The 230,686-nt window shown below is 41.7% G+C and carries 225 protein-coding genes, 9 tRNA genes and 2 pseudogenes (1 of these 236 cut by a window edge); 89 read left to right on the plus strand and 147 right to left on the minus strand.

What is annotated here, in order from left to right; translation table 11 throughout:
- Window positions 1–44 precede the first annotated feature (44 nt).
- From F4W09_RS06005 to F4W09_RS06015, 3 genes are read right to left on the minus strand one after another with little or no spacing between them, the layout of a single operon-like run.
- Window positions 45–1,118, minus strand: coding sequence for a DUF6670 family protein (locus F4W09_RS06005; RefSeq protein ID WP_151504326.1), 1,074 nt, complete (start codon window positions 1,116–1,118; stop codon window positions 45–47).
- Between the two features lie 31 nt (window positions 1,119–1,149).
- Window positions 1,150–1,974 (minus strand): CDP-diacylglycerol--serine O-phosphatidyltransferase, encoded by an 825-nt coding sequence (pssA, locus tag F4W09_RS06010; protein ID WP_016168542.1) that lies wholly within the window; start codon window positions 1,972–1,974, stop codon window positions 1,150–1,152.
- Window positions 1,975–2,020: 46 nt separating this feature from the next.
- Window positions 2,021–2,878 (minus strand): 23S rRNA (adenine(2030)-N(6))-methyltransferase RlmJ, encoded by an 858-nt coding sequence (locus F4W09_RS06015; RefSeq protein ID WP_016168543.1) that lies wholly within the window; start codon window positions 2,876–2,878, stop codon window positions 2,021–2,023.
- Window positions 2,879–2,993: 115 nt separating this feature from the next.
- Between F4W09_RS06015 and F4W09_RS06020 the strand changes: the two genes are divergently transcribed.
- Together F4W09_RS06020 and F4W09_RS06025 are read left to right on the plus strand one after the other, a co-directional pair.
- A complete protein-coding gene (locus tag F4W09_RS06020; RefSeq protein ID WP_151504327.1) occupies window positions 2,994–3,596 on the plus strand; it encodes a 2OG-Fe(II) oxygenase in 603 nt (200 codons plus the stop codon).
- A 59-nt stretch (window positions 3,597–3,655) separates the two neighbouring features.
- The gene (locus F4W09_RS06025) at window positions 3,656–4,183 is read left to right on the plus strand and encodes a hypothetical protein (protein ID WP_016168545.1); all 528 of its coding nucleotides are present in this window, start codon (window positions 3,656–3,658) and stop codon (window positions 4,181–4,183) included.
- 84 nt (window positions 4,184–4,267) lie between these two features.
- Here the strand turns inward: F4W09_RS06025 and F4W09_RS06030 are convergent, their stop codons facing one another.
- The 5 genes from F4W09_RS06030 to F4W09_RS06050 form a co-directional block, all read right to left on the minus strand.
- Window positions 4,268–4,519 (minus strand): DUF2789 family protein, encoded by a 252-nt coding sequence (locus F4W09_RS06030; protein WP_016168546.1) that lies wholly within the window; start codon window positions 4,517–4,519, stop codon window positions 4,268–4,270.
- 145 nt (window positions 4,520–4,664) lie between these two features.
- The gene (locus tag F4W09_RS06035) at window positions 4,665–4,922 is read right to left on the minus strand and encodes a DUF2789 family protein (RefSeq protein ID WP_026441153.1); all 258 of its coding nucleotides are present in this window, start codon (window positions 4,920–4,922) and stop codon (window positions 4,665–4,667) included.
- A 163-nt stretch (window positions 4,923–5,085) separates the two neighbouring features.
- Window positions 5,086–6,072: a malate dehydrogenase gene (locus F4W09_RS06040; RefSeq protein WP_016168548.1), complete on the minus strand. Its 987-nt coding sequence runs from the start codon at window positions 6,070–6,072 to the stop codon at window positions 5,086–5,088.
- A 171-nt stretch (window positions 6,073–6,243) separates the two neighbouring features.
- Entirely contained in the window at window positions 6,244–6,909 is a 666-nt protein-coding gene (locus tag F4W09_RS06045) for a ribonuclease T2 family protein (protein ID WP_171492404.1), read from the minus strand.
- Between the two features lie 37 nt (window positions 6,910–6,946).
- Complete coding sequence (locus F4W09_RS06050; RefSeq protein WP_418655083.1) at window positions 6,947–8,842, minus strand: lytic transglycosylase domain-containing protein; 1,896 nt, start codon at window positions 8,840–8,842, stop codon at window positions 6,947–6,949.
- A 411-nt stretch (window positions 8,843–9,253) separates the two neighbouring features.
- Here F4W09_RS06050 and miaB point away from each other — a divergent pair, with 411 nt between their 5' ends.
- The 4 genes from miaB (at window position 9,254) to F4W09_RS06070 (ending at window position 12,712) form a co-directional block, all read left to right on the plus strand.
- Entirely contained in the window at window positions 9,254–10,711 is a 1,458-nt protein-coding gene (gene miaB / locus F4W09_RS06055) for a tRNA (N6-isopentenyl adenosine(37)-C2)-methylthiotransferase MiaB (protein ID WP_044739151.1), read from the plus strand.
- A gap of 39 nt (window positions 10,712–10,750) precedes the next feature.
- Entirely contained in the window at window positions 10,751–11,827 is a 1,077-nt protein-coding gene (locus F4W09_RS06060; protein WP_151504329.1) for a PhoH family protein, read from the plus strand.
- Between the two features lie 18 nt (window positions 11,828–11,845).
- On the plus strand, window positions 11,846–12,328 hold the full coding sequence (gene ybeY, locus F4W09_RS06065) for an rRNA maturation RNase YbeY (protein ID WP_104441436.1): 483 nt from the start codon (window positions 11,846–11,848) through the stop codon (window positions 12,326–12,328).
- A 78-nt stretch (window positions 12,329–12,406) separates the two neighbouring features.
- Window positions 12,407–12,712 (plus strand): antibiotic biosynthesis monooxygenase family protein, encoded by a 306-nt coding sequence (locus tag F4W09_RS06070; protein ID WP_104441435.1) that lies wholly within the window; start codon window positions 12,407–12,409, stop codon window positions 12,710–12,712.
- On the opposite strand, the gene F4W09_RS06075 is transcribed toward F4W09_RS06070, so the two are convergent.
- Window positions 12,709–13,590 carry an energy transducer TonB gene (locus F4W09_RS06075; RefSeq protein WP_016168555.1) on the minus strand — a complete coding sequence of 294 codons (882 nt, stop codon included), beginning with the start codon at window positions 13,588–13,590 and terminating at the stop codon, window positions 12,709–12,711. The genes F4W09_RS06070 and F4W09_RS06075 overlap by 4 nt on opposite strands.
- Before the next feature lie 229 nt (window positions 13,591–13,819).
- Here F4W09_RS06075 and F4W09_RS06080 point away from each other — a divergent pair, with 229 nt between their 5' ends.
- The 5 genes from F4W09_RS06080 (at window position 13,820) to F4W09_RS06100 (ending at window position 18,000) form a co-directional block, all read left to right on the plus strand.
- Window positions 13,820–14,503, plus strand: coding sequence for a hypothetical protein (locus F4W09_RS06080; protein ID WP_151504330.1), 684 nt, complete (start codon window positions 13,820–13,822; stop codon window positions 14,501–14,503).
- Between the two features lie 166 nt (window positions 14,504–14,669).
- Complete coding sequence (locus tag F4W09_RS06085; protein ID WP_016168557.1) at window positions 14,670–15,383, plus strand: DUF3108 domain-containing protein; 714 nt, start codon at window positions 14,670–14,672, stop codon at window positions 15,381–15,383.
- Between the two features lie 89 nt (window positions 15,384–15,472).
- A complete protein-coding gene (locus F4W09_RS06090) occupies window positions 15,473–16,048 on the plus strand; it encodes a xanthine phosphoribosyltransferase (RefSeq protein ID WP_044739148.1) in 576 nt (191 codons plus the stop codon).
- 267 nt (window positions 16,049–16,315) lie between these two features.
- Window positions 16,316–17,380, plus strand: coding sequence for a sensor domain-containing diguanylate cyclase (locus F4W09_RS06095; RefSeq protein ID WP_104441432.1), 1,065 nt, complete (start codon window positions 16,316–16,318; stop codon window positions 17,378–17,380).
- 251 nt (window positions 17,381–17,631) lie between these two features.
- Complete coding sequence (locus tag F4W09_RS06100) at window positions 17,632–18,000, plus strand: hypothetical protein (protein ID WP_044739147.1); 369 nt, start codon at window positions 17,632–17,634, stop codon at window positions 17,998–18,000.
- A gap of 62 nt (window positions 18,001–18,062) precedes the next feature.
- Here F4W09_RS06100 and wrbA read toward each other — a convergent pair whose 3' ends face one another.
- Window positions 18,063–18,665 carry an NAD(P)H:quinone oxidoreductase gene (wrbA, locus tag F4W09_RS06105; protein ID WP_151504331.1) on the minus strand — a complete coding sequence of 201 codons (603 nt, stop codon included), beginning with the start codon at window positions 18,663–18,665 and terminating at the stop codon, window positions 18,063–18,065.
- Window positions 18,666–18,777: 112 nt separating this feature from the next.
- On the opposite strand from wrbA, the gene F4W09_RS06110 reads away from it, so the two are divergent.
- The 4 genes from F4W09_RS06110 (at window position 18,778) to F4W09_RS06125 (ending at window position 23,058) form a co-directional block, all read left to right on the plus strand.
- Window positions 18,778–20,028 (plus strand): YihY family inner membrane protein, encoded by a 1,251-nt coding sequence (locus F4W09_RS06110; protein ID WP_016168562.1) that lies wholly within the window; start codon window positions 18,778–18,780, stop codon window positions 20,026–20,028.
- Between the two features lie 257 nt (window positions 20,029–20,285).
- The gene (locus F4W09_RS06115) at window positions 20,286–21,449 is read left to right on the plus strand and encodes a TIGR00341 family protein (protein ID WP_104441431.1); all 1,164 of its coding nucleotides are present in this window, start codon (window positions 20,286–20,288) and stop codon (window positions 21,447–21,449) included.
- Complete coding sequence (locus F4W09_RS06120; RefSeq protein WP_151504332.1) at window positions 21,446–22,495, plus strand: linear amide C-N hydrolase; 1,050 nt, start codon at window positions 21,446–21,448, stop codon at window positions 22,493–22,495. The genes F4W09_RS06115 and F4W09_RS06120 overlap by 4 nt, the downstream gene beginning before the upstream one ends.
- Before the next feature lie 77 nt (window positions 22,496–22,572).
- Window positions 22,573–23,058: a hypothetical protein gene (locus tag F4W09_RS06125; RefSeq protein WP_151504333.1), complete on the plus strand. Its 486-nt coding sequence runs from the start codon at window positions 22,573–22,575 to the stop codon at window positions 23,056–23,058.
- A gap of 64 nt (window positions 23,059–23,122) precedes the next feature.
- Here F4W09_RS06125 and F4W09_RS06130 read toward each other — a convergent pair whose 3' ends face one another.
- Complete coding sequence (locus F4W09_RS06130; protein ID WP_104441428.1) at window positions 23,123–24,058, minus strand: DMT family transporter; 936 nt, start codon at window positions 24,056–24,058, stop codon at window positions 23,123–23,125.
- Window positions 24,059–24,175: 117 nt separating this feature from the next.
- On the opposite strand from F4W09_RS06130, the gene F4W09_RS06135 reads away from it, so the two are divergent.
- Window positions 24,176–24,982, plus strand: coding sequence for an AraC family transcriptional regulator (locus F4W09_RS06135; protein ID WP_151504334.1), 807 nt, complete (start codon window positions 24,176–24,178; stop codon window positions 24,980–24,982).
- Window positions 24,983–25,026: 44 nt separating this feature from the next.
- Here F4W09_RS06135 and F4W09_RS06140 read toward each other — a convergent pair whose 3' ends face one another.
- The 7 genes from F4W09_RS06140 to F4W09_RS06170 form a co-directional block, all read right to left on the minus strand.
- Window positions 25,027–25,671, minus strand: a complete 645-nt coding sequence (locus tag F4W09_RS06140) for a fumarylacetoacetate hydrolase family protein (RefSeq protein WP_104441426.1) — start codon at window positions 25,669–25,671, stop codon at window positions 25,027–25,029.
- A 34-nt stretch (window positions 25,672–25,705) separates the two neighbouring features.
- Window positions 25,706–26,209: a YcxB family protein gene (locus tag F4W09_RS06145; protein ID WP_016168569.1), complete on the minus strand. Its 504-nt coding sequence runs from the start codon at window positions 26,207–26,209 to the stop codon at window positions 25,706–25,708.
- Between the two features lie 210 nt (window positions 26,210–26,419).
- A tRNA-Arg gene (locus tag F4W09_RS06150) sits at window positions 26,420–26,496 on the minus strand.
- 100 nt (window positions 26,497–26,596) lie between these two features.
- Entirely contained in the window at window positions 26,597–27,211 is a 615-nt protein-coding gene (locus F4W09_RS06155; RefSeq protein WP_151504335.1) for an HAD-IB family hydrolase, read from the minus strand.
- A 72-nt stretch (window positions 27,212–27,283) separates the two neighbouring features.
- A tRNA-Arg gene (locus F4W09_RS06160) sits at window positions 27,284–27,360 on the minus strand.
- Between the two features lie 48 nt (window positions 27,361–27,408).
- Window positions 27,409–27,485, minus strand: a tRNA-Arg gene (locus F4W09_RS06165).
- 14 nt (window positions 27,486–27,499) lie between these two features.
- Window positions 27,500–27,589, minus strand: a tRNA-Ser gene (locus F4W09_RS06170).
- Between the two features lie 265 nt (window positions 27,590–27,854).
- On the opposite strand from F4W09_RS06170, the gene rnr reads away from it, so the two are divergent.
- Genes rnr through F4W09_RS06200 form a run of 6 tightly spaced genes read left to right on the plus strand, consistent with a single transcriptional unit; the run spans window position 27,855 to window position 34,967 of the window.
- Complete coding sequence (gene rnr, locus F4W09_RS06175; RefSeq protein ID WP_171492405.1) at window positions 27,855–30,293, plus strand: ribonuclease R; 2,439 nt, start codon at window positions 27,855–27,857, stop codon at window positions 30,291–30,293.
- 50 nt (window positions 30,294–30,343) lie between these two features.
- Window positions 30,344–31,231 (plus strand): VanW family protein, encoded by an 888-nt coding sequence (locus F4W09_RS06180; protein ID WP_104441424.1) that lies wholly within the window; start codon window positions 30,344–30,346, stop codon window positions 31,229–31,231.
- 40 nt (window positions 31,232–31,271) lie between these two features.
- Complete coding sequence (locus tag F4W09_RS06185) at window positions 31,272–33,329, plus strand: M3 family metallopeptidase (protein ID WP_171492406.1); 2,058 nt, start codon at window positions 31,272–31,274, stop codon at window positions 33,327–33,329.
- A 38-nt stretch (window positions 33,330–33,367) separates the two neighbouring features.
- Complete coding sequence (locus F4W09_RS06190) at window positions 33,368–33,574, plus strand: YheV family putative metal-binding protein (protein ID WP_016168574.1); 207 nt, start codon at window positions 33,368–33,370, stop codon at window positions 33,572–33,574.
- A gap of 16 nt (window positions 33,575–33,590) precedes the next feature.
- Window positions 33,591–34,034: a hypothetical protein gene (locus tag F4W09_RS06195; protein WP_151504337.1), complete on the plus strand. Its 444-nt coding sequence runs from the start codon at window positions 33,591–33,593 to the stop codon at window positions 34,032–34,034.
- Window positions 34,035–34,091: 57 nt separating this feature from the next.
- Entirely contained in the window at window positions 34,092–34,967 is an 876-nt protein-coding gene (locus tag F4W09_RS06200) for a DMT family transporter (RefSeq protein ID WP_151504466.1), read from the plus strand.
- A gap of 36 nt (window positions 34,968–35,003) precedes the next feature.
- Here F4W09_RS06200 and F4W09_RS06205 read toward each other — a convergent pair whose 3' ends face one another.
- The 5 genes from F4W09_RS06205 to F4W09_RS06225 form a co-directional block, all read right to left on the minus strand.
- Window positions 35,004–37,289 (minus strand): TRAP transporter large permease subunit, encoded by a 2,286-nt coding sequence (locus F4W09_RS06205; protein ID WP_151504338.1) that lies wholly within the window; start codon window positions 37,287–37,289, stop codon window positions 35,004–35,006.
- Between the two features lie 162 nt (window positions 37,290–37,451).
- On the minus strand, window positions 37,452–38,033 hold the full coding sequence (gene rrtA / locus F4W09_RS06210; protein ID WP_151504339.1) for a rhombosortase: 582 nt from the start codon (window positions 38,031–38,033) through the stop codon (window positions 37,452–37,454).
- 58 nt (window positions 38,034–38,091) lie between these two features.
- A complete protein-coding gene (locus F4W09_RS06215) occupies window positions 38,092–39,156 on the minus strand; it encodes a hypothetical protein (RefSeq protein ID WP_044739616.1) in 1,065 nt (354 codons plus the stop codon).
- A gap of 517 nt (window positions 39,157–39,673) precedes the next feature.
- On the minus strand, window positions 39,674–40,057 hold the full coding sequence (locus F4W09_RS06220) for a hypothetical protein (RefSeq protein WP_151504340.1): 384 nt from the start codon (window positions 40,055–40,057) through the stop codon (window positions 39,674–39,676).
- Complete coding sequence (locus F4W09_RS06225; RefSeq protein WP_016168582.1) at window positions 40,050–40,307, minus strand: FAD assembly factor SdhE; 258 nt, start codon at window positions 40,305–40,307, stop codon at window positions 40,050–40,052. The genes F4W09_RS06220 and F4W09_RS06225 overlap by 8 nt, the downstream gene beginning before the upstream one ends.
- A gap of 184 nt (window positions 40,308–40,491) precedes the next feature.
- Here F4W09_RS06225 and F4W09_RS06230 point away from each other — a divergent pair, with 184 nt between their 5' ends.
- Window positions 40,492–41,664, plus strand: a complete 1,173-nt coding sequence (locus tag F4W09_RS06230; protein ID WP_151504341.1) for an acyl-CoA dehydrogenase family protein — start codon at window positions 40,492–40,494, stop codon at window positions 41,662–41,664.
- Between the two features lie 49 nt (window positions 41,665–41,713).
- On the opposite strand, the gene F4W09_RS06235 is transcribed toward F4W09_RS06230, so the two are convergent.
- The 30 genes and pseudogenes from F4W09_RS06235 to F4W09_RS06380 form a co-directional block, all read right to left on the minus strand.
- Window positions 41,714–43,204 (minus strand): flavin-containing monooxygenase, encoded by a 1,491-nt coding sequence (locus F4W09_RS06235; protein WP_151504342.1) that lies wholly within the window; start codon window positions 43,202–43,204, stop codon window positions 41,714–41,716.
- Window positions 43,205–43,399: 195 nt separating this feature from the next.
- Window positions 43,400–43,765 carry a 50S ribosomal protein L17 gene (gene rplQ, locus F4W09_RS06240; protein WP_016168585.1) on the minus strand — a complete coding sequence of 122 codons (366 nt, stop codon included), beginning with the start codon at window positions 43,763–43,765 and terminating at the stop codon, window positions 43,400–43,402.
- An 18-nt stretch (window positions 43,766–43,783) separates the two neighbouring features.
- Window positions 43,784–44,791, minus strand: coding sequence for a DNA-directed RNA polymerase subunit alpha (locus F4W09_RS06245; protein WP_016168586.1), 1,008 nt, complete (start codon window positions 44,789–44,791; stop codon window positions 43,784–43,786).
- Window positions 44,792–44,808: 17 nt separating this feature from the next.
- A complete protein-coding gene (gene rpsD / locus F4W09_RS06250; protein ID WP_016168587.1) occupies window positions 44,809–45,432 on the minus strand; it encodes a 30S ribosomal protein S4 in 624 nt (207 codons plus the stop codon).
- 12 nt (window positions 45,433–45,444) lie between these two features.
- Window positions 45,445–45,831 (minus strand): 30S ribosomal protein S11, encoded by a 387-nt coding sequence (gene rpsK, locus F4W09_RS06255; RefSeq protein ID WP_004281491.1) that lies wholly within the window; start codon window positions 45,829–45,831, stop codon window positions 45,445–45,447.
- A 19-nt stretch (window positions 45,832–45,850) separates the two neighbouring features.
- Window positions 45,851–46,207, minus strand: a complete 357-nt coding sequence (gene rpsM / locus F4W09_RS06260) for a 30S ribosomal protein S13 (RefSeq protein ID WP_016168588.1) — start codon at window positions 46,205–46,207, stop codon at window positions 45,851–45,853.
- A 107-nt stretch (window positions 46,208–46,314) separates the two neighbouring features.
- Window positions 46,315–46,431: a 50S ribosomal protein L36 gene (rpmJ, locus tag F4W09_RS06265; protein ID WP_000867907.1), complete on the minus strand. Its 117-nt coding sequence runs from the start codon at window positions 46,429–46,431 to the stop codon at window positions 46,315–46,317.
- Between the two features lie 20 nt (window positions 46,432–46,451).
- The gene (gene secY / locus F4W09_RS06270) at window positions 46,452–47,771 is read right to left on the minus strand and encodes a preprotein translocase subunit SecY (RefSeq protein WP_171284999.1); all 1,320 of its coding nucleotides are present in this window, start codon (window positions 47,769–47,771) and stop codon (window positions 46,452–46,454) included.
- Window positions 47,772–47,816: 45 nt separating this feature from the next.
- A complete protein-coding gene (gene rplO / locus F4W09_RS06275) occupies window positions 47,817–48,257 on the minus strand; it encodes a 50S ribosomal protein L15 (protein WP_016168590.1) in 441 nt (146 codons plus the stop codon).
- A 3-nt stretch (window positions 48,258–48,260) separates the two neighbouring features.
- On the minus strand, window positions 48,261–48,437 hold the full coding sequence (rpmD, locus tag F4W09_RS06280) for a 50S ribosomal protein L30 (protein WP_000849088.1): 177 nt from the start codon (window positions 48,435–48,437) through the stop codon (window positions 48,261–48,263).
- 6 nt (window positions 48,438–48,443) lie between these two features.
- The gene (rpsE, locus tag F4W09_RS06285; protein WP_004657688.1) at window positions 48,444–48,941 is read right to left on the minus strand and encodes a 30S ribosomal protein S5; all 498 of its coding nucleotides are present in this window, start codon (window positions 48,939–48,941) and stop codon (window positions 48,444–48,446) included.
- Window positions 48,942–48,943: 2 nt separating this feature from the next.
- Window positions 48,944–49,294: a 50S ribosomal protein L18 gene (gene rplR, locus F4W09_RS06290; RefSeq protein WP_016168591.1), complete on the minus strand. Its 351-nt coding sequence runs from the start codon at window positions 49,292–49,294 to the stop codon at window positions 48,944–48,946.
- Window positions 49,295–49,308: 14 nt separating this feature from the next.
- On the minus strand, window positions 49,309–49,842 hold the full coding sequence (gene rplF, locus F4W09_RS06295) for a 50S ribosomal protein L6 (RefSeq protein ID WP_016168592.1): 534 nt from the start codon (window positions 49,840–49,842) through the stop codon (window positions 49,309–49,311).
- Window positions 49,843–49,855: 13 nt separating this feature from the next.
- The gene (rpsH, locus tag F4W09_RS06300) at window positions 49,856–50,251 is read right to left on the minus strand and encodes a 30S ribosomal protein S8 (protein WP_044739622.1); all 396 of its coding nucleotides are present in this window, start codon (window positions 50,249–50,251) and stop codon (window positions 49,856–49,858) included.
- A gap of 13 nt (window positions 50,252–50,264) precedes the next feature.
- Window positions 50,265–50,570 (minus strand): 30S ribosomal protein S14, encoded by a 306-nt coding sequence (rpsN, locus tag F4W09_RS06305; protein WP_004754234.1) that lies wholly within the window; start codon window positions 50,568–50,570, stop codon window positions 50,265–50,267.
- 9 nt (window positions 50,571–50,579) lie between these two features.
- On the minus strand, window positions 50,580–51,116 hold the full coding sequence (gene rplE, locus F4W09_RS06310; protein ID WP_016168594.1) for a 50S ribosomal protein L5: 537 nt from the start codon (window positions 51,114–51,116) through the stop codon (window positions 50,580–50,582).
- A gap of 15 nt (window positions 51,117–51,131) precedes the next feature.
- Window positions 51,132–51,449 carry a 50S ribosomal protein L24 gene (rplX, locus tag F4W09_RS06315; RefSeq protein WP_044739623.1) on the minus strand — a complete coding sequence of 106 codons (318 nt, stop codon included), beginning with the start codon at window positions 51,447–51,449 and terminating at the stop codon, window positions 51,132–51,134.
- A gap of 9 nt (window positions 51,450–51,458) precedes the next feature.
- The gene (gene rplN, locus F4W09_RS06320) at window positions 51,459–51,827 is read right to left on the minus strand and encodes a 50S ribosomal protein L14 (RefSeq protein WP_001982634.1); all 369 of its coding nucleotides are present in this window, start codon (window positions 51,825–51,827) and stop codon (window positions 51,459–51,461) included.
- A gap of 89 nt (window positions 51,828–51,916) precedes the next feature.
- Complete coding sequence (rpsQ, locus tag F4W09_RS06325; RefSeq protein WP_016168596.1) at window positions 51,917–52,174, minus strand: 30S ribosomal protein S17; 258 nt, start codon at window positions 52,172–52,174, stop codon at window positions 51,917–51,919.
- Window positions 52,171–52,368 (minus strand): 50S ribosomal protein L29, encoded by a 198-nt coding sequence (gene rpmC / locus F4W09_RS06330; RefSeq protein WP_004650482.1) that lies wholly within the window; start codon window positions 52,366–52,368, stop codon window positions 52,171–52,173. Before rpmC ends, rpsQ begins: the two co-directional genes overlap by 4 nt.
- Complete coding sequence (gene rplP / locus F4W09_RS06335; RefSeq protein ID WP_016168597.1) at window positions 52,368–52,781, minus strand: 50S ribosomal protein L16; 414 nt, start codon at window positions 52,779–52,781, stop codon at window positions 52,368–52,370. The genes rpmC and rplP overlap by 1 nt, the downstream gene beginning before the upstream one ends.
- Window positions 52,721–53,540, minus strand: a pseudogene (rpsC, locus tag F4W09_RS06340) (30S ribosomal protein S3). Before rpsC ends, rplP begins: the two are co-directional and overlap by 61 nt.
- Window position 53,541: 1 nt before the next feature.
- Window positions 53,542–53,871 (minus strand): 50S ribosomal protein L22, encoded by a 330-nt coding sequence (gene rplV / locus F4W09_RS06345; RefSeq protein ID WP_001982638.1) that lies wholly within the window; start codon window positions 53,869–53,871, stop codon window positions 53,542–53,544.
- An 11-nt stretch (window positions 53,872–53,882) separates the two neighbouring features.
- Window positions 53,883–54,158 (minus strand): 30S ribosomal protein S19, encoded by a 276-nt coding sequence (rpsS, locus tag F4W09_RS06350; RefSeq protein ID WP_004641066.1) that lies wholly within the window; start codon window positions 54,156–54,158, stop codon window positions 53,883–53,885.
- A gap of 13 nt (window positions 54,159–54,171) precedes the next feature.
- Window positions 54,172–54,996 (minus strand): 50S ribosomal protein L2, encoded by an 825-nt coding sequence (gene rplB, locus F4W09_RS06355; protein WP_016168599.1) that lies wholly within the window; start codon window positions 54,994–54,996, stop codon window positions 54,172–54,174.
- Between the two features lie 11 nt (window positions 54,997–55,007).
- Complete coding sequence (rplW, locus tag F4W09_RS06360; protein ID WP_016168600.1) at window positions 55,008–55,328, minus strand: 50S ribosomal protein L23; 321 nt, start codon at window positions 55,326–55,328, stop codon at window positions 55,008–55,010.
- Entirely contained in the window at window positions 55,325–55,927 is a 603-nt protein-coding gene (gene rplD, locus F4W09_RS06365; RefSeq protein WP_016168601.1) for a 50S ribosomal protein L4, read from the minus strand. The genes rplW and rplD overlap by 4 nt, the downstream gene beginning before the upstream one ends.
- An 11-nt stretch (window positions 55,928–55,938) precedes the next feature.
- Window positions 55,939–56,577, minus strand: a complete 639-nt coding sequence (rplC, locus tag F4W09_RS06370; protein ID WP_016168602.1) for a 50S ribosomal protein L3 — start codon at window positions 56,575–56,577, stop codon at window positions 55,939–55,941.
- 58 nt (window positions 56,578–56,635) lie between these two features.
- Window positions 56,636–56,947 carry a 30S ribosomal protein S10 gene (gene rpsJ / locus F4W09_RS06375; protein ID WP_000070912.1) on the minus strand — a complete coding sequence of 104 codons (312 nt, stop codon included), beginning with the start codon at window positions 56,945–56,947 and terminating at the stop codon, window positions 56,636–56,638.
- Window positions 56,948–57,209: 262 nt separating this feature from the next.
- A complete protein-coding gene (locus F4W09_RS06380; protein ID WP_151504343.1) occupies window positions 57,210–57,944 on the minus strand; it encodes a type 1 glutamine amidotransferase in 735 nt (244 codons plus the stop codon).
- 158 nt (window positions 57,945–58,102) lie between these two features.
- Between F4W09_RS06380 and F4W09_RS06385 the strand changes: the two genes are divergently transcribed.
- From F4W09_RS06385 to F4W09_RS06415, 7 genes are all read left to right on the plus strand, one after another.
- Window positions 58,103–59,290, plus strand: a complete 1,188-nt coding sequence (locus F4W09_RS06385) for a PLP-dependent transferase (protein ID WP_243791788.1) — start codon at window positions 58,103–58,105, stop codon at window positions 59,288–59,290.
- Between the two features lie 19 nt (window positions 59,291–59,309).
- Complete coding sequence (locus F4W09_RS06390; protein ID WP_151504345.1) at window positions 59,310–60,893, plus strand: helicase HerA-like domain-containing protein; 1,584 nt, start codon at window positions 59,310–59,312, stop codon at window positions 60,891–60,893.
- A 204-nt stretch (window positions 60,894–61,097) separates the two neighbouring features.
- A complete protein-coding gene (hmpA, locus tag F4W09_RS06395; protein WP_151504346.1) occupies window positions 61,098–62,306 on the plus strand; it encodes an NO-inducible flavohemoprotein in 1,209 nt (402 codons plus the stop codon).
- A gap of 84 nt (window positions 62,307–62,390) precedes the next feature.
- Entirely contained in the window at window positions 62,391–62,837 is a 447-nt protein-coding gene (locus F4W09_RS06400) for an RrF2 family transcriptional regulator (RefSeq protein WP_151504347.1), read from the plus strand.
- An 87-nt stretch (window positions 62,838–62,924) separates the two neighbouring features.
- Window positions 62,925–63,785 (plus strand): ribosome biogenesis GTP-binding protein YihA/YsxC, encoded by an 861-nt coding sequence (gene yihA / locus F4W09_RS06405; protein ID WP_151504348.1) that lies wholly within the window; start codon window positions 62,925–62,927, stop codon window positions 63,783–63,785.
- Window positions 63,786–63,909: 124 nt separating this feature from the next.
- On the plus strand, window positions 63,910–64,854 hold the full coding sequence (locus F4W09_RS06410; protein WP_151504349.1) for a metal-dependent hydrolase: 945 nt from the start codon (window positions 63,910–63,912) through the stop codon (window positions 64,852–64,854).
- A gap of 99 nt (window positions 64,855–64,953) precedes the next feature.
- A complete protein-coding gene (locus F4W09_RS06415) occupies window positions 64,954–65,367 on the plus strand; it encodes a VOC family protein (RefSeq protein ID WP_151504350.1) in 414 nt (137 codons plus the stop codon).
- A gap of 2 nt (window positions 65,368–65,369) precedes the next feature.
- Here the strand turns inward: F4W09_RS06415 and F4W09_RS06420 are convergent, their stop codons facing one another.
- Window positions 65,370–66,614, minus strand: coding sequence for a dicarboxylate/amino acid:cation symporter (locus tag F4W09_RS06420; RefSeq protein ID WP_151504467.1), 1,245 nt, complete (start codon window positions 66,612–66,614; stop codon window positions 65,370–65,372).
- 192 nt (window positions 66,615–66,806) lie between these two features.
- Complete coding sequence (locus F4W09_RS06425) at window positions 66,807–67,679, minus strand: acyl-CoA thioesterase (RefSeq protein WP_044739632.1); 873 nt, start codon at window positions 67,677–67,679, stop codon at window positions 66,807–66,809.
- A gap of 291 nt (window positions 67,680–67,970) precedes the next feature.
- On the opposite strand from F4W09_RS06425, the gene plsB reads away from it, so the two are divergent.
- A complete protein-coding gene (gene plsB / locus F4W09_RS06430) occupies window positions 67,971–70,553 on the plus strand; it encodes a glycerol-3-phosphate 1-O-acyltransferase PlsB (RefSeq protein WP_104441418.1) in 2,583 nt (860 codons plus the stop codon).
- A 90-nt stretch (window positions 70,554–70,643) separates the two neighbouring features.
- Here the strand turns inward: plsB and F4W09_RS06435 are convergent, their stop codons facing one another.
- A complete protein-coding gene (locus F4W09_RS06435) occupies window positions 70,644–71,873 on the minus strand; it encodes an alpha/beta fold hydrolase (RefSeq protein WP_104441417.1) in 1,230 nt (409 codons plus the stop codon).
- Window positions 71,874–71,973: 100 nt separating this feature from the next.
- Here F4W09_RS06435 and F4W09_RS06440 point away from each other — a divergent pair, with 100 nt between their 5' ends.
- A complete protein-coding gene (locus tag F4W09_RS06440; RefSeq protein WP_044739635.1) occupies window positions 71,974–72,822 on the plus strand; it encodes a LysR family transcriptional regulator in 849 nt (282 codons plus the stop codon).
- Between the two features lie 135 nt (window positions 72,823–72,957).
- Here F4W09_RS06440 and F4W09_RS06445 read toward each other — a convergent pair whose 3' ends face one another.
- Together F4W09_RS06445 and F4W09_RS06450 are read right to left on the minus strand one after the other, a co-directional pair.
- Entirely contained in the window at window positions 72,958–73,185 is a 228-nt protein-coding gene (locus F4W09_RS06445; protein ID WP_044739636.1) for a DUF6500 family protein, read from the minus strand.
- A gap of 195 nt (window positions 73,186–73,380) precedes the next feature.
- Complete coding sequence (locus F4W09_RS06450; protein ID WP_151504351.1) at window positions 73,381–74,184, minus strand: NAD(P)H-binding protein; 804 nt, start codon at window positions 74,182–74,184, stop codon at window positions 73,381–73,383.
- A gap of 33 nt (window positions 74,185–74,217) precedes the next feature.
- Between F4W09_RS06450 and recG the strand changes: the two genes are divergently transcribed.
- Together recG and F4W09_RS06460 are read left to right on the plus strand one after the other, a co-directional pair.
- Window positions 74,218–76,263: an ATP-dependent DNA helicase RecG gene (gene recG / locus F4W09_RS06455; RefSeq protein WP_151504352.1), complete on the plus strand. Its 2,046-nt coding sequence runs from the start codon at window positions 74,218–74,220 to the stop codon at window positions 76,261–76,263.
- Window positions 76,250–76,888 (plus strand): ComF family protein, encoded by a 639-nt coding sequence (locus tag F4W09_RS06460; RefSeq protein ID WP_215899321.1) that lies wholly within the window; start codon window positions 76,250–76,252, stop codon window positions 76,886–76,888. The genes recG and F4W09_RS06460 overlap by 14 nt, the downstream gene beginning before the upstream one ends.
- A gap of 34 nt (window positions 76,889–76,922) precedes the next feature.
- On the opposite strand, the gene F4W09_RS06465 is transcribed toward F4W09_RS06460, so the two are convergent.
- Window positions 76,923–77,324 (minus strand): NUDIX hydrolase, encoded by a 402-nt coding sequence (locus tag F4W09_RS06465; RefSeq protein ID WP_104441413.1) that lies wholly within the window; start codon window positions 77,322–77,324, stop codon window positions 76,923–76,925.
- A complete protein-coding gene (locus F4W09_RS06470; RefSeq protein WP_151504353.1) occupies window positions 77,324–77,923 on the minus strand; it encodes an LOG family protein in 600 nt (199 codons plus the stop codon). Before F4W09_RS06470 ends, F4W09_RS06465 begins: the two co-directional genes overlap by 1 nt.
- A 155-nt stretch (window positions 77,924–78,078) precedes the next feature.
- Here F4W09_RS06470 and F4W09_RS06475 point away from each other — a divergent pair, with 155 nt between their 5' ends.
- The gene (locus F4W09_RS06475; protein WP_016168624.1) at window positions 78,079–79,092 is read left to right on the plus strand and encodes a magnesium and cobalt transport protein CorA; all 1,014 of its coding nucleotides are present in this window, start codon (window positions 78,079–78,081) and stop codon (window positions 79,090–79,092) included.
- Window positions 79,093–79,197: 105 nt separating this feature from the next.
- Here the strand turns inward: F4W09_RS06475 and F4W09_RS06480 are convergent, their stop codons facing one another.
- From F4W09_RS06480 to dxs, 8 genes are all read right to left on the minus strand, one after another.
- On the minus strand, window positions 79,198–79,482 hold the full coding sequence (locus F4W09_RS06480) for an STAS domain-containing protein (protein WP_151504354.1): 285 nt from the start codon (window positions 79,480–79,482) through the stop codon (window positions 79,198–79,200).
- Window positions 79,483–79,494: 12 nt separating this feature from the next.
- A complete protein-coding gene (locus F4W09_RS06485; protein WP_016168626.1) occupies window positions 79,495–80,127 on the minus strand; it encodes an MlaC/ttg2D family ABC transporter substrate-binding protein in 633 nt (210 codons plus the stop codon).
- 19 nt (window positions 80,128–80,146) lie between these two features.
- Window positions 80,147–80,815, minus strand: a complete 669-nt coding sequence (mlaD, locus tag F4W09_RS06490) for an outer membrane lipid asymmetry maintenance protein MlaD (RefSeq protein ID WP_016168627.1) — start codon at window positions 80,813–80,815, stop codon at window positions 80,147–80,149.
- Window positions 80,815–81,594, minus strand: coding sequence for a lipid asymmetry maintenance ABC transporter permease subunit MlaE (gene mlaE, locus F4W09_RS06495; protein WP_016168628.1), 780 nt, complete (start codon window positions 81,592–81,594; stop codon window positions 80,815–80,817). Before mlaE ends, mlaD begins: the two co-directional genes overlap by 1 nt.
- Window positions 81,591–82,409 carry an ABC transporter ATP-binding protein gene (locus F4W09_RS06500; protein ID WP_151504355.1) on the minus strand — a complete coding sequence of 273 codons (819 nt, stop codon included), beginning with the start codon at window positions 82,407–82,409 and terminating at the stop codon, window positions 81,591–81,593. The genes mlaE and F4W09_RS06500 overlap by 4 nt, the downstream gene beginning before the upstream one ends.
- 401 nt (window positions 82,410–82,810) lie before the next feature.
- Window positions 82,811–84,688, minus strand: coding sequence for a DEAD/DEAH box helicase (locus F4W09_RS06505; RefSeq protein ID WP_044739642.1), 1,878 nt, complete (start codon window positions 84,686–84,688; stop codon window positions 82,811–82,813).
- 435 nt (window positions 84,689–85,123) lie between these two features.
- Entirely contained in the window at window positions 85,124–85,954 is an 831-nt protein-coding gene (locus F4W09_RS06510; protein ID WP_016168632.1) for an inositol monophosphatase family protein, read from the minus strand.
- Between the two features lie 116 nt (window positions 85,955–86,070).
- Window positions 86,071–87,978 carry a 1-deoxy-D-xylulose-5-phosphate synthase gene (gene dxs, locus F4W09_RS06515; protein ID WP_151504356.1) on the minus strand — a complete coding sequence of 636 codons (1,908 nt, stop codon included), beginning with the start codon at window positions 87,976–87,978 and terminating at the stop codon, window positions 86,071–86,073.
- A gap of 302 nt (window positions 87,979–88,280) precedes the next feature.
- Between dxs and ribA the strand changes: the two genes are divergently transcribed.
- Window positions 88,281–88,883, plus strand: coding sequence for a GTP cyclohydrolase II (ribA, locus tag F4W09_RS06520; RefSeq protein WP_016168634.1), 603 nt, complete (start codon window positions 88,281–88,283; stop codon window positions 88,881–88,883).
- Window positions 88,884–88,940: 57 nt separating this feature from the next.
- Here the strand turns inward: ribA and hemN are convergent, their stop codons facing one another.
- The gene (gene hemN / locus F4W09_RS06525) at window positions 88,941–90,311 is read right to left on the minus strand and encodes an oxygen-independent coproporphyrinogen III oxidase (RefSeq protein WP_151504357.1); all 1,371 of its coding nucleotides are present in this window, start codon (window positions 90,309–90,311) and stop codon (window positions 88,941–88,943) included.
- A gap of 231 nt (window positions 90,312–90,542) precedes the next feature.
- Here hemN and hemF point away from each other — a divergent pair, with 231 nt between their 5' ends.
- From hemF to aroE, 3 genes are all read left to right on the plus strand, one after another.
- Window positions 90,543–91,484, plus strand: a complete 942-nt coding sequence (gene hemF / locus F4W09_RS06530; protein ID WP_151504358.1) for an oxygen-dependent coproporphyrinogen oxidase — start codon at window positions 90,543–90,545, stop codon at window positions 91,482–91,484.
- Between the two features lie 283 nt (window positions 91,485–91,767).
- Entirely contained in the window at window positions 91,768–91,974 is a 207-nt protein-coding gene (locus tag F4W09_RS06535) for a hypothetical protein (protein ID WP_151504359.1), read from the plus strand.
- A gap of 96 nt (window positions 91,975–92,070) precedes the next feature.
- On the plus strand, window positions 92,071–92,859 hold the full coding sequence (gene aroE / locus F4W09_RS06540) for a shikimate dehydrogenase (RefSeq protein WP_151504360.1): 789 nt from the start codon (window positions 92,071–92,073) through the stop codon (window positions 92,857–92,859).
- A 71-nt stretch (window positions 92,860–92,930) separates the two neighbouring features.
- Here aroE and F4W09_RS06545 read toward each other — a convergent pair whose 3' ends face one another.
- Window positions 92,931–95,315 carry a hypothetical protein gene (locus F4W09_RS06545; RefSeq protein ID WP_151504361.1) on the minus strand — a complete coding sequence of 795 codons (2,385 nt, stop codon included), beginning with the start codon at window positions 95,313–95,315 and terminating at the stop codon, window positions 92,931–92,933.
- A 240-nt stretch (window positions 95,316–95,555) separates the two neighbouring features.
- Between F4W09_RS06545 and F4W09_RS06550 the strand changes: the two genes are divergently transcribed.
- On the plus strand, window positions 95,556–97,379 hold the full coding sequence (locus F4W09_RS06550; RefSeq protein WP_016168640.1) for an acyl-CoA dehydrogenase C-terminal domain-containing protein: 1,824 nt from the start codon (window positions 95,556–95,558) through the stop codon (window positions 97,377–97,379).
- Between the two features lie 66 nt (window positions 97,380–97,445).
- Here the strand turns inward: F4W09_RS06550 and hchA are convergent, their stop codons facing one another.
- Window positions 97,446–98,315, minus strand: coding sequence for a glyoxalase III HchA (hchA, locus tag F4W09_RS06555; RefSeq protein ID WP_044739649.1), 870 nt, complete (start codon window positions 98,313–98,315; stop codon window positions 97,446–97,448).
- A gap of 612 nt (window positions 98,316–98,927) precedes the next feature.
- Entirely contained in the window at window positions 98,928–100,127 is a 1,200-nt protein-coding gene (gene hemW, locus F4W09_RS06560) for a radical SAM family heme chaperone HemW (protein ID WP_418655081.1), read from the minus strand.
- 79 nt (window positions 100,128–100,206) lie between these two features.
- Here hemW and F4W09_RS06565 point away from each other — a divergent pair, with 79 nt between their 5' ends.
- The 4 genes from F4W09_RS06565 to F4W09_RS06580 all read left to right on the plus strand — a co-directional run bounded on the left by F4W09_RS06565 (window position 100,207) and on the right by F4W09_RS06580 (window position 104,023).
- Window positions 100,207–100,668: a DMT family transporter gene (locus F4W09_RS06565; protein ID WP_016168646.1), complete on the plus strand. Its 462-nt coding sequence runs from the start codon at window positions 100,207–100,209 to the stop codon at window positions 100,666–100,668.
- Window positions 100,669–100,760: 92 nt separating this feature from the next.
- Window positions 100,761–102,059, plus strand: coding sequence for an MATE family efflux transporter (locus F4W09_RS06570; RefSeq protein ID WP_272482703.1), 1,299 nt, complete (start codon window positions 100,761–100,763; stop codon window positions 102,057–102,059).
- Window positions 102,060–102,366: 307 nt separating this feature from the next.
- Window positions 102,367–103,671 carry an ABC1 kinase family protein gene (locus F4W09_RS06575; RefSeq protein ID WP_044739654.1) on the plus strand — a complete coding sequence of 435 codons (1,305 nt, stop codon included), beginning with the start codon at window positions 102,367–102,369 and terminating at the stop codon, window positions 103,669–103,671.
- A gap of 97 nt (window positions 103,672–103,768) precedes the next feature.
- Window positions 103,769–104,023 (plus strand): type B 50S ribosomal protein L31, encoded by a 255-nt coding sequence (locus F4W09_RS06580; RefSeq protein WP_016168649.1) that lies wholly within the window; start codon window positions 103,769–103,771, stop codon window positions 104,021–104,023.
- A gap of 90 nt (window positions 104,024–104,113) precedes the next feature.
- Here F4W09_RS06580 and crcB read toward each other — a convergent pair whose 3' ends face one another.
- Window positions 104,114–104,497, minus strand: coding sequence for a fluoride efflux transporter CrcB (gene crcB / locus F4W09_RS06585; protein ID WP_151504364.1), 384 nt, complete (start codon window positions 104,495–104,497; stop codon window positions 104,114–104,116).
- A 163-nt stretch (window positions 104,498–104,660) separates the two neighbouring features.
- On the opposite strand from crcB, the gene F4W09_RS06590 reads away from it, so the two are divergent.
- Window positions 104,661–104,993 carry a HopJ type III effector protein gene (locus F4W09_RS06590; protein ID WP_044739656.1) on the plus strand — a complete coding sequence of 111 codons (333 nt, stop codon included), beginning with the start codon at window positions 104,661–104,663 and terminating at the stop codon, window positions 104,991–104,993.
- Between the two features lie 87 nt (window positions 104,994–105,080).
- Here the strand turns inward: F4W09_RS06590 and F4W09_RS06595 are convergent, their stop codons facing one another.
- Window positions 105,081–105,602, minus strand: coding sequence for a hypothetical protein (locus F4W09_RS06595; protein WP_418655084.1), 522 nt, complete (start codon window positions 105,600–105,602; stop codon window positions 105,081–105,083).
- Between the two features lie 190 nt (window positions 105,603–105,792).
- Here F4W09_RS06595 and F4W09_RS06600 point away from each other — a divergent pair, with 190 nt between their 5' ends.
- A complete protein-coding gene (locus tag F4W09_RS06600) occupies window positions 105,793–106,425 on the plus strand; it encodes a class I SAM-dependent methyltransferase (protein WP_151504366.1) in 633 nt (210 codons plus the stop codon).
- A gap of 31 nt (window positions 106,426–106,456) precedes the next feature.
- Here F4W09_RS06600 and F4W09_RS06605 read toward each other — a convergent pair whose 3' ends face one another.
- On the minus strand, window positions 106,457–106,927 hold the full coding sequence (locus F4W09_RS06605; protein ID WP_016168654.1) for a Holliday junction resolvase-like protein: 471 nt from the start codon (window positions 106,925–106,927) through the stop codon (window positions 106,457–106,459).
- A 111-nt stretch (window positions 106,928–107,038) separates the two neighbouring features.
- On the opposite strand from F4W09_RS06605, the gene F4W09_RS06610 reads away from it, so the two are divergent.
- The 5 genes from F4W09_RS06610 (at window position 107,039) to F4W09_RS06630 (ending at window position 112,469) form a co-directional block, all read left to right on the plus strand.
- A complete protein-coding gene (locus tag F4W09_RS06610) occupies window positions 107,039–107,683 on the plus strand; it encodes a ParA family protein (RefSeq protein WP_151504367.1) in 645 nt (214 codons plus the stop codon).
- 118 nt (window positions 107,684–107,801) lie between these two features.
- Window positions 107,802–108,932 carry an AI-2E family transporter gene (locus tag F4W09_RS06615; protein WP_026440952.1) on the plus strand — a complete coding sequence of 377 codons (1,131 nt, stop codon included), beginning with the start codon at window positions 107,802–107,804 and terminating at the stop codon, window positions 108,930–108,932.
- Window positions 108,933–109,077: 145 nt separating this feature from the next.
- Window positions 109,078–109,626, plus strand: coding sequence for a superoxide dismutase family protein (gene sodC, locus F4W09_RS06620; RefSeq protein WP_151504368.1), 549 nt, complete (start codon window positions 109,078–109,080; stop codon window positions 109,624–109,626).
- 249 nt (window positions 109,627–109,875) lie between these two features.
- Window positions 109,876–112,026 (plus strand): YccS family putative transporter, encoded by a 2,151-nt coding sequence (gene yccS / locus F4W09_RS06625; RefSeq protein WP_151504369.1) that lies wholly within the window; start codon window positions 109,876–109,878, stop codon window positions 112,024–112,026.
- A 158-nt stretch (window positions 112,027–112,184) separates the two neighbouring features.
- Window positions 112,185–112,469, plus strand: a complete 285-nt coding sequence (locus tag F4W09_RS06630; protein ID WP_016168659.1) for a DUF3817 domain-containing protein — start codon at window positions 112,185–112,187, stop codon at window positions 112,467–112,469.
- Window positions 112,470–112,546: 77 nt separating this feature from the next.
- Here the strand turns inward: F4W09_RS06630 and craA are convergent, their stop codons facing one another.
- Both craA and F4W09_RS06640 read right to left on the minus strand, forming a co-directional pair.
- Window positions 112,547–113,776 (minus strand): chloramphenicol efflux MFS transporter CraA, encoded by a 1,230-nt coding sequence (craA, locus tag F4W09_RS06635; RefSeq protein WP_151504370.1) that lies wholly within the window; start codon window positions 113,774–113,776, stop codon window positions 112,547–112,549.
- A 278-nt stretch (window positions 113,777–114,054) separates the two neighbouring features.
- Window positions 114,055–115,392, minus strand: a complete 1,338-nt coding sequence (locus tag F4W09_RS06640; RefSeq protein WP_151504371.1) for an MFS transporter — start codon at window positions 115,390–115,392, stop codon at window positions 114,055–114,057.
- Between the two features lie 429 nt (window positions 115,393–115,821).
- Here F4W09_RS06640 and F4W09_RS06645 point away from each other — a divergent pair, with 429 nt between their 5' ends.
- Complete coding sequence (locus F4W09_RS06645; RefSeq protein WP_228155354.1) at window positions 115,822–116,394, plus strand: LuxR C-terminal-related transcriptional regulator; 573 nt, start codon at window positions 115,822–115,824, stop codon at window positions 116,392–116,394.
- 91 nt (window positions 116,395–116,485) lie between these two features.
- Here F4W09_RS06645 and F4W09_RS06650 read toward each other — a convergent pair whose 3' ends face one another.
- Both F4W09_RS06650 and F4W09_RS06655 read right to left on the minus strand, forming a co-directional pair.
- Window positions 116,486–116,857: a hypothetical protein gene (locus F4W09_RS06650; protein ID WP_151504372.1), complete on the minus strand. Its 372-nt coding sequence runs from the start codon at window positions 116,855–116,857 to the stop codon at window positions 116,486–116,488.
- A 181-nt stretch (window positions 116,858–117,038) separates the two neighbouring features.
- Window positions 117,039–118,448 carry a D-2-hydroxyglutarate dehydrogenase gene (locus tag F4W09_RS06655; protein WP_151504373.1) on the minus strand — a complete coding sequence of 470 codons (1,410 nt, stop codon included), beginning with the start codon at window positions 118,446–118,448 and terminating at the stop codon, window positions 117,039–117,041.
- Window positions 118,449–118,803: 355 nt separating this feature from the next.
- Between F4W09_RS06655 and serA the strand changes: the two genes are divergently transcribed.
- The 4 genes from serA (at window position 118,804) to F4W09_RS06675 (ending at window position 123,457) form a co-directional block, all read left to right on the plus strand.
- The gene (gene serA / locus F4W09_RS06660) at window positions 118,804–120,036 is read left to right on the plus strand and encodes a phosphoglycerate dehydrogenase (protein WP_016168665.1); all 1,233 of its coding nucleotides are present in this window, start codon (window positions 118,804–118,806) and stop codon (window positions 120,034–120,036) included.
- A 290-nt stretch (window positions 120,037–120,326) separates the two neighbouring features.
- Window positions 120,327–121,232 (plus strand): EamA family transporter, encoded by a 906-nt coding sequence (locus tag F4W09_RS06665; RefSeq protein ID WP_151504374.1) that lies wholly within the window; start codon window positions 120,327–120,329, stop codon window positions 121,230–121,232.
- A 69-nt stretch (window positions 121,233–121,301) separates the two neighbouring features.
- Window positions 121,302–122,189, plus strand: coding sequence for an EamA family transporter (locus tag F4W09_RS06670; RefSeq protein WP_151504375.1), 888 nt, complete (start codon window positions 121,302–121,304; stop codon window positions 122,187–122,189).
- Between the two features lie 182 nt (window positions 122,190–122,371).
- Window positions 122,372–123,457, plus strand: coding sequence for a glycosyltransferase (locus F4W09_RS06675; RefSeq protein WP_151504376.1), 1,086 nt, complete (start codon window positions 122,372–122,374; stop codon window positions 123,455–123,457).
- Between the two features lie 75 nt (window positions 123,458–123,532).
- Here the strand turns inward: F4W09_RS06675 and F4W09_RS06680 are convergent, their stop codons facing one another.
- Together F4W09_RS06680 and truB are read right to left on the minus strand one after the other, a co-directional pair.
- A complete protein-coding gene (locus F4W09_RS06680) occupies window positions 123,533–124,303 on the minus strand; it encodes a sulfite exporter TauE/SafE family protein (protein ID WP_151504377.1) in 771 nt (256 codons plus the stop codon).
- A gap of 13 nt (window positions 124,304–124,316) precedes the next feature.
- Window positions 124,317–125,222, minus strand: coding sequence for a tRNA pseudouridine(55) synthase TruB (gene truB, locus F4W09_RS06685; RefSeq protein WP_151504378.1), 906 nt, complete (start codon window positions 125,220–125,222; stop codon window positions 124,317–124,319).
- A 153-nt stretch (window positions 125,223–125,375) separates the two neighbouring features.
- Here truB and F4W09_RS06690 point away from each other — a divergent pair, with 153 nt between their 5' ends.
- From F4W09_RS06690 to F4W09_RS06700, 3 genes are all read left to right on the plus strand, one after another.
- Window positions 125,376–126,413 (plus strand): lipase secretion chaperone, encoded by a 1,038-nt coding sequence (locus F4W09_RS06690; protein WP_151504379.1) that lies wholly within the window; start codon window positions 125,376–125,378, stop codon window positions 126,411–126,413.
- Between the two features lie 35 nt (window positions 126,414–126,448).
- Window positions 126,449–127,432 (plus strand): lipase family alpha/beta hydrolase, encoded by a 984-nt coding sequence (locus F4W09_RS06695; RefSeq protein ID WP_016168673.1) that lies wholly within the window; start codon window positions 126,449–126,451, stop codon window positions 127,430–127,432.
- Between the two features lie 165 nt (window positions 127,433–127,597).
- A complete protein-coding gene (locus F4W09_RS06700) occupies window positions 127,598–128,569 on the plus strand; it encodes a lipase family alpha/beta hydrolase (protein ID WP_151504380.1) in 972 nt (323 codons plus the stop codon).
- 56 nt (window positions 128,570–128,625) lie between these two features.
- On the opposite strand, the gene rplS is transcribed toward F4W09_RS06700, so the two are convergent.
- From rplS to ispH, 12 genes and pseudogenes are all read right to left on the minus strand, one after another.
- The gene (gene rplS, locus F4W09_RS06705) at window positions 128,626–129,000 is read right to left on the minus strand and encodes a 50S ribosomal protein L19 (protein WP_016168675.1); all 375 of its coding nucleotides are present in this window, start codon (window positions 128,998–129,000) and stop codon (window positions 128,626–128,628) included.
- 187 nt (window positions 129,001–129,187) lie between these two features.
- Window positions 129,188–129,922, minus strand: a complete 735-nt coding sequence (gene trmD, locus F4W09_RS06710; RefSeq protein ID WP_151504381.1) for a tRNA (guanosine(37)-N1)-methyltransferase TrmD — start codon at window positions 129,920–129,922, stop codon at window positions 129,188–129,190.
- A 27-nt stretch (window positions 129,923–129,949) separates the two neighbouring features.
- Complete coding sequence (gene rimM, locus F4W09_RS06715) at window positions 129,950–130,498, minus strand: ribosome maturation factor RimM (RefSeq protein ID WP_151504382.1); 549 nt, start codon at window positions 130,496–130,498, stop codon at window positions 129,950–129,952.
- 25 nt (window positions 130,499–130,523) lie between these two features.
- Window positions 130,524–130,781: a 30S ribosomal protein S16 gene (gene rpsP, locus F4W09_RS06720; RefSeq protein WP_016168678.1), complete on the minus strand. Its 258-nt coding sequence runs from the start codon at window positions 130,779–130,781 to the stop codon at window positions 130,524–130,526.
- Window positions 130,782–130,927: 146 nt separating this feature from the next.
- Window positions 130,928–131,371 carry a type IV pilin protein gene (locus tag F4W09_RS06725; protein WP_151504383.1) on the minus strand — a complete coding sequence of 148 codons (444 nt, stop codon included), beginning with the start codon at window positions 131,369–131,371 and terminating at the stop codon, window positions 130,928–130,930.
- Window positions 131,371–131,934 (minus strand): type IV pilin protein, encoded by a 564-nt coding sequence (locus tag F4W09_RS06730; RefSeq protein WP_151504384.1) that lies wholly within the window; start codon window positions 131,932–131,934, stop codon window positions 131,371–131,373. The genes F4W09_RS06725 and F4W09_RS06730 overlap by 1 nt, the downstream gene beginning before the upstream one ends.
- Window positions 131,922–135,720: pseudogene (locus tag F4W09_RS06735) on the minus strand (PilC/PilY family type IV pilus protein). The gene F4W09_RS06730 and the pseudogene F4W09_RS06735 overlap by 13 nt, the downstream one beginning before the upstream one ends.
- A 73-nt stretch (window positions 135,721–135,793) precedes the next feature.
- On the minus strand, window positions 135,794–136,621 hold the full coding sequence (locus F4W09_RS06740) for a pilus assembly PilX family protein (RefSeq protein WP_016168682.1): 828 nt from the start codon (window positions 136,619–136,621) through the stop codon (window positions 135,794–135,796).
- Window positions 136,618–137,604 carry a PilW family protein gene (locus F4W09_RS06745; protein ID WP_016168683.1) on the minus strand — a complete coding sequence of 329 codons (987 nt, stop codon included), beginning with the start codon at window positions 137,602–137,604 and terminating at the stop codon, window positions 136,618–136,620. Before F4W09_RS06745 ends, F4W09_RS06740 begins: the two co-directional genes overlap by 4 nt.
- A gap of 1 nt (window position 137,605) precedes the next feature.
- The gene (gene pilV / locus F4W09_RS06750) at window positions 137,606–138,148 is read right to left on the minus strand and encodes a type IV pilus modification protein PilV (RefSeq protein WP_104441394.1); all 543 of its coding nucleotides are present in this window, start codon (window positions 138,146–138,148) and stop codon (window positions 137,606–137,608) included.
- Window positions 138,148–138,645, minus strand: a complete 498-nt coding sequence (locus F4W09_RS06755; RefSeq protein ID WP_104441393.1) for a GspH/FimT family pseudopilin — start codon at window positions 138,643–138,645, stop codon at window positions 138,148–138,150. The genes pilV and F4W09_RS06755 overlap by 1 nt, the downstream gene beginning before the upstream one ends.
- A gap of 165 nt (window positions 138,646–138,810) precedes the next feature.
- The gene (gene ispH / locus F4W09_RS06760) at window positions 138,811–139,761 is read right to left on the minus strand and encodes a 4-hydroxy-3-methylbut-2-enyl diphosphate reductase (protein WP_044739679.1); all 951 of its coding nucleotides are present in this window, start codon (window positions 139,759–139,761) and stop codon (window positions 138,811–138,813) included.
- Between the two features lie 135 nt (window positions 139,762–139,896).
- On the opposite strand from ispH, the gene gmk reads away from it, so the two are divergent.
- The 6 genes from gmk to bfr all read left to right on the plus strand — a co-directional run bounded on the left by gmk (window position 139,897) and on the right by bfr (window position 144,772).
- A complete protein-coding gene (gene gmk / locus F4W09_RS06765) occupies window positions 139,897–140,520 on the plus strand; it encodes a guanylate kinase (RefSeq protein WP_016168687.1) in 624 nt (207 codons plus the stop codon).
- Between the two features lie 79 nt (window positions 140,521–140,599).
- Complete coding sequence (rpoZ, locus tag F4W09_RS06770; RefSeq protein ID WP_004978050.1) at window positions 140,600–140,881, plus strand: DNA-directed RNA polymerase subunit omega; 282 nt, start codon at window positions 140,600–140,602, stop codon at window positions 140,879–140,881.
- 223 nt (window positions 140,882–141,104) lie between these two features.
- Complete coding sequence (locus F4W09_RS06775; RefSeq protein ID WP_151504386.1) at window positions 141,105–143,210, plus strand: RelA/SpoT family protein; 2,106 nt, start codon at window positions 141,105–141,107, stop codon at window positions 143,208–143,210.
- A 74-nt stretch (window positions 143,211–143,284) separates the two neighbouring features.
- Complete coding sequence (locus F4W09_RS06780) at window positions 143,285–143,668, plus strand: RidA family protein (RefSeq protein WP_044739681.1); 384 nt, start codon at window positions 143,285–143,287, stop codon at window positions 143,666–143,668.
- Between the two features lie 219 nt (window positions 143,669–143,887).
- Window positions 143,888–144,082 carry a bacterioferritin-associated ferredoxin gene (locus F4W09_RS06785; protein WP_016168690.1) on the plus strand — a complete coding sequence of 65 codons (195 nt, stop codon included), beginning with the start codon at window positions 143,888–143,890 and terminating at the stop codon, window positions 144,080–144,082.
- 225 nt (window positions 144,083–144,307) lie between these two features.
- On the plus strand, window positions 144,308–144,772 hold the full coding sequence (gene bfr, locus F4W09_RS06790) for a heteropolymeric bacterioferritin subunit Bfr (protein WP_016168691.1): 465 nt from the start codon (window positions 144,308–144,310) through the stop codon (window positions 144,770–144,772).
- Window positions 144,773–144,813: 41 nt separating this feature from the next.
- Here bfr and F4W09_RS06795 read toward each other — a convergent pair whose 3' ends face one another.
- The 18 genes from F4W09_RS06795 to F4W09_RS06885 all read right to left on the minus strand — a co-directional run bounded on the left by F4W09_RS06795 (window position 144,814) and on the right by F4W09_RS06885 (window position 167,192).
- On the minus strand, window positions 144,814–146,442 hold the full coding sequence (locus F4W09_RS06795; protein ID WP_151504387.1) for a PglL family O-oligosaccharyltransferase: 1,629 nt from the start codon (window positions 146,440–146,442) through the stop codon (window positions 144,814–144,816).
- A gap of 67 nt (window positions 146,443–146,509) precedes the next feature.
- On the minus strand, window positions 146,510–147,244 hold the full coding sequence (gene tfpZ, locus F4W09_RS06800; RefSeq protein ID WP_151504388.1) for a TfpX/TfpZ family type IV pilin accessory protein: 735 nt from the start codon (window positions 147,242–147,244) through the stop codon (window positions 146,510–146,512).
- A gap of 40 nt (window positions 147,245–147,284) precedes the next feature.
- Window positions 147,285–147,809 (minus strand): pilin, encoded by a 525-nt coding sequence (locus tag F4W09_RS06805; protein ID WP_151504389.1) that lies wholly within the window; start codon window positions 147,807–147,809, stop codon window positions 147,285–147,287.
- A 1,007-nt stretch (window positions 147,810–148,816) separates the two neighbouring features.
- Window positions 148,817–149,338, minus strand: coding sequence for a pilin (locus tag F4W09_RS06815; RefSeq protein ID WP_151504390.1), 522 nt, complete (start codon window positions 149,336–149,338; stop codon window positions 148,817–148,819).
- Between the two features lie 263 nt (window positions 149,339–149,601).
- Window positions 149,602–150,162 (minus strand): TPM domain-containing protein, encoded by a 561-nt coding sequence (locus F4W09_RS06820; RefSeq protein ID WP_151504391.1) that lies wholly within the window; start codon window positions 150,160–150,162, stop codon window positions 149,602–149,604.
- A complete protein-coding gene (locus F4W09_RS06825; protein WP_151504392.1) occupies window positions 150,156–151,205 on the minus strand; it encodes a TPM domain-containing protein in 1,050 nt (349 codons plus the stop codon). The genes F4W09_RS06820 and F4W09_RS06825 overlap by 7 nt, the downstream gene beginning before the upstream one ends.
- Before the next feature lie 26 nt (window positions 151,206–151,231).
- Window positions 151,232–151,822 carry a LemA family protein gene (locus F4W09_RS06830; RefSeq protein ID WP_044739688.1) on the minus strand — a complete coding sequence of 197 codons (591 nt, stop codon included), beginning with the start codon at window positions 151,820–151,822 and terminating at the stop codon, window positions 151,232–151,234.
- 142 nt (window positions 151,823–151,964) lie between these two features.
- Entirely contained in the window at window positions 151,965–152,843 is an 879-nt protein-coding gene (locus F4W09_RS06835; protein ID WP_151504393.1) for a metal-dependent hydrolase, read from the minus strand.
- Between the two features lie 192 nt (window positions 152,844–153,035).
- Window positions 153,036–154,457, minus strand: coding sequence for an FAD-dependent oxidoreductase (locus F4W09_RS06840; RefSeq protein ID WP_044739690.1), 1,422 nt, complete (start codon window positions 154,455–154,457; stop codon window positions 153,036–153,038).
- Between the two features lie 69 nt (window positions 154,458–154,526).
- The gene (gene gltB, locus F4W09_RS06845) at window positions 154,527–159,002 is read right to left on the minus strand and encodes a glutamate synthase large subunit (protein ID WP_151504469.1); all 4,476 of its coding nucleotides are present in this window, start codon (window positions 159,000–159,002) and stop codon (window positions 154,527–154,529) included.
- Window positions 159,003–159,448: 446 nt separating this feature from the next.
- Complete coding sequence (locus tag F4W09_RS06850; protein ID WP_151504394.1) at window positions 159,449–160,321, minus strand: hypothetical protein; 873 nt, start codon at window positions 160,319–160,321, stop codon at window positions 159,449–159,451.
- A 10-nt stretch (window positions 160,322–160,331) separates the two neighbouring features.
- Window positions 160,332–161,414, minus strand: a complete 1,083-nt coding sequence (gene aroB, locus F4W09_RS06855) for a 3-dehydroquinate synthase (protein ID WP_151504395.1) — start codon at window positions 161,412–161,414, stop codon at window positions 160,332–160,334.
- Between the two features lie 20 nt (window positions 161,415–161,434).
- The gene (aroK, locus tag F4W09_RS06860; protein WP_151504396.1) at window positions 161,435–161,977 is read right to left on the minus strand and encodes a shikimate kinase AroK; all 543 of its coding nucleotides are present in this window, start codon (window positions 161,975–161,977) and stop codon (window positions 161,435–161,437) included.
- Window positions 161,978–162,014: 37 nt separating this feature from the next.
- On the minus strand, window positions 162,015–164,129 hold the full coding sequence (gene pilQ, locus F4W09_RS06865; RefSeq protein ID WP_171284997.1) for a type IV pilus secretin PilQ: 2,115 nt from the start codon (window positions 164,127–164,129) through the stop codon (window positions 162,015–162,017).
- A 60-nt stretch (window positions 164,130–164,189) separates the two neighbouring features.
- Window positions 164,190–164,717 carry a pilus assembly protein PilP gene (locus tag F4W09_RS06870; protein WP_016168706.1) on the minus strand — a complete coding sequence of 176 codons (528 nt, stop codon included), beginning with the start codon at window positions 164,715–164,717 and terminating at the stop codon, window positions 164,190–164,192.
- Entirely contained in the window at window positions 164,714–165,460 is a 747-nt protein-coding gene (locus F4W09_RS06875) for a type IV pilus inner membrane component PilO (RefSeq protein ID WP_044739694.1), read from the minus strand. Before F4W09_RS06875 ends, F4W09_RS06870 begins: the two co-directional genes overlap by 4 nt.
- On the minus strand, window positions 165,457–166,134 hold the full coding sequence (locus F4W09_RS06880) for a PilN domain-containing protein (RefSeq protein WP_044739695.1): 678 nt from the start codon (window positions 166,132–166,134) through the stop codon (window positions 165,457–165,459). The genes F4W09_RS06875 and F4W09_RS06880 overlap by 4 nt, the downstream gene beginning before the upstream one ends.
- Window positions 166,134–167,192 carry a pilus assembly protein PilM gene (locus F4W09_RS06885; RefSeq protein WP_151504397.1) on the minus strand — a complete coding sequence of 353 codons (1,059 nt, stop codon included), beginning with the start codon at window positions 167,190–167,192 and terminating at the stop codon, window positions 166,134–166,136. Before F4W09_RS06885 ends, F4W09_RS06880 begins: the two co-directional genes overlap by 1 nt.
- A gap of 165 nt (window positions 167,193–167,357) precedes the next feature.
- Here F4W09_RS06885 and ponA point away from each other — a divergent pair, with 165 nt between their 5' ends.
- Window positions 167,358–169,883 carry a penicillin-binding protein PBP1a gene (gene ponA, locus F4W09_RS06890; protein ID WP_151504398.1) on the plus strand — a complete coding sequence of 842 codons (2,526 nt, stop codon included), beginning with the start codon at window positions 167,358–167,360 and terminating at the stop codon, window positions 169,881–169,883.
- Window positions 169,884–169,931: 48 nt separating this feature from the next.
- Here the strand turns inward: ponA and F4W09_RS06895 are convergent, their stop codons facing one another.
- From F4W09_RS06895 to F4W09_RS06930, 8 genes are all read right to left on the minus strand, one after another.
- Entirely contained in the window at window positions 169,932–170,735 is an 804-nt protein-coding gene (locus F4W09_RS06895; protein WP_044739698.1) for a putative RNA methyltransferase, read from the minus strand.
- A gap of 72 nt (window positions 170,736–170,807) precedes the next feature.
- Entirely contained in the window at window positions 170,808–171,926 is a 1,119-nt protein-coding gene (mraY, locus tag F4W09_RS06900) for a phospho-N-acetylmuramoyl-pentapeptide-transferase (RefSeq protein ID WP_151504399.1), read from the minus strand.
- 1 nt (window position 171,927) lies between these two features.
- Entirely contained in the window at window positions 171,928–173,337 is a 1,410-nt protein-coding gene (locus tag F4W09_RS06905) for a UDP-N-acetylmuramoyl-tripeptide--D-alanyl-D-alanine ligase (RefSeq protein WP_151504400.1), read from the minus strand.
- A gap of 9 nt (window positions 173,338–173,346) precedes the next feature.
- Window positions 173,347–174,843 carry a UDP-N-acetylmuramoyl-L-alanyl-D-glutamate--2,6-diaminopimelate ligase gene (locus F4W09_RS06910; RefSeq protein WP_151504401.1) on the minus strand — a complete coding sequence of 499 codons (1,497 nt, stop codon included), beginning with the start codon at window positions 174,841–174,843 and terminating at the stop codon, window positions 173,347–173,349.
- A 10-nt stretch (window positions 174,844–174,853) separates the two neighbouring features.
- The gene (ftsI, locus tag F4W09_RS06915; RefSeq protein ID WP_151504402.1) at window positions 174,854–176,677 is read right to left on the minus strand and encodes a penicillin-binding protein PBP3; all 1,824 of its coding nucleotides are present in this window, start codon (window positions 176,675–176,677) and stop codon (window positions 174,854–174,856) included.
- A 12-nt stretch (window positions 176,678–176,689) separates the two neighbouring features.
- Complete coding sequence (gene ftsL, locus F4W09_RS06920) at window positions 176,690–177,022, minus strand: cell division protein FtsL (RefSeq protein ID WP_016168716.1); 333 nt, start codon at window positions 177,020–177,022, stop codon at window positions 176,690–176,692.
- A gap of 10 nt (window positions 177,023–177,032) precedes the next feature.
- Window positions 177,033–177,944: a 16S rRNA (cytosine(1402)-N(4))-methyltransferase RsmH gene (gene rsmH, locus F4W09_RS06925; protein WP_151504403.1), complete on the minus strand. Its 912-nt coding sequence runs from the start codon at window positions 177,942–177,944 to the stop codon at window positions 177,033–177,035.
- A gap of 175 nt (window positions 177,945–178,119) precedes the next feature.
- Complete coding sequence (locus F4W09_RS06930) at window positions 178,120–179,121, minus strand: sulfate ABC transporter substrate-binding protein (protein WP_104441384.1); 1,002 nt, start codon at window positions 179,119–179,121, stop codon at window positions 178,120–178,122.
- Between the two features lie 401 nt (window positions 179,122–179,522).
- Between F4W09_RS06930 and F4W09_RS06935 the strand changes: the two genes are divergently transcribed.
- From F4W09_RS06935 to F4W09_RS06955, 5 genes are all read left to right on the plus strand, one after another.
- On the plus strand, window positions 179,523–179,819 hold the full coding sequence (locus F4W09_RS06935) for a hypothetical protein (RefSeq protein WP_016168719.1): 297 nt from the start codon (window positions 179,523–179,525) through the stop codon (window positions 179,817–179,819).
- Window positions 179,820–179,943: 124 nt separating this feature from the next.
- Window positions 179,944–181,452 carry a glutamate--tRNA ligase gene (gene gltX, locus F4W09_RS06940; protein WP_104442317.1) on the plus strand — a complete coding sequence of 503 codons (1,509 nt, stop codon included), beginning with the start codon at window positions 179,944–179,946 and terminating at the stop codon, window positions 181,450–181,452.
- Window positions 181,453–181,509: 57 nt separating this feature from the next.
- Window positions 181,510–181,585: transfer RNA gene (locus tag F4W09_RS06945), tRNA-Ala, on the plus strand.
- A gap of 29 nt (window positions 181,586–181,614) precedes the next feature.
- Window positions 181,615–181,690: transfer RNA gene (locus F4W09_RS06950), tRNA-Glu, on the plus strand.
- Window positions 181,691–181,818: 128 nt separating this feature from the next.
- Window positions 181,819–182,160, plus strand: a complete 342-nt coding sequence (locus F4W09_RS06955; RefSeq protein WP_151504404.1) for a zinc-ribbon domain-containing protein — start codon at window positions 181,819–181,821, stop codon at window positions 182,158–182,160.
- Window positions 182,161–182,188: 28 nt separating this feature from the next.
- On the opposite strand, the gene F4W09_RS06960 is transcribed toward F4W09_RS06955, so the two are convergent.
- Complete coding sequence (locus F4W09_RS06960) at window positions 182,189–183,160, minus strand: cation diffusion facilitator family transporter (protein ID WP_151504405.1); 972 nt, start codon at window positions 183,158–183,160, stop codon at window positions 182,189–182,191.
- A 166-nt stretch (window positions 183,161–183,326) separates the two neighbouring features.
- Here F4W09_RS06960 and F4W09_RS06965 point away from each other — a divergent pair, with 166 nt between their 5' ends.
- Window positions 183,327–184,130, plus strand: coding sequence for a DUF4198 domain-containing protein (locus tag F4W09_RS06965; RefSeq protein WP_151504406.1), 804 nt, complete (start codon window positions 183,327–183,329; stop codon window positions 184,128–184,130).
- A gap of 45 nt (window positions 184,131–184,175) precedes the next feature.
- On the opposite strand, the gene F4W09_RS06970 is transcribed toward F4W09_RS06965, so the two are convergent.
- The 4 genes from F4W09_RS06970 to F4W09_RS06985 all read right to left on the minus strand — a co-directional run bounded on the left by F4W09_RS06970 (window position 184,176) and on the right by F4W09_RS06985 (window position 190,384).
- Entirely contained in the window at window positions 184,176–187,358 is a 3,183-nt protein-coding gene (locus F4W09_RS06970; protein WP_151504407.1) for an efflux RND transporter permease subunit, read from the minus strand.
- Window positions 187,348–188,595 (minus strand): efflux RND transporter periplasmic adaptor subunit, encoded by a 1,248-nt coding sequence (locus F4W09_RS06975; protein ID WP_016168725.1) that lies wholly within the window; start codon window positions 188,593–188,595, stop codon window positions 187,348–187,350. The genes F4W09_RS06970 and F4W09_RS06975 overlap by 11 nt, the downstream gene beginning before the upstream one ends.
- 1 nt (window position 188,596) lies before the next feature.
- Window positions 188,597–189,913, minus strand: a complete 1,317-nt coding sequence (locus F4W09_RS06980) for a TolC family protein (protein WP_418655085.1) — start codon at window positions 189,911–189,913, stop codon at window positions 188,597–188,599.
- A 108-nt stretch (window positions 189,914–190,021) separates the two neighbouring features.
- Window positions 190,022–190,384 carry a cation efflux protein, CzcI-like gene (locus tag F4W09_RS06985; RefSeq protein WP_244948553.1) on the minus strand — a complete coding sequence of 121 codons (363 nt, stop codon included), beginning with the start codon at window positions 190,382–190,384 and terminating at the stop codon, window positions 190,022–190,024.
- A gap of 246 nt (window positions 190,385–190,630) precedes the next feature.
- Between F4W09_RS06985 and F4W09_RS06990 the strand changes: the two genes are divergently transcribed.
- On the plus strand, window positions 190,631–191,068 hold the full coding sequence (locus F4W09_RS06990) for a tetratricopeptide repeat protein (protein WP_151504409.1): 438 nt from the start codon (window positions 190,631–190,633) through the stop codon (window positions 191,066–191,068).
- Window positions 191,069–191,124: 56 nt separating this feature from the next.
- Here F4W09_RS06990 and ettA read toward each other — a convergent pair whose 3' ends face one another.
- The gene (gene ettA, locus F4W09_RS06995; protein ID WP_044737336.1) at window positions 191,125–192,786 is read right to left on the minus strand and encodes an energy-dependent translational throttle protein EttA; all 1,662 of its coding nucleotides are present in this window, start codon (window positions 192,784–192,786) and stop codon (window positions 191,125–191,127) included.
- 293 nt (window positions 192,787–193,079) lie between these two features.
- Here ettA and F4W09_RS07000 point away from each other — a divergent pair, with 293 nt between their 5' ends.
- Window positions 193,080–194,357 (plus strand): O-acetylhomoserine aminocarboxypropyltransferase/cysteine synthase family protein, encoded by a 1,278-nt coding sequence (locus F4W09_RS07000; RefSeq protein ID WP_151504410.1) that lies wholly within the window; start codon window positions 193,080–193,082, stop codon window positions 194,355–194,357.
- 284 nt (window positions 194,358–194,641) lie between these two features.
- Window positions 194,642–195,529 carry an SDR family NAD(P)-dependent oxidoreductase gene (locus tag F4W09_RS07005; RefSeq protein ID WP_044737338.1) on the plus strand — a complete coding sequence of 296 codons (888 nt, stop codon included), beginning with the start codon at window positions 194,642–194,644 and terminating at the stop codon, window positions 195,527–195,529.
- A 109-nt stretch (window positions 195,530–195,638) separates the two neighbouring features.
- Here F4W09_RS07005 and F4W09_RS07010 read toward each other — a convergent pair whose 3' ends face one another.
- Both F4W09_RS07010 and F4W09_RS07015 read right to left on the minus strand, forming a co-directional pair.
- Window positions 195,639–197,828, minus strand: a complete 2,190-nt coding sequence (locus tag F4W09_RS07010) for a SulP family inorganic anion transporter (RefSeq protein WP_151504411.1) — start codon at window positions 197,826–197,828, stop codon at window positions 195,639–195,641.
- Between the two features lie 280 nt (window positions 197,829–198,108).
- Window positions 198,109–200,475, minus strand: a complete 2,367-nt coding sequence (locus F4W09_RS07015; RefSeq protein WP_151504412.1) for a Tex family protein — start codon at window positions 200,473–200,475, stop codon at window positions 198,109–198,111.
- Window positions 200,476–200,812: 337 nt separating this feature from the next.
- Between F4W09_RS07015 and ompR the strand changes: the two genes are divergently transcribed.
- The 3 genes from ompR (at window position 200,813) to F4W09_RS07030 (ending at window position 205,258) form a co-directional block, all read left to right on the plus strand.
- Complete coding sequence (ompR, locus tag F4W09_RS07020) at window positions 200,813–201,577, plus strand: osmolarity response regulator transcription factor OmpR (protein WP_016168735.1); 765 nt, start codon at window positions 200,813–200,815, stop codon at window positions 201,575–201,577.
- Between the two features lie 270 nt (window positions 201,578–201,847).
- On the plus strand, window positions 201,848–203,308 hold the full coding sequence (locus F4W09_RS07025) for an ATP-binding protein (RefSeq protein ID WP_044737341.1): 1,461 nt from the start codon (window positions 201,848–201,850) through the stop codon (window positions 203,306–203,308).
- Between the two features lie 432 nt (window positions 203,309–203,740).
- Window positions 203,741–205,258 carry a succinyl-CoA:acetate CoA-transferase ScpC gene (locus tag F4W09_RS07030; RefSeq protein ID WP_104441376.1) on the plus strand — a complete coding sequence of 506 codons (1,518 nt, stop codon included), beginning with the start codon at window positions 203,741–203,743 and terminating at the stop codon, window positions 205,256–205,258.
- A gap of 73 nt (window positions 205,259–205,331) precedes the next feature.
- On the opposite strand, the gene F4W09_RS07035 is transcribed toward F4W09_RS07030, so the two are convergent.
- The 5 genes from F4W09_RS07035 to F4W09_RS07055 all read right to left on the minus strand — a co-directional run bounded on the left by F4W09_RS07035 (window position 205,332) and on the right by F4W09_RS07055 (window position 207,687).
- Window positions 205,332–205,844 (minus strand): hypothetical protein, encoded by a 513-nt coding sequence (locus F4W09_RS07035; RefSeq protein WP_151504413.1) that lies wholly within the window; start codon window positions 205,842–205,844, stop codon window positions 205,332–205,334.
- An 85-nt stretch (window positions 205,845–205,929) separates the two neighbouring features.
- Window positions 205,930–206,682: a class I SAM-dependent methyltransferase gene (locus tag F4W09_RS07040; protein ID WP_151504414.1), complete on the minus strand. Its 753-nt coding sequence runs from the start codon at window positions 206,680–206,682 to the stop codon at window positions 205,930–205,932.
- 111 nt (window positions 206,683–206,793) lie between these two features.
- Window positions 206,794–206,869: transfer RNA gene (locus tag F4W09_RS07045), tRNA-Phe, on the minus strand.
- A gap of 138 nt (window positions 206,870–207,007) precedes the next feature.
- Window positions 207,008–207,083: transfer RNA gene (locus F4W09_RS07050), tRNA-Phe, on the minus strand.
- A 220-nt stretch (window positions 207,084–207,303) separates the two neighbouring features.
- Window positions 207,304–207,687 (minus strand): GNAT family N-acetyltransferase, encoded by a 384-nt coding sequence (locus F4W09_RS07055; RefSeq protein ID WP_016168740.1) that lies wholly within the window; start codon window positions 207,685–207,687, stop codon window positions 207,304–207,306.
- 96 nt (window positions 207,688–207,783) lie between these two features.
- On the opposite strand from F4W09_RS07055, the gene hisB reads away from it, so the two are divergent.
- The 4 genes from hisB to hisA all read left to right on the plus strand — a co-directional run bounded on the left by hisB (window position 207,784) and on the right by hisA (window position 210,547).
- Window positions 207,784–208,377, plus strand: coding sequence for an imidazoleglycerol-phosphate dehydratase HisB (hisB, locus tag F4W09_RS07060; RefSeq protein ID WP_016168741.1), 594 nt, complete (start codon window positions 207,784–207,786; stop codon window positions 208,375–208,377).
- Window positions 208,377–208,994 carry an imidazole glycerol phosphate synthase subunit HisH gene (gene hisH, locus F4W09_RS07065; RefSeq protein WP_044739110.1) on the plus strand — a complete coding sequence of 206 codons (618 nt, stop codon included), beginning with the start codon at window positions 208,377–208,379 and terminating at the stop codon, window positions 208,992–208,994. The genes hisB and hisH overlap by 1 nt, the downstream gene beginning before the upstream one ends.
- Before the next feature lie 103 nt (window positions 208,995–209,097).
- Entirely contained in the window at window positions 209,098–209,730 is a 633-nt protein-coding gene (locus F4W09_RS07070) for a 3'-5' exonuclease (protein ID WP_044739111.1), read from the plus strand.
- An 85-nt stretch (window positions 209,731–209,815) separates the two neighbouring features.
- Window positions 209,816–210,547, plus strand: coding sequence for a 1-(5-phosphoribosyl)-5-[(5-phosphoribosylamino)methylideneamino]imidazole-4-carboxamide isomerase (hisA, locus tag F4W09_RS07075; RefSeq protein WP_044739112.1), 732 nt, complete (start codon window positions 209,816–209,818; stop codon window positions 210,545–210,547).
- 76 nt (window positions 210,548–210,623) lie between these two features.
- Here the strand turns inward: hisA and F4W09_RS07080 are convergent, their stop codons facing one another.
- Complete coding sequence (locus tag F4W09_RS07080) at window positions 210,624–211,172, minus strand: helix-turn-helix domain-containing protein (protein WP_044739113.1); 549 nt, start codon at window positions 211,170–211,172, stop codon at window positions 210,624–210,626.
- Window positions 211,173–211,269: 97 nt separating this feature from the next.
- Here F4W09_RS07080 and F4W09_RS07085 point away from each other — a divergent pair, with 97 nt between their 5' ends.
- Window positions 211,270–212,169: a DMT family transporter gene (locus F4W09_RS07085; protein ID WP_044739114.1), complete on the plus strand. Its 900-nt coding sequence runs from the start codon at window positions 211,270–211,272 to the stop codon at window positions 212,167–212,169.
- Window positions 212,170–212,229: 60 nt separating this feature from the next.
- On the opposite strand, the gene F4W09_RS07090 is transcribed toward F4W09_RS07085, so the two are convergent.
- On the minus strand, window positions 212,230–213,642 hold the full coding sequence (locus F4W09_RS07090) for an NAD(P)/FAD-dependent oxidoreductase (protein WP_151504415.1): 1,413 nt from the start codon (window positions 213,640–213,642) through the stop codon (window positions 212,230–212,232).
- 39 nt (window positions 213,643–213,681) lie between these two features.
- On the minus strand, window positions 213,682–215,013 hold the full coding sequence (locus F4W09_RS07095; protein WP_151504416.1) for an APC family permease: 1,332 nt from the start codon (window positions 215,011–215,013) through the stop codon (window positions 213,682–213,684).
- Between the two features lie 97 nt (window positions 215,014–215,110).
- Between F4W09_RS07095 and F4W09_RS07100 the strand changes: the two genes are divergently transcribed.
- Window positions 215,111–215,470 carry a COG3415 family protein gene (locus tag F4W09_RS07100; RefSeq protein WP_044739117.1) on the plus strand — a complete coding sequence of 120 codons (360 nt, stop codon included), beginning with the start codon at window positions 215,111–215,113 and terminating at the stop codon, window positions 215,468–215,470.
- Window positions 215,471–215,874: 404 nt separating this feature from the next.
- Here the strand turns inward: F4W09_RS07100 and F4W09_RS07105 are convergent, their stop codons facing one another.
- Genes F4W09_RS07105 through F4W09_RS07115 form a run of 3 tightly spaced genes read right to left on the minus strand, consistent with a single transcriptional unit; the run spans window position 215,875 to window position 217,872 of the window.
- Window positions 215,875–216,261: a DUF4870 family protein gene (locus F4W09_RS07105; RefSeq protein ID WP_044739118.1), complete on the minus strand. Its 387-nt coding sequence runs from the start codon at window positions 216,259–216,261 to the stop codon at window positions 215,875–215,877.
- A 31-nt stretch (window positions 216,262–216,292) separates the two neighbouring features.
- Entirely contained in the window at window positions 216,293–216,907 is a 615-nt protein-coding gene (locus F4W09_RS07110) for a DUF1294 domain-containing protein (protein WP_044739119.1), read from the minus strand.
- 14 nt (window positions 216,908–216,921) lie between these two features.
- On the minus strand, window positions 216,922–217,872 hold the full coding sequence (locus tag F4W09_RS07115; RefSeq protein WP_016168752.1) for a homoserine kinase: 951 nt from the start codon (window positions 217,870–217,872) through the stop codon (window positions 216,922–216,924).
- Window positions 217,873–217,985: 113 nt separating this feature from the next.
- On the opposite strand from F4W09_RS07115, the gene hisF reads away from it, so the two are divergent.
- Window positions 217,986–218,744: an imidazole glycerol phosphate synthase subunit HisF gene (gene hisF / locus F4W09_RS07120; RefSeq protein ID WP_116759059.1), complete on the plus strand. Its 759-nt coding sequence runs from the start codon at window positions 217,986–217,988 to the stop codon at window positions 218,742–218,744.
- 153 nt (window positions 218,745–218,897) lie between these two features.
- Here the strand turns inward: hisF and F4W09_RS07125 are convergent, their stop codons facing one another.
- On the minus strand, window positions 218,898–219,566 hold the full coding sequence (locus tag F4W09_RS07125; protein WP_151504417.1) for a sterol desaturase family protein: 669 nt from the start codon (window positions 219,564–219,566) through the stop codon (window positions 218,898–218,900).
- Window positions 219,567–219,669: 103 nt separating this feature from the next.
- Between F4W09_RS07125 and F4W09_RS07130 the strand changes: the two genes are divergently transcribed.
- Both F4W09_RS07130 and aqpZ read left to right on the plus strand, forming a co-directional pair.
- A complete protein-coding gene (locus tag F4W09_RS07130) occupies window positions 219,670–220,677 on the plus strand; it encodes an AraC family transcriptional regulator (protein ID WP_151504471.1) in 1,008 nt (335 codons plus the stop codon).
- A gap of 126 nt (window positions 220,678–220,803) precedes the next feature.
- Window positions 220,804–221,499, plus strand: coding sequence for an aquaporin Z (gene aqpZ, locus F4W09_RS07135; protein WP_151504418.1), 696 nt, complete (start codon window positions 220,804–220,806; stop codon window positions 221,497–221,499).
- Window positions 221,500–221,550: 51 nt separating this feature from the next.
- Here the strand turns inward: aqpZ and F4W09_RS07140 are convergent, their stop codons facing one another.
- Both F4W09_RS07140 and F4W09_RS07145 read right to left on the minus strand, forming a co-directional pair.
- Window positions 221,551–221,796, minus strand: coding sequence for a hypothetical protein (locus tag F4W09_RS07140; protein ID WP_151504419.1), 246 nt, complete (start codon window positions 221,794–221,796; stop codon window positions 221,551–221,553).
- A 41-nt stretch (window positions 221,797–221,837) separates the two neighbouring features.
- Window positions 221,838–222,914, minus strand: coding sequence for a DNA/RNA non-specific endonuclease (locus tag F4W09_RS07145; protein WP_044739135.1), 1,077 nt, complete (start codon window positions 222,912–222,914; stop codon window positions 221,838–221,840).
- 250 nt (window positions 222,915–223,164) lie between these two features.
- Here F4W09_RS07145 and F4W09_RS07150 point away from each other — a divergent pair, with 250 nt between their 5' ends.
- Window positions 223,165–223,626, plus strand: a complete 462-nt coding sequence (locus F4W09_RS07150; protein WP_151504420.1) for a hypothetical protein — start codon at window positions 223,165–223,167, stop codon at window positions 223,624–223,626.
- A gap of 94 nt (window positions 223,627–223,720) precedes the next feature.
- On the opposite strand, the gene F4W09_RS07155 is transcribed toward F4W09_RS07150, so the two are convergent.
- Window positions 223,721–225,598 (minus strand): potassium transporter Kup, encoded by a 1,878-nt coding sequence (locus F4W09_RS07155; protein ID WP_044739125.1) that lies wholly within the window; start codon window positions 225,596–225,598, stop codon window positions 223,721–223,723.
- Window positions 225,599–225,719: 121 nt separating this feature from the next.
- Here F4W09_RS07155 and F4W09_RS07160 point away from each other — a divergent pair.
- Window positions 225,720–225,810: transfer RNA gene (locus F4W09_RS07160), tRNA-Ser, on the plus strand.
- A 227-nt stretch (window positions 225,811–226,037) separates the two neighbouring features.
- Here the strand turns inward: F4W09_RS07160 and F4W09_RS07165 are convergent.
- The 5 genes from F4W09_RS07165 to F4W09_RS07185 all read right to left on the minus strand — a co-directional run.
- Window positions 226,038–226,988 (minus strand): hypothetical protein, encoded by a 951-nt coding sequence (locus tag F4W09_RS07165; protein ID WP_151504421.1) that lies wholly within the window; start codon window positions 226,986–226,988, stop codon window positions 226,038–226,040.
- Between the two features lie 133 nt (window positions 226,989–227,121).
- Window positions 227,122–228,180 carry an enoyl-CoA hydratase/isomerase family protein gene (locus tag F4W09_RS07170; protein ID WP_151504422.1) on the minus strand — a complete coding sequence of 353 codons (1,059 nt, stop codon included), beginning with the start codon at window positions 228,178–228,180 and terminating at the stop codon, window positions 227,122–227,124.
- Between the two features lie 15 nt (window positions 228,181–228,195).
- A complete protein-coding gene (locus F4W09_RS07175) occupies window positions 228,196–228,999 on the minus strand; it encodes an enoyl-CoA hydratase (protein ID WP_116759067.1) in 804 nt (267 codons plus the stop codon).
- 93 nt (window positions 229,000–229,092) lie between these two features.
- Entirely contained in the window at window positions 229,093–230,217 is a 1,125-nt protein-coding gene (locus F4W09_RS07180) for an acyl-CoA dehydrogenase family protein (RefSeq protein WP_151504472.1), read from the minus strand.
- Between the two features lie 120 nt (window positions 230,218–230,337).
- A protein-coding gene (locus F4W09_RS07185; protein ID WP_151504423.1) for an AMP-binding protein crosses the window boundary here: on the minus strand, window positions 230,338–230,686 show its 3' portion. It continues 1,313 nt past the right edge of the window; 349 of the gene's 1,662 nt are visible here — the last part of the coding sequence; the start codon falls outside the window, past its right edge; it ends in the stop codon at window positions 230,338–230,340.

The raw sequence follows: 230,686 nt of genomic DNA on the forward strand, positions 1-230,686 counted from the left end.
TATGGTTTATAAGCTCAATTTATAATCAAAATTCGCATTTTAAGTTATTTTTTAAGCATAAAAGGTACGGTATTCATCAAATCATCGAGTATTTTTTCATCTTGATTTTTTTCTTGCCACTTTAATGCCCGACAATCCACATATTCACAATAGCCTGCTTCACCGTATTCTTCTCGAGCTTTGATTTTAATTTGATATTTAAAACTCCCTACATAACCCGCAGCCAATCCAAATTTAAAATCTCCTCGGCTTTGCGCTTGTATTTGAATGACATCGCCAGTTTTATTTTGATAGTTCCATTCAAACTCTCTTGGTAAATACATGGCTTGTCCATTTGGAGTTACTACTTTGGGATAGACTCGATGTACTTTGAACTGTACTTGTTCATCAAAAAGTTCTGTGCGTTCAACATTGGCATATTTAAGATAAATACGAGATTGTACAATTCGATTAAAGTGATCTCGTGTTTGCGCCATCAACACTTGATCACCATTGTTGAGTTGAATAATTTGATAAGTAAAAAATGCCAACGGAAGGTAAGGAAACTGGACTGCACGCGCAAACTCGAATACGCCATGCTGTGCAATCGAAAAAATTTGTTCTTTATAAGCAATACGCCCCTCAAAAAAACACCGTGTAGACCAATGTTCTCCAAGTCCCAGACGCATTTTATTAAAGTAGCTGACTTGCGTCGTAGTCTGAACAGAAAGTTGACAACTTAATTCATCATCATCACGTTGGATTTGGAAGTTTGGTAAATTTCCTAAAATTTGCTCATGATTTGAAAACTGCCACAAGCTTTTGGAAAAATGACAATCTCGTTGCATGGCATAACTGTGCAATTGCCCCACCATGTGTGGACTGCTACTACACAAAATAGTTGCCGTATCTATTGCAGTGCTATGAATTGCACTCTCATTGCGTAACATCGGCGCATGTGCTGCCCCCATCAATCCAATAAAATTAAAGTAATGCAGGGGTGCTGGAAGATTTGGCAGAATAATGCCGAAATAGACAAACGTATATTGACGTGTAGGGATATGAAAGTTTAAGTGTGACTTTTTCGGAGCCAGATTCAATTGTTTGGAACGATCTAAAAAATCTTGAAACAATTGCATAACCTAGCTCCTCATCACAATTATCTCATGTTTAGCTCGCAGTCTGTTTACGAGCTAGAAAGGTAGTGACAAAACCAGAAAGTGCATAAATGATTGAAATCACTAATATGCCTACAGGAATATTGTAAGTCATCGCAGCCAGAATAAATACCGCGATTGGTAATACCGCAAATGGGACTCGCTTACGGTCGACCGTTTTAAATGAGTAATATTTGATATTAGAAATCATCAACAGCCCAACTGCTACAATAATGGCAGCATTGACAATCTGAATACCTAACTCATTTAGATCAAAAATATTAGGAAAGTCACGACCAACCCAAACCATTGAAATAATCATAACAGCAGCTAATGGGCTGGCGACTCCAATAAAGTATCGCTTATCGACGACACCGATTTGCACATTAAATCGAGCAAGACGAAATGCAGCACAAGCTGTGTAGATAAAACAACAAGCTAACCCAATACGCCCCAAGTCATGCAAACTCCAGCTATACATAAGGATAGCGGGCGCAACACCGAAAGCCAACAAATCGGAAAGCGAGTCAAACTGCTCTCCGAATGCACTTTGTGCTCCAATTGCACGTGCAACACGACCATCTAAACCATCAAACAATGCTGCAATAAAAATGGCATAAATAGCTTGAGTAAATTCACCATTCATACTGGCAATAATGGAATAAAAACCCGAGAGTAATGCTGCTGTGGTAATTAAATTCGGCCACAGATAGATACCACGACGTTTGACCTTTTGCCCTTCTTGAGTATGCTCCTCTTCAACAACTTCGAAGGTAATCCCATCGTAGTCATGGTCTGGAGCATGTAACTCACCTTCGGGTTTAGAGCTATTTGTCATTCTTTTATGTCCTAATCTGCAACCTAATTTATTTTATCTAAGGCAATTATTCGCCAACTAACCAACGTACTGCGGCATGACCGCCATTTTCTTGCATACGTAAATGCGGGAACAACCATTGTAGTGCTTCGTCAGCATCTTCAGAGAACTTCCATGGTGGATTGATGACCAATAAACCGCAACCATTTAAGCCCACTGGGGTGTCATCTGGCCATACACATACTTCACAAACCAGCTGACGGCGAATACCTGTTTTAAACATTTTTTTCTCAAAACGTTCAATCATGGCACGATCTTTAATCGGGTACCAAACTGCAAAGATACCTGTTGGCCATTTTTTATAAGCTGCAACCAAAAGCTCAACCAATTGTGGGAAATCTTTGCGTTCTAATTCATATGGTGGATCAATCATAACCAAACCACGTTTTTCTTTCGGTGGAATTACACCAAGCAACCCTTCATAGGCATCGCGTTCATGCAAACCTGCACGTTTGTCATGAATGTTATGGCGTAATTGTTGAAATACATCACGCTGCATTTCAAAAATGGTCGCTTTATCAATATCGCGCATACCTTCCAGTGCAAACCATGGTGAACCGGGATATGCACCTTTACCAAAATTCCCACGCATTTTTTCAACAATTTTTAAATATTGTTGAACGCCTTCTGGCGCAGTACGTTTAACTGAATCATCCAATTTAACTAAACGGTGAATACCATTTAAAAACTCACCTGATTTTTGTGCTTCTGAGGAAGATAAGTCATATTTACCCGCACCACCATGCGTATCAACATAGCGATATGGTTTATCTTTTGCATTGAGTCGAGTCAAAAGCTGTAGTAATAAAACATGCTTCATGACATCGGCAAAGTTGCCTGCATGGAAATGGTGACGGTAATTCATTTCTATTTAATTCCTAAAATCAATGGATATTTTAGCATGAAAAATAGTTTCATTCCGACGGATATGTTGTTCTAGAATAAAGCAGTTCAGTTTTCTAGTTTTGAGTTGTGCTTCTATGCTTGTTTCCAAGCTTCCTGCATCGTGGAATATCAATCAAGTTCTCGATGATCTTGACCAACATGGTTTTGCACTGATTGATCACGCCTATCCTGCTGACTATGTGACCAACTTAGTCAATGAATGTACCACTCACTTAAATCAGTTTCGTGAAGCTGCCATTCAAAATGGTGTAGTCAGTAAAATTCGTAGTGATCATATTTTATGGATTCATCCAGAATTAGCAGTGGTTCAACACCATGTTGCAACCCTATCGCTTTTATCTGAACAATTGAATCAAGCCTTTTATCTAGGCATTCGTGAAGTTGAAGCGCATTTTGCTTGTTACCATGCAGGTGAGTTTTATGCGTTACATCGAGACAATCCACAACAGAAAAATGATCGTGTTGTTTCAACAGTTTATTATTTACATAAGCAATGGCAAGATGATTGGGGTGGGCAACTTCGACTTCAGGATAAAAATGGTGAGTGGCATATTATCCAGCCTCAACCGAATCGAATTGCCCTGTTTCAGAGTGATCTTCTGCATGAAGTCATAGAAGCCAAACAACAACGTCTTTCAATTACTGCTTGGTTAAGAAGTGGTAATAGCATTTGGTAGACCTTTAAATCTTTCTAAACGACCTTATATAAATGGCTTAACTTGAGAGGACTGCACGAATGCTAAAAGATGCAAAGCAAATTATTGCGCGAATTGGCGAGACTGACCAAATATATTTGGAAGGCAACACACCCGATTTAGCACTAGAACGTGCAGACTTACGTTTGGCATTGGTAACCTTAAGTCGTGTACGTCAAGAGCAGATTCACTTTTTACAAGAAGCGATTGTATTGCTTGAACAAGGTCGTATTGAATTTGAAGAAATGCCACTACGCACCTATTTAAATTTGTCCTTGCATTTAGCGAAGGCTTATATGCTGTACTTTGAAATTACCAAAGAACAGCGCTTTGCTTTAATTACTCAGCAAATTTTAAAGCCTTTAACTGTACATGAGCATGGTGATGTCTATTTCTTCCTCGCCTACGCCAGCGCATGTAAAAATGATACTGCCCTGAGCCGCCATTGGTTAAAGAAATATAGTCAAACCTCCGAATTTGATGCGTTCTTGTTACAGCAACATGCTGCATTTGCACCTTATCATGAAGCACTCTGGTTCATACAACTTACCCAACAAAAACCACATTAAATATCAAAAGCTGTATTTAAAAAGCGCCCTTCTTGGCGCTTTTTTATTGTAGAGAGTGGACATGCATACAAGTAGCTTGAGGTTTTAAGCCGTTTGTAATTTATAAGCATCCATATGCAGTTGCTGGTTGAGTTCATCAATCCAGATCGCCCAATCATCATCTTGTACCAAATGACTAATGAGAAAATCACGTTGTGAGCGATTCCAGAATGGTGCTTCATGCAAAGATAAATGTGCTGGCAGTTGATGTGTACGGACATATAGCTCTATTGCAGCCAGACTGTTCGCCAGACCTAATTGTGAAAACAGTAGCTCTAAGGATGGATTATTTTTCATTCTTCCCCGCCCCTTATCAATTCATCTGTAATTTATTATTTACTTAAGTTATAAGAATTCTGTAGGCAAAAAAAGAGGCTGTGGCGATTTTGTTGTAGCTTTTTGTGAACTACAGGAAAGCACGACAGCCTGTATCTATTTGTTATTAACCTGAGAAATTCATGCCTCCAACATCTTCATGTAATTGCTCATTTAAAGTATCAATCACAATCGCCCATTCATCATCTTTATCCCAGTGGCTATGTAAAAATTCACGCTGTGCTTCTGTCCAAAAACTGGCTTGATGCAGTTCAACGCCTGCAGCCAATTGATGCTCACGTATAAATTGATCGATATCACTTTCACTGGCGTTTAAACCTAACTGTTCAAATAGCAGTTCTAAGGTGGGTTGTACATCAAACATCATTCTGTCCTCGCATCCTTGTTCTCTTTTCAAGGTAACTGAATAACATCACAAAATCATTCTGTATATTTTTTCAGCATGTTATTTTTTGTTGGTTCTATTCATCCATAAAAAAAGCACCCCTAAATGGAGTGCTTTTTTAACTTAATCATTAAAGATTAAATTAGTTCACCATGTCAGCAACTGCTGCACGTTCTTCTTCTAACTCATTTAGAGTGAAGTTGATACGCTCACGGCTGAATTCATCGATTTCAAGACCTTGAACGATTTTGTATTCGCCATTTTCAGTTGTTACAGGGAAACCGAACATTACACCTTCAGGGATACCATAAGAACCGTCAGAAGGAATACCCATTGTTACCCATTTGCCGTTTGTGCCAAGAGCCCAATCGCGCATGTGGTCGATTGCAGCATTCGCAGCAGATGCAGCAGAAGATAAACCACGTGCTTCGATGATCGCAGCGCCACGTTTACCTACTGTTGGAAGGAATACATCTTTGTTCCAAGCTGCATCGTTGATTTTGTCTTTTAAGCTTTCGCCGTTTACAGTTGCAAAACGGTAGTCAGCATACATTGTTGGAGAGTGGTTACCCCAAACTGTCATGTTTTCGATGTCAGAAACTGCAACACCCGCTTTTTGCGCAAGTTGAGTTAACGCACGGTTGTGGTCAAGACGTAACATTGCTGTGAAGTTTTTCGCTGGAAGATCTGGAGCAGATTTCATTGCGATGTAAGCGTTAGTGTTTGCAGGGTTACCTACAACCAATACTTTAACGTCACGGCTAGCAACTTCGTTAAGTGCTTGACCTTGACCAATAAAGATTTCGCCGTTCACTTTTAACAAGTCAGCACGTTCCATACCAGGACCACGTGGACGTGAACCAACCAATAACGCGTAGTCAGCATCTTTGAATGCAACTTTAGGATCATCAGTACCGATCATGCCAGCCAATAATGGGAAAGCACAGTCATCTAATTCCATCATTACGCCTTTAAGCGCAGCTTGAGCTTTCTCAAATGGAACTTCTAACAATTGCAAAATAACGGGTTGGTCTTTACCAAGCATTTCACCGCTAGCGATACGGAATAATAAGCTGTAACCGATTTGACCAGCTGCGCCAGTAACGGCAACGCGAACAGGTTGCTTCATGTAATTATCTCCAATTGAGGATCGTTAATATGATTAAACGGGTCTGTCCGTTTTCATCGAATTATCATAAACGGCAAAGATTGTACTCCAATCCTCAAGCATATGCATAAAAAAGAGCATGAATTTCAACAAAAGTCTGATAGGAAATATAAATCGCCAGTCATAAAAAACTTAGTATGACCCTTTAATTGTGATCTGACTTGGGCAATTTCCAACAACGGCAGTAGAGCATTGTTTATATTGCCCATTGGTTTTATAGCAAACATTGACTTTGGTTAGATAGTTTTCACCACGATAACTCTGGCATCCCAACTGTATTCCATTACTTGGCAAAGTTGGGTTTAAACGCAAAAACTGTAATTTGATTTGATTCTGAGGCAAAGTCCGCGTTTCTGGGCTTGATAGTTCCGCTGGAATCTTTAAACGTTCTGCATAATTAATAATGGTACGGAAATACTGACTCGCTCCCATCGGTACACAACCACCAATAGACTGCCAGAGCTGAACGCGGGCATTTTCATCTGGCATGACTCTAGCTACGACTTTGGCTTGTAATGGTGACAAGTTTGCTGAAGATGAGGTTTCACATTCTCGCTGTGCTGTTTCAGGCAATAGTCCGAGAATATTTAGCGAATACCCCTCTAAACATTTACGGCGTTTATTGCGTTGACTGTCCATCATACATGCAGCAGGTGTCATTTGGATTTCCATGACATAGCCATGTGGTGCAACTGAAGAAGCGGCACGGGTGATTTGTGTACAAACAGCCAGACCTAAGCCACCTATGATTAGGCAGGATACTTTAATCTGAATGTTTTCAACTACATCAAACCACATGAATACTCGCCCTTCTCATGCTGCTTACACAATAAATTTATGGCGTACCACGATAAGGAATAACCTGCATACGATTTCCAATAGACTGTGCTCCCTGCCCCAACAAGACCCCATAATGCGTGGCATTGGTCATGACTTGTTTGACATAGTCTCGAGTTTCGTTTAAAGGAATGGTTTCGGTATATTGATCTGCAGCCAGTGGTCGATCATCAGGTTGCCAACGACGCGCCCGATTCGGTCCAGCATTATATCCTGCAGTCGCCAACACTGGGTTACTGCTTAATTGGCTATTAATCATCGACAAATAAAACGTTCCATAACGAATATTGGTATTCATATCCGATAACGCGGCAGGATTATAAGTTTCCCCCATTTGCTTGGCAACCAATCTCGCTGTATCTGGCATGATCTGCATTAAACCACCTGCTCCAACATGTGATCGAGCACTCGAAACAAAACGACTTTCCTGACGCATTAAGCCATATGCCCATGCTGGGTCAATTCCTGCATTTTGGCTATGGCTAACTACATAACTTTGATGAGGCATCGCATAACGATAGGCATAATTGTGCTTATTCTCGGTACGATCTGCTGCATAAATGGCACGATCATACCAGCCCATATCAGTTGCACGTTTCGCTGCTGCCAACAATAGACCATCATCATGTTTTAAATAGGCTTGACGCACCGCCCAGTTCCATTCACGGTTCACATAGCTATCAGGTGCATTGACATTACGTAAAGCAAAAGCCCGATTAAAGTGAATATCTTGACTTAAACGCTGCACGTCACTTTTACTTGGCTGTACATTATTCGGAATCGTACTGTATCGTTGCCCCACATGGTCTTTGGCCAGTAAATTATGATACTGATCACCTTGAGCCAATTTGCGGAAAATTTCCTGCGCGCTACGTTTTGCATGTGCATCATTACGCTGTTCATAAGCGCGAGCTAACCAATATTGCCAACGGTCTTCTTGTTTTTGATTGACACTCATGGCATCAATGGCACGAATCAGACTTTCCCAAGCACTAAAACGGATGGCTTGACGCGCATAGATTTCTGCTTCTTCTGGACTAAATGGCAAGCCGTAACTGGCATCCAAATTATTTAACACTTCACGTTTGAAGTTATTTTTCATTACAGTCGTACCACCAATATAACCGACTGCACGATACAAAGCTTTTTGTATAGCTTCTGGTGTTCCCTGCGCAGCACGCTGTACAGATGAAATTGCTGCATCCAAATCACTGTCTGCCATGCGTCCCATTGCAAAGATTAAATACGCATGGTCTTCTGCGGTTGCTTTAGGCGCAGACCAGACATAATTCAATGGATCGGCTTGAATCTTGTTCAACTGTGCAAGACTTAAATTCAACCCCAAGGTTTGTGCTGTGGCAATAGCTTGTCCAGATTGACCCGCACGTAACAAGCTCCATAAGCGTTGTTGCTTATCTTGCTGAGTCATTAAAGGACTTGATAGCATTTGTCGAGCTAAACCTGTACAGGATTCAGGTTGAGAATTTGTCGTTAGCCAAACATCTTTGTATTCTGCAAAAACTAAACTATCCCCTGTTTTCGCCCGCACTTGTGCAACTGCACAACTTTCTGCCTGATCTGGATTGGTCACATAAGGTAAAACAGGCTGTGCTGTACTAAAGTCGGCTTGCTTCACTTTTTCTTCTACATAATCGGCGGCTAATTTTTCTGCCATTGCAGATTGAGGATAACGGCGAGCAAAATTAATAATATTGTTTGCTGGCTGAAAGCCCAAATTGGCGTTTAAAGCCCAATATTCTGGGTAATAGCCCAATACATCATTTTGCATGGACATTTGATATTGTTGTAATAATTCAGTATTGCCAGAATTGGCCGCTTGCAAAGCATCATTAAATTGTTCATCTGCTGCATAGGCATGACCCAATATGCCCATTGAAGCCACACTCCATGCAAGTACGTGATAATAATTTTTTTTATGTATCCACCGATTTAACATATGTGCGCCTTCATCCTTTATTTTAACCTATTCGACCCAATCTCAATATAAACACTTCGTTCATGCAGCTAGTTTAGAATATTCTCCAACCACTCTGTTGTTGTGTTATGTAACCTTCTGATAAGACAATATTAATTTTCAAACATTTTTGCTTCATAAATCAATATTTTTGCTTCGATATTTAAAGCTGACCGTTTTTCTGTAAATCCTGCTAAAATATGCGCCTTCCTTATATTGCTCTCGTGTTTAGTCGTGTTTCTGCGCTCGCCACTGTCGATTTTTATCGCCAACGCATCACGCAGATACAGTTTTTACACGTTTCTCCGTTTTATCCTGTTAGGAGCCTACATGACGGTTCAAACCTTCATCCCGAATGGTGCCAACGCTGCCTCAGAAAACACTGTTACCCAGCCACAGCACACCCCAGCCACCGATGGATCAGTTAAAAAACTGTATATCGAAACGCAAGGGTGTCAGATGAATGAGTATGACAGTCACCGTATGGCAGACTTACTTGGCGACTCACACGGCTATGTACTGACTCAAGATCCGAAAGAAGCGGATATTCTATTGATGAATACCTGCTCTATTCGTGAAAAAGCACAAGAAAAAGTGTTTTCCGAGTTGGGTCGCTGGCGCAAGCTGAAAGATAAAAATCCTGACCTAATTATTGGTGTAGGTGGTTGTGTTGCTTCTCAAGAAGGCGACAACATTCAAAAACGTGCCAATTATGTCGACATGATTTTTGGTCCACAAACTTTGCACCGTTTGCCACAAATGCTTGATCAGCATTTCGAACAAATCGAAAAACCCAAGAAAGAAAAAATCAAACTGGTGGATATTTCTTTCCCTGACATTGAAAAATTCGACTTTTTACCTGAACCGCGTGTAGAAGGTTACAAGGCTTTTGTTTCAATTATGGAAGGTTGTTCAAAATATTGTTCATTCTGTGTGGTGCCTTACACCCGTGGTGAAGAAGTTTCACGTCCACTTGATGATGTTTTAGCAGAAATTGCCACCTTAGCCGAAAAAGGCGTACGAGAAATTTCTTTGCTCGGTCAAAATGTGAATGGTTACCGCGGTGAAACTTTCGAAGGTAATATCTGTACTTTTGCAGACTTGTTACGTCTTGTTGCAGAAATTCCAGGTATTGGCCGTTTGCGTTATACCACCTCACATCCGCTTGAGTTTAACGATGATTTGATTCAATGCTACCGTGACTTACCACAAATGGTATCGCATCTGCATTTGCCCGTACAAAGTGGTTCAAACGATGTACTGCAAGCAATGAAACGTAACCACACCATTGATGTCTATATCGACAAAATTGCTAAGTTACGTAAAGTGCGTCCTGATATGCATTTATCAAGTGACTTCATTATCGGCTTCCCAGGCGAAACTGATGCTCATTTTGAAGAAACTTATCAATTTATCAAAGATATGGACTTCGACCATTCTTATAGTTTCGTGTATTCAAAACGTCCAGGTACACCTGCATCTGACCTTGAAGATACGACTCCTGAAGAGGTGAAAAAAGAGCGCTTAGCCAAGGTTCAAAAGTGGATTAAGCAATCTAGTATTGAAAAGACCGATGCCATGCTCGGCACCATTCAACGGGTTTTAATCGAGAAAGTTTCGGATAAAGATCCAAACTTATTGATTGGTACGGCAGATAACACCCGTTACGTGAGCTTTATTGGTGATGCAACATGGGTTGGACGTTTCGCAGAAATCGAAATTACCGAAATTAAAACTTTGAATTTTGTTTATGGTGAACTCTTGAATCTTGAGCCTGACGTGGCGTAATGTAAGGGTATAGATTCAAGCTACCATAAAGGAACTCTCTTGACTGCAGCGATTCGACGTACAGTAACTTTTCCTGGTATTTCAATGGAGCGTTTAAAGAGCATGCTCGGTGCTTATAACGGTCACTTGAAACAAATTGAACAACGTCTAGATGTCCAAATTTCCCATCGAGGTGATTATTTCTACATCGATGGGGAGATTGATGCAGTCGAAAGAGCCGAGACACTCTTGCAACGTCTGCATGAAGAAGCTGAAACCTCTCAACAAATTACTGCCGAAGTCATCCACATGATGATTCAAGGCAGTCAAACTGACCGTGAAATTCAAGAAGACTTTTCTGATAATGGCCACACAGGTTTAGAGGACGTTTATCTACAAACCCGTAAAGGTCGGATTAATCCACGCGGTGCAAACCAACGACGCTATGTTCAGCGAATTCTGCAAAGCGATATTTCATTTGGTATTGGCCCTGCGGGGACAGGTAAAACCTATCTTGCCGTTGCTGCCGCAGTCGACATGTTAGAACGCAATGAAATCCAACGAATTTTACTGGTGCGTCCTGCGGTTGAAGCAGGTGAAAAACTCGGTTTCCTACCGGGTGACTTAAGCCAGAAAATCGATCCATACCTCCGCCCTTTATATGATGCCTTGTATGAAATGCTCGGTTTTGAAAAAGTGGCTAAACTGATTGAACGTCAAGTGATTGAAGTCGCTCCACTGGCCTACATGCGTGGTCGTACCTTAAATCATTCTTTCGTGATTCTGGATGAAGCGCAAAACACTACACCTGAACAAATGAAGATGTTCCTGACCCGTTTAGGCTTTGGTTCACGTGCGGTGATTACGGGTGATGTCACGCAAGTCGATTTACCACGTGGTCAGCAGTCAGGTCTTGCACATGCACTACGTGTCATTGAAAATGTGAAAGAAATTCACATCACCCGCTTCCATTCACGTGATGTGGTCCGTCATCAACTGGTACAAAAAATCGTAGAAGCTTACGAAGGTTGGGATAGCGAACAACAACGCCTGAGTGCCGAAGCACGTGCAGAACGTAAAGCGCGTCAAGAAGCCTTAATTGCTGAAAATGATGCTGCTGCGGATGCACAAGATTAACCGCTTTAAGGATTCATTTTGAAACTTAGTCTTTCTCTACAACAGTCGTTTCAGTCCCCAGCGTTGGTACTGAAACGCGCTTATCTCAAAAAAATCGTAGAAACCAGCTTACGCCATATCGATACACAAAGTGACTGTGAAATAGGTATTGCCTGTGTCGATAATGATGAAAGCCATAAATTGAATTTGGAATACCGCGGTAAAGATAAACCCACCAATGTCTTATCTTTTCCAAGCGACCTACCTGATGAAATGGCTCAAATTCTTGATTCATTTCCGATTGGTGATTTAGTCATTTGTATTCCTGTTGTGCTTTTAGAAGCACAGGAGCAAAACAAAACCCCACTCGCACATTTCACGCACATGCTCGTGCATGGTACTTTGCACTTAATGGGCTACGACCATGAAACCTCTGAAGCAGATGCCGAAGAAATGGAAGCTCTAGAAATAGAAATATTGGCGAAACTGGGTTTTGACAATCCCTATTTAGAACAAGCATAGATCCTAAAATGCGAGCTTCGGCTCGCTTTTTTATGTCAACAATAATGACAAATATCAATTAGCGAAGACAGGACAACCATGAAGTACGTAGTCATTTTTAAAGCCAAAATTAAAACCCTAGATGAACAATATTCTCAAACAGCGCAGTTGTTACGCGAAAAAGCACTGAGTCAGTTTAATTGTCAAAAGTTTGAAGCCATTTCCGAGCAAGACTTTGAAATTGCATTGTCTTACTGGAACAGCTTGGCAGACATTCAAGCATGGCATCACGATGCCGAACATCAAGTGGCACAGCAATTAGGTAAAGAACAATGGTATCAATCCTTTAGTGTAGAAATTTGTAAGATTGAACGCCACTATACCCATTCAGTCCATTCAATTTAATGGACTTCAAACTCGGCTTCCGCAGGGTCAAAACGCCATGTTCGGACAATGCGTAACTCGGAGATATCTTTCATATTACGGTCAAATCCAGTAAATGGTGCCGCTTTACGTACCGATGCTTTCGCGGCTTCATCAAGTAAGTCATGTCCAGAGCTTTCAATTAAACGAATGGCCCGAATCCCACCATTACGGTTCAGAATGACCATCAAACGAACTTCACCTGCCAACCGCTGTTGTTTTGCTTGATCTGGATAATAACGGTTGCCGTAAAATTCAACTTTCTGTCTAAATTTTTCTAAATATGCCGCTGTAACGTCTTGCTTGGCTTGAATACCATCGACCGTTTTAATTTTCTGTTGGCGGCTAAAATTCTGTTGACGCTGTAAATATTGTGCTTCCAGACTTGCTACCATGGCGGCTTTGGCTTGGAACTGACTGTTTAATTCATCCATCGCCTTTTTCCGACGAGTTTGTTCAGCCTGCTTTTGCCAACTCAGCGTGGTCATCAAGACTTTTTCTTCAAAATTCAGTTCACGCTTTTGTTGGGTCTTTTGCAGGGTTTCCATCTGCTTTTCACCCGCACTTTGCTCCAGCATGGGTGCTGGCATGTCACTCGACATTCGATGTGCTTCGCGGAATGTTCCTGAACCTTTCTGATCTGCTTGTGCCAGAAAATCAGCTTGTTCAACCTTCTGTTCGCTTGGTCGTAACGTCACTGCAATTTCCTTCACCGCCGCATCCTGTTGTGTGGGTGCAGCAAATTCAATAGCTAAAACAGCGAGGTGTAAAGCCAGCGCAAAACCCACCGCAGTTGTAAAAATCGGGTCTTTCCACCACGTGCGCAATAAAGGCGTATAATTTATTTTATTCAGGATCATAACTAACCGACAAACTGCCTTCCCCACACTGCATATACAGTAAAATTTTGACTTGGTTGCTATTATGTTGATAAAACCCAAAGTTCATCAATACAACAGAATCACTGCCTTAAAATACTGAAAATGGTGCAATTAATTTTGCTAAACTGCAAGATTGAATTTTTGTATTTTAAATACAATTCAGCAAAATTAATCAAAAGCCAGTAGATTCACTTGCTAGGATGCCTTTATGCAAACGCTACTTTCCAATATTTCTAAACGGCTACATCAAGTGTACCAAAAAGCAGAAGGCTTTATTGAAGATGAACGTGAATTTCCACTTTCACAAGTCTTTTTAAATGCGACTTTCCAACGCTTTGTCACAGACAATGTGAAAATGCTAAAAGATTTGCATGCCGACCTACATGATGACTGGTTACGTTTATATGCCACTTTAGAGTTTAAAGGGATTTATACCACCCTTTCTGTAGATCTAAAGCTGGTACAAATGGAAATGAATAGAGACATTCAACTGATTGTATTCGAGCAAATTAGCGATACGCAGGTCATAGAAGCTAAATTTCAAAATGTGTTCCATAAACTTGGTTTTAATGCTGCGATCTATTTCTATCAAAAAATTCTAAATAAAGATCCTTTAGGCATGATTCTTGAAAAATTGAATGTGATTAAGGTAAAAGATGATTTATTACATCTAGATTTGAATCGCTGGCTAGGTAAAAAACGCTCGATTCTGGATACACTCAATAAAGTACATGTTAATCATGCGGTTTTGCGTGAAGCCGAATTGGTGGTTTTAGGTAATGTGAATTTAGCCGCCTTATTTGGCAAAATGACTGAAGATGAAATTGAAGATTGGGCACATGAAGGCATTCCTGAAAACCAAGTCACACCTATTAAACAAAAGCGTAAATAGGGACAAATTTCATGTCTAAGTTGGCGCGAAATACCAAGAAAAAATGCTACAGGAAAGATACACTTTGCACAAAAAAGCAGATTTTATCTTCATAATACATGGGCATAATAAACGGGTGTAATTTTACACTGCACTTATTTTAAACTTCACAGGAACACTTTCACTAATGGCTAAAAATGTTTTGAAAACAATAGCAATGACGACAGGTATTGCCTCTACATTGTTATTTACTGGCTTTTCCAGCCAAGCATTCGCCATGAGTCCCTTCCAAGCAAGTTATCAATTTAACTACAATGGCAAGAACATGGGCTCGGCAACTCGTACCTTAAGCAAATCAGGAAATACCTGGACCTATGTTTTTGCAGCCAAAGCTGGGGCAATTGCCTCTGCATCTGAAACCAGTCGCTTTGGTTTCAATGCGGGCAAAATTAATTCCAATAGCTTCAGTCGAACCAGCAAAATTTTGGTGCACAATAACACCATGAACATCAACTTCAATCCAAGCGCCAAAACCATTAACACTAAAAAAGATGATAAAGCGCGTTCATTTGCTTGGAAAGCTGGTGTACTGGATGAGCTAAATGCCGAATTACAAATCCGTGAGGACTTGAAAGGTGTCGGTATGAAATCGTCTTATTTGATTGCTGACGCCAAAGAAGTCGAATCTCGCCAGTTTGTTAAGCAAGGTTCTGAAAAAGTTAAAACCTCTTATGGGACCTTCGATACAGTTAAAGTAGTGATGAAACATGATAAGCCAGGCCGCGATACGACTTTCTGGTTAGCTCCTAAATTGGATTATCTTCCAGTGAAAGTGACCCATCAGGATGGAAAGTCATCTTACGGTCTACTGTTAACTGGATATAAAGGCCCCACTAATTAGACCATTTAGTCAATTTTACTTGCATTTTTTCAGGTGCTTTTTAAAATACGCTTTTGCTTGAAAAAGCACCTGCCCCCGAGGATTCTCCCGTGCATGCACTAGAACAGAAAATCTTAGCAGAAGGTATCGTTCTCTCTGATCAAGTTCTGAAAGTCGATTCTTTCTTAAACCACCAAATTGACCCAGTTATGATGCAACAGATTGGTCAAGAGTTTGCGCGTCTATTTAAAGATGCGGGGATCACCAAAATCATCACAATTGAAGCATCAGGTATTGCACCTGCTGTTATGGCTGGTTTAGAACTCGGCGTGCCTGTCATTTTTGCACGTAAATATCAGTCTTTAACTTTAAAAGATGATTTGTACCGCTCAAAAGTCTTCTCTTTTACCAAGCAAATTGAAAGCACCATTGCAATTTCAAATAAACACATCAGCTCTACTGATAAAGTATTGGTGATTGATGACTTCTTGGCGAATGGTCAAGCTGCTTTAGGTCTTGCTGATTTGATTCACCAAGCCCAAGCTGAAGTTGTAGGTATTGGTATTGTGATTGAAAAATCATTCCAGCCTGGTCGTGCATTGTTATTGGAAAAAGGTTACCGTGTTGAATCTTTGGCACGGGTAAAATCGTTAACCAATGGTACAGTTGAGTTTGAACGCGACTAAGTGCAAATACTGTATTTAAAGAGCGCTTAAGCGCTCTTTTTTATTTTGTCAGACCGAGTCAGTACATACTAAAGTACTTTACCCTAAACAATTTGATTTATTAAATAAACAGAAACTATGCTTTGTATATAAATACATATATTTCAGATATCTGAAAATTGAATTCGTGCTTTAAATCCGACTAGAGAACAACTAATTTGGTCAACACTTCAATTCCAATCAAAAAATCGCTTAAACTGACCGCTGGACTTAGAGAAACATCCCACGATGAACAACAAAAAGATGGTTGAACGGATATACCCACCAAATCAATTAACTCCACTGAATGAACACGATTACATTCAACTTCCAATCAATTTCATTCATGATCTTGCACAAGCAGATTGCCTACAGAGTCTTTTAGATAAAATCGCGTTCTGGATTTCACAGATCTTTCAAGCTGAACGTACGAGTATTACCCTATATGATCGGGCTCATTTTCTTAAACTGTATTCCATATCAGGTAATCAGGCGATTCCGCTTGAATTTAAAGTTCCCATTCAACAGACATTTGTTGGACGTGTTTTTAGTACCGCTACACTTCGAATTTGCGATGATGTCACCTTATTTGAAGAATTAGATTGCCATATGTTGGCTCAAAATGGCATGGGGTCATGCATGGATGCGCCTTTAATGCATAAGGGGAAATGCTTAGGTACATTAAATGTTGCCGACCGAGCCAAGTTTCATTACACAAAGCAACAAGCCATATTATTACAATGCTTAGCAAACTGGATTGGACTAAACATTAAGTTGCACCTACAGGTGCAAGAAATGCAAAAACTCACTTCTACCGATGAATTGACTGGTACTTTTAACCGACGTATGTTTACTCAGCAAAGCAACCATCACATGCTGCTGTTTTTTAATACCCAGACCCCTTTTAGTATGGGTATCCTCGATATTGATCACTTCAAAACTTTAAATGATTTTTATGGTCATCAAGCTGGAGACTATGTGCTTCAGCAAATGTGTGAACACATTCAATCTCATTTAAATGAGCATGATTTTCTTGCACGAATTGGGGGGGAGCAATTTGCCATTATTTTTCCTACCCATGCTGTAAAAGATGCAGTAAATCGATTTAAACAAATACGTACTGCCATCGAAGATATGAAACTTCCATATCAAGAAGAAATCATCTGTTTTACCGTCAGTATTGGGGTAGCCGAAGCACATATCACAGACTTGAATGCAGAAACCGTCTTCAAACGTGCGGATAAAGCGTTATATCAAGCTAAACTGGCAGGACGTAATCGAGTCCACTTCGATGTGCCTACTCTTAGCATATAAGTTTAAATACAAAACCAAATGCTCTTATACTTGCTTCATATTTTCTTCATTATTAATTATAGAAGAGCGCTGTGCTTACAACTCAATTAAACACATTGCCGTTCTTTTTCGCTAGAATTCACCTTAGATTTACAGACTTAGTAAATTCATACAAGTCACAGCAGCACATGGTGGTTCTGCTAAAACGTGAATCTTGACGAAAATTGCTGTATCTCGTGATTGAGTTTACGGCACGCAAAGGCAAATCATCTATGGAAAATACGATTCTCTGTCCTAAATGTGGTTCCAGTGACGTTGAAAAACGTGACCATGACCAACACCTGAAAAAAGCCAGTGGAATTTTACTCGGTTCAGCAGGCGTTGCAGCAGGAACTGTCGGTGGTGCTGCAACTGGAGCCTCAACAGGCGCTGCTATTGGCGCTGTAGCTGGCCCTTTGGGTGTTATTGTAGGCGGTACAGTAGGTACTTTTATTGGTGGAATTAGTGTCGGGATTACAGGGGGCTTTCTAGGCAACTATTTTGGCAAAAAAGCAGGTGTCGTGATTGATAAGAATATTTTTCTCGATTACAAATGTTCAAAATGTCATTATCGCTTTAAGCAAAAAATTGAGAACACTTAAGCGATTACTCACTAGGCTTTAAAAGCAAAAGGTCAACATTCTGATGATGCTGACCTTTCAAATTAAACTTGCGTCGTCTGTAGTTTTTGTACGATAGAGGCTAAACGGCGTCCTTGTTCAGTACAGAGTACTTTTTCATCTTGACTCAATTGCTGATCATGGCGTGGACCACTCACATGACTCGCACCATAAGGTGTTCCACCTGTTTTAGTATTCGATAATGCAGCCTGCGCATTAGTTAACCCCATCACCATCATCCCATGATGGAATAATGGAGGAAGCATCGTCAACAGTGTACTTTCCTGTCCGCCATGCATAGAACCCGAAGCCGTGAAAACACAGGCGGGTTTATCGTGTAAAGCACCATTTAGCCATAAACTGGTGGTCTGATCCCAAAAATATTTCATTTCTGATGCCATATTGCCAAACCGCGTTGGTGAACCTAAAGCCAAACCCGAACAATACTGTAAATCCTCCAAAGTACAGTAAATATCTCCTTCAGCAGGAATGCTTGCTGCTGCCTCCGTCACCACTGTAGCCAAATTGGGAACAGTACGAATCTTGACGGCTATCCCTGTCGACTCGACACCATTGGCAATCAAATGCGCCATTTCTTTAGTTGAGCCATATTTGCTGTAATATAAAACAAGGACATAAGGTTGCATGACATTTATGATCTAAGCTAAAAATGAAAACTATACGGTATTTTTCCCACTTTTTGGTTAAGCTTGTGTTTGAAAAATATATAAAGTGATTAAGAATTGAGACTAGAAACGCATGATAGAAAAGTATTTAACAAGACTGCCTTTTTACAGCAAGACTTGGTTTCAGTTTGTTTTATTTGTCCTTCGACGTTTTGAAGCAGACCGTTGCCGCGAACAAGCAGGTTCTTTAACCTATACTACATTGTTTGCGGTAGTTCCGATGTTAACCGTATTTTTAGTCATTATTTCTTCGATTAAAGCTCTCGAACCAGCGCGACAACAATTACAGCAGTTGATTTATAGTAATTTTTTACCTAAAACTACCATTGCTTTTGACAAAGTCCTAACCGCATTTACCGATAAATCCAGCAACCTGACAGTCATCGGGATTTTATTTCTGTTCATTACCACCGTTATGATGCTGACCAGTATTGAAAACGTGTTTAATCGTATTTGGCGTGTTCGTGAAAAACGGGGTGGCATGATTGGCTTCATGCGTTATTGGACCATTATTTCTTTAGGTCCAATTATACTAGGCAGTGCCTTTGTATTATCTTCTACTGTAGCCTCCATGAATCTACTGAGTAGCCATTTGGCAGGCTATGAAGTCAATGGTGCCTTCTTGCTCTGGCTTATCTCCTTTACACTCTCGATACTGGGTTTTTTTATTTTATATTGGACCATTCCCAATCGTAGTGTTCCAATCAAAGCTGCCCTATTTGCAGGCATATTCAGCGCCAGTGTTTTTGAATTATTAAAGAACTTATTTGGTTACATCATGTCTAATTTCACCAGTTATGAAATTATCTATGGTGCATTTGCCGCGCTACCTATTTTTCTATTATGGATTTTTCTATCTTGGAATATTGTACTGCTTGGTGTTGAAATTAGTTATGCACTAACTGCTTTTTATACAGGAAAAGAACAGCGACGACACCCAGTAATTATGCTGCTCGATATCCTACAACTTTTTCATCTCAAGCAACAAAATGGCGAGAGTATGTCAGACAAAGAAGCGCTAGATGTTTTAGGTCGAGAAGAAATTGGCCACTGGCCAAGCTATGTTTTATTACTAGAACAGCAAAATTTAGTGAAACGTACCGATAACAATGAATATGTGTTGGTCCGTAATTTAACGCAGGTTGATTTTTGGAGTTTTTACAAATCACTTCCCTACCCACTACCACGTCGTCCTGACGTTAAAAATATTCATCTCGATGATCATGAGTGGATGCAGCGGATTGGCCCCATGTTTGAAGAAGCTGATGATTATCTGGCTGCCAAACTTTCTCTACCATTGGCGAGTATTTTTGAGCAGCGTTAAACCTCATCAGACAAAGGAGATGAAATCATATTTCATCTCTCGTTTGACCAATCATTCATACCAGTCTTCTCATTTTATTAATCCATTCCCCCCTGTCGATTACGTAATTCTCCAAATTTCAAACTACAACTCGTTTAAAAAATAAGCTAATATAAGTTCTAAACCAAATGATAAAATGATTTAAAAACATGATGTAGAAGAAGAACCTCTCATCACAAGCAAGACTTTTGTTTGCGTGATTCAGTTGAGAATTCACTATGACGGACCCAAAAAAAGAAACACCGACCATTATTATTAATGAAACGGAGCCTGAGAAAGAGCGCTTTGAAACACTAAAAGAAAAATTACGCTATCAACAGGCACTTCGAGAAAGCTCTAAACAAATTGACCATAAGCAAGTCCGTCTGAATATTCAGGTCGATGCCCTCCCCAGCAAAACCTTTTTTATTATGAATGCACTAGCAGCAGTAATTGCTGCCTATGGGCTACTTAGTGATTCTACAGCAGTGGTCATTGGTGCCATGTTGGTTGCTATGATGTTAGGGCCGATTGCAGGTATTTCTTTGGCTTTAATCGATAGCCGCTGGATATTGTTTCGTACCGCTTTTCAAACGTTAACATTGGGTATTTTGATGATTTACGGGATTGGTTTTCTTATCGGAATTATCCATCCCAATATTGCCATTACCAACGAAATCATGGCGCGTACACATCCAAATTCGCTCGATTTAATGATTGCTCTGGCAGGTGGTGCTGCAGGTGCCTTTGCCTCAGTTTCACCACGACTTTCGGTTGCTGTAGTTGGGGTTGCTGTTGCCACTGCGTTAGTTCCACCTTTAGTCGCCAGTGGTATTTTATTATCCAGAGCTGAGTTTTCTCTTTCTGCCAATGCCTTCTTGCTGACCTTTACCAATATCATTGCAATTCAAATCAGTTCAGCAATGGTGCTCTGGATTGCAGGTTTTAGACGTGGTTCTAATGAGGAAGTTTCCAGTAAATACCTAGAGTTTGCAAAACGTAATTGGGTCAGCTTAATCATTCTACTTATATTGGCCGTATATTTGACCCTTAATTTACTCCATACCGTTCAGAATGAATTATATAAATCTCACATCAGCGACCTATTGAGTCAAAAGCTTAATAACGAAACCAATATTATTGACACAGTAGAGTTCGAAACACATTCAAACTTTACCTTAGCTAGGGTGTTTATACGTGGGGTTACTCCGCCTTCAACGAATCAAATTGACAAATTAAACCGAGCACTAAGAACGGATCGCAATGGTCACCCGACCTATGTACAAATTCGTTTTATTCCTATTCAAATTATTCAAACCCAACCAACAAAGATTGTGCCTTTGAACACAACCGAATCTGAAAAATCCATCATTCAAATGTTAAAACAACAGGATCCATCATGACAAAAAAATTACTCCTTATTGCAACTTTAACCAGCGGTCTTTTGATTCATTCATCGCTTCAAGCCTGTACCCGCGTTGTTTTTCATGGCGATAATCAAAACATCATGACAGCACGTTCTATGGACTGGAAAGTCGACATCGGGACCAATCTCTGGATCATGCCGCAAAACATCGCCCGAAATGGTTTGGCAGGCCCCCAATCCATTCATTGGAAAGCTAAATATGGCAGTGTGATTGCAACAGGTTATGATATTTCCACAACCGATGGCGTCAATGAAAAAGGCCTTACAGCCAATTTACTTTGGCTAGTGGAATCCGAATATCCAGAAGTAAAAAACAATAAAAAGCCCACTTTAAGTATTTCACTGTGGGCACAATATGTACTGGATAATTATGCGACAGTGAATGAAGCCATTCGTGCACTGGAGAAAGAGCCATTTATTGTGGTCACGGATGATGTCCCTGGGGAAAAACGTCTTGCGACCTTACACCTTTCTCTTTCAGATGCATCGGGAGATAGTGCCATTGTAGAATACATTAATGGTCAACAGGTCATTCATCATAATTCTAAATATCAGGTCATGACCAATTCACCGACTTTTGACGAACAGCTAGCACTGAATGAATATTGGAAAAAGATTGGAGGTACAACCTTCCTACCTGGTACAAACCGTGCCTCGGATCGTTTTGCCCGCGCCTCATTTTATATCAATGCTATTCCTAAAAATGCCAACAGCAAACAGAGCCTTGCCAGTGTCTTTAGTGTGATTCGCAATGCATCCGTTCCCTTCGGTCTCAATACTGAAGAAGAACCAAATATCTCATCAACGCGCTGGCGGACGGTTGTTGACCATAAGAATTTGTTATACTTTTTTGAATCAGCGGTTTCACCCAATACGTTCTGGGTAGATTTAAAGAAAATCAATTTTAAAACTACACCCTTCCAGAAACTTGACTTAGGTGCAGATCAAGCCAATGTCTATGCTGGGGATGCCACACCATACTTTAAGACCACGAAAGCATTTGAGTTTTTAGGAAAAGAATAAATACTGCACAGCGCATTACGTTCATTTATGAAAATGTTGCGCCGTCAGTTTTCTATCGATATCAATAAAGGTTAAACATGAATATTTTAAAAACCAGTCTATTCGCAATAGTAACGACTATGGGGCTAGCAGGCTGTGCCACTTCAAACACACAACCTCAAAATATCGCTTCAGCAGGGCTGCTGATCTGTGTACAAAATGAACTTTGCCCAACGGTGAAAGTGACGTGGAACGAACAAAATCGTAACAATTTAAAAGTTACGGCATATTTGCCAAGTGCCAAAGATGATTATGATATTCAGCAATTTGTCTTTTTAATTGATCAAAAGCCCTATAGTTATGCTCCTACGACAGCAACCACACATGAATACATCAATCGTATGGTTCCACATCGCTCATCCAATTATGTTGTAGTACCCAGCGCTTTCTTAAGCACCTTCAAAAATGCCAAAGATATTGAATTAAAACTAGTTACAGACAAAGGTAATATTACTCGTCCTGTATATCGCAATGGGCAACAATCTTCAGCTTATCGTGCTTTTATCAATTTATATCAGCCTTAATTTTCTAACTAAATGCAAAGCCTGTCTTCATGACAGGCTTTTTTGCTAAATACCTAAACAAGGATTAGTCAGATTTTAAAACTTTTGTAAAACCTCGTGATTGCACCCAGCCTTGCATACTTACCACCATAATCCCCAACATCACCAATACCGTACCAATAATAAAGTTCAGTTCAATTTTTTCATTGAGTAGTAGTACTCCAAAAAGCACACCAAATAATGGTGTTAAAAAGGAAAACACACCCAAACGCGAAGCCAGATACTCTTTTAATAGCCAGAACCAAATTAAATAACTAGCGAAAGACACAATAATGGTATGGAACAGCAGACTGCCAATCGCAAACGGAGTCCAATGAATACTGGCCTGCCCCATGGCAAATGCCAGAGGAAATAACAGTAGAAATGCAATCAAAAGTTGATAGAACAAAGTCTGGGTGGCAGGTGCTTCCGCCAACTTAGTTAAACGAACTGCAATCGTGGTTGCCGCCCATAAAATTCCCGCCAGTAACGCCAAGGCATCTCCCCACAAAGCAGTGCTTGATGCCGCCGCCGAACCAACAGGATGAAATAGAAATGCAATGATAATACCGAAAAATGCAAGCGCGATCCCAGACCACTGCAATACACTCAATCGTTCAGAAGGGAGCTTCCAATGCAGCCCCAAAGCCACAAAGATTGGTGCGGTATACAGCAAAACCACGGTGTGTGATGCCGAGGTAAAACGTAATGCTTGTGCCACCAAAAAGAATTCAGAGGCAAATAACACACCAACAAGAATACCAGCAGCCAGATAATCCCGGCTCCACAGAGAAACTCCATCGGCAAGCTTAATCATGGGGTAAACCATCAGCGCAGACAAGCCTGAGCGCAATGCAATTTGCATTACCGCAGAAATATCTGGTGCAGCCATTTTTAAAATTACTTGCTGCAAGCCCCAAATAATACACAGTACAAACATAATGCTTGCTGCTTTACTGTCTAGTGCCCGACGCTCACTCACGGTCTACTCCCGCTCAATTCATAAATGACCACTATAGACCTGTCACTTTTAAAAGATATACTTCAAAACAGACAACTCATACTATTATTCAGGCAAAATGAGCAACGGGAGAAATAGATGCATACACGTTTACAACATGACTATCATCCCATGCCGACCAATGATAATATTCCTGCACCGCTATGGTTTCGCATTTCCGATGCACCCGCAGAGTCTTGCTATCCCACGCATGAACATGCTTGGGGAGAGTTTGTCTATGCCCTCAACGGCGTGCTCGAAGTCAAAGTGGATCAAATTCATTTTCTGACCCCTCCGCCTTATGGCATTTGGTTACCCCCGCATTTAAAACATGCAGGCATTAACCGTACCGAAGTGACTCATTCCACTTTGTATGTACATGAAAGCCTGTGTGAAGGATTGCCAAAACAGGCAGGTATCTTGCTGACCTCGGCCTTAGTCCCTGCACTTTTACATCATTTACGTCATCATCCTTTGCCTGACCATGACCCTGAACACTTACGTTTGTTGCATGTATTATTAGATCAACTGCGACATGCCAAATGGGTTGGCAGTTATTTACCCTCAAGTAAACACCCAGCACTACAAACTTTACTGGATTATTTACAACAGCATCCCGCCGATCAAAGCACTCTGGCACAATTGGCTCAACGAATTAATATGACCGAACGTACTCTCGCGCGTTACTGTCAGCAAGAATTAGGCATGTCATTAAATGAATGGCGACAACGGCTGAAAGTGATTAAAGCCATGTCGATGCTGAATGAAAACAAAACGGTAGAAAGCATCGCACTGGATTTGGGTTATGCCAATGCCTCAGCCTTTATTAACTTATTTAAACGCTGGATGCGCTGTACGCCTGATCAATTTCGCAAGGACTATGCCGCAGCAAATCAATCCAGATGAAAAAAAGGACTGTATTGACAGTCCTTTTTTAACTTCAACTCAACTTAGGCCTGTACAAAAGTAGTCCAAACATAGTCTTGTTGCTGACCTTGCAAAGTCATTTTAAGTTGGTCACCTGCTTGCAATGCAGCAACACCCGCTGGTGTACCTGTCATGATCACATCACCTACTTCTAAGGTAAAGACTTGACTCATATCTGCCAATAAAGTACCAATATCAAAAATCAGATGCGAGGTATCCCCTTTTTGGCGAAGTTCATCATTCACATGCAAGGTGTAATGCACATCATTCCAGTCCTCTATCACATCAGCCACATCAACCCAATCCGCCAACATACATGAACCATCAAAAGCCTTAGAACGTTCCCACGGCTGACCTTTCTTTTTCAAGTCATCCTGTACATCACGTAAAGTTAAATCCAATCCTAAAGTCACAGCACCCACCGCTTGCAGGGCTTTTAGCGGATCGGTTTCGGCTTTCAATTCACGATCAATTCGCAGGGTTAGTTCACACTCATAGTGACAACTACCTAATGCTGAATTCCACGAAATGCCATCTTCCAGTGCCTTTAAACTACTCGGTGGCTTAATAAACAATACAGGACTGTCAGGAATAGCATTTCCCAACTCTCTCGCATGGTCTGCATAGCTACGACCGACACAAACAATTTTAGATGGACGTGTACTCATGATCTTCCCTTCGACTTTTGTGACAACAAATCTTTTATTTAGAATGCTTGAATGTGTTTTCAAATATGCCTTGATCTTCGGCTGTTGCAAAGGCACGTTTGGGTACAATCACCACAGTACGATTTTTTAATTCGAGCATGTAGGTCAGCTTACCCACTGCAAAATTCTGTACTTCATGATAGTTCACGACTTTTTTACGCCCATTGGCATAAATATCAGCATGTTCCTGATATAAATCGATGCCTTGCTCACTTTTCCCAAATTGATATTTTACAAACTGACGCTTAAACATCATCGGTAAGAACCAATAGCGCAAAACCAGTTGTAGAACTAAGAAAAATACGCCCAGCGCAACGTAATAACGCCCCACCCCAGTAAAACCCAAATAAATGCCCCAACCAATAATAGCAATACTAATTAAAGGGGTAATAAAACGTGTGAACAGCTTTTTACCAAAGGTGGCTAAAGCAAAGCCATCCTGAGACTCTTCAAGGTTTAAATAATAACGTAAAGATAAGGCAGGCTTGCTGTCTGACATAAATCCATCATCAATCTGAAAACGAGACTACAGCATAGTACACCAAATTTCCGATTTTCTTTATGCTTTTCACCACTACTCGGCGACAACAGATTTTGGAATTTTCATAAAAACGACATGCTTTTACGATATTTTAGGCACAAAAAAACCGCAATAAATGCGGTTTCTTTTTTATACAATAGAACAGATAAATGATCTATGTAATCAAGTTGGTGCGCTCAGAGAGATTCGAACTCCCGACCCCTTAGTTCGTAGCCAAGTGCTCTATCCAGCTGAGCTATGAGCGCGACGTCTTGATGGTTGGGCATTATACGCAGTTATTTTAAAATACCTAGTCTTTTTTCAAAAAATGATTCTGAATGTGTAGTTATTAAGCAAATTATTTTCTTAAACCGACAACTCATTCGAAAAGTTTATTTCTTTCCCCTGATAAAACTTGTAATCGGCTAATGCCAACATGGCATGATCATTCGGACTATCCCCATAGGCATACACAGCATCAAAATCACTTAAACAATACTTCTGTTGTATACGCTTAGCTTTTTCCATATACCCACAATCCCCCTGTTGTAACTCTCCTGTATAACAGCCCTCTTGTACTTCTAACTGATTACAGATCAGATCAATGCTCTGTTGCTGACACCAGTGGCTTAAATACACATCCAAAGAAGAAGAGACCACCACCACTTGATCTCCTTTTTGTTGATGATCCAGGAGTTGTTGCAACGTATGTTCATTCATTAAATTGGGCAAAATTGTTTTCGAAAATTGCTGACCTTGTTGCTCAAGCATTATGGCAGGATAGTTTTTAAAAGCAGCACGACAAAGTCGGATTCTAATTTGCTGATCGTTGACATAACCCATCCGAAAACCAATCAGCCATGGTGCTACTTTTATGCCACCCAATAACTGTTTTCGATAGGACAATGAATATTTTAAAAAATGACTAAAACTGTCGGAATGGGTAATGGTGTTATCGAAATCAAAAAGTGCAAGGTTCATATTATTTAATCTACTATTTTTATAAATTTCACGCACAAAAAAACCGCAACATGTGCGGTTAATTGTTCAAGTTGGTGCGCTCAGAGAGATTCGAACTCCCGACCCCTTAGTTCGTAGCCAAGTGCTCTATCCAGCTGAGCTATGAGCGCATTACTTGTGTGCCAATTCAGGCGATACGTTACATACAGTTTACTTATTGGTGCGCTCAGAGAGATTCGAACTCCCGACCCCTTAGTTCGTAGCCAAGTGCTCTATCCAGCTGAGCTATGAGCGCGACATAAGTAAAGTTGGCGGTGAGAGAGGGATTCGAACCCTCGATACAGTTGCCCGTATGCATCCTTAGCAGGGATGTGGTTTCAGCCACTCACCCATCTCACCGTAACGTGCCGCCATAATACAAACTTAACCCTAGTACTGCAAGCACAGCTGCTATTTTTTTTGCATTATTTTGCTCAATTAAATATTTTTTAAACAATTTACTCAAATTTGAGCAGAATTTACCCTACATCAGCAGTTGTTACGTCCTGAATTTAACTTAATGACCACTATTGCTCGTGGAAAAACACATTATTGCAATCATTTACGTGCAGTCTGACGCTGCATGTCTTATGCTAATCCTATCTTCTGACACAAAACCAAATCCATGATGAAAAATTGGGTCGATCCTGAAGCCAAAGCGGAAGCTGAACGCTACGAAAATCCTATTCCGAGCCGTACGCTCATTTTAGAAACCATAGAACAATTAAACTCGCCACAATCACATGCCGATTTAGTGGAACACTTCCAAATTGCCGATCAAAAGAGCATTGATGCGCTAAGCCACCGACTGATTGCGATGGTGCGTGATGGTCAACTGATGAAAGATGGCTTTAAATTTCAACGTATGGCAGATCAACCCAACCATGAAGCCACGGTTTATATCAACAGTAAAGGCTTTGGTACGGCCAGTATTGCAGGTCATGACGATTTACTCTTACCTGAACGTGAACTCCGTCAGGTGTTTAATGGTGATCGGGTAAAAGTGCAACAAACTTCGGTCGACCGTAAAGGTAAAGCTTGGGGCTTTATTTCTGAAGTTGTACAACGTCGCGTCAAACAAATTATCGGTAAAGTTTCGCAACACGATGGTGAATACTTTATTCAACCTGCAAATCCGAATGCGCATCAGCCTATTACTCTAGAAAAAGAGTTAATTGAACATGCCAAACTTAAACTAGGCGATTCAGTTCGTATTGCAATTGATGATTATCCAACCCGTGAAGAATTTGCCACAGGCCACGTGATTCAATCTATGGCGGACAAAGCGGATACTGAAATCATTATTCCGCAAACCATTTTAGAATTTGGTTTACCTTACGAATTTCCAGAAGAAGTCCTCAAAGAAGCGGAAAGCTTTAAAGAGCCAACGGCCAAAGATCGTGAAGGTCGCATCGACTTACGTGACCTACCTTTAGTCACGATTGATGGTGAAGATGCCCGTGACTTTGATGATGCTGTGTATGCTGAAAAACGCTCTGGCGGAGGCTATCGTGTAGTGGTTGCCATTGCCGATGTCAGTCATTATGTGCGTATTGGAAAACCGCTGGATGATGAAGCGCAAGAGCGTGGAACTTCCGTTTATTTCCCTCACTTTGTTTTGCCAATGTTACCCGAGGCCCTCTCGAATGGATTATGTTCTTTAAATCCCCATGTCGACCGTTTATGTATGGTCTGTGATTTAAAACTTTCCCGTGCGGGTCGCGTGACAGACTTTGAATTTTACCCTTCAGTCATGCATTCCAAAGCACGCCTGACTTATACACAAGTGGCACAATATTTCGATGGCGATAGTGCTGCGGTTCCTGAAGACCGTGACGTACGTAAATCACTGAATACCCTGTTCCAACTGTACCAAGTTCTGAAAGATTTACGTGGCAAACGTCATGCGATGGAATTTGAAACCGTTGAAACCTATATGACCTTTGATGACTTGGGCGGTATCAACGAAATTCTGCCACGTACACGTAACGATGCACACAAGCTCATTGAAGAATGTATGTTATTGGCGAACGTAGCTGCGGCAGAGTTTGCTCTCGAACATGATATTCCAATGTTGTATCGTGTGCATGAACCACCTGAGTTCTCACGCATTCAAAAAGTCCGTGATTTTGTCAAATTATTGGGTTTAAAATTCCCCGATCAGCCAACTCAAGCCGACTATCAGGCGGTGATTGAAGCGACCAAAGACCGTATTGATGCACCGAGTATTCATGCGGTGTTATTACGTTCTATGATGCAAGCCTATTACGGCGCGAAAAATGCGGGACATTATGGTCTGGCTTATGAAGCCTATACCCACTTCACATCACCAATTCGTCGCTATCCAGATTTACTGTTACATCGTGCGATTAAAGCCAAATTAGCCAACAAGCCATTCCCGCTGTCAGGTGCGGCATTGGATGATGCAGGTGAACATTTCTCGCAGACTGAACGTCGTGCAGATGAAGCGTCTCGCTCTGTGACCATGTGGTTAAAATGTCATTATATGCAACAGCACTTGGGCGATGAATTTGTCGGTGTAATTTCTGCAGTAGCCGAATTTGGTTTATTCGTCACCCTAAAAGACTTGTATGTTGATGGTATGGTACATGTCAGTCAATTGGGCGATGACTTCTTTGTCTTTGATCAAGTTAGCCAAAGTCTAGTGGGACAAAACCGTGGGCAAACGTTTGGTTTAGGCGATGAAGTTAAAATTAAAGTGGCAGGTGTCAATTTAGAAGAGCGTAAGATTGACTTTGAACTGATTCAGCAACTGACGCATGCAGGACGTGCGATTCGTAGCCGTGCACCGCGCGTTGCCAAAGCTGGGACTGCTCAAGTGAAGGAGGAAACCTTTAATCCTCGCACAGCAAAAGCGCCTGCTGAAGCACGTGAGTCTGGCGATCAACCTGTTGCGAAGAAGAAAGCCAAGTCTAAGCCAAGTTCTTATGCTAAAAAAGCCGATAAGAAAGCATCAACCAAGACTGATGTAAAAGCTAAAGACAAGGCCAAGAAGAAAAAAGCCAAAAAGAAAAAAGCCAACGCAAAAGTGCGTAGCGAATAACTTCAGATAGGTGTTAAGTCTCTAGGCTTAACACCTTTTACTCCAAAAGTATGAAATTCATTCGACGTTTTATCAATAAACCGATTAGCCAGTATCATCCACTGTTTTACTTCTTATCGACCCGCACCCGACGGGCATTACGCTATTGGCAATGGAAAACTGATGGTCAAGATTATGCTCAACAAAAGTGCCCAACTCCTTTGCCCTATCGAGTTAAAAAGCATCAATCAGTTTTAATCCGAAAATTAGGTGACAGTGAGCAGCACTGGCAACACAACAAAGTCATTAATCTAAAAATAGCCAGCCCTTGTATTTCAGGCATTTTGATTGCGCCCAAACAAACATTTTCTTTCTGCCAATTGGTTGGACAACCTACACAAGCCAAAGGCTATGTTGAAGGCATGGAGCTGAGTTTTGGCCAAGCACGAGGCGGGATTGGCGGTGGAATTTGCCAAATTGCCAATCTGATTCATTGGTTGGTACTCCATAGTCCACTACAGGTGGTACAACGCGCACAGCACTCTTTTGACCCCTTCCCCGATCAAGGACGAGTTTTACCTTTTGGCAGTGGTGCCGCGATTTTTTATAACTATATTGATTATCAATTTTATAATCCAACGCCGCATACCTTTCAAATTCGCCTATGGTTTAGTGACAAATGTTTGGAAGGAGAGCTACGCTGTTCGGCAGATTTGGGTTACGTCTATCATGTATTTGAACAACAGCATGCTTTCTTAAAAATTGGGCAAGACTACTATCGACAGAATGAAATCTGGCGCCATCGCAAAGAGAAATATAAAAGTGGTGAAATTCTGGAAACGGAATGTATGACCCGTAACTTTGCCAAAGTCTTGTATATTCCTCAGCATATAGATCAATCTTTTAGCTCTTGGACTGAATTTAGCTCTGAACAGCAAACTCGATCAATTAAAACTTGATTTCCCGCCCAAGAGTCCCTACATCTAGATTAAGTTTAAAATGAAATGGCGACTGCACATGCACTTAGATCAAGCAACACTACCTGTTCCTCAGTTTGATCAAATTCAACTTAGCGACTTAAAACAACAAATCGAACAAGCCATTCAACACGGTCAGCAATTTTTAGCTGAACTTACTGTCGTACCTGAACAACATGCAGCACAACTGCAAGTCTTGAGCCAAGTCGATGAACTTGAAAATAACATGAGCGAATCTTGGGGAGTGTTATCCCATTTGAACGCCGTGATGAATAATACTGAAACTCGTGATGTCTATCAGTCTTTACTGCCTGCACTAAGTGAATATTACACAGCGCTTGGGCAACATACGGTGCTCTATCAGACCTATCAACAGATTCAAGATTCGACAGAATTTAATCAACTGCCTGCGGCGCAGCAAAGTGCCATCAAATTGGCATTACGTGATTTCAAACTATCTGGTGTAGCCTTAGAAGGTGAAGCGAAAAAGCGTTATGCTGAAATCTCAGCACGTTTATCACAGCTATCTTCAGACTTCTCCAACCATGTATTAGATGCCTCTCAGGCCTACTTCAAACCTTTAAGCGAAGACCAACTCAAAGGTCTACCTGCCAGCAGTATTGAATTATTAAAACAATATGGTCAACAACGTGAACTTGAACAAGCAGTTGCCACTTTAGATATTCCTGCTTATTTGGCAATTATGACCTATGCAGAAGATCGTACTGTGCGCGAAGAATTATATCGTGCTTATACCACTCGCGCTTCCGATCAGGCAGAACAAGCTGAATTTGATAATACGGCGGTGATGGAAGAAATCTTGAGCCTACGTCAGGAAATGGCACAGTTGCTCGGTTTTAATAACTATGCAGAATTGTCCCTTGCGAGCAAAATGGCACCTGATGTCGACACTGTCGCCAACTTTTTAATCGAGTTGGCTGAACATGCACGTCGCCCTGCTGAGCAGGAAATTGCCGAGCTGAAAGCGATTGCACAACAAGATGGGGTTCAAATCCTAGAACCGTGGGATACAGGTTTTTACTCAGAAAAGCTCAAAGTTCAGCAATTCAATCTGTCTCAGGAAGATTTAAAACCCTATTTCCCAGCACCGAAAATCATACAAGGCTTATTCAGCATTGTTGAACGCTTATATGGCATTCAAGTTGTGCAGCGTGAAGCTCCAGTTTGGCATCCAGATGCACAATATTTTGAACTGGAAGATCAAGGTAAAGTGGTTGGTGGATTCTATTTCGATCTTTATGCGCGGAGTGGAAAACGCGGTGGCGCATGGATGAGTGGTTTCCGCTCACGCATGCAAACTGCACAGGGTTTACAAAAACCAATCTGCTATATGGTATGTAACTTTACTCCACCCGTTGCAGAACAAGCAGCTTTACTCACTCATGATGAAGTCACCACGCTATTTCATGAGTTTGGGCACGGCTTGCATCACATGCTGACTGAAGTGGATCATATTTCGGTGGCGGGTACTCACGGCGTGGCTTGGGATGCGGTAGAATTGCCAAGTCAATTTATGGAATTCTGGACATGGGACAAAGAAAGTTTGGATTTGCTTAGCGAGCATATTGAAAGCAAAGCGGTTCTCCCTGAATCCTTGCTCAAAGCATTACTCGATGCCCGTTTCTTCCAGTCTGGCATGCAAACCCTCCGTCAAATCGAGTTCGCTCTATTTGATCTGAATATTCATCGAACTGCACCTGCCCTTGATGCAACAGGTATTCAAATAACGTTAGATCAAATTCGTCAGAACTATGCCGTTGCCCCAACAGCATCTTATAACCGTTTCCAGCACAGCTTTAGTCACATTTTCGCCGGGGGTTACGCTGCGGGTTATTATTCCTATAAATGGGCGGAAGTTCTAGCCAGTGATGCCTTTGATCGTTTCGAAAAAGAAGGTATTTTCAATACCCAGACTGGCAAAGAGTTTCGACAGTTTATTCTAGCAGTTGGCGGAAAAGATACGGCACTTGATGCATTTATCAATTTCCGTGGTCGCGAACCAAAAATAGATGCATTATTACGCCATCAGGGTTGGACGAACGCAGATAAAACCGCTTAAACTACGTCATTATTGTTCACAGGGTGTTATTAACTGACATGAAAAGACAGTTTATCGCAGGCGCAAAATGTCCTAAATGCGGAGCTTTAGATCGTGTGGTTAAAATCATCACTGTGGATGACGAGTGGATTGAATGTATAACGTGTGAATATACAGAAAAGCGCCCGACCCATGTCGAGTCTGCTGAACCTGAACATCCAGACGAAATTGGGGTCATTCAATTCAAACCTCGTCAGCCTGAATAACAACAAGGTTCAAGTCATGACGTTAGATCAAAGACAAAATTCAAAACTTTTAATGGGGATTATTGCTGGACTGGTGGTATTGGTGGCTATCTTTTTAGCTTATCAATGGATGTCGAGCCCTCAACCAAAACATGAGATTGAGCAGCAAGTTGTACATACTCCTGCAAAACCAGTCGTGAAAGAGGCTGCTCCTGTGGTGGAAAATTCGGCTTCTACGGCGGTTGCAAATACGACGGCTGAAGCACCGATTCAATTGGTCGATGAAGCCATTTTAAAACAAGATGTGCCGAAAAATGCCAGCTTGGCCAAAGAAGAAATTGCCAAATTGGATGACATTCAGACACAACTGAATGAACAAGAGAAAACATTGAAAGCGCAACATACTGATGCAGATGACCTAATAGCCTTGAAAGAAGAACAAATCAAGTTGCTCGAAGCACAACTCGCGCAAGCTCAATAACTTATTTCTTCAAATTTGGCTAGAATAGATCGGCTTATGATTATGCCGAATTTTCGTATGAACCTCTCCCCAACCAATCGCAATCTGGTCAAAGCGCTTGGTTTTTTAACCCTATCTGCTTTTTTATTTTCGCTGATGGGAGTATGTATTCGTTATGCTTCTCATAGCGTAGATAATCCCACCATCGTTTTTTTCCGAAACTTTATTGGCTTATTCGTCTTTCTGCCAATCATGTTCAATAAAGGGTTGGGATTTTTTAAAACCACAAAAATTTGGATGCATACTTGGCGCGCAGTCGTTGGTCTGATTGCCATGTATGGCTTTTTCTATGCAATTGCTCACTTAAAACTCTCCAATGCGATGGTTTTCACCTATTCCTCGCCCATCTTTATTCCACTGATTGCGTGGTTATTTTTAAAAGAAAAAATTACTCGCTCCATGTTATTGGCAGCGGCAATTGGGCTGGCTGGCGTTTTGTTTGTAGCAAAGCCAGATTCAGGGCTATTTAACCAAATTTCCCTAATTGGCTTAATCGCAAGCTTTTTAGCAGCAATGGCATTTGTCACTGTGCGTGCGCTGACCAGCACTGAACCTCCAGAACGAATTGTATTTTACTTCTGCTTCATTGGCACGCTCATTTCGATGCTGCCAATGTTTTGGTTATGGCGACCTTATACACTGTACGAACTTGGTTTTTTAATAACTGCAGGCGTATTAGCGAACATCAGTCAGATTTTTATGTCTAAAGCCTACCAATTGGCACCCGCTGGTCAGATCGGTCCTGTAAACTATATTGCCATTATTTTTGCAGGGGCTTGGGGCTATATTTTCTGGCAGGAAACTCCTGATCATTACAGTTTAATTGGCTTCAGCTTAATCTTAGCTGGCATTCTGTTTTGTAGCCCCCTATTTCAACAACGCAAGAAAACATAAAGCACCCGAAGGTGCTTTATCTGTTATTCGAATCGCTTAATGATACCAACCGAACAATTTAAATAAGTAAGGGATATAAGCAATAATAAGCATGGCAGGGAATAATACCAATAACGGTAAGATCCAACGTTCATATCGATAATAGAACGATTCATGTCGCACTTCTGCATCGGCTTCAGCCACTTCTGCATCACCAATCGACTGACGTGCCAGTAAATGATTAAGTGCCACTGGAGGAGTCACATAACCCAACTCAAAACCAATTAAGGTAATCATCCAGAAATGTACAGGATGGATACCATATTGATAGGCTACAGGAGCAACGGTTGCAGAAATTAAAATAACAGCACCAAACGGATCCATAATCATACCAACGACAATCATCAAAGCTACGATCATGGTAATAACCAAATAAATATTACCAATATCTGTTGGGAACAGGCTCATGACTTCCACCCGCTCAAGGAAACCTCCGACGCTGACTGACAGCGCCATAAGGATGACCAACGCCCCAATATGCCCAACCGTTTCACTGGTCGAAATATGCATCGCTTTCCAGAAACCCACTTGACGCATCGGGGTTAATTTTTCCGAATGCTGGACCGTATGATTGACAACCAGCTCATCTGCTGCATGTGCAGGATGAATCCCCTCTCGATATTCTGCTGTATTGAGTAAATCTGCGCCAGCCATAGCAGGTTGTGTAGACGATGCATAATTCAAATCCAACGTTTCATCCCAATGCCCTACAGCTTGAATCGGCGCTGGTTCATGGCGTAACTTATCGAATAACACCATAACCAATAGAATGATTGGCATCATGACTGGGGCTGTGAATTCATTCAAATCTGTCGATAACGCATATTTATAAAACAGCCAGATCAGTACAAAAATTAAAATATAAGGCAAGACCGGTGCAATCGCACGCACCGACTTTGGAGAAGCAATATTCAAGGGTGCGATACGAAACTTCTGCTCTGCGAGGAACAAAGACACCACTAAAAACAGCGTTGATGTGAGCAAAAAGGTATAACTACCATATTGATACAACCAGTCTGTGGTGACTTCTTTATTGAGTGATGCGACTACGACAATCAACAAACATGGTCTTAATACCACCCCTAAAGAACCTGACATGGCTGTTGCAGCCAAAGCAAATTGGCGACGTCCACCTGCATTCCAGACTTCTTTATAAATGATTGCTCCTGCGGCAATCACGAAAATCCCCGATGCACCAGTGTAAGCTGTCGGCAATGCTGCTGCGATCAGAATGAGCCAAGTTAAAGTCTCAGGTGCCAGATTCCATGGACGTAAAATATTCAGGAATAAATCCACAATTCGAGTTTGCTTTAACAGCATCCCTGCCCAGATAAAGAGCGCAAGATTTAGGAAGATACTGGAAAACTCGACCAATTGTCCTAAGTAAATCCCTTGCCCCATCGGGTAATCCATGAAGAAAGTAAAGGCAACTCCTGTGATGACCGCCATATAGGCATATAAAGGGACACTCAAAAATGCCATGCTCAAGCGCCCACCCTCTTGAGTCGGCTGGGGTTGTTTCACGACATGGAATAAACTAATGACCGTCAATACACCAAATAAAATGATCCACATCCAATAAATACTGAACATTTCACCTGTCATTGGGACACCCGAGTTTTGCACAGAGTGATACTGACTTAAACTAGAGGCCGCCAGGAAACCATTTGCCAGCAACATAAAAAGGCTATAAACCCGAAAATCAATTTTGGTTGTCGGGCTACGTAAGCCAATATGGTGCGTTTTTAAAGTTGCACTGATTGCCGCAAATACCACCATCAATACCAACAAAATGGCGCGATTCTCGCTACCAAATTTAAACACACCAAAGAACGTCGTTTCCACGGTACGGTAGGTTCTTAAGGTTGGATGTGCCTGCATATGTTGCATTGCTTTATCATAAAACTGATATTTTTCTTCACATAAATTTCGTGCCGCAATAATCGAAGCTCTGACATCTGACTCAGATGCTGTACCAAAAATATCAGCAAATTCATCAGCTGCATTGGTTTTCATTTGTGTTTGAACCAAAGCATCCACATTCGGATTTCGGTCACAATCGGGTTTGCTTGGCTCAGCTCTCAAAAAAGAATATTGCATGCCCTTGTCAGGGTCACCATATAGGCTTTCACCCATCCGCAATAATTGTCCATGAATCATTTCACCTGTGCCAATAATCAGTGTCAAAACCAGTAACACCAAAATCACAAAGGCAGAGATCCATTCTGTCCAAATATATTTAAACAGGTCTAATCCAGACCGTTTCTGTCCTGCATCATACATATGTGTTCCTATTTTTATTTTACTCATCATCAATGATGACGTAGAGATCCTCTATGAACAGAACATCTCCATATTCTGTTCTATCTTTATTTTTCAACTTCACTCTGCATGACTTTAAGATTGAAAAAAATGACTGCTTTTATTTTCTTTCTGCTTAAAATGTCAACTCTTTGGCTGAAGTGACTGTAAATGAAAAGGAAAATAGACGGCAGCTAATAGCATGCCCCAGAGTGCACCAAGTAAATGGGCTTCAATCAGAACAGGACTTCCTATCAATTCTGCGGTGCTGGTGTTGCCTATTGTATTTTCCCAAATTAACTTCAGCACAATTAACCCCAACACGCCCGCAGCAAACTTACGTTCATGTGCATAAGTTAAATGGACAAGCGCGACCGCAACATAAGCACCATGCAATACACCTGAAAGCCCAGCATAAGCTTCAATGTCAGGAAAAGCATAATAGAAACTTAAGCTAATACACACTGGAAGCACTAGCAGTAATGCAGCCAATTGCCAAATTCGAACATGAGGAAAAATAAAAGGAAAACACGCAAAGGCAAGCATATTCAGCAAATAATGTATCCATCCGACATGCACCCAATGTGCCGTCCAAAGACGCCAGAATTGCTCTAACAAATCTGGGCGCCAATAGATAAAATAATCTGCAAAAATCTGTAAACAGGCAGATATTGAGGCAACTCCTGCAATAAAAACCACCTTTCGAACAAAATATGGGACATTCATCAGCATCTCCCTCGATCTCTCAGCAAATCCTTTGCTTCATTCAGTTTCACGCCACAGCCTATTCTTTTGCAGTACTTGCAGCATCCTCCGAGGCATTAAATAAATCATCCAGACCCGAGCTAACGTCCTGTTCATCCCAGAATTGCTGCATGCCATCATCGGCTGTACGTTTGCCTGTGTGTTCCGTCCAGTAGCGGTCTGAAATACCTTGCACCATACTCGCCGCCATACTGTCAATCAACTTGAACTGGGGATTAACAGGCTTTTCATCTGAACGCGCTGCAACGAAATGTTTTAAGGCATCACGAATTTTGGCATCATCGCCACTGGCTTGTGCTGCTACCGCATATAGGGCATGAGATAAGCGTACACCTTTTTGCTCACCAATTTGCATGGATTGTTTTAGGGTTTGGTATGGATCTGGTTTACCATCTCCCGCCCCTGGCAGTAAGGTCCAAATGGCCGCACGTGTTGCTTCTGGTGCACCCCAGAACTTTTCATTGTTCAAGCAAACCATCCCGCGCTCTACAATTGCTGCGATATCTTTCGGTACATTCACCGAACCACCTGCATTAATGTCATTGGTCATGGCTTGTACACCACTGAGCAAACCCAGCAAATACACGGTCTGATCAATGTCACTTTTCATTTTTGGGCAACTCTCACCCAATTCTTGCTTATACTTGGCTTGCCAGCGCTTCTCTAAGAGTTGATAACCTGCATATTGCCGCTGTGCCGCTACAGCCGACCAACGTTTTTGCTCAATACGCGCATCTTGTGCTTCTGTGACTTGTCCTGCTTTAGACGCACGCAAATAACGGAGTTCAGCATCGAGTGCTCTGTTTTCGGCACATGTGCCCGCAGCAGAATAGAGTAAAATTGCAATACGTGTCGGGTCTGCCCCCATCTCTTGGGTCGACATAATTGCAGGTGTTAACGCATTCCCCGAATTACACACCATATCCGCATCTTCCATGGCTAAAATGGGCGGAACAATATGCTTTTCGCTAAATCCTAAAGCGACATTCGCGCCAGATTTCACTACATGCGAACATCCTGTAAGTACACTTGTTGTAATCATTAAAATCGCCATACCTTGGCCAATTTTCTGGACTTGTGACATCTTCCTGTCCTCTATATTTTTTGTTTGTGTCCTTCGCAGTAAACATAGCAGAAGCTATTTTCGAAGAAAAGAGTATTTACTCTAATTCAAAGGATTACTTTGCCATGAAAAATAAAGAGAAAAATTGACTCTAGCGGCAGGATTATTAAATTTTGGGCAAAAAAAAGTAGCATTGCGACGGTTCAGCACATGCTACCTATTAAATGAACGCCCAATGGGCTTTATGTTTGTGCAAATCGATCCTTCAGCACAGTTCCTAAACGTCCTATAACAATTGCCAAGACAATCGCTACCATTAGAAACGACCACGTTGGAAAAATCATACTGATCTCCTCGTTCGCTGTTTGGTGGTTTTAATGTACAGAGAAAACACAAATGTATCTGCAAAAATTGTCTGACAATTTATACTTTATGCCAATAAATTTATTTTTTGTCTAACAACGTATTAACAACTTAATATTAAATACTTGTTTTTTATATTTTAATTAATTTAATAAAATTATTAACTGTCTAACAATTAGAACATTTTTGCCAACAATTTCAGTTTTTTCCACTCCACAAGCGTTAATTGGTCATACCAGATGACATAACTACAAGATGACTGCTGTTGGAAATAAAGCACAATATAAAAATGATGATCAACCACTCGCGTAAGCCGCATGTGCTTTACAGCTTGATCTATAGACTGAATAGACCATTCATCAGCCGAAAATGCTTGAAAATAATGCAGTGTAGAGCGCTTAAATTGCATCCACCATGAAAATAGCAAAATAATCAAAATAACAACTGCCAACCAAACGGGCAGTAAAACTGAAACTAAACATTGAATAAGAAGCAACAAACCTATTTGAAACACAATCGCCATGCGACTGCGTTTCAAATAATATGCAGTATTAGCCATGAACGTAATGCTTTAATTTAAGAATAAACGTCTTAATTTCAGCACGCGGCGGTTCGCCGACTTCCATAAACCAATCGAGTAAATCAGGGTCTTCTTGTTCAACTAATTCTGCAAATAACGCTTTTTCTTCAGGAGATGCAGCTAAATAATAATTTCGAACATATGGGTCAAAATACACATCAATTTCCTTTAAACCGCGACGCGCACGATAAATCACTTTGCGTTCTTCAAGCGTCATTTCTTCGCTCATTGTATTTCCCCTAGACCAAACAGAAGTGCCTTAGTTTAACCGAATCATTGGCGAAATTTCGAGACATTTCCCCTGAATGACCAAATCTACCATTTTTTTCATGGAATTGAGCATTGCTCACATTGCCCAAGTCACAACAGATCTTTTAAGTTCAACCTCACAATGATAATTAAAGGACATCATCATGCAATCTGGAGCCATTCGCCCACTGCCCCACATGCTACCAAGTCAACTGTTCAATGCGGAACATGAAGCCTTCCGTGACACCGTACGGAAATTTTATACTCAAGAAGTTATCCCCAATACTGAAAAATATGAACAACAACAACATGTTGATCGGGACTTATGGACTAAGGCAGGACATTTAGGCTTACTCTGTGCCACCATGCCCGAAGCGTATGGTGGTTCTGGTGTCGACCGCCTATACAGCATGATCCTGATTGAAGAACAAGCTTATGCGATGGACTCTGCAACAGGGTTTTCACTACATTCGGACATTGTCGCTAATTATATTCTGAACTTTGGAAATGAAGCACAAAAGCAGCATTGGCTCCCTAAAATGGCGACAGGTGAAGTGGTCACCGCGATTGCAATGACCGAACCAGGTACAGGCTCTGATTTGCAAGCGATAAAAACTACAGCAGTCCTTGATGGTGATGAATATATAATTAATGGCTCCAAAATTTTTATTACCAATGGCTATTTGTGCGACATGGCAATTGTCGTCTGTAAAACAGGCAACAGTGATAAAGGCTCTGCCAATTTATCACTTATTATTGTTGAAGCTGACCGTGTCGGTTTTAGTAAAGGCAAACCACTGCATAAAATCGGCATGAAAGGGCAAGACACTTGCGAGTTGTTCTTTGATAATGTTCGTGTACCCAAGCAAAATCTACTTGGCGCCGAGGGAATGGGCTTTATAATGCTGATGAAAGAATTGGCATGGGAACGCATGTTAGTTGCTATTATCTGCCAAGCTGGCGCCGAGGCAGCATTTGCACATACTGTTAAATATACGAAAGAACGACAGGCCTTTGGTAAGAGCATTTCCAGTTTTCAAAATACTCGCTTTAAATTAGCTGAACTCAGAACTGAAATCGATTTCTGTCGTACCTACCTTGATCGCTGTATGCAGTTACAACTCACAGAAAACTTAGGTGTCGATGCCGCAGCAGCTGCAAAATACAAAATTTCAGAGATGTTTTCTAAAGTGGTCGATGAGTGCTTACAACTACATGGTGGATATGGCTATATGCTAGAATATCCAATTGCAAGGGCGTATATCGATAACCGCGCCAATCGCATTTATGCAGGCACCAATGAAATTATGAAAGAGCTAATTTCACGAACTTTATAACATCATAAAAAAAGGAGCTTAATGCTCCTTTTTTTGATTACTTCATAGCTCAAGAGACCAATTTAGGCTTACGTTGATCGTGTGATAATGCTTTCTTAAACTTTAATACAGCATCTTCGAAAGTTGCATTTTTTAACTCCTTACGATCGACCAAATAGTTATTGGTGACTTTCCATGGTGCATGCTTGCCTTGTTTTGGCATCACATTCGCTGCACGGGCAATATAACCAGAAGTTAAACTCCCCATCACCGTATCTTCAAGTCGTTCTGTTTGATCACCCTGTGGGATCACCTCTACATAACCCTTTTGATCCATATAATTGATCAAACGACAAATATAATCAGCCGCAATATCCACCTTTAAAGTCCATGAAGCATTAATATAACCAATAATCATCGCCATATTCGGTACATCACTTACCATCACCCCTTGATAGAGCATATGTTTTGAGGTATCAATTGGCTGACCATCCAGTGTTGCCTTGAGACCACCTAAAATTTGAATATCCAAGCCTGTCGCTGAAACAATAATATCTGCGTCAAGATGTTTACCCGACTTTAACAAAACCCCATTTTCAGTAAATCGCTCAATTAAATCGGTCTCTACACTGGCTTGACCAGAACGTAAAATTTTAAACAAATCACCATCAGGCACGACACATAAACGCTGATCCCAAGGATTATAACTTGGGGTAAAGTGCTTCATATCGACTTTACCTTTCAGTTGCAACTCAATTGATTTTAATAGCAATTTACGCAAGAGCTTTGGTTGCTTTTGTGCCAATGCATAAATACCACGCTGCATCCCGATATTACGTGCACGAGTCAATTTATACGCAAGGTCTTCAGGTAAAATTTTACGCATTTTATTATAAAGAATATCAACTGAAGGAACTGACGCGATATAAGTCGGTGAACGTTGTAGCATCGTCACATGCCCTGCTCCACCTTTTGCCATGGCTGGGACTAAAGTGATTGCTGTAGCACCACTCCCAATAATAAGCACCTTTTTTCCACGATAATCTAGATTTTCTGGCCAATGTTGGGGATGAATAAACTCACCTTTGAACTCAAGCTGATTCGGAAATTTCGGTTGATAGCCATGTTCATAATTATAATAACCCGTACAACCTAAAATAAAATTGGCCACCCAAGTCTGCTTCTTTTGATGATCATCTTCAATTTCAACCACCCACTTTTGAATACTTGAATCATAATTGGCAGAAATGACGTTGTGTTTAAAATGAATTTTAGAAGCAAGTTGATATTCTTCTACTACTTCTGCCAAATAGCCTTTGATTGCAGCTCCGTCAGCCAATACACTAGATTGCTGCCAAGGTTTGAAATTATAACCAAAGGTAGACATATCAGAATCAGAACGGATACCAGGATATTTGAACAGATCCCATGTTCCGCCAATACTCTCACGTCGTTCAATAATTTCATAAGAACGATTTGGATTATTCTTAGATAAATGAGCAGCTAGACCAATCCCTGAAATACCTGCACCAATAATCAATATATCAATTTGCTTTTCCATGTTGTTTTTATAACCTGACTGATAATTCCATTTTATTAAAGCACAAATCTGACAATGATCAATGTCAAGTTAAGTAAATTCAGATAGAAATCATGTCATTTCAGGACAAAAGTAAATATTGTCAAACAAAAAACAATAAAAAAGGTCGGTTAAAAACCGACCTTTTTTTAAGAACAACTGAGTTATCCTGCGAAATTAGTTAACTTCGCGATCTACTAGTTCAACGTAAGCCATCGGTGCAGCATCACCTGCACGGAAGCCCGCTTTAAGAACACGTAGATAACCGCCGTTACGTTCTTTGTAACGAGGGCCAAGAACGGTAAATAATTTACCAACAGTTGCTGCTGAACGAGTACGAGCAAACGCCAAACGACGGTTTGCAACAGTATCGTTTTTAGCTAAAGTGATTAAAGGCTCAGCAACGCGGCGTAATTCTTTAGCTTTAGGAACAGTAGTTTTAATTAACTCGTGTTCGAACAAAGAATTAGCCAAGTTTTGGAACATCGCTTTACGATGACTGCTTGTACGGCCTAATTTCACACCACTATTACGATGACGCATGGTGATAGTCCTACTTAATTAACGGCTACGATAGGCGAAACGATCGTCCATACGGAGACTAGCTGGTGGCCAGTTCTCTAAACGCATGCCGAGCTGTAAGCCTTTAGAAGCCAGAACATCTTTGATCTCAGTAAGCGATTTTTTACCAAGGTTAGGAGTTTTAAGTAACTCAACCTCAGTGCGCTGTACAAGATCACCAATGTAGTAAATATTTTCTGCTTTTAAACAATTCGCAGAACGAACAGTAAGCTCTAGATCATCTACTGGACGAAGCAAAATTGGATCAACTTCTTCACGAGGTTCTTGAGCAACAGGAGCTTGATCTTTCTGAAGGTCAACAAAAATTGCAATTTGTTGTTGCAAAATTGTCGCCGCTTTGCGGATTGCTTCTTCAGGATCAACTGTACCGTTTGTCTCAAGATCAATGATCAGTTTATCAAGGTCAGTACGTTGTTCTACACGCGCATTTTCTACGATGTAAGACACACGTTTGATTGGGCTATAAGAAGCATCTAACTGTAAACGGCCCACTGGGCGAGTTTCGCCTTCTGGGAAACGTGAATCAGAAGTTTCATAACCACGGCCTTGAGCAACTTTAAGGCGCATTTTTAATGAACCAGTTGCACTTAATGTACCGATCAAGTGTTCAGGGTTAACCACTTCAACATTATGAGGTAAACGAAGGTCAGCAGCAGTAACATCGCCAGGACCTTGTTTCTCTAATGTCAAATAAGCTTCATTTTGATCGAACAGCTTAATAGACAATCCTTTTAGGTTCAGCAAGAGCTCGACGATGTCCTGCTGCAAGCCTTCCAAAGTACTGTACTCGTGCTCAACACCTTCAATTTCAACTTCAACCACAGCTGCGCCAGGTAAAGAAGAAAGAAGGATGCGACGTAAAGCATTACCAAGAGTATGACCAAAGCCACGCTCTAAGGGTTCTAGAATAACTTTTGCCGAGGTCCCGCTAACCGCTTCGACCTTGATCGCTTGCGGAGTTAGAAACTCATTTGCAGTACGCGTCATTATTGCTACCTCAAGGATTATTTAGAATACAATTCTACAATCAAGCTTTCGTTGATTTCAGCAGGTAAATCAGAACGATCTGGTGCAGCTTTAAATGTACCTTCCAACTTAGAATGGTCAATTTCCATCCAAGAAGGAATACCACGTTGAGCAGCTAATTCAACTGCATTTTTAATACGCAATTGTTGCTTAGCGCCTTCGTGAACTGCAATCACGTCACCAGCTTTAACTTGGATAGACGCAATGTTAACACGACGACCATTTAAAGTGATAGAACGGTGAGATACAAGCTGACGAGCTTCTGCACGTGTAGAACCAAAACCCATGCGATAAACAACGTTATCTAGACGGCTTTCAAGCAATTTCAACAAGTTTTCACCTGTTGCGCCTTTAACACGAGCAGCTTCTTTATAGTAGTTACTAAATTGACGCTCTAAAACACCGTACATACGACGTACTTTTTGTTTTTCACGTAATTGTAGTGAATACTCAGATTGTTTTGCACGGCTTTGACCATGTTGGCCAGGAGCTTTAGCATGTTTTTTAGTCTTAACGTCAAATGGTTTAACGCCAGATTTTAATTGCAGGTCTGTCCCTTCGCGGCGAGAGAGTTTGCATTTTGGACCAATATAACGAGCCATGAATGTTTCTCCTTACACGCGACGTTTTTTAGGTGGACGGCAACCGTTGTGCGGAATTGGAGTCACATCGGTAATGCTGTTAATTTTATAACCCACTGCACCTAATGCACGAACCGCAGACTCACGACCAGGACCAGGACCTTTTACAAGGACGTCCAAGTTTTTCAAACCGTAATCTAAAGCAGCTTTACCAGCAACTTCAGCAGCTACCTGAGCAGCGAACGGAGTTGATTTACGTGATCCACGGAAGCCTTGTCCACCTGAAGTAGCCCAAGCCAATGCATTACCTTGACGATCAGTGATCGTTACAATGGTGTTATTAAAAGAAGCGTGAATGTGTGCGACACCTTCAGAGACGGTACGAGTGACCTTCTTGCGTGCGCGAGTATCTTTAGCCATCTTTTAGCTTCCAGAAATCTTATTTCTTAATAGGTTTGCGCGGACCTTTACGGGTACGTGCGTTAGTTTTGGTGCGTTGTCCGCGGACAGGCAAGCTGCGACGATGACGAAGACCGCGGTAGCAGCCTAAATCCATTAAACGTTTAATGTTCATGGAAATTTCGCGACGTAAATCACCTTCGGTTGGAACCTTGGTAACTTCTGCACGAATCGCATCAAGCTGAGCATCATCTAATTCACGAATCTTTGTTGTTGGAGCGATACCAACAGCAGCCAAGATGTTCTTAGCAGTGTGGCGACCAATACCAAAGATATAAGTGAGAGAGATAACAGCATGCTTGTTATCCGGAATGTTTACACCGGCAATACGAGCCATTCAATTTTCTCCAAAAAGGCAGTAGAGATAATCAACCGCCCCACAAAAATCTTGAGGGGCGGATAATAACCTAATTAGCCTACTGAAATCAACAGGTCTTGATCAGATTAACCTTGACGCTGCTTATGACGAGGTTCTGCGCTGCAAATTACGCGAATAACCCCATTACGACGGATAACTTTACAGCTACCACAAATTTTCTTTACAGAAGCTTGTACTTTCATGATGAAACCTCTAAGTGCGCTTATCCCTTCGGATGAGCAGTCGTTTTTCTCATTAACGTTTGATTATCGTATTGATGAGATGTGAGATGTGCTTGCAATTGCGCCATGAAATCCATAACAACAACAACAACAATTAGCAAAGATGTACCACCCAGATAGAATGGAATACCAAAAGAACTTTGCAAAATCATTGGCATTAAACACACGATCGCAATATAAATCGCACCAATAAACGTCAAACGATTGAGAATATGATCTAAATAACGAGCAGTTTGCTCACCTGGGCGAATACCAGGCACATAAGCTCCGCTGCGTTTTAAGTTTTCTGATACTTCTTTAGGACTAAATACTAGCGCCGTATAAAAATAACAGAAAAAGATAATTAACGCACCAAAGAGCACCAAATACAACGGCTGTCCAGGCGACAATAAAAGAGCCAAATCTTGAAGACTGCGTTTGATTATACCTGCACTCGGATCTGAGCTACCTACCCACTGTCCTAAACTCGCTGGAAACAAAAGCAAAGAACTGGCAAAGATTGCTGGGATTACACCTGCCATATTAATTTTTAATGGCAAATGCGTTTGTTGTGCAGTAAATACACGACGACCTTGTTGTTTTTGAGCATAATTTACTGGAATACGACGCTGCGCTTTCTCAATAAACACAATTGCTGCTAATACACCGAGAGACAATAAGCCAAAAATAACCAAGCCAATCAGACTAGTTTGACCATTATCTACTGATGAAATAGATTGCATAATTAAATTAGGCAATCCAGCAACAATACCAGCGAAAATGATCATGGAAATACCATTACCCACTCCGCGTTCGGTAATTTGTTCACCCAACCACATTAAGAACATAGTACCTGCAACCAGTGAGGTTACAGCAGGAACATAGAAGGCTAAACCAGCTGAAAGGGTAATCCCTTGACTGATCAAACCTGCGCACATCCCAGTTGCTTGCACCAAAGCTAAAAGCAACGTACCTTGACGTGTATATTGGTTAATCTTACGCTTCCCTTGCTCTCCCTCTTTTTTCAAAGCTTCGAGTGATGGAATCACAGTCGACATTAACTGCACAATAATTGATGCAGAAATATACGGCATAATCCCCAAGGCAAGAATTGACATTCTTTCTAAAGCACCACCTGAAAACATATTAAACAAACCAAGGATTGTGCCCTGGTTTGCATTAAAAAGGTTTTCAAGTGCAGCATTATTAATGCCCGGTACTGGAATATGCGCTCCTAGTCGAAAAACCAACAATGCACCGAAGAGAAATGTCATTCGGCGAATAATTTCACGATATTTCACGTAAAATGGTTGCCCTTTCATCATGTGAACATGACCTGAAGAACTAGGAGACATAGACACTCGCGATTACTCCTCGACTTTGCCGCCAGCAGCTTCAACAGCAGCTTTAGCGCCTTTAGTCAATGCAACACCTTGTACAGTGAATGCACGAGTAATTTCACCAGAAAGTACGATACGAGCACGAAGCATATCTTTACGTACAACATTCGCCGCTTTTAAAGTTTCAAGTGAAACAATATCACCTTCAACTTTAGCAAGCTCTGATAAACGTACTTCAGCAGTTTTTAAAGCGATTTGGCTAGTGAAACCGAATTTAGGTAAACGACGATATAACGCAGTTTGACCGCCTTCAAAGCCTGGACGAGTACCACCACTTTTACGTGAGTTTTGACCTTTGATACCACGACCACCAGTCTTACCTACGCCAGAGCCAATACCACGGCCTAGACGAAGATTATCACGCTTCGCACCTTCTGCAGGTGCAAGTTCATTTAAACGCAGAGTCATGGCTTATTCCTCTACACTAACCATATAGTAGACTTTGTTGATCATACCGCGGTTAGAAGGCGTATCTTGCACTTCTACAGTATGACCAATACGACGCAGACCTAAACCTTGTAAACAAAGCTTGTGATTTTTCAAGCGATGAGAAGAAGATTTAGTCTGGGTAACTTTAATCGTTTTCATGATTGATTACCCTTGAATTTGTTCTACAGAAAGACCACGTTTAGCAGCTACTTTCTCTGGAGAAGTCATATCACGCAAACCTTTGAAAGTTGCATTTACAACGTTCGCAGCATTTGTAGAACCGTAACATTTAGCAAGTACGTTATGTACACCTGCAGCTTCAAGAACGGCACGCATAGCGCCACCAGCGATTACGCCAGTACCTTCAGAAGCAGGTTGCATGTACACACGGCTTGCACCATGACGTGCATTCACAGGGTGTTGTAAAGTAGTACCAGCAAGGTCTACAGTAATCATGTTACGACGTGCAGCTTCAAGTGCTTTAGAAATAGCAGCTGGAACTTCACGCGCTTTACCACGACCAAAACCTACACGACCGTTACCATCACCCACAACAGTTAATGCTGTGAAAGAGAAGATACGACCACCCTTAACAACTTTGGCTACACGATCAACGGCAACCAGCTTTTCAACAAGACCTTCGTTTTGTTCAACTTTAGCCATGATTAGAACTCCAAGCCGTTTTCACGAGCAGCATCAGCCAAGGCTTTGATACGACCATGATATTTAAAACCAGAACGGTCAAACGCAACTTTAGTAATACCAGCTGCTTTAGCACGTTCTGCGATTAAAGCACCTACTTTAGTCGCTGCTTCAATATTACCAGTTGCACCAGCACGTAAAGTAGCATCTAAAGTTGAAGCTTGCGCTAAAACTTTGCCACCATCTGCTGAGATAACTTGAGCATAGATGTGACGCGGAGTGCGGTTTACACACAAACGAGTCGCACCCAATGCACGAATGTGCAAGCGTGTGCTTTTCGCACGACGCAAACGGGATTGTTTCTTTTCGTTCATAAGAACCTCGCGCCTTATTTCTTCTTAGCTTCTTTACGAAGTACAACTTCGTCAGAATAACGAACACCTTTACCTTTATAAGGCTCTGGCGGACGGTAACCACGGATATCCGCAGCAACTTGACCTAAACGTGCTTTATCAGCAGATTTAAGGATAATTTCTGTTGCTGTAGGAGTTTCAGCAGTTACACCTTCAGGAAGCGTATAGTCGATCGGGTGAGAGAAACCAAGGTTAAGGTTAACAACGTTACCTTTAACCGCAGCTTTATAACCAACACCGATAAGTTGTAACTTACGTTCGAAGCCTTCGCTAACACCTTTTACAAGGTTGTTAAGAACAGCGCGAGCAGTACCAGCTTGCATCCAAGCGTCTTTCGACTCAGCTTTTGGAGCAACAGCTACAATACCGTCTTCCTGTTTAAGCTCGACCAGCGCATGCAGGTTGAAAGACAATGTACCTTTACTGCCTTTCACTTCGACCTGCCGGCCGTTCTGAGTAACTGTAACACCGTTAGGTACAGTTACTGGGGCTTTAGCCACACGAGACATGAGGAATCACCTATTAAGAAACAAAAGCAATAACTTCACCACCAACGCCTGCAGCACGTGCAGCGCGATCAGTCATGATGCCTTTGCTTGTAGAAACAATTGCAATACCTAAACCTTGCTTAACGCTCGGAAGTGCATCTTTACCGCGATATTGGCGAAGACCTGGACGGCTTACGCGCTTCACAGTTTCGATAACTGGCTTGCCTTCGAAATATTTTAAAGTGATGGTCAAAGTAGCTTTACCTTCAACGTCAGCAACTTCTACGTTTGAAACATAACCTTCTTGTTGAAGTACGTTAGCAATTGCAACCTTCAACTTAGAATTAGGCATAGAAACTGCTTGTTTCTTAGCCATTTGTGCGTTACGAACACGAGTTAACATGTCGGCAACGGTATCTTGCATACTCATTTATAGTCGCTCCTTACCAGCTTGCCTTAACAACGCCTGGTACATCACCTTGCATTACTGTGTCACGTAATTTGTTACGGCTTAAACCGAACTTACGGAAGTAACCATGAGGACGACCAGTTAAACCACAACGGTTACGAAGACGCACTGGAGACGCATTACGTGGTAATGCTTGTAACTTCATCATCGCTTCGAAACGCTCTTCGTCGCTTGCATTTACATTTGCAATCGTAGCTTTTAATTCAGCACGTTTTGCAGCAAATTTAGCAACTGTCTTTTCGCGTTTCAATTCGCGATTAATCATACCTTTCTTAGCCATATCGACCTCTTATTTGAACGGGAAGCCGAATGCACGCATAAGCGCACGGCCTTCGTCATCGGTGCGAGCAGTCGTAGTAACAGTAATATCCATACCACGAATACGATCAATCTTATCGAAATCGATTTCAGGGAAAACGATTTGCTCTTTAAGACCCATAGAGTAGTTACCACGACCATCAAATGATTTCGAAGAGAAACCACGGAAGTCACGGATACGAGGGATCGCAATAGAGATCAAACGGTCTAAGAATTCGTACATGCGTTCGCCGCGTAAAGTAACTTTACAACCGATCGGCCAACCATCACGGATTTTGAAACCAGCGATTGATTTACGAGCTAATGTAAGCACTGGTTTTTGACCAGCAATTGCTTGCATATCAGCAAGAGCACCATCAAGGAGTTTTTTGTCAGCAGCTGCTGCACCAACACCCATATTGATCGTGATTTTAGTGATGCGTGGAATATCCATCACATTTTTAACGCCTAAAGTCTCTTGTAATTGAGCTTTAAGTTCGTCATTGTAACGCGTTTTAAGTCTGGCCATTGCCTTCTCAACCTATTACTTCGCTACCGCCACTGATTCACCATTTGACTTGTAAACGCGAGTTTTCACGCCTTCAATCACTTGGTAACCAACACGGTCAGCCTTTTGGGTTGTAGCATTAAAAATTGCCACATTAGAGATATGAAGCGAAGCTTCTTGTGTAACGATAGCGCCTTCAGCACCTGTTGCACGGTTCGGCTTTTGATGCTTCTTAACCAAGTTAAGGCCTTCAACCATAACACGGTCATTAGAAACAGACAGAACAGTACCCTGTTTGCCTTTTTCCTTACCTGCGATCACAATTACTTGATCGCCTTTTTTAATCTTAGCCATGATTGCCTCTTATAGAACTTCAGGAGCCAATGAAATGATTTTCATGAACTGTTCAGTACGAAGTTCACGAGTCACTGGTCCGAAAATACGAGTTGCAATCGGCGCTTTGTTGTTGTTCAAAATAACAGCTGCGTTATCGTCGAAACGAATCACAGAACCATCTGGACGACGGATACCGAATTTTGTACGAACTACAACAGCATTCATCACGTCACCTTTTTTAACACGTGCGCGCGGAATAGCTTCTTTTACAGTAACTTTAATAATATCGCCAACTGAAGCATAACGACGATGCGAACCACCAAGTACTTTAATACATTGTACGCGGCGGGCACCACTGTTGTCTGCTACGTCGAGCATAGTTTCGGTTTGAATCATTGCCCTACTCCAAAACCGTGCATCACCGGTCGCAATTTCGAAAGGCTCAAAGAGTACTCGAAATTGACCGATGATGCAAGAACGTTTAATTACTCAGCAGCAGCTTCAACAACTTCAACTAATGTCCAAGACTTAGTTTTAGAAATTGGGCGGCTTTCTTTGATTGTCACAACGTCGCCTAATTTAGCTGTGTTGTTCTCATCATGAGCATGTAATTTAGTTGAACGGCGGATTGATTTGCCATACAACGGGTGTTGAACACGACGTTCGATAAGCACAACAATAGACTTGTCCATTTTGTCACTTACGACTTTGCCGGTTAACGTGCGGACTGTTTTTTCACTCATTGTCCGTTCCCCTGTTTTTCGGTAAGGAGGGTCTTAATACGAGCAATAGTTTTACGAGTAAGTGCAACTTCGTGCGATTTACCCAATTGACCAGTTGCTTTAGCCATACGAAGACGGAATTGGTTAAGCTGCTGCTCATCAAGCAAAGCTGTCAACTCTTCTACCGACTTTTCACGTAGATCTTTAGTTTTCATTACATTACCGTCCGAGTCACGATAGTGGTTTTAAACGGAAGCTTAGCAGCAGCAAGCGTAAATGCTTCACGTGCCAATTCTTCGTTCACACCTTCCATTTCGTACAGGATCTTACCTGGTTTGATTTCACAAACCCAGTACTCCACATTACCTTTACCGTTACCCATACGAACTTCTAATGGCTTTTCAGTAATTGGTTTGTCTGGGAATACACGAATAAAGATCTTACCACCACGCTTAACACGACGGCTAATGGTACGACGCGCAGCTTCAATTTGACGTGAAGTCATACGACCACGTTCAGTTGCTTTAAGCGCGATTGAACCAAATGATACTGTACTACCACGGTGCGCTAGACCAGTGTTACGGCCTTTTTGCACTTTACGGAATTTGGTACGTTTAGGTAGCAACATGGATTATTCTCCCTTGTCAGCAGCACGGTCATTACGACGTCCACGACGTTGCTCTTGACCTTCACCACGACCACGACCGCGTTTAGCTGGACGCTCTTCAGCTGGAGCTGGGTTCATGACTTGTTTCATGCCACCCAAGATCTCGCCACGGAAGATCCAAACTTTAACACCAATCGTACCGTAAGTCGTTTCAGCACGCATAGTTGAGTAGTCGATGTCCGCACGAAGCGTATGTAAAGGTACACGACCTTCACGATACCATTCTGTACGAGCGATCTCTGCACCACCTAAACGACCAGAAACTTCAACTTTGATACCTTTAGCACCAGCACGCATAGTGTTTTGAACCGCACGCTTCATAGCACGACGGAACATAACACGCTTTTCTAATTGAGAAGCAATTGCTTCAGCAACTAAACGAGCGTCTAAGTCTGGGCGATCGATTTCGTTGATGCTTACTTGCGCTGGAACACCCATAATGCTGGTAAGTTCGCGCTGTAATTTTTCAATGTCTTCGCCTTTTTTACCGATAACGATACCAGGACGAGCAGTGCTAATAGTTACTTTAGCAGCGCCTGTTGGACGTTCGATAAGAATATTGCTGATCATTGCATTCTTAAGTTTTTTAGTTAAAAACTCACGAACTTGCAAATCTTTAAGCAAGTATTCAGCGTATTGTTTCGGATTCGCATACCAGTTAGCGTTATGACGTTTCACAACACCTAGGCGGATACCGATTGGATGAACCTTCTGACCCATATCAAACCCCTACCTTAACGGTGATGTGACAAGTACGCTTAGTAATACGATCTGCACGGCCTTTAGCACGTGGCATAATACGTTTAAGGCTCATGCCTTCATCAACGTAAATCGTAGAAACTTTAAGGTCGTCTACATCTAAACTGTTATTGTGTTCAGCATTCGCAATTGCAGATTCCAATGCTTTTTTAACTAAAACTGCAGCTTTTTTGTTGCTGAAGTTTAAGATATTAAGCGCGTGAGCAACTGATTTGCCACGGATAAGATCTGCAACCAAACGAGCTTTCTGTGCCGAGATAGCGGCACCGCGTAATTTAGCAGTTACTTCCATCATAGCACCTATTAACGTTTAGACTTCTTGTCAACACCGTGACCACGATAGGTACGAGTTGGCGCGAATTCACCTAGTTTGTGACCAACCATGTGTTCAGTAACAATTACTGGAACGTGGTTACGGCCATTATGTACAGAGATTGTTAAACCAACAAAATCCGGGAGGATCATCGAACGACGTGACCAAGTCTTGATCGGCTTACGGTTGTTAGCAGCAATAGCCGCTTCAACTTTAGCGAACAAGTGCGCATCGACGAATGGACCTTTTTTCAATGAACGAGGCATTAATCAGATTCCTTTACTTGACGCGACGATCGCGAATAATCATCTTAGTCGTACGCTTGTTGGTACGTGTCTTGTACCCTTTAGCTTTTTGACCCCATGGGCTTACAGGTTGAATACCTTTGTTACGCCCTTCACCACCACCGTGTGGGTGGTCAACTGGGTTCATCGCCATACCACGAACGGTAGGACGAACACCACGCCAGCGTGCTGCACCAGCTTTACCTAGTGAACGAAGGTTGTTTTCTTGGTTAGAAACTTCACCCAACACAGCGCGACATTCAACGTGAACTTTACGCATTTCACCAGAACGAAGACGGATGATTGCATAAGAACCGTCACGACCCAACAACTGAACAGAAGCACCAGCAGAACGAGCTAATTGCGCGCCTTTACCGATTTTAAGTTCGATGTTGTGAAGTGTAGAACCGATAGGCATATTGCGAAGTGGCAAGCAGTTACCTGGACGAATTGGAGCATCGTTACCAGATTGTACTTTATCGCCAGCACGCAAACCTTTAGGTGCGATGATATAACGACGCTCACCGTCAGCATACTTCAACAAAGCGATGTGTGCAGTACGGTTAGGATCGTATTCGATACGTTCAACTACAGCAGGAATACCATCTTTGTTACGTTTAAAGTCAACAAGACGGTAGTGCTGCTTGTGACCGCCACCAACGTGACGAGTCGTGATGTGACCGTTGTTGTTACGACCACCAGTACGTTTTTTAGCTTCAACCAACGGAGCATACGGAGCGCCTTTGTGAAGATGGTCGTGAACGACTTTCTCTACAAAGCGACGTCCAGGAGACGTTGGCTTACATTTTTGAATCGGCATAATTTTCGTCCTTATTCCGCTGCGCTTTCAGCGGTATCGCCCAAGTCAGCCATTTCTACATCTTGGCCAGCTTTCAGGGTGACGTATGCTTTTTTAACATCAGAACGACGTCCTAATGTTTTACCAAAGCGCTTAGACTTACCTTTAGTGATCGTTGTGTTAACTTTAACAACTTGAACACCAAAGAGTTGTTCAACTGCTTTTTTGATTTCAAGTTTGTTTGCATCAAGTGCAACCTTGAAAACTTGAACACCAGCAGTCTCACCTAAAACTTGTGCTTTTTCTGAGAATACAGGTCCTTTTAGGACTTGATAGATACGTTCGTTGTTCATCCGAGTTCTACCTCAATTTTCTTAGCAGCAGCAACAGACATAACAACTTTATCGAACGCGATCAAGCTAACAGGATCGATTGCAGTAGCATCAACCACATCAACGTGTGGAATGTTGCGCGCTGCTAGATATAGATTCTCATCTACAGCATCAGTAACGATCAATGCGCGAGTAGCATTCAAGTCGTTAAGTTTCGCAAGCAATTCTTTAGTTTTAGGAGCTGCAACAGCAATCTCTTCAACTAGTACAAGACGATCTTGGCGAACAAGTTCAGCTAAGATACATTGCATTGCACCGCGGTACATTTTGCGGTTTACTTTTTGAGACCAATCTTGTGGACGAGCAGCAAAAGTTTTACCACCACCAACCCAGATTGGGCTACGAATAGAACCAGCACGCGCGCGGCCAGTACCTTTTTGACGGAATGGCTTTTTACCACCGCCAGATACGTCAGCACGTGATTTCTGAGCTTTCGAACCTTGACGACCACCAGCTAAGTAAGCTGTAACAACTTGGTGTACAAGAGCCTCGTTAAATTCACGACCGAAAGCAACTTCAGATAATTCAACAGCAGAGCCGGAAACAGTTTTTAAATTCACGTTATTTCCCCTCAGGCCTTGATCGTAGGACGAACGGTAACGTCGCCACCAGTAGCACCAGGAACCGCGCCTTTAACAACTAGAACTGAACGTTCTGTGTCGATAGCAACGATCTCAAGACCCTGAGTAGTTACGCGTTCAGCACCTAAATGGCCAGCCATTTTTTTGCCTTTGAATACGCGACCAGGAGTCTGGTTTTGACCAGTAGAACCTAAAACACGGTGAGAAACTGAGTTACCATGAGTAGCATCTTGGGTACGGAAGTTCCAACGCTTAACACCACCTTGGAAACCTTTACCTTTAGACGTACCAGTAACGTCAACGATTTGACCAACTGTGAACAAGTCAACAGTTAGAACACCACCAACTTCACGACCTTCAAGATCAGCTTCTGTAGCGCGGAATTCTTGAACTAGACGACCAGCAGCAACACCCGCTTTAGCGAAGTGACCTTTCTGAGCGTTAGTTACGCGAGATTCGCGACGTTCACCAGTAGTGATTTGAATCGCTTGATAACCATCAGTTTCAAGCGTTTTGATTTGTGTGATGCGGTTAGGATCAACCTCAATCACTGTTACAGGCACAGAAACACCAGCATCTGTAAAGATACGGGTCATACCGCACTTGCGACCGACTAAACCAATAGCCATGTGCATAACCTCTAAAAAAGCGGCCTAATTAACTAAAAACGTTAATTAACCGAAAGCCTTAACCCAAAGCGATCTGAACATCAACACCAGCAGCAAGATCTAACTTCATCAATGCATCAACAGTTTTATCTGTAGGTTGAACGATGTCGATCAAACGCTTGTAAGTGCGGATCTCGTATTGGTCACGAGCATCTTTGTTTACGTGCGGTGATGTTAAAACGTTAAAACGTTCGATGCGTGTTGGCATCGGGATTGGACCACAAACTTGTGCGCCAGTACGTTTTGCTGTTTCTACGATCTCTTGAGCAGATTGATCAATTAAACGGTGATCAAAAGACTTAAGACGGATACGAATTCTCTGGTTAGACATACCAGTTAACTCCAAGCCAAATATATAAAGAATCACCCTTGACGCATCTCACCTATTGGTAAGTGTCAAAGGCAGTGAAAATCACTAAGGTCATGATCGATGCCATGACTGTCACGATGCTAACTACTTTCTTCGCAGTTAACCCCCTTCCTTTGAAGGGTGAGTCATTATATCGATTGTTTAACGCTTAAGCAAATCCATTTTGTCTTTTTTGGTCTTTTTTTCAAATTTTGATGATTTTCATTTGTTTACTATTTAATCATCATGCTGTTTTTTGTAAGACATATTCAATAGCTTGATTGAGCAATTGATTTCCTTGTAAAAAGTGTGCTTTTGAAGAGTGTTTTAATTCACTTTCAGTTTGTACAAAGGCCCCAGAAAAATGAGCCAGCTCTTCGTCATTTTCCAAAAATAAACTTAGGGTTTCAGGCGTGATTTCGGGATGAAACTGAAAACCAAGAACATTTTTACCAATTTGGTACATTTGATTACGACACACATCATTTTCCGCCAAATGAATGGCGCCTTTAGGAATCTCAAAAGTCTCACTGTGCCACTGCATGACATTAAAATACTCAGGTAACTCAAAGCAATCTTGTGGTACATGTTTTACTTTTCGTACCGTAGTCCACCCCAACTCTTGCGCACCATTTTTACTGACTGCTGCGCCCAGAGCATTCGCAATCAATTGCCCACCCAAACATAGCCCAATAGCAGGTTTACCCAATGCCAAATAACGTCTTAGCCAACGCTTTTCGATTTTTAACCATGGATAATTAACCTCATCATTCACACTCATAGCTCCCCCCATGATAATGAGAAGATCCACATCTTCAATTTGTGGTAAGGCCTCAATCTCTAGAGGTAAATCCACAGGCAAGGCAAAGAATTCTGTGGCCGTAATTTGTGCCTGATGTGCTTTTAAAAACTCATAACAACTACCGAACCCTTCACCAGCAATATGCTGAAAATAATGTACTTTTAAATGCGACTTCATGCGCTGTAACCTATTGTTGTAGCTTTGCTTAGATTTAGCAAAATTGAAGCCAACTTTTGATTTGGTTGCTTGTTTTTACAGTTCTTCCCAATTCGGTAGCGAAAATTAACTTATTCTCTTAATCTAGATGACATCTTACGCTTTAGATGAGTCACATCTTGAACAAGAAATTTCAAACTGCGCTAATTCATGCACCAAGAAAAGCACCTCAGTATATTTCCAGCGTTCAACCTCCCCTGTTTCGTGCATCTACCATTATTTTTGAAAATACTGATGCACTATTTAATCGCCACTGGACTGACCCGTATGACTACAGTTATGGCACACATGGTACACCCACCACGTTTACCTTAGCCGATCAGATCGCTCAAATCGAGGGTGGCGAATACTGCTTATTGGCACCTAGTGGACTATCCGCAATTAATTTGGTCAATTCTGCATTACTGGCACAAGGAGATGAAGTCTGGGTACCCGATAATGTCTATGGTCCAAATATGGAACATCTGCGTAATTTGGAAAAACGCTATGGGATTCTGGTTCGAGTTTATAACCCTATAGATGTAACCAGTTTCACCCCCTCTGAACATGCCAAACTCCTTTGGCTCGAAGCTACAGGATCAGTCACCTTAGAATTTCCTGATTTGGTTGGCTTAGTTCAAAAAGCACAAGCTCAACAGATTTTGACCGTACTGGATAATACTTGGGGTGCAGGTTTAGCATTTAATCCTTTCGATTTTTCTGATGAACATTTGGCTGTAGATATTAGTGTGCATGCCTTAACCAAGTATCCAAGTGGTGGTGGTGATATTTTAATGGGCTCAGTCGTGACGCGTGATCTGCAATTGCATCACAAATTGTTCCGTATGCATGCCATACAAGGGATCGCGGTGTCTGGCGATGATACTGCTCAGATTCAGCGCAGTTTGGCACACATGTCCATCCGTTATGATCAACAAGCTCAATCTGCCTTGAAGTTGCTCGCATGGTTAAAACAGCAACCACAATTTAGTCAGGTGTTACATCCTAGTGATCCAGATGCCGCAGGACATACTCACTGGAAACAAGTCTGCACAACAGGAAAAAGTGCAGGCTTGGTGAGTGTAATTTTTAAACCCGAATATGACTTAAAAGCAGTGCGTAAATTTTGTGATCATCTTAATTTATTTAAACTCGGTTTTAGCTGGGGTGGTCCAATCAGCTTGGTTATGTTGTATGAACTCAACCATATGCGCTCACTAAAAAATACACATTTACAACAAGGTTTATTGGTCCGCTTTTGCATAGGACTAGAAGATGCTGAGGATTTAGTCCAAGATATTCAAAACGCATTAAAACAGCTCGAATAAATTCTAAAATAGGTGAAAAATGAGTACACCAATCGTTATTGCAAAAAAAACTACTGATACCACACAAGCTATTGTTTTACATTCTCAATTTGCCAATCGACACGGCTTGATTGCAGGCGCAACAGGTACTGGTAAAACCGTGACCTTAAAAGTCTTGGCAGAAAGTTTTTCACGCATTGGTGTGCCCGTTTTCCTTGCAGATGCCAAAGGTGATGTCTCAAGCCTTGCACAAGCAGGTAGTAGCAATCCAAAATTTGACGAACGCATCAAAAGCCTAGGAATTGATTCTATTCCTTTTGCTGCCTCACCTGTGATGTTCTGGGATTTATTTGGCGAACAAGGACATCCTATACGCAGTACGGTTTCTGAAATTGGGCCACTTTTACTGGCACAAATGCTGAATTTAAATGACACGCAAGAAGGTGTTTTATCGGCAGTTTTTCGGATTGCCGATGATCAGGGGTTACTGCTCATTGACTTTAAAGATTTAAAAGCAATGCTTAGTTATGTCAGCGAGCATGCCGCGGAATTCAAAGCCGAATACGGTAATCTATCACCTGCCAGCCTAGGTGCCATTCAACGTAACTTACTGGCGCTTGCTGATCAGGGTGGAGATCAGTTTTTTGGTGAACCTAGTTTAAATATTCTTGATTTTATTCAAACTGATGCTGATGGCCGAGGTTACATCAATCTGCTTGCAGCGGATAAATTGATGAACACCCCTAAACTGTATGCCACCTTTCTACTCTGGATGCTCTCTGAATTATTCGAGCAATTGCCTGAAGTCGGTGATATGGACAAACCGAAACTGGTATTTTTTTTCGATGAAGCCCATTTACTTTTTGATAATGCCAGTGCTGCACTGCAAGAAAAAATTGAACAAGTGGTGCGCTTAATTCGATCCAAAGGTGTCGGAATTTATTTTGTCACTCAAAATCCGCTGGATTTACCTGAAACCGTACTTGGGCAATTAGGAAATCGGGTACAACATGCTTTACGCGCATTCACACCTAAAGATCAAAAAGCGGTTAAAACTGCTGCTGCAACATTCCGTGCCAATCCTGAATTTAATGTTGAACAAGCTATTACCGAATTGGGCGTAGGCGAAGCCTTAATTAGCTGTCTAGATGAACAAGGTATACCGCAAGTTGTCGAGCGTGCATGGGTGATGCCTCCCTACTCATCTTTTAGCCCCATTAGCCCAGAACAACGTCAAGCATTAATTTCACAGAGTATTGTTGCTGGTGTTTATGAACAAAGTGTAGACCGAGATAGTGCTTACGAACGTTTACAGCAAAAAGTTGTTGAACGCCAACAGCAAGCTATTCAAGTTGAACAAGAGAAACAACTTGCCAAAGAACAAGAAAACCTTGCGAAACAACAGGCCAAAGAAGCTGAAGTACTGGCGAAACAGCAAGCACGTGAGGAAGAACGGATTGCAAGAGAACAACAAAAAGAAGCAGAGCGTGCTGCCAAACAGCGAGAAAAGTTAATTCAAGACACGGTCGGAACTTTTGCCAAAAGTGCCGCACGCAGTTTAGGTGGCTCGACTGGACAAAAAATTGTGCGTGGTTTATTAGGCTCTTTGTTTGGTGGGAAATAGCATTCCCATCACCTTGGGGCGTAATCTGCACATAAAAAACTTAGGTAAATCATACAATTCTTATTGCCAAATTTTCAGCATAAACCCATAAATTTTTTATTCCATAAAATAAATATGGTTTTATATTAAAAATAGATTGCAATTAAAATATTAAATATGTATTTTAAATACATCTTATAAATAACAGCCAAGTGAGATCACCTCATGACTCCACAGCAAATTGAACTTGTTAAAGCTACTGTCCCTGTTCTTCGTGAAAATGGCGTTGCATTAACTGGCTATTTTTATAACCGTATGCTAGGCAAAAACCCAGAATTAAAAGAAACTTTTAATATGGGACACCAACGTAGTGGTGCACAGGCACAAGCACTTGCAGGTGCTGTTCTGGCTTATGCAGAAAATATTGAAGACCCATCTGTTCTTCTGCCTGTGGTTGAATTAATCGCACACAAACATGTCAGCCTGAATATTCAAGCCCCTGACTATAATATTGTGGGTGAAAACCTTCTGCACTCAATCAGTGAAGTCCTTAATATCTCAATGGAAGATCCATTAATTGATGCGTGGGCAGCGGCTTATGGTCAGTTAGCTGATTTGTTTATTCGCACTGAAAAAGCGATTTATGATCTGCACCAACAAACAAAAGGCAGTTGGTTAGGCTGGCGTAATTTCAAAATTGCCAAAAAAGTGGTTGAAAGTGATGAAATCACTTCTTTCTATCTCGCTCCTGTTGATGGTGGTGCATTACCAACCTATCAAGCAGGTCAATATATTTCAGTTCGCGTCTTTGTCGAAGAATTAGGTTTAAAACAACCTCGCCAATACACGTTATCGACTAGCCCACAAGCTGACTATTTACGCATTTCGGTAAAACGTGAAGATGAAAAAGGTGATTTAGCTGGCGGATGGGTTTCTAATACGCTTCACGGCTTAGAAGAAGGTGCCGAAATTGAAGTTTCCGCACCAACAGGTAACTTCTACTTAATTGATAGCAGCAAACGCAATGTCTTTATCAGTGGTGGTGTTGGATTAACCCCAATGATTGCCATGTTAAATCAATTGGTTACACTAGACATGCCACAACCTGTAAGTTTTATTCATGCTTGTCGTAGCAGCGAAGTACATGCCATGAAACAACATATTCATGCACAGAAATCGAAGTTCCCTCGCCTCAGCACATTTACGGCTTATGAATTTCCACATGCAACTGATGTCTTAGGTGAAGATTATGATGTCGCTGGACGCCTAGACCTCGGCACAATGGATGCAGCTCTTCTACCTGTCAATGCAGATTACTATCTTTGTGGTCCAATGCCATTTATGGCTGAACAGCATAAAGCACTGGTTGCTCGTGGTATTAAACCTGAACAAATTCACAGTGAAGCATTTGGTACAGGCGGGGTTCGTATTTAAACCCACCCTCGCATACATACCTTATAAGGCTAGTCTATGATAGACTAGCCTTATCTTTTCATCTCAAAAAAGATGAGCACAATCATGCAGCTAAATAAATTTACCGATTATGCCCTGCGCATTCTAATGTATATTTCGCGACCAAGAGAAAGTGCATATACCATTGCTGAAATTGCGGCTGACCTGCAAGTGTCTCAAAACCACTTGGTCAAAGTCGTCCACTTTATGGGCAAACAAAACTGGTTGATTACCACACGTGGTAAAGGTGGTGGTATTCGATTACACCCAGATGCTGTACATCTAAAAGTCGGTGAGGCGGTTAGGACTTTACAAGGTGAAAACCAGATTGTTGAATGCAACAATCCCCCTTGCGTACTTAGAAGCCAGTGCGGTCTAAAAGGTATCTTAGATCAGGCACTCGAACAATTTTATCAGTATTTAAATCAATACACTTTAGGCGAAGTGCTTGCTCGTTCGAACATTAACAATACTAAAACCATTAAAAATGGTATTGAGCTACTTAACCTATAACATTTTCAAGCGCTAAGAGGAAAATTCGCGTGCGTGGGCGACTTCCTTTATACTAGGCACTTGAAAACCAGTGAATGAAGTTGAGTTATGCACCACAGCAGAGGAAAATCAAAAAACAGTAAAACCGCGCAGGCGCCTAAGCAAAAGATCAGCTATGAAAAAAAGCTTGATCCTGCGATTACTGAATATGCTGTACGTGCACTCAACTGGCTACGTAAAGCCGCTTTTTTAATGAGTGCACCCAAGCTCAGTATCTGTGTAGAAGATACTGGTTATGAAATTGCTTTTGCTGGACGCTCCAATGCGGGTAAATCTAGTGCAATTAATGCATTAACCAATCAAAAGCAATTGGCACGCGCCTCAAAAAAACCTGGTCGTACCCAAATGATCAACTTCTTTAGTCTGGGCAATCCCGATCAGCGCCTGGTCGATTTACCTGGCTATGGATACGCAGCCGTGCCTGAAGCCATGAAAATCGTATGGCAGAAAGAGCTTGAAAATTATCTGATTCATCGTAAAAGTTTACAGGGCTTAGTATTGTTGATGGATATCCGCCATCCCCTACAACATTTCGATGTGATGATGTTGGAATGGGCATACTCACGTAAACTATTTGTCCATGTGCTGTTGACCAAATCAGATAAGATGAACCGTGGTCCTGCCAACAAAGCCTTATTAGACGTTAAACAGCAATTGAAGAAAATGAAACTCGATTTCTCAATTCAATTGTTCTCCTCACTCAACAAACAAGGTTTAGAAGAACTTGCCAGTGTGATGGGCGGGCGTCTGAATTTCACCCTTGAACAAGCTGCCGAGTTTGACCTCGCGCTCATACCTGAAGCAGAAGCCGATACACTCGAAGATACTTTGGACGATGATGAGAGCGAGGCTTTTGAAGTAGAAGAACTTGAAGCCGAAACATCTGAGCAAGCACCGAAACCAGATTAAGTGCTGCCAAACCAAGATCAACTCATCATGAATTGACATTGAAATGTCCCGCATTGCTAAACACATTGTGGGACTTTTTTTTCATACTGTTTCGAATGCATCAAAAAATGCTTGAGACCGTAGTATGAAACTGTTACAACGCCTGAAAAAAACAAAAATTGGCTCTTCAATTCAATATCGTATTCAACCGCGCAAAGTGAAATTTGAATGGCACAATACGCCCGTGGACTGGGTGCCAGAACAACCTTTTGTCAGCTATTTTATTAATGAAATTAATATGATTTTACCTGCTGGCGAGTTCTGGTTTTGCCGTCTGTACAATAAAGTTCTACCGAAAATTCAAGATGAAAAACTCAAACAGGATGTGCAAGCCTTTATTCGTCAAGAAGCCATGCATGCGCAGGCGCATAACTCTGCCAACAAAGAATATTTACGCGAGCGACACATCGACATTCAACGCAATCTTGATGTTATGGATTTCCTATTTGGCAAATTATTGGCAGACCAACCTTTAGGTTTGAATGTTCCAAAACCCTTACAACATCAATGGGATTTATTCCGTCTCGGTATTATCGCCACTGTTGAGCATATGACTTGCGTCTTGGGCAAATATGCACTCTACAATACAGAGTGGCAAAAAAGTGGTGCAGATCCTGCCATGCTCGACTTAGTGAAATGGCATGGTGCAGAAGAAATTGAGCATCGGACTGTCGCATTTGATTTATATCGTCATTTGGGCGGAGGCTATCTGGCACGTTATTACCTCAGTGTTGTGGTCATTGCTGCAGTACTGGGCTTGTGGGTGGATGGTACGGCTCATATCATGCAACAAGACCCTCGTTTTAAATCAATCCGCCCTGCTATCTACAAACCATGGATTTGGCGTGAATGGTATGCTATTTCTCAACGTAACAATGGTTTATTACCAAATCCACTCTGGCTTATCTCGCAACAATTGGGCTATCTGATGCCATGGTACGACCCTGTACATGAAGCCAAAACTGAAGATGCGATTGCTTATCTCAATCAATCCCCTGCTGCACTTCGCGCGATGCTTAAGGTCGCATAAATCAATTACCCATATGTCGGAACACTACAAAAAGCAGGCTGAATTTGCCTGCTTTTTTGCTCATGCTGAAAGTCACTTTCCGATTGAGTACTCCCCCTTATGCATCCTCATCTCAGTGTACTGACCCTTGCAGTTCGTGACCTCCAAGCAGCGCTGGATTTTTACTGCCAAGGACTGGGCTTTAAAAGTGACGGCATTATTGGACAAGAATACGAAAATGGCGCCGTTGCCTTTATTGAACTGCAATTAGGTTTAAAACTGGCTCTTTGGCCGCAACAGAGTTTAAGTCAGGATTCTGGCTTGGCTTTAACGCCTTTCTGTCCGACTGGATTTTCGCTAGGACACAATGTCGGCTCAGCAACCGAAGTCGATGCCATTATGGCACTCGCCGAAAAAGCGGGTGCAACCATCACCAAAACTGCACAAGCCACTTTTTACGGTGGCTATGCCGGCTATTTTCAAGACCTAGATGGACATCTTTGGGAAATTGTCTGGAATCCCTGTTGGGAATAAAGCTAGCTGTTTGGTTCCGTCACAGTTTCACGAGTATGACGATCAACCACCACACTAATCATCATGTCTCCCTGAACATTGACCACGGTTCGGACCGTATCCAACAAACGGTCGATCGGCAGTAAAATCGCAATGGCTTCCGCAGGTAAACCCACCGATTGCAAAACCATAATCATGGTGACCATGCCTGCACTTGGAATACCAGGGGCACCTAATGATGCGATCATCGCAGTTAAGCAAACAATCAGTTGTTGACCTAGACTTAAATCCAAACCAATCAGATTGGCGACAAACAACGCCGCTGCAGCCTCGTACAAAGCGGTACCATCCATGTTCAACTGCGTACCCAGCGGAATCACAAAGCCTGCGGTTGCAGGACTGACTTTGAGATTTTCTTGTGCACATTTCATGGATAATGGCATGGTAGCTGAACTGGAACTGGTTGCAAATGCTGTAATCAACGCAGCTCGCGTACCTTTAAAGAAGGTTACAGGGTCCATCTTGCCAAAAATCCATAACAGTAACGGCAATACCACCGCACCATGGAAAATGGTGGTTCCTGTCACCACCACAGCAAATTCGGCTAAACGACTGAGTACAGAAAGGTCTTCTGTGGCAATCAACTTGGCTAACAGGGCAAAAATCCCCAATGGTGCAAGTTTCATTACCCAACGAATCATCAGCATCATAATTTCAAAAAATTGTGCTGCGAGCTGACGTACCGCTTTAAAACGCTCACCACCATGTACCAATGCCACACCAATAAACAGTGCAAATACCACCACAGCCAAGACATTGCCTTCTGCAAAGGCTTTAAATGGATTAATTAACGTATTCTGAATAAAATTGGTAAAGAAAGATGTTGGCGTTAAGGTATCAGGCGTTTGATATTGATTCATGTCATTCTGGAATAAAGTGATATCTACTCCCTTACCCACATCGAATAAATGTGCACAGCCGATGCCTAGAATTAATGCCAATGTGGTTGTCGTGACGCAGCAGGCAACCGTGATCTTCCACACTTTTCCAAGTTGCCCACCTGCTTGTAAATTGGACACCCCAACCACAATCGAGCTAAAAATCAGAGGAATTAATAGCATTTTAAGTAAGCCAATGAAAATGCTACTGATAATGCCCAAGCCATATAAACTGCTGGTAAAAAAACTACTCTGTGGAAAGACACTGAGTAGAAAACCAAAAGCAATCCCCAGAATGGCAGCAATCAAGATTTGGGTATTTAAGCTCATATCTGCTGTAATTTTATCTTTTAAAGTCACATCACTATGGCATATCTTGTGTGTAAAAATCGAATTTTTCTTATCCAAAAAATAAAGCCGTCTACCCCCCCTTATGTAATTGATCACTTGCATGGAGCGTACGTATTGCAAAAATATCAAAAAAAAGCCTCATCTACATGAGGCTTTTCTAACATTTAAATCTTATTGGGTTTCAATTTCTCTGAGCCGAATCAAGCCTTCTTGAGTCGTACTACAAACCAACTCACCATTTTGCCACATACGTCCAAAATTTAGTCCCCGCGAGTTGGCACTTACCGTTGCATCCATGTCATACAACATCCAGTCATCCACACGGAAAGGTTTATGGAAATACATAGCGTGGTCAATACTGGCACATTGCAAACTTGGTGATAACCAACTCAAACCATGTGGACGTAATGCCGTGGTCATTAAAGTAAAGTCTGAATAAAATGCAGCAATCGCTTGATGTAATGAAACTTCATCAATCTCAGCCGCAATACGGTCATGGGTGCGTATGTAGTGCGCATAAGAAGGTGCCGCTGGTTGTGGCTGATATGGATTCGCTGGGTCGATCGGACGAATCTCCACATGACGATCACGCATAAAACTAGCCCGTACGTTTTCAGGCACAAACTCCACCATCATTTTTTTCAGTTCCGCTTCCGATTTCACCTGCATCGGTGCGGGATAATCAGGCTCCTGAATCTGATAATTCAAGCCTTCTTCTGGCTGAGCAAACGATACCATTGCGGTAAAAATGGTACGTCCATGTTGAATGGCACGCACCTGACGGCTGACAAAACTTTTGCCATCTCTTAAACGATCCACTTCATAAATGATCGGAGCATTGACATCACCACCAAAGAGAAAATAAGCATGTAAAGAATGTGCAGGACGGTCTGCCGTATAAGATGCGGCACGTAAAGCCTGCCCCAAAACTTGACCACCAAAAACACGCTTACCTACCAAATTACGACTTTGACCGCGAAAAATATTCTCTTCGATTTTTTCAAGGCTAAGGAGTTCAACCAATTCTTGAGTTAAGGCATTCATAGCAGACCCATTTTAAATTTTAGACACACCCATGTTGGTGTTCATTAGAAATAACCATAGAGCGCTTGCTCTAAAACTATATTACCTAAATGTTGACCGATCCCCTAGAGATTAATTGACCGCACTGTCACTGTAATTTTCAAATTTAATTGCTAAAAATATGCAGTTTAACGCTAGAATCTTGGCATAAGCAGTAAATTTGTCAGAAAATGACATCTAGTTTTTGATTACAATTACGCAGAATAATTTCCCCTGTGCATTTTGGGGCTTCGTACCGTATTAGGAGTGTTTATGTCCAAGCGTGGCTTTGGTCAAATGTATCGCCAGCTTTCCAGCAAGCTACTTGACCTTGTGGTAACCCCTCATATTTTGGGTGAAGTACCCAGCAACCCGACAGCTCCAACCACCAGCGAAGATCCTCATGTTGCCAACACACCGAGTAAGAAAGTGGTGTGTTACGTCTTACAAAACTATTCGCGTAGTAATGCCTTGGTGGTCGATGGTGAAACCCGTCGTTTAAAACTGCCTGCGGCATTGGATTCGCTCTTGATTGGCGAACATAAAGAAAAAGCCTCCATCTTATTTTTACAACATCATGATGAGCAGAACCTACTTAATCCGCCACCCAATACCTTTCCACCCCGTCTATTACGCCTGATCGATTTACTCGAAAAGCATCCTGAACTAGACATTGAACTGGTGCCTGTAACGGTGCTGTGGGGTCGTTCACCAGACAAGGAAGACTCTTGGTTTAAATTGTTATTTACCGATACATGGGCAACGCCAAGCCGTGTCAAACAGATGGTAAATATTGGCTTGCATGGACGTGAATCTTATCTGGAATTTCACGAAGCCCAGTCTTTACGTGACCTGATTCAGTACGCTAAAACCACCCATCCAAATTTATCGCCTGCAACGTATATTATTAGCAGCTTGAATAACTACATGGATGCGCAACGTGAAGTCGTGCTCGGTCCTGACTTATCTGACCGTCGTAACGTCATGCACAGCCTAATTAAAGCACAAGATGTGCAAGATGCAATTCGTCGTGAAAGTATCCGTAGCAAAATCAGTATGCTTGAAGCAGAACGTCGTGCGATTGGTTATTTAAATGAAATCGTCTCGGATTATTCCTCTTCAGCCGTTCGTTTTGCGGATATGGCGCTCACCCGCTTGTGGACACAGTTGTATGATGGCGTCGAAGTACATAACTTCAGTACCGTGCGTGAACTGGCAAAAGAATATGAAATTATTTATACCCCATGTCACCGTAGTCATATCGACTATCTGTTACTGTCTTATGTGATTTATAAACGTGGTTTGATGGTACCGTACATTGCGGCGGGCGATAACCTGAATATGCCATTTGTGGGGCAACTACTACGTGGTGGTGGTGCGTTCTTTATTCGCCGTACTTTCCGTGGCAATGGTTTATATACCACCGTATTTAAAGAATATTTATACAGCATTCTGTCGCGTAATACCCCTTTGGAATATTTCATTGAAGGCGGACGTTCACGTACAGGACGCCTGTTACCTGCTAAGACAGGTATGCTTGCCATGACAGTTCATAGTCACTTACGTGGACGTGCCAAACCAATTGTGTTTGTGCCAACCTATATCGGCTATGAACGCCTGATGGAAGGTTCGACCTATGTCGGTGAAATGCAAGGTAAACCAAAAGAAGCAGAATCTGTGCTTGGGATTGTGAAAACTCTACGCAAAATTGAACGCATCTTCGGTAAAGTGCACGTAAACTTTGGTGAGCCTGTATTCTTGGATGACAAACTCAAAGCCTTTGGCGCTGACCAGATTCGCATTGCAAAAAATGATGATCCAATTCCAAATGAGGTCTCTGATGCAGTGAACAGTGCGGCACATACCATTTTAGAAAACATCAACCGTGCCGTAGTGATTAACCCAGTATCGTTATTGTCTCTGATTTTACTAGCGACACCAAAACATACTCTGGACGAAGAGCTGTGCATTAAACAGTTAGATGCATATCGTAATTTGCTCACCGCACTGCCTTATGATGAACGTACCCAAGTGACGCCGCTTTCAGGCAAAGAAATTATTGCCTACGGTTTAAAACTGAAACTGATTAAGCGCGTGAAGCACGTTCTAGGCGATATCATTGCGATTGAAGACAATCAAGCGGTGTTACTCACCTACTTCCGTAACAACATTGTGCATGCCTTTGTCTTGCCATCTTTGATTGCGGCTTTGGTTGAACATAACGGCAGTATCAAGCGTCACGATTTATGTAATGTCATTCGTACGCTCTATCCATTCTTGAAAGCTGAGCTATTCCTAAAATGGGATGATGAGGGCTTAAAAGCGCAAATTGCAGCTTATGCAGATGCTTTAATTAGTGCAAAACTCATCACTGAAGATACGGAAGGACATTTAATTTCCCCTGCACCGAACAGCGAAGAACACAATCAATTGTTAGTCCTTGCAGGTCCTGTCATGCAGAGCCTAGAGCGCTATTACATGACTTTGGCACTGATTACACAGCGTGGTTCTGGCAACATCTCGACGCGTCAAGTGGAAGAGTTGAGTCACTTGGTGGGTCAGCGCCTCTCTGTACTGTATGAGTTCAATTCGCCAGAGTTCTTTGATAAAGCTTTATTCCAAGGTTTTATCCGCGTACTAACACAGCAAGGCTATATCAGCACCAATGCCGAAGGCTCGATTGTGTTTGACAGCAACTTTAGCAATATTGCTGCCAATGCCAATTTGGTACTGGATGATGTGACTTTGCAAATGTTGCAGCACATTACCACCTTTAGCGATGAAGAGTTAAAGCAGGTGTTAGATGCAGTTGCTGCTCAGCAAGCGAAACGTCGTTTGAAGCGTAAGAAGAAGTAATTTTAAAAAGCATAGGTATCTGCGATTTTAGATACCTATGCTGTATGTATAACAAGACATTTTGGTCGATTTTGGATAATCGCTATTATATTAAATGGTAGGATTTTCAAATAAATTATGCATTACATCTAATAGCGCTTGAGGAGACTCTAACGGTATAGAATGAGCAACATCAGCTAATAAAATATGTTGAGCATTTGGAATAAGCTTAGCTATCTCTTCCCCTAGTTCAGGCGGAGTAGCTTTGTCTAATTCACCAGATAGTACAATGGTTTTTGCCGTAATTTTTGAAAGGTTTTCAGTAATATCTGATCGGTCTATTACAGCAGATTTCATTGCCTTAGCTAAATTAGATGGATCATGATCCATCATTCTAGTTAATTCTTGAGTTGCTTCATTACTATGGTTTTCTAACCATTGAGGTGTTAACTTTAACTTTTGAATATCCTTAAAAATTTCCAATCTCTTCGAAGGGTTAGAAAGTAAAATTTTTTCTCGTTCAACCCAAATTGAAATACGATCATTATATTCTTTCCGAGCAGAAGAATTTACTAATACAAGATTTTCTACCATTTCTGAATGCTGAGCAGCTATTCGCATTGCAATCATAGCACCTTGGCTATGTCCAACTAATGTTGCTTTCTCAATACAATACTCTTTCATCCAAATAGCAATATCTTCAGCTATTCCATCAAGATCTAATTGGTCACGCCAGCCACTTTTAGCATGACCCGGCATATCAAATGAAATACAGCGATTTTGTGGAAGGTTTTGAGTAATATGAGTCCAGAATGTTCTATCTAAAAATAAGCCATGTAAAAAAATAATCGGGGAACCATCTCCAATATCATCCCATTCATAGGTGATTCCGTTGATCATCACTCTCCGACTATGACTAGAATCTCTATGCACTTCTGAGAGTAAAAGCGAATCCTCAAATATTTGATAATGAATAATTTTATTTTCTTTTATTGTAAATTGAATTATATAGTCGCTATCAACAGTAGTCTGGGTTTTAAGAACTAAGTGTCTAAATCGCCCAATGACTAAAACCGTATTTCCCGCGCTAATTAACTTATTCATAGAAAATTGTAGAGGTTGGAACGCTTTAGGGAAATCTTCTAACCATTTTTTTATAGCTATATGTCCTTGTATGATTCCAACAGTTTTAACTATTGGATCTCCATCTATATGCCATATGGCTTGTGGGTGGATACATTCCAATGCTTTTTGAATATCATTCTGAGAAAAGGCGGACAAATATTGACGCACAATATCTATTTCAACTGAGCTATTCTCTAGATTAATGAAAGTATTCATGGGAGACCTTAAATTTTTATGAGTTTTAATATTACGGCTTCACTTTCCATGCATAAATGGATCAAAATAATTTACTATTTTCCAAAAATGGAAAGAAAAAATGAATTGGGATGATCTCCGCTTTTTTACAGCAGTGATGCAATATCAAAATATAAGTCGTTCAGCAAAAGAATTAGGTGTAAGCCCACAAACTGTTTCTAGAAAAATTACAGTTTTTGAAGAAAAGTTAGGAACAACTCTATTTCTTAGACATCCTCGAGGATATAAGCCTACAAAAGATGCTATGAACCTTATTGAAGAGGTTAAAAATGCAGAAAAAGTATTAAATACATTACAAAGAAAATTTACCAATAAATCTCAAAATTTGAGTGGTGTAGTGCGTATTGCCGCTCCAGAATTAATAGCCACAGAAATATTGATACCATCGCTTAAACCATTCTTAGATGAGTATCCTGAAATCAATATTGAATTAATTACTGGAATTAATTCTGTTGGTATTGCAAAGGGTGAGGCCGATATTGCCTTGAGATTAGTTCGACCAGAACAAGGAGCTTTAACCATTAAAAAAGTTGGAGTGATGTCCAGTGGTTTATATAGAGCCTCGTCGATTATGGAGGATATTAAAGAATCTAAATTGATAGGGTGGGACTCAAATATCGATTTACCATCATCACGTTGGTTGAAAAAAATTACAGGAAGAGAACCTGATTTAAAATTCAATAACTTAGCAACACAAAAAGTAGCTATTCAATCAGGACTAGGAATCGGAATTCTTCCAAGTTTTATCGCAACAGGACTAGAACGTATCGAACATCCTTACTTACTAGAAGAATCACTATGGTTAGTCACACATGCATCCAATATTTCAACTCCACGAATTAGACTCGTCTACGATGAGATATCTAAAATAATTTTAAAAAACAGTCCTGAATTGAGTGGATCATTTTAAGGTTTCGTAAAATTAGCATAAATACCTTATACCAACGTGAAAATTGAGGCTATGTCTTAATTTTTATCTGTTTTAAAAAATTTAAAAATCCTAAATCTTGATCTAGGATTGTTACTTATTACAACAACCATGATATTAAATGGACGAAGACTCACTCAAAACAAGGGCTTTAATTTTTACAGCTTTTTCAAAATGATCTAATTGATGTTGCATGATCCACCAAGTTGCGGCTTCCATTAAAAGCTCAGGATCATCATTTTTATTTTTGAAAAAAGCATAGAAAGATAAACCTACACTATCTCCCTTTTTTTGAATTTTCTCATTACATCCACTGATAAATCGTTCTCTTAGCTCTTTTCTCATATTTTTAACTTTTCCTAAAATCAGCATAAAAAACTTATGCAAAATTATTTATTTAATATAAATCATAATCTTAAATTAGATCATTCTAGTGAGCAGTATACTAGAATGACTTTTACATTACTTTTCACATTCCACGACTATTTTCCAATCAATGTTCCACATCTTTCATCGAACAAAGTACAAAATATTTTTCAATCATTTTTTTAACAACACCGAATAATCCTCAAAACAATTTGGATGCTGTAATTCAAAATCCATCTGCTGCATATTGGAAGCATAAATTCGCTTGCCTGACGCAACATCACTTTCCAAAACCAAAACTGGCAGCGCGAACTGCTGCTGAAACCACTGAATAATTTCATGCAAAGGAATGGGTTGATTATTCGTGACAATATAAGAATTTTTTTGATGTTCCACGTGAAGCAAATGCGCCAAAAAGCGGGCTAAATCTTCAATATGAATACGATTGCTATAATGAATGTTCGGATAGGTCGAAGTCTGCTGCGCCAACTTCACCATCCGTGCCACAGACGTCCCGTAAATGCCTGTCGGTCGAATAATTATACTTTGCTCAGGATACGCTGCCTGCCACAGCAATTCCATCTGCCGTAGAATTTCGCCCTGTACATCAATCGGCTGAGGCACACTCGCATCATCAATACGCTCCCCTGCTTGCTCACCATAAACTCGCGTTGAAGACACTACAATGACTTTTTTGACAGGATGAGCTTGTAAGGCCTTCTGCATCGCAGGAATGGCATCTACAAAAGTCGCTTGATAGCCTTCAGGCGTGCTCGATGCGGGTGATAACAACACATAAACCACATCGACAGGTGCGATATGACTCAAATTCAGCTGATGAATATCTTGAATTAAATGTGTAGCAAAATCCTGCACTTTGGCACTACGGCTAATTGTGGTAATTTGGTGCTCTTGCTGAAATAATTGTTTAGCAACCCGTTGAGATGTTTTACCATAACCTATAAATAAAATATGCATTTAGCACCTAATGAGCACTTTAGTTGAGGGGACATGGCCGCAGTCCAACAATTGCAAGGGGTTGGAAGTGCCTCTGCTGCATTACTTGAAAAACTGAATATTTTCACCACGGATGATTTACTGTTTCATCTGCCGCGGGATTATGAAGATCGTAGCACGATCATCCCCATGAACCAATTGGAGGTTGGGCGTAGCTATCTGCTTGAGGGTACGGTGAAATCAGTGGACTTTCCTCCGGGAAAGCGTAAATCCATGGCCATTTTACTGGATGATGAGCTCGGTAAAGTTACATTACGCTTTTATCACCTATATAAAGCCCTGACTGATCGCGGCAAAGTCGGCAATCGTTTACGCGTATTTGGTGAAGTCCGTGTTGGCGCACGTGGCTTGGAAATGTATCATCCTGAAATTCAGCTCATTACCGAGCATACGCCACTGCCGCAAACTCAGCTCACGGCGATTTATCCTGCCACCGATGGACTCACGCAAGCCAAACTGCGTGACTACGTTAAACATGCCCTAAAACAGCACAGTGATGATCTGCCAGAACTCCTGCCGCAGAAATTCACCAATGGCTATGCATTAAAGCAAGCCTTGTATTACATTCATGAACCGCCACTCGATGCCAATATGTTGCAGTTGAGCCAAGGCTCACATCCTGCACAGCAACGCCTGATTTTTGAGGAATTGGTGGCGCATCAAGTCAGCTTACTGACGCGCCGCGCCTACATCCAACAGATTGAAGCTCCCGCTTTTACTCACAGTAAAATCCTATCCAAACAATTACTGGCTGCGTTGCCCTTTAAAATGACCGCAGCACAGAAGCGCGTATCTAAAGAAATCTCCGATGATTTAAAGCAACACAAGCCAATGCTGCGTCTGGTACAAGGCGATGTTGGTGCAGGTAAAACACTCGTGGCAGCACTTGCTGCTTGTCATGCCTTAGAAGAAGGTTGGCAAGTTGCCCTCATGGCACCAACTGAAATTCTCGCAGAACAACATTATTTGAATTTTAAACGCTGGTTTGAACCTTTAGGCTTAACTGTGGCATGGCTATCAGGCAAGCAAAAAGGTAAAGCCCGTGCCTTGGCAGAGCAACAAATCCAACAAGGCTCGGCGCAACTGGTCATTGGTACCCATGCCTTATTCCAAGACAGTGTTGCCTTTCATAAATTGGGTTTGGTGATTATTGATGAGCAACACCGCTTTGGGGTCGATCAGCGTTTGGCACTTCGTAATAAAGGCGCACAGCAAACCACACCTCATCAACTCGTGATGACTGCAACCCCTATTCCGCGCACTCTCGCCATGTCCGCATATGGGGACTTGGATACCTCAGTGATTGATGAATTACCACCTGGTCGAACCCCGATTCAAACTGTGACCATCCCTTTGGACCGTCGTGAAGACGTCTTACAACGGATTGCCAGTAATTGTGCCGAAGGCAAACAAGCCTATTGGGTTTGTACATTGGTCGAACAGTCGGAAACTTTAGATGCTCAAGCCGCAGAAGCCACCTATGCCGAAATCAAGCAACGTTTCCCAACACTCAATATCGGACTGGTGCATGGCAAAATGAAAGCCGATGACAAGCAAGCTGTCATGCAACAGTTCAAGGATAACAAACTACAACTACTGATTGCGACCACGGTAATTGAAGTCGGCGTGGATGTGCCGAATGCCTCGATTATGGTGATTGAAAATGCCGAGCGTCTGGGCTTATCCCAACTGCATCAGTTACGTGGTCGTGTTGGACGTGGTGCTAAGGCAAGTTTTTGTGCCCTCTTGTATAAAAATCCACTGTCACAAAATGGACAAGAACGCTTACGTATCATGCGTGAAACCAATGATGGCTTTATCATTGCAGAGAAAGATTTAGAGATTCGTGGCCCTGGGGAATTACTCGGCACTAAACAAACGGGAGATATGGGCTTTCGCGTTGCCAAATTAGAACGGGATGATCATTTGCTCAATCAGGCACATTATGTGGCACAACAAATCCTGAAAGACTATCCAACTCAGGCCGATGCCTTACTCAAACGCTGGTTGCCTGAAGCCCCCCGTTATGCCTATGTTTAAACCTTTTTTATCCTCGGCTCAGCACTGGCTGCACTCAACGCTCCCATGTCAGTTTTGTGGACTTGAGCGTGGTCGTCATGCGAGCCTCTGTCAAGATTGCTGGAATCATTTACCTTGGTTCAAACAATCCGTGCAACGTCAAGAAATTGAGGTTCAAGTTGCCTGTCATTATGCCTATCCCATTGATCGTGTGATTCAGCAATTTAAATATGAGCAACAACTACATTTTCAAATCTTACTGACGGGATTACTCAAGCAACTGGACTATCGACAGATTCAGGCCATCGTTCCCATGCCAATTTCCACTCAACGTTTGGCTGAACGAGGTTATAACCAAAGTGTCATTCTGGCACAGCGTTTGAGTCAGCAGTTAAATATTCCTGTTTGGCAACCTATTCAACGGCAACATCAGCATTCACAGAAAGGCTTAAGCCGTTTAGAACGACTGGATAGCATAGAACAGCAATTTAAAATCGCCCCAACAAACGCTCTGCGTTATCGTCGCGTGTTAATGCTAGATGATGTGGTGACGACAGGCAGCTCACTTAAAGCATTGCAACAAGCTCTAAATGAACTGGGCTGCCGAAAAATTGAAGCTGCCTGTATTGCAGCAGCTCAATGTTAATTATAGAAGTACTGATTCAATCCATTTGAAAAAGCTATGCCTGTATCTTTAGATATTGACGCACCCATGGCAACACGATTTCTCGAGTCAATGGTGCCAAAGGCGTGCTCTGATCATCCAACTCAATCCACTTGAGTTCAGCAATTTCAGCTGCAATTTTTGGCGAGTTCGTTAGCTCCACTTGAAATACATGACTCACCAATAGATGATCAGGCTCATTGGCCGCAGCAGTTTCGAAACGTCCAACGTACTGTATAATTTTCGCCTGACAGCCAATTTCTTCCTCGATTTCACGCAAGATACAATGTTCAGGTGCTTCATCTGGTTCTAACTTGCCACCCACCTGCATAAAAAATCGGGTGTTGTGCTTACGCACCAATAACAACTGCTGTTGTGTATTCAACACAATACCCGCAGCGACAGTAATTTGTTTCATTAGGCGTGTTTCACCAAGTCTTGCTGCTCGGTCATACCCCATTTCGGGGTAGGTGCAGTAAATACATCAAACTGCTGTAGAATCGCTTCAACCGAGTTTTCAGCAATTAAGGTCTCTGTGAAACGTGAATGCGTAAAGCCTTTTTCAGTCGTTAAGTTGATGAAGTTAATCAGGTCATCATAAAACCCTTCAACATTTAAAAAGGCGCACGGTTTTAAATGAATGCCCAATTGTGCCCAAGTCCACTGTTCAAAAATTTCTTCTAAAGTTCCCGCACCACCTGGCAGTGCAATAAAGGCATCGGAAAGTTCAGACATTTTGGTTTTACGTTCATGCATGTTTTTCACCACATGCAGCTCAGTCAAATCAGGATGAGCCAACTCACGATCGACCAAAGCATGTGGAATCACGCCAATCACTCGCCCACCTGCTTGTAAGGCACTATCTGCAATCACACCCATTAAACCTGAGCGCCCACCGCCATAGACCAGTGTTTTACCTTGTTGCGCTAACGTTTGCCCAACATGACGTGCTGTATCTAAGAAAATGGTGTCTGTACCAACCGCTGAACCACAAAAAACTGCAATAGAATGTGTCATTATTTCACCATGTTATGCTCTTGTCATACCGCGAAAGTAAAGTAGATAGAGATTTTTTCATAAATTAGCAATTCAATCAGTGTTTTTCATGAAATCCTTGTCTAAAATACACCCATCGATTTAACCCCATACTGCGTAAGGGAGAAAAGACATCCATGCTTGAAGCCTTTTACGCCACAGAGCGCGGTAGTTTAGAAGATGCCACCATTAATGGTGGTTTCGATTTACACCCAGAACTGGTCTGGGTCGACCTCATTGCACCTTCACAAGAAGAACAGCAATGGGTTCTAGATGCCTATGATCAAAATCTCCCCACATTAAAGTCATTAGAAGACATTTCTTCATCTGCCCGATTCTACCGTGATGATGATGGTATTTTGCATATCAGCACGTATTTTTTAACGAAAAATAAAAATTATCAGGTGGATGGTGAAGCGGATGATAATTCCAGTATTTTAGCCACAGTACAAACCGTCGCTTTTATTTTGCATAAAGAGCGCTTGTTTACTCTACGTGGTGAAAAACTGGTGGCTTTCCGTGCCTTTCGCGCACGCGCACGTCGCAATGATTACGAAATTGACTATAAAGACCCGACTTGGGTACTTTTAGGTTTACTGGAAGCCAAACTGGATGAGCTTGCGGATATCTTGGAAGATATCCACAAGGACTTGGAAAAATACTCCACAGAAGTGCTGAATAACCGTCATCGTGAACAAATTCTCGACCTCGATGACATGATTACGCGTCTGGCACAGTTAGAAGATATGCTGGGTAAAGCACAACTGTGTTTAATTGACCTGCGTCGTGTGCTGACCTTTTTATCTCGTCCTCGCGCCTTAGGCAGTCATATCTATGATGCGGACATTCGAGAGTTGAGTGAAGATGTACGCTCACTGGTCGAACATGATGCCTTCTTGTTCCAAAAAGTGCGCTTCTTGCTAGATACGACGTCAGGATTCATTAACACCGAACAGAATGATACCATTCGTCGCTTCTCGATTTTACCGAGTATGTTGGCTCCCCCAATGTTAGTGGCAAGTATCTACGGCATGAATACGGATGTTTTACCCTTCGCCCACGGCACTACCAGCTTTATCGCTGTTAGTATGATTATTGTTGGCTTCTTTATTGGGCCACTGATTTATTTCCGCTGGAAAAAATGGATCTGAATATTCTTTTTTGCATGGTGTGATCTGCGAAGTACAACAGCCCACTGTCTTTTTGAGCATAAGATTCAACATAAAAAAAGCACCGCAATTGCGGTGCTTTTTCTTTTAGATCAAATGCAGATCATCTTGCAGATGACAAGCCTGAATAATCTTCATCATTTTCTCAGGCACAGCCTTAAAATGTAAACCTTGTGCTTGTGGCGTTTGGCGTAACCAACGCACCAGTACCGCTAATGCCAAGGTACTTCCCTGTTGCAACTGTGCTAGGTTCACTACCATAGGCAACTGTTGTTTCTGAATCAATGCCAGACCCTGCTGATAGTATTGTTCAGCATTGTCATAGTCGATTTTTCCAGTGACTTGCAATTCCTGATTGACGAGACTAATCACCGTTCACCTATCTTATTTCTTCTTTACAGCTGCGTCAGCATCTGGCTCAAAGTTAGCAATCGCTTTATCCAGATTACCACCATTACGTTTCACAGTCGCCGCAAACTGGTTACGGAATTGCAAACCTAAATCGATACCCGATACGTTAATGTTACGAATCTTCCATTGGCTACCTTTATCCGCCAATTGGAACGATACAGGAATTTTTTCACCATTGTTATTAAAGTCAATGGTCACTACCGGATTAGCACTGCCTGTTGCTTTATAAGGGCGCATGCTATAAGTCTGGTTGCTAAACTTGGCAAAAGCTGTACCGTAGTTTTCAATCAATGTTTCACGGAAGTTCTTTTCAAACTGTGCACGCTGTGCTGCAGTGCTGTACTGATTGGTTGCATAAGTACCCATGACGATACGAGTGAACGCTTGTGAATCCACATACGGGTCTAAGTTTTGACGTACAATGGCTTTAACCGCTGCTGGGTTATTTTGCAATTTTGCATGGTCTGCTTTTAAGCGACCAATTAAACCATCCGCCACACGCTTAATAAATGCAGGAGGAGCTTCAGCTGGCGCAGCAAATGCAGTACCTGCAATCATGGTTGATAAAATGCTTGCCGTTAATGTTTGTTTCAACAACATATTCACTTCTAAGTTCCTCTTTCAATTATTCAACAAATGCTGGTTCAGCATCTGTTTTTTCAGTTGGTGCCTCAGCTTCTGCCGATGGAGTCGATGACTTACCTGCACCTGCTGTAATAAATTTACTAATCAAATCTTCCAAATCCATCGTACCCTGAGTGTTAGCGATTGATGCGCCACGCTTGATATAATTCAAGCCACCACCTGGAACAACTTTCAAATACTTCTCACCCAACAAGCCATTGGTTGCTACCATTATGTAAGCATCTTCATCAATACTGGTGATGGATTTCATGTTCGCAATAAGTTGCTGTTCCATTTCTTTTTGTTTCGCTGGTGTAGCTTCGGTATATTCTGTGCTATAGCGCAACTCATCCAACGCATTGTTTTCAACCGTTTTCAACTGTTCTGCATTAAAAGACGTTAGCTTGCCATCCAATTCAAAATGCACCGTTGCCAAACGTGTTACTGGATCTAGAGTAATATCTGTAACACGACCAATCGTGACACCACTCATCGTAACTTTGGCACGAGGCTTCAAGCCATTTACGTTATCAAATTGTGCCGTCATGCTATAGGCATCACGTAAGTTAGTGCCGACTAAGCCACTCACTTTCATTGCCAAGAAAAACAATGCAACACCGAAGACAATCACAAATAATCCTACGGCCAGCTCACTTGCACGTGATTTCATTAAACCCCTCCGAACATGACCGCAGTCAACACAAAATCAAAACCTAATACACAAAGCGATGAATACACCACGGTACGCGTTGTGGATGTTGCAATGCCTTCAGATGTCGGTACACAAGCATAGCCTTGGTAAACCGCAATCCAAGTACACAAAATGGCAAAAACAATACTCTTAATAATCGTGCCATTAAAGATATCTTTATAGAATTGCACATTACTTTGCATGCCACTCCAGAAAGAACCTTCATCTACGCCCAGAAAATCTACGCCGACCATTTTACCGCCAATAATACCAATCGCAGCAAACACCACACTCAACATCGGCAAACTTACAATACCCGCCCACAGACGTGGTGAAACAATACGTTTTAATGGATCAACCCCGATCATCTCCATACTGGATAATTGTTCGGTGGCTTTCATTAATCCAATTTCCGCGGTCAGTGCAGAACCTGCACGCCCAGCAAACAATAATGCGGCAACCACAGGAGCCAATTCACGTAACAGAGTTAACGACACCATGGTGCCCAACATGGCTTCTGAACCAATGTTGACCAAAATGGAATAGCCTTGTAAACCTAAAACCAAACCAATGAACAAACCCGACACCGAAATAATCAGTAAGGACATCACCCCGACACGATACATTTGGTAAACAAACAGTTTGACCCCTAACCATGTCGGCATTGAGCATAGAATTTGTAGCAACATAATGGTTGCAACACCGACACCCTGAACACTCTGAATAACGCGTCTACCTAATGAGGCAATAGCATTCATGCACTAACCTCGCCCGCTAAATACGCTTGATGACTAAACTGATATTCTACAGGCCCTTCAGCCGCACCTGTCAGGAACTGACGCACAAATGGTGATGCATTCGCCTGTAATTCAGCAGGCGTACCTTCACCTTGCACTTTCCCCTCCGCAACCACATAAATATAATCTGCAATCGAAAGCGTTTCTGCTACATCATGCGATACAATAATCGTGGTCAACTCTAGTGCTTCACGTAGAGAACGGATTAGTCGAGTCAGTACACCTTTAACAATCGGATCCTGACCTGCAAAAGGTTCATCATACATAATCAATTCTGGATCTAATGCAATTGCACGTGCCAAAGCCACACGTCGGTTCATCCCCCCTGAAAGTTCAGAAGGCATGAGCTGCTCTGTGCCACGCAGGCCAACCGATTCCAGCTTTAATGCGACCAATTCTGCAATTAAATGCTCAGGTAATTGGGTATGCGCACGCAATGGAAATGCAACATTTTCATAAACGCTCATATCGGTAAATAAAGCACCGCTTTGGAACAGCATGCCCATACGTGCTCGTGCCGCAAACAACTCATGTCGCGACATCTGACCAATATCTTTACCGTCAAGTAGCACTTGCCCATGATCTGGGGTTAACTGCCCCCCAATTAAACGCAACAGTGTCGTTTTACCTGTTCCAGATGGCCCCATAATGGCGGTAATTTGACCACGTCGAATCTTCAGACTGACTTGGTCATAAATGATTCGTTCCCCTCGCTTAAAACTCAGTTCTTTGACTTCAATCAAAGCTGAATTTTCAAGGGGTGCTTGATTATTCATAGCGGAGAAAGTTCCTGCAATTTTTCAGCACGCATACTATAAAGGATTGAACTATAAAATGTTACCTAGTTACGTCGGGTAAACTGTGTGCAATTTGTTTTTTGATTCTGTCATTTTAATTATACGAACCAAGGCGCACAGCATAGAAATTAGAACGCTGTGTTATATAAATTGAGCGTAAAAGAAAAAGATCAAATTGCTCAGCAAAAGAATAAAACCAAGATAAGGCATAATGACCTCTTTTAACGAATACCCTAACAGAGGTTGTTGTTCTATATTGTTGTTCATATTTGTCATATTTCAACATAAATTTGACTTAGTATACATTTTTTAAACAATAAACAAAATCTTTAAACATAAAAAAACCAGCGCTTTTGCGCTGGTTTCTTAGAAGGGATGATTTAGTCGTTAAACTTACGACGACGGTCACCGCCTTCACGACGTGGACGATCTTCACCACCGAATGAACGCTTAGGACGATCTTCGCCACCAAATGAACGCTGTGGACGATCTTCACCACCGAATGAACGTTTAGGACGATCTTCGCCACCAAATGAACGCTGTGGACGGTCACCGAAACCACCTTCACGACGTGGTGGACGATCACCAAAATCACGTTTAGGACGGTCACCAAAAGAACCTTCACGACGCGGTTTGTAATCTACACGGTTACCACGGTTGTCATCATTCGAGTCAAAACGCGGCTTATCATTGAAACCACCTTCACGACGTGGACGATCGCTGTTGAATTCGCGACGTGGACGGTCTTCAAAACCACCTTCACGGCGTGGACGATCATTGTTGAATTCGCGACGTGGACGGTCTTCAAAACCACCTTCACGGCGTGGGCGATCATTGTTGAATTCACGACGTGGACGGTCTTCGAAACCACCTTCACGACGTGGACGATCATTGTTGAATTCGCGACGCGGACGATCTTCACCACCAAACGAACGCTGTGGACGGTCGCCATCACGGCCACCTTCACGACGTTTGAAGTTAGATTCACCTTCAAAACGACGACCACCGCCGAAACCGCCACGACCGCCTTCACGACGACCGCCACCGCCATTGCGACCACGACCACCATCACGACCAGAACGTGCTGGAGGTGGAGATGGCTCTAAGCCTTCGATTTCAGAAACTTCTAAACGAGCATCTAAGTAATCTTCTAAAGCACGGATTTTGCCGCGTTCACGGTAAGTTGCCAAAGTAATTGCTTTACCTGTACGACCCGCACGACCTGTACGACCAATACGGTGTACATAGTCTTCGTTCTTCATTGGTAGACCGAAGTTGATTACGTGTGAAATTGTTGGTACGTCTAAACCACGTGCTGCAACGTCAGTTGCAACCAAGATTTTTGCACGACCTTCACGAATACTACGTAAACGACGGTTACGCACGGTTTGTGGCATTGCACCGTGAAGTGCAACTACTGAGTGACCCGCTTCAGCCAATTCTTCAGCAAGCATGTCTGTGTCTTCTTGCGTAGACGCGAAAACAACAGCTTGATCAAGATCTTCTTCGCTCAACCAGTGAGTTAAAAGTTTTTTCTTGTGCTCGAAGCCATCAGTCCAGTGTAGAGTCTGAGTGATGTCTGTGTTGGTAGAATGACCTGTTTCAATTGCAATACGTTCAGGATCATTCATCATGCGTTCAGCAAGGGTAATGATACGTGGTGCAAATGTTGCAGAGAACATTAATGTTTGTTTACGGTTCGCAGCAAGATCGCTAATCGCTTCTAAGTCTTCAGAGAAACCTAGGTCAAGCATACGGTCAGCTTCATCAACAATTAGCGCATCAACTTTGTCTAATTTAATTTGACGACGGTTCACAAGGTCAAGTAAACGACCTGGTGTCGCAACCACAACTTGTGCACCTTTTAACTGTTGGATTTGCTTGCCAAATGGCATACCGCCCATGATCGCAGCAATACGTGCACCTTTCATGTGACGTACAAATGCAATTGCGTCTTGGCTTACTTGTTGCGCCAACTCACGTGTTGGGCAAAGTACTAAAATATTTGGTTGGGTAATTGCTTTCATACGTTCTTTGAACGGAACGAAAGTCTCTTGACCTGCAAGTGCGTTTAACGTTGGAAGTAAAAACGCCGCAGTTTTACCTGAACCTGTTTGGCTTGATACAAGAAGGTCTTTACCTTCTAAAGCAGCAGGAATCGATTGTTCCTGTACAGGCGTAGGAGATGTAAAACCTAGGCTTTGTAGCGCTTGTTGTAACGATTCATGTAAAGAAAATTCAGCAAAAGTTTTGCTCATAGAGTTTTTCACCCGAAAACTGGGTGCTCCATTAAAATAAAGTCAGATGGACATCGGCAAAAAGCGGCACAGCAATAATCGCTGAAAATATAGAATCAGCGGCGATCCGAGAACGACGATGCGTATAACGCACATTTGATTACAGCCGCAACCTGAAGGAATCGCTTAAGCGATTGGGTGGGGCGCGAAATAATGTCCTCTCTTTGGACCGGACGCGCATACACAATGATAGAAGAGAATGTTCAGGTAATGAACGAAATTTAGTGCGTGGCAAGATTATAACAGCATATTTTTAAAAGTCACCTTTTTTAATCGACTTTTACCATTTTTTTAAAAAATATTATTTAAAGATGCAATTAAGGCTTGGAATTTTATATAAAAAAGCCCTCAAAATTGAGAGCTTTTTTATCGTCACTTGATCAGGTAATCATTCAATTACTTTGCTGCTTCGCCCCACGCTGGCACGACTGCCTGCATTAATGGCTTTAACATTTTCATTGAACATGCAAGTACTTGACCATTTTCCATAGAGTCGCTACCGCCACGTGCATCAACCACAGTGCCGCCCGCTTCTTTCACAATCAATTCGCCTGCTGCGATGTCCCAAGGCTTTAGACCGAGTTCGAAATAAGCATCGAAACGACCCGCTGCTACATACGCCAAATCTAATGCTGCTGAACCTGTACGACGATATTGCGCACCAGCTTCAGTTACATTTAACAATGAAGCAAAATGATTTTTTGCATAAGAAATCACTTCACCATTACGTTTTGCGCGGTAAGCATGTCCTACAGACATGAATGTATTTTCAAGGCTGTCTTTCACATTTACACGAATACGGCGTTGATTCATCATGGCACCACGACCACGACTCGCAGAGAACAACTCATCTTTCACAGGGTCGTAAATTACACCGTGTTGAGTAATGCCTTTATGTTGAACTGCAATAGAGATACAGAAATGAGGAACACCGTTAATGAAGTTTAAAGTGCCATCAAGTGGGTCAATGATCCAACACCAATCTGCGTCGTGACCTTTACCTTCTTGATAACCAAACTCTTCACCAAGGAAACTGTGGTTTTTATAGCTTTTACGTAGCGTATCGATGGTCAATTGTTCCAAATAACGGTCTACACGCGTTACAGGCCCATCAATTCCTTTTTCTTCGACTTGTAGATCAAGTTTATGACGATTTTGATGCGCTTTTAAAAGCTCTTGACCGACTGTTTGAGCCGCACGCGCAGCCATCACCACCATAGGTTCCATTGAACACCCACTACAAATTTGAAGATATTGATTAAAGAATAATGCATAAAAGCCCCTATATCTTAACAAATATAAGCGCTTTTAGGGAAAAAATGTTTCGAAAATTTAGCTTTTGATCAGCCTATACTTTGAACAAGCTTTAACCATGCTGATTCTATTGATTTAACAAGGCCTTGTGCATCTAAACCTGCTTGTTGCAACATTTGATTATGTGTTGCCTGATGCATAAAGTTATCAGCCAAACCTAAATTCAACATCGGCTTAACAATTTGCGCTTGTGCCAAATATTCATTCACTGCACTACCCGCACCTGCCATTACTGCATGTTCTTCTACGGTGACAAACAATTGAGTTTGATCGGCTAAGCGCGATAACATCTGTTCATCTAAAGGTTTCACAAAGCGCATATTCACCACACGCACGCCAATATCTAATTGCTGTGCCAGACTACGTGCAGCTTCTACAGATGCCGCAACACGACTACCAAAGGCCAGAATGCTGATCTGTTCATCAGCAGTTTCGTTCAATTGCAAGACGATTTCAGCACGCCCTATTTCTAGTTCAGTCATGTGCTGCTGTATTTCCACACCTAAGCCATTACCACGCGGATAACGAACTGCTGCTGGTCCAGGATATAAATAGGCGGTATGCAGCATTTGACGACATTCATTTTCGTCTTTCGGTGCCATGATCACCATATTCGGCACAGTTCGCATGAAGGCATAGTCATAGGCACCTGCATGCGTTGGACCGTCTTCCCCCACCAAACCTGCACGGTCAATTCCGAACGTCACATCCAGATTTTGTAATGCCACATCATGGATCAACTGATCATAACCACGTTGCAAGAAGGTGGAATAGATGGCAACCACAGGTTTTAAGCCTTCGCACGCCATCCCCGCAGCCAGTGTCACTGCATGTTGTTCTGCAATCGCCACGTCAAAGAAACGCTCTGGATATTGCTGTGCAAACTTGACCATACCTGAGCCTTCGCACATAGCAGGCGTAATCGCTAATAAACGTGTATCTTGTGCTGCTTCATCACATAACCACTGACCAAATACGTCCGAATATTTGGGTGCTGCTTGTGGTGCTGCCTTGGCATTTATTTTGCTAATGGCGTGGTATTTAATTTGTTCTGCTTCAGCAGGTGCAAAGCCTTTGCCTTTTTTAGTATAGACGTGAATTAAGCGTGGCCCACTGCGTTTTTTCAAAGCTTCAAAAACTTGCGTCAACTCTTTGACATTATGGCCATCAAAGGGTCCAAAATAATCAAAACCAATCGCTTTAAACAGATTATCAGCAGCTTCTGTTGCGGATTGATGCAAGCGTGAGTTATATGACCATTTTGGATGTGGTTGTACGTAGGCTTCGCCTTGTTCTGAAATATGTACTGACTGACCACTTTCCCAAATTGCTGCCAAATGTTTGGCAAAACCACCCGTACTGCACGAAATCGACATATCGTTGTCGTTGAGTACCACCATCAAGTCAGCGTTATGCGCCACGGCATCATTCATGGCTTCAAACGCCATGCCCGCAGTCATAGCACCATCACCCACAATCGCCACCACATCACAAGGATTTTGTTGGTAGCGACGCGCTAACGCCATGCCCAGCCCCGCTGAAATTGCAGTAGATGAGTGGCCAACCCCAAAAGTATCAAAAATCGATTCGTCTCGCGCAGGGAATGCTGCTAGACCATCTTTAGCACGAATGGTGGTTAATAACTCACGACGACCTGTTAAGGCTTTGTGTGGATAAGCCTGATGACCCACATCCCAAATTAGGCGATCATCTGGCGTATTAAAACAGTAATGCAAGGCAACTGTTAACTCAATGACCCCCAAGTTCGCGCCAAAATGTCCGCCGCTTTGTCCAGCTGCATACAAAATAAATTGACGTAACTCATCCGCCACTTGTGGTAGTTGATCACGCGCGAGCAAACGTAGTTGTTGTGGATGATCGATCGTATCCAGCAACGGTGTTACAGGGCGTTGAGTTGGTATTTCTGTATACAACATATGTGGCAAAGCCTTCTAAAGCCTGGCAAATCCTAAGCTAGGTAAATGGGTTACTCGATCATCGTGGGATGATATCACCTTCAATCAGCCACATTTCTGGCGATGCGTACTTGAGTACAAAACTCAATTGGCGTTTTTTGGTGCGTAGATTATCCTGAATAATATAGCTATTTATCAACTATTATCGTTCGCTTTCTACAAAAAAGAAAATCTTGCATACATTTTCAATGTGACTATTCTACTAATGTCCAAGCATTACGCTATACTTTAGTCAATTTATAAACTATTTAACGGGTTAAACAGTGCCTATAGAATTTGTCGCAACGTCTCGCCTTCCCACTGCTTTTGGTGAATTTAAAATTACGGTCTTTCAAGACCCGAAAACGGGTGAAGAACATGTTGCGCTCTCTAAAGGACTCGATACACCACCAACGGGTCCAGTATTGGTTCGCATTCACTCGGAATGTTTGACTGGTGATGCTTTCGCATCATTAAAATGTGACTGTGGTCCGCAATTACAAGCCACCCAAAAACTCATTAATGAAGTCGGACAAGGCGTCATTCTCTACTTGCGTCAGGAAGGCCGCGGCATTGGTCTTACCAATAAAATTCGCGCCTATGCCCTGCAAGATCAAGGACATGACACCGTCGATGCCAACCTCATGCTGAATTTACCTGCCGATGCACGTCGCTATGACATGTGTAGCATTATGTTGGATCATCTCAATATCAAAGAAGTTCGCTTGGTTACCAATAATCCATTAAAGATTAAAGCATTAACCGATCTTGGCATTAATGTAATTGACCGTGTACCATTAACGGTGGGTTTAAATCCGTTCAATGAAGATTATTTAAAAACCAAACATGAACGCATGGCACATATGTATAAAAAGGATGACTTTTAAGTCATCCTCGTCTGATTTATTTGCATATTTTTCAATCAATAACAGCATTTAAGTCAGCTAAATCGTCATCGAGAAAATACGGTTATTCGGCATTTTTCGACTTAAACGCAAATCGAATGCCATACAAATATTTCGCACAAAAGGTTTGCCTTGCTCAGTAATTTGAATGTGATCTGCTTCAATCGTTAACAAGCCATCTTTTTGCATTTCTTCTAGTTGTTGTAACACCTGTGGTAATTCTGGAAATCTCTGAGCTTTATCCTGCCATGACGTCGTAAAGGTACACATTAAATTCAGAATATGTTGCCGAATAACCAAGTCTTCATTGCTTAAAATATGCCCACGATAGACAGGGATTTCATTTTGCTCTAGGCGTGCATAATAATCTTCTAAAGTCTTTTCATTCTGCGCAAAGCTGTACCAACTATCACTGATGGACGAAAGCCCTAAACCAATCATGACCTGAGTTTTGGATGAGGTATACCCCATAAAATTACGATGTAAATTGGCTTGCTGAAAGGCTTGATACATTTTGTCATGTGACAAAGCAAAATGGTCCATGCCAATTTCATAATAACCTTGTGCCAGCAGTTTTTTCTTACCCTCTTCATAGAGCTGGCGTTTTAATTCGTCTTTGGGGACATCCTGATCTTTAAAACCACGTTGTCCATTGCCTTTAATCCAAGGCACATGCGCATAACTATAAAATGCCAAACGGTCTGGACGTAACAGATTGGTTTGATCAATGGTATGTAAAACATCGGTTAAATCTTGGAAAGGCAGGCCAAACACCAAATCATGCGAGATAGAGGTATAACCTATTTCCCGCGCCCAATCCGTCACTTGTTGTACATGCGCAAAGGGTTGAATGCGATGAATGGCTTTTTGTACTTTTTCATTATAATCCTGCACTCCGTAGCTGACACGGCGGAAACCAAGGTCATATAGGGCTTGCAGATGTTCACGCGTGGTATTGTTCGGATGCCCTTCAAAACTAAATTCATATTCGTCCGAGATTTCCGCTTGCGACAAAATGCCTTGGATAAGTTGAGTTAAATGTTCGGCCGAAAAGAAAGTCGGTGTGCCACCGCCCAAATGAATTTCTTTGATAATGGGTTTTTCGACCAACAACTGACAGTACAAGTCCCACTCTTTTAACACTGCTTGAATGTAAGGCTGTTCCATCTCATGCTTTTTGGTGACGCGTTTGTGGCAGCCACAAAAGGTACATAGGCTTTCACAAAACGGCAGATGGATATACAAACTAATGCCTTCTCGGGCATTCGATTCATCAAATGCTCGCTTTAGGCTTTGCTTCCACTGCACCAAACTAAAATCTTGCTCTTCCCAATACGGCACAGTTGGATAACTGGTATAGCGTGGACCTGCAACATTGTACTTTTGAATAAGGGAATTGGCTTGAGTCATGGATGCCTCATCAGAATCTCTGCCTGATACAACAGGCGTGTTTCCTCTATTGTGCGGAGCTTAAATTCAGAATTCAACCTAGCCTTTTAGTCGGGATAATTTCTATGAGATCAGATAGATACTGTAATTCAAACCAACCAACTTATTTATCCAAATAAGAAAAAACCTTAATTTTTTTATGATTTTATGTTACATGTTAGGGCAACTTTTATTATTTTTTAGAGGGTTGAGATGCAACATCCAACGTCCACAGATATTCAACGTGTTCGTGACTTTCTTCTCGATTTACAAGCCCGTATTTGTGCTAGCTTAGAACAACAAGAACGTGCTGGCGGTGGAACTGCTGAATTTATCATTGATGATTGGCAACGCCCTGAAGGCGGTGGCGGACGTTCACGCGTATTACAAAATGGTACAGTGATTGAAAAAGGTGGTGTGATGTTCTCACACATCAACATTTCCAAACTGCCTGCTTCTGCCACTGAACGTCATCCTTCAATTGCAGGTGCAAAAGCCCAAGCCATGGGGGTGTCTTTAGTGATTCATCCTAAAAATCCGAATGTGCCGACTTCACATGCCAATGTACGGTTATTTGTAGCGGAGCCTGAAGGACAAGACCCAATCTGGTGGTTTGGGGGTGGTTTTGACCTCACCCCATTTTATCCTAACGATGAAGATGTACGGTCTTGGCATCAAACGGCGTATGACTTATGTGCTCCATTTGGCGATGGCGTCTATGCCGAGCATAAGCAATGGTGTGATGACTATTTCTATTTAAAACATCGTGATGAACAACGCGGTGTTGGTGGTTTGTTCTTTGATGATTTAAATCAATGGGACTTTGAAACCTGTTTTAACTACATTCAAGCGGTGGGCAATGGTTACCTAAACGCGATCCTGCCAATTTTCCAAAAAAATCAAGATAAACCTTATACTGAAGCACAACGTGAATTCCAGATTTACCGTCGTGGTCGTTATGTCGAATACAATCTGGTTTATGACCGTGGCACATTATTTGGGTTACAAACAGGCGGACGAATTGAATCGATTTTGGTCAGTTTGCCTAATTTAGCGGGTTGGTCATATCGCCCTGAATGGGAGGCAGACTCTGCCGAGAAAAAGCTCACGGATTATTATTTAAAACCTCAAGATTGGCTCAATCTACTCAAATAGACACACGCACTTACAATTTTGAAACCTTAAGTACGCCCTTTTTAACCAGATCAGGGCGACTTATAGCTTAGATTTGTATATTTCCCTGCAAACTCCCCGTAGAATGTCTTCTACAAAAATGTCTATTCTTTGCATTTATCAAAAATACTGTCACCGCTTTAAAACAGCATTCCCGCTCTTTACGGTTTAAAAATACATAAACTGAAGAAGGTATTTTTAATATATTCATTTTAATGACATGAAAATCTCGTATCGTTCTGTGCTGTCATCTGAGGTCTCTAACATGTTCACAAAAAAAGTTAGTTCAACCATCATGGTTTTTTCCTGCTTTGCTATTGTCTTCCTGAGTTCAATCAGTACGACTATTTTTTCCGAAAGTGCATTCAATGATAATGCGTCGATCAGTATTGCTGTACTTGCTGCAATTGGCTTAGCCCTGACCACTGCAAAACTCATCTTTGATACGATTCACAATATTTGTAATCCATAAGCACTTGATTTCCACCCCAGAAAAAATAGGTTAGCGCTTTAGCCTGAGTGCAATTTGCCGTATATTGAACGGCATTTCTCACATGGATTTTGTGCGATGAGCAAACAATTCGCTGTCATCGGCAACCCGATTGAACAGTCTCGTTCCCCTGAACTTCATCATGCCTTTGCAGCAAAAACAGGCATCGACCTCCGCTACAGCAAACGCTTAGCCCCTCTAGATGGCTTTGAAGCCAGTGTGCAAGATTTTTTCGCTCAAGGTGGCTGTGGTATGAATGTCACTGTTCCATTTAAAGAGCAAGCCTTTGCGCAATGTCAGGTACTGACCGAACGAGCCAAGATTGCCAAAGCCGTCAATACGCTATGGATGCAAGATGGCATACTTCATGGCGACAATACCGATGGTCAAGGTCTGGTCGATGCGATCCATGCTTTGGGATGGTCACTCGCTCAAAGCCGCATCTTAATTTTAGGTGCAGGTGGGGCAACACGTGGTGTGATTTATCCTTTGGTACAAGCAGGCGCGAAACATATCGTGATCGCCAACCGTACGCTATCTCGTGCGGAACAACTGGTGACAGATTTACAACAGTATGTGCCGCAAGCTGAACTCAGTGCGACAGCACTCACTACCTTAACTGGAGAATTTGATCTGGTGATTAATGCCACTTCTGCCAGTTTGAGTGGTGAAGCCTTAATCCTTCCAGAGCAACTGATTTTTCACCATGCTTACGAAATGGCTTACGGTAAACCCTCCAGTTTTCTTGACCAAGCCAAAGCACGCGGTATCCCAAGTTCTGAAGGGTTTGGCATGTTAGTTGGACAAGCCATAGAAGCCTTTTCCATTTGGAATGGGGTGAAACCTGAATTAAAAGATTTCCTTTAATCACTCAAGAACACCCTTGAGAAAATAAAAAAAGCCAACCGACTTAGGTTGGCTTTTTTGAATACATGACTTTATTTCAAATGCTTAACCACAGCGACATACGCTTTTTCATACAGATCATAATCCATAAAACCATCGTGGTCTTTGTTTAACTTGGCAATAGATTGCTCGGAAAGTTTATCCTTACGATCATCTGCAAATGCTTGCCCCAGTACCGCTGCCGCACTTTTTAAAGTTTTGGTTTGCTCAGCATTGAGCTCATAGTCATCCTGAAATAACTCAATATAATAATCTGCAAAGACCGCTTGCGGCGTTTTATACTGCTGAACTCGCTTGTTCCATGCCTGATATTCTTTCGCACCTTCCGAAGCGTCTTGAACAATACGCGCAGCGCTATAACCCAACTCATCAAACTGATCTGGATCTAGTAATTTGTGCTTTGCTTTCAGGCTATTCAAACGAGTTAAAGCTTTGCCTTTCGGCTCTTCTAAACGGTCATTGAAACGGTAAGCATAGACTTCTGCAATTTCATTTAATTCGCTATTGCTATAATGCTTCACTATTTCAGGGCGGTTTGCAGACAGCATCAAGACGAAGACCGATTGGTAAGTCTTAATATAAGAACCTGTGTTTGCAAAAGTTTTTTCTGCCAAGTCCGACAACTGCTGATCAAAGCTCAACTGTTCTCCCTGCTGTCCATCTACACCAGTTCCAGACATACCTAACGATTTGGTAAAGCCTGTCACTACATTTTCTAGCATTGAGCCTTTGGTGACTTCCTCAACCGATTTGGCATCGCGTAATGCTTTTTTATCAATCGGTGTGGCATGTCCATAATTCGAGACTTGCATATCTAGATTGATACCGAAGTTCCCAATGGTCTCATCAGCAAATTGTAATTGATATGCCAAATCTACTGCACGACCTTGATTATCCAACGCCACATCTATAGTGACTGGCATAGCCTGCCCACTTTCTGCTAAAGCAGCCTGAATTTCAGGTTGATGCTTAATCCAAAGCGCTTTAAACGCCTGCACATCGGTTAATTGATCGCTAACATAAGGTTCAAAAATATGTTCTACCTCTTGCATCGCCAACACTTTTTGCTCCAGTGCAGAAGCAGAAGCGGTTGATTTCGCTTTACCTTGCGCTGTTTGTAGCAACTTGATGCCATAGATATCTTGACAGTAAGTTACATCACCAATTGCGAGATGTTTTTTACTGCTCAACAATGCTTCACATGCCTGTTCCGATAAAAGTTGACTTGATGATGCTGCAGCAACTGCACCCGTAGCAACATCTTCTGCTACTTCATCTTCAACAGTTTCTTCCTGCGCTTCGGCAACCTCTTCTGTATGTTCAGATGCATCAGTTGATTCTTGCTCTGGATATAACAACTCATCCAAACGATTATTAATTAAGGTTGCTACACGCTCTGAAGATGCATAGGCTTGTGCACTCACTGATTCACTGCTTGCTGCAACCGCTGCGTCTGCAGCTTTTTCGGCCTCTTCTGCTACAATTGAAGCATCTTCACTAACGGTATCAGTTTCAACCACGCCCATGACTCGCTGAGTAAGGTATGGTTTATTAATCTGCTCAAACAGACTCATTTGCAGCATTAAATTGCCCAAATCACCTTGATAGCGGATTTTATTGCTGATGCCCTGTTGTTTTTCTGATGCTGAAACATGCATACGCTGCAATTGTTTAGTATCAGCCAATACATAAGGCAAAGCATTCATCTGTTTCAGGTAATCGACCAGTTTAGGCACATTTACACGATCAAGATCTTGTTTATATTTAGAAAAATCTAAATATGCATAAGATGCCTGACTGTCTTTATTGACCAAGTAAGGCATGAACGCAAAATAATTGGCATAGAACTTATAGTTTTGAAAATCCACCACCATTGGGAGCTTCGCTTCAACCAATAGCGTTGGTTTTTGATACTTGGCCACCAGATTTAAAGATGCCATTTTGTCTCGATAATGTACCGAACCATCATAGCTAATTTTTAAATCATTCATAAAATTCATCAGACCTGCAGCAATGCGGGCAGATGATGAATCCGAACCTTGACCGTAAGAATACGGGCTTTGCTCTGCAAGAATCGCCTCATACAAGGCCTGCTTCTCTTGTTTACTCAACGACAACTTTTGTTGTTTTAAGTACTGATCTAACTGCTTTTGAATGGCGGGGTCTAAATTCTGCGTCGAATTAGAAGTTGTTTGGGTATTGGCAACTTTGCCTTTACTGGTATCAAACTGGAAACCCATGTTACCGCGATAATCGTAACTCGGATATTCATACATCGCATTGACGCCAGTAACCGCTTGTTGTTCCAAAGAGGTATTGGTCGAATTAGATGTATTCGAATTGGATTTTATGACATGCTGAGAGCAACCGACTATGCTCAAACTTAAAAGACAGCAACTTAAATATTTTAAACGCATAGGTTTTTTTAAACCCCTTATTTATTTATACTTTAAGACATCAAAAAAATTGATTAAATGATCAAAAGACCGCAGATACTGTAGCAAAAAAATACAATATTTTGATAACATTTTTTACTTTAATTAGCCTTTCTGACATTTCTATTGGGCTACACTATCAATGTATTTTTATAACTAATGTGAATAATCAAATTATCGATTCGGATAATCCAAAACTATTTCTAAATTAGGATTAATATCATGCCAGCATATAAAGCTCCCCTACACGACATTCGTTTTTTAATGAATGAAGTGTTTGATTACCCTGCACATTACAAAACTTTATCCAACGGCGAACTCGCTGATGCTGACACTGTAGACATGATTCTAGAAGGTGCAGCGGATTTTTGTGAAAACGTACTTTCGCCAATTAATCAATCTGGCGATGAAGAAGGCTGTCATTTTGACAATGGTGAAGTGAAAACGCCAAAAGGTTTTAAAGAAGCCTATGACCAATTTGTCCAAGGTGGTTGGCAAGGTTTATCTTTCCCTGAGGAATTTGGCGGTCAAAACTTACCACAATCTTTAAACTTGATTAAATCGGAAATGATGGGGACGGCAAACTGGTCATTCCAGATGTACCCTGGTTTAAGTATTGGCTGTATGAACACCATTTTACAGTTTGGTACAGATGAACAAAAAAATCTGTATATGCCAAATTTGGTTGCAGGGACATGGTCAGGTACCATGTGTTTAACAGAGCCACAATGTGGTACAGACTTAGGCCAAGTCAAAACCAAAGCAGAGCCAAATAGCGATGGTACCTATAATATTTCAGGCACCAAAATTTTCATCTCTGCGGGTGAACAAGATTTAACTGAAAATATCATTCACATCGTTCTCGCCCGCCTTCCAGATGCACCTGCTGGCACCAAAGGTATTTCTCTGTTCATTGTGCCTAAATTTTTGGTGAATGAGGATGGCAGCCTCGGTGAACGCAACCCTGTAACGTGTGGTTCGATTGAACATAAGATGGGGATTCGAGCTTCTGCAACAGCAGTCTTAAACTTTGACAATGCTGTAGGTTATTTAATCGGTGAACCGAACAAAGGCTTACATGCCATGTTCACCTTTATGAATACTGCACGTATTGGGACCGCGATTCAAGGTATTGCACATGCTGAACTGTCTTTCCAAGGCGCGTTACCTTATGCCAAAGAACGTATGTCAATGCGTGCCCTTTCAGGTAAAAAAGACCCTGAAAAAGTCGCGGATGCGATTATTCACCATGCCGATGTGCGTCGTATGTTGTTGACTCAAAAAGCGATTGCTGAAGGTGGCCGTGCCATGATTTATCATGCTGCACAAATTGCCGACAAAATGGCCGATGCATTAACACTGGGCGATACAGCCGCATTTGAAGCAGCCGATGATCATTTAGGTTTTTACACCCCAATTTTAAAAGGCTTTCTAACAGAATTAGGCTTAGAAGCAGCCAATCATGGTATGCAAGTTTATGGTGGTCACGGTTATATTAAAGAATGGGGGATGGAACAAATTGCACGAGATGCACGTATTTCAACCCTATACGAAGGAACTACAGGTGTTCAGGCACTGGACTTGATTGGTCGTAAAGTTTTACTGACCTCTAAAGGTAAAGTGATTCGTGACTATACGGCTGAAATTTTAAAATTCTGTGGTCAACATGCACGCAATAAATACATGCGCCGTTTTGCGTGGGATTTAACCAAGCTTTGCGCACAGTGGAATGCTTTAACTGTGCGTATTATGCTTGCAGCACGTAAAGACCGCGATATCGTATCAAGTGCATCTGTAGACTTCCTCATGTTCTCGGGCTATGTGATGATGGCTTATTTCTGGGCGCAACAAGCGGCAGTAGCTTCTGCTAAACTTGCAGCAGGTGAAGGTCAAGAAACCCCAGAATTTTATAAAGCTAAAATTAAAGTCGCAGACTTCTACTTTGAACGTTTGCTACCACGTACACAAGGTCATGCTGAAGCGATGGTCAACCCTTCACGCACCATGACCTCATTAGCTGCGGAACATTTTAGTTTTGATTACTAAGTTATAAACTCAATAAAAAGACCGCTAAAGCGGTCTTTTTTATTCTTCGCATCTCTTTTCATTTCTCTACTGAACTTCTTCCAATAAAGCCTGAGCTGCCATTTTACCCAAGGTATTCGATGCCAATGGACTATCGCCTGTAATTAACTTACGGTCACGAATACATTGTCCCGACATCTCTTTATTGACCACCTCAACACCCAATTGTTCGAGGCGTTCCGCCAATAACCAAGGTAACTCCCCCGGCATATAACCAATATCTAGGTTTGCTCCTTGATCTAGTGCATCAGGGAAAACACACATTTTATAGCCTTTAAAAATATAATTTTCTGGTGCTTCATTCACAGCTGCTGCCAATAATCCTGCTGGCCCATGGCACAAAGAAATCACAAATTTATCTTTGGCTACCGCCCATTTCAATAAAGTTTTTAAGTCTTCACTTTGAGGTAAACCAATTAAAGCACCATGCCCACCGGGAATAAGGACAGCCAAATAGGGAGAGTCCTCACCTAAACTATTTTTCAATACATCTGCAAGTTTTAAAGGCTTTTTAAACTGGGCTAAATATTTTTGGAATGTTGCTGGCACCACAGCATCTTCATGAGGCATCGCCCACATTTCAAGCTTGACGGGATTGCCCGATAAGGTCGCAATATCAATTTTGAAACCTGCACGATCTAGATGATACATCGGCAACAAGGTTTCTACAGGATGGTTGCCCGTAGAGAAGAATTTGCCATTTTTCATGAGCAAATAGCGTTCATCGCTTGCAATCATCAGAATTTTTTTATTCCCAGTATAAGGCGTTGGATAGTCCGTGCCATCAAAATCAGTTTTACTGGCAGTGTATTGAGAAAGTGAGTAAGGCGAAGGGAAAAAGGCATTATCTTCAGCTAAATCAGGGGTTGGATTACGGTCTTGGCTGGTCTGTACCATGCGAATTCTCCTTTATTATTGCGTGGTTATTTTCAACTTTTCGAAACTTAGAGTCCTGTACCGCAGCTCATTTATTCAGCATAGCAAAGTTTCACAGTGGCACTGTTTTTAAGATGTAATTCGAAGCTTTTCTTTGCAATCAATAAAAATTTGGCCAATAAAAAACCCCGACATCCTGTCGGGGTTTTTCATATTCAATGCTGAGGTATGACTCCTGTCTTACCTTCGTCCTTGTGCAGATCTTTATTGTTATTCTATTGGAGCATCCTGCTCTCTATGGTTCTATCTTATGAAAATCATGATGCGGCGCATAGGTGCAAAAAGCGGGAATTGATGTAAGCTAATTCGTACAAAGTCAAAAAACGTCGCATAAGATATTTTAGCAATACAATAAAACTTCTTAAAAAAACATACTCAAGCCATGTTTTTAATTTAAACGATTGAAAGGACGGTGCAGTTTGAAAAATCAGTGTAGTTCAGCCTTTCACAATCAACAAAAAGTCCAATTCATCTTGAATTGAACTGCTAGATAGAACCTTCAAACTTGACCAATCATTTTTAGTTTCAATAAGATGCGATACCTGTCAATAAAAAAATAATGATTTATTTAAGCTAAAGAAACTCTTCCAGCACCGAATTTAAAAACACATGCCCCTGCTCGGTACATGCCAAACGAGTTGCATCATCCGACATCAACTTTCGACTACGGAGTGAAGTTAAGGTGTCGGCTAGATCATCCAAACTCAAACCTGTACGCTGCGCATAATTTTCGGCAGCAACCCCATCATTTAAACGCAACACATTCATCATAAACTCAAACGGCAATTCATCTGCTTCAATCCGTTTAAACTGCACATGCTCCGCAGGAACTTTGGCTAAATAATCTTTAGGTAAACGGGTTTTCTGAAAACGGTACACGCCATCTGGCTGGGTAACTTTGGCATGTGCGCCTGCCCCGATTGCCAAGTAATCGCCAAACTGCCAGTAATTCAAATTATGTGCCGAAGGCAATTCTTTACGCCATGCCGAAACTTCATAGTTAATAAAACCTTGTGCTTTTAAATAAGCTTCACCCTGCACTTGAATTTCTTCAAGTAAATCATCTATAGGTAAAATAGGCTGCGTTCTAAAGAACACCGTGTTCGGTTCAATGGTTAATTGATACCATGAAATATGAGTTGCACCATTTTCCACCGCCAGCTTTAAATCCAGTAAAGCCTGTTCTAAAGTCTGTTCAGGCAAACCATGCATTAAGTCCACATTAATCCGCTGAAATCCTGCATCACGTGCCAAACCAATCGCAGAAATCGCATCGGCATTGCTGTGAATTCGTCCCAACTTGGTTAAATGCTCGGTGTTAAAGCTTTGAACCCCAATTGAGAGGCGATTAATGCCTGCTGCCAAATAATCAGCAAAAGGATCATGCTCGACCGTACCTGGATTGGCTTCTAAGGTAATTTCACAGTCGGCCTCAAAAGGCAACAAGGCTTTTAATTGGCTAAATAACCATTGATAACCTTGTGCAGAAATAAGCGAGGGCGTTCCACCACCAATAAATACGCTATGAATGGCTCGACCTTGAGCAAATTCAACTTGGGTCTTAAAGTCCTCAACCAAAGCCTGTAAATACTGTTGCTCCAAATCCAAAGACAGTTTGCCATCTGGCACCGCATGAGAATTAAAGTCGCAATACGGGCACTTACGCACACACCAAGGCATGTGAATATATAAAGACAAGGGGATATTTTCAGGATGTAAATCAGTCAAGGAAAAGACTCTAAAGCACAATGGGAATCTTGCATATTTTAACATGACTGCATCAAGACACTTATGAAATCTATGTGTATTTGGATTAGACTGATAAAAAGACAAGAAGAATGAATGGGTTAAAATGATGAAAATATCGAGTCAATTGCTGTTTTTCTTACCGCTTGCATTCGGTATTGGTATTGCCATGACCTTTCAAACTGCTATTAACAGTCAATTAAGAGAACATTTACATTCCCCACTACAAGCAGCATTACTGTCATTTACTGTGGGAACTATCGTCTTAGCGTTGTTTGTGCTATTCCAACCTGTACCTAAACCTAATTTACAAGATTTTTCCAGTATTCCTTGGTACTTGTGGCTAGGTGGATGCTTAGGGGTTTATGCCATCAGTATAAGCATCTATACTGCCCCTAAATTAGGTTTTCTCACGTTCTCAGGTTTGGTTATTTTTGGCCAAATTCTGACATCGATGATTTTTGACCATTTTGGTCTACTTGGTACCGACAAAACGCCTGTGAATTGGCAGCGTTTACTCGGCGGCGTCGTAATTTTTATTGGTGTGCTTCTCACTTTACAACGCTAAATCTATTCTGACCAAGCACATAATGAAGATGAGTAATTTTTGTGTCGAATGTCATATCTACCCGCTATGAATTAAAACAACTTTTCCATTTAATGTTACCCATTTTGGTGACGCAATTTGCCCAAGCTGGTTTGGGATTAATTGATACCATTATGGCAGGACATTTATCTCCAAACGATTTAGCCTCGATTGCTGTTGCGGTTGGTCTTTGGATTCCTGTCATGCTGCTGTTTAGTGGCATCATGATTGCGACCACACCTTTGGTGGCGGAAGCCAAAGGGGCGCGTACCCCTGAAAAAATTGCCACCATTGCCCGACAGTCTTTATGGGTCGCTTTTATTTTAGGAACCATTGCAGGACTTGTTTTACAAGTTATGCCGTTTTTACTGCCACTGTTTGGTGTACCTGAAAGCCTACAACCCAAAGCCAGCCTATTTTTACATGCAATTGGTTTTGGTATGCCTGCTGTGACCATGTATGCGGCGCTGCGCGGCTATTCCGAAGCTTTAGGCTATCCACGACCTGTCACCGCCATTAGCCTTCTAGCTTTAGTCGCACTGATTCCGTTGAACTTTGTGTTTATGTATGGCTTAGGACCTGTACCCGAATTGGGTAGTGCAGGCTGTGGCTTTGCAACGGCCATTTTGCAATGGTTGATGTTCTTGACCCTTGCCACCTATATTTTTAAAAGCAGTGCATATAAATCGACACAAGTCTTTGCCCTATGGGAAAAAATTGACCCTTACTGGATTAAACGCATTTTAAAATTGGGTTTGCCGATTGGTTTAGCTATTTTCTTTGAAGTCAGTATTTTCAGTACTGCGGCGATTATTCTCAGTCCATTGGGCGATACGATTGTCGCTGCCCATCAAATTGCAATCTCGATTACCTCACAATTGTTTATGATTCCAATGTCCTTGGCGATTGCACTCACCATTCGTGTTGGAACCTATTATGGTGAGAAAAACTGGGCAGCCATGCGCAAAGTTCAAACTGTCGGATTGACGGCGGGCACCTGCTTTGCCCTTATTACCATGTTGTTACTCTGGGTGTTCCGTGCCGAAATTATTGCGATTTATACATCGGACTATGATGTGGCACAAATTGCAATGTATCTGGTTTTATTTGCGATCACCTATCAACTCATGGATGCATGGCAAGTCAGTGCTGCGGGCTGTTTGCGTGGTATGCAAGACACCAAAGGGCCAATGTGGATCACCATGATAGCCTATTGGGTCGTGGCTTTTCCTGTCGGTATTTATTTGGCGCGCTTTACGTCCATGCAAGCAGCAGGCGTATGGGTCGGCTTGATTGTCGGTTTAACCGTGGCTTGTGTGCTCTTGCTCAGCCGCCTCTATCTCAATAATCATCGTCTCAAACAATCGGCTTAATCAAAGACTATATTCCCTTGTAACTTGAATACGAGGGAATACTTCCTATTTTAAACCCACCAGTCTGTTGCTCCAATCAAACTCGTCACAGCTTTCAGCATTCTATTGATCTTTTTTATCCTGTATTGATGCCCAATAATTCAATGTATTTGAGCCTTAAATACAGAACAACAACCATAAAAGTTGAAAATTTGAAGCGAAAATTTAAATATATTCACGCATTTTTAACAATTTAAAATAGGCAAACTTAGTTTTAACGCCTATGATCAAAAACACTCAAGATTAAGATCTTTCCGAGGTACACTGCATGGCCAAAACGACTCGTACACCTGGTCGTCGCTTTATGAAACTTGCTAGTATGACTGCAAGTATTGCCACCAAAACCGTGTCCAACTCTATTAGAAACTTTAATGCCGATGAAGAACAAAAAAATGCGGCACGTAGCCAGTTGTTTCAGGATATTGGGATTCAAATTGCAGACACGCTCGGTGAGATGAAAGGCGCCGTGATGAAAGTGGGTCAAATTGCCTCACAATATAAAGATATTTTTCCGCCTGAAGTATCACGAGCGATTGCCAAACTGCAACGTCAAGCCCCTGCCATGCCATTTGGCGAAATCAAAAAACAAGTCGAAAAAGAACTAGGCAAACCCTTAGATCAAATCTTTAAACAGTTCGATGAACAGCCTTTTGCCGCTGCCTCGATTGGTCAAGTGCATAAAGCCATCTTGCCGCATGGTGAACAAGTGGTAGTGAAGGTGCAATATCCTGGCGTAGATGAAGCCTGTGAGAGTGATCTCAAACAAGTAAGACTCGCCTTGCGTCTGATGGGGGTATTAAAGGTTGATCGTAAATTACAAGATCGTTTATTTAAAGAAATCCAACACAGTTTAGACAATGAACTCAATTATCAGATTGAAGCACAGAACTTGGAAGTCGCACGTACCTTCCATGAAAAACTCGACAGTAAAATTATTATTCCCAAGGTCTATCCCGACTACTCTTCACGACATATTCTGACTTTGAGCTTAGAAGCTGGTGACAGTATTGAAACTGCCAGCACTTGGCCACAACAAACCCGTAATGAATTGGGACGACGCTTACTGCGTGCGATTGGGCAGGAAATTTTTTATCTGAAACGCTTTCACTGTGACCCACACCCAGGTAACTTCGCATTTCGTGAAGATGGCAGTGTGATTATTTATGATTACGGCGGTGTGAAAGTGCTGTCTAATGAAATTGTGCATCATTTCAAACAATTGATCCAAGCCTCACGTCGACAGGATATTTCCGAAATTGAACAGCAACTGAATGCCTTACATGCCATTGCTGAACAAGGCAAATTCCCAGAACCTCTATATCAAGCTTGGTTAGAAGTGTTAATGCGTCCACTGACAACACATTATGATTTTGCAGAAAATTCAGCGCATCATGATGGCATGGAACTGGTGAAATCATCCCTGAAATATTGGGATGTGTTTAAACCTTCTCCTGACACCTTAATGGTCAATCGCACCGTCTCTGGACATTATTGGAATCTGATTCATTTAAAAGTAAATGATAATTTAAATGATGTTTTTGAAGAACTTGTCCCTTCCCCGCATATCCAATAAAACGCCATAAAAGACTGATCATGATATCAGTCTTTTTATTTAGATTATTTGTGTTATATTATAACATATCAATTTAAATTCAATAAGGAGTCTTAAAATGCGTCCGAACATTCATCCCGAATATCGTGAAGTACTGTTTCATGATACCAATGCCGATGCTTACTTTATTATTGGAAGTACCATGCATACAGCGCAGCAAAAAGAATATCAAGGACAGGTTTATCCCTATGTCAGCTTAGATATTTCCAGCGCCTCACATCCGTTTTATACAGGTGAAGTTCGTCAAGCCAGCAATGAAGGTCGCGTTGCCAGCTTCAATAAACGTTTTGCACGTTTTCAGCGTAATCGTTAAAAATTAATCTTGCTTTAAGTTTGACGTTCTAAACTACAACTATTCAGAAGTCTAAGTCTCTATCCTCCACTTAGACTTCTTTTTTTTTACTTAAGTTTTTAATGGCAATAGATGGGAAAAAATAACATAGCCCACGGCCAGAAGAATCACTCCAAACATCACACTCGAAACAGCGTAGCCAATTGCCCACATGGCTTGTCCTTCGCGCAGTAAATTAAAGGTTTCTAAGCCGAAACTCGAAAATGTGGTGAAGCCTCCTAATATGCCCACCATTAAAAATAAACGTGCATTATTCTGTAAAGTTGGATATTGCTGACTAAAGGCAAAAAATACACCTGCCAAAAAACAACCCAGCAAGTTAATACACCATGTTGCCCACGGAAAGGTCGAACTGGATTTAATGAAATAGCTGCCCAACCCATAACGAGAAACAGCACCGATTGCACCACCCAGTGCCACTAATAGCCAATTCATGCCTTGATCATCTTCGTTCAAATAAACCCTGTTATCCTCTTCCCATCCCGTATTGTCAACGCTCACTCTGATAAAATCATGACAGAGCCAACATAAAAAGCATCCGAATTTAGACAAAACTTGCTATAGTCAGAACCCATTTTCTACTGTGTTTGAGGACATTATGGCTCAGGACTTACTGGCGCAATTACAATCTGGCGAAGCTAAATTTTCAGATGTGTTGGCTTATATCGAAGCACGTTATACCCACACCCCAACTGCGTTTAAAAATGGACAACACAGCAATGCTGCAAGCGAAAACCAAGGCAGTGCTAAAGTTTTTTCTTTTGCCAAGCTCAATGATTTAAACCCTGAGCAAACCTTGTCTCTATTTGCAGAGCACTATGCTGCGGTACTGGCAACGCCTGAAGCAACAGATCATCAAAACATTCGCCAGTTCATGCAAAATGGCTGGGCAGGTATTGAGTTTGAAGGGCAAGCGTTAACTGCAAAATAATTGCTCGTTCACCAATAAAAGCACTGTTCAAATTTGTCCTGCTCTTCACGATGAAATAAAGGTTGAACAGTGCCCGAGCGCATCGAATTAAGTTTTGACTTTCTCAATCCAAACAATAGATTTCACACGAAATAATTCACATGCACCATCGCCAGTATCTGTGGGCGTTAAAGATGAGCGCCAAACCAGATCTTTGTCTTTAACCTCGACCAAATCTCCCTGTAAGCGTACCAAATCTCCTCGTTTTACTTTTTGAATTTGCTGTGCAACCTTAGGATTGGCAGGAATAATATGCATATTCGATACCATTTGCATGGCTTGCTCAGTTGGCACTGGCACTTTATCCATTTTCCAATTCAAGTAGCGGTCATACTGATTAACCGAAATATGACGGGCAATTTCAGGTTCCGCAAACAGGCCCCAGCTCACTGCATAATCAATGGGTGAAAACTTGGCTTGCTCATCATCAGTATAGGTTTTAGAACCTAAAATCCGAAAATCACCTTTAAAGGGCTGCAATACCGAAATTGATTGATCTTGAATAATTGGTGCCAAACCTTTAGCAATATTATATTCGACAGAAGATGCCATTGAGCCTGTACTCAACATACTCAAACCGAATAATGAAAGTGCGATCATTCGAATGTTCATGGCGACCTCTTGTATTGCTTTTAAACCTGTTCTAGTGTCAAGCATACGCCTGAATAACAGCTTAAAATTTGCAGAATTGGTAACAATATAGAAGAGTTTGGTCACAACCCACCAAGTCAACAGCTATTTAAATTGGACAGATACCACCATGCTTTATCAGTTTTATCAACAACAGATTTTCCCTCACCTGCTCAATCAGGTGATGCAAACGCCCAGTTTAATGGATAAACGGCGTGAACTTTTACTGCCTGTTGCAGGTGAAGTACTCGAAATTGGCTTTGGTACAGGCATCAATTTACCATTTTATCAAAATGTAGATTTACTGTATGCCCTTGAGCCTAATCAAGATATTTTCAAATTAGCCTCGAACCGAATTTTTGCAAGTGATATCGACGTTCAGCATTTACAAGCCTGTGCGGAACATATTCCCTTAGCCGATCACTCTATCGACCATGTGGTCAGTACTTGGACCTTGTGTAGCGTAAAACGACTGGATCAAGTCTTGCAAGAAATTCAACGCGTACTCAAACCGACGGGAACTTTGCATTTGGTCGAGCATGTACTCAATACCGAAAATAAAAAAATTCGCCAACTGCAACATCTGATTACACCTATTCAGAAACGTTTGGCAGATGGTTGTCGCTTAAATCGCAATATCGAGCTGGCATTAGCTAAAGCAGGTTTTCAGCTCGATCAGTATGATTATTTTTATGCTGAAGGCATTCCAAAAATTGGGCAACAAATGTTATTGGCACGTGCGCAAAAATTACCGTCTTCTTAAATGCAAGACTGTCAATATTTAAGGTGTTGCGTTAACTGTCTTCAAAATCAATCCGAATGGTCTCAAAACGAATTCGACCTTGCTGAATGGCTTGTGCAATCGCTTGCTGACCTTTAGTAAGTCGCGCGCCGCCACTTTTAATATCGATGAGTACAATCTCCACATCATCAACTTTGCCTTGTCCATCGCGCAAATCGGTATAACCATCAAAGACCACATAATCTACAGGATCACCTAAAAACTTGGCATCACTGGGTAAGTATTGAAACTCAGGTAAAATCGGGGCAAATTGTTCCGCCATTTTGCCTTTTAATACTGCACGGCTGGTATTTACACTGCGTTTTTGTGCCTGAGTAAGGGCTTGCTGATGTTCCAATTGCAACTCTGCAATATAGCGTTCATATTCAGCTTTAATTTTGCCGTTACGGGTTTGACTTAAAATTAATGTCGTCAGTACAACCCCTATACATGCCCCTATCAGCATAGCCATCCAAATCGACATGCATTCATCCTAATTTCAAATAAATTTTGACTTACAACTTTTGTCCTGTGCCCTAGTCTTCGCACAAAAGAATGATATGCTAGGACTGAACAGAATTAAATCTTTAGGGTCATGAAAACAATTTTAATTGCCAATCAGAAAGGGGGTTGTGGGAAAACTATCACAGCGATTAGTCTTGCCGCAGCATTAGCTCAAAAAGGCTATAAAGTCGCTCTTGCCGATGCGGATAATCAGAAATCCGCACGTCAGTGGCTGAAACAACGCCCTGAAACTGCTGCGAATATTCAAAGTCTGGATTGGCGTCAAGACAAGTCCGTGGGCGAAAGTCCAAAAAACATTGAGTATCTGGTCATTGATGCGCCTGGGGCGTTATCAGACAGTCAAGCCGAACAATTAATCAGTGAAGCCCACGCCATTATCACACCATTGCAGCCTTCATTTTTCGATATCGATAGTACCCGTCGCTTCTTAAAGCATTTGCAAGAGATTAAGCGTATTCGTAAAGGAAAAGTGCAAATTTTGCTATTGGCAAACCGCGTAAAAGCCAATACTTCGGGTTCAAAAGAAATTCAAGAATTCTTCAGCAAAATTGAACAGCAACCTATCGCATGGATTTCAGAACGTACTGCTTATGGACAACTGGCGATGCAAGGTTTAAGTGTATTTGATAAATCTCAGAAAAACTATGTCACCCTGCAAAGCCAATGGCAGCCTGTATTGAACGCCATTATTGATGATCCAAGCGAATGGTTTTGATTTTTGAGGGATAACACAACCACGTCGAGATTATGTGAAACTTGCCGAGCACTCATTTTCGAGTGTGCTGTTTTCGGTTAAGATGAGTTTGAACTTTAATATTAATCAGTGAAAAATAGTGCAACAATACGCGCCTACAATACAGAAAGTCTTGTTATTTGGATTGTTTTTTATCCTGATGTTTTTGGGCTTTCATGTGCTCAAATACTTTATTGTGCCAGTACTGTGGGCTACGATTATTGCCTATATGACTTGGCCGCTGTACCAGTCAATTTACCGGTCCTGTGGTCAACGCTCTACTCTCAGTGCCACATTGATGATCTTGTTCATTATCTTGGTCATTGGAATTCCACTCACATTTGCCATTTTTATTTTGCAGCATGAAGGACGTAATCTCTATTACGAACTACAGAAGCAGGTCTTTTCTGGGCATTTCAATGTTCCACAATTTATCCGTGACCTGCCTGTGATTGGTAAAGAAATTACACGGACTCTCAAAGAATTAAATCAAGACCCAAACAGTATTATTCAGAATATTTCCAATTGGATTCAAGGTCATCTGAATTATGGCAAATTTTTACTGAATGAAATTAGTAAAAATATTATTAAACTGTGTTTTGCCATCATGTCGCTGTTTTTCTTTTACCGTGATGGACAAACCATTTTAAATCAGGTGAGTAAAGCACTGGAAATGGTTATTGGTCCACGTGTACACCATTATATTGATACCATTTCTGAAACCACACGTGCTGTGGTTTATGGTGTAGGTTTAACTGCTGTTGCCCAATCCTTCTTGGCAGGTCTGAGTTATCTGGTTGCAGGTGTACCGAATCCAATGGTACTGACTATTATCACTTTTTTACTGGCACTCATTCCCTTCGGTCCTCCTGTGGCTTATACCTCCGTTGCCCTCTGGTTATTTGCTCAAGGGCAAACCATAGAGGCAATTGGTGTCATGGCATGGGGCGTCTGTATTGTCAGTACTGCGGACAACGTGATTCGTCCTTTGGTCATTTCTGGCGCAACCCAGATTCCGTTCTTACTGATTATGTTTGGGGTATTGGGCGGTATCGCCAGCTTCGGTTTGGTTGGACTTTTTATTGGTCCCGTAATTTTAGCGGTACTCCTCGCCATTTGGCGTGAATGGCTGCATGAAACTCATGAAGAAGAAGCACTCATGATGCCTAAAGCGAGTCTCGCTTATGATCTGGATAATGACTTTGATCCCCCCAAAGATCCTCCTAAATAAAACCATCTCTGAAAGCCAGTGATATATCCACTGGCTTTTTTATTGATGAAACTTATACATTCCCAAACGCAATCAATACCTTATTCAGGCTGAATATCTGATTAAATAGTGATCATTCATATCGATCACAGAACAAGGAACATGAATGCGAACTTCTTACTTTAATACTGGGATACTCACGCTTTGTACTGCTCTGCTGATTGCAGGTTGTAGTACCACCCCCACCCAATCTACGTCTAATGTACGTACTGTTCAAATAAACAGTGTTTCTGCACAAGGCATTGGTGCTTCGGTGGGAACCGTAACCTTACAAGACAGTCCTGTCGGCTTAATCATTCAAACACAGTTAACCAATCTGCCTGCTGGCCCACATGGTTTTCATATCCACGAAAAAGGTTCATGCGAACCTGCTGAAAAAGACGGCAAAATGGTAGCTGCTTTAGCTGCGGGTGGGCATTACAACCCAACTCAAGTTGCCCACCATGGAACACCTATGACAGGTCATATGGGTGATTTACCTGTGTTACATGTCAATTCTGCGGGACAATCACAGCTCAAACTGATTGCACCACGCTTAAAATTGGCAGATGTTCAAGGTCATGCCCTGATGATTCATGCAGGTGGTGACAATTATGCCGATCAACCTAAACCATTAGGTGGTGGTGGAGAACGTATTGCTTGTGGCGTCATTTAAACAAAACTGTGGATAAGTTCGGGGTTATGCACAAGTGCAAGTTCACCATTTCGACCGTGTTGATAAACCTAGACTTATCCACAATTTGGTCTCATCCACATGCATTTTGATAAAATAATTGCGATAAAATCGGCAGAGCCAAAGAAAAAATAGATCTAAGCCTTGAACAATAATGACTCCAGAATTGACAGTTGAGCTAAAAAAGCTCAGGCTAGTGGAAAACGATAACACTCTATAAAGAACAATACTGTGAATCCTTTACGTCAGTTTCTGCATCCTTTTTTCACCAATTCTATTTGGGTCTACTGCTTACAAATTTTGATTGTTTTAACTGGAACAACGCTCGGTTTGTTCTATACAGGACATCAACTTTTAATTGTCCCTGTCACTTTGGGTGCGATTGCCGCAGCTCTTACCGATTTCGATGATCGGCTTAGTATTCGTCTGCGCAATTTGTTCTATGTCTGTATTTTATTTTTTAGTGTCAGCAGTATTCTGGAATTTCTTGCCCCGTATAAATTGCTGTTTATTCTTTATCTATCTTTATCCAGTGCCTTCCTAATTTTGATGGGTGCATTAGGGCAACGCTATGCCACGATTTCTTTTGGCACCATTTTACTGTCCATTTACACCATGTTTGGGCTCGGTGAATATCAAGCATGGTATCAACAACCCAGTTATTTTGTTTTAGGTGCGGTGTGGTACGGACTCAGTTCTATACTGTTCTATTTGCTCAAACCCACACAGGCCGTCCAAGATAATTTAGCGCAAAGTTTTCAGCAACTCGCAGCTTTATTACAAGCAAAAGCGCGACTGTTTGATCCTGATAATATTGAGAATGTCGAAACGCTGTTATTTGAGGTTTCCCTGAAAAATGCGCAAGTGGTGCAACGCTTAAATCATTGCAAAGCCTCACTGCTGACCCGTTTAAAAGCTTCACGGGCCAATCAAAAAACCATGTACTGGCTCAATCTTTATTTTCTGGCGCAAGACATCCACGAACAAGCCATGTCCAATTATTTACATTACGAGAATATTCATCGCAACTTTAGCCGCACCGATTTAATCTTTCGGATTCAAAAAAATATTCGTTTGCAAGCCAACTCCTGTCAAAAATTGGCAGAATGTATATTGCAGCAACAGGCTTTTGAATTGGATTCGACACATGCATCCGCTTTGCAATACCTAGAAGATTCCATGCACCATTGGGTTTTAGATCATCCTCATAATATTGAAGTCAAAAACTTGAGTTTGGTGTTACGAAATTTACGCAGTGTCCAAGAACAATTTTCCAACTTAGCCATTGAACAAGACCATTACCAACAGCATTACTCTACGCATCAAGACAATTTAAATCTGTTAGATGATGACATTCATGGCATACAAGACCTGTGGCTCAAACTCCGTCAACATTTAACCCCAGAATCGGCTCTGTTTCGTCATGCAGTGCGTATCGCCTTTGTCTTTGCGGTAGGCTATGCCATTTCTTTATTACCATTTGCCAAACATGGTTACTGGATTTTACTCACCAGTTTATTTGTCTGCCAAATCAGTTATTTTGCCACCAAGAGCCGTTTAAAGCTGAGGACCCTTGGAACAGTTTTGGGCGTGATTTTAGGTATACCACTACTGTATTTTGTGCCCAGTATTGAAGGACAACTGATCCTGACCATTTTATCTGGGGTGGCCTTTTTCTATTTACGCTCACAAAAATACGCCATAGCCACACTCATGGCAACCTTGATGGTGTTGCTGATTTTCAACCTCAAAGGTGCAGGTTATGACATCATTTTGCCACGCATTATAGATACCCTACTCGGCTGTTTCATTGCATGGTTTGCAGTCAATACCATTTGGCCAGATTGGAATTTCCGTAATATTTCAAAAAATATTCTGAACAGCAGTAACGCAACCTTGGATTATTTCACGGCCATTGTGGAGCAATATCAGCAGGGTAAAAACAACAGTATGGCTTACCGTAAGGCGCGTCGCTTAGCGCATGACGCGCAAATTGAACTGTCTAGCATGATTTCCAGTCTAAGTGCTGAACCACAACCAAACCCTGAACTGATTCAACATGCCTTCCGTTATCTAGTCTATAGCCATAGCCAACTCAGTTATATTGCTGCTTTGGGCAGCCATCGTGAGCAGGTTCAAGATCCTAAAATTTTGGAACTGTTGCAATGGTGTTTACAGACCTTACAAGATAGCTTAATCCTACAACACGAATTGGATCAACAACACATCCAAAGCAAACTGGATGAACTTCAATATATGAGTAATGACTCTGAACTGCCTGAACATTGGCAATTGGTGCTCAAGCAAATGAGTCTATTACTCGAAACCTTGCCTGAATTATTAAGACTGAAACAACGCTTATTGGCATTAGAAATTAAATAAATATGAATCATACAAAACATTCAAAATTTTGTGCTGATTCATTCAGATTGGTCACTGAAGACAGCTAAAGTTTTGTCGATTAGCCTCACTTTTTATGTATAAAGATTCACCCGATTCAGCTAGAATCGAGATTCATTCTCAATTTTATTGTTTTGAATATGAATATTAAAACCTTGCGTATTGTTGGTTTTCTAGAAGGCTTATCTTTTCTACTTCTCCTGTTTATTGCCATGCCTTTAAAATATATTTGGGGCAATCCAATCTTAGTGAAATTCGTCGGCATGGGACACGGCATTCTGTTTATTCTATTTTTGGCCGTGCTATTTATTGTCTGCGAAAAACAGAAATGGTCGATTAAAATGTTTATTCTCGGTTTTATCGCCTCAATTTTACCCTTCGGCCCCTTTGTTTTTGATCACAAATTAAAGAAATTTGAATCTTAAACAATTGCATGTTCCTAGTATCAATAAAAGTCAAACAGGCAAATATTTGCCTGTTTGAACAAAAAGTTTTAAGCAAATTAAAACTCACCTTTGGCTTTACGCTCCAACAAGACCTGTTGCAACATACGTCGTGGAAAACTAAACCACAGTGCAATCAAAACAAAACACGCCAAGCCATAGGCCAGTAAGTGGTACTGCTCATACAGAATACGCACCCCTTCAATAATAAAAAAGAAACTAAACATCAACAGCATCGACACGGCGGCAGCCACAGTGCCTTTCGACACTTCAGAAGACATTAAAGCAAAACGGTACAGTACCGAAAAACTAATCCCCTCACCAAAGCTGATCAAGGTCATCCCGACAATTAAGCACAGCAAGAAATAATCCCGCCAGAAGATACCCGCCAGAATCAGCAACGTGCCCAACAGCATAATCGGTAAGCCCATGATCACTGTTTTGCCCAAAGCCAGTCGATCAATGATTTTAATCAACACCAAATTACCCGCAATCAACCCGCCCAATACGGGGAACTGTGCTAGACCATACTGCAAACTGCTGAGCCCTAGCTCTTCGACTAACATGACTGGCGAAAGTGCAATCCATAACATCAAAGGCATACTGACCATTGGCAATGCCAAGGTTAAACCTAGAAACCGTTTATTTTTATAGACTCGTTTAAAGTCCGAAAAAATATAACGTAATGGCTGTTTCACCACGGTTGGTTGTGTTGTAGGCATTTTTGCTTTTAAACCAAACCAACTCAGAAAGGCCAATAAAGCAATCCCGATAAAACCCCAATGCCATGACACATGGTCAATCAGGAATGCCCCTAAAACTGGGCCGAGCAAAGGTGCAAGTAAGGAAATATTGGCCATCAGTGCCATGACTTTAATGGCATCACGCTCTTCAAAAGTTTCCTGAATGGCAGCATAACCCACGGCTGAAATCACGGTTAACCCTATGCCTTGTAAAAAGCGTAGGGCCAGAAATTGCTCAATATTGTGGGTCAGTAAAATCAGTAAACAACAGACGCTAAAAAACAGTACGCCTGTGAGCAGTACTTTTTTACGCCCAAGTCGATCTGATAATGGACCCAACAGCCATGCCACACAGGCTCCACCCAACAGATAAAAAGACATGGATGATGGTGCCCAACTGCTGCTGACACCAAATTCTTTGGTAATGGCTAGCATGGCAGGTTGGACTAAATCATTTCCGATATAAACGGAAAATTCGAACAGCACCAAAGCTAAAGGAAACATCAGCGTAGTGCGGTTCAACGTGGTCGTTTGAACTTTTTGCATTATTTTCTACAGATCATGATGGTCTGGTCGAGGTCTTACGCTATTTTTCGGGAGATAAACGTCAGCCCAATGACCAGCACTGAGAGATTTATTTAAATTACGTTTTTTTGAATGCGCTAAGGTTTAGCGGCTTAATACACCGTATTCACAAGGTGTCTAAGACAGTTTAATCAATTTCAGTTGTGAGATTTTTATCACTCAAGCTAGTACACCCACTAGGTCAAGTGGGTGTAGTTTAGCAGTTTATGCGTTGGGAATTGTAATTTTTGTTGTTATCACTAAGCAGAGATTTCTGTTTTGACGTTAAAGGGATCTTTTTTGCGATGCAGATGATCTGGCTTCATAAATAAAGAACAAATAATCGCAAAGACTGCCATACCCGTAATATAGCCAATAATTAAATGTGGACTACCATCACCAATACTTAACAGCTTGGTTGCAATCAGTGGAGCTAAACCACCACCTAATACACCCGCAAATTGCACTGAAATCGAAATACCGCTATAACGAATCTCAGCAGGGAATTGGCGTGCAAACAATTGAGCTTGTGGTGCATACATAATCGGAAACACGACACCAATTGCCAATACAATTGCAGTCCAAACCAGCACAGGATCTTTGGTATCCAACATAGTAAAAAATGGATAGCAATATAATCCTAACAACACCAACCCAAACATAAACATGTTCCGTTGCCCGACTTTATCTGAAAGATGTCCACATAAAGGTGTCATCACCATAATTAAGCCAGCGCCACAGATTGTGGCGAATAAAATATCCTGACGTGGAATGCCTAATTTAGTTGTGGTATATGCCAAGGTAAATGTAGAAGCAATATAAAACCAAGCATTCTCCGCTGCACGTGCAAAAATGATGGTCAGCAACTCACGAGGATGATTCTTAAAAACTTGTATTGCAGGCACTTTAATGTCTTGAGCCTGCTCTTTCACTTTTTCAAAATCTGGTGATTCAGGTACTTTGACCCGAATGTACCAACCCACACCGAGCAACAAAATACTGGCTAAAAAAGGTAACCGCCATCCCCAACTAAATAGCGTCGCTTCAGGGAGTAAAGATACAGCACCTAAAGCAAGTGAAGCCAAGAGTAAGCCTCCTCCTGCACTGGCCTGCGGTAAACTTCCCCAAAACCCTTTACCACCTTCAGGCGCATGCTCAACAGCCATTAGCACTGCACCACCCCACTCTCCACCCATTGCCATACCTTGAATAAACCGCAGCACCACTAAACAGAAAGTTGCCCAGTAACCAATGCTTTCATATGTAGGTAACAGCCCAATTAAAACGGTGGGAATTCCCATCATAATCAATGTGGTTAACAACATGGTTTTACGACCAATCTTGTCACCAAAGTGTCCAAACACTATCCCGCCTAAAGGTCTTCCAATAAATCCTACCGCATAGGTGGCGAAGGCTGCCAACACCCCTGTCAAAGGGTCTAAATTGGGGAAAAATAATTTATTAAAAATCAGTGCCGCTGCGGCACCATAAATGAAAAAATCGTACCATTCTATGGTCGTTCCCACCATGCTGGAGATTCCTGCCAAACGGTGCGAAGACTTTTTATGTGGAAGACCCGATCCTTGTATCTGCTCCATATTTACCTCTTGTATTTTTAATATTGTCTTCTGTTTTCACTTTCAAAACCGATCCTGATTTTTCTAAATAAAGTGATGACTGTTACATTGTTATACGCAATTGAATGCCGAGGATTTTCCTAATTTATAAATGAAATATTATAAAAGTGAACTAAAATTAACTAATTAATTAATGTGGATTAATCCTTCAACAGAGTCAATCTACTTAATTACTTAAGTAGTTTTTAATATTAAATTTTCCATTTAACTACAGTAACTTAATAAAACAATGTCTAATTTTTATTCCATAACATGTATCTAGCCATCACAGTGTTTTAATAAAAAAATCAGCGCTAAACGCATCCAAAAGGGTAAAAAGGTCATTTTTTACAATTGTCAATTCGGCGTAATTTACTATATTGCTTAATATACTAAGTATGGATACTTATTATGATGAATTATAATAAATTGGCTTTTGCTTTTAGCCCTGCACCAATTGTAGTGCTTAGCAATCGGCACATGGTCGAAATGAATAGCGCTTTCTCACAGATGTTTGGCTATGAACGTGAAGAGCTAATGCATCACTCGATTATTAAAATTTTCCCCAGTATCGAAGACTATGAGAAAGTTGGAAATGATGCTTTGCAAAGTTTATTGCAAAAAAATAGCCTGTATTATTCCGATCAACGTTTTATGCAGCATAAAAGTGGAGAAATTTTCTGGACACATACTCATGGGCGTACGCTCACGCCAGAAGACCCTTTTAAATTAATGGTGTGGCATTTTGAACGTATTGAACAACATCCCCTTGTAAATAAGCAAAAGTTAACGAAACGAGAGTCTGAGATTACTCAACTGATTGTCAACGGATTAACTTGTAAAGAAATTGCACGGAAGCTGTCACTCTCGCATCGAACCGTAGAAGCTCATAAAGCCAATTTAATGAAAAAACTCGATGTCCATTCTAAACATGAACTTAGTTCCAAAATTATTATTCAAAATAATCTGATACATCATAAGTAATTATTTTGATTTATTTTTCAGTGAAGCCCAAATACAAAAGGCGTAAATTAATACGCCTTTTTATATCTATTGAAATCCATATTAAGCCAAATTAAGAACACTTCGCCGTTTGGAAATTCTTGGTATTTTTACCACGCATACATTGATACGATTTTTCAGTTTCGATCAATTTCCAGTCATTATCCATATGTTTAAAACTATAAATGGTACGAATCGAACGAACAGAATCATCCATTAAACCTGTTTCCGTCACTTTCACTTGTGCAGCCGTTGGTGCTTCTACACTGTTAAAAAATTGACGAATTTCCACAGTCGATAATTCTTTGACTAAATCTGGACGCTCTTTTAATACTGTTGCTAATGGCGTATCTGGACTACTGACTTTATTGACTAGATTTTTTGTTGTCGCACAGCCTGCCAATAATCCTAAGCATAAGGCTGAAACCGAAACTAAACGCAACATGACAAATTCCCCATAGATATCATTACATACCCGTTATGATGCAATGCTTAGCCACATAACTCTATGGCAACAATGTAGCGTTTGTTTTTCTTGGTCAGAAATATGTATCCCTTTTTATTCAAGCAATAAAAAACACCGCAATGTTGCCATTACGGTGTTTAGTATTTCATTCAATTTTAACTTATAAATCGAATAATTTACCCGGGTTCATAATCCCGTTTGGATCGAAAACTTTTTTCAAGGCTTTCATGTATTCAATTTCTTCGGCACTACGTGAATATTCCAAATATGGCTTTTTGGTCATGCCCACACCGTGCTCGGCAGAGATAGAACCGTCATATTTTTTCACAGTATCGAATACGTATTTATTCACCACCTGACATTTTGCAAAGAATTCATCTTTGCTTAAATCGGCAGGTTTAAGAATGTTTAAGTGCAAGTTACCATCACCAATATGACCAAACCAGCAGATTTCAAAGTCTGGGTAGTTTTCTGCCACAATACTGTCAATTTCTTGAATAAACGCAGGCACGTGCGTAATCAAAACTGAAATATCATTTTTGTATGGAGTAAATGGCGCAATCGACTCAGAAATGTCTTCACGTAAACGCCATAAGCTTTCGACTTGCTCTAGGCTTTGGCTCAATACGCCATCCAGCACCCAACCTTGTTCCATGCAATGCTCAAAAATTTCCATCGCCTTGTCCATAATTGGCTCAAATGGCGCTTCAAATTCAAGTAACACATAGAATGGACATTGTGTTTCAAATGGACGTTGCACATGACCATGATCCAGTACTTTCTGCATTGCCAATTCACCAAAGAATTCAAATGCAGTTAAGTCAATTTTAGCTTGGAACGCATGTAGTACAGGCATCACCGCATTAAAATCAGGCACACCCAACACCATGACTTGAAGGTCTTGCGGTTGACGCTCTAATTTAATTTCAGCTTCAGTGACTAAACCTAAAGTCCCTTCGCCACCAATAAATAAATGCTGTAGCGCATAACCCGTAGCATTTTTAATCATGCCTTTGTTTAAACGTAAAATGTCGCCTTTACCCGTCACTACGGTTAAACCCAACACCCAGTTACGAGTCATGCCGTATTTAATCACTTTAATGCCACCTGCATTGGTACCAATATTGCCACCAATTTGTGAAGAACCTGCAGATGCAAAATCTACTGGGTAGTACATGCCTTGTTCTTGAGCATAACTCTGTAGTTGTTCAGTGACCACACCCGCTTGTACGCGTACCATACGGTCAGCAGGGAAAAATTCCAGAATCTGGTTCATTTTGTCCATGCTCACCACAATTTCACCATTGGCTGCCACTGCACCCGCAGATAAACCAGTACGACCACCCGATGGGGTTACCGCAACATTGTATTGGTTCGCAAGCTTAACAATGGCTTGAACTTGTTCAGTCGTTGCAGGGAAAACGATCACAGATGGGTTTGGATCAAAGTGTTTGGTATAATCCCGACCCCAATTTTGCAGGCTATCGGTATCCGTTTTAATACGGTTTTCGCCAACAATTTCGGTCAATTGGGTCAACAACTCTGGGGTTAAAGCGACTGGAGCATTCATCGTTTTCAGACCTTGCAATGAAGTAAACAAGTGGTGTCGAATCTAATGCATTATTCAACTGAAACAGCGTAACAAAGGAACAATAACTAGACAGCACGTGAAGTAATGGACAGTGCATCTGCACCGTATTTTTTCACGGAGCATTATTATAAGCCATTTTTCGATAAAACCCGCAGAAAATCACGTTTTAACAAGGTTACCTTGTAAATTACAGGCTTAGTTAGACCAATTACGACAGGTTGTGACGCATATTTCACCAAAATACCTGATCGCTGGGTCATAAAGGAAATGTATATCGACCTAAGTCCTATGTTATGATACTGCGACCAAATTTGGCCTTTGTAGCGGAGCCGTAATGAGCCAACATCTTTCCCTGCCTAAAGATAAAATTCGTTTCTTGTTGTTAGAAGGCGTTCACCAAAACGCAGTCGACACTTTAAATGCTGCTGGATACACCAACATCGATTATCGTAAAACTGCGCTTGAGGGTGAAGCGTTGAAAGAAGCGATCAAAGATGCACACTTCATTGGTATTCGTTCCCGTACTCAATTGACTGAAGAAATTTTTGAAGCAGCAAACAAACTGATTGCTGTGGGCTGTTTCTGTATCGGAACTAACCAGGTGAACTTAAATGCTGCGATGGTTCGCGGTATTCCAGTCTTTAACGCACCATATTCAAATACTCGTTCAGTGGCTGAACTTGTACTTGCAGAAGCTATTCTTCTTCTTCGCCGTGTACCTGAAAAATCGACAGATACACATGCAGGTGGCTGGAACAAATCTGCTGTAGGTTCATTTGAAACACGCGGTAAAACTTTAGGTATCGTAGGTTACGGTTCAATCGGTTCTCAACTTTCAGTTTTGGCTGAAAGCATGGGTATGAAAGTTATCTATTTTGATACAGTGACCAAATTACCTTTAGGTAATGCACGTCAAGTCGGTAGCATGGGTGAACTTCTTGCTAATGCTGATGTGGTTTCTTTACACGTTCCAGATGTTCCATCTACACGTAACTTCTTCGGTAAAGACCAATTTGCACAAATGAAAGAAGGTTCAATCTTCATCAATGCTGCACGTGGTACATGTGTCATCATCGAAGACTTAGCAGATGCCTTAAAATCAGGCCATCTTGCAGGTGCTGCGGTTGACGTGTTCCCGAAAGAGCCTAAAGCAAACGGTGAAGAATTTATTTCTCCATTACGTAACCTACCAAACGTGATCTTAACCCCGCACGTGGGTGGTTCGACCATGGAAGCGCAAGCAAATATTGGTTTAGAAGTTGCTGAGAAATTCGTTTCTTACTCAGACAAAGGCATGACCTTATCTGCTGTAAACTTCCCAGAAATTGCGTTGCCATTAACTGAAGGTAAACACCGCTTACTTCACATTCACAAGAATGTGCCTGGCGTACTTTCAAAAATCAACAACTTGTTTGCTGAACACGGCATCAACATCTCTGGTCAGTCTTTAATGACCAAAGGTGATGTTGGCTATTTAGTGATGGATGTTGATGCAACTGCATCTCAAGAAGCACTTGATACATTACAAGACGTTGAAGGTACAATCCGCGTTCGCGTATTGTTCTAAGTTATTCGATGTGAAAAACCACAGACTTGTGTCTGTGGTTTTTTATTGATTCATCCTCCGCTTAATTGAATCAATAAAGCGCATTTCACAACTTAAAATCGATCTATTACCTACAGGGAATAGATCGATTTTGTTTCAAGCTCAGTATTCCAACCAACATGCTCTTGTTTTGTTCTGCATCTATTGCACTAATTTAGTTCATCCCGTACAAGCTATTTCACCAGCACAGTGTTATGATTGAAAAAAATATACAAATTGATCATCTGATATAAAACAAAATGTCCTAACTCATGCTGAACTTTAAAACGCCCTCCTATTTACAAGCGGTTTTCCTGCTCTTTATTGCCATGCTCTGTGTGCAAAGTAGCGGTTCATTAGCCAAAATTCTGTTTCAGCAATTTCCAGTTCTTACCGTTTCTGCCATGCGTATGCTACTCGGTGCGCTCATTCTGGCAATTATTTTTCAAATCTGGAAAATTAATTTTAAAAACGTGCGTTGGTCTTCTATTTTAAGTTATGGCATCGCACTGGCAGGGATGAACGGCCTGTTTTATTTGTCGATTGAACGACTTCCTTTAGGCATCGCAGTTTCATTTGAATTTATTGGTCCCTTAAGTGTCGCCCTGTACTATGCTCGGCAAAAATACGACTTACTTTGGGTCAGCATGGCAATTTTAGGCTTAATCTTGCTGTTCCCTTTTGACCAAGCCACACAATCACTCGATTTAACGGGCATTGCCTTCGCGATTGGTGCAGGGGCATGTTGGGCGGTTTATATTATTGCAGGTCAACGTCCATCGGGCATTTCAGGCAATCATACGGTATGTTTGGGTATGTTTGTCGGCATGTTGTGTTTAATGCCTGTCGCGATGTTTTCAGGTATGACCAGTGATGTTTTCCTCCCCTCCAATTTATTCTATTTTATTGGCTTGGCCATTCTGGCGAGTGCCTTACCTTTTACTTTGGAGATGATTGCCTTACGCAACCTTACGGCAATGAGCTTTGGGACTTTAATGAGTCTAGAGCCTGCGATTGCAGCATTATCAGGCTTCGTCTTTCTAAATGAACAATTACTCTGGACGCAGTGGTTAGCCCTAAGCACCATTATTATAGCTTCGATTGGCTGTACCTATACGACCCAACAAGCCAAACGTGCTAAACAAAGCAGTTTAGCATCTTCAAGCCAAACCGATTGAGATGAGCCGTACCAATTATCTCAATAACTTCATATTAGACCCACCGCCCAAATGTAGAGAAAAAGCGATATGCGCAACAGTCAACTCAGTGCTGTCTTATTTATGGTACTTTCCATGTTGTCCTATCAAGTCAGTGCCTCTTATGCTAAGCAGCTCATGCAAGCATTAGACCCTTTTACTGTGGTGACTTTACGGCTTAGCTTTGCGTCTATTTTGGTAGTGTTGATGTTCCGTTCATGGAAAATCATACAACGCCTACCTCATTTAAAATGGCGAGACTTATTATTTTACAGCGCCGCAGTCTGTGTCATGAATGTTTTGTTTTATGCCTCTTTAGGTAAATTACCGCAAGGCATTGCCGTCGGATTAGAGTTTTTAGGACCACTGACCTTAGCACTGCTCTCGATTAAACACAAAAGTGATTATATTTGGGTCGGACTCGCAATTGCGGGGATTGCTCTAATGGTACCGTGGCAAGATACCCATGCTCACAATTTTTCTTATATCGGTGCAGCATATGCATTAGGTGCAGGTATTTGTTGGGCATTTTATATTTATTTTGGTCAAAGAGTTGCACGCCAAAATATGGGGATGCACGCATTGAGTATCGCCATCGTACTATCAACCCTGATTTTATTGCCGATTAACAGCGTGCGTAATCCTGATACGATGCTGCAATTTCAATACTGGCCACAAGCCTTAATCATTGCGCTTTTAGCCACTGCAATTCCTTATACTCTTGATTTAATGGCACTCAAACGTCTGAGTAAACTCAGCTATGGCACACTGTCGAGCTTATCTCCTGCTTTAGCAGCAATTGCAGGTATGCTGCTGTTAAAAGAACATATCACCCTATGGCAAACTTTAGCGCTGATTTGCATTATGACCGCTTCGGTCGGGGTCACCTACCGTGCCAGTCGCACTGCACCTGAATCTAGCGAAGTATCAGCCTCTTAAATCCCAATTTAACCCATCAAGAACAGTTGCTGAAGTTTAATCTCTGCCACTGTTCTTTAAACGACAATATTTCATCTAGCCAAGTGCCCTCAACTAAAATAACGCTTACGGGAAGACCCTTGAATTCAATGTGCTGAAAAACTACTATAATCAAAAGGATTGAAGAGAAGATAAGAAGAACAATGCAGCCACATATCCGCCTCAATATGATTGTAAAAAATGAAACCGCGGTGATTTTACGTTGCTTAAAATCGGTCAAACCGTGGATCCATTCTTGGGTGATTGTTGATACAGGATCAACAGATGGTACACAACAACTGATTCAAGACTTTATGCAAGATCTGCCTGGCAAGTTATTTGAGCGCCCTTGGCACAATTTTGGTTTTAATCGTACAGAAGCCCTACAACTGGCACAAGATCCATCCCTACCACATGCCGATTACCTGATGTTTATTGATGCCGACCAAACTCTCATGGTAGATCCTGAATTTCAATGGGGCACTTTATCGGGCTTAGCCTATTATTTTGAATATATTTACGGGAATACCCGCTACCAATTAAATTCGCTTGTTTCAACCCAAGTGCCATGGAAATGGGAAGGTGTTTTACACGAATATTTAAACTCACCAAAACCCCATCAATGGCAGCTACTCAAAGGTCTTCATGTTTTTGTACAACATGATGGTGCCAGAGGGCATGATCCCACAACTTATCTCAAAGATATTGAAATTCTAAAACAAGGGATCAAAGATGAACCCAACAATCTCCGATATAAATTTTATTTAGCACAAAGTTATCAAGATGCAAATTTACCCGAACAAGCCCTGCAAGCCTATCAAATACGCGCCGATGCAGGAGGATGGGAAGAAGAACGCTGGACAGCACAATTTCGTGCAGCAAAATTCATGGAAAAACTCAACAAACCGATAACTGACATTCGTAACGCTTATTTGCAAGCTTGGGTCAGCCGTCCACAACGCGCAGAACCTTTATATGAGCTTGCACGCTACTATCGTGAACAAAAGCAATTTGAAACTGCATGTCAATTTGCCTTGCAAGCTTGCCAGATCAAACGACCAAGTGACATTTTATTTGTCGATGACAGTGTCTACACATGGCGTGCGCTGGATGAACTGAGTGTTGCAGCATCCTATTGCCCACACTATAAAGAGGAAGGTAAAAAAGCCATCCTCAAATTATTGATGGAGCAAAAGTATCCAGATTCCGAAGAGGCACGACTCATTGCCAACCTACGCTTTTATAAATAAAAAACCCTTGCTTAGGCAAGGGTAGGCTTAGAAATTGGATTTAGCTATTGATACAACATTGCATCCGTTGAACTATTAAGCAGGAAAGAGAATTTGGTAACTTAATCGGACAATTAAAATAGACACTAATATTAAAAAGATGATACGAATAAAACCACTGCCATATTTTAAAGCCAGTTTAACTCCAACCAAAGAACCTGCTATATTGGCAACGGCCATAGTTAAACCAATGCCAAACAATACATGACCTGTAGGCACAAAAAAACTCAGTGCAGCGAAATTGGTCATGAAATTGGCAATTTTGGAGAGCGCTGAAGCATGAAGAAAATCGACTTTTAAGTAGCGAATAAAATAGAAAATAAAGAAACTGCCCGTTCCTGGTCCAAAAATACCATCATAAAAGCCAATCAAGACACTGCCGACTGCTGCAAGTACCAGTATTTTAGTGGTGATTTCCTGTTGAAAATGTACCTGACCAAATTGTTTCTTCATGAATGTGTAAATTGCGATAATAATCAACATACACAGTACAAAGGGTTTCAGTACTTGGGTAGGAATCATGGAAACACAGGCGGCCCCCAAGTAGGAACTAATAAAAGCCCCCACTCCAATCACCAATAGCAATTTCCATGATAAGGATACGCGGCGCATAAATGAAAATGCCGCAGATGCTGTGCCAAAAATAGAAGAGAGCTTATTGGTACCAAAAACTGTGGCTGGCGCCAACTGTGGCATTGCCCCCATAATGGCGGGAATTTGAATGAGTCCACCACCACCCACAGCAGCATCGATTGCTCCCGCACAAAAAGCAAAGAAGACCAAACTCAGAATAAGATCAAGTTCCATAATATTGGGTCTCCTACAGATTCAAAACACGTTTAGGAATTAAACGCTTTCGATCGTTGATTTCAGCCAGACCCAAGCACTTTTCACCATCAAAAACTAACACTTGTGCTTCGGCAGCATGATCAATATTACTTTCCATGCCACGACTAAAATATTCTGCCCGACCTTCTGGGACTTGAATTTGAGTAAAATGCTGTACGGGTGCATACACAGGCAATAACAGCGCTTCGCGCTCTTGTTCTGTTAAGCCTTCTAGATATTCAATGGTATAACTTGGAATCAGTTCAAAATGACCCGTTTGAATGCGTTGCAAATAGGTTAAATGCCCATAGGATCCTAAAGCTTTGGCAATATCTTCCCCCAACACACGAATATAGGTGCCTTTAGAGCAAGTCACATCTAAAGTAATGCTGTTTTCAGTAAAGGAAAGGAGCTGAATGGCTTCAATGGTTATTGGCCGTGCATCACGCTCCACTTCAATGCCTTTACGTGCCAATTCGTACAACGGACGACCCTGCTTTTTGAGTGCAGAATACATTGGAGGAATTTGCTGAATTTCTCCAACAAACTGATTCAATACCTGCTGAATTTTAGCTTCTGTCAGTTCTGGCACCGCTTGTTCAAGTAATATCTCCCCTTCCACATCACCCGTCGTTGTGCTGTGGCCAAGCTGGATCGTGGTTTGATAACGCTTGGTTGAATCTAATAAGAAATGAGAAAACTTCGTTGCTTCACCAAAGCAAATGGGTAATAAACCAGATGCCAAGGGATCCAAAGCACCCGTATGTCCTGCTTTCTCTGCCCTCAATAACCAGCGCACTTTTTGTAATGCCGCATTTGAACTAATACCCAAGGGTTTATTTAACAAAAACACCCCGTGAACCGCGCGGCGCTGGATTTTTGCAGCAGATGATTTCATAACTCAGAACACGTATTTCAACTGCCGCAATACTAACAACCGCTCATCTAGTTTTACAACTTTTCTGTTGTTTATTTGCGTTTGCATTGCACAATAAAACAAGTTCAGCGAATGAACTGCATAAAAATTAAAAATGGATATTAGGCATAGGATATGCAAAAAAAGAAATTATGGCTGATACTCGCCGTTGTAGTAATTATTCTACTTGGATTTTTAGTGTGGCTTGCGCCGAGTGCAACCACTGGCTCCAACACCACAGCCTCTTCACTCGCAGATGGGCAGTCGAATTCGACATCGACTCTTTCAGGGAATACAGTGTTATCGCATAGCTCCACACAGCCTTTTGTCAGCACAAGCCAACAAGATACCGAAGTGAATTGTCAGCTTAGTTTAGATCAAAGTCAGCATTTAATCGTGAATGAACAAACGCGAAATTGCTTTGAATATTTCATTACTCAATACGGGGAAAAGCAGATTGATCAAATTAAGCAAGATTTCACGCGTTACATGCAAAAAGGCTACAAAGAGCCTGCTTTAAGCCAAATTATTGATTTATGGAATCGCTATATTGATTACCGTATTCAGTTAGGTAACTTAAAAGAACCCAACCTAGATAAACAAGACCCAGAGTACTATCGAAAAGTTTTTTCACTGATGAAAAACTTACGCACACAATTTTTTTCCCCTACTGAAATTGAGGGATTATTTGGTGCAGAAAATACCTACCATGAATATACCTTAGACCGCATGTCAATCATGGCAGATTCATCTCTAAATGAAGTTCAAAAGGCACAAAAACTAAAAGAACTATTTGCCCAGTTGCCTGAAGATTGGCGTGAAAATTTGGAACAATTGTCTAAGTTGGAAGATCTACGCAAATTGACCAGTGATATTAAAGCTCGCGGTGGTTCTGCTGATGAACTTCGCCAAATGCGTATGAATTTAGTCGGTGCTGATGCAACCGCTAGACTAGAACAACTAGACCAAGATCGAGGTCAATGGAAATTACGTGTGAATGACTACTTAATGCAGCGTGACCAAATTCTAAAGAGCCAGATGAGCGAATCTGCACAACAACAAGCCATTGCTCAATTACGCCAGCAACAATTTAAAAATCCACAAGAACAACTTCGACTTGGAACTTTTGAAACCACACATGACTCAGGAGGAAAACTACCCTTCGCAGAATAATTCTGCCCAACCAAACCTTTTTTCAGGATGAAAATATGTATAAAACGAAAAAAATAGCACATAGCATTTCACTGCTGGGTTTAGTCGCATGCATCGGATTCACTACCAGTTCGGTAACTGCGGGCGTGCTTAGCGTAAATACCACTGCTCAAAGTACCTATGCTAAAACCAAATACCCATTATTATTTACTCATGGGATGTTTGGTTTCAGTCGTGTTGGTGTCGCCGAATTCGGCTTAGATTATTGGTATCAAATTCTGCCCGATTTGGCACGTAATGGTGCAACCACCTTTGCCGCACAAATTTCGCCTTTAGAATCGACCGAAGTTCGTGGCGAACAACTGTTACAACAAGTCGAAGAAGTGATGGCTATTACGGGAAAACCCAAAGTCAATTTAATTGGACATAGTCATGGGGGACCGACGATTCGCTATGTCGAAGCAGTTAAACCACAATATGTCGCATCACTCACGGGGGTTGGTGCAACATTCAGAGGCTCCAAAGTCGCAGACGATTTACTGTCAAGCCAAACAGGTTCACAGCTCTTGAGCATCGCTACGGATTATATTATTGGACCACTTATTACCTTTGCCGAGGGGAACCCATCTCTGAAAAGCGATCTTAAAGCCTCGCTAACCTCGATCAGTGAAAAAGGTTCTCAAGTGTTCAATCAAAAATACCCAACCACAGCCTTAGCATCGGACTGTAGTAAAAGTGGAGCCAGCTCCAATAATGGGATTTACTATTATTCTTGGACAGGAACCTCTCAAGTGACCAACGTGATTGATGTTGCAGACAGTGCCATTTCGCTGCTGGCTCCAATCTCCTATATCAGCACTGACAATGACGGATTGGTTGCGCGTTGCAGCACCCATTTCGGCAAAGTCATTCGTGATAATTACGATTGGAATCACTTAGATGAAGTCAACCAAGTTTTGGGATTAAGAGGTCTCTTCAGCCCCGATCCAGTCGATGTTTATCGTCAACATGCCAACCGCTTAAAACTTCAAGGGCTTTAATACACCCTCCCGCTAAGCAGATGACTTAGCGGGATTTATTTAGAATTATAAAGTTACAATTTGTATTTAATTTAATCGGATTTATCTGCCCAATCCTCACTCCAACTTTATACTCATTTTGACAATTATTTTTGTCGATAGAAAAATTAAAATAGAGGAAGATCAATGAAATATGAACTATTGATAGCTGGACTGCTATCAACCTGCGTACTAAGCACCACCCAAACTCAAGCCAGCGCTTCACAAATTCAAGCTAAATACGTCACCTCAAACTATGCAAAAACCAAATATCCATTGGTCTTTGCACATGGTATGGGAGGATGGATTCGTGCAGGCACAGATGAGCTGGGTGTAGATTATTGGTATCAAATTTTGCCTGATTTAGCACGTAATGGTGCCAACGCATGGGCAACACGCGTTTCGCCCTTTAATAGCTCCGAAGTTCGTGGGGAACAACTGCTACAACAAGTCGATGAAATTTTAGCAATTACCGGTGCAAGCAAAGTCAATTTACTGGGGCATAGTCACGGTGGGCATAGTATTGCTTATGTTTCAAATGTTGCCCCCTCTAAAGTTGCGTCATCGACTGCAATATCAAGCCCTTTAAAAGGCTCACCTGTGGCTGATCTGATTATTTCAGCTCAAGGTACACCATTAGAGCAGCCCTTAGTTAGCCTGATTAACTTTGGTTCTAAAGCGATTGTATGGGCACAACAGCAGGATCCTAATTCACTCCCGCATGATGCCCTTGCTGCTGGAAAAAGCTTAAGTCAGGCAGGATCTAAATCATTTAGTCAAAAGTATGCTTTAGGTATGCCGAAGACTGCCTGCGGTGAAGGTGCTGCAACAGAAAATGGCATTTACTTCTATTCGTTCTCTGGTAATTCAACTCTAACCAATATCCTTGATCCTGATTCATTATTGGCAGCAACAGGTTTATTGATGCAAGCTCCGAATGACAATGATGGCTTGGTCTCACGTTGTAGCGCAAAGTATGGCAAAACCATTCGAGATAATTACAACTGGAACCACTTAGATGTGATTAATCAGTTCTTTGCTTTGCGTTCGGTATTCTCACCAGATCCAGTCGATGTTTATCGTCAACATGCCAACCGTTTAAAACTTCAAGGGCTCTAAAGTTTGGCCAAAAAAAATGCGCCAAACGGCGCATTTTTTCACTCAAATAAAACTGATTAAGCAACAGTTTTACGAGCTGGTAACTTTTCACGAATACGTGCAGCTTTACCAGACAATTCACGTAGGTAGTAAAGTTTAGCACGACGAACGTCACCACGACGTTTCACTTCGATTTTAGCAACGATTGGAGAATGAGTTTGGAATACACGCTCAACACCAACACCGCTCGAAATTTTACGTACTGTGAACGCAGAGTTCAAACCACGGTTTTTCTTCGCGATTACAACACCTTCAAATGCTTGAAGACGCTCACGATCACCTTCTTTTACTTTTACCTGAACGATAACAGTGTCACCTGGTGCAAAAGCAGGGATGTCTTGTTTAAGCTGTGCATTTTCAACAGCTTGTACTAAAGGATGCTTACCGCTCATGGGGTATCTCCAATATGTGTGGGTCAGAAGAGGTCTGAGATCCACTGGGTATAGAGGCTAAAGCGCATAGACCCGATTGACTTTCCCTTTATGCTTGACCGCTTCAAGACATAAAGAGCCTAATAAACAACACTTCAACACAACCGTTCAAGCATTGGATTCGGAAAATAACCTGAAGTTATCTCCCTTATAAATCTTTGAGCCATTTTTTTTGCTGCTTGGTCAACTCTACCTTTTCCACCAACTCAGGTCGGCGTTCAAGAGTCCGCTGATATCGCTGCAAAAACCGCCATTTTTCAATGTTGGCATGATGTCCCGACTTTAAAATATCGGGCACATCCAAACCCTCAAAATGGTCTGGCTTGGTATATTGTGGGCAATCTAACAGACCGTCCACAAAAGAATCTTGCACAGCTGACTGCTCATCAGACATGGTATTCGGCAAACGTCGAATAATACTGTCCAACAAGACCATCGCTGGAAGCTCTCCACCAGATAAAACGTAATCCCCAATTGACCATTCCTGATCAACATATTTTTGGATTAAACGTTCATCTACCCCTTCATAACGACCGCATAACACAATCAATCCGTCATAATCGACAAACTGTTGCACCGCAGGCTCATTTAAGGTTTTGCCTTGTGGCGACATATACACCACAGGAACATGGATGGCTCCCGCTTGCTCTGCAAGTTGTTTGGCATGTTGAATCGCTTTTGCCAAAGGCTCTGCCATCATCACCATACCTGGACCACCACCAAAGGGACGTTCATCCACTCTTTTGTAGTTGCCCTCAGCAAATTCACGTGGGTTAATACAATGGACTTGTACAATGTCACGTTTTGCTGCGCGCCCGCTAATACCGTAGGCTGTAATCGCTTCAAACATTTCAGGAAAAAGCGTAATGACTGCAAAAAACATCGCAGACTCCCGTATTTCCAAAAATAATTAGTAATCTACGCCCCAATTCACGTAAATACGACCAGCTTCGAGATCAACGCGTTGTACCACATCTTTATGCCATGGAATCATCCGCTCTTCACTATCGATGCTTTCAGCAGTTGCGCGAACCACCATCACATCATTAGCGCCTGTTTCAAACATTTCATGGATTTGACCAAGATTGACTTCTTGTTCTTCATCATTCAAACCTAACACCGTTAAGCCCTTTAAATCAGACCAATAATACTCGTCCACGCCTGCTTGAGGCAGTTGCGATTTTGAAATCCAAACATTTGCACCAACCAAATTATCTGCTGCTGTGCGATCACTCACACCTTTCAGCGAAACAACCAAGCCTTTGCCATGTGGTTTCCAACGTTTTACATCTACTGTTTGCCAACCTGCTTTGGTCTCAATGTACCAAGGCAGGTAGTCAAAGATGTTGCTCATAGGTTCTGTATTGGAATAGACCCAGAGCCACCCATTTAATCCATATGCTGAACGTAACTGTCCAATCTGAATACGATCTTCGGGAACATTCTGTGTTGGTGTCATGGGCTACCTACTACTTAATCTAAAATTATGCAGTAGCTGCAGCTTTCTTAGCTTGAGCAGCTAAAGAAGCAACACGATCAGAAGGTTGAGCACCTTGTGCTACCCAGTGAGCAAAACGGTCAGCATCTAAACGAAGTTTTTCTGCTTTACCTTGAGCTGTCGGGTTGAAGAAACCAATACGTTCGATGAAACGACCGTCACGAGCATTACGGCTATCAGTCACAATGATTTGATAGAACGGACGTTTTTTAGCACCACCGCGTGCAAGACGAATAACTACCATGATACAACCTTATAGTTTTTACGGATTATCCCTGTACCGACCATCGATACACTTCAAACCCCTTTCATAGAGGGCGACATTCTACGCTAAATTCTGCAAGAGGGAAAGATCAAAAAATGATTTATCCACAGTTTTGAATTTAGAGCTTAGCGACCATCCCAAGTTGAACTAGCTGACAGCACACATGTGGTTGCAGCTTTTGACCAGTATTTTTGTCCTTGATCATTTAAACAGATAACCCCATTACCATCTTGAACTGTCCCTGATTTAGGTGTAGCAATCAACAACCAACCATTCGTATTAGCAGAACTATTTGTTAATGCAACATTATTTCTATCTGTGAGCGTGAAATCATACATCCCATCAGAAGTTTGAGCCGAACCATGCACATTGGATAATGTTCTTCCCGCAAAGTTACTGTTGGCAAGTTTATAATTCGCCAAACTACGTGCAACTTGTAACATTTCAGCTTGTGCATCAGCTCTTTGTACACGGACCTTGTAACCTGTATAAGATGGGTAAGCAATTGCCGCAAGAATTCCAATAATTGCTACAACAATCATTAACTCGATAAGTGTAAAGCCCTTCATTACCAACTTTCGCTCCCTGTTGCAGATGTTCCACAATCAGAATATGTGACATTTGCTCTTGTTTTATTCTTGCAACGTAAACCAGAACTGGTCATTAAAAAATTATAGTTTTTTACATCACTGGTTTCAGCAATCATTGCCCAACGCCGTGCTCTAATTGCTGGCGAAGCGGTCGTATCTGTTAATAACTTGGTCGGATCATCACCATCACGAATAGTAATGGTGTATTTAATGCCTGAGCTAGTTGCCCCCCGTGGCAAGGTTACAGAATTCATCGCACCTGTAACCCCATAAATAAAATTGGGATCAAACCCTCTATAAGAAAAGTTACGTGATTTATGGCGCTCCAATTGTTCCGCAATTTTTTGCAGTTCTTGTTGCGCTAATCCTGCGTCTGCACGACGTACATAATTCAAATAGCTTGGTATTGCAATCGCAGCAAAAATTGCCACGATCACAATAACAATCATCAATTCAATTAAGGTAAAACCTTGTTGTCCTCGCCCTAAATTACACCAAACAACATGTAATTTAGGGATTTTATTGTTATTTATTGCACCCATTTTTCATACCACCGTGTTGGATTGACAATTCGACGGCATTCCCATTTACCCACCCCTCCCTGATTGGTACTGATAGTTGATTCGCAGTCCGGTCCACCTGTACCCGAACCTGTTGGCACTAAAGCAATACCACGAATACCCGAACCAATTGGATTATCATTACACTCAGCCACACCAGCAGGGCATCCTGTCGTTTTTGTAACAAATCCTGTCCCACCTTCTCGAGTAATATCAACGGCACCGCTCGTAGTCAAACATGCACCAAATGGTAAGCAATACCTTTGACGGTCTGTTTCACCCACCACACGCGGTAAACATGGGTTTTGTGGTGCAATACCCGTACCTTGCGGGTCATATACCGGCACAATTAGATTTCCCGTAATCGCCATTGGTTCTTCAAAGGCCTTCATTCCACCTAGTACACGGAAGCTTCCTCCAGCACGCTCTGTACCAGCTCCATTACTTGAAAGTGAACGATACCAACCATCTTTACTTGCACTTGTACCAATAAAGGTAGATGCAACAACACCTGATAATAATTGTGGATTTTTTTGCAAATTCGCGAGGGTCTTATTTTGAGACTCTAAGGTTGGAGAACCTGTAATTAAATTACGCTTAATAAAGTCACGATCAATAATACCATATACGTTATTGACCAACCGATCAGTCAAGGCTGTGGTTGGTAACATACCATCACGACCTACACTCGGATAAACATCAAGTGGTGTGCTTCGGTTACCGGATGCCAAACCAACAAGAATAAATGTGGTCGCCCCTTGATCATGAATCGTTACGGTTGGTGCCTCATAAAAACGTGGATTTTTACCTAAAGTCAATGCCGCACCAGTCGTCCCATCCGTTGCAAGATTTGCTAAACGAGCAACACGCACACCAAATGCACTGTAAGTTGACCCAGATAAAGTTTGGCTATTATTTAAGTCAGCACGAAAGACTTGCCCACCTAAATCACCGAAATAAAGATGATCAATCAGACCATCTGCATCACGATCCAGTGCACTGATGCGGCTTACCACACTGTGCGTCATATTGGCATTATTGGTGTCTGCACCAGTCGAACTTGCCCACCAGATACGCTCACCTGTTTTTGCATCAATAATATAAACTGCATTTCCTTGAGCAGCTGACTTATTATTACAAGTGGTATCAGGATAATCTGTTGTTGCAACAGTTGCTCCTAAACGGAAGCTAGGGTTTTCATAACATTGATCATAGCCCCCACCAACAATCATAACGCGACGAATTGCGCCGTTATAACGAATATTTGCCAATACTGGTTTAGACCAAGATTGTCCCATTCGACTGTAATTAGAGATATCAGGACCAACTCTAAATAATAACTTCGGACTCGTAGGGGTCAACACATCTAAACCATAATAGCTGCTCCCCCCCATACGTAACCCGCCATAAATATTCATTTGGCGTGCTTTAACCATACTACTTTCTGAAGATGATGCAGCTTTTTGAGTTTTATAAGCAGGATCTGCCACCCATGCACCATCCACGCCATCTACAGGCGCATTGGTGTCATCTTGTCCTTTTACCAATGCTTTAGATGATACTGTGCCTCTTAATAATTCAGCAGGAACAAATACCATTTGCTCTACACCAGTTTCACCATCGACCAAATGCAAACCGCCATCCATTGTTCCATACAATACTGATTGACTTCGGGTACTAGTTAATTCTCCAGCACTGTCTAGCGTACCTGAGTAAGTCAACTGAACTGGGAAGGAGTGAATACTTCCGCCCATTGCTAAATATGGCGAATTTGGAGTAGTCAACGTGGTTGGCAGAGCTGTAGCCGTCTCGTCTAGAGGAACACTATAACCCAAATAGTTTAATAACTTTTGCTTGACCAATAATGGGAAATCTTTAAGCGTTGTTTGGGTACCAAACTGACTCAAAATATAGGTTGTGATATTAGAAGAGGGTAAAGTTCCACTTGGAATAGTAAGCAAGCTCGCGCCATTTGCAGCATTCGTTAAAGTAGATCCCCCAGTCGCAGATACATCGGTATACAAGCGACGTAGTTGATTAGCATTTGCTGTATAAGCATATTGTTTTGGGGTCACACTTAAATTTTGAGATTGCCCTAGAATTGGCATTGGAACTTTGGAATAAGCACCACCTAGAGTAATAATGCCGCCATCATTATAACTTTCATTCTGATAAACACTTGCACTGTTCCATAAGTCCTTGGTGTTGGCTTGGAAACCACCATCTGTATTGTAAACCAAGGTTGTACCATTCGCCGCAGCGAAAGCACCAGCATTCGTACCAGAAAGCAAAACTTGATATTTCTTTAAGTTCCCAGCCCAAATAACTTTATTACTCTGAGGGTTTGGCTCTAAAGCACGCAAATAACCATAAGGTTGCAAACCATTTGGGTTCAAACTATCCACTGGCACTGAAATCGCACCCGTAGTTAATGGCTCCAAAGGTGCAGCACCCAAGTTATTAATAAAGGCAATTACACTATCAGTTACCCCTGACGAACTTTGTGTTGTAAAGAATCCACCATTACCATAACCAGGATAGGTAACTGAATATGTACCCTGACCTGGCGAACATGCATCATCACCCGCTCTATCAGGCTGCGAACGTGAACTTAGCTTACATGCATTCTGCACATAAGACTGACTCAAGCTATTCATTTCATTACCAAAACCTACAAAAGCAGTTTGGATAGAAACACCTGCTGGATTGGTAGATGCATTAAAGAGCTTCTTAGCAAATTCCCCCATACAGTCCCAACCAGAATCACTGCCCCCACCAGTTAAGCCACCTGAACAACTAAAATTTGCTCCATGGGTACTACCTAATGCAGTAGACATAATTTTTGTTGCTTCACTTACTGAAGTATTATTCGCTGCACCATCCGATAAGACATAAACCCCTTGTCCATCACATGAGACTCTGTCTGCTACAGCTGGTAATGGTGATTTATATCTTGCATTCGCATTTGAAGCAGTACGATCAACCACAATTCCTGGATTGGATGTTGTATCATTCGCCTTGGAGCTTGGCATACCACTGTTACTATCATATAGTGTTTTTGTTTCAACCACGTAATAATAATAATAGTCATAAGTACCATCATAATAAGTGTTATATTGGACACCATTAACAAAACCTGACGGTTGGGATGTAGCCCAACTTGACCAATAGCTATTACTTCTACAACTTTGCCATAAGTTTGTGTAATCGATGCCACTGTCCCGATACTGGGTACAATAGCTATAATTGGTCTGGTTATTTGATCTTCTGACTCGCTTAATAAAACTGTCTTTCCGAATATCATAATTCGTTTCTGAATATGTAGTGGTTCCCATTAAGTACGCTGCCGCCTCAGCATACGCATGTGCTGTAGGTGTATAGCTATTTGCCGTTAAATTCTGAACAGCCTGTTTAAGTTTATAACGTTGAGAACCGACTGTATTTAAGGTACTCACATCACCTAATGGAGCAGCAGGGACCAAGATATTACCTGTCTGCCCATCACCCCCTGTAGAATAATTCCCTAACCCAACTCGCACATCGGTCAAAATAGGGTTATTACTTCCCAAAAATGCATACATCCCTTGTTGCAAACGGTATAAACGTGAGCCTGTTTGTCCTGAATCTGAATTACCCATAGAGCCTGATGTATCCAACATCATAACAATGGTTTTTTTACCTGCACTTGGTTTTGCATAAATTTGTAAATCTGTCGCTTGAACCACAGATGATGCAATGAGCAACGTCCCCGTAAATACTACTGAAAATACAGCACCAGTATGAATTTGGGTGCGATCTTTTCGCTCAAACTTATTTGGTTTCATTATTGTTCTCCCACTCATCATGGTGCTGTGATTTGAATATCACGTTTACGTAAATCAATTTCTTGGACTTGAGTATTCACAGGAATACCATAACTTCTTAAACAATCAGCAACCGTTCTTTTTCCAGAAACGGCATCATCAATATTGTCATTGATATACCCCACTGTACTTGAAGAGCCGATACATTCACTTTGTACCGTCGCAAGATTTTCTGTTGAATATGCTGGCATAATTGCTGTTGACGTAACACGTACTCGAGCTTCAACTTTTCCTTTAGACGTATTTGATTGCAAACTTACATCTGTATCTCGTGCAAGTGTTGAACCTGGATTTGCATCTGTTATGGCGTCAGTAGGAATGCGCACAGCAACTTGTGTGACTACTGCCTGACGAGCACTCCCATAATCAGCCTCTAAATCACAAAACCCACTACGATTGGTCTGGGTCGAATCTATTGTCGCTTTGCTATCTGCAGGATCACCTTTAGCAGGTGGCACTAGCACTGTCGTATCAAGTGCTGAACCCAATTTGAGATTAGATGTTGGTTTATAACAAAAAATGATTTCTTTACCAGGTGCAACCTTGTTTTCTTCAATCGCCTTACCTATCGCACCACTCAAAACCGTTAAATCATTATAATTAGAGACGTTTAAAAATTGATTGGTCGGTGTATCACCTGTTTGCAATAAAAGCTGCCCCACTTGACTATTGGTCGCAATGTTTAAGGATGTGATTGCCACACGGATACCGATGATGCCCACAATCGTAATGAGCAATAACATGAATAACACAACTATCAATGTCGCACCACGCTGTGCTTGGTGAGTTAAAGTACTGTGTTTCATAGTGCTTCTCCTAAACCATTGCGCAATGTAATATTGGTGGTATATACACGACGAGCAAATTTTGTGGTTGTATTATTTAACGTAACATTTTGATTCAAAATTGGAATTTGCTTCGTTAAATCAATAGCCGAATTATTAGTATTGTCCATTGATCGCACCAAGACCCCAAGTTTTACAGAGATAATACGTGGTGGAATTCTAGCTGCTGCACGTTCAGTTGTTGCAAGTGTCCGATATTGATTAATTGTGTAATATGCCAAGTTCCCCAAACTATTTCTTACGCCTAATTGCACTGTAAAATGATCTACACGTGGAATAATAATTTCTCCCGCGTCACCAAAACCATTAATTGTTGTGGGTGGCAAAACTGGCGTTGTTCCAGCAGCAGTTGGTTGATTTGCATCACAAGCTAGTCCATAGTCTGTACCAGAGGTAGCAGTTGCAGGATCTCGTCTAACAAAATATCGTTGTATAACATAGTCACCGGCTTGAACATTTGCTCCTTCGCAATTTATCATCGCATTTGGAGAAATGAATTGGATGGTCAACTGGTCGCTAGTAAGGTTAACATTCGAAAGTCCACGCCATTCATTTGTTACAGTACTTAAGGTGTCGCCTTGACTGTGGCTTAATAAGCCATTTGAAACAAATGGAGTAGAAGCTGGAATAGGAATATTCGCTGTTGTGACTGTAGCCGTTCTTGCAGTCAGGACTACCCCACCCCATGAGGTTTGTTCATTTAGTTCAGGATTGGTCGTGTTAGCATAATTGGCTAAACGAATGTCTTTGGCAATATAATCCAAACCAAATACACCACTATTTTGTAACTCTGCACTTGCCTCTTGCATGCGAGAGGACAGCAATCCCCCAGTAAATAATTGAATTGCAGCAGCACTGATCAATAACCCCAAAACTAGGGCTACCATCAACTCAACTAAGGTAAAACCTTGTTGTTTTGTCATAGAAACATAGTTGTTATTCATTTTAATATGCCTCCATCATCAAACAACGTGCAGTATTTACATAAATTCCATTGGATGACATACATTGACTAACATCAGCCGCAGATGACGTTGCTGTTATGGTTGTATTATCCCATGCAGCATATAAGCATTGTCTTTTAACAGGCGCACTTGAAACACCTGGACATTCCGCCATCGTAATTTTCATCCCAATTTCAAATGCTGACTTTGCTGCATTATAGGCATCGTAATTCGCCATTTGCGCTGGGGTACATAATGTTGAAGGATTGAAGCAAGATGGAGTTGGAGCTGTTGGAGTTGTCGTAATGGAAGTATAACCACGAACCGCAGTAGCATAACTAGCTTGACCTGCGCCATTTGCGCGAATATTTTCAGCCAAACCTCTTAGAATTAATATCCCTTGAGATTTAGTCAAAGCTTCAGATGAAGCATCAATTGCACGTAGTTGCAAGGCAACATAGCCTAGTACACCAATTGCCAATAGCAATAAAGCAACCAGCACTTCCATAAGCCCTACGCCAGCTTGATATTTATTGTAGTTCATTAGCAGGTTCCTGAACTTTGACTAACTGCACCTAAACGTTGCACGGTTATCGCCCGTGAATTTCCAGAAGCACAGATATTAAATGAGACCTGAGCATTAGCGCTGCCAGTAGAGTTAAATAATGCTGCAGTGCTACTTGTTGATTGTACTGTCACAGCAGGATCCACCATGACTTGAAAAACGCGATCAATTTGCACTGTTTGTTTCTGCGTGTTCGTCATAGATGCATAATTTGGAATTACTGCAGATGCACATTCATCTTTTGTAAAATTATCATCACTATTGGTTTTATTTGGACATACTGCAACTGTTGTTCGCAATAGTGCCGCTTGCGATTTGGCTTGATTAAGCGTTGTAATAAAGTCGCGTGCGTTACCATTCAATTTTTGTCTTACAACCAAATTCCCAAAAGAAGGTGCTGCCATCATGGCAATAATCGCCAGTACAGCAATTGTCACCATGAGCTCAATTAAGGTGAACCCTCGATTTGTTCGCATACGCCCTCCCCAAGGCAATTAATCTTTTACCCTATTTAAAATCATATTTCTTTTTTTTACAAAACGAACACAAAAAGGATAAATGGCATAAAAAAACAGATGATTGCCAAAAAGCCATCATCTGTCAAATATCTAATAAAAATAAAATGTTAAGTAATTAACAATTTAAGCTTGCGTTACAGGAATACGTAACTCTTTCGGCAAACTAAAAGTAATGTTTTCTTCACGCCCCGCAAGCTCTTCAGGTACTTTCGCACCCCAATCTTGCAGACGCTGAATGACTTGTTTAATCAAAATTTCAGGCGCAGATGCACCAGCTGTTACTCCAATTTTAGTATTCTCATCAAACCAATCTTTCTGTAATTGTTCAGCATTATCCACCAAATAAGCCGCCTTACCCATACGTTCCGCTAATTCGCGTAAACGGTTCGAATTTGATGAGTTTGGAGATCCGACAACCAAAACCACATCACACTGCTCAGCCAAATCACGTACCGCATCTTGACGGTTTTGTGTGGCATAACAAATATCATCTTTACGGGGCCCTTGAATCTTCGGAAATTTTTTGCGCAGTGCATCAATCACTTTAGCTGTGTCATCAATCGATAATGTCGTTTGTGTTACAAAAGCCACTTTATCAGGATGACGCACATTCAACTGAGCGACATCTTCTTCATCTTCAACCAGATAAATATCGCCCCCATTTTTTTTGTCATATTGTCCCATTGTGCCTTCCACTTCAGGATGACCTTCATGACCAATCAAAATGGCTTCCACCCCTTCACGGGCATATTTAGTGACTTCAATATGCACTTTGGTGACCAAAGGACAAGTTGCATCAAAAACTTTTAAACCGCGACGCTCTGCCTCTTGCTGTACCGCTTTAGACACGCCATGTGCGCTAAAAATCACAATATTGTCATCAGGCACTTCATCTAGTTCATCGACAAAAATCGCACCACGCTGACGTAAATCATCCACGACAAATTTGTTGTGTACCACTTCATGGCGTACATAAATTGGTGGCTGAAAACACTCAAGTGCACGATTTACAATCGCAATGGCTCGATCGACCCCTGCACAAAAACCACGCGGATTAGCCAATACAATTTCCATAAGATCCTCATTGCTCACTTAAATGCACGTCATGCGAAACTAAATTTATGCAAACTAAAATTCGACTAGCTATTTAGTTTGCAACACATCTACTCTAAAATAGAGAGGATATTTTATCATATCAGGAAAAATATCATGTCGGGTCTCTTGTTTGTCGTTTCTGCTGCGTCAGGAACTGGCAAAACATCTCTCGTAAAAGCCCTGCTTGAGCGTGTAAGTAATTTACATGTTTCTGTATCTCATACCACTCGTGGGCAGCGTCCTGGTGAACTTGATGGTGTGCATTACCATTTCACTCAAAAAGAAAACTTTCTGACTTTAGTGGATCAAGGCGGTTTTATTGAGTATGCAGAAGTCTTTGGCAATTATTACGGCACTGCGCAAGCGACTGTAAAAGAGCAACTCGCCAAAGGACATGATGTTTTACTAGAAATTGACTGGCAAGGTGCAGAACAAGTTCGCAAATTGTTCCCAGAATCAATACAGATTTTCATTTTACCACCAAGTCAGTTTGATTTACGTCAACGTCTATCTAATCGTGGTACAGACAGTGTAGAAGTGATTGAACATCGTTTAAGCTGTGCAGTTGAAGACATGCAACAATTTGTTAATTTTGACTATGTCATTATTAATGATGACTTTAATAAAGCCTTGCATGATCTTGAATCTGTCATTACAGCAAACCGTTTGGTTCTAACGCAGCAAGCCAACCGCCATCAAGACTTAATTCAAAAGTTGATCACTCCAGTTGAATCATGATTAAAACTTGAGTCTGAACTGAAAGCATTTTATACTGCACAGTCTGTTTCCGAATTTTAGCATTTATACGAGAGCACATATGGCACGCGTAACCGTTGAAGATTGTTTAGACCATGTAGACAACCGCTTTGAGCTTGTACTAGTGGCAAGCAAACGTGCGCGCCAACTCGCACGCCAAGGTATTGAACCAACTGTAGAATGGGACAACGATAAACCAACAGTTGTCGCACTGCGTGAAATCGCAATTGGTCACGTTTCAAAAGATATTTTGAAACAACGTGAGCAAGACTACCAAACTTCAAGCCTTGATCTTGCACTTTCTGCAAACAATTTGAATTTAGATGGTTTCTCTTTCCAATAAGAAAGAAAAACTACATAAAAGCCTAGTTTTTAACTAGGCTTTTTTATGCTTGGAACTTTAATATTTCTTCAAGAACAGTTATAACATTAACTTAAATTACGCTATTTTTTTAAACTGCCGATTTGCGATTTTTGCATAAAAAATTTGACAAGTTTCGCACTTTGCTTTTTATTAAAAATTGAACTAACGAATAGATTCCTCATGGTATAGGTACAGGTGTTATATGCCAGGCGCAGAAGTCAGCCAAGCCAAACAACAACTCAAAGTGATTATCGACGCTTATCTGAATGAAAGTGAAGTCGAACGAGTGCTTGCGGCCTGCGATTATGCCGATATTGCACATGATGGAATTACGCGGAAAAGTGGTGAGCCATACATACTGCATCCAATTGCCGTGAGTTGTATTTTGGCACACATGCGCTTAGATGTAGAAACTCTGATGGCTGCATTGCTACATGATGTGATTGAAGACACCGATTTTAGCAAAGAAGATATTAAAGAAAAATTTGGACTAACTGTGGCAGAACTGGTCGACGGTGTCACCAAACTCAGCCATTCTAGTGATAAAGAATATAACAAAGCTGCTTCGTTCCGAAAAATTTTACAAGCTACCCTACAAGACCCACGTGTCATTATTATTAAATTGGCTGACCGCTATCATAATATGACTACACTGGAGTCTTTACGCCCTGATAAACGCGCACGAATTGCTCAAGAAACGTTTGATGTGTTCGTGCCAATGGCTCGTTTAGTGGGCATGAATGAAATGGCTGATAATCTTGAACATCTTTGTTATCAAAATCTTGATTTAGACATGTTTAATAATGTCCAAGAAGCCTTACTTAAAACCAAGCCCAAACGCTGTGAATATCAAGCCTTATGGGAAAAAAATCTGACTGGACTGTTACAACAGAATCAAATCAGTGGACGAATTAAAAAGAAAAACAACAACATTGAGTTACTTCGTCACTTCGTTAAAAACGACATTGATTTGCAAGAACTGACTCATAGTCATGCTTTTGAAATTATTCTGCAAAGCATTGCTGATTGCGATAATCTTGCCGAAATTTTACAAGAACATTTCCAAGTTCTGTCTTATCAAGACCATATTCGACGACCATTGCCGGGTGGTAACCAGTCACTCATGCTGCGCCTCAAAGGCGAGAAAACCACGCTCTCCCTTACCCTACAGACCGAATTGATGCGTAAGGCTGCGCGTTATGGCGTTGTATTGGGTGAAAATGCCCCTCAAGCTTGTCGCTCTGCTATTCAAGCCTCTATGCAAAACTTAAACGTTTTAATTGATAGTAGCTGTGCAAAAACTACGTTTAATGATTTGCTTGACTATCTACATCAAGAAAAAATTTGGGTGTATACCCCACACGGGCAATTACATGAATTACCACAAGGTGCAACTGCCGTCGATTTTGCTTATTCAGCAAGCCTTTTTTTAGGCAACCATGCGATCGGAGCAAAGATTAATGGCGAAACTAAGCCTTTATCTACACCGCTTGTGAGTGGGCAAGTCATCGAAATTATTACCGATGTACTCGCCACGCCAAATCCAGACTGGCTCAGCTTTATTAATACGCAAAAGGCCCGACGTGCCATTCAAAATATACTACGAGATCAGGATGTAGAAGAACAGCAATTGGTTGGAGAGCAAGCCCTCAACCGTGCTTTAAAACTCTTTCATCGCTCTACAGATGACTTGACCGAAGACGATTGGCTCGACTTGCTAGAATGGCGTCATTTAGATTCCAAAGAGCGTCTATTTCAGCAAATTGCAGTGGGTGACTTATTACCGCAATTGGTTGCCAATCATTTATTTGCTCAAGATCAATCTGCTGAAGATCATAACTCTGACCGTCTCATTCAAGGTACAGAGGGTGTTGATGTCAAATATGCACATTGTTGCAACCCGGTGTTAGGCGATCCAATTCAAGGACATCTTTCACGTCGTGGACTAATCGTGCATCGTGCCCGATGCCACAACTTGTTGCATGAACAACATCTACATCCTGAAAATATTATGCCGTTGCAATGGTCTTCCGAAGACCTCGACGATGTTAGCTTTACCGCCTATCTTTGCATTGATATGGAGATGGATGATGAACAGATTTCAGATTTAATCTATCAATGCCGTAAAGCTAAAACAGGGGTGGAAATGGTGCGCAATTATGACCATAAAACCTATGTAAATATTGTAGTAAATAACCGTAAACAAATCGCCCAGATTATTCGTGATCTACGCATGCACTATGGCTTTCCACGTATTACCCGTCTATCCATACCAATGAATATGACTGAAGCTTCTATAGCAAGTTAATCATTTAAATCGATAGGGCTTCTGTATCTGGATACAATCCTTTAAGATGTATTCAGATATAAAAGGAGAAATCGATGTCCCGCCAAGTTATTCATACTGAAAATGCCCCTGCTGCGATTGGTACTTATTCTCAAGCAATTCTCGTTGGTGAAACACTTTATCTTTCAGGGCAAATCGGTTTAGATCCGTACAGTATGGAATTGGTAGAAGGCATTGAAGCACAAATTCGAAGAGTTTTTGATAACTTAAAAGCCGTGTGTGAAGCTGCAGGTGGCTCTCTGGCTGATATTGCTAAACTCAATATCTTTTTAACGGATTTATCTAATTTCCAACTGGTCAACCAAATTATGGGGGAATATTTTGCTCAACCCTACCCAGCACGTGCTGCATTAGGTGTGGCAAGTCTACCTAAAGGAGCGCTGGTCGAGATGGATGGTATTGTGATTATTCCACAATAATTTATAAAACCAATTCAATCACCACCTTCAATATTTAGCTCTAAACTATATAAATCTCTTGCGTGAAATCTGAGCAGAACTCGGATTTCCGTTCAGATGATGTTTTTCTATTCAAATTCCCAATGATAATAATTCTCTTTTTAAATGAATGTTATTGACAAACGATAACAATTATCAATAATATTACTTATCGTATTTAAATTCATCTGGCTCGCAGTCATGTACGTATGTTTGTGTCGTGGTATTACAGATCAAGATATTAAAGATGCCGTTGCTAATGGTGCAGAAAGCTATCGCGAAATCCGTGATTTGCTTGATCTTGGTACATGCTGTGGTCGTTGTGCGCCTGAAGCACGTGCCATCATTAGTGATGAAATTGCCGAGATTGCGGGACGTATTGCCGTCGCTGCCTAAGAATAACAATATTTATAAATGTAATGGTCTCTATCCCCCGCTTTTGACTCTAAGCGGGTTTTATTTTTCTAGTTTAATATCCAATTGTTTTTGATTGCGATTTTCATTTGCCGTTCAATAAAGCACTCGCCTTTCAGCATTTTCTTGTTTAAGATTTACAGAACAACAGGCTGTTATGGTCTAACTTACAATTTTAAATCAGCATTGATTGATGGAGTTTATGCTATGAAAGGCAATCGCGATGTGATTAACCAGTTAAATCAGGTGCTCTATCATCATTTAACTGCTATTAACCAATATTTCCTGCACTCAAGAATGTTTAATGACTGGGGCATTGAACAATTGGGTTCTGCCGAATATAAAGAATCGATTCGTCAGATGAAACATGCCGATAAAATCATTGAACGGATTTTATTTTTAGAAGGCTTACCAAATTTACAACACCTCGGTAAACTTTATATCGGTCAACACACTGCTGAAGTTCTGAATTGCGATATTCGCAAAGTGAAAGAGAACATTGAAAGTATTAAAACAGCTGTGACTTTGGCTGAACAAACCTTAGACTATGTAACGCGTGATTTAGTTCAAGAAATTCTAGAGAAAGAAGAAGAATATTGGGACTGGCTCACCACTCAACTTGATTTAGTCGAAAGTGTTGGCATTGAAAACTATATTCAAAGCCAACTCTAATCAATAAAAAAGCCAGCATTTCGCTGGCTTTTTTAGATCTTTTATTTTGCTGGTTCTAACAAAGATTCATAGCTCACATTGACATGTTTTAACTCTTTTAATAACCATAATTGGTGACGTGCCCCCTGTTCATCCCCATTAAAGGCAAGAACACGTGCATATTTCAACAAATCATATTTGGTTGGATAGCACTGTACCATTTCATGAATTTGCTGTAATTCAGCTTTACTCAATACCGTATTCGGGTTCAGTCGAATCCATGCAATTCTGCGACTCAGTTCATCTAAAACATAAATGCGATCATGGTTGGTAATTTTTTCAGGTGTATGTTCGTAACGCATCGATTGATTCAATTTTGGCACAGCAACCATATAATCACGATGAATTAACACCAAAAGCACCCCCCCTATAACAAACATCATTTGTGTATATTTAGGCGCTAAAGTCCAAACTTTCAATTGAGGTTCCTGCGACAGCACCAAACCTACGATAAAACCCAATGGTAATAAGAAGTAAGCATAGTTCTGTGGATACTCCAATAAGGCATGAACCAATACTGCCACAATCATCAAAATACCGATGACCGACTCTGTAGAACGCACTCTGCTAATTAGGCGATATCCGAGATAAATTAAATACCCCAAAAATGGTATACCAATTAACAATCCATTCCATACTAAGAAATCCAACACAAAATTGTGTGAACTTCGCACCCATTCAGGAATGCGATAATATTCACTTACAGCAACCTGAGCCACACTGGTTTGATTCCAACCATAACCAAACCATGGTCGGTCTGAAATGGCATAAAGCATTTGTTGCCATATACCTAAACGTAAATGCCCTGTACTTGCCCGCTCAATCGCTGTCGGCGAGTCCGCAATTGCCAAATGTGCAACTTGCGCCACCCAATGATCAACGATTGGCATGACTAAAATTAGCCCAATAAATAAACCAACCCAAGTCAGCATTGCATACCATTTAAGACGCAAATATCCTCTATATTGCTGATAGAAGAAATACACTAAAAATAGAATACAGACCACCCATGAAGTTCTAGACTGACTTAAGACTAAGGCGATTAATATCGTTAATGAGCACAGACTTAAAATCCACGTCTTGAGCTTACTTTTCTCAAATAAATACAGAATCGCCATTAATGAAAGGATTAGGAAAGTAGCCATATTATTCGGCTGGGCAAAATTCGCATAAGGACGATTACTGCGTAAATTGGCTATCCCAGGAATAGAATTTTCAATCGTGAGCCACTGACAGATTGCCATCACTCCTGAGAATGTACCGACCACCAACAATACATAACTCAAATTCGTAAATACTTGTTCTCTATCTTTTAAGGTTAAAGATAAGTTATAACCCAGCACCACACTTAACCAAAAGGCAAAGACAAAAAGGCTTGAAATTAAAGCAATACTAAAGAAAAATTCCAGCCCAAATACCCATTGCAACAATGGAATAAATGCCATAACAACTAGTGGAAGTGTCAAAACTGGTACTTTTATTTTTTGCTGAAAAAAAATTGCAATAAGTGCAAACAAAGACAAAAAAGCAAATAACTCACCCGTGTAGGTCACCCACGGGCGATAGTGAACAGGTAAAAGCCATGCCAATGCAATCAGCACACTGGCAAGTAAAGAAAGAATAAATTTCATGGGGTGCTACAGTTGCAGAACTGTGCATAGTGTAATTCAAAATGTCGTTTTTTTCTTCTGCTTCAATTTATTTCCACGGGCGTAGATCAACAATTTTAATGATCTCAGCCGTATCCTTATTAATTAAAACCGTCATATCCACAGCATTAGCTCTTAATGGTAAATAAGCATTAGCCCCACCATATTGCTCAATTATGTTTTGAACTTTATTTTTATTATTAAATTTATATAGCTCATTCAAATCAATAGCTTTTAATTTAATCCTTTTTTCCTCAAAAGATAACGGATGATAAAGAGCTGGTCTTTGTGCAATATCAACCCCAGAAAAAACAGCTTCAAATAAAATCTTATTTTTATCTTCTGTATTAGTTGGTGAGACTGCACTAACCCAACTAGGAAATAATAATGAAGGATTTAGGTATTCTGGTTTTACTTTATTCGCATTTCGCAGATCCAAATCATTTACTCTTACAGCATCAAATCTATCCGCATTAAATACAATCCAAGCAGGGCGACCTTGAGATATAGTCCACACTCCATAAAATAATGCAGAAATTTGCAATAAAACTACAACAACCAAATCAAAAAATAAGCTTTTTTTCCCTGCTTTATAAACTAACAATGTTAATAATGGACCTAGGACAACATCGACCATTAATATTATTGAAAAGATATGAGTGGCACCAACAGCCTTTGCCAAAGGAAAGGGGTACCATATAAAAAAAACTAGCCCAACAATCAAAATAGCGATGATAATTGAAACCATTCCATGTATTAAAAAGGCTTTAATTCGTGAAGACATAGAAATCTTAAATATCAAATTTGATGAATAATCTTATACTTTAAAGAGTATAGCGACAATTACTAGGAATATATTTAAATGCTGACGATGATCGCACCCCACACCCCCAAACTATTGGCTGACCTGGAATAATAGCTGCACTTGGACGAGCCATACCCGCAATTGTACCTGAACCAGGAGTGAGTACTATGTTTGAACCTAACTCTGTATTTATATTACCACTATATTGAATTTCTATTTGCCCTTCATTCATTACTGGAACAGCTAAATTAGCTATACCTGAAATACTGATACTGTTTACTACTTCGGTCGGTATAAATTGGTAATTATAGGAACCTGCAACCATCGGGCCACTACCACTGTACGCAGTCACATTACCACTCAACATATAACCCAATGTTTCAACTACTGCCATTTTTGCTGCACTGGCTAAAACTAAACCTTCAGCTACTTTAGTACGCATTGTATAGCTTTGATAGGCTGGTATTGCTATGGCAGCAAGGATACCGATAATAGCAACAACCAACATCAATTCGATAAGTGTAAAACCATTATTCTTATGCATTTCACATCTCACATTAATTCAATATAAATAACTATTTTACAATTTCCATGCCAACTAATTTTATCAATAACAACAATTACTTAAATATAAATAAAAATATTTCATAACATTTATTGTCAGTTTAATATAAAAATTAGAGAAGCTACTGACATTTAATGTGTAAAAATAGCTATAAAGTCAAATTTAATCACCAAACCAAATCTGCTTCGCTACACTCCGTACAATACAAACTGATCAACACTGGTTAAAGCTCGAATCTATTGTCCACAATTTTGATATCTATCTCAAACATAATCTCAAAGTAACTCTTTATAGGATTAGAATTGACCAACCTTGGCGAAATTTGCCTGCATCTTTTATTAAATCTAATACGATCATTAAACAATTCACTAGATGCTCTAAAGATAACAAGCTACTAAAATATTTACTTTATTAGAAAATATGCAGATATAGATGGGTATTTATTGATGAAAGTCATATTTTAGCTCATCAAAATTCTAAAGGTCTCAAGGATGAGGCTATTTCAGGAAACATCAGGGGAAAAATTTCTAAAATTCATTTAGCAGTAGATTCCAATAGAAAAAAATTGTTTTTAATTTATTGATGGCACACTCCATGATATGAAAGTTAAACAAGAATTGAGGGATTAAATAGATTTAACACATACTCATGTTCTTTGTTCTAGTAAGCGATATGAATCGAATGCATCAATAAAACCAATAGAAGAATTACAACCATGGTAAATATTGCGAAGAAATTCAGTATACTACTGAACAATATTTACCTTGGCTAATACTTATATGAAATCAAAAACTTAGCTTATAAAAGAATTGTAAAAATCAAGTAATTTAGAGAAATTGCTGCATGGTATGACAAACTAAAGTAAACCTATAAAACTTCAGTTGCTTTGGTTTTGATATTTATTTGACTATTATTATGAAATATCAAAATCTTAGATTAAAATAAAAAAGTCGCCCCTAAAAGCGACTTTTTTTATTTTTTATTTATTAGAAACGGCAGTTTGCTGGTACATATTTGAAAGATGCAGGAACACCAATTGTACAACCCCATACCACAGGAGCAGCTTGGCTCATTGGGCTAGCTGGTAAGCCTGTTGCATCAACTACAGCACCGCTACCCGGTGTCAATAAAATTGGGGCAGTAAGTGTTGTTGCTAATTGACCAGCATAAGTAATCGTGATTACACCATCTCCAGCAACTGGTGCTGTAACATTACCAATACCAGCAATTGCAATTGAAGCAACATTCTGCCCAGCAGTATATTCATAGCCATAAGAACCAGCTACTGAAGCACCTGTACCAGCATAAGCCACGACAGCACCACTATTACGAGTAGAAAAAGTTTCCGAAACTGCTGTTTTTGCAGCAGAAGCAAGGGTTAAACCTTCCGTTACTTTAGTACGAATCGTATAACTTTGATACGCAGGAATCGCGATAGCCGCCAAAATACCGATAATAGCAACTACGATCATTAATTCAATAAGAGTAAAACCCTTTTGAGCGTTCATAACATTCTCCACAAATGTTTTGTTTAGTTTTTTTTAAGCTTTGTAAAGCAAGAAGCGCTTTTGTATGCTTTGTTTATAATGAGCACGGAATGTGCCAAGATTTATTATAGTTAAATCCAACAAAAAAACAGCACCTTAGCCATGTTTTTTTTAAATAAATTTCACTCATTATTCTCCCAATTTTGACAAAATACACACATAAGTGACAAAAATTGACATTTTATGGTTTAATAATGATCATATTCATACTTTTGTTCTCATGCTTAATCTAGAATAATTGGCTCATTGGGTAATTCATTCATTTGATCGATTTCCTTTTCAGCATAGAATTGCTCTAGCAATTTTCCGACACTAGAAATTGCTTGTATAACCGCCTCATCATATTGATGTCGACCAAATTGCTGCACCAAGTTCTGACAAATTGAATTCCACACCTCTTGTCCCGTCATTTGCTGCAATCCACGATCAAAAACTAACTCCACCTTTCGTTCACACAAATTTAAGTAAAATAATACTCCACTGTTGTGTTCCGTATCCCAAACACCCAATTCCGCAAATAACTGCTCTGCACGTTTTCGTGTATTTTGCCGATAGGCTTGTAAACATGGTAAATGCCCTTCGATTACCACTTGAATTTCGCCGACATGCCCCTGCTCTGCATGTTGCACGGCAACTGCGATTCTCTGCAAATCGGCAGATTTAAAATAGCGTCGTGTATTTGAAAAATAAAAACAATGCTTCAACCAACGCTTAAAACTCGGTTGAACATGTTCTTGTAGTTTCGGTGTTGTGACTATCTGAGTTGAATCTGTTGTTGTTACCATGAGCCTGAAGCACCTCCTCCACCAAAACCACCGCCACCGCCTCGATAGCCGCCACCTCCACCAAAGCCGCCTCCGCCTGAACCACGACCTGCACCCGAAGCCAACACCTGTAGAATCAATTGGGCCAATGAAGTAACAAGCAGTAAAAAAATACCCAACCCAGCCAAGAGACTGGTCAATAGACCCACACCACTGACTAAGCCCGCAACCACACCTGCTACACCCGCAGTCGCAGCACTAAGGCGCTTACCGATCATCATCGATGCAAAAGCGCCAACCACAATAATAATTAAGGCATAAGTCCAGAATTGTGATCGCGCGTGTTGTTCATGTAATGCCTGAGCTTGTTGTTCTTGCAATTCTTGCGCTGCTTGCTGGGCAATTTCAGGGTCTAGATTCAGAATTCGCTCAATCTCACTGAGCCCTGATTGAATGCCTTGAGCATATTCAGCTTGTTTAAAATATGGCGTGATCTCGTTACGAATAATGCGCCCAGCAACGATATCAGGCAATACCCCTTCCAAACCGTAACCCGTTAAGATCTGAATTTTGCGGTCATTGATTGCAATGACCATGAGTAAGCCATTATCGCGCTTGGCTGTTCCCAACTGCCATTGTTCAGCCACTCGCATGGCATAATCAAAAATGGCTTCCTGCCCCGTGGTAGGCACAATCACCACACCAATTTGCGCTTTACCTTGTTCATACAATTTTAAAATATGTTGGCTCAAGGCTTGTTTATCTGAATCAGACAAAATATTGGCTTGATCAATAATAGGTGTATTTAGACTTGGTAATTTGCGCATTTGCCCATCAGCCAAATCATTTGCTACTTGTACTGAGGATGCTGCCTGTTGTTGAGCATCTAAAGGTTGCGTGCCTTTTTTTGCCTGCTGAATAACCTGACCAATCACCACAGCATCTTCTGTATCATTGACCGTGGAAGATGCTTCAGCCCAGCAGATTGAACAGCAAATTAAAGACAGCAAAGCACTTAACAGGAACCGTACAGCCTGCTGGATGGGGTACTTTAAGCGATACATTCACTTATTCCAGTTCAGTTGAATGTTTAATCAAAAGAGACTTTGGGTGCAGTTTGCGCGCTTTGTTCCGCACTAAAGTTTGGTTTGGTGTGCATCCCAATGACTTTTGCGGTCATCACCTGCGGGAATTGACGGACATAGGCATTGTAATCTTGCACCGTAGTGATATAGCGATTACGCGCCACAGCAATCCGATTTTCAGTACCTTCCAGTTGCACTTGTAAATCACGGAATTGTTCATTGGCTTTTAAATCAGGATAGTTTTCGGATACTGCAATTAAACGTGATAATGCACCCGTCAACTGACCTTGTGCTTCTTGATACTTTTGAAAGAGTGCTGGATCTTCTAGCACTTCTTTATCGACTTTTAAACCTGCAACATTGGCTCTGGCTTGTGTGACTTCAGTAAGCACTTGCTCTTCATGTTTGGCGTAGCCTTTAACCACATTCACTAAATTCGGCACCAAGTCTGCACGACGTTGATACTGGTTTTGTACTTCTGACCAAGATGCGGTCACAGCTTCATCTTTAACTTGTAACGTGTTATAGCCACAGCCTGTCAACATCAAGCTCCCGCTCAGCAACACAACTAGCGTACTCTTTTTAATCCACAGCATCGTTCAATCCTCATCTTTTTCTTGGCATGTCATTTCTTATTGAATGCAAATATTGTAGACCGAATTGATTTCCGTTGTGTTTGATTTATTTAATCACCCATCGAACAAAAAAGTCGAGAAAATTCCCGACTTTGATCTTTAATCATGACACAGCTTCTGCCTCAATCAAGAATTCCTTCATCTGATAATCCTCCACCAAGCGTTGTTTCCAGTAATTCACAATCTGACTATAATCATGTGTTGCAGGATGAAAACTCGGTCGGTAATAACTCAAATATTCTGGTGCCAATTGAATCAGCATCTTCATTAACAAATAGCCGCCAAAAAGATTCCCTTTCACCTTCAATAGACTTTTATTACGATCTTGCCAAAATAAACGACTGGTCGAATAAAAAGTTAAACTGGCAAAACCTGTAGTGACACTGCGCATTATCATGCGACGGATTGCATCATCCCCATAAACATGCTGATAAACATCAAATGCTACTGACCGATGTTCAATTTCTTCTATGGCATGCCAGACCCATAATTTTTGCGCATCTTCCTCCAAAGTACTGAGAACTTCAGGATGACGTAAAATATATCCTCCCAATAGCGCGGTAAAATGTTCAAAGGCACAGGTAATTGCCAACTGGATTTTGGGATGTAAGTTTTTGACATGATGGTCTTTGCGTGCCAACCAATCTTGAAAACGATCTAAATTATAGTCTTCACGTCGCCACGCTTGATTAAACTCCATGTGTGCTTTGGAATGCATAGCTTCTTGTCCAATAAATGCAGCAATTTGGGCTTGCAACTGTGCATCAGTTACCTGATCCCTAACATTACGCACGCTATGTACAAAAAATTGCTCGCCTATTGGAAAGGTGGAAGACAGCGCAGTCAATAAATGCGACATCACAGGTGAGTTAGCAAAATAATGGCGACGAATGGCTTTGGGATTAAACTGCAATTTTCGAACAGTAATTCCCTGCGCTTTAGGACGATTTAAGTATGATTTTTCTGTCGTCTGTTTCAGCATGATGAATTCTCAACATTAGCAAAGTTCAGATACTCAGTATCTAAAGGTCATGTCCTTCACTAAATGGCAAAAATGCTTAGCTGATTAACCAAAAGAGTCAACCTGACCACTGGTAAGCGATTTATAAACCAACAAAAAACCCACCGAAGTGGGTTTTTATAAATCTAGAATGTTGAACGAGGTAAATCCTTCTTACACATCTAGGTAATCTAAAATACCTTCTGCGGCTTGACGACCTTCCCAGATAGCGGTTACAACCAAGTCAGAACCACGCACCATGTCGCCACCCGCGAAGATTTTCGGGTTAGACGTTTGGAATTTATATTGTTGTTTTTCAATAGCAACAACTCGACCCGAACCATCTAAACCAATATTCGCCCCTGCAAACCAGTCAGCAGGACTCGGACGGAAACCAAATGCAAGTAATACTGCATCTGCTGGTAAAATTTCTTCAGAACCTGGAACAGGTTCTGGGCTACGACGACCACGACTATCTGGCTCACCCATTTGTGTGGTTACAAATTTCACACCAGTCACTTTTCCATTTTCACCAACAATTTCAATTGGTTGACGGTTGAATAGAAACTTTACACCTTCTTCATAGGCATTTTTCACTTCACGCGCAGAACCTGGCATATTGCTTTCGTCACGGCGGTATGCGCAAGTTACATCATGCGCGCCCTGACGCAATGAGGTACGGTTACAGTCCATTGCAGTATCGCCACCACCCAGCACAACCACTTTTTTACCATCAACACTGATGTATTCGCTTGGATCTTTTTCCCAGCCTTGGCAACGGTTCACATTGGCAATCAGAAAGTCCAGAGCATCATAAACACCATCCAGATCTTCCCCTGGGAAGCCACCTTTCATGTAGGTATAAGTCCCCATGCCCATGAACACAGCATCATAATCTGCAAGTAACTGTTCGATGGTAATGTCCGTACCAATTTCGGTGTTTAAACGGAACTCAACGCCCATCCCCGTGAAAATTTCACGACGACGTTTCATCACGTCTTTTTCCATTTTAAATTCAGGAATACCAAAGGTTAATAAACCACCAATTTCAGGACGTTTATCAAATACTACTGGTTTTACCCCGTTACGCACCAAAATATCAGCACAACCTAAACCCGCAGGTCCAGCACCAATAATCGCAACTTTTTTGTTGGTCCATTTCACATGGGACATGTCTGGACGCCAGCCCAAAGCAAAAGCCGTATCATTGATATATTTTTCGGCATTACCAATCGTTACTGCACCAAAACCATCATTTAAGGTACATGCCCCTTCACACAAACGGTCTTGAGGACAAACTCGACCACACACCTCTGGTAAGGTATTGGTTTGATGGCAAAGCTCTGCTGCTTGGAAAATACGACCTTCAGCAATCAATTTTAACCAGTTTGGAATGTAGTTATGGACTGGACATTTCCATTCACAATATGGGTTACCACAGCCTAAACAACGGTGGGTCTGATTGGCAGCCACTTCCGCAGTAAAGGGTTTATAAATTTCCACAAACTCTGCTTTGCGGACAGTAATATCTTTTTTCTCTGGGTCTTGGCGTGCGACATCCAGGAATTGAAAGTCATTATTTAGGCGCTCTGCCATGTCTCTCTCCGTGGGTAGGTGCAGTCATTTTTCTCTGCTGCACCTGCCTATATATCTGCAGTAGTGGAATTATTGTGGATCAGCTTTGGTCGTTTTCAAAAGCGTAAGCAAGTTAGCAGCTTTTGGTTTTACAAGCCAGAATTTACGGCTGTAAAAATCGAACTCGTTGCGGATCTTGTACGCCCACGCACTACCTGTTTCAGCAATATGCTCATCTAGAATACGCAATAAGAACTCTTTATGCTCTTCCATCGATTCTGTTGAGATACGGTTCAACTCAATTAACTCGTGGTTGTAGTAGTCGACAAAGTCATTATCCAAGTCAAGTACATAAGCAAAACCACCTGTCATACCCGCACCGAAGTTGTGGCCAACTTTGCCCAGTACCGTCACTACACCGCCTGTCATATATTCACAGCAGTGGTCACCTGCACCTTCAATGACAGCAAAGGCACCTGAGTTGCGTACTGCGAAACGCTCGCCCGCAGTACCCGCAGCAAATAACTTACCGCCTGTCGCACCGTATAAACAAGTGTTACCAATAATCGCAGTTTCTTGCGTTTGGAACGGCGAACCTTTTGGTGGGAAAATCGATACGCGACCACCCGCCATGCCTTTACCGACATAGTCGTTCGCATCACCTTCAAGCTTGATATGCAAACCACCTGCGTTCCACACCCCTAAAGACTGACCCGCAGTACCTTTTAGGTTCATCACAACAGGATGCGCTTCCATATCTAAATTGCCGTAACGACGCGCAATTTCACCAGAGATACGTGCACCAATTGAACGGTCACAGTTACCAACCGTGAAGCTATATTCACCGCCCGTACCAGCTTCAATTGCTGGCAACATTTCTGTCACCATCTGCTCTGCTAACACACCTTTATCGAATGGTGCATTGCCTTCAACTTGACAATATTGTGCCTTACCTTCAGCCGCAGGATGTGACTCAAGCAGTGCACTTAAATCTAAGTGAGCGTGCTTTTCAGTTTCACCTGGCAATACTTCGAGCAAGTCAGTACGACCAATCAAATCTTTCAAGCTAGCTACACCCAATGCCGCTAACCATTCACGTGTTTCTTCCGCAATAAAGTGGAAGAAATTGATCAACATTTCAGGTTCACCAATGTAGTGTTCCTGACGTAAATGATCTTGTTGTGTTGCAACACCAGTTGCACAGTTGTTCAAGTGGCAAATACGTAGGTATTTACAACCTAAAGCAATCATTGGTGTTGAACCAAAGCCGAAGCTTTCCGCACCTAAAATCGCAGCTTTAACCACGTCTAAACCAGTTTTTAAACCACCATCGGTTTGTACACGAACTTTCCCACGCAGGTCATTCACACGAAGCGCTTGATGTGCTTCAGAAAGACCCAACTCCCATGGTGAACCCGCATGGTGAATTGATGAAAGTGGAGATGCTGCTGTACCACCGTCATAACCTGAAATGGTAATGAAATCGGCATAGGCTTTCGCAACACCTGCGGCAATTGTGCCTACACCTGGCTCAGACACCAGTTTTACAGAAACCATCGCTTTTGGATTGACTTGTTTCAAGTCAAAGATCAATTGCGACAAGTCTTCAATCGAATAAATATCGTGGTGCGGAGGTGGTGAAATTAATGTCACTCCTGGCACAGAGTAACGTAAACGTGCAATTAAGCCATTCACTTTACCACCTGGCAACTGACCACCTTCACCTGGTTTTGCACCTTGCGCCACTTTAATCTGCAACACTTCAGCAGAAGTTAAGTACGCTGGTGTTACACCAAAACGACCAGATGCAATCTGTTTGATTTTTGAGTTACGAATCGTACCGTAACGTGCAGGATCTTCACCGCCCTCACCTGAGTTCGAGCGACCACCAATCGTATTCATAGCAATTGCAATTGCTTCATGTGCTTCAGGAGACAATGCACCCAAAGACATACCCGCAGAGTCAAAACGTGGCAAAATTGACTCAACCGACTCAACTTGCTCTAAAGCAATCGAGTTATCTGTTTTTAACTTAAATAAGTCACGGATGGTTGCAATTGGGCGATGATTCACCAGCTCAGCATATTCTTTAAAGTCAGCATAGTTACCTGAACGTACTGCTTTGTGTAAAGCATTGATCACATCAGGGTTAAATGCATGGTATTCCTTGTCGAATACAAACTTCAATAAACCGCCCTGATCGATTGGCTTACGTGATTTCCAAGCAGTATCAGCCAATTTTTTCTGATCATTTTCAAGGTCAACAAAAGTTGCACCTTTAATACGGCTTGGCACACCAGTAAAGCATTTGCCTACAACTTCTTCAGACAAACCTACTGCCTCAAACAACTGACCACCGCGGTAAGATGCTACTGTTGAAATCCCCATTTTTGATAGGACTTTGAGTAAACCTTTATCAATACCTTTACGGAAATTTGCTTGTGCATGAATTGGATCACCCAATAACTCGCCTTTTGCAATCAAGTCATTAATTACATCGTAAGCTAAATATGGATAAATTGCTGTTGCACCAAAACCTAAAATCACTGCAAATTGATGTGGGTCACGAGCAAAACCCGTTTCCACAATAATGTTGGCATCAGTACGTAAACCGACATTAATCAAGTGGTGATGTACTGCACCTGTTGCCATTACGGCATTTGCAGGTAAATAGCCTTCACGGATTTTCTTGTCCGAAAGTAATAATAAAGTTTTGCCATCACGAATTGCTTGTGCAGATTCTTCACAGATACGCGTGATTGCTGCCTCTAAACCTTCTGTTTCAGGATAGTTCAAATCAATATCTGCAATTTCATAACCCTTACGACCTAAAGTACGGATTTGATGCATTTTCGAGTTTGACAGTACAGGACTTGAGACAATTAAACGATCTGCATGTTCTGGACCTTGTTCAAATACATTTTGCTCACGACCAAAGCATGTTTCCAATGACATCACAATCGATTCACGTAATGGATCGATTGGCGGATTTGTTACTTGCGCAAACTGTTGACGGAAGTAATCCGATACATGACGTACTTGACGCGACAACACCGCCATAGGGGTGTCATCACCCATTGAACCTACCGCTTCCTGACCACTTTCAGCAATCGGACGTAGTAATTGGTCACGCTCTTCAAAGGTCACCATAAACATTTTTTGCGCTGCTTTCAGGTCATCACCTTTTAAGCCTTGCTCGCACAAATATTCTTCAAGTTCTGGGCTGCCTTGCAGGCGAATTGAATTTTCACGCAACCATTCACGATATGGACGCATTTTTTTCAAGTGGTTGCTGACATCTTTAGTATCAAGCAATTTACCAGTAAAGGTATCTACTACAAGAATTTGACCAGGACCAACACGACCTTTAGAAATTACATCTTCAGGCTGATAATCCCATACACCAATTTCAGAGGCTAAAGTAATGTAACCATTTTTGGTAATCACCCAACGTGCTGGACGTAAACCATTACGGTCTAGCATACAGATCGCATGACGACCATCTTGAATTACTAAACCAGCAGGGCCGTCCCATGCTTCCATGTGCTTCGAGTTAAACTCATAGAATGCACGTAAGTCAGCATCTAAAGTTTCAACGTTTTGCCAAGCTGGTGGAACCAACATGCGTAGCGCACGGAATAGATCCATACCGCCACCGACAAGAATTTCAAGCATGTTATCCAAGCTCGAAGAGTCTGAACCTGTACGGTTTACAATCGGCTTAAGCTCAGTTAAACCTGGCAATAATGGATTTTCAAACTTCGGTGTACGCGCCATTGCCCAGTTACGGTTTGCCGTAATGGTATTGATCTCACCATTGTGTGCAAGGTAACGGAATGGTTGAGCCAATGGCCAACGCGGTAAAGTATTGGTTGAGAAACGTTGGTGGAATACCACGATATGTGATGCTAAACGCTCATCTGCAAGATCTGTATAGAAGTCTGCAATTGCAGCAGGCATCATCAAACCTTTATAACTGATGACTGTTGAACACAGTGTTGTTACATAGAATGATGGATCATTACTAAGTTGCTGCTCTGCACGACGACGTGCCAAGAATAACTTACGGTTAAATTCAACCTCAGTAACTCCCATAGGGCAATTCACAATAATTTGTTCAAAGGCTGGCAAAGATTGCATCGCAATTTCACCGAGTGCTGCATTGTTTGTCGGCACTACACGCCAAGCAAGAACGCGCAAACCTTCGTCTTCAATTTCTTTGCTCAGAATTTGCTTTGAATACGCAGCGATTGCTGGGTCCAAGTTAAGGAAAACTGTACCAACAGCGAAAATTTCACTGAGAGTAATATCGCTCAGTTTTTTTGCTTCTTCGCGGAAGAACTGTTTCGGCATCGCCAATAATAAACCACACCCATCTCCGGTCTTACCATCGGCGGCAATACCACCACGGTGGGTCATACAGCTCAAGCTATGAATGGCGGTCTTGACCAGATCATGACTCTCGTCCCCTTGCATATGAGCAATAAGGCCGAAACCACAGTTATCTTTAAACTCATCCGGTTGGTATAAACCTTGAGCGGGAGCTACAGTATTAGGCGATGGCATGTGCATAGCGTACCCTTCTTTCTACTTGGCCCTGAATCGGGCGCTGACTATCTAACTTCTTTGCGACTTAGTCTAACTTTCTCACACTAAGATCAATTTAATGCAATGATCTTGCACTCTCATGTCAAAGATAGACTGATTTTATCTTTTGTACATGACCGAAATGCAAAAAACTATTGCGACTTTTGCGCACTCTTTTAAAGCAAGCAATCTTGATGTTTTCGCACACTCTTTGAATCTTTTCGCGCCAAAATAGTGACATCAACTCAAATCATGCACCATTTAAGCAAAAAATATGCCAACTTAAGATTATTAAATCTAATTCTTTTAAATACAGAAATATCAAGTGTTCGACCTGAATTAGAGCATTTGAAGTCTTATATTAATTGCACCATTTTTGCGCATTTAATTATTGGTATAGCACAATGTGCTCTATTTTAGAACGATTAATTAAATGGATCTGCAATTTCTTGGCGCACAGGCGAATTTGAATTGGTCGATGAAGTGGCTGATTTGGTTCCTGTCTCTGCATGCGATTGAGATTTTTGCACATCAATCACATTGCCTTCAGCATCTCGACGAGTCACAGTTGTACTGGTAGATACATTACCCGTATCTGAGCTATTCGCTGTTGTACCCGCAGCTTTCGGTTTACTTAAATCCATTAAAGCTGTATCTGGTTTTGGCAAAGCTGCAGGACTTAATTTAACTTCATACAAAACTGAGGAACCTTGTAACTCCTCCATCCCCATATCATTAACTTGTGATGCATAATCTTCCAAGGCTATCACTTTAGGGTGGACAGAAGCAGGCAATTTAAAATTGAGTTGCTCGCGTGCTTGATTCGCTTCTTTTTCACTCGAATATAAACCGTAAAATAAAACATATCGCTCTTGTTGTTGATCCCCAGCCAATCGCAAATAAAAATAACTTTTTCGATCACCCAGTTTATTTAAAAAACTTTTAATAATGTCTTCTTCAGTCACACTAAATAATTCTAAGCTTGACTTATTTTTCTGTTCCTCAATGAATTTACTTCCTCGGAATTCATTCGCATGATTTCCCGTAGCAATAACTCGAGTAGTCTGTGTAATAGGGCGAACTTCTTCTTGTAAAGTGCCTAAATTGGTTGTAGCTGTGACACGGGCTGGTTGGATTTGCAGCTCAGCATCAGACTCCACCTTTTTATTGACTTCGACCAGTTCTTCACTACTGTCCGATCCTGCCCAAAATATCAATGCCACAAAAAGACATAACACTCCGCCCACAAGCCAGATATAACCCTGTGTATTTTTCCAATATTTGCGGAGTGTTGTCATAATTTCACCTTTATATTGTTTGATTGGCTAGAATCGCCTGTTTCATCAGTTCAACATCAAACTCTTTGGTAATGATTGCTTGACCCAACTGTTTTAACAGCACCAATCTAAGCTGACCATTCAGTACTTTCTTGTCATGCGCCATATAACCCAAGAAGTCATCCAATGGAATTGCCGGACATACTATCGGCAAACCTGCACGCTGTATGATTTTTTTTGTACGCTCTAAGTCTGCTACAGAAATCCAACCCATACGTTGTGATAAATCTGCTGCCATGACCATTCCCGTTGCAACAGCTTCACCATGCAACCACACCCCATATCCTAGATAGGATTCAATCGCATGACCAAAGGTATGACCTAAATTCAACAATGCACGCTCGCCTTGTTCTTTTTCATCATTTGCTACAATACGCGCTTTATGTGCACAAGAACGATAAACCGCTTCAGCCAATAAATGAGGATCACGTGCGACCAAGCCATCCATATTTTTTTCAAGCCAGACTAAAAAATCCTCATCTCCGAGCAAGGCATACTTAATCACTTCAGCTAAACCAGCAGACAGTTCACGATCAGGCAAGCTTTTCAATTGAGACATATCTGCCAGTACCACTTGTGGTTGCTGAAATGCTCCAATCATATTTTTACCCAAAGGATGATTGATCCCTGTCTTGCCACCAACACTAGAATCTACTTGTGACAATAACGTCGTTGGCACTTGGATAAAATATACGCCACGCTGGAAACATGCTGATGCAAAGCCCGCCATATCACCAATCACCCCACCACCCAAAGCCAATACAGTGCAATCGCGGTTAAAACCTGCTTCAAGCAAAGCATCAAAAATCAAATTCAGATGTTGAATATCTTTATATTTTTCACCATCAGGCAAAACACAGGTAGCAACCTTTTTACTCAATGCTTCAACAGCTTTTACATAATGCTCTAAATACAAAGGCTGAACGGTGGTATTGGTCACAATCATGACTTGCTGTCCGAGAATATACGGCGCCAGTAAATCATGAGGGTTTAAATCACTACCAATGAAGATAGGGTAACGGCGTTCACCGAGTTCTACATATAAAGTTTGCATGAGTTCAATTACTTCGGTATTCAATCAATAGGTTGTGTGGTAATCATCGTTAAGATTTTATGTGCAAGATCTCGTGCGGCACCTTGATTAGTTTCAATAATATAATGAGCCACATCCCGATATAAAGGATCACGAATCGCAAGTAAATCACGCAGTTTTTGCTCAGGATTTTCAACCTGTAGGAGAGGACGGTTTTTATCGCGATAAGTACGCTGAAGTTGAATTTCAACAGGAGTATAGAGATAAACAACAATACCACGTTGTTTTAGAAAATTACGGTTGGGCGCCTGAGTCACTGCGCCGCCACCAGTCGCTAAGACTAAATGTGGTCGGGCAGTCAACTCATCAATCACAATAGTTTCACGGGTACGAAATCCTTTTTCACCTTCTTTCTCAAAGATCCAGGGAATGGTCGCACCTGTTTTTCGTTCAATCTCATGATCACTATCGAGAAATTCACGACCCAACAATTCTGCCAAATGCCGTCCGACTGTTGTTTTTCCTGCCCCCATTGGCCCTACCAAATAGATATTTGGTAGGGAATTAAACTCTTTGCTTGGCAAGGAGTCACCTATTAATTTTGTTTAAATTGAAAATATATTAATGATTTCTTGAAACACTGTCATTAACAATTCGTGGTGTCACAAAAATCAACAGCTCTTGCTTGTCATCCGACTTGGTATCTTTTCTAAACAATCTTCCAATGTAAGGAATATCTCCCAAGAACGGCACCTTAGTTTGCGAGTTACTGGTTGTCTGCTCAAATACACCACCCAAAATCACTGTTTCGCCATTATTGACCAAAACATTGGTTGTAATTGTGTTTTTGTTTAAGATCAACTCACCATTCGGTGCTTCGCCTGCAATCGAGTCTTTCGCAATATCAAGCTGCATTTGCACTTTACCGTCTGGGGTAATACTTGGCGTAACTTCCAAACTGAGTAGCGCTTCTTTGAATGAGGTAGTAGCTGTTGAGCCAGAAGCAGAGTTTGTTGTGGTTTGATAAGGTACTTCTTGACCTGTCGCTACCTTGGCTTTTTGTTTATCTCCAGTCAAAACTTTTGGTGTGGAAATCACCTCGCCATAGCCATCTGCTTGTAAAGCTGAGAGTTCAAGATCCAACATAAAATCGGACAGGCTAATCAAGCTAAAGGCAATCTGACCCGCAGGATTGGTCACCCCCAAATCAACGTTTAAGTTATCTGGACGCTGAATAGTGTATTTTCCATCATCATCTGGGGTTTTTAAATCCCATAAAGTTTGATCACTACCACCCACTAAGAGATCGTTATTGCTATTAATCCCTTGTGAAAGAATCCCCCACTTCACTCCCATCTCTTTAGTAAATGAAGTAGATGCTCGTACGATGCGTGCTTCAACCATAACCTGCTGTACTTGTACATCCAGCAAATCAACCATTTTTCTAATTTTGTCTATGTTTTGCGCTGTATCATTTACGATTAACGTATTCGTACGATCATCTGAAACAATACTTCCTCTTGAACTTAATAAACTTTCTAAAGCTAAAGAGTCTTGATTATTTACACCTGTATTTTTACCAGCTTCCTTTCTAGAATCTGTTACAAGTTTAAAAACATCCGCTGCTTTAGCATAACTTAAACGTAAATATTCAGTTTGAATTGGTGCTAACTTAACACTCTGCGCTATCGCTTTGGCTTCATCTTCTTCAGACTTGATCAATTCAGCAACTGGTGCAATCCAAATCACATTTCCATTACGACGCTTGTCTAAGTTTTTTGTTTTTAAAATAATATCAAGAGCTTGGTCCCATGGCACATCTTTCAGACGCAAGGTGATATTGCCTTGTACCGTATCGGCAGCCACCATATTAATACCAGTAAAATCTGCCAATAATTGCAATACACGACGTACCTCAATATCTTGGAAATCCAATGAAATCTTCTTACCCGTATAGTTATTAGCTGTACGCGGTTTCATTGGATTCTTATCGACAGGACGCTTTAAGCTGATCGTTAACTTATTCTCAGCTTGGTAAGCCATGTACTCATAGCTACCAGAGGACTGAATAGTAATTACACCACTATTACCATCATTATAAGCATCTACTGTTGCTACAGGTGTTGCAAAATCATTGACATTGAGGCGGCGAGTCAAATGTGCCGGAATTTTACTTCCCAACATACGCACCACAATTTTACTCCCTTGTTGCTGCACATCTGCTGGCGTATTGCTGCCGAGCAAATCAATAACAACCTGACCTTCACCTTCTGAACCACGTTGAAAACCAATATTTGAAACACCTTGTGATGGCGCTTTAGCCGTTGTTGCTACAGGAGTCGCAAAACTATTATCAGTCGCATTTATTTTAAGAATAAAGGTATTACCTTCAACACGGGTAGTGAAAGCACCTGCATCTGCAAGATTAATGGTTAATCGAGAACGCTGCGCGTCTGAAGATACATCGACAGAACTGGCTTCTTTTGTCGCAACCTGAATATTATTTTGCTTTAGTGTTTGTTGCGCTTTATCAAAATCTAAAATCAGTCTTGATGGTTGTTCAAGTTGGTAAGCTTGAGGCTGTGGTGGTATTCCGTTAAACATCACACGAATTTCAGTCCCTTGTCCAGGTACTTGCATAGGTACGACATTCGTGATGCTAACTTGTGCACTGGCAGCTTGCATGACAGCCATGGCAACCGCACCCATAGAGAATTGACGGAAAATATGATTCATTGTATTACCATCCCCAAATATAAAATCTTGAATACTGTTTTTCATTTTTATTCCTTTGAATTAAGGCGCGGGTCCAATTAAGACAAGGCTACGCGGGCGCTCAACATACCCCTCTCGACCATCGGGAATAATTTCCACAAGATCAATCTGTGTAGGCGTAATTTTCACAATTCGCCCTTGATTCATCCCCATGTAATTTCCGACTTGCACACGCTCAATTTCACCATCAGGCGTTTGGATTAACCCCAAAATTTGCCCAGACTGATTACGCATACTCCCCTTCATATTTAAGGATTCTAAAGCATAACTTTCCAATGGCTGCGACTGACGCGAAAAATTCGGATACACTCGCTTACCCGACATAATTTTTAATTCTGCTGCCAAAGAACTTGGCATAAACGGACTTTTCAATTGATGCGCTGCATAATTGAATGTCGGTACAGGTGGGAAAACAGGCGCTGGTTCAATCGGCAAAGGTTGCTGATTACGAATATTTACCATTTCCATGTTTACCGCATCAATACGTGAATCACACCCCACCAAAACCAGCCCGAACATCAAAGCAAATGCTATTTTCTCAAATTTCATTTCTTCGCTCCTTCTGGAGTAACTTGAGCAGGAGGAGTTGTAGCATTCGCACCAGCTGCCACATTTTGATCATCTGAATTACCTATATAGCGATAGGTACGTGCCTTCGCAACATAAGTCACTTGTGGAATTTCAGATTTTTTATCCGTACTAATTGAAGAACTGATATCAAAATCATGTAAGGTCACAATTCGAGGTAATGCTGCAATGCCACTCGCAAAAGAACCAAAGGCATGATAATCGCCTGTCGCTTCAATACTAATTGGCTGCTCAACAAAAAACTCTTGTTTGACTTCAGGCTCTAAACGAATATTTTTAAATTTAAGCCCAGAATTCACACCTGTCACGTTAATGTCTTCAACCAGACCTGGAATTTCAGTTTCCTTTGGCAATTGCTCCAATTGCTGATTAAAGTTCGCCTCCATTTCCTGCAACTGAGCTTGATATTGTTGCAAATTACGTAACTTAGAATCCTTTTCTCTGAATTCATTTAGCAAGTTTTGCTCTTGTGCATGTGCGCTAGAAATCGCATCTAATTGCGGCTTGATTACAACAAAATAGCCAACCGCACAAATTAAAAAGACAATAAAAATCCAGCAGGTAATTTTGACTGATAATGGCCAACTGCCGTAATTATTCGGGTCCAACGTGTTAAATTGTTGAAAAAACTTATCTACTGTCATTTTTTTCTTAGTTTTAACAACGGCTTCTTGATTTAGATCATCAAACTCATCACGACTCATTGTGCTGCCCCCGCTGTTGAACTAGCTGCTGCATTTGCATCATTTGCCGCTACCGCCATAGAACCTGCAGCTTCATTCGCTGCATCCGTCGGCATAGCAATCTCATCCAAATCTGCAGTTACCACAAAGCTGCCATAACTATCCTCAACACGAGGAACAATTGAACTCGGCGCTTTATTTTTATTATCTTCCACAGCCACGAAGGAATCCATAAAGGCATTACGATACCAAGCTGAAGCTTCTAAATTACGTAAAAATTCAGCTACTGCATTTGGACTTTCTGCCTTACCTTCAATAGTAAATTTATCGCCAATACGACTGAACTTAGTAATATATAAGTTCGCAGGGACGACACGTGCCATTTCATCAATTAAACGCACGGCAATTGGACGTTGACTTTGCAGACCCTGGATCAACTTCATACGTTCTACAATTGCATTACGTTGCTCTTGTAAACCTTCTAAAGATTTTAGTTGTACATCCAAGTTTTGATTGGTACTGATAATAAGCTGATTCGCTTGTTCTTGGTCTTCAAGCTTATAGTTGTAATAGAACCAAGCCCCTACAACCAATAACACCCCAATTAAAGCCGCCCCAATACAAATCGCAATAAATTCTTTTTTTCGTTTCTCTCTCAGCTCATCACGCCAAGGGAGCAGGTTAATTTTTGCCATTAATCAAAACTCCTCAATGCTAGACCACACGCCACCAAGAGAGAGGAAGCATCATTTTCAATTTTTTTAATATCTATTTTTGGAGAGAAACCCATTTGCAAAAATGGGTTAGCAATCGTGACGCGGTATCCGAGCTTTTGTTGCAATAATTTAGCCAAACCAGGAATATTGGCATTTCCGCCCGCCAATAAAATATGATCGATTTCATTAAACTGCGAAGATGAAAAGAAAAACTGTAAAGAACGGGCAGCCTGTTGCACCACCGCTTCAAGAAACGGCTCTAGCACTTCTACATCATAATCATCAGGAAGCGTACGACTTTTTTTGGCACGTCCCGCTTCTTCAAATGACAGTCCATAACGATTCTGGATTTCTTGGGTCAGTTGCTTTCCACCAAAAACCTGCTCGCGAGTATAGATAATTTTGTCATTTTGCATGACTGATAGGGTGGTCATGGTATGGCCAATATCTAAAATACCGACAGTATTCACGCCCATCGGCATGGTGTCAGAGAAGACTTTATAAACGTTTTCCATTGCGAAGCTTTCAACATCCGCAATTTTAGGTGTGATTCCAGCCAGTTCTAGCACCTCTGAACGCGCTTCCACATTTTCCAGACGTGTTGCCACCAAAAGCACATTGATCCGATTCGGGTTAGCTAAACGATCAGGCAAAACTTCAAAATCAAGGCTGACTTCATCTAAAGGGAACGGAATATATTGTTCAGCATCCATACGGATTTGGACTTCACGCTCATCATCCGTCATATCCGCATCCATCTCGATGATTTTACTGATCACCATAGACGTCGGAATGGCAATTGCTGCTGCATGTGATTGAACATTTGCTAAATTTAAAGCGCGCTCCAAAGCCTCCCCAATAGCTTCAGGATTCAAAATGTTCTTTTCAACAACGCTGCCTTCTGGTAACGGGACCAAAGCATAGCTTTCTACCCAATAGCGACCGTTTTTTACAGACAGCTCTAATAACTTAACAGAAGTGGAACTAATATCTACTCCTATTAACCCCTTATTTGGCTTACGATATAACCTGAGCACAATACTATTCCTATTATTTTTTTATCCCCAATAGAAGTAACTAACTAACTGGCTGCGGTCTATAATTTTATACGGATACAATAACTCATTAACAATCCGTATCTGTAAACGGCTATACTGACCACCAATTAGTTTGCCATTAGCTCCTATTAAAACTTACTTGTTATGAAAAAGCTATCTTGTTCAGGCCGTGTTCATCCATTTTTTTTGATCATAATTATAGTTTTGGTCGCAATTCCTATGGGGTTTTATGGCATGTATCTCTATATTGCCCCCTCTTTGCCTGAAATGAGCATCTTAAAAAAGGCTCCTTTATTAAAACCATTACAAGTTTATAGTGCAGATCAGCAACTTATTGCAGAATACGGTGGCAAACTTTCTGTTCCAGTTGAATATGATCAAATCCCAACTACATTTATTCATGCTTTTTTAGCTGCTGAAGATTCAGCTTTTTTTGAACACAGTGGAATTAGTTTTAAAGGCTTAGGACGAGCAGTGAGTGAGAGTATTACAGGCTCGAATGTGCAAACGGGTGGCTCGACCATTACCATGCAAGTGGCAAAAAACTATTATCTGAGTCCTGAACGCACACTCAAACGCAAACTGACCGAAGTTTTCCTCGCTCGAAAGATTGAACAAAATCTGAGTAAAGAAGAAATTCTGACGCTGTACGTGAACAAGATTTTTTTGGGTAAAAATGCCTACGGCATTGCGGCTGCTGCAAAAATTTACTACAACAAAAATTTAGAAGATTTAAGCATCGCCCAAATGGCCATGATTGCGGGCCTTCCCAAAGCCCCTTCAAAATATAATCCCGTTGCTAATCCTGAGCGTGCATTAGAACGTCGCAACTGGATTCTGGGGCGTATGCTTCAATTGGGGTATATCAATCAAGAGCAATATCAAAATGCGATTGCTGAACCCATCAACCTAGATATGCCCGAACGCGGTATCAGCAATCAATTCCCCTATGTCGGTGAAATGGTCCGCGCAGAACTAGTCAGTAAATTTGGCGAACAAGCGATTGATTCTGGCTATAAGGTCTACACCACGATTAATAGCCAGCGCCAATTATTTGCTGAACAATCTGTACAAGATGGTTTAGAAGCCTATGATCGACGCCATGGTTGGCGTGGTGCCGAAGCACACGATAAAGATTTAAAACAATTTACCGCTTATGCCAATACCTATCCTGCCAAAGTCAGCAAAGTGAATGACAACTCTTTCGAAGCCTTTATGCAAGATGGTTCCACGGTAACTGTTCCTTGGTCGGGAATGTCTTGGGCACGCCCCTATCGCAATGCCAACAGCGTCGGGCCAGCACCCAGTCGTGCTTCTCAAATTGTCAAGGTCAAAGATATTGTTCGCTTAAGACCGAATGCAGACAAAACCTCATGGTCGCTGGTACAAATCCCGAAAGTCCAAGGACAACTGATTGCATTAAATCCAAATAATGGTGCGATTGAGGCTGTCGTCGGAGGATATAATTTTTATCAATCTAAATTTAACCGAGCTTTACAAGGCTGGCGTCAACCTGGTTCGACCATTAAACCCTTTGTCTATGCTTTGGCTCTAGAACGCGGTATGACGCCTTTTACCATGGTTAATGATAGTCCTATTACTATTGGCAAATGGTCACCCCGAAATTCAGATGGGCGCTATCTGGGCATGATCCCATTGCGTCGTGCTTTATATTTATCTCGAAATACGGTCTCAGTACGTTTACTCCAAGCTGTCGGTATTGAGCGTACTCGCCAATTGTTTATGGATTTTGGTTTGCAAGAAGATCAAATTCCAAATAACTACACCATTGCCTTAGGTACACCACAGGTCCTACCAATTCAAATGGCGACAGGCTACGCCACATTTGCAAACGGCGGTTACCGTATTCAACCACATTTTATTGACCGTATTGAAGATGCCTATGGCAAAGTCATTTATCAATCCAATCCAGAATATGCTTGTATTGAATGCATTAATGCAAAAGATGATATATCTGATTCGGCAGATCCTGTGACACCTGACGATGAAGTGATTGAGGTCACCAATCAAGCTGCTGAAGCCAAAATCAGTGAACCAAGTGCGACCAATCCAGAATACCGTCAAGCACAACGAATTTTAAAATCTAGCTCTGCCTTTGATATGGCTAACATTCTTAAAGATGTTATCCAACATGGTACAGGGCGTGCAGCACTCAAAATTGGCCGTGATGATTTGGGCGGAAAAACAGGAACCACCAATGATGCCAAAGATGCTTGGTTTGCAGGCTTTAATGGCAAATTAGTCACAGTCGCGTGGGTCGGATTTGACCAACCTGCAACCTTAGGTCGACGTGAGTATGGTGGCGTTGCCGCATTACCAATTTGGACCAGTTTTATGGACAACGCGTTAAAAGGCACACCATCGGCGTGGGTACATTTTGACAAAGATGCTAAAGCGCCTACATTACATAACGAAACCCAATTTATTGAGGGCGAGACCAAAAAAGATTACCGCTCTTCACCACCATTGGCTCAGCCGTTATATCGCCCTAAACCAGCCGCTCCTGCACGTGCTCCTGAGCGTGACTTTGATGATTTGCCTGATGATGAAGCCTTGGTTCCAAGTAATCAAACTCCTCCGACAATGCAACCGAATGCTCCAAGTAAGAAATCAGATGCCATTGAACATCTGATTGATCAATTTCAATAATAGACTTACGCAATAAAAAGCCCTTTTCAAAAAGGGCTTTTTATTGCTTTATTTCTTTTGGAATAAATAGAGTTGGAATTGTGCAGTCACTTTAAATTCAACTAAAGCTTCTAAGGCATTCCTGCGCTCTACTTTCGCCTTGTAAGCATAAGGGGTCATTGCAATCAAATTTTTAAGCTGCTGCTGTGGCAGTGTTAAATCTGCACTCACCACTTGCGAATCAACCAAGTCGAAGTCCTGCGCCAACTGCTGCACAAACTTATTCGGCTCATGTGGCTTCACCTCTTCAAATAAAGCCTCTCGAATAGCAAATAAGTGTTCAGGTGCTGGTGTGACCACCAACAAATACCCTTTATCCTTCAGTACACGTAATATTTCTTGCTGAGGAATTGGACTAAATAAACTGCTGCACAAATCAATAGACTGATCTAATACAGGCAAAGTCGCCCCCGTACCCACCACCCATGTCACTTCCGAATTCAATTTAGCCGCTACTTGCACTGCATTTTTCGCGATATCGACACCGACACATTGCAACACCTCTGTTTGCATCGCATCAGTGTAATAACCTTCACCACAACCAATATCCAAAAGATTTTCAATGCGCAGTTGACGTAGTTTTTCAACCACAGCTTGCTGTAAAGGTGCATAAAACCCTGCACTTAAAAATGCACGTCGCGCTTGTACAGATTCAACTGTATCTCCAGGGGTTTTACTGTGCTTGTGTTGCACCACATGTAAATTCACATAACCCTGTTTAGCTACATCGTAACTATGACGATTCTCACATTGCCACGTCTTTTCAACCAAACTTAATTTCTCACGACATACAGGGCACATGAGTAGATTCATCATATTCTCCAAAAATTGCCCATAAAAATAAAAAAGGTCGGCATATGCCGACCTGATTTTCACGGATTTTGCTTAACGCAATTTTAAGGTCATTAGCCCCAAAACCACCAGCATAATTGTGATAATCCAGAAACGAATCACCACTTGGGTTTCACGCCAGCCTTTCTTTTCATAATGATGATGTAAAGGTGCCATCAAGAAAACGCGTTTATTTCGCATTCGTAACGAACCAATTTGCAGGAATACCGAAATTGCTTCCACCACAAAGACACCACCCATAATCGCAAATACGATTTCTTGACGTACCATGACCGCAATCGTACCTAGCATCGCTCCAAGTGATAAAGCACCAACATCACCCATAAATACTTGTGCAGGATGCGCGTTATACCAGAGGAAAGCCAAGCCTGCGCCAATCATAGCAGCACAAATCACCACCAATTCAGACGAATATTTTACATAAGGAATATGCAAATAATTGGCAAAACGAACATCACCCGCCAAGTAAGCAAATACACCCAAACCTGCAGCAACCAAGACAATTGGCATAATCGCCAAACCGTCCAGACCATCCGTTAAGTTGACTGCATTAGAGGCTCCATTAATCACCAAATAGGTAAAGAGAATAAATCCAATTCCTAAAGGAATAACCGACAATGGAATACTGAGATTCTTAAAGAATGGGATGAGAAGATCCAGCATATTTGCAGTATGAATTGGATTATCTTGTTGTTTGGCAATTACATACAATGCAATTCCCGCACCTAAAGAGGCAACTGACGTCCAGAAAAATTTCTTTCGTGCTGGCAAACCCGCATTGTCTTTATAACGGATTTTAATCCAGTCATCTGCCCAACCCACAGCACCAAAAATCACCATCACGCCCAAAACAATCCAGACATAAGGATTTGATAGATCTGCCCAAAGTAAAGTGGAAATCCCAATCGAAAGTAGAATCAGTACGCCACCCATGGTTGGCGTACCCATCTTTTTGGCATGATTTTCAGGAGCATACGTACTCACAGCCTGACCATATTTTAACGCTTGCAACTTACGAATCATTACAGGCCCAAGCACCAGCCCAATGGAAAGTGCGGTCAAAACACTGAGTAATGAACGTAATGTTAAATAGCGTACTACTTGGAATGAGCTGTGATAGCCCGCAAGCTGTTCAAATAACCATAACAGCATTTTAGAGTTTCTCCATCAAGTCAGTCATTAAGGTTTCCATATGGGTATAACGAGAACCTTTGAACAGGAAACTCATCGACTGGGGTTGATGTGTTTCGACTAAACTAATTAAAAACGGTAAGGCTTGTTCTTGATTCAAGAAGGCCTGTAATTTTTTACCATATTGGGTACTGCGCGCACCTTCTTGCGTTGCAGGTGAGAATTCACCGACCGCCACCACAAAGTTAATGCCTTTGATCGAAACCAAATCACGACCCAACATATAGTGTTGCTGTGCCGCACTTTGACCCAGCTCGCCAATATCACCAATCACCATCACGCGTATACCCTCTTGCTGTGCAAGCACTTCACCTGCTGCACGCATCGAAGTAGGATTAGCATTGTAGGTATCATCAATGAATAAATAAGGTGCTTTCTGAATAAAATTCAGGCGACCTTTAGCACCTTGCGCTTGCTCAAGACCAAGTACGATGTCATCTAAATCAATACCGATCGCTAAGGCAAAAGCCACCGCAGCAGTTGCATTCTGCACATTATGCTCACCTGCAAAGGGTAAATTCACGACTCGCTCACCTTGTGGTGTATGCAAATTAAAACGTGCAGATTGTGGTTGTAACTCTACATCTGAAGCATAGACATCACCACCCTGACCAAAACTCAATACGTGCTCTGTTTGCACGACTTGGCGAATCTGATCGGTAAAATCGTCAGCTGCCGGCACAATGGCTGTACCTGTCGGTGCAATATGGGCATAAATTTCAGATTTTGCACAACAAATGCCTTCACGTCCGCCAAACTCGCCCAAGTGTGCTGTACCAATATTTAGAATACCTGCTACATGGGGTTGAACCAATTGTGAAGTGTAATCAATTTCGCCTTGGTGGCTTGCACCCAACTCCATAACAGCGTAACGATGCTCTGCACGTAACTCCAACAACATCATCGGAACACCCAAATCATTGTTCAAATTACCGCGTGTAATTAAAGTTGGCGCAAGACGCGATAAAATACTACCAAGCATTTCTTTGGTCGTGGTTTTACCACTACTGCCTGTCAAAGCAATCACTTTTAAGTTTTGCTGTTGCGAACGTCGATAAGCTCCCAAATGCCCTAAAGCCAAACGCGTATCAGGCACGACCAACTGACAAATATCAGCATCTACAGGATGACTGACAATTGCTACCTCGCAGCCCTGCTGCACAACTTTCACAACAAAATCATGTGCATCAAAACGCTCACCCTTGAGCGCCAAAAATGCATCACCGTGTTCCGCATGACGTGAATCAGTCAAAATTCGTTTAATTTCACCACTTGGCTGCCGATCATGCAGCCAATAGCCTTGAGTTGCTTCTAGTAATTCTGTCGCAGTCCAAGGTTCTAAAGGAACCGTACTGGTGGTTGAAGTATGCATCTTAATTTCCTATTGCGCGGGATATGCTGAATTTGTGGCGAGCTGTTGTGCATCAATCGCCGCCTGTACTTCAACCACATCATCAAACCAGTGACGAACACCTTCAATTTCTTGATAGTTCTCGTGCCCTTTGCCCGCGATTACGACAATATCACCTGCTTGTGCAGTTTTTACCGCAAATTTAATTGCTTCACGACGGTCATGTATCTCATGTACCACATGGCCAGAGAAATCAATACCTGCCTTCATATCGGCAAAAATCTGTTCAGGATTTTCCGTCCGTGGGTTATCTGAGGTTAACAGCACCACATCTGCACCATTTAAAGCTGCTTGAGTCATCAGTGGGCGTTTCCCCCGATCTCGATCACCACCACAGCCAAACACCGCCCATAAATTCTGCTCTACATGACGTTTTAGAGTAGTTAAGACTTGTACCAAGGCATCTGGTGTATGTGCATAATCCACTACAAACAAGCGCGCATTATCACGAATCACCTGCATGCGTCCCGGTGCACCTTTGAGCTGAGGGACTGTTGCAATCAACTGCGCCAAATCAAAGCCTGCTTGTTGCGCCACAATCAAACTTGCCACTAAATTTTCGATATTAAAATGTCCAAGCAGTGGGCTTTGTACTGTGAACTGGCCTTGAGTGGTCATCAAACTAAAGTGCGCGCCAGACAAACTATATTCAATATCTTGAACTTGATAATCTGCGGCTTGCGTCATGGAATACGTCAAAATCTGCGGTTTTGCTGGATTAGCTTGTGCTACGGCGAGCATGATAGGCGCATATTCATCATCAAGATTAATGACGGCTACTTTTAATGAGGTGAATTGGAATAGTCGAGCCTTCGCCTCAGCATAGGCCTCGAGCGTACCGTGATAATCCAAATGATCACGACTTAAATTGCTATACGCTGCTATTTCAATTGCGCAACCCGTTAAACGACCTTGCTCTAAACCATGCGAACTTGCTTCAATCGAAGCAAATTTTGCACCTTGTTTCGCATAACCATGCAAAGCATTTTGCAACTGCAAGGCATCCAAGGTGGTATGTGAAGAGCTTTCCAGATGTGGAAGTATGCCATTGCCTGTAGTACCCATCACTGCGCAAGGTTGTCCTTGCAAGATCAACAATTCTGCAACCAAACGTGAAATTGTCGTTTTGCCATTTGTACCTGTCACAGCCAAAATCTGTAGTGCTGCGGTTGGCGATACCGCTTGCAAATATTGTTTTTGCCATGTGCCCATTAAATGACGCACATCAGGCACCACTAAACTTGGAGAAAGCCCCAGCTCAGTTTCACTAATAATAGCCACAGCACCTTTGTCCAATGCTGCTTGAGCAAATTGCACAGTTTTTTCAGGCTGGCTCAAGCTATTAAGGGCAATAAAAATTTGCCCTGCTTGCACATAACGGCTGTCTAAACAAAAGCCTTGAAAAGGTTGATTCATCCATCCAGCGATCTGATCAGAAGGATGCAGTTCTTGAAATGTAATTGACATTTAGCACCTATTACTGGATTTTTGGTGTGTCTAAAGGCTTATCTAAAGGCACATTCATTAAACGGAGTGACTCTTGCATCACTCGAGCAAAGACAGGTGCAGCAACTAAGCCACCATAATATTGACCTTGCGGATTTTCCACGACTACAAAAATAGCGAGACGTGGATCACTCACAGGCGCAACCCCTGAAAATAATGCACGATATTCTTTTTCCGAATAACCTTTACGGTCCGCTCGTAATTTATGTGCAGTCCCTGTTTTACCCGCTACACGATAACCCGGTATATTGGCTTGACGTGCTGTACCACCTGGTAGTGTCACCGCTTCCATCATCAATAACACTTGATCGGCAATTTTCGGATCAATCATTTGTTGACCTTTAGGCGGTTCTTCTAACTTATACAGGCTAAGTGGAACTTTTACCCCATGATTGGCTAACATGGCATACGCATCGACCATTTGCAGTACAGTTGCGTTAATCCCATAACCATACGCCATGGTCGCAACCTCAGATACATTCCACTTGCTTGGTGGAAGCACCATACCTGAACTTTCACCCGGAAATTTGACTGCTGAACGCTGACCAAAACCCACTCGCTTTAAAAAAGTCGGTAAAGTTGCATAAGGTAAAGATAAGGCAATTTTCGCCACACCCACGTTAGACGATTTCTGAATAATCCCTGCCAAAGTCAGTTGTCCGTAGTTATGAGTATCACGAATAGTATGGTTACCTACTCGCATAGACCCTGGCGATGTGTTCACTACGGTTGTTGGCATATATTTCCCTGTTTCCAATGCCATAGCCACTGTTAATGGTTTCATGGTTGAACCTGGTTCAAACATGTCTGTTGCACCACGGTTACGCATGGCATCTTTGTTTGCCAAACCATTTTTATCATTTGGGTTATATGATGGCCAACTGGTCATCGCCAAAATTTCACCCGTTTTTACATCTACAGCAATTGCCGATGCCGAACGCGCATTGTTGGCTACACCCGCGGCAGTCAGTTCACGGTATAAAATATATTGCAGGCGTGAATCGATACTCAGGGTAATATTTTCCCCTGACTCCACCTCTTTCACGATCTCAGGGTCTTTTACACGGTTGCCCTTCTTATCACGTACCACTTGCTGCTCGCCATCCACACCCGCAAGGCGTTTGTTGAGCTGCATTTCCAAACCTTCAATCCCGACACCTTCACTATTGGTCAGGCCGATAATTTGTGCATTCGGCTGTGGCTGCGGATAATATCGCTTATAATTTTTTTCGGTATAGACGCCTTGGAATTCGCGCTTTTCAATCAACTCAGCCTGCTGTGGCGGAATTTCTTTTTGTAGCACTAGATAGCGAGAGCGAGGGCGTTCATATAGTTTTTTCTTAAGCTCTGCCCGATCCATTCCTACAGCATCGGCCAACTCATCCAGATTAAGGTTCTTTTCTGGCAATTGTCGCTTTAATTTTCGGTTATGCGGATCTTTCGCCAATTCAGCAGTAATTTCATCAAATAATTTTTTATTATCAAAATAGTCACGTGGATCAATCACGACTTTCATGACAGGGGTACTGATTGCCAAAGGCACACCATGACGATCATAAATCACGCCACGCATTGCTTTGAGTTTTTCAGTCCGTAAAATATTGGCATTGGCTTTATTTTGTAAAAAGTCACGGTTAATCACTTGCACATAGAATGCACGACCGACCAATGCCAAAAAGCACAGTAACACCACAGCCCACATCAGATAAAAACGCCACATCTCTACACTAATGGCATTTTTACCCGTAATTGACTGCTGTTTTTTACGTGGTTGCTTAGTCTGCTTGTCTACCATATACAGCTAGCCTTATTTATTTTCATCTGAAGTCATTGGTAAAGAAATCACAACCGTTTGTGCGGCAGGCGGAGAATACATACGTAACTGAGTCACTGCACGAGTTCCAATTTGTGCGGTTGCACCAAAGGTCTGCTGCTCAATTAACAATCGCCCCCACTCGGCATTTAAGTCATCGCGCTCGCGCATAAATGAACTTAACTCACGATAGTCATGTCGATATTCAAATACCTGAAAGACCACCATAATTGCACTAATGAAAACCAAAATTAACAGGCAAGCATAAGTGATATATTTTTTCGTCCGAAATTTTTCCGCTTTCTTTTCGACTGCTTCAGTTTTCATTGTTTGCCTTTTAAACTAAGCGTTCCGCAACACGAAGCCAAGCACTTCGTGAACGTGGATTGGCTTTCACTTCTTCTTCACTCGCACGCACACGTGCAATTTTTTTCAAACGACGGGTATCTTGCTGTTGTTGTGGTAGACCCCATCCTGTGTCTTCTGCCAAAGTCGATTCTTTTTGAATAAATTGTTTAATCAGTCGATCTTCTAAGGAATGGAAACTAATGACTGCTAAACGACCTTCTGGTTTTAACACCTCAACCGCTTGAGGTAGGAAAGCTTCAATATCTTCTAATTCTTTATTAATCGCAATACGTATTGCCTGAAATGTACGCGTTGCAGCATGTTTATTTTTTTCCCACTTTGGATGTGCTACTTTTACAATTTCTGCCAACTGACGCGTGGTATCAATTTGACCTGCTGCTTTAATTGCTTTAGCGATGCGACGGCTATAACGCTCTTCACCATATTGGAAAATCACATTCGCTAAAGCTTCTTCCTCAATCTGCATCAGCCATTCTGCCGCAGTCGGTCCTTGCGAGTTATCCATACGCATGTCCAAAGGACCATCCTGCATAAAGCTAAAACCACGTTCAGCCTGATCTAACTGCGGTGAAGAAACCCCTAAGTCTGCCATGACACCGTCGACTTGCGTTAACCCTAAATTGGCAAGCTCTGGCTGTAAATCTGCAAAACTAGCATGAATAATGTGAAAACGAGAATCTTCTGCTGCCAATTCAGCCGCCACTGCAAGCGCTTGTGGATCTTTGTCGAAAGCATAAACTTTCGCATTAGCGTCGAGTTTTGAAAGCAATAATCGGGTATGTCCCCCTCGACCAAAGGTGCCATCGACGTAAATTCCTGTATTTCGGCCTGCCAATAAGGCATCCACAGTTTCATGAAGTAATACAGAAATATGAGACATAACAGTGCAATCAAAGTACCAAAAATTTAACTGCACATTATTACCTTGTTTTAGTAAAGCTCCAAACGTCTTTTTGTAGGGAAATATTACTTTCTATAGAGAAAACCGTTTCTATTGTATTCACCAAGCAAAAAAAGCCTCTGGTCGAGACTTTTTTATACAGTTTTAAGCTATCTTAATTGTTTTGATTATAAATCTGATCAAAGATCGCACCATTTACAAAATGTGTTTGTTGCGCTTTTGCCCAACCACCAAATACATCACCAATCGTGAATAATTTGATTTTTGGAAATTGGGCTGCATACTTGGCTGCTGCCTGTGCATTGCGTGGACGGAAATAGTATTTTGCTGCTAAATCTTGCCCCTTCGGGGAATACAAATAATTTAAATACCCTTTGGCTAAGTTGCGATTGCCATCTTTATCAACGGTTCGATCAACAATCGCGACTGAAGGTTCCGCCAAAATAGAAATCGAAGGATAAACGATTTCAAACTCGCCTTTACCCAAACCTTTCGTTGCCAACAAAGCTTCGTTTTCCCAAGACAGCAACACATCACCTATGCCACGTTCAGCAAAGGTGGTTAAAGAACCTCGCGCGCCTGAATCTAAGACTTTGACATTGTGATACAGGTTTTTGACCAACTCACGTGCTTTGGCGTCATTGCCTCCAGGTTGTTTCAAGGCATAACCCCATGCCGCCAAATAAATCCAACGTGGTGCTCCTCCTGTTTTTGGGTTAGGCGTAATAATTTCTACGCCCGGCTTTACCAAATCATTCCAGTCTTTAATATGCTTAGGATTGCCCTTACGCACCAAAAAAACGACGGTTGAAGTATAGGGAGCCGAATTGTTTGGAAATTCTTTTTGCCAATTTTTATCAATATAACCTACCTTCACAATTTCATCGATATCGTTGGCCAAGGCCAAAGTTACGACATCGGCTTCTAAACCTGTTGCCACAGCGCGTGCCTGCTTGCCAGAGCCCCCATGAGATTGTTTAAATTCAATGTCCTGACCCGTGCGCTGCTTCCAGTATTGACCAAATTCCTTGTTGTACTCTTGATAAAATTCGCGGGTCGGATCATAAGATACATTCAAGAAACTTTTTGCTGCAAAGACGTGCCCCGAAACCCCAGCTAAAAACGCAATTCCTAATGCAAAGAGAGATTTATTCATTTTTGGACTCTAATGACTGTTTTTTGCACTATATTTTTAATAAACAGTTTTCACAATCATGTGGCTATAAGCATTTATTCATAGTTTTTCTAATTTTCAGATATACCAAATGTTGCAATATATACAAAGAAAGATGCTGAAATCATTTCATGAAATGGTCTAAAATTTGTCACAATATTACAATCTTCATGATGTCTTCATATTTATTTGTTAAAACAGCAAGACATCGACATTACTGTAACAATGATGCGTAGAATCGCTTAGATTTTCTTATCTTTTTGTAAAAAGTGTGACGTAAGTCTACTTTTTTGTTTCTAAAGATGTTTAAATTGTAGCTATAGTATGTAGAACACTATTTTATAAAAAAGTTCTCAACATATTGAGTTAAAGGGGAATTCGAGATGAACTTACACTATTTTCAAGCTATTTGCCTCAGCCTTGGCTTAGGTCTGATGGCACAGACTGGTCATACGGCTGCCATTAAAGCAACCATGAATAAAAGCGTTGCCTCTGAAAAAGTCTCTTTGATTGAGAAAGCTCTCAATCAGCAAAAGCAAGGTGACAATTATTTGCAGACAGACAATAACTTGAAGATGTTGACCGCAATTAAAGTTGCACCTACACAAAGTTTCTTTGCTACACAGAACGAACGCTTCTCTCGTTTCTTACAATCAATTTTCCCGCAAAATAATTCCTAATCTAAACTACCAATTTCCCCCCTTAAAAATTGGTGTAAAGCTCAATCACAAATGTTGAATTTAGCATTAAGTGATTGGGCTTTTTCGTTATAATAGCCTCAGTTTATCTTTTGAAAATATTGTTATGACTATTCGTACCCGTATTGCTCCCTCCCCTACAGGGTTTCCTCATGTAGGAACTGCCTACATCGCGTTATTTAACATGTGTTTTGCTAAAAAACACGGCGGCGAATTTATCTTACGTATTGAAGATACCGACCAACTTCGCTCAACGCCTGAATCTGAAAAAATGATTTTAGATTCTTTACGCTGGTTAGGTTTGAATTGGTCTGAGGGACCAGACGTGGGCGGACCTCACGCACCTTATCGCCAATCGGAGCGTATGCATATCTACAAACAATATGCTTTAGATTTGGTTGAAAAAGGTCATGCCTTCTACTGCTTCGCCACGGCTGAAGAACTAGATCAAATGCGTGAAGAACAACAAGCACGTGGCGAAACACAAAAATATGATGGCCGTGGCTTAAAACTCACCCAAGAAGAAGTGCAACGTCGCCTTGCAGCGGGTGAACCACACGTAATTCGTATGAAAGTACCTGAAGAAGGCGTGTGTAAAATTAATGACTTATTGCGCGGTGAGGTCGAAATTCCTTGGGCGCAAGTCGACATGCAAGTGTTATTAAAAACCGACGGCTTGCCAACTTATCACTTGGCAAACGTGGTTGATGATCACTTAATGGAAATCACCCATGTGCTTCGTGGTGAAGAATGGTTGCCATCTGCACCAAAACATCAGTTACTTTACCAATATTTTGGTTGGGAAATGCCAACTCTGTGCCACATGCCATTGTTGCGTAACCCAGACAAATCAAAACTGTCTAAACGTAAAAACCCAACCTCAATCAATTACTACCGTGACATCGGTGTATTGCCTGAAGCACTCTTGAACTACTTGGGTCGTATGGGCTGGTCAATGCCTGACGAACGTGAAGTCTTTACCTTAAATGACATGGTTGAACACTTTGATGTGAAACGTGTGTCTTTAGGTGGTCCAATTTTTGATGTGGAAAAACTTAATTGGCTGAATGGTCAATGGATTAAATCCCTCACTCCTGGTCAGTTACTCGATCGTCTGTTGAGCTGGAAAAGTGACCGCAACACCTTAGAAGATATTGCAGCCGCAATTCAGCCACGTATTCACTTGCTCTCTGAAGCTGTGAATTGGGCAGGTTTCTATTTCAATCATATGCCTCAAATTAGCAAAGAACAGTTTGAAAGCAAAAAATTGACTGAAGAACAAGTGCGTCAAAGTTTACAGTTTGCCATTTGGCGTTTAGAAAGCCAGTTCACATGGAATAATGACACGGTGAGTCAAATCCTGATGGATTTAGCCAACCAGATGAACATTAAACTCCGTGACTTCATGCCGACTTTCTTTATTGCGATTGCAGGTTCAACTTCTTCGACTCCAGTCATGCAATCGATGGTGACTTTAGGTCCAGACTTGACCTTCGCTCGTTTACGTCATGCACTAGAAATTGTGGGTGCACCGAGCAAAAAAGAAGCAAAAGTATGGGAAAAACTGAATGAAAGCCTGAAATTGCCGAAAAATGATGCAATTGAACAAGCCTAATTAAATTAGCTGTTGACGTGTGAGCAGAATATCCCTAATATTGCGCTCACACAGACTGGGGTCATAGCTCAGTTGGTAGAGCGCTACAATGGCATTGTAGAGGTCAGCGGTTCGATCCCGCTTGACTCCACCAAAAATCGTTTTACCTGTGTTGCCTCATAAGTCCCTATCGTCTAGAGGCCTAGGACATCGCCCTTTCACGGCGGTAACCGGGGTTCGAATCCCCGTAGGGACGCCAAATTCAAAAAAGCCACTGTTCAACAGTGGCTTTTTTATTGCCTCAACACAACATAAAATTGCCTGAATTATTTTGGCTATGTGCAACATTCCGCTAAAATAAACCCAGATAAAAATGATGGAGCTGAAATGCAATACCGTTGCCCAAAATGCCAAAGTCCGAAGATTATGCCTGTTGCCCAAGCCAATGCACCTGTGGCACGTCCAGTTGTCCCTAAAAGTTTAGTATTTCTTGTTCCTTCCATTTTTGTCTTGTTGCTTTTGGTATTAATCAGCATCGCTATGTGGTTATTTGGTGATGGTGCAGGCTCAACCCTGCAAATTGCAACGGTTGTGGTATTTGTGATCTGTGCCGTTGCAGGTTTTCTATTTTATCGTGATTTACCTGATTTTAAAATTTCAATGCAAGCCTTCATGCAGTCACAGAAAAAATGGAAATGCCGCGAATGCGAGCATGAGTGGGAAATCTAACTATTCATCCACAGCACTTCACATCAGCTTAATGCTGATGTGAATGATCCTCCACTTCGTGTTCCGTGTGAACATGCTCATGCGACTGATGCGTATGTGTCTGGCTGTGTGCATGTGCCAGACATTCATCATCTTCAATCTGTAAGGTCATTTCGGCAATGCCATGTTGCTGATGCAGCATCGCGGAAGCTACCTGATACAACTGCTTTTGATCGGCTTGTGGGGCGTAAAGGTGTACGGTGAGATGAATATTTTTAGAACTGATGGCCCAGACCTTAAGTTGATGAATACTTTCAACGTTAGGCAATTGCAGCAAATCTTGGCGTAATTGCTCTATGTCAATTTCTTCCGGTACCCCTTCCAATAAAATATTAATGCTCTGTTTGAGTAAAATCCATGTCCGTGGCAAGACCCAAAAACCAATCAAGACCGCAATCAGCGTATCCACCCAATACCATTGGGTAAAATAAATCACAATTGCCCCGATAATCACGCCGACTGAACCTAAGGCATCACTCAAAACCTCTAAATAAGCGCCTTTCACATTCAAACTTTCTTGCGCACTGGAAAACAAGATGCGCATGGAAATTAAATTAATGATCAAGCCAATGACAGCCACGACCAGCATCCCCATACTTTGGATTTCTGGAGGGTGACTAAAACGCTGATAGGCTTCGTATAAAATATACATGGCAACCAGAAACAACATCAGCGCATTAAATAAAGCTGCTAAAATTTCGAAACGCTGATAACCAAAGGTCCGTTTGTTATCCGCAGGCAATTTGCCAATTTTAATAGCAACCAAAGCAATCGCGAGTGCTGCTGCATCGGTAAACATATGTGCCGCATCCGAGAGCAATGCCAGACTCTGCGTGATAAAACCCGCAATGACTTCGATAATTAAAAAAATACTGGTCAGCGCTAAAGCAAAACTTAACTTCTTTGCATTTTTTTCAGTCACGGTTGCATGTGTATGATCATGCCCATGCGATCCACTCATATTGTTGCCTCTATTCATTCTTATTTCAGTCAACGTGGCCAGCTTCGACCTACACCCTCTATTTTACTTTGCAAAATACATGAAAATAATTATCATTTGCATATTTAATTTATTGGCTACATCTTCATTCATCTTCTCGCATCATTTTTGAAATTGGAATTCTGTTATGAAAAAAATTGTTATTCTTTCTACGGTAATGCTGAGCAGCTATAGTTTTGCACATGAACCTTATGTCGCTCCATTGGCCTTTGTCACAGATAACACCCAAATTCCTATTATTGCAGCTTATGCAGAGCAAGCCCTACATGCAGAATATGCAGTCCAAGATCCACAATTTACCATTATTCAACCCGACCAAAAGCAAGCCACCTTACAGCCCACAACGACCTTAAAATCGGCCACCATCTTTGATTTACCTCTACCCGAAAAAGGCACCTATACAGTTTTTGCCAAGACCAGTTACCCGATCCAATATGTTCAGCATAATAAACAATGGAAAATTTTAGCCGATGCTACAACAGATCAAGTCCCGCCTTTAAGTGAGCGTGATTATGTGATTGCTAGCGACTTTAAGGGCAAATTACCCAAAAAAGTAGACACCGTTCGTGAATGGACCTTGCAGACTTATATCAGTAAACAATCGACTTCTGCGATTGCTGCGAGTTCAGCACCGATTCAAGTCAATTTTTCTACCCATCCAAATCAACTCATCGCACAGCAAGCGGTTCAGCTCCAAATTCATAAAGCCAACAAACCTTTAGCTCAGGCTGAGTTAATGGTTCGTGCTCAAGGTGCTACTGAAGCTCAAGCACTCAATATTCCTGTACAAAATAATGGCAGTGCCAATATTACTTTTCCACATGCAGGAAATTACTTGATTGAAGTGTCTGAAAAATTCGATAACAAAGCGACGCCGAAAAATCAGTACGCAACTATTATCAGTGTCCATGTTGCTCAAGCAAATTCTTAAGACTCAACAATGCCTTGATTCAAAACGAATCAAGGCATCTTTCATTTAAGGTGCTTTGGTTTCATGCATCCAACGATATAAAATTGGCAACAGCACCAAGGTCAGTATCGTCGAAGATAAAATCCCACCAATCACGACTGTTGCTAAAGGTCGTTGTACTTCCGCCCCTGTTCCTGTCGCCAAAGCCATGGGAATGAACCCCAATGAAGCAACACAAGCCGTCATCAACACGGGGCGTAAACGCAAAATTGCACCTTGCCATGTAGCAGGGTAAATATCTAAATGCTGTCGTAGCTCTTTAATAAAGGTCAGCATGACCAGACCATTCAAGACGGCAACACCTGATAAAGCAATAAAACCTACACCTGCTGACATTGAAAGTGGAATATCACGTAACCATAAAGCAATCAAACCACCGCACAGCGCAAATGGCACCCCAGTAAACACCAACAAGCTCTCTTTGATGTTATGAAACACGGCCATGAGTAGAATAAAAATTGCAATTAAGGCCAGCGGTACCACCCAGAGCATACGGTTTTTAGCCGAGATTAAATTTTCGAACTGTCCACCATAATCCAACCAATAACCTTCAGGTAAAGGCTGCTCTGCCAGCGTCGTTTGCAGCTCCTGTACAAATGAACCCAAATCACGCCCTTCGACATTGGCGGTCACCACCATACGGCGTTTACCATCTTCACGACTCACTTGATTGATGCCCAAAATGGTTTCGACTTTAGCCACGTCTTGTAGTTGAATGAGTCCTCCATTTGCGGTTTGTAGCGGTAATACGGCTAAATGTTCTGGCGTTCGCTGTTGATCGTCTAAACGAATGACAAAATCAAAGCGTCGATCACCTTGTAAAATTTGTCCAATATTTTGACCACCGACACTGGTCGCGACCAAATCTTGAATCGCTTTGACCGACAAACCATATTGCGCCGCTAAAGCTGGGTTCACCTCTACATTCAATAAAGGAAGACCACTAGTTTGCTCAACATTGACCGCCGTTGCGCCCGAAATCCGCTGAATTTTTTCTGCAATCTGCGTCGCCTGCTGATTCAGCACCTGCATATCATCGCCAAAAATCTTGACCCCAACATCACTGCGTACACCTGAAATCAGCTCATTAAAACGCAGTTCAATCGGTTGAGAAAACTCGCTGTTATTGCCTGGTAAAGTCGCCAGAAAAGCGATCATTCGTTGACGTAACCCATCTAGGCTTTCTTTGGCGTCTGGCCATTGCTCCCGTGGCTTTAACAATACAATCGCATCGGAAATATTGGGGGGCATCACATCTGTTGCGACCTCTGCGGTTCCCGTACGCGCAAAAATTGCCTTAATCTCTGGAAATTCTTTTAACAGTAGCTTTTCAGTATTTTCCTGCATACGCAAAGACTGTTCTAGACCTGTACTGGGTGAACGCATTTGTTGTACCGCAAAATCCCCTTCACTCAATTGCGGTGCGAACTCGCTCCCGACCTGTGTGGCAAGTACACCTGTAAAAAATAAAATACACAAGGCAAGGGTCAGCACCAAAGCTTTGAATTCATACGCCCAATTCAGTAATCGTGTGTACTGCTGCTTGAGCCAGAGCATCCAGCGACTTTCCTTTTCCTTGATCTCTCCTGTAACCCATAATGCTACTGCGGCAGGAACAAAACTGATCGAGAGAAGAATAGCACCTATCAGGGCTAACACCACCGTCATTGCCATGGGGTGAAACAGTTTGGCTTCTACCCCAGACAGCGCAAAGATCGGGAAATACACCACCAAAATAATCAGTTGCCCAAAAATTAATGGTCGTCGTGCCTGTTTCGCTGCTAAAAACACTTCTCGGAAACGTTCAGAACGGGTGAGTAAACGTCGATGTCGATGCTGGGCTTCTGCTAATCTGCGAATACAGTTTTCCACAATCACCACAGCACCATCTACGATGATGCCGAAATCCAGTGCACCTAAACTCATCAAATTGGCACTAATGTTCTGTTGAGCCATTCCTGTTAAAGTAAATAGCATCGAAAGTGGAATCACACAGGCGGTGATCAATGCAGCGCGGAAATTCCCCAGAAATAAAAACAGAATCACAATAACCAGTATTGCACCTTCGACCAAATTTTTCTGTACGGTGCGTATCGCACGATCGACTAGACTGGTACGGTCATAGACGGTTTCAATGACCACACCTTGAGGTAAAGACTGTTGAACCTGTTTCAATTTGGCATCTACAGCTTGGGCGACGGTGCGGCTATTTTCGCCCATCATCATCATGGCGATGCCCAATACAGTTTCTTCTCCGTTATAGGTTGCTGCACCTGTACGTAAATCATGCCCAATGGACACTGTTGCAACATCAGCCACTCGAATTGGAAAACCATTTTTATTGCTAATGCTGACATTTTGAATCGCTTTGATATCAGTGAGTGTACCTGGCACCCGTACCGTAAGCTGCTGCCCATTCTGTTCAATAAAACCCGCACCACGGTTTTCATTATTTTCAGTCAGCGCAGTTTGTAACTCACTGAGTGGAATCTGCAATTGCTGTAAGCGTTGCAAATCTGGAGTGACCACATAGGTTTTGTTATACCCACCAATTGAGTTGACCTCCGCAACACCTGCGACACGTTGCAATTGTGGACGAACAATCCAGTCCTGAATTTCACGTAAATCCATCGCACTATACGCTGTACCGTCTGCCTTACGCGCATTCGGTTCCGCCTTAATTACCCATTGATAAATTTCCCCCAATCCAGTGGAAATAGGTGACATGGTCGGAATAATGGCTTCAGGAAGTTCTGCCTGTGCTTCTTGTAGACGCTGATTAATCAACTGCCTTGCCCAGTAAATATCGGTGCCATCCTGAAAAATAATGGTGACCTGAGACAAACCATAACGTGAAATGGAACGGGTTTGCTGTAACTCAGGCAAACCTGCCATGGCATTTTCTATGGGATAGGTAATTCGTTGTTCGACCTCTAATGCGGTAAAACCTGTGGCTTGGGTATTAATTTGCACCTGCGTATTGGTAATATCGGGCACAGCATCAATTGGCAATTGTTGATAGCTGTAAATCCCAACCCCAATCCAAGTCAATACAAAGAGCATGACCCAAATGGCATTGCGAATAGAAAACTGGATAATACGGTCAAACCATCCTTCTGGCGGAGGTAAACCGTCTGAAGTAAGCTGTGCCGTTTCAACCTCTGGCGGAAACGGTGGTTTAGTGTGCATGGCTCGCCTCTCCTTTTTCTAATTCAGACTTGAGTAAGAAACTGCCTTGTGCTGCGTATTGTTGCCCCTTATTTAAACCAGATTGCACTTCTATCCATTGACCATCACTAGAGCGAGCACCTAAAGTCACAGCTTGAGGCATAAATTCAAGCTTTTGTTCATGCTGCGTTGCCACAAACACCGCATCTTTCCCTTCCACTTGCTGTACCGCACTAGCAAGAATACGTAATCCCTGCTGCACTTGTTGCTGTTGTAACTGCACATTCACCATTAAATTTGGACGTAATTCTGCTGCATTGGACAAGACTTTTGCACGGACTTGTAGACGCCCCGTTTGCGCATCAGCTTGACTATTTAAGCTTTGAATTTGTGCCTTAAATACATTTCCCGTTTGTAAGGATTTAAACTCAATATTTTGATTTGGCACAATGGTGGCAAATTCACTGCTCGGTGCAATAAATTCCAACCATAATTGATCCAACTGGTCAATCACAAACAATTGATCTGCCAATTGGACGTTCTCCCCCACCACCAGATCTTTCTGACTAATCATTCCTGCGATGGGTGCCTTGAGTACATAACGCCCTTGGCTATTTAACTGAGCACCAAAAGCAGATAAACGAGAGCGTGTTGCCTTAACTTGAATCTGCGCTTGTTGATAGGCGTTATAGGCACGTTGATAATCCTGCTTGGCAGAAATACCTTCTGACCATAACTTTTTCTCGCGCTCGTAGTCTTGACGTGCCAATTCCAAATTGGCTTGTTCCACTTGTAAACTGGCTTGCTGATCCACCAGATCTGGCACCAATAAACTGGCGAGTGCTTGTCCTTTCGCTACCTGCTGCCCCAATTCGACATAGACGGCTTCGACATGCCCAGCAAATGCAGGTGCTACATGTGCTTGGTAGTCAGTATTTACCACCAACTTGGCAGGATAGGCTGCCGATTTCACGACAGGACCCAACTCTGCAACAGCCAGTTGAATCCCTTGTTCAGTCACCTGTTTAGCCGTTAAAGCAATTGCTGCATCATGTGCCTCCGTTTCTTCATGACCTTTTTCATCTGCATGTTCTTCTGCCTCCCCGTGTCCGTGCTCATCTTCCTTCGTAGATGACTTTTGCGTAAAGAACAACACAGCTATGGACACCACTGCCGTAATCATAATGACCAATATGATTAACAGTTTTTGGGAGATTTTTCCCTGTTGATTCAATCTCTTATTTTTAAAATTCAACATGTTAATTTCCCCCACCAATATCTGATAATGCCTGTGTGTCTTGCCACAGGCTTTGATTTAATTGTGCAATCGCATCTTTGTTCATGACCTGACTAGGATCAATGCCTAAACTAAGGCTTTCTGCTGCAAGGGCACACTGCCAAGCATCTTTCAACAACTGAACTTTACGCATACGAACTTCTTGCAACTGCAAAGTGGCTTGCTGCACATCCAAAAGTGCAAATTTACCGACCTTAAACCCTTGCAACGTCTTTTGTTGAACCGTTTGAGCCAAAGGCAATTGCGTCTGTTGCAACACCTTAAACTGCACTTCTAGACCTTGTAATTCCGTCAGTAAACTCCCAACCTGCAAGGCATTTTGCTTAAGATAAAATTCCTGTTGCTGCTCTAGCTGAGTTTGCTGCGCCTGTGCGATTTCCTTGCCATATTGCTGACGGTCAAAGAGATTTAAAGGAATTGAAACACCGACCACTAATGCATTGTCCGCATTCGTTTCTACTGATCGACTGCGATTCACACCCACATTCACAGTAGGACTGGGACGAGCTTGAGCTTTCAATTGCTCAATTTTGGCATGTGAATCAAGCAACAATAATTGTCGTTTTTTTTCTATTAAATTGGCGGCCAAATGCTGCTGGACTTGCCGAGCTGTCGTTGTAGGCCATAAGTGTGACGGATTGAGTGCAACAGCCACCGACTGATCCCGCTCTCCCCAAGTGCTCGATAAATACTGTTTTGCCAGTTGGACTTGTAAATCAGCCTGTCGGAATAAACGCAAACTTTCGGCATGACTTAATCGAGCACGATCAACATCAACCTGCGCTACACTCCCAGCCTGATAACGCTTTGTAATGGCATTCAGATTTTCTTCACTCACATATAATTGCTCTTGCACCACCTGACGTTCCAATTCATAGATCGCCAGTTGTGACCACAAGTATTTAACAGCCAACTCTAACTGCGCTAGGTAGATCTGCTGTTTCAGTCCGATTTGCTGTTCGGCAATTTTGGCGCGTTTTTGATTCGCCTTGCGTTCGCCAAAAATATCCAGACGCTGAGAAAGACCCAATGCCAGTTCCCGATCTTGATCGGAATTAAAGCCCGTTTGCTCTATGGACAACTCTGGATTTATCCACAGCTTTGCCTGTTTTATGTGCGCCGTCGCAATTTGTTGTTGCGTTTTCCACACACCTTGAGCCTGTTGATAATCTGTTGAACGTTGAATGGCTTGTGACAAAGTGAGTGATTGCGGCTGTTCGCCTGCCCATACAGGCGAACTGCAAAGTGCTACGCTCAGTACCAAGCCTATTGCACGCATAAACACACGTATAGGATCGAAATCTGGAACTTTCGAAGTTTTAAAAGACATGTTGATGCCCCACTAAAGTTAAAAATTAGTGGTGGGCAATATTTTCGGCTACCCCACCTATAGCGGGGTTAAAACAGGAGGTGGGTTAGTGAGGAATAAATGGGGAGATTGATACAGATTTTGCCAGTTAAACTGAACCTGAACCAATTTGGGAATAAAGACAGGAGATAAAGCTGAATGCTGTGCTTCTGTCAGCATGATATGTGCAAAAGAAGGTAAATGATCACTATGATCATCTTGCGTAAAGTCAGCTAAATCGAAAGAAGATGTAGGCTGTGTCGTACTTTTCTTTGCCATTCCATGTGATTTTGACTCGCAACTGGCAGTAACATGATGTCCAAAATGTGGCATCACACTCACGCTCTTTGACTCTTCATGCACACAAAATGCCGCTGCCACGTTCCAAAGACTTTGAAACATGAACAAACTCAGCAATAAGGTGATAAAAACATGAGAGCGTTTCACAAGATAAAATACGATCATTACAACTTGCCGACACTATAGCAGCTTCATGGATGTAATAAAATTACACCACCAATATTCATCATGCTCTTCACAGCACACACCAATAAAAACCATTTTGTTACAATAATTTAATACATCTGAGTACCAAAACGTTTAAATTAAATAATGACTACTAATGTTGTCAGTAACAAGGAGGCGAAGATGAATATGGAATACCTCAAAACAGTATGGACACTGTTATTTCACACTCCCTATCACGACTTGGTAACACCTGTATTTGATCATGCAGGTGAATACGAATATCAACGTGGACTGCATTTTGAGCAACTGGCATTATGTGAACATTACCATGTGTTCATGCAAAAAAATGTCTTGCAAATGGCAGCCCCTGTACAGATCGACCACAGCCCAATGTCGTCCAGTAACAGCCGTAATGCGATGTGGTATTTTCTCCGCTCTGCTTTACGCGGTCATCCAGAAGCTGAATTTAAAATGGGGATTGGCTATTTAAATGGTCAACTGGGTTTAGATCGTAATTATGATAAAGCCGAGCAGTGGTTAAAAAAAGCCGCACAAGATGGTCATCCTGACGCGAAACGCTGTTTGTATGATGCCTATAGTGAATTGGCCTTTTCTTAAAATTAAAACACATGCATAAAAAAACCAGCCCGAAGGCTGGTTTTTATTGGTTAGAATTAACCACCAATCTTTTTGTATTTGGTACGTTTTTGTACCGCATCTTCACCTAAACGAGCCAAACGGTATGCTTCATATTCAGCATAGTTACCTGTGAAGAATTCAGGCTGTTCATTTTCAAATGACAAGATGTGTGTCGCAATACGGTCAAGGAACCAACGGTCATGCGATACCACCATTACCGTACCAGGGAATACAAGAATTGCATCTTCAAGCGCACGTAAAGTTTCAATATCCAAGTCGTTCGATGGTTCATCCAGTAAGATTACGTTCGCACCCATTTGCAGGATTTTCGCCAATTGTAAACGGTTACGCTCACCACCAGACAACTCACCTACACGTTTTTGCTGATCTTGGCCTTTAAAGTTAAAACGACCAATATAAGCACGTGATGCAATTTCGTATTCGCCAATTCTTAAGATATCTAAACCGCCAGACACTTCTTCCCAAACAGTTTTGTTGTTATCCAAAGTATCACGGATCTGACCCACATAAGCGACTTTAACCGATTCACCTAAAGTCACAGTACCCGTATCAGGCTGCTGTTCGCCCGTCATCATACGGAACAAAGTCGTTTTACCTGCACCGTTTGGACCCACAATACCGACAATTGCCGCTGGTGGAACCGTGAAGGTTAAATCTTTATACAACAAACGACCATCAAATGATTTGCTGATGCCTTCTACTTCAACCACTTTATTGCCTAGGCGTGGACCAGGTGGAATATAGATTTCTGAAGTTTCGTTACGTTGTTGGAACTCACGCGAGTTAAGTTCTTCAAAACGTTCCATACGCGCTTTGTTTTTCTTTTGCTGGCCTTTGGCATTTGAACGAACCCATTCAAGTTCTTTTTTCAATGCTTTCGCAAAAGATTCTTCTTGTTTCTGTTCTTGCTCTAAACGGGCATTCTTTTGCTCTAACCAAGCAGAATAGTTGCCTTGATATGGAATACCCATACCACGGTCAAGTTCAAGAATCCATTCAGCAACGTTATCCAAGAAGTAACGGTCATGCGTAATCGCCACAATCGTACCTGGAAAGTCTTTCAAGAAACGTTCTAACCAAGATACAGACTCTGCATCCAAGTGGTTCGTCGGTTCGTCGAGAAGCAACATGTCTGGTTTAGACAATAATAAACGGCAAAGTGCAACACGGCGACGTTCACCACCTGAAAGCAACGTTACATCTGCATCCCAAGCTGGAAGGTTCAAGGCTGCTGCTGCTTGATCCATTTGGTTACTGAGGTTGTGCGCATCCCATGAATGGATAATGGCTTCTAATTTTTCTTGCTCTTTTGCAAGCTTATCGAAGTCTGCATCTTCAGCTGCATATTCAGCAAATACTTCATCCAAACGCGCCAAGGCATCCAATGGTTCACGTAAACCATCTTCGACGTTGCCACGTACATCTTTATTTGGATCGAGCGGTGGTTCTTGCTCTAAATAACCGATTTTGATACCCGGTTGAGCACGCGCTTCACCAGAGAAATCTTTGTCTACGCCCGCCATAATACGAAGCAAGGTCGATTTACCTGCACCGTTTAAACCAAGTACACCAATTTTTGCACCTGGGAAAAATGACAAAGAGATGTCTTTTAAGATTTCGCGCTTAGGCGGAACCATTTTAGACACTCGGTTCATCGTATAAATATATTGGGCCACGTAGGACTCCTCAATAGAAAAAACAAAAAATCGCCAGAAGCGAAAAATATTTGCGGGCATTATACGATGAATACGTTGAAAAAATAAGGCATCAAACCGATCTTCAATGCAATGTTACAACTTTGATCACGCTGATTTTTTAAACACTGCCTTTATCCCACTCTTCTATAGATAAACAGCGACTTAAAGCTCATCTTTATGAATTTTTTAGATAAATATTCATTATTTTCACGCTTTCCATCATATTCATTAATGATAGACTGTGCAAAATTTAACTCACATAGTTGAAGTTCATGACCTATAAAGACGAAACTTTAGCCATTCATGCAGGTTATAGCCCTGAAGCCACTACTAAAGCTGTGGCCGTACCGATTTATCAAACGACTTCTTATGCCTTTGATAATACACAACATGGTGCAGATTTATTTGACCTTAAAGTCCAAGGCAATATTTACACCCGAATTATGAATCCAACCACGGCAGTGCTGGAACAGCGTTTGGCCGCACTCGAAGGTGGTATTGGTGCATTGGCGTTAGCTTCTGGTATGGCTGCCATTACCTATGCGATACAAACCATTACCGAAGCGGGGGACAATATCGCCTCAGTTTCTACCCTCTATGGTGGTACTTATAACCTGTTTGCGCATACCTTGCCGAAACAAGGTATTGAAGTCCGTTTCTTTGATTATCAAAACCCAGAAGCTTTACGCGGTTTAATTGATAAAAAAACCAAACTGGTCTTTGTTGAATCGATTGGTAATCCACTGGGCAATATTATTGACCTAGAAGCCATTGCCAACATCGCACATGAATATGGTGTGCCTGTTGTTGTCGATAATACCGTTGCGACTCCTGCACTGCTGAAACCATTTGAATATGGTGCGGATATTGTGATTCATTCACTCACCAAATATATTGGCGGGCATGGCAACTCGATTGGCGGTGCAATTGTCGACAGTGGCAAGTTCCCTTGGGGTAAATATCCTGAACGCTTTAAAGTGCTGAATACGCCAGATCCAAGTTATCACGGCGTGAACTATGTCGAAGCTTTAGGTGAAGCCGCTTATATCGCTCGTGCGCGTGTGGTACCACTACGCAATACAGGTGCCGCCATCAGTCCACTCAGTGTGTTTTTGATTCTACAAGGCTTAGAAACGCTGAACCTACGTATGGAACGTCATACGTACAATGCACAGAAAGTGGCAGAATATTTGCAGAATCATCCAAAAGTGAAATGGGTAAACTATGCAGGCTTGAAAGATCATCCTCAACACGGCTTGGCGCAAAAATATGTCAAAGGTCAGCCCTCTGCGATTTTATCCTTTGGGGTACAAGATGGCCGTGAAGGTGGGACGCGTTTTATTGATGCACTACAACTCTTCACACGCTTAGTCAATATTGGTGATGCAAAAAGCTTAGCCTGCCATCCTGCAACGACCACACATCGTCAACTCAATGAAGATGAGCTGAAAGCAGCAGGTGTCAGTCTCGATATGGTTCGTTTATCTGTTGGGATTGAGCATATTGATGATCTACTTGCCGATCTAGAGCAAGCTTTGGCAAAAGTCTAAAGAACCGATCAAGACCTCAAAAGAGGTCTTGATTTTTCAGCGTTATCTCTTGGAATTTAAATAAAATCGTGTTAATAATTAAGAAAAGATAGATTTAAAATAGAGCAATTACTCTAATTTTATTTGTAAATTCAAAGACTTATTTATAGCTTTTTTCATTATATTCGCTATCATTATGCGTGTGAGTTTTAGTCAACTCATGGAATAATGTGAACTAAGTTCTCCAATAAAATAAAGACAATTTAGGATTTAAGTGAACTAAATTCTAATCAGGGAAACACAGCGTGAAAGCAAAATTAGAGAAACTCTTTCAGGACCGTATCCACGGTAAAACCGTCCTCATTACAGGCGCATCTAGCGGCATTGGCTTAACTACAGCACATCGTCTTGCCGATGCAGGGGCACATGTCCTCCTCGTCTCACGTACCAAAGAAACTTTAGATGAAGTCAAGGCCGAAATTGAAGCCAAAGGTGGCAAGGCGTCAGTATTCCCATGTGACCTGAATGACATGGAAGCCATTGATGCTGTCTCTAAAGAAATCTTAGCATCTGTGGAACATATTGATATTTTAATTAATAATGCAGGCCGTTCTATTCGTCGTGCCGTCCACGAATCACTTGATCGCTTTCATGATTTTGAACGTACCATGCAATTGAATTATTTTGGTGCTGTCCGTTTGGTGCTGAACTTACTTCCTCATATGATGGATCGTAAAGGCGGTCAAATCATTAATATCAGCTCGATTGGTGTATTAGCCAATGCAACTCGTTTCTCGGCGTATGTCGCCTCTAAAGCAGCTCTAGATGCATTTAGTCGCTGTCTGTCTGCAGAAGCACATGCACATAAAATTGCTATTACTTCAATTTATATGCCATTGGTTCGCACACCGATGATTGCACCAACCAAAATTTATAAATATGTGCCTACGCTGTCTCCTGAACAAGCGGCTGACCTAATTGCTTATGCGATTGTGAAGCGTCCGAAGAAAATTGCGACAAATCTTGGTCGTTTAGCATCGATTACCTATGCCATTGCCCCTGATATTAACAATATGTTTATGTCGATTGGCTATAACTTGTTCCCAAGCTCTTCTGCTTCTGTAGGCAAACAAGAACGCCTCAATTGGGTACAAAAAGCGTATGCCCGTCTGTTCCCAGGTGAACATTGGTAAGTTCAAATATTCAAAAAGCCTGTCCAATGACAGGCTTTTTTATGGCTGTATTTAGATTTCAAACTGCATACATTCTGTAATTCATCTCCCTTAAACGCTTAATACGCCTTTAGGTTTCCAGAAAATTGACCCGACCCGTTTGCACATCATAAATTGCACCGACAATTGCAATTTGTCCTTGCTCTAACATCTCCGCCAACACGCTACTGTGTTGCTGAATATATTGCATGTTGTACAACACATTCAGTGCCGTAACTTGATCCAAGAAAGCTTTATTCAGCTCACGTGGCTGCATAATCTGATACACACTGTTAACCGATTGCATTAAAGGCCCCAACACATATTGAATGTGCGGCATCTCTTTCACCTCTGCAATTTGTTTCTGCTGTAAGCGTAATTGGCAAGCACTGCTGACTGCACCACAGTCGGTATGCCCTAGTACCACAATCACTTTAGAGCCTTTGGCCTGACAGGCGAATTCGAGCGAGCCTAATACCTTTTGTCCTGCGATATTCCCTGCAATCCGTAAACTAAACAGATCTCCAATCCCGACATCAAACAACATTTCTGTTGGCGCACGTGAATCCATACACCCCAATACTGCTGCAATCGGGTGCTGACCTTGATCAGCCGTGACACGGAGCTGACGGTAGATATCCCGTTGCAAGCGGTCATTCTGAACGAAACGCTCATTCCCTGCTTTAAGTAAATCAATCACTTGCGCTGGACTCAATTGACGCTGTAATTCAGCAGTGCTGATATCAATATCGAGGGCCGCATCATCCAGTTCTTGATAATGTTGTTTAAAGCCAATCAATTTCACATCAACTTGACGTTTCAGTGCTGTTTCAGCTTGATAATCTTGAATGACCTGATAGATATCTGCATCAATCGATTCCGACTGTGTGGCGTCAATAATTAACTGTTCACCTGCATGAATATGCTCCAGCGCTGAAATGAGGGCTGAACGATTCAAAAAAGTGACTTGAGACGGTAGTTCAATACGAGTCACGACACCATGCAAATGATGCTCTTTATAAATTCTGACACCTTTATAAAAGTTTCCGTACAGAATAAAAGCCGCACTACAGAATAACCCGACCAGAATCCCCATCAACAAATCAGTCAGTAAAATCGCTATCAGGGTAATAATAAATGGCACAAACTGCTTCCAACCCTTTTGATATAGCTGTTGGAACAACTTTGGATGCGTGAGTTTAAAGCCCGTCACTAATAAAATGGCAGCCAATGCCGATAAGGGAATCATATTCATCAACGGCACAAAACATAGCACGGCCAACAACAGCAATAGCCCATGAATCACACTGGAATACTTACTCCGCGCTCCTGAATTGGCATTAACCGAACTACGAACAATCACCGAAGTCAATGGCATCCCCCCAACAGCGCCCGAAACCACATTGCCAATGCCTTGTGCCCACAATTCACGATTTGGAGGTGACGAGCGTTTATATGGGTCTAACTTGTCCGCCGCCTCCAGATTGAGCAAAGTTTCCAAAGAAGCGACCACGGCTAAAGTCAGTGCTCCTGTATAAATTAAGGGTTCAGTTAAATAACGCCAGTCAGGTCCCATCAATACCTGCTCAGGTGCCTGCCAAATGTTGGGTAATTGAATTAAATTTGACGTACTCACTGCCCAAGGAGATTGAGTAGCAACTAACAGATAATTGATTCCTGCTGCCAAAACGACAGCCATCAATGCGGAAGGAATATTGTATTTTTTCAGTGGGCTACAATCCCACATCAAGATCAGCAATAAGCTGAATAAGCCAATCAGTGCCGCACCAGCATCGACTGTGGTAAACACAGTGTGAATTTGACCTCCCCAGAGCTGTTGCCATGAGAAATTGGAAAAACCCAACAGATAGGGCAATTGGCTGAGAATTAGAATGATTCCAATAGCCGCCAATAACCCCAAAATGACATTGTTGGGAATAAAGTTGGCAAAGAAACCGAGCCTGAGTAAACCAAAACCAATTTGCAGTAGACCTGCAAAAATAATACACAATAAAAAAGCGGCATAATTGCCGCCTAATTGATCCAATTGCACCAGAATCACTGCCGTTAGCCCCGCTGCTGGACCTGTAACGCTAATGTGTGAGCCACTCAAAAGCCCAACAACTATACCACCAATAATTCCTGAGATAATCCCTGAAATAATGGGAGCACCTGATGCAAGAGCAATACCTAAACACAGCGGTAATGCCACCAAAAACACCACTAAACCCGACAAAGCATCCCTGATATGGAATCGGTTTTTTCTTTCTAAAGTCAACATAGTTAAACCGTTTATAATGATTAAATAGCAAAAAGTTTACGTCTGTATATTAATATCCAGACACTCTCAATCTTGTCGGACAATCTGCTGGGTGAAAAGTGAAGTTCTGCTGTGCTGTTGTGAAGGTTTAACAGCTTTTAATATTATTTTTGTTGATCTTCAGATTCGGCTCATCTTGAAATTAAAAATGCCACTACATATCAGTTCAAAATATATCTCGATATATTTTAAGCATAAAAAAACCTCCCGATTGGGAGGTTTTTCTTAGTTGAACTCAGGCTTATTTCGAGCCTTTAATCCCTGCTTGTAATAACAATGCACCCAAACCACCAATCTTGTTCTCTTGTGGTTTATTGGCTTGCGGTTTTTGACCACCTTGACGCTGTGGACGGTCACCTTGTGGACGCGCTTGCTGTGGGCGTTTACCCTGTGGCTTACGTTCAGCGCGCTGTTCTTGATTTTGCTCACGACGTGGTTGACGCGGTGCTTTAGCTGGAGCTTCAGAACCTTCTGGACGCATTGACAAGTTCACACGGTTACGCTCTGCATCAACTTGTAGTACACGCACCTGAACAATTTGACCAGGTTTCACAACTTTGTGTGGATCAGAAACAAACTCATTCGCCAATTCAGAAATGTGTACCAAACCATCCTGATGTACACCCACATCAACGAAAGCACCGAAGTTCGTCACATTGGTCACGACACCTTCAAGCTGCATGCCTTCAGTGAGTTGCGCAACTTCTGTAATGTCTTCACAGAATTTAGCAGTACGGAATTCTGGACGCGGATCACGACCTGGTTTTTCCAATTCGCTTAAAACGTCTTGAATCGTTGGCAAACCAAATTGTTCATCAGCAAAATCTTCTGCCTTAATTTGACGAATAATTTCGCTGTTGCCAATTAAGTCTTTTACGGTAGTCGCTTTGGCAGTCACCATTTTTTCGACTAAACCATAACTCTCAGGATGCACCGCAGAAGCATCTAGTGGTTCGCTACCATTTTGAATACGTAAGAAACCTGCCGCTTGTTCAAAAGTACGATCGCCTAAACGAGGCACTTTTTTCAGGTCTTGACGGTTGTCGAAACGACCATTTTCTTTACGGAATTCCACGATTTGTTGTGCAATCGCTTTATTCAAACCTGCGATATAACCCAAAATTGCAGCAGAAGCAGTGTTTACATCTACACCCACTGCGTTCACACAGTCTTCAACCACAGCATCTAGGGTTTTAGCTAAACCAGTTTGGTTCACATCATGTTGATATTGACCTACGCCAATTGATTTTGGATCAATTTTGACTAATTCAGCCAATGGGTCTTGTAAGCGACGCGCAATTGAAACCGCACCACGAATCGACACATCCAACTCTGGCAATTCAGCCGAAGCCAATTCAGATGCTGAATAAACCGATGCACCAGCTTCACTCACGGTCACACGGGTAACCTTAAGTTCAGGGTGTTGTGCCATCATTTCAGCAACGACAGCTTCTGTTTCACGGCTAGCTGTACCATTACCAATCGCGATTAAATCGACCTTAAATTCTTGGCACAAACGCGCTAATTCAGCAATTGAACCTGCTTTATCTTCTTTCGGTGCAAATGGATAAATGGTGCTATGTGCAACCACATCACCTGATTCATTGACCACAGCCAATTTCACGCCTGTACGAATACCAGGGTCGACACCAAGCGTACAACGGCTGCCTGCTGGTGCTGAAAGCAATAAGTGGCGTAGGTTTTCTGCAAACACTTGCATCGCTTCAGCTTCGGCATTCAAACGCTTTTCTGTCAATAATGAATGTTCGATGCTTGGACGAACTTTACCTAACCAGAACAGTTTTGCAGTTTGCTTTAAAAAGTCCTGACGTGCTTGTGGCTGAACTTGATCTAAGTTGTATTCAACTTCAATACGTGCCAATGGTGCGTTATCGTCACCATCAACCTTTAAGCCCAAGACATTTTCTTGACGGCCACGTAACATCGCCAATAAACGATGTGAAGGGACTTTATTCAAGTTTTCAGAGAAGTCGAAGTAATCACGGAATTTTTTACCGACTTCTTTTTTCTCTTCACTTGCGACTAAACTTTTTAATACGGCTGTTTGGGCAAAAGTACTTTTTAACTCGGTGGTTAACGCAATATTTTGTGCCCAGTCATCTATCAAAATGTGCTGGATTGCATCAAGCTGGCTTTCCACATCTGGGTATTCTTCATGACTAAATCCCGCCAGTGCTTCACTTGGCTCAACTGCTTCTTGAAAGATTTTTTCTGCAATTGGACCCAAGCCCGCTTCTTTCGCTTTAAATGATTTACTGGTGCGCTTTGGACGGTAAGGCGCGTAAATTTCTTCTAAAGCATTTTTGGTTTCAGCAGCATTCACGCGGGCCAATAAATCATCTGACAATTTATTTTGTTCTTTCAATGATTCAATGACTTTTTCGCGACGCTCGTATAAGTCTCTTAAATAAGCTAAACGTGTATCGAGCTGACGTAACTGAGTGTCGTCTAGACCTTGCGTCACTTCTTTACGGTAACGTGCGATAAATGGAACGCTTGCGCCCTCATCGATTAGTTTAATCGCAGCTTCGACTTGATTTGAACGTACGGCAAGCTCTGTTGCCAACTGCTGAACTAAGTCAGTCATCGTGTTTGATCCCACAAGGATAAGTTCTAAAAGCCATGATTATAAAGACCAAGACCATAAAATCCACAATTGTTTTATTAAATTTCATTCTGGTCGAATTTGCCAATTTTCGATTTTTTCATCAATCGCACACTTTTTTTTCATAATTAAGCAAAGAACTACAGTAAATCAGTCATTAATCCGTTATTTTAGATGTATATATTTGGTATCTATGCCTTGATTTTATCTGCAATATTTGTTGCTTTAGAACATAGCAAATCGATATAAATGAATCGTATACTCCTTGTGATCTCTTGACCCCGTATACGATGACAATAAAGAATAAGGAGCACACATCATGAGTTTAGTTGTACCTGCGGAACATGGCGATGTTGTACATGCAGACACTGACCGCGTTGAACGCATTCTCGTCGTAGATGATGATGTGCGTTTACGTACGCTATTACAGCGATTCTTGGAAGATAAAGGTTTCGTGGTGAAAACGGCTCACGATGCCACTCAAATGGATCGCTTACTTCAACGTGAACTGTTTTCACTTATCGTGCTCGATTTTATGCTTCCTGTGGAAGATGGTTTAAGTATTTGTCGTCGTTTGCGTCATTCAAATATTGATACGCCTATTATTATGCTGACCGCACGTGGTAGCGATTCAGACCGTATTGCGGGTCTTGAAGCGGGTGCCGATGATTACTTACCAAAGCCATTTAATCCAAATGAATTACTCGCGCGTATTCGTGCAGTGTTGCGTCGTCAAGTTCGCGAAGTGCCTGGTGCACCAAGTCAGCAAATGGAAGTAGTCAGCTTCGGGCCTTGGTCATTAGACCTTTCAACCCGGACTTTAACGCGTGAAGGTCAAGTGGTTACACTGACTACGGGTGAGTTTGCAGTACTGAAAGCCCTCGTACAACATCCGCGCGAACCACTCACTCGTGACAAATTAATGAATTTAGCGCGTGGACGTGAATGGGGGGCTATGGAGCGTTCAATTGACGTACAAGTTTCTCGCTTACGTCGCCTGATTGAAGAAAATCCTGCCCGTGCCCGTTATATTCAAACGGTTTGGGGTGTAGGTTATGTTTTTGTTCCAGATGGTGCTGAGTAATTAAAACTCAAAGAAATATCTTAAATCATGTTTAAGAATTTCGTGACATAACCATTCGCAACTGTTCGAGGCAGGAGATTTTAAATAAAAATGTTTCTGCGAGAATTCAGATCAATGTTTGTATCTGTCGAGTTTTGCAAATGGAAATGGTTTTGCCTACTTTTGCCAAAACAAAAGTAGGTCGAACCGAAGGTTAAAACTGGAATTTAAATTAATCACAGTAAGACCCTGCACAAACTTAACCCTGTTCTTAAATTATGGGGAATTACCGTGAAACTAGATCCGATCGACCCGCAAGAATTTACCGATTTTGTCGCCTATTCTGAAAAGAAACGCACTTCTTCAGAACGTTTTTTCGATAAAATCAAGCCTCGTTCTGCTGCCATGCGCACCACGGTACTGGTGTTGTTTGTGGTGTTCTTTAGCTTATTCATGTCGTTATGGTTCTTCTGGAAAACCCTGTATTTACCTGAAATTCAACAACACGCGAGATTTCTTGCCGTTGAATTAGAAATGATCAACAACCCTCGCTTAAAGATTTACCACGATGATGTTCAACTCGACATTGACCAATGGCTCAAACAACGCGTTGGGGTTGAATATGTCACCGATCCTAATGAATATCCAAACGTCAAAGATAAACTGATTGCCGACTTCTTTACCAACCGCATTGAGCATCAGCTTGCCAAAGAATTAAATATCAAAGACGTCACCGTATATTTTCAGTTTAAACCAAGTCCCAGAATTTGGGTGCAAACCCCCGAAATGAATGGACACTGGGTACGTGAACCCTTAAAAACCTACGCTAACTACAGTCCAGAACTCATTTTCGGCTGGCTGTTTGGGGTTCCACTCATATCTGCTGTAATTATTTTAACGCTGGTGCGTCAGTTGAACCGCCCATTGCGTCGTTTGCAAAATGCGGCAAACAGCTACAGTAAAACAGGTACTGCACCGTACTTAGAAACCAATCATGGTCCGCAAGAAATTCGTGAGGTAAATCAGGCATTTAACCATATGATTTATACACTAGATCAGACAGAGCGAGATCGTCGTATTATGCTGGCAGGTATTTCACATGACTTACGCACGCCCCTCACACGTATTCGCCTCAGCGCAGAAATGATGCCAGATGATGACTTCCTGAAAGAAGGTCTGATTTATGATGTAGAAGATATGGATGCCATTTTAAATCAATTCATTTCCTTTATGCGCGATGGCTCAGATGAAGTCCTACAAGCTACGGATATCAATAATTTATTGCAGGAATTGGTCATTCAATTTAAACCTCTTGATGTTCGCTTTAGTCCGCAAGAACTACCCCTAATTCAAGCACGCAGTCTGTCCCTGAAACGCTTAATTGGTAATTTAATTAATAATTCTAAACGGTACGGCGCAGAACCTGTTGAGTTATCCGCACGGGTGGAAGGCGAACATATTTTAATTAGTGTGGCCGATCATGGTGAAGGGATTCCAGAAGACCAAATTGAAGATCTGATGCAACCATTTGTGCGAGGCAATGCTGCTCGAACAGTGCAAGGCAGTGGCTTAGGACTGGCAATTGTGAAGCGCATTGTGGACATTCATCAGGGTAAACTCCTCATTCATAATCGTGAGCAAGGTGGGCTTGAAGCCATTATTTTACTGCCTTTGCCCAAAGACGAACCTGAAGAACTAAGCACCGCCAATCCCATAGAAAAATTAAAACAAAGTATTAGCGAACACTTCTAATTTCTTTGCTTATCCTGCAATGGTGAAAGCCGTATTTCTAAACTATGGACTTTCACCTTTCTGTAATTGATGTCTTTACTCATCCTCTCCTGATCATTCCTTCAACAGCGATTGAGTGAAATTTCCAGCTTATTTAAAATGATTTACTCTGCTTTTTAATCTAAATTTTTCTGTATCGTGATGTTGTGATCTTCAAAACATGCTATTTGTAACAAATTTTGCACTAATTTTGATCAATAACCGTACAGTCAGTATTAAAAACAACCGAACAGTTAAGAAATATCCCTCATAAAATCAATTGATTAAAAATTATCAAAATTTTTTATACCCGCATTTTTCTAAAAAATTAGACCTTAGCCTAACAGGTATGCAAAATGCGTTTTCTGATGGGTACAATCCCTATCAGTTTCAAAATTCCAACGAGAGTAAACCATGTCATTAGATCGCATTCGTTTAGCTTCACTACACGACAAAGTCATCAGCGCAGAACAAGCTGCGGAATTCATTCAGGACGGTATGACTGTCGGTATGAGTGGCTTTACCCGTGCTGGCGAAGCAAAAGCTGTTCCATTGGCTTTAGTAAAACGTGCTCACACGAACCCATTAAAAATCACGTTAATTACGGGTGCGAGTCTAGGGAATGACCTTGACAAACAATTGACTGAAGCGGGTGTTCTAGCTCGTCGCCTTCCATTCCAAGTCGACAACACTTTACGTAAAGCCATCAACAATGGCGAAGTGATGTTCATTGACCAACACTTGTCTGAAACTGTTGAACAAATGCGTAACCTTCAGTTGAAAAAGCCTGATGTTGCGGTGATTGAAGCCGTAGCGATTACTGAAGATGGCGGCATCATTCCAACAACATCTGTAGGTAACTCTGCAAGCTTTGCAATTTTTGCTGAGAAAGTAATTGTTGAAATCAACACCAACTTAAGCCCAGCATTTGAAGGCTTACACGACATCTATATTCCAACATATCGCCCAACACGCCAACCAATTCCATTAACTCAAGTGGACGAGCGTATTGGTACAACTGCGATCAACATCGATCCATCTAAAATTGTCGGTATCGTATTCAACAGCGAATTACATGATTCTCCATCAACTGTGACTGCTCCAGATGATGAAACTCAAGCAATCGCAAACCACTTAATCGCATTCTTCGAAAAAGAAGTGGCTGAAGAACGTTTACCGAAAAACTTAGGTCCGCTTCAAGCAGGTATCGGTTCAATCGCAAACGCAGTATTGACTGGTTTGAAAGATTCAAACTTCGAAGACCTGATCATGTATTCAGAAGTTCTTCAAGACTGTACTTTCGAATTGATTGATGCAGGTAAAATGATTTTTGCGTCAGGTTCTTCGATTACACTTTCTGCAAAATACGGCGAGAAAGTGTTCAATAACCTTGAAGCATATAAAGACAAACTGGTGCTTCGTCCACAAGAAATTTCGAACCATCCTGAACTTGTACGTCGTCTAGGTATTATCGGTATCAACACCGCACTTGAGTTTGATATTTACGGTAACGTGAACTCAACACATGTTTGCGGTACAAAAATGATGAATGGTATCGGTGGTTCAGGTGACTTCGCACGTAATGCACACTTGGCAATCTTCGTGACCAAATCAATTGCAAAAGGTGGCGACATTTCTTCTGTTGTTCCATTTGCATCACACGTTGACCATGCAGAGCACGACGTAGACATCCTTGTAACTGAACAAGGTCTGGCAGATCTTCGTGGTTTAGCACCACGTGAGCGTGCTCGTGCGATTATCGACAACTGTGCACACCCACTTTACCGCGATGCATTAAACGACTACTTTGATCGTTCATGTGCAAAAGGTGGCCATACTCCTCACTTACTTCGTGAAGCGCTTTCTTGGCACTCTAACTTCGAAGAGACAGGCCATATGCTTGCTCCTCAAGTACAAGCAAAATCTGCTTAATTCGAATGACCATAAAAAACGCCCCGATGGGGCGTTTTTTCTTGGCTAAGTTTAGAATTTAAACCATAACAACCTAATGTGGCGTCAATAAAAACATCTTCATTAACCCATCGACGTTCATCTGCTGCTCAATTGTCCCAATTGAAACCACGCCCAAATTCAACTGAATTTGGGGTGCTTGCTGTAAATACTGGATAGGACTATTCGGATTCACCACGGGATCAATCATTCGATATAGCCCCAGTCTCGGGTCATCTGACTGTAAGCCATCCGCAATTGAATAAACGTGTAACAAAATCGGTAAAGGCAAATCAAAAGTTGGAATACGTTCTGGAGGTAAAATTTCTTGTGAAACACGTGCCGTGTCGATCAATGTCCACTGCTGCGGAGCAGTCTCAAGTTTTATCAAATAATGGTCAAAGATTTGCTGTCTGACGTCATCGGGCTGGGATTGAATATCTCCAGTTTGAAGACGTAAATCTTGCTCTGTCAGCGCGGAAAGATCAGATGGGACATTGGCATAGCCATGACTCATCAACAATGCACCCAAAGCCAGTGCATTGAATATTTTGGGAGAGAAATACATGGCAAAATGTCCATTTAAATTTCTACCCTTTTTATTTTAAAACTCTATAAATAATTAAACAGTTGTTTCCACGTAAAACGGCCATTTAGGCAACATCACTCGCAAATTGACGCCCTACCCGTAACAAGACAGGAAAACTCAGCTTCACTGTAGGATTTCCCTTTGCTACTAAGCACTGACGTATATTCTGCAACGGGTCTTGCTGGTGCTGTCGCTGATAGTGTTGTACGCCTGACCATGTCGCTAAATACTGTAACAGTTGCATACTGCTCCATGTATAGTGTAAGGCTAAAGCAGGAACAGCCAACTCCTGAAAAGGGAAAGGAATGGTTTGATAATGCTCATCAATATAACGCCGCTCTGGATCCCAATAACCTTGTAACGTTTTGAAATAGAGCTGCTGTAAGGCATGCTGCAATTCAGCATCCTGCAATTGAATCAGACCATAGCCAATCACGGCAAGTACACCCTCTGGTTTCAATACACGCTTTACCTCAGCATAGAAGGTCGTAAAATCGAACCAGTGAATGGCTTGCGCCACACAAACCAAATCCACTGACGCAGACGCACAAGGGCTGTGTTCCGCTGTGGCTTGTAAATAACGCACATTGGCAAAGACAGGGGCCTGTTGGAGTTGCTGCTCGCTCAAGTCTGTCGCGAGCACTTGCGCAAAATGAGGTGCAACTAACTGGGTAAATTGGCCCGAACCGGCCCCACAATCCCAAGCCAATGCTCGTTCGGGCACATAAGTCAAAATGGCATCAAGAATTTCTGTCGAATATTGAGGACGTGCTTGTTGATACAATTCACTGTTTGCAGAAAATAAATCCTTGGCCATTTCCCCTCGCTCCCCGCCATTTTTATTTTAAATTTAGTCATGATTGTACAGAGCACAACTTTTTTTGTGCATAAAAAAACCCTTAAACATTGTTTAAGGGTTTTTTGAATATGGTGGCGAGACCCAGGATCGAACTGGGGACACACGGATTTTCAATCCGTTGCTCTACCTACTGAGCTATCACGCCGATGCCGTGTATTAAGCCTCATCTCAGCTGATTAGTCAATCCTAATCCATAACTTTTTGATCAATCGGATATTTTTCAGCCAAAAAAAATCCCTGATGGGATCAGGGATTGAAAACACAAATACGGTTTTAAAATATATGGTGGCGAGACCCAGGATCGAACTGGGGACACACGGATTTTCAATCCGTTGCTCTACCTACTGAGCTATCACGCCGATGGGGCGTATTAAAGCGGTTTAGGCCACAAGCGTCAAGCACATTTTTACAAATTTTGTATCAAATGATGGGTTTTTCAACAAATTTTGAGTTATCGCCATAAACTACCCCCATTCTCATACACCATTCAGGCTTACATATAAAAGGGCAGCATCAATGCTGCCCTTTTATTCAATCTATACAGATGCAATCCGATTACTGCTTCATGATGAATTCTATTTAACTAGGTAATTTATTTAAATGGGCCAAACAGCGATGGATCGCACCACAACCAGGTTCAAATATTTTCACCCCTTTGGCCTCTTCCATACGGCAAACTTCTGCGACCAACCGTTCTGCAACGCCACGACCACGATTCGCAGGATGCACCACAATATACTCCAGCGTCTTACTTTCACCCTGCCCTGTACACCAAATCGCACCTATCACTTTAGTATTAAATTCTGCGGTGTAAACTAGGGTATACTGAGCTAAGTTTTGTTCAAGTTGTTCTATCGCATCTTGCCCATCACCAAATTCTGGGCTGGTGTCATACAGTCGCTCAAGCTGGCTGCGCATTTCTTCATTTTCTAGTGAAGTATAAGCATGTACGGTAATAGGCATTGATAAACCCTCCTGAGCAATCTAATATGCGGTGATTTCGTCACGGCGAAAAACATTTTACATCAATCATTTTTGACGTTTTTGAGGAACGTGTCTATGACAGAACGTATCAGTGAAGTGGTAAGAAATACCAACGAAACCAAAATTCGAGTACGCTTAAATCTCGATGGTACTGGTCAAGGCACTTTAAACACTGGAGTTCCTTTTTTAGACCATATGATTGATCAAATCAAGCGGCATGGACTATTTGATATTGATATCCATTGTGATGGCGACTTAGAAATTGATGATCACCACACGGTGGAAGACTGCGGTATTACGCTAGGTCAGGCCTTTGCCCAAGCATTAGGTGATAAAAAAGGCTTGCGTCGTTATGGCCATTTTTATGCACCACTTGATGAATCTTTAAGCCGTGCGGTGGTCGATCTTTCTGGTCGTCCGGGTTTATTTATGGATATTCCATTTACTCGCGCTATGATTGGTCGTTTTGATGTGGATTTATTTTCTGAATTCTTCCAAGGTTTCGTCAATCATGCCCTCATGACAGTGCACATTGACAACCTTAAGGGTAAAAATAGCCACCACCAAATTGAAAGTGTGTTCAAAGCATTTGCTCGTGCATTGCGTATGGCATGTGAGGTTGATCCTCGTGCTGCCAATACCATTGCATCAACCAAAGGAAGTTTGTAATGACCCGTATTGCACTTCTTGATTATGGCATGGGCAATTTGCACTCAGCTGCAAAAGCACTGGAATATGTCGGTGCTACGGTGGATGTCACCAATGACCCGAAACTGATTGCTCAAGCAGACAAAATTGTGTTCCCAGGTGTCGGTGCGATGCGAGACTGTATGCAAGGCATGCATGAAGCAGGGATTGATGAAGTGGTACGTCAAGCCGCATTTAACAAACCTGTTTTGGCCATTTGCGTAGGTATGCAGGCACTGATGCAGCATTCTGAAGAAAATGGTGGTACGGATGCACTCGGCATTTTTGAAGGTGCCGTCAAACGCTTTCCAGACATGGATGGCTTAAAAGTACCTCACATGGGCTGGAATCAAGTGCATCAGGCGGATCCGAGCCATCCAATGTGGAACAATATTGAACAAGATGCACGTTTCTACTTCGTACATAGTTTCTATGTCGAACCAAAAGACAGCAATATTGTCGCTGCGACCTGTGATTATGGCATTCAATTCTGCACTGCTATTCATCAAGAAAACCTGTTCGCGACACAGTTCCATCCAGAAAAAAGTCATACGGCTGGACTACAATTGCTGAAAAATTTTGTGGAATGGAATATTTAAAACTACCCTGTTCAGCATCCACACTTAAAGCCTAGTTGACCTAGGCTTTATTTTTACCAGATGATAGTGTCTAGCTCCTTGCCGAATTACATGGCTATCGCCTATGACCTTGCATTCACTTTCTCCCCTACCCAGTAAAGAACAAATTCAGCAATTACCTGTTTTTCAAAATTTGCTACCCGATCAGATTCAACTAATTTCCAAGCTCGAACAGTGTCATGCTCTGCAAGATGAACTATTTTCTGCCCCGTTGTTTGGCTTTGATTCCGAATCTAAACCCACTTTTCGTAAAGGTGAAGTTGCGACAGGGCCTCATGTCATTCAATTGGCAACAGCCGATCAGGCCTATGTTTTTCAAATTAGCCCTGCTATTTTGGACTTTTTAACTCCAATTTTTGAAAATCCTAAACAACTTAAAGTTGGCTTTGGCTTAAAAAATGATGCCCATCTGTTTCGTAAAAAAGGCATTCATTTCAATCAAGTGCTTGATCTTGCCAAAGCTTTTACTGCATTTGGCATCACGACTCCCGTAGGTGTTAAAAATGCGATGGCCTTGCTGTTTCAGGTCAATTTTCCAAAAAGTAAAAGTGTCAGCACCTCAAACTGGAGTAAATTTCCTTTAAGCGCGGCACAAATCCAATATGCGGCTGCCGATGCCTATGCCCCTGTGCTGATTTATCAAGAATTACAACGTTTAGGCATAACTTTGCCTGCTGCACAACATAGAACGAAATAAAAGCAACATCTTGCTTAGATATTTGCCAATACTTTGCTAAGATTGCGGCGAATAAATTCTAAAAGATCGGGTAAGGAGCGAAAGCATGCTGATCATCCCTGCAATTGACCTGAAAGATGGCAAATGTGTCCGTTTAAAACAAGGCCGTATGGAAGACGATACCGTATTTTCTGATGACCCTGTAGCAACTGCACAGCATTGGGTTAATGAAGGCGCACGTCGCTTGCATTTGGTCGATTTAAACGGTGCTTTTGCGGGTACCCCGATTCATAAACCTGTGGTTGAGGCGATTGCCAAAGCACAACCTGAGCTGCCAATTCAAATTGGTGGCGGTATTCGTTCATTGGAAACCATTGAGCATTACCTTGATGCAGGCGTGTCATTTGTGATTATTGGCACCAAAGCAGTGAAAGAGCCTGAATTTGTCGAAGAAGCCTGTAAGAAATTTGCTGGTCATATCATTGTCGGCATTGATGCCATGAACGGTATGGTCGCAACCGATGGTTGGGCTAATGTGACAGATGTGAAAGCTACTGATCTCGCAAAACGTTTTGCAGATGCTGGCGTATCGAGCATTGTGTATACCGATATTGCCCGTGATGGCATGATGCAAGGTGTGAACGTGGAACAAACCGTTCATTTGGCACAATATTCAGGCTTGCCTGTGATTGCCTCTGGTGGTGTGACGAATTTAGATGACGTCCGTAACTTAAAAGGTCAACCTGGTATTTTAGGTGCAATTACAGGTCGTGCTATTTACGAAGGTTCATTGAACTTACGTGAAGCACAACTGTTATTGGATCAGCAATCGCTTTAAGTCCAAGCAATAAAAAAAGAGGTCAAATGACCTCTTTTTTTATCACTGAAAATTAGACTCAACCCATGTGCTCGCTTTAGTAAATCGCATTGCGAATAAATTTAAGCGGAACTTCGGCCTGATTAATGTAACGGTATTCAATCGTACTGGCATACACGATCGATTCGCCTGCATGGAGTACTTGCACTTCACCTGCCAAATCTAGGGTAAGTTCCCCTTCAATCACATACAACATCTCACGATAACCTTCAGGGTCGGGTTCGGCACAATATTGTTCATTGGGTGCCAAAGTCCACGTCCAGAGCTCTACCTTTTTGCTGGCGGATGCGGAAGCCAAAAGTATTGCTTCACTTTGGGCTTGTGTTCCTTGCCATGCCAACGCATTCACAACCGCTTGGCCGTGTTGTTCTGGCGCAGCAATCATCTGGGCAAAATCCACCTCAAGTACATCGGCAATTAAACTCAGTTTTGCCAGACTAATATTGTCTTGTCCAGTTTCTACCCCTGCCACCATACGCCGACTTAAACCTGCCAAATCTGCCAATTGCTGTTGACTTAAGCCTTTTAGATTACGGTAATGGCGAACATTTTGACTCACATATTGTAAAACCGCAGGATGCTTCATATTGGCATTTCAAGAAAAATTTGAGCAATATATTGCACAAAAAATAAAAGCATGACAAGCTATGTGCAATATACTGCACACAACTCCAATGATCACTATGTTCAATGCACGTTTTGGCTCCAATGCTCCTGTGATTGCCCTGATACTTATTACTTTTATTTGGGGTGGTACATTTTTGACTGTGAAATATGCCCTTAATTTCAGTTCACCAATGTTTTTTGTGGGTTGCCGTTTTGCCTGTGCAGCAACCATTATTGGTTTGCTCTCTTTTAGGCAGCTCAAACACATTACCGCGCAAGACCTATTCGCAGGTTGTATGATCGGCTGTATGCTCACTATCGGTTATGGTACGCAAACTGTAGGTTTACAAACCATTAGTAGCAGTGAGTCGGCATTTTTAACCGCATTGTATGTGCCCTTAGTCCCTGTATTATTGTGGTTAATTTTCCGTAAAGCCCCACATTTTATGATTTGGATTGGCGCGCTTTGTGCGTTTATAGGCTTGGTTTTATTGACGGGTAATGGTTTCCATGCAATCACTTTAAATTTTGGTCAGGTAGTGACTTTACTTGGTGCAATTGGAATCGCATTAGAAATTATTCTGATTGGTTATTTTGCCCCAAAAGTAAATTTAGGTCGGGTGACAGTTATTCAACTGGCGGTGGCTTCTGTACTGGCCTTTGCCTCAATGCCGTTGGTAGGTGAACATACCATTCCAAGCTTTTCATGGACTTTGCTCAGTATCGCAATGGGTTTGGGTCTCGCCAGTGCCTTGATTCAATATGTTATGAATTGGGCACAACGTTCAGTAGCCCCTTCACAAGCTGCCATTATCTATGCAGGCGAACCCGTTTGGGCAGCACTTTTTGGACGCCTTGCAGGTGAACGCTTGGCACCATGGGCTTTATTCGGTGGTGTATTGGTGGTCTTTGGTATCCTCATCAGTGAATGGAAACCCAAACGCTTGAAATCCAAAACAGAAGTTGAACAACTCTAATGACGTAAAAGAGTGAAGTCGATTGCTACATTCAATCGACTTCATCATCACGTGATCTATTTAGAACGACACCATTTTTCCTGGATTCATCATGGCGCCGATGCCATACATGCTCTTGGCAATCGGAATTACAATCGGAGCCAATGCACGACCCATGGGGATATTCATGTGTTGAATTTTGGTCAGCATTTTAAAATCATCTGACAGTCCCAAGAAATCATTGGCAATGGCTTTCCCAATCCGTACAGTTTGCGCCACGCCATGTCCACTCCAACCATGTACCGCGTAAATCGGATATTGATTGCCAAATTTACGACTATCAGTAGCCCCATTCACGGTTAAATCAGTGGTTCCGCTCCAAACAAAATCAAGCTCGACCTGCTTAAGCTGCGGAAATACATGTTGAATACGCCCTAACAAATAATCATGTGTTTGTACTGCATCCCAACATGAGCCTGTACCTTCTCCCCCAAACAATAAGCGGTTTTTTGATACACCACGATAATAGTCAATCTGAAACTGTGTGTCATAGACAGGGAGATCAGTCGGGAGCAATGCTTTTAAATCAAGCTCTAATGGCGCTGTAGTACACACATAGGTATAAAACGGAATAGTGGTTTGTTTATGGTCTTCAAGCAACTTAAATGAAGCATGATGTACCGCCATCACCACACTTTTACGTGCTTTAATGACTCCATTGGCCGTAGTGACATAAATACCATCAGCACGTTCTTGTATAGATTGCACTTCAGTTTGCTCATAAATTTTGCCACCATTTTGACAAAAACCATATGCCAAACCACGGGTCAAGGCTAAGGGATGAATGTGTCCCCCGAGGTGATCCAACAAACCGCCAAAATAATGTTCAGAAGCGACATGTTCACGCAATTCATCCTGATTTAAGAGCGACGTATTTGTTTCTTGCAAATACTCACGTGCTTGCATTCCTGCGCACAAAGCATCTAAATGCCCAGGGTGTACCGCAGCCGTAATGTGACCACGTTTGCGTTGCAATTCCAACTCATATTTGTCACAAATACCGTCAATTAAGGACATGGCTTCGGTGGACGTGAAATGCCATAACTTTTTAGCATCTTCAAAACTAAAGTGTTCCACCATGGTTTCAGCTTCCCAACGTGCCAAACCGGGAGTCAGTTGTCCCCCATTACGTCCAGATGCAGCACTGCCGATACGGTTTTTTTCGACCAGTACAGTGTCTACACCTTGCTCTGCCAAATGCAAAGCCGTCGATGTCCCCAATAATCCTCCACCAATTACCAGTACATCACAGACCAGATCGGCATTTAAAGTCTCAAATTCATGCCATGTTTTTAATGAACTTTCATAGTAATTTGCAGGATGACTAAACTCGCCCCGCTTCGGATTAAGCCAATTCCATTCTTTACCACTGTGTAAAGCATGACTAGCCTTATACTCCACGTCATTTTCAAATATTGGTTTATTTATCTTCATATCATTCACACTCTCATTTACTTTATTTTCATGTCAGGCCTAATAGGCATTTTCAATCACAATGTTTTGTCTTTTCAGTCTTTTATAGATAAATAATGCAATACCGACAGCCAACCAAGAACATCCAAACATCAAGGCATTACGCTCTAAATTCAACCAAAGCCCAATCATGACCGTCACCGATAAAAGCGGCAGAATCAGGTTGAAAAATTTGTTCTTCAACCCTTGTGTTTGTTTGTCACGCAAATAGAATTTTGCAAAGACCGAGAAATTCACTGCGGTAAAGGCAATTAAAGCGCCAAAACTAATCATGCTCACCACTGTCGCCAACTCTAGGAAAATAGCCGCCAGTGAAATCAATCCAATAGTCAATACGGCATACAACGGTGTGCCTAATTTTGCATGTAACTGTCCAAATGTTGCTTTAGGGAAAATACCGTCCTTCGCCATGATATGAATTAAGCGTGAAGCACTGGCATGGGTCGCCAAACCTGAAGCAAATGTGTTCATAATTTGAGCGCATAAAAAGACTGCTTGGAATAAAGTTCCACCGACATACAGTACGATTTCAGGCAAGGCTTCATCTGGCTTGTTAAAGCGCACATTGCTTGGGAAATACAATTGAATAAACCATGAAGCTGTGAAGAAGATGGCACCTCCCACCAATGTGGTGAGCAACACCGCACGTGGAATATTCTTTTTCGGATCTTTGGTTTCATGTGCCAGTGTAGTCACGGCATCGAAACCCAAAAATGAAAAACACAGAATAGATGCACCTGCAATCAAAGGTAGAACCGTGGTATCTCCATTAAATAAAGGAGCCAAGGTCAATACATGGGCATAACCTTGTTCTGAACCCACGCCCTGAATAACCAAATAAATAAACACCACCATGAGCAATAGCGGCATAAATACAAAAAGCAGACTTAAATTTGCCAAGAAATTAATGCGGAAGCAGTTAATCAGCGTCACGATGCCAGTGAACAAAGCAACCCAAACCCAATACGGTACACTTGGAATCACAGCTTCTAAATAAATGCCTGCCAATAAAGCATTCACCAAAGGCAGCAAAATATAATCCAGCAATGAACACCAACCCACAAAGAAACCTGCTTTTGCTCCGCAGGACTGAGCAGTGTAATTATAAGCTGAACTCGAATCTTCACTAATTCGACTGAAACGTGCGTAACTAAACGCCGTTAAGAGCATCGCAAATAGCGCCAATATGTAGGCGAGGGGTACTCGACCTTCAGTCACCCCCGAGACGATACCAAAGGTATCGAATACCACCATAGGGGTCATGTACGCTACACCAATAATAATGACTTGCCACAAGGACAACGATCTTAAAGAAACCTCTGTTCTTTTCATTTAAACTCCATTTACATATTTTATTTAACTTAATTATTTTTTTGCAACAACTATGCCATATAATATAAAAAATCTTATTTTAAAATGAGACAAGTTAATGCCTAGATACTCTGTTGAACTACGTAAAGCTGCAATTCAAGCCTACAAGATAACCGACTACAAAGTAGCGGTATGCAAACAATTTAACATTTCCCGCGTCACCCTAGATGCTTGGATCAAGCTTGAAGAAGAGACAGGAGATCTTGTACCCAAGCCGAGTGAAAAGCGTGGTGCTCCAAATCATATCAAGGACTGGAATAGCTTCCAAGTATTTGTTAAAAAAACAAAATTTCAAAATATTAGTGATCTAGTTCCGCTTTTTGAACAAGAGTTTGGTTATGCAGTTTCGTATGCGGTTTTGGTCCGTGCGATTCATGTTTTGGGCTTACGCCGACGTCGTGGTCGGTTTTATTCTTAATCATTTTTTAAATAAATTAAGTTTACTTATTTAATTAAATAAGTGTACATATATGTAAAGTTAATTTATTAAAAATGTAAATTATAATTATTAAAAATATAAACTTTAAAATAAAAAAATGTAAACCTTAATTATTAAAAAAGTAAATTATTTAATATAAAAATGTAAATTATAATTATTAAAAAAGTAAATTATTTAATAACAATTTCAAAACTTTAAAACGATCATGTCACATTTTCATGCCCAAAAAGCCCAGCTTGGGGCACAATACTGCCAAGCAGTGGTGCACTGGGTCTCAGAATCGGGCAAAAAAAAAGAGTGGCAAACGCCACTCTTTTTCATTTGAGATTTCATTTTACTTCAAGCCAAATCCAAAACTCTCGACTCATCATTTGCCAGAAGTTTTAAATAGGCTGATTATCATTTAAAGTGATAATGCCTCGAATGGCACGATAGACAATCCAAATCCATGAGAGTGCAATCACGCTAATACAAAAGATGGTACTGCCCAAAGCAACACCCGCAAACAAATCTGGGCTATTCCCAGTAAAGAACAAGAAAAAAAACGGCACAAATGCAATCACATTCCAGAACAAATACCACCAGAAACTTCGGATTTGCCAGAGAAAGTGGCTTTCGAAGATAGAGCCACGAACATCATTGAGTTTGACATAATTAATAATCAAGGCGATGAGTGCCAATAAACCACCAGTAAAAATCGCAATGATATAAAGGACGTATAGAACCAGCGTTAAGCTACGATTAGGATCTTGATCAATGGGTTTATTCATTTTTTTCCCTTATTATTAGAAAACTCTCCTTCTAAATTGGCAAGCTATTTAAAGGAGAGATCAGCCATAAAATAAGTAATAGATTTAAGGCTATGGTACAGAAATACACCTTCCTGAAAGGTTGTTTTTGTGTTTTATGTCGCAACTTTTGTTGGGCTAACCATGCCGCTGGCCATCCACCCAAGAAGGCCAAAACATGCAGTGTTTGTTCGGGCACACGACGCCCACCCAGTTGTGCAGCTTCTTTATCTTGTGCATAGAACCAATAACTTGCCGCATTCATCAAGCAAATCAATAACAACACTAAACCACTGAGCAGCCCAGCAATCACCAAAACGGTCAAAACCACAAAATAAGCCATACATGCCAGTTGCATAATGGAATGCTTTTGTGGCGGAGTCGGCTTAGCTTTGGGCTTCAGACCTGTTTGTGAAGCTTTTAAATAAGTGACCTGTTGTGCCCGAAAGCGCCCCTGACCATCCAATAAGACAATATATTCCAGAGCACAGCCAACAATTGGACGCGGACCAGGTCGTGCGAAGTCCTTAATATGTAAGAACACCCGCTCTTTATTGGTATCATTGGGTTGAATAAAGCCGTAGCCTTTATCATCAAACCATTCTACCAAGCGTCCCTGATCTCGCATGTGATCTTCCTTGTTTAACCATTTACAAATTTTAAGCGTTCAATCAGCATATTACGCATTTCTAAAGGATTTTTCTGCAAAATGTCGTCACCCGTGCGCCCTTCAGCGGCATTTTTCTGAGCTACTTGTAATCGCATCATCCAGAAACGCCCTGCTGCCATCGCCAAATAAAGCTCCAAACAGGCTTTCTCATCTTCTGTGAGAGGACGAACCGTTTGATAGGCGGTAAGGAAGGCCAAGGCTTTTTCTTCATCTAAATGCACATCTGGATATTCAGTACAGAAATCATTTAGGGTAATGGCGATGTCAAACAACAACTCATCTTTGTTCAATTCGTAAAAATCGAGAATGCCTTTGAGTTGCTCCCCTTCAAATAAGGTATTGTCACGGAACAGGTCCGAATGAATAAAGCCTTTTGGTCGGTCTGGATAAACTGCAGTCATGGCATCATACAAACCGAGCAATTCATTCAGTAATGCGGTATCCGCAGCATTCAGCGTCGGTTTAATTTCACGCGACACCTGACGCCAGTATTGATGGTTACGGTATTGGGCACGTTCAAGTGGAAAATCCTGCAAGGCCACATGCATTTTGGCTTGCGCTACCGCAATCGCTTCTACTTGTGCCACAGAGGCTGGCATCGGATGTTTACCCATTAAACGCGGTGCAATTTGGGCAGGCTTTTGTTTAATAAAGTGAATGGCTTGTCCTGAATGTTTTAACGGCACAGGCACAGCTAGACCTTGTTGTCCTAAATGTTCCAATACAGGCACAATTTCACCCGCACCATGTTCATCCATCTCTTCAAATACGGTTAATACATATTGGCTTTGGTCTTCACAGACCAGAAAATAGTTTGTATTTTGGATACCTCCTTGAATGGGAATCAGGTCAATCACCTCTAATCCATAAGGGGCTGCGAAGTCCTGAACTTCCTTTAAAGTCAAAGTGGTATAAACCGACATAGAAAACCTGCGAAAAATCTTACATAAGTTTGATAGAATACCGTTTCAATCTACCAAGGTGTAGCGCTTGTGTAGGTGAGTTTCATAATCGGCTGTAATTATTGGAAAAAATTATGCTAGCTAAACGTATTATTCCTTGTCTCGACGTCGACAACGGTCGTGTGGTGAAAGGTGTACAGTTCCTTGATATTCGTGATGCAGGTGACCCTGTTGAAGTTGCCCGTCGCTATAACGAACAAGGTGCCGATGAAATTACCTTCCTTGATATTACTGCTACACATCATGGACGCGACACCACTTACCGTACAGTAGAACGTATGGCAGAAAGCGTGTTTGTTCCGCTTACAGTCGGTGGTGGTGTCCGTAAAGTCGAAGATATTCGCTTATTATTAAATGCGGGCGCAGATAAAGTGAGCATTAACTCAGCAGCCATTTATAACCCTGAGTTTGTCCAAGAAGCATCTCAACGCTTTGGCGCACAATGTATTGTGGTTGCGATTGATGCGAAAAAAACTGCAGAAAACAAATGGGAAATTTTCACCCACGGCGGTCGTAAAGAAACTGGGATTGATGCGATTGAATGGGCGGTGAAAATGGCCAACTTCGGCGCGGGTGAGCTTTTAATCACTTCAATGGATGCCGATGGGACCAAAGCAGGCTATGACCTTGGGCTGATGCGTGCCATTAATGACCGCGTGACCATTCCAACCATTGCTTCTGGTGGTGTAGGAACATTGCAACATTTGGCAGATGGTATTTTAAAAGGTGGGGCTGATGCTGTACTGGCAGCATCCATTTTCCACTTTGGACAGCATACTATTCCTGAAGCGAAGCAATATTTGGCAGCACAAGGCATTGAAATGCGCCTTTAAGCAGAGCAGGTATTTAATGATCTAAAAGAGCGCCTAGAGCGCTCTTTTTTATATACCGATCCTGCATAAAAACGCTTCTTAATGGCGCCTAACGAATCAAGCAACCAATAAAACGATTTTAAATATCATCAAGCATGATGATTGCTGCCAAGATCATTGAGCCATTGCGACAGAATCTTGCCGCTGCACAGCTTCATTTACTTCAGTTTTTAACTCTAACCCCGTCGCCCTATTATTTTTCTCCACCCATTTGGCAGGGAAATAACGTTGTGCCACTTGATTCAATCGCTTCGCAAGCACTTGTGGCAAGGCAATACCTAATGGATTCTGCTCTTGCAAATTCGCAGCCGAAATCACTCGTGTGCCCAACAAATAATCAAACCATGGCTTAGTCACACACCAGTTAGCATCCTGATTGGCATTCATATGATGATCATAATGCCACGGTATTTTCTTCATGGCCCATTCAGGTTCTAAATGTGCTCGACGATGGATGTAAAAATAATTACAGGCACTATAGACCGCTGCGGCGGCCATCCCTTTTGAGATAGGATAAAACAAGGCACTGCTCACCCCTGCAGCAACCACTAATGACATCACTTCATTTTTGGTACGCCAATGTGGCAAACCTTCCACATAGCTATCATCATAAAATTGCTGTTTGCGCACCTCTCGATGATGTTCCCAATGCGATTTCATACTTAAAGGCACTGGGCTATAACGAGGCTGACCTGCACGATGAGTACCATGTAACACATATTTATGCGCCACCCATTCAAAACCATTTGCAACGACCAATCCTGCTAAAAATCCTTTCCACATAATTTATTTCTCCATTCATAACTTGAATATAGAAAACTGAATGTGATAAATATTGACCATCCACACCCTTAATATTGACAAATCACGACAACAAAAACAGATGATGCTTACCCTGAATGATTATACAGGCTCCGTCTATGGTGGACTGGGACACCTGCTGTATGCTTATAGTCAAGCTCAAGGTCTTGTCATTCAGCCGCAATTGCTGAAAGTAAAAAACCTTGAACGCTTTGATTATCGTATTTGGCATGAGTTATTAAATGAATTACAACAACAAGTGCCTCGTCCCGCCCTTGGTTTAGAAATTTCCACCTATGTACAAACAAAACATTTAGGCATTCTGGCTTATCTTGCCCTCGCCTGTGACACTTTGGGCGAAGCACTCAACCGTTATCATGACTTTCATCGTCTGATTTATGATGGTAGCCCACTGCAAATTGATCTATCGACTGATTACCTTGCTATTCGCTGGGGTGAATTACCCCAACATCTGACCACGCAACTCACCGACGAAATTGCGATTGCCTTAATGGTGCAGTTCTTAAATCAGAATATGACTACGCAGCCTATTCAACTGCATGAAGTACATTTCCGTCATGCTGCTCCGAAAAATAGCCGATGCTATGAACAGTTTTTTCATTGTAAAGTGCGCTTTTCTCAACCTATCACGCAGGTCTTGCTCCCAGTTGCCGAATTAAATAAACCCTTGCAACAAGGCGACCACACCTTACAGCAGTTATTAATGCAGCAAGCACAGGCACTATTAAAGCAATTGCCACATTCAACCCAGTTAGATCAACGTCTCCAGCAAGCCATCTTGACGGGTTTACAGAAAAACCAATACCAAATCGAGCTAATTGCCCAACAGCTCAATGTTTCAGTGCGACAACTGCAACGTTATTTACAGGCTCAAGGCAGTAATTATCAACAACGTACTCAACAAGTCCGCCAAATGTTAGCAGAGCAATACTTACAGGACCCTCATCTCAGCTTACAAGAGATTGCCCTACTTTTGAGTTATTCCGAACAAAGTGCTTTTCAACGTGCGTTTAAACTCTGGACGGGACAAACCCCTCAACAGTTCCGCAAATTATATCTTCAAGTAATATAAGTATTTATAAAAATAAGCACATTTTTTAATCATCTTCACATTGAGTCATTTTATATTTTTCGTTAAAGATAGACTGTCGCGCTTTAGAACAAAAATTAATCACAACAAATAACACTGGAGATGAAGATGAATAAATATGTTGCCGAACTGCTTGGTACGTTTTGGCTGGTATTTGGTGGCTGTGGCAGTGCAATCTTTGCCGCAGCGTTTCCTGAACTTGGCATTGGTTTTGCGGGGGTTGCCCTCGCCTTTGGTTTAACCGTTTTAACAGGTGCTTATGCTTTTGGGCATATTTCTGGCGGACATTTCAACCCCGCCGTCAGTATTGGTTTATGGGTGGGTCAACGTTTCGATGGCAAAGACCTTTTGCCTTATCTTGCCGCTCAAGTGATTGGCGCTATTTTGGCGGCTTTTGTCCTGTTCCTGATTGCACAAGGGCAAGCTGGTTTTACAGGTACAGGGGCTTTCGCCAGTAATGGTTATGCAGAACTTTCCCCTGGAAAATATGGCTTGCTTTCAGCACTACTTATTGAAGTGGTACTCACGGCATTTTTCCTGATTGTGATTATGGGAGCGACTGATAAACGTGCACCTGTAGGTTTTGCTCCAATTGCGATTGGTCTGGCACTGACCCTGATACATCTGATCAGTATCCCTGTCACCAATACCTCGGTGAATCCCGCTCGCAGCACAGGGGTCGCTCTATTCGCAGAAACTGAAGCATTGCGACAACTGTGGTTATTCTGGCTTGCTCCAATTCTAGGTGCGGTCATCGGCAGTTTAATTTATAAATTTGTTGCGCAAACTAAAACCACATCCTAAAAATAAAGCCAGTCGATCTTAAGAGCGACTGGCTTTTTGAAGATTGAATATTTATAAAAATGGATTTTCAACTTCCTGGGTCGCAGCATTAATGATTTGTTCTGGCAACTCCGCTTCTGCTTCCAACTTTCCCACAATCGCATTTAAATACGCTTGCAAAGCTTTTGCTGCGGCTAAACCTGCCTGATCTTTGCCTATTTGCAAATTGCCATAAATATTGACTCGATCGCATTGATTTTCTAAGGTTAAATCATGAATTGCATGTGATTCGGTGTCATTTTCAAAAGGTTTAAACATAATCACCTCGAAGCCAATACTTCAAATGGACGGGTATTTTTCTACTTCACCAATTGCAACATATACTGCAATAACGCTTCAATCAACTGTTTCACAATGGCATCCTGTGTCTCTGCATCTAAACTTGGCTTCGAACTTGCAGTAGATTTACTGCTACCTGAACTAAAGCTTTGTTGTGCAGTTTTGATCTGTTCTGCGGATACATCTTCTGCACACTGACTCTCTGCATCCCAATGCGAATAGGCAATTTCTTGTTTGGCTTTGACTGCATTTGCAGTCAGTGGCAACTGATAGGTATTTCGCTTTTGATCTTCAGTCAATTGGGGGAATACATTCACACCAATTTGTTCTTCCAAATAACATACGCTGACAATTTTCACTTCTTGTGAATTATTGTTCGGCGCGTAATACACCCCGATTGCACCCGTTTTTGGAATATACACCGCCTTATACACGGCAGTTGGCACGATAACCCCTTGTCCAATCACTTTTAATTTTTTACTGGTAAAAGTTGGACCTGACACCACATACACCTCAGTCTGGTGTTTGGTCACAATGGCACGTGTCGCTTCTTCCAGTTTACGCCACACTTCCTGATTATTTTTAGGTGCTTGCGGCACCATATTGGCCAGAGAAAAACTGTCAAACTGTGAGGTTTTATTCGGCATATCGGCATTCGGAGCCATATGACCTCGGTCATAGCCAGAGCCACGATAATCAGACAAAGTGGCACGATATTGTGCTGGAATCCGCTCTTCTTCATGGAAACTGTCTTCACGCGGAATTTTCTGGCTTAAGCGCGCAGGCGTTAAAGCTTCTGCTACCCAGAGTGGCGTTTTAGACACCCCAGAATACATGACATTAAAGCCATTAAAACACAAAGCATAGCTCTGCTTTTGGAGGCTTTCCTTATTTAAATAAGGGGGAACATCCCGATAAAACTGATCTAGACAGGCCGAGTTTGATGCACTCGGTAAAGACAAAAACTGGCTAATTCGTTCTTGTCCAAAGGCAATGGCAAAACTCCCTGCGGCAACCACTCCCAACACCACTTTTGAACTGTGCTGATTAAAAAACCAAGGAAAGGATTGCTTTGAACTACGTTTTTTACTGGCCATTACTTTATCAAACGACTGATTTTGCAGGAGCTTAACAAAGCCCTTCTGTAGAAGTATATCTAGATGTGACTGATCGTTTAACAATTCAACAAAATCGTGACAAGCAAGTGAAGGTTGTAACAAATTGTCTGATTTCATCAGGTGTTTAAGTAGCTTATCGATGCAATTGGGTAGATTCAATTGTCAGTTGGATTTTGTATGTGCCAAGGTAATGGCACAACGAATGGTCACAATAAATCACGGAGTCATGATGTCTTCACATAATTTAATTTCAGCAACAGTTTTAGCTTCTGGATTATTACTCGGTTTCAGCAGCGTCAACGCATTTGCAGAACCTGCAGTACAGGCAGGTGAAACGCTAGAAAGTTTGTCACAAGCCAAAATTAGCACCACGATTAATGGACAACCAGGATCCATTCAAGACTTAATACAATCTGGACAAGTACGTTTGCTCAATACCGAAAATAATCCTACAGCATCCAATATGAGCGCAACTCCGAATAGTATCGAGGATGCATCCGCAGCCGTACCCAATCAAGCCATTCCCCCAGCACCACAATTAAGCTCTTCGGCGAGCCATCCAATCAATAGTCCAGATACAGACGTCACAAATAATCATCTACCACAATCTGAGCAAAATCTTGAAGCACAGCCTATGCAAGCCCCTTCAGAACAGATGCCTGCTGAAGCTCCATCTGAAGTTTCACAATAAGGAATATCATTCTAAAAACATTTCAATCCGCATAAAAAAACCAAGGACTATGCCTTGGTTTTTTAGCACTTAGACTAATGAAAGAATGAAATCATCAGATTTCAATTTGGCTTCCCAATTCCACTACACGATTCGGTGGAATTTGGTAAAAGTCACTGACAGGACTGGTATTGCGCTGCATCGAAATAAACAACTTTTCACGCCACGGCGCCAAGCCATCTCCGACAGTACTAATAATACGTTCACGCGAAACAAAGAAGCTGATTTGCATTAAGTTATATTCGAGTCCTATCGCTTGATAGACTGCTTCCAACGCCATTGGAATATTCATTTCATCTTTAAAGCCGTAGAACAATTCAACGCGATAAAAATGCTGATTCATGGTTTCCACGTGGAATCGATCTTGATCTGTAACATAAGGTACATCCTGAATTTTTACCGTCAGAATGATGTTCTTTTGATGCAAGACCTTATTGTGCTTCATGTTGTGTAACATGGCATGTGGCACAACTGTTGGCGTCCCTGTCAGGAAGACAGCTTCCCCTTCGACCCAGTTTGCCTGTTCACCAATACTCTGCACAAATAAATCGAGCGGAAGCGTATCTTGTTGTAGCTTGGAAAAAGTAAGTTCACGCCCATCTTTCCATGTCATTAACAACATAAATGCAATTCCGCCAATCAATAATGGCACCCAACCACCTGACAGAACTTTTAGCGAGGTCGCACTCACCAAGACCAAATCCAGCAATAGAAATGGTGTAATCAGTAATGCTAGTTTTGGCTTACTCCATTTCCATGTGTAACGTATGAAAACTGCAATCAATAAGGTATCGCAAAGCATGGTCATGGTCACGGCCAAACCATAAGCATGGGATAAACGCGAACTGGTTTGGAAAATTAGAACTAAAACAATAATCGCTGCGAGCAAAATCCAGTTCAGTAAAGGTACGTAAATCTGCCCTTGTTCCGAATCTGAGGTATGCTTAATGCTTAAACGTGGCAAATAGCCCAATTGAATGGCTTGGCGTGCCAAGGAAAACACCCCTGAAATGACCGCTTGAGATGCAATAACAGCAGCCATAGTTGCCAAGAAAATCATTGGGTACAACGCCCATTCTGGTACCAATAAATAGAATGGATTTTCAATGGCATTTGGGTCACGTAGTAATAATGCGCCTTGCCCTGCATAGTTAAGCAATAAACAAGGTAAAACCACAACAAACCATGCCAAACGGATTGGAACAGGACCAAAATGTCCCATATCGGCATATAAAGCTTCACCACCCGTTACGGTTAACACGACCGCACCCATGATAAAGAATGCCATGAGTGGATTAGATACAATAAAGTGAATAGCCCAGTGTGGACTCAGCATCCCCAAAACCAAAGGGGTTTGAATAATGCTAGAGATACCTAATAGTCCAAGGGCAAAAAACCATAATAAGGTCAAAGGGCCAAAAAACTTACCAACAAAAGCTGTGCCATATTTTTGCATCACAAACAAAGCGGTCACGATACTAATCGCAATGGGCACAATATAAGGATCAAGTGCATCCGTCGCGATGGACAAACCCTCTACTGCTGACAACACTGAAATGGCAGGGGTAATAATCCCGTCACCAAAAAACAAGGAAGCCCCAATAAAGCCAATCGCGATTAACAATAATTTTTTGCGATCACTAAAATTGGTATTACGCAGGTTTAGGGCAAGCAACGCCATAATGCCACCCTCCCCATTGTTGTCTGCACGCATGACAATTGCGACATATTTGATGGTAATGACCAATGTCATTGTCCAAAAGATAATCGACAAAATACCCAAAACATTCTCAGGATTAATCCCTAATCCATGCGCGGCATGGAAAGATTCTTTTAATGCGTAGAGTGGGCTGGTTCCAATATCCCCAAACACAACCCCTAATGCTGCCAAGGTAATCGCAGGCAATGCGGCTTTTTTTGCAGAACTTTGCATAAGCTTGTCTTCAATTATCGACACTATTTTTGCGAATCATATCATTGAGCTAAAACTTTTGCTCGAATTCAATTGTTTCACCTTGTCGATGGCTATGTTTTTCGATATTATCCTCCGCCATGGTGAAGTGTCCGAGTGGCTGAAGGAGCACGCCTGGAAAGTGTGTAAACGTTTATAGCGTTTCGAGGGTTCGAATCCCTCTTTCACCGCCAAATTAGCTTCCCGTAGCATCCAACGGGGTACTGAAAGGCTTAAACCACATAGGTTTAAGCTTTTTTTACGTCTCATACAATCCACTTGATCTATTGTAAGCTTGATGTAGTTGGGGGTATAACTGGGGGTAAGCATTTATTCCTCTATTTTTATACCCCTTAAGAATAGAAGACCTATTTTAGAACAACGATATATTGCTATCTCAGATCTGCTTTAAAGTTTAATCTTATTCATCTACTTTCCGAGTTTTTTCTACAATAATGTAATCATTTGGAATAACGATCTGTTTTTCAATATTTCCCACTTTGTAAGCCACCAAAGTATTTTTACCAATGCCCTGAAATAACACTTTGACATCCTTAAATATAAAGGTTTGGTCTTGGCTAAGCGCTGAAGTCGTGGTTTTAGGTAAATCAATTAAATTGGCATACGGTGCTTTAATATACAGTGTCGCTTTTTCTATACTGACACCTGTTTTTTGCATCGTATAATTTAAAAATACTTGACCAATATCTCCAATAAAAAACATAGGTGCCAGTGGAATCAGAATAAGAAAACAGGCAATTTGTATACTGTCTTTAATATGTGTTTCTAATCTCTTTAATTTAGTTTTTGCAAATGTTTTAAGATTTTCACTCGCATCAGGGTCATCAATAATATCTTTTAAGTTTTCGAACTTGTTGTTAAATTCTTTGATCTTAAGTCGATTAATATAAAAAGCATAAGAAAACAAAGCGATAAAGCTGGCCGTAATCACTACATAAAGACTGATTTTCCAATGCAACACCAATAAACCATGAATAGCGTATAAAAGGTAAAGAGACCCACCAAATGTGATAATACTAATCTTTGGAAAAGGCAGTTTTTTCCCAATTCGACTATGAACAGGTAAATACAGATCCACGGTACTAAAAATGAAGTACACCGCAGGCATTAAGGAAACGCCAAAGATAAATAGCACCATGCTTAATCCAGCATAGACAATTGAACAAGCAACAAAGATCAATAAAAAAATGAGTGTATCACCAAAGCTAATATCTGAAGGGATATAACCAATGGTGAGAAGATAAGCGACTAAGCACAATACTCCTATTGCTATTGTCATTTTTATAAGCGTCAGGCCTACTTCATGCCACTGGGTAAAATTATTTAAAAATCTTGTTGTTAAGTCATTCATTCGTTATTTATCCAATTTCTGAGAATGAAATCTTAAAATAAATAATTCAAAATTTAAGCTATTTATTTAGGTCAAAAGCTATAAAAAATCCCCCAATACATTGGAGGATTTTCTGTACGGGTTGACAGCAAACTTACACTTGCACACTTGCCTGACGCTGCTGTCGCGAAGGCGGTAACAACTTCTCAAACATCTGCATTAACTTAGGGTTTTCAGTTTGCCATTTCGGTTGCTTGTCCTTATCAATCAGCAAAGCCCGTACACCTTCAATCATGTCGCCCTGCTCAAACCAGATATCTTGTAAATCCCGTTCTAACTGCATACATTGCTCTAAAGATAGCCCCCGCCCAACATGCTGTAGCTTTAGACTGATTTGCTTGGCTAACAAAGAACGTTGCTGCAAGTTTGCTAAGATTTTTTCAGCCCAATCCATATAGTCACTTTCTAATGTATTGGCTAGGCTGTCTTCAATTTGAGCCAATTCAGTATGTGAAAAATGCTGCCGAATCGCATCTTCATACTGTTTTAATTCACTGGGTGCTGGTTCTTTTAAATAACGCACAATCATCTGCTCAATTAACTGTTGATTCAACTGGGGTGCCTGTGCCAACTCAGTTTGCAACTGTGCCAAGTGGTCACTCGGCACCAAATAGTCAATTAAATCTAAATGCAAGGCATCGCTACTGCTGATTTGTTCCCCAGTCACCGCCATATACACGCCAATATCATCTAAACGAGACAGAAAATGGGTTGCGCCCACATCTGGGAAAAAGCCAATCGCGGTTTCTGGCATGGCAAAACGAGATTTCTCACTGCTAACAATAATCTGGCAAGCTTGTGCCAAACCAAAACCACCGCCCAAGACATAGCCATCTAAAAACACCATGACAGGTTTCGCATATTGGCGTAGGCTCTTCAGCATGTGATATTCATCGGCAAAATAGCGCTGATAATTGGCGGTTCCATTTTGATAGCTGTCATAGAGGAAACGAATATCTCCGCCTGCACAAAAGGCTTTCGGGCTATTGGAGTTAATCAAGACGGCTTGAACCTGATCGTCCTCACGCCACAGTTCTAACTGCTGGCTAATGCCATGAATCATGCTTAAAGACAGTGCATTCAAATGACTCGCTCGATCTAGCGTAATCACGCCTAAATGCCCTTGGAAGCTAATCTGTAAATTATTTCCCATGCGCAGACTCCTTATTTATTGATTTTTAAATTGGGCTGGTCGCTTTTCCACAAAGGCTTTCATGCCTTCTTTTTGGTCTACAGTTGCAAAAATGGAATGGAAAGTACGACGTTCAAAGCGTAATCCTTCACTTAAGCTCACCTCAAAGGCGCGATTAATGCTTTCCTTAATCATCATGGTGGCAGTCAGAGATCGCTGTGCTATTTTCTCCGCAGCCTCTAAGGTATAGGCCAATAATTCCTCTTTCGGCAGCACGCGCGCCACTAAGCCACTTTGTTCTGCCTCAACCGCACCCATTTGCCGTGCGGTTAAACACATTTCCATTGCTTTGGCTTTACCCAAGGCCAAAGTTAAACGCTGCGTTCCGCCAATACCCGGAATTACACCCAGGGTTACTTCAGGCAAACCAAACTTGGCATTATCAGCACAATAAATAAAATCGCACATCAAAGCTAACTCGCAGCCGCCCCCAAGTGCATAGCCACTCACCGCAGCAATTAAAGGTTTACGACGCTGCGCAATCCGATCTGCCAAATGGAAAAAATCATCAAAATAGATATTCGGAAAATTCAGCTCGGCCATTTCTTTAATATCAGCCCCCGCGGCAAAGGCTTTTTCTGAACCTGCCAACACCATACAGCCAATTTCAGCATCGCGTTCAAACTGATCTAAGGCTTGGTTAATTTCGGCAATCAGTTGACTGTTTAATGCATTCAACGCTTGAGGACGATTCAAGGTAATGACCCCGACACCCTTGCGCTTTTCAACTAAAATCGTGTCCCACTGTAAGTCTTCAATGAATGTTTTTTCCCACTGCATGTTGCGATCCTTCTTCTATAGACCAATACACATATCTCTTTCACAACTCGTGATCACTCACATGTGCAAGGGTCAGTTTTTTCGATATTGGGTTTATAAACTACGGGCAATCACCAAGCGTTGAATATCACTGGTACCCTCGTAAATCTGACAAATCCGAGCATCACGATAAATGCGCTCAATCGGAAAATCTTTCAGATAGCCATAACCGCCAAAGATTTGTAGAGCATTTGAACAGACCCGCTCGGTCATTTCAGAGGCAAACAACTTCGCCATCGACGCTTCGGTTAAACATGGTTGACCCGCTTCTTTTAAACGCGCCGCCTGATGTACCAACTGACGTGCTGCGGCAATTTCTGTTGCCATACTGGCCAATCGGAACGACACTGCTTGCTGCTCAAAAATTGGCTTCCCAAAAGCTACACGCTCTTTGGCATAACGGGTGGCTTCTTCCAAAGCGGCACGTGCCAATCCAACGGCTTGAGCGGCAATGCCAATGCGTCCGCCCTCCAAATTAGATAAGGCAATTTTTAAACCTTCGCCTTCTTTACCCAACAACATACTTTTGTGCACGCGCACATCGGTCAAAGCAATTTGGCAAGTGTCAGAGGCATGTAAACCCAATTTTTCTTCGACCCGAATGACTTCGTAGCCAGGTGTATTACGCGGGACTAAAAAAGCACTCATGCCTTTTTTCCCTGCGCTAGGATCGGTCACGGCAAACACAATAATCACACCTGCGTTATGCCCTGAAGTAATAAATTGCTTGGCACCATTGATAATGTAATGGTCACCATCTTTCACAGCGCGGGTTTTAATGGCTGCGGCATCGGAACCAGTGTGTGGTTCAGTCAGTGCAAAAGCCCCGATCATTTCCCCTTTGGCTAAAGGCACCAGAAATTGTTGCTTTTGCTCTTCGGTACCAAATTTCAAAATCGGCACACAACCCACCGAATTATGCACACTCATAATCGCCGATGTTGCACCATCCGCAGCGGCAATTTCTTCCAACGCCAATACATAGGCCAAGTTGCCTGTTGCCGAACCACCCCATTCTTCAGGCACCAACATCCCCATAAAACCCAGTTGCCCCATTTGCTGTAAGGCTTGGGCTGGGAAAGTACCCTGTCGATCCCACTCACTGGCATAGGGTTTAATTTGTTCTTGGGCAAAACTTTTTGCCATGTCCTGAATCAAGAGTTGTTCTTCAAAAAACATACCTTGTCGATCCCACTCACTGGCCGTCGGTTTTATCTGGTCGTGATCAAAACTTTTTACCATATCCTGCATGTGAGCTTGTCCTTCAGTGAATTGCATAATTTCTTTCCTTACAATATCTTAGCTTGCAGCAGTCGCCGTTGTTTGTTGCTTGGCAATTTCCTGATTGCGCAATAAAAAACGCTGAATTTTTCCACTTGGGGTTTTGGGAAGTTCAGTCACAAACTCAATCAAACGTGGATAAGCATGAGCAGATAAGCGTTTTTTCACAAATTGACTCAGTTCATTTTCAAGCTCAGCGCTGGCTGTACTTTCACCTGATAAAATCACAAAAGCTTTAATCACTTCTGTGCGCTCAGGGTCAGGCACACCAATCACGGCGGCTTCAATCACTGCATCATGTTCCAACAAGGCACTTTCCACATCAAATGGCCCCACACGATAGCCCGACGTGGTAATCACATCATCA

Origin of the sequence: Acinetobacter tandoii, assembly GCF_008867985.1 — a bacterium.
In the GTDB taxonomy this organism is placed as follows: Bacteria; Pseudomonadota; Gammaproteobacteria; order Pseudomonadales; family Moraxellaceae; genus Acinetobacter; species Acinetobacter tandoii.

What these genes read in the sequence shown, in the direction of transcription:
- rpsD (WP_016168587.1), bottom strand. Translation starts at nt 45,432, where the DNA reads ATGGCTCGTTATATTGGTCCAAAATGCAAACTCTCTCGCCGCGAAGGG.
- tfpZ (WP_151504388.1), bottom strand. Translation starts at nt 147,244, where the DNA reads ATGTCTTCACGAATTAAAGCCTTTTTAATACATGGAATGGTTTCAATT.
- F4W09_RS06690 (WP_151504379.1), top strand. Translation starts at nt 125,376, where the DNA reads ATGCAAAAAAAGAAATTATGGCTGATACTCGCCGTTGTAGTAATTATT.
- F4W09_RS06155 (WP_151504335.1), bottom strand. Translation starts at nt 27,211, where the DNA reads ATGAACCTTGCACTTTTTGATTTCGATAACACCATTACCCATTCCGAC.
- F4W09_RS06880 (WP_044739695.1), bottom strand. Translation starts at nt 166,134, where the DNA reads ATGGCAAAAATTAACCTGCTCCCTTGGCGTGATGAGCTGAGAGAGAAA.
- F4W09_RS06190 (WP_016168574.1), top strand. Translation starts at nt 33,368, where the DNA reads ATGAAAAGACAGTTTATCGCAGGCGCAAAATGTCCTAAATGCGGAGCT.
- rplF (WP_016168592.1), bottom strand. Translation starts at nt 49,842, where the DNA reads ATGTCTCGTGTGGCTAAAGCCCCAGTAACTGTACCTAACGGTGTTACA.
- F4W09_RS06665 (WP_151504374.1), top strand. Translation starts at nt 120,327, where the DNA reads ATGCTGAACTTTAAAACGCCCTCCTATTTACAAGCGGTTTTCCTGCTC.
- F4W09_RS06510 (WP_016168632.1), bottom strand. Translation starts at nt 85,954, where the DNA reads ATGGAACCTATGGTGGTGATGGCTGCGCGTGCGGCTCAAACAGTCGGT.
- sodC (WP_151504368.1), top strand. Translation starts at nt 109,078, where the DNA reads ATGCGAACTTCTTACTTTAATACTGGGATACTCACGCTTTGTACTGCT.
- F4W09_RS06230 (WP_151504341.1), top strand. Translation starts at nt 40,492, where the DNA reads ATGCAATCTGGAGCCATTCGCCCACTGCCCCACATGCTACCAAGTCAA.
- F4W09_RS07080 (WP_044739113.1), bottom strand. Translation starts at nt 211,172, where the DNA reads ATGAAGCATCCTGCGGTTTTACAATATGTGAGTCAAAATGTTCGCCAT.
- F4W09_RS06600 (WP_151504366.1), top strand. Translation starts at nt 105,793, where the DNA reads ATGCTTTATCAGTTTTATCAACAACAGATTTTCCCTCACCTGCTCAAT.
- F4W09_RS06595 (WP_418655084.1), bottom strand. Translation starts at nt 105,602, where the DNA reads ATGTTGAGTACAGGCTCAATGGCATCTTCTGTCGAATATAATATTGCT.
- plsB (WP_104441418.1), top strand. Translation starts at nt 67,971, where the DNA reads ATGTCCAAGCGTGGCTTTGGTCAAATGTATCGCCAGCTTTCCAGCAAG.
- rnr (WP_171492405.1), top strand. Translation starts at nt 27,855, where the DNA reads ATGATGAAAAATTGGGTCGATCCTGAAGCCAAAGCGGAAGCTGAACGC.
- F4W09_RS06740 (WP_016168682.1), bottom strand. Translation starts at nt 136,621, where the DNA reads ATGAAACACAGTACTTTAACTCACCAAGCACAGCGTGGTGCGACATTG.
- miaB (WP_044739151.1), top strand. Translation starts at nt 9,254, where the DNA reads ATGACGGTTCAAACCTTCATCCCGAATGGTGCCAACGCTGCCTCAGAA.
- F4W09_RS06205 (WP_151504338.1), bottom strand. Translation starts at nt 37,289, where the DNA reads ATGTATGATGCAGGACAGAAACGGTCTGGATTAGACCTGTTTAAATAT.
- F4W09_RS06640 (WP_151504371.1), bottom strand. Translation starts at nt 115,392, where the DNA reads ATGGAGCAGATACAAGGATCGGGTCTTCCACATAAAAAGTCTTCGCAC.
- F4W09_RS06025 (WP_016168545.1), top strand. Translation starts at nt 3,656, where the DNA reads ATGCTAAAAGATGCAAAGCAAATTATTGCGCGAATTGGCGAGACTGAC.
- F4W09_RS06670 (WP_151504375.1), top strand. Translation starts at nt 121,302, where the DNA reads ATGCGCAACAGTCAACTCAGTGCTGTCTTATTTATGGTACTTTCCATG.
- F4W09_RS06725 (WP_151504383.1), bottom strand. Translation starts at nt 131,371, where the DNA reads ATGAAGGGCTTTACACTTATCGAGTTAATGATTGTTGTAGCAATTATT.
- rplE (WP_016168594.1), bottom strand. Translation starts at nt 51,116, where the DNA reads ATGGCCAGACTTAAAACGCGTTACAATGACGAACTTAAAGCTCAATTA.
- F4W09_RS06005 (WP_151504326.1), bottom strand. Translation starts at nt 1,118, where the DNA reads ATGCAATTGTTTCAAGATTTTTTAGATCGTTCCAAACAATTGAATCTG.
- F4W09_RS06135 (WP_151504334.1), top strand. Translation starts at nt 24,176, where the DNA reads ATGCATACACGTTTACAACATGACTATCATCCCATGCCGACCAATGAT.
- rimM (WP_151504382.1), bottom strand. Translation starts at nt 130,498, where the DNA reads ATGACACCAACACAGAATGTTCCCGAAGATCGTATTCAGATTGGACAG.
- pssA (WP_016168542.1), bottom strand. Translation starts at nt 1,974, where the DNA reads ATGACAAATAGCTCTAAACCCGAAGGTGAGTTACATGCTCCAGACCAT.
- rplS (WP_016168675.1), bottom strand. Translation starts at nt 129,000, where the DNA reads ATGAGCGGTAAGCATCCTTTAGTACAAGCTGTTGAAAATGCACAGCTT.
- F4W09_RS06630 (WP_016168659.1), top strand. Translation starts at nt 112,185, where the DNA reads ATGAATATTAAAACCTTGCGTATTGTTGGTTTTCTAGAAGGCTTATCT.
- F4W09_RS06565 (WP_016168646.1), top strand. Translation starts at nt 100,207, where the DNA reads ATGATGAAAATATCGAGTCAATTGCTGTTTTTCTTACCGCTTGCATTC.
- gmk (WP_016168687.1), top strand. Translation starts at nt 139,897, where the DNA reads ATGTCGGGTCTCTTGTTTGTCGTTTCTGCTGCGTCAGGAACTGGCAAA.
- rpmJ (WP_000867907.1), bottom strand. Translation starts at nt 46,431, where the DNA reads ATGAAAGTACAAGCTTCTGTAAAGAAAATTTGTGGTAGCTGTAAAGTT.
- F4W09_RS06120 (WP_151504332.1), top strand. Translation starts at nt 21,446, where the DNA reads ATGACAAAAAAATTACTCCTTATTGCAACTTTAACCAGCGGTCTTTTG.
- F4W09_RS07130 (WP_151504471.1), top strand. Translation starts at nt 219,670, where the DNA reads ATGCTTACCCTGAATGATTATACAGGCTCCGTCTATGGTGGACTGGGA.
- F4W09_RS06465 (WP_104441413.1), bottom strand. Translation starts at nt 77,324, where the DNA reads ATGAAACAAATTACTGTCGCTGCGGGTATTGTGTTGAATACACAACAG.
- F4W09_RS07145 (WP_044739135.1), bottom strand. Translation starts at nt 222,914, where the DNA reads ATGGCCAGTAAAAAACGTAGTTCAAAGCAATCCTTTCCTTGGTTTTTT.
- F4W09_RS06440 (WP_044739635.1), top strand. Translation starts at nt 71,974, where the DNA reads ATGAATTGGGATGATCTCCGCTTTTTTACAGCAGTGATGCAATATCAA.
- rplV (WP_001982638.1), bottom strand. Translation starts at nt 53,871, where the DNA reads ATGGAAGTAACTGCTAAATTACGCGGTGCCGCTATCTCGGCACAGAAA.
- F4W09_RS06815 (WP_151504390.1), bottom strand. Translation starts at nt 149,338, where the DNA reads ATGAACGCTCAAAAGGGTTTTACTCTTATTGAATTAATGATCGTAGTT.
- F4W09_RS06380 (WP_151504343.1), bottom strand. Translation starts at nt 57,944, where the DNA reads ATGAAGTCGCATTTAAAAGTACATTATTTTCAGCATATTGCTGGTGAA.
- F4W09_RS06545 (WP_151504361.1), bottom strand. Translation starts at nt 95,315, where the DNA reads ATGCGTTTAAAATATTTAAGTTGCTGTCTTTTAAGTTTGAGCATAGTC.
- F4W09_RS06140 (WP_104441426.1), bottom strand. Translation starts at nt 25,671, where the DNA reads ATGAGTACACGTCCATCTAAAATTGTTTGTGTCGGTCGTAGCTATGCA.
- hchA (WP_044739649.1), bottom strand. Translation starts at nt 98,315, where the DNA reads ATGGTACAGACCAGCCAAGACCGTAATCCAACCCCTGATTTAGCTGAA.
- F4W09_RS06225 (WP_016168582.1), bottom strand. Translation starts at nt 40,307, where the DNA reads ATGAGCGAAGAAATGACGCTTGAAGAACGCAAAGTGATTTATCGTGCG.
- rplO (WP_016168590.1), bottom strand. Translation starts at nt 48,257, where the DNA reads ATGACTCTGCGTTTAAATGAACTTGCACCTGCAGAAGGTGCGAAGCGT.
- F4W09_RS06745 (WP_016168683.1), bottom strand. Translation starts at nt 137,604, where the DNA reads ATGAATAACAACTATGTTTCTATGACAAAACAACAAGGTTTTACCTTA.
- F4W09_RS06085 (WP_016168557.1), top strand. Translation starts at nt 14,670, where the DNA reads ATGGCTAAAAATGTTTTGAAAACAATAGCAATGACGACAGGTATTGCC.
- F4W09_RS06080 (WP_151504330.1), top strand. Translation starts at nt 13,820, where the DNA reads ATGCAAACGCTACTTTCCAATATTTCTAAACGGCTACATCAAGTGTAC.
- F4W09_RS07090 (WP_151504415.1), bottom strand. Translation starts at nt 213,642, where the DNA reads ATGAAGATAAATAAACCAATATTTGAAAATGACGTGGAGTATAAGGCT.
- aroE (WP_151504360.1), top strand. Translation starts at nt 92,071, where the DNA reads ATGAGCAAACAATTCGCTGTCATCGGCAACCCGATTGAACAGTCTCGT.
- rplW (WP_016168600.1), bottom strand. Translation starts at nt 55,328, where the DNA reads ATGAACAACGAACGTATCTATCAAGTCCTAAAAGGACCTGTATTCTCA.
- hmpA (WP_151504346.1), top strand. Translation starts at nt 61,098, where the DNA reads ATGACTCCACAGCAAATTGAACTTGTTAAAGCTACTGTCCCTGTTCTT.
- hisH (WP_044739110.1), top strand. Translation starts at nt 208,377, where the DNA reads ATGACCCGTATTGCACTTCTTGATTATGGCATGGGCAATTTGCACTCA.
- rpsE (WP_004657688.1), bottom strand. Translation starts at nt 48,941, where the DNA reads ATGGCTAAAGTTGAACAAAACGAAGGTCTTGTTGAAAAGCTGGTTGCC.
- hemN (WP_151504357.1), bottom strand. Translation starts at nt 90,311, where the DNA reads ATGACTCAAGCCAATTCCCTTATTCAAAAGTACAATGTTGCAGGTCCA.
- F4W09_RS06795 (WP_151504387.1), bottom strand. Translation starts at nt 146,442, where the DNA reads ATGAAATTTATTCTTTCTTTACTTGCCAGTGTGCTGATTGCATTGGCA.
- F4W09_RS06115 (WP_104441431.1), top strand. Translation starts at nt 20,286, where the DNA reads ATGACGGACCCAAAAAAAGAAACACCGACCATTATTATTAATGAAACG.
- F4W09_RS06980 (WP_418655085.1), bottom strand. Translation starts at nt 189,913, where the DNA reads ATGCGTGCAATAGGCTTGGTACTGAGCGTAGCACTTTGCAGTTCGCCT.
- F4W09_RS06870 (WP_016168706.1), bottom strand. Translation starts at nt 164,717, where the DNA reads ATGAAATTTGAGAAAATAGCATTTGCTTTGATGTTCGGGCTGGTTTTG.
- bfr (WP_016168691.1), top strand. Translation starts at nt 144,308, where the DNA reads ATGAAAGGCAATCGCGATGTGATTAACCAGTTAAATCAGGTGCTCTAT.
- F4W09_RS06820 (WP_151504391.1), bottom strand. Translation starts at nt 150,162, where the DNA reads ATGGTAACAACAACAGATTCAACTCAGATAGTCACAACACCGAAACTA.
- wrbA (WP_151504331.1), bottom strand. Translation starts at nt 18,665, where the DNA reads ATGCAACCTTATGTCCTTGTTTTATATTACAGCAAATATGGCTCAACT.
- F4W09_RS07140 (WP_151504419.1), bottom strand. Translation starts at nt 221,796, where the DNA reads ATGTTTAAACCTTTTGAAAATGACACCGAATCACATGCAATTCATGAT.
- F4W09_RS06095 (WP_104441432.1), top strand. Translation starts at nt 16,316, where the DNA reads ATGAACAACAAAAAGATGGTTGAACGGATATACCCACCAAATCAATTA.
- pilQ (WP_171284997.1), bottom strand. Translation starts at nt 164,129, where the DNA reads ATGAATCATATTTTCCGTCAATTCTCTATGGGTGCGGTTGCCATGGCT.
- F4W09_RS06700 (WP_151504380.1), top strand. Translation starts at nt 127,598, where the DNA reads ATGAAATATGAACTATTGATAGCTGGACTGCTATCAACCTGCGTACTA.
- rplN (WP_001982634.1), bottom strand. Translation starts at nt 51,827, where the DNA reads ATGATTCAAACCGAAACTATGCTCGACGTAGCAGACAACAGTGGTGCC.
- hisB (WP_016168741.1), top strand. Translation starts at nt 207,784, where the DNA reads ATGACAGAACGTATCAGTGAAGTGGTAAGAAATACCAACGAAACCAAA.
- F4W09_RS07180 (WP_151504472.1), bottom strand. Translation starts at nt 230,217, where the DNA reads ATGTTTTTTGAAGAACAACTCTTGATTCAGGACATGGCAAAAAGTTTT.
- ftsI (WP_151504402.1), bottom strand. Translation starts at nt 176,677, where the DNA reads ATGGTAGACAAGCAGACTAAGCAACCACGTAAAAAACAGCAGTCAATT.
- F4W09_RS06200 (WP_151504466.1), top strand. Translation starts at nt 34,092, where the DNA reads ATGAACCTCTCCCCAACCAATCGCAATCTGGTCAAAGCGCTTGGTTTT.
- F4W09_RS06400 (WP_151504347.1), top strand. Translation starts at nt 62,391, where the DNA reads ATGCAGCTAAATAAATTTACCGATTATGCCCTGCGCATTCTAATGTAT.
- rpsJ (WP_000070912.1), bottom strand. Translation starts at nt 56,947, where the DNA reads ATGTCTAACCAGAGAATTCGTATCCGTCTTAAGTCTTTTGATCACCGT.
- F4W09_RS06960 (WP_151504405.1), bottom strand. Translation starts at nt 183,160, where the DNA reads ATGAGTGGATCGCATGGGCATGATCATACACATGCAACCGTGACTGAA.
- F4W09_RS06775 (WP_151504386.1), top strand. Translation starts at nt 141,105, where the DNA reads ATGCCAGGCGCAGAAGTCAGCCAAGCCAAACAACAACTCAAAGTGATT.
- rpsN (WP_004754234.1), bottom strand. Translation starts at nt 50,570, where the DNA reads ATGGCTAAGAAAGGTATGATTAATCGCGAATTGAAACGCGAAAAGACA.
- F4W09_RS06420 (WP_151504467.1), bottom strand. Translation starts at nt 66,614, where the DNA reads ATGAGCTTAAATACCCAAATCTTGATTGCTGCCATTCTGGGGATTGCT.
- F4W09_RS07070 (WP_044739111.1), top strand. Translation starts at nt 209,098, where the DNA reads ATGACCTTGCATTCACTTTCTCCCCTACCCAGTAAAGAACAAATTCAG.
- F4W09_RS06730 (WP_151504384.1), bottom strand. Translation starts at nt 131,934, where the DNA reads ATGGGTGCAATAAATAACAATAAAATCCCTAAATTACATGTTGTTTGG.
- ompR (WP_016168735.1), top strand. Translation starts at nt 200,813, where the DNA reads ATGAGTTTAGTTGTACCTGCGGAACATGGCGATGTTGTACATGCAGAC.
- F4W09_RS06040 (WP_016168548.1), bottom strand. Translation starts at nt 6,072, where the DNA reads ATGAAGCAACCTGTTCGCGTTGCCGTTACTGGCGCAGCTGGTCAAATC.
- F4W09_RS06830 (WP_044739688.1), bottom strand. Translation starts at nt 151,822, where the DNA reads ATGCTGTGGATTAAAAAGAGTACGCTAGTTGTGTTGCTGAGCGGGAGC.
- F4W09_RS07010 (WP_151504411.1), bottom strand. Translation starts at nt 197,828, where the DNA reads ATGTTGACTTTAGAAAGAAAAAACCGATTCCATATCAGGGATGCTTTG.
- truB (WP_151504378.1), bottom strand. Translation starts at nt 125,222, where the DNA reads ATGAAATCATCTGCTGCAAAAATCCAGCGCCGCGCGGTTCACGGGGTG.
- F4W09_RS07055 (WP_016168740.1), bottom strand. Translation starts at nt 207,687, where the DNA reads ATGCCTATTACCGTACATGCTTATACTTCACTAGAAAATGAAGAAATG.
- rplP (WP_016168597.1), bottom strand. Translation starts at nt 52,781, where the DNA reads ATGTTGCTACCTAAACGTACCAAATTCCGTAAAGTGCAAAAAGGCCGT.
- F4W09_RS06425 (WP_044739632.1), bottom strand. Translation starts at nt 67,679, where the DNA reads ATGAATGCCTTAACTCAAGAATTGGTTGAACTCCTTAGCCTTGAAAAA.
- F4W09_RS07095 (WP_151504416.1), bottom strand. Translation starts at nt 215,013, where the DNA reads ATGAAAAGAACAGAGGTTTCTTTAAGATCGTTGTCCTTGTGGCAAGTC.
- F4W09_RS06935 (WP_016168719.1), top strand. Translation starts at nt 179,523, where the DNA reads ATGAACTTACACTATTTTCAAGCTATTTGCCTCAGCCTTGGCTTAGGT.
- F4W09_RS07000 (WP_151504410.1), top strand. Translation starts at nt 193,080, where the DNA reads ATGACCTATAAAGACGAAACTTTAGCCATTCATGCAGGTTATAGCCCT.
- rplB (WP_016168599.1), bottom strand. Translation starts at nt 54,996, where the DNA reads ATGCCGATTCAAAAATGTAAGCCAACGTCTCCTGGACGTCGCTTTGTA.
- F4W09_RS06590 (WP_044739656.1), top strand. Translation starts at nt 104,661, where the DNA reads ATGGCTCAGGACTTACTGGCGCAATTACAATCTGGCGAAGCTAAATTT.
- F4W09_RS06755 (WP_104441393.1), bottom strand. Translation starts at nt 138,645, where the DNA reads ATGCGAACAAATCGAGGGTTCACCTTAATTGAGCTCATGGTGACAATT.
- F4W09_RS07125 (WP_151504417.1), bottom strand. Translation starts at nt 219,566, where the DNA reads ATGTGGAAAGGATTTTTAGCAGGATTGGTCGTTGCAAATGGTTTTGAA.
- rplQ (WP_016168585.1), bottom strand. Translation starts at nt 43,765, where the DNA reads ATGCGTCATCGTAATAGTGGTGTGAAATTAGGCCGTACAAGCAGTCAT.
- pilV (WP_104441394.1), bottom strand. Translation starts at nt 138,148, where the DNA reads ATGAACTACAATAAATATCAAGCTGGCGTAGGGCTTATGGAAGTGCTG.
- rpsP (WP_016168678.1), bottom strand. Translation starts at nt 130,781, where the DNA reads ATGGTAGTTATTCGTCTTGCACGCGGTGGTGCTAAAAAACGTCCGTTC.
- F4W09_RS07165 (WP_151504421.1), bottom strand. Translation starts at nt 226,988, where the DNA reads ATGAATGACTTAACAACAAGATTTTTAAATAATTTTACCCAGTGGCAT.
- hisA (WP_044739112.1), top strand. Translation starts at nt 209,816, where the DNA reads ATGCTGATCATCCCTGCAATTGACCTGAAAGATGGCAAATGTGTCCGT.
- F4W09_RS06390 (WP_151504345.1), top strand. Translation starts at nt 59,310, where the DNA reads ATGAGTACACCAATCGTTATTGCAAAAAAAACTACTGATACCACACAA.
- rpsQ (WP_016168596.1), bottom strand. Translation starts at nt 52,174, where the DNA reads ATGAGTGAAAAAACAGTCCGCACGTTAACCGGCAAAGTCGTAAGTGAC.
- trmD (WP_151504381.1), bottom strand. Translation starts at nt 129,922, where the DNA reads ATGTTTTTTGCAGTCATTACGCTTTTTCCTGAAATGTTTGAAGCGATT.
- F4W09_RS07175 (WP_116759067.1), bottom strand. Translation starts at nt 228,999, where the DNA reads ATGCAGTGGGAAAAAACATTCATTGAAGACTTACAGTGGGACACGATT.
- F4W09_RS07040 (WP_151504414.1), bottom strand. Translation starts at nt 206,682, where the DNA reads ATGGCCAAGGATTTATTTTCTGCAAACAGTGAATTGTATCAACAAGCA.
- F4W09_RS06680 (WP_151504377.1), bottom strand. Translation starts at nt 124,303, where the DNA reads ATGGAACTTGATCTTATTCTGAGTTTGGTCTTCTTTGCTTTTTGTGCG.
- F4W09_RS07115 (WP_016168752.1), bottom strand. Translation starts at nt 217,872, where the DNA reads ATGTCGGTTTATACCACTTTGACTTTAAAGGAAGTTCAGGACTTCGCA.
- F4W09_RS06780 (WP_044739681.1), top strand. Translation starts at nt 143,285, where the DNA reads ATGTCCCGCCAAGTTATTCATACTGAAAATGCCCCTGCTGCGATTGGT.
- F4W09_RS06445 (WP_044739636.1), bottom strand. Translation starts at nt 73,185, where the DNA reads ATGAGAAAAGAGCTAAGAGAACGATTTATCAGTGGATGTAATGAGAAA.
- gltX (WP_104442317.1), top strand. Translation starts at nt 179,944, where the DNA reads ATGACTATTCGTACCCGTATTGCTCCCTCCCCTACAGGGTTTCCTCAT.
- rpmD (WP_000849088.1), bottom strand. Translation starts at nt 48,437, where the DNA reads ATGAAAACGATTAAAGTTACCCAGACTAAATCTTCTTCTCATCGCTTG.
- F4W09_RS06875 (WP_044739694.1), bottom strand. Translation starts at nt 165,460, where the DNA reads ATGAGTCGTGATGAGTTTGATGATCTAAATCAAGAAGCCGTTGTTAAA.
- F4W09_RS06955 (WP_151504404.1), top strand. Translation starts at nt 181,819, where the DNA reads ATGCAATACCGTTGCCCAAAATGCCAAAGTCCGAAGATTATGCCTGTT.
- F4W09_RS06245 (WP_016168586.1), bottom strand. Translation starts at nt 44,791, where the DNA reads ATGACGCGTACTGCAAATGAGTTTCTAACTCCGCAAGCGATCAAGGTC.
- F4W09_RS06910 (WP_151504401.1), bottom strand. Translation starts at nt 174,843, where the DNA reads ATGTCAATTACATTTCAAGAACTGCATCCTTCTGATCAGATCGCTGGA.
- F4W09_RS06805 (WP_151504389.1), bottom strand. Translation starts at nt 147,809, where the DNA reads ATGCATAAGAATAATGGTTTTACACTTATCGAATTGATGTTGGTTGTT.
- serA (WP_016168665.1), top strand. Translation starts at nt 118,804, where the DNA reads ATGAGCCAACATCTTTCCCTGCCTAAAGATAAAATTCGTTTCTTGTTG.
- ponA (WP_151504398.1), top strand. Translation starts at nt 167,358, where the DNA reads ATGAAAAAGCTATCTTGTTCAGGCCGTGTTCATCCATTTTTTTTGATC.
- F4W09_RS06990 (WP_151504409.1), top strand. Translation starts at nt 190,631, where the DNA reads ATGAATATGGAATACCTCAAAACAGTATGGACACTGTTATTTCACACT.
- F4W09_RS06675 (WP_151504376.1), top strand. Translation starts at nt 122,372, where the DNA reads ATGCAGCCACATATCCGCCTCAATATGATTGTAAAAAATGAAACCGCG.
- rplC (WP_016168602.1), bottom strand. Translation starts at nt 56,577, where the DNA reads ATGGCTATTGGTTTAGTCGGTCGCAAGTGCGGTATGACCCGTATCTTT.
- F4W09_RS07035 (WP_151504413.1), bottom strand. Translation starts at nt 205,844, where the DNA reads ATGTATTTCTCTCCCAAAATATTCAATGCACTGGCTTTGGGTGCATTG.
- F4W09_RS07110 (WP_044739119.1), bottom strand. Translation starts at nt 216,907, where the DNA reads ATGCGAGATCAGGGACGCTTGGTAGAATGGTTTGATGATAAAGGCTAC.
- F4W09_RS07155 (WP_044739125.1), bottom strand. Translation starts at nt 225,598, where the DNA reads ATGCAAAGTTCTGCAAAAAAAGCCGCATTGCCTGCGATTACCTTGGCA.
- F4W09_RS06415 (WP_151504350.1), top strand. Translation starts at nt 64,954, where the DNA reads ATGCATCCTCATCTCAGTGTACTGACCCTTGCAGTTCGTGACCTCCAA.
- F4W09_RS06985 (WP_244948553.1), bottom strand. Translation starts at nt 190,384, where the DNA reads ATGTTTCAAAGTCTTTGGAACGTGGCAGCGGCATTTTGTGTGCATGAA.
- rpoZ (WP_004978050.1), top strand. Translation starts at nt 140,600, where the DNA reads ATGGCACGCGTAACCGTTGAAGATTGTTTAGACCATGTAGACAACCGC.
- F4W09_RS06145 (WP_016168569.1), bottom strand. Translation starts at nt 26,209, where the DNA reads ATGTCAGACAGCAAGCCTGCCTTATCTTTACGTTATTATTTAAACCTT.
- rrtA (WP_151504339.1), bottom strand. Translation starts at nt 38,033, where the DNA reads ATGAATGTCCCATATTTTGTTCGAAAGGTGGTTTTTATTGCAGGAGTT.
- F4W09_RS07105 (WP_044739118.1), bottom strand. Translation starts at nt 216,261, where the DNA reads ATGAATAAACCCATTGATCAAGATCCTAATCGTAGCTTAACGCTGGTT.
- yihA (WP_151504348.1), top strand. Translation starts at nt 62,925, where the DNA reads ATGCACCACAGCAGAGGAAAATCAAAAAACAGTAAAACCGCGCAGGCG.
- F4W09_RS06045 (WP_171492404.1), bottom strand. Translation starts at nt 6,909, where the DNA reads ATGTGGTTTGATGTAGTTGAAAACATTCAGATTAAAGTATCCTGCCTA.
- F4W09_RS06825 (WP_151504392.1), bottom strand. Translation starts at nt 151,205, where the DNA reads ATGTATCGCTTAAAGTACCCCATCCAGCAGGCTGTACGGTTCCTGTTA.
- F4W09_RS06035 (WP_026441153.1), bottom strand. Translation starts at nt 4,922, where the DNA reads ATGTTTGATGTACAACCCACCTTAGAACTGCTATTTGAACAGTTAGGT.
- F4W09_RS07170 (WP_151504422.1), bottom strand. Translation starts at nt 228,180, where the DNA reads ATGGGAAATAATTTACAGATTAGCTTCCAAGGGCATTTAGGCGTGATT.
- ispH (WP_044739679.1), bottom strand. Translation starts at nt 139,761, where the DNA reads ATGGAAATTGTATTGGCTAATCCGCGTGGTTTTTGTGCAGGGGTCGAT.
- F4W09_RS06850 (WP_151504394.1), bottom strand. Translation starts at nt 160,321, where the DNA reads ATGACAACACTCCGCAAATATTGGAAAAATACACAGGGTTATATCTGG.
- F4W09_RS06895 (WP_044739698.1), bottom strand. Translation starts at nt 170,735, where the DNA reads ATGAATCTACTCATGTGCCCTGTATGTCGTGAGAAATTAAGTTTGGTT.
- F4W09_RS06605 (WP_016168654.1), bottom strand. Translation starts at nt 106,927, where the DNA reads ATGTCGATTTGGATGGCTATGCTGATAGGGGCATGTATAGGGGTTGTA.
- F4W09_RS06930 (WP_104441384.1), bottom strand. Translation starts at nt 179,121, where the DNA reads ATGAATAAATCTCTCTTTGCATTAGGAATTGCGTTTTTAGCTGGGGTT.
- F4W09_RS06460 (WP_215899321.1), top strand. Translation starts at nt 76,250, where the DNA reads ATGCCTATGTTTAAACCTTTTTTATCCTCGGCTCAGCACTGGCTGCAC.
- F4W09_RS06645 (WP_228155354.1), top strand. Translation starts at nt 115,822, where the DNA reads ATGATGAATTATAATAAATTGGCTTTTGCTTTTAGCCCTGCACCAATT.
- mlaD (WP_016168627.1), bottom strand. Translation starts at nt 80,815, where the DNA reads ATGAAATCACGTGCAAGTGAGCTGGCCGTAGGATTATTTGTGATTGTC.
- rpsH (WP_044739622.1), bottom strand. Translation starts at nt 50,251, where the DNA reads ATGAGTATGCAAGATACCGTTGCCGACATGTTAACTCGTGTTCGTAAC.
- rpsK (WP_004281491.1), bottom strand. Translation starts at nt 45,831, where the DNA reads ATGGCTAAAGATACTCGCGCACGCAAGAAGGTCACTCGTACCGTCTCT.
- F4W09_RS07085 (WP_044739114.1), top strand. Translation starts at nt 211,270, where the DNA reads ATGTTCAATGCACGTTTTGGCTCCAATGCTCCTGTGATTGCCCTGATA.
- F4W09_RS06785 (WP_016168690.1), top strand. Translation starts at nt 143,888, where the DNA reads ATGTACGTATGTTTGTGTCGTGGTATTACAGATCAAGATATTAAAGAT.
- rpsS (WP_004641066.1), bottom strand. Translation starts at nt 54,158, where the DNA reads ATGCCTCGTTCATTGAAAAAAGGTCCATTCGTCGATGCGCACTTGTTC.
- F4W09_RS06195 (WP_151504337.1), top strand. Translation starts at nt 33,591, where the DNA reads ATGACGTTAGATCAAAGACAAAATTCAAAACTTTTAATGGGGATTATT.
- F4W09_RS06840 (WP_044739690.1), bottom strand. Translation starts at nt 154,457, where the DNA reads ATGGCAGAGCGCCTAAATAATGACTTTCAATTCCTGGATGTCGCACGC.
- mlaE (WP_016168628.1), bottom strand. Translation starts at nt 81,594, where the DNA reads ATGAATGCTATTGCCTCATTAGGTAGACGCGTTATTCAGAGTGTTCAG.
- craA (WP_151504370.1), bottom strand. Translation starts at nt 113,776, where the DNA reads ATGCAAAAAGTTCAAACGACCACGTTGAACCGCACTACGCTGATGTTT.
- dxs (WP_151504356.1), bottom strand. Translation starts at nt 87,978, where the DNA reads ATGTTGTATACAGAAATACCAACTCAACGCCCTGTAACACCGTTGCTG.
- F4W09_RS06185 (WP_171492406.1), top strand. Translation starts at nt 31,272, where the DNA reads ATGAAATGGCGACTGCACATGCACTTAGATCAAGCAACACTACCTGTT.
- rsmH (WP_151504403.1), bottom strand. Translation starts at nt 177,944, where the DNA reads ATGTCTCATATTTCTGTATTACTTCATGAAACTGTGGATGCCTTATTG.
- F4W09_RS06220 (WP_151504340.1), bottom strand. Translation starts at nt 40,057, where the DNA reads ATGGCTAATACTGCATATTATTTGAAACGCAGTCGCATGGCGATTGTG.
- F4W09_RS06835 (WP_151504393.1), bottom strand. Translation starts at nt 152,843, where the DNA reads ATGCTGAAACAGACGACAGAAAAATCATACTTAAATCGTCCTAAAGCG.
- F4W09_RS06110 (WP_016168562.1), top strand. Translation starts at nt 18,778, where the DNA reads ATGATAGAAAAGTATTTAACAAGACTGCCTTTTTACAGCAAGACTTGG.
- F4W09_RS06215 (WP_044739616.1), bottom strand. Translation starts at nt 39,156, where the DNA reads ATGTCACAAGTCCAGAAAATTGGCCAAGGTATGGCGATTTTAATGATT.
- F4W09_RS06905 (WP_151504400.1), bottom strand. Translation starts at nt 173,337, where the DNA reads ATGCATACTTCAACCACCAGTACGGTTCCTTTAGAACCTTGGACTGCG.
- F4W09_RS06070 (WP_104441435.1), top strand. Translation starts at nt 12,407, where the DNA reads ATGAAGTACGTAGTCATTTTTAAAGCCAAAATTAAAACCCTAGATGAA.
- rplX (WP_044739623.1), bottom strand. Translation starts at nt 51,449, where the DNA reads ATGGCTAAGATTAAAAAAGGCGATCAAGTAATTGTGATCGCAGGTAAG.
- rpmC (WP_004650482.1), bottom strand. Translation starts at nt 52,368, where the DNA reads ATGAAAACTAAAGATCTACGTGAAAAGTCGGTAGAAGAGTTGACAGCT.
- F4W09_RS06100 (WP_044739147.1), top strand. Translation starts at nt 17,632, where the DNA reads ATGGAAAATACGATTCTCTGTCCTAAATGTGGTTCCAGTGACGTTGAA.
- F4W09_RS06020 (WP_151504327.1), top strand. Translation starts at nt 2,994, where the DNA reads ATGCTTGTTTCCAAGCTTCCTGCATCGTGGAATATCAATCAAGTTCTC.
- F4W09_RS06970 (WP_151504407.1), bottom strand. Translation starts at nt 187,358, where the DNA reads ATGCACACTAAACCACCGTTTCCGCCAGAGGTTGAAACGGCACAGCTT.
- F4W09_RS06050 (WP_418655083.1), bottom strand. Translation starts at nt 8,842, where the DNA reads ATGGGCATATTGGGTCATGCCTATGCAGCAGATGAACAATTTAATGAT.
- F4W09_RS06965 (WP_151504406.1), top strand. Translation starts at nt 183,327, where the DNA reads ATGAAAAAAATTGTTATTCTTTCTACGGTAATGCTGAGCAGCTATAGT.
- F4W09_RS06450 (WP_151504351.1), bottom strand. Translation starts at nt 74,184, where the DNA reads ATGCATATTTTATTTATAGGTTATGGTAAAACATCTCAACGGGTTGCT.
- recG (WP_151504352.1), top strand. Translation starts at nt 74,218, where the DNA reads ATGGCCGCAGTCCAACAATTGCAAGGGGTTGGAAGTGCCTCTGCTGCA.
- F4W09_RS07015 (WP_151504412.1), bottom strand. Translation starts at nt 200,475, where the DNA reads ATGACTGACTTAGTTCAGCAGTTGGCAACAGAGCTTGCCGTACGTTCA.
- aroB (WP_151504395.1), bottom strand. Translation starts at nt 161,414, where the DNA reads ATGCAAACTTTATATGTAGAACTCGGTGAACGCCGTTACCCTATCTTC.
- F4W09_RS06650 (WP_151504372.1), bottom strand. Translation starts at nt 116,857, where the DNA reads ATGTTGCGTTTAGTTTCGGTTTCAGCCTTATGCTTAGGATTATTGGCA.
- F4W09_RS07030 (WP_104441376.1), top strand. Translation starts at nt 203,741, where the DNA reads ATGTCATTAGATCGCATTCGTTTAGCTTCACTACACGACAAAGTCATC.
- F4W09_RS06410 (WP_151504349.1), top strand. Translation starts at nt 63,910, where the DNA reads ATGAAACTGTTACAACGCCTGAAAAAAACAAAAATTGGCTCTTCAATT.
- F4W09_RS06235 (WP_151504342.1), bottom strand. Translation starts at nt 43,204, where the DNA reads ATGGAAAAGCAAATTGATATATTGATTATTGGTGCAGGTATTTCAGGG.
- F4W09_RS06610 (WP_151504367.1), top strand. Translation starts at nt 107,039, where the DNA reads ATGAAAACAATTTTAATTGCCAATCAGAAAGGGGGTTGTGGGAAAACT.
- rplR (WP_016168591.1), bottom strand. Translation starts at nt 49,294, where the DNA reads ATGAACGAAAAGAAACAATCCCGTTTGCGTCGTGCGAAAAGCACACGC.
- F4W09_RS06500 (WP_151504355.1), bottom strand. Translation starts at nt 82,409, where the DNA reads ATGAATAATCAAGCACCCCTTGAAAATTCAGCTTTGATTGAAGTCAAA.
- hisF (WP_116759059.1), top strand. Translation starts at nt 217,986, where the DNA reads ATGCTAGCTAAACGTATTATTCCTTGTCTCGACGTCGACAACGGTCGT.
- F4W09_RS06125 (WP_151504333.1), top strand. Translation starts at nt 22,573, where the DNA reads ATGAATATTTTAAAAACCAGTCTATTCGCAATAGTAACGACTATGGGG.
- F4W09_RS06975 (WP_016168725.1), bottom strand. Translation starts at nt 188,595, where the DNA reads ATGTTGAATTTTAAAAATAAGAGATTGAATCAACAGGGAAAAATCTCC.
- secY (WP_171284999.1), bottom strand. Translation starts at nt 47,771, where the DNA reads ATGAAAGGGCAACCATTTTACGTGAAATATCGTGAAATTATTCGCCGA.
- F4W09_RS06075 (WP_016168555.1), bottom strand. Translation starts at nt 13,590, where the DNA reads ATGATCCTGAATAAAATAAATTATACGCCTTTATTGCGCACGTGGTGG.
- F4W09_RS06580 (WP_016168649.1), top strand. Translation starts at nt 103,769, where the DNA reads ATGCGTCCGAACATTCATCCCGAATATCGTGAAGTACTGTTTCATGAT.
- F4W09_RS06015 (WP_016168543.1), bottom strand. Translation starts at nt 2,878, where the DNA reads ATGAATTACCGTCACCATTTCCATGCAGGCAACTTTGCCGATGTCATG.
- F4W09_RS06475 (WP_016168624.1), top strand. Translation starts at nt 78,079, where the DNA reads ATGCTTGAAGCCTTTTACGCCACAGAGCGCGGTAGTTTAGAAGATGCC.
- F4W09_RS07100 (WP_044739117.1), top strand. Translation starts at nt 215,111, where the DNA reads ATGCCTAGATACTCTGTTGAACTACGTAAAGCTGCAATTCAAGCCTAC.
- F4W09_RS06550 (WP_016168640.1), top strand. Translation starts at nt 95,556, where the DNA reads ATGCCAGCATATAAAGCTCCCCTACACGACATTCGTTTTTTAATGAAT.
- hemW (WP_418655081.1), bottom strand. Translation starts at nt 100,127, where the DNA reads ATGTTAAAATATGCAAGATTCCCATTGTGCTTTAGAGTCTTTTCCTTG.
- mraY (WP_151504399.1), bottom strand. Translation starts at nt 171,926, where the DNA reads ATGCTGTTATGGTTATTTGAACAGCTTGCGGGCTATCACAGCTCATTC.
- F4W09_RS06435 (WP_104441417.1), bottom strand. Translation starts at nt 71,873, where the DNA reads ATGAATACTTTCATTAATCTAGAGAATAGCTCAGTTGAAATAGATATT.
- F4W09_RS06575 (WP_044739654.1), top strand. Translation starts at nt 102,367, where the DNA reads ATGGCCAAAACGACTCGTACACCTGGTCGTCGCTTTATGAAACTTGCT.
- F4W09_RS06655 (WP_151504373.1), bottom strand. Translation starts at nt 118,448, where the DNA reads ATGAATGCTCCAGTCGCTTTAACCCCAGAGTTGTTGACCCAATTGACC.
- F4W09_RS06505 (WP_044739642.1), bottom strand. Translation starts at nt 84,688, where the DNA reads ATGAGCAAAACTTTTGCTGAATTTTCTTTACATGAATCGTTACAACAA.
- F4W09_RS06180 (WP_104441424.1), top strand. Translation starts at nt 30,344, where the DNA reads ATGAAATTCATTCGACGTTTTATCAATAAACCGATTAGCCAGTATCAT.
- aqpZ (WP_151504418.1), top strand. Translation starts at nt 220,804, where the DNA reads ATGAATAAATATGTTGCCGAACTGCTTGGTACGTTTTGGCTGGTATTT.
- gltB (WP_151504469.1), bottom strand. Translation starts at nt 159,002, where the DNA reads ATGCCATCGCCTAATACTGTAGCTCCCGCTCAAGGTTTATACCAACCG.
- ftsL (WP_016168716.1), bottom strand. Translation starts at nt 177,022, where the DNA reads ATGAAAACTGAAGCAGTCGAAAAGAAAGCGGAAAAATTTCGGACGAAA.
- rpsM (WP_016168588.1), bottom strand. Translation starts at nt 46,207, where the DNA reads ATGGCTCGTATTGCCGGTGTAAACATTCCGGATAACAAGCATGCTGTT.
- F4W09_RS07150 (WP_151504420.1), top strand. Translation starts at nt 223,165, where the DNA reads ATGTCTTCACATAATTTAATTTCAGCAACAGTTTTAGCTTCTGGATTA.
- F4W09_RS06695 (WP_016168673.1), top strand. Translation starts at nt 126,449, where the DNA reads ATGTATAAAACGAAAAAAATAGCACATAGCATTTCACTGCTGGGTTTA.
- F4W09_RS06570 (WP_272482703.1), top strand. Translation starts at nt 100,761, where the DNA reads ATGTTACCCATTTTGGTGACGCAATTTGCCCAAGCTGGTTTGGGATTA.
- hemF (WP_151504358.1), top strand. Translation starts at nt 90,543, where the DNA reads ATGCAACATCCAACGTCCACAGATATTCAACGTGTTCGTGACTTTCTT.
- F4W09_RS06470 (WP_151504353.1), bottom strand. Translation starts at nt 77,923, where the DNA reads ATGACACATTCTATTGCAGTTTTTTGTGGTTCAGCGGTTGGTACAGAC.
- F4W09_RS06535 (WP_151504359.1), top strand. Translation starts at nt 91,768, where the DNA reads ATGTTCACAAAAAAAGTTAGTTCAACCATCATGGTTTTTTCCTGCTTT.
- F4W09_RS06030 (WP_016168546.1), bottom strand. Translation starts at nt 4,519, where the DNA reads ATGAAAAATAATCCATCCTTAGAGCTACTGTTTTCACAATTAGGTCTG.
- crcB (WP_151504364.1), bottom strand. Translation starts at nt 104,497, where the DNA reads ATGAATTGGCTATTAGTGGCACTGGGTGGTGCAATCGGTGCTGTTTCT.